This window comes from Sinanaerobacter chloroacetimidivorans, from assembly GCF_018128545.1.
Taxonomy (GTDB): Bacteria; Bacillota; Clostridia; order Peptostreptococcales; family Anaerovoracaceae; genus Sinanaerobacter; species Sinanaerobacter chloroacetimidivorans.
Window position 1 is genome coordinate 57,672 of the sequence record NZ_JAGSND010000007.1, and the last position, 167,343, is coordinate 225,014.

A 167,343-nucleotide genomic window follows, 5' to 3' on the forward strand; every position below is an offset into this window, starting at 1 on the left:
TATGAATGGAACTATGAAATGATCAAAGAAGCTGCGGAACAGATTTGGGGAATCAACGGGAATATTATCAGAGAACAGAATACGGAACAGAATCAAAACCGCAGTTCGAGCCCTTCTGCTGTTGAGCAGGATCAGGAGCAAAATCAAAATCAAAATGGTTATATCAGGCAGCCAAATGCAATAGACCAAAATAACGGTTCTGTAAATATAGAACAAGAGCCGGGAGCAAATCAAGACCAAAGCCAGAATCAGGCAACCAGTTCTTCAGGAGTCGGACAGGAGCAGACTTATAATCAAAATCAAATGACCAGCCAGCCAACTGAAGGTCAAGGGCAGTCAAATCAACAAGATGTTAATTCAGGTAGCGGACAGGAAAAGACAACAAGCTCCGGACAATCCTCCGGAGAAACTGGAGGAAATCAGGATAATAAACAAAAACCAAATTAGAATTTAGCGTACACTATAGGATTGAATCGGGAGGTAATATTATGAAAAATAGAACCAGTATATTAGTCATCGTTTTCGTTATGCTGTTAAGTATGCCTGTATGGGCAGGAGCGTCGGGTTCAGGGGATCAGAGCCAGACACAGGCTAAGTCGCAGGAACAGGACCAAATTCAGGATCAAACCATGCTGCAGGATCAGACACAGGATCAGGATCAAACTAGGCTGCAAGATCAGGCCCAGGATCAGGATCAGACTAGGCTGCAGGATCAAAAACAGACCTCGGTTGATCAGGCGGTACGGGATCAAGCAAGATTGCAACTGAGAGAAAGACTTCGAATCTCAGAAGCGGCGAAAATACAGCAACAGGAACGCCAGAGTACACAGGAACAGGCAAAAGCAGGCAGTTTTTCAGATGCGAAGCAGCATTGGGCAAGTGAGCAAATCGCTTCCGCTTATAGTTGGGGGTTTATAAACGGATACCAGGATGGGACCTTTAAACCAGACGGAGATATTTCAGGTTCGGAAGGGATCATAATGGTGAGCCGGATGATAAACTGCACGAATAATACAGAAGATACAACTGCCAACGACACGGAAATTGATTTAAATGCAGTACCTGTTTGGGCCAGAGAAATGATCCAGGAGCAGACAGCATCAAGAATTGCAGCCCAAAGTCAGCTTTACGGTGAAGAACAGTTAAATCGTCTTCAATTTGCTGTGATGCTGGCGAAAGCCTTAAAGCTTGAACCGACGCTAAATTCAGGAGAAAATGTGATTTTCCTGGATCAGGGGAATATACCGGCAGATGATTTGGGCTATATTAATTCCCTGCGGATACTTGGTATTGTCGAAGGTTCTGACGGGAACTTCAATCCTGACAAACAAGTATCGAGAGCTGAAGCGGCAAGCATGCTTATGAGGATTGTGGATTCGCTGGAATAACATGTTTACAAATTGTGGATACAAAGATACAAAACTTTCAACGACGTGGAATTGTTTTCACGTAAGAATATGGCAACTTAGTCTTCATTAGTTGATTAAATTATTTATTGCAATCTCCTATTCTAAATGTAGTGACCATCCACAATTATAAGATATTACGAATTATAATTGTATGCAATATGGATAAAATATAGTAAAAGGCATAAAGGGTGTGATACTTTGGAAGAAGAATTAAAAAAATTTGAGGCTTTAGAATGGCTCAAGAATAATAAAAACCTTTCGGCTTTAGCAAGCAATAGATTTGGTAAAACTGTTAATGCTATCAAATTTGTGGAGCGGTTATATAAACTTGGTGCTGTTAAAGTAAGTGTAATTGGCATATGGGATGAACCAGAAAGAGTAGAAGAAGAGGGAGGGCCTTATGCTTCATCACTACTTGTAGAACTTCCTCAAGATATTAAAAAGCGAGAAGAAATTTTAAAAACTTATAATAAAGAAATAAAAGAGCATGATCTTAATGAAAGTAACGGTGAAGAGCTTAAAGTGTGGGATAAAAATATATTGGATTTTTGGTGGGACTAATTCGTAGCTTTCATAAAATGCGAAGTGACTGTATCTCTTGACCAAATTTAAACTAGGAAATCAAATAAGTGGCAATACTCGGTTGAATTGTGGCCACTTATTTTTATAGGTATTGTAGGCAACATTTTCATCTAACAGTGCCTTACAAAATGATGTCATAAAATTAAAAAGTACGCCATTTAAGGTCTTGCCTAAGTGGCGTACTTTTGATTAATAATTAATCTTCGATTCACGTTTCAAAAGAAGCGGCAAAACAATGGGATCAAACTGACGTCGCCGGCTTGATTGCAGGAGTTTGAATGCTTGATATGGCGGTTTGAGAAATATGATTCGCGATCCGATAAGACAGCTCCATGATACTATCAAATAATTCGATATCCCCAATAAAGTTACCGGAAATAATCGTATAGATTTCCCTGTAAAGCATATCTACATATTCACGAAAAAGCTCACGCCAATCATCTAAATTCGTAAGGGGATTTAATTCATAGAAAAAAGTAGATATGTCATCGGTAAATTTTATCAAACACTGATAGTTTTCGTTTGCCTGCTGAACATTATTTATATGCATTGCTTCTGCTAACAGAACAAAACAATTGATCAGTCGAATTAAAAGATTTTCATATTTATTAGCATTATCCTCACCGAAGAAGGTTGACATAATTTCATGTGTATCATTAGGTTCGTTTAGAAGTCTTTGATAGATATCTCCTATATTGGGCAGATTGAATTTCAATGCAATGATAAAAGCTCTGCTCCAGACAGCTAAATCCAGGATATGTCTTTGAAATTGCTCTATAACGTACATATTGCCAGGCGCCAGGCAGCGGTTTGGAACGGCAGTGTTGCTGTTATCGATCATAAACACCTCCAAATTTTAGTATCAATTTATAATATGCCGGAATGAAAAGATTTGTGTTTTTTCATCTTTAGTTAATAGAGGTAGCTCGCAATTTCCAAGCTGTAAAAAATGCTGGTCATTTATTGCTGACCAGCATTTTTATTGAAATTATTATTAAAAAGATTGCAAAAGCCTTTTGCAGAATGTTCGGGGGTATATCCTGAGCGAATTTGCTCGCGATAGCAGAACCGATGATGAGGGAAGCGGCAATAATCAAACCGGCCTTTAGATTAACGTTCCCATGCTTATAATATTCTAGAAATGCCATGATCCCAACAGGCGGAAGCAGTACCGCAAGGGAAGTTCCTTGCGCTTTTAACTGTGTGAATCCGCAAATATATACCAGAGCGGGTATAATAATAATTCCACCGCCAATCCCAAGAAAACCGCTTAATATTCCGGCTAATAACCCTACAACGACAAATATAATAATTTCATACATGAGAGCACCTCCTATCTGCCATTAGTTTTATTCTGTGCAATTTTTGATACTATATAGATTCGATCTGAAAAAGCATGACCACCTTAGTCTTTTGACTTTATTTATGATTTTTATCCTGTTTGACGCTGCAGTCTTGCTGGCTGACGATTCTTCATAAAAAAGCCTAAAAAACCAGCAATGATTGGCAATCCGAAAAGCACTGCAACTGCAGCAGGTAAACCGAATACGTCGCCTATGCGTCCGATTATAACCACAGCTAAACTGCCTAAGCCGCCGGCAAACCCCATTGTGATGCCTGCCGCCAAAGCTTTGTTATCCGGTATTGCTTCCTGTGCAGCGACTACCGTAACGGAAAAACTTGACAGGAGCGCGGCGCCGGCCAATGCCAGAAAAACTGTGCTTAAAATGCCATTCGTCAGTAGGAAGGCAAAAAACAGAGGCGTTGAGAGTATGAGCGATCCGATAATGAGCTGCTTCCTGCCAAAGTAATCGGATATAAAGCCTCCAATAACACCTCCGATGGCACCTGCGGCAAGCATGATCGTAACAAGATGGCTTGCTTGAATATTGGATAAGCTTTTATACTTGAAGTATAGCGGCAATATCGTCAGCAGGCCGGTATAAGCCAGGGAGCGGACTGCTATAACTCCAACGATCGCTGTCAATTCTTTTGCCGACGCCCTGAGGGTTTTAAAAACAACGCCAAGTGTTGGAGGTACATTTGCCGATGTCTGATCTTGCGGTGAGAAAAGGAATAATAAAAGTGCAACGATAATGCCCGGAATAATTGTAACCACAGTCGCACTTAATCCAAAAGTCTGAAAAAGAGGAACCAATAAAAGAGGTCCAAGCGCAAAACCGAAATTGCCAAAAGCGACAAAAACAGAAAGTATCACTGCCTTCCGGTCCATGCTTAACCGGTTGACCATTGCGGAAGCCTGTGGATGAAAGACTGCAGTGCCTAGTCCTGCTAAAGCAGCGAGAACAACAAGAAGAAAATAGTTTTGGACAAGACCTGTAAGGCTCAACATGGTCGCCATCCATAACGTTCCGATATATGCCAGCCAGCGTTTCCCCTGCCGATCCATAAAATAACCGAAGAGCGGCTGAGTAAAGGAGGACGTGATGGAAAAGGCTGATACGACGATCGCGGCTCGTGTGGCAGTAAATCCCTGATAGAGTACGACCAGAAATGGAAGCATCTGAGGCAGATAGTTGCTATAGAGATCATTCAGCATATGTGCGATTGAGATGATTCCTATTTTGGAATATTGTATTTTAGCGGTGTTCATTTTAAGTCTCCGTTTCATTTCTCTGAGTTTGTTTTTTTGGAAGGGTACTTTGACAGAAAGAATTCTAAGTTCGCATGACATTTTTGAATGTCATCCGACAAAACATCCAGCATTTCCAAGCCTTTCGGAGTGATTGAATACCACTTGACCGGATTGCCGGTTTCTTTGATTTCCCAGCTTGTTTTAACCAGCCCATTGCTTTCCATATCTTTTAAGCTGCGATATATGATTGCACTATCCGAAAAGCAGAAAGGGAGTTCTTCATCCATTTTTTTAACCAACATACGGCCATAGGCTGGTCCGTCTGACAAATGAAGCAGCAAAAAAGCTGGGGTATGTCGGCTATATCGTTTCGCCATATTGCGCACCTTCTTTCACGGGGATATACTGTAAATGACATTATACTGTTTTAAACAGTATAAATTATATTCCTTATCTACCCGGTGTCAAGTGAAAATGCAAACAATATTGACATATGACCATAACAGGGATAAAATCAATATTGAAATCAACATTTATCTTGAGGAGGGAAATGTATGATCTTAGAACGCATTTATGCTTATGCTATGCCCAGACTTCTAGGCAGAACGATAAGAGATGTTAGAATCGGTTTGGAATTATTGGCTATTGAACTCGATAATGGTCAAGTAGGGGTTACTTATGTATTAAAGAATGAAATCGGGCATACCTGCCAAACTTTTTCCAACGCCGGAAGTCTGATTGGAATGAATGCAGTGGACCTTGCGAAATGGAGCGTCATCGGTGAAGACGTAATAAGCCGGTCGTTGGGCTTAGCCGTAAGCAACTCGGTTGCTGAAATCGATCAATTAAATTCATCTGAGAGTATGCTAGACTCTGACGCAACCATGGCGGTCAGTATTCAGCCAGAAGACACAATTGGGATTGTAGGATATATTGGTCCCGTTATCTCCAGGCTCCAGGGAAAAAAGAATCAATTATTGATTTTCGAACGTGATCAGGGTGAGGGCGACAATACCTACCCTGAAAAATCACAATCAGAATTTCTTCCAAAATGCCAAGTTGTATTTATTACAAGTTCGACGCTTATTAATGACACTCTGGAGAAACTGCTTTCTTATTGCAAGAATGCACGGGAAGTCGTGATGGTTGGCTCCAGTACGCCGCTATACCCGGAAGCTTTTAAGGGAACAGGGGTAACGGTGTTATCAGGGACAATATGGCCGCCTGAAAACAGTAACCGAATACTCACCGGTATCAGCCAATGCGCTGGGATGCGGCAGCTCATTAAGCACGGACAGAAGGTCTCTGTTAAAATCGTTGACTGATAATTTTTATATAACAAAAGAGCTCCATAATGAGCTCTTTTGTTGTGATAGGAGTTGTGAGTTTATGTTTAGTGAGATGTGAAACAACTAAATTTTTAAACCTTCGTTTAAAGCAGAGCAGTTAGCAGCAATCGCATTCATCGCTGCAGCATTGATTGGATATGCGATCGGCGAGGCAGTAATCAGCGGATGGGTAGCCACCTGGAAGGTATTCAATTCACCTGCTGTAGCTCCCTTTTGTATCGCCAGACTCAAAATATTGATTATTTCTCCTACTGAATCTCCACCGGATATTTGAGCGCCGAGAAGAACTCCTGAACATTTTGCAAACATCAACTTAATACTTATTTTCTGCATTCCAGGAAGGGAACCTGGATGGCGATCCATTGTCGTAAATTCGCCCTTAATAATACTGAACCCTTCCTCGTCGGCTTTTGACTCAGTTAAGCCGGCAGCGGCATAAGTTCTGCCGAATACTTTCGTTGAGAACGCGCTGATTGTCCCTTTGTTTTCGCGGACCTGCCTTAATTGAAAAGCGTTGCATCCTGCAATCTTCGCTTCCATTGCAGCGGTTGAGGCAAGCAAAACAGGAGCGTCTTTCCCGGTAAAGAAACACTTCTTTTCTGCACAATCTCCTACTGCAAATACGTCAGGATCGCTGGTTCGTGTATATTGATCAACGATAATTGCTCCTCGCTCATTTAACTTGATTCCGGCAGCTTCGGCCAATACTGCATTTGGCTTGACTCCCAGTGCAAGTATAACAAGGTCGGCTTTAATTTTATCGCCATTTTCTAATTCTACTGCCTCAACCTTTTCCGTTCCAATTATTGCTTTAACTTTTGTTTCTGTAAGAACAGAGACACCGTTTTCTTTCATGGAATTCTCAATTTCATCGGTGAAACTGCGGTCAAAAGCCTGCCATAGGCAAGCATCTGCCAATTCAACCAGCGTAACATTTTTGCCAAGCAATTTGATTTGTTCGGCGAATTCGACTCCGATAAATCCTCCGCCAATAACGACAGCATTTTCCGCAGCATTGACTTTTTCCAAAACAGTATTAAGATAGTTTTGATTCTTTAGGATAGGAATAACATTTTCCAAGTCATGACCTGGAATGAATTTCGGGATAATCGGAAGAGATCCTGTCGCAATGACCAGTTTTTTGTATTGATAAATTTCATTGCCTTCGGTTGCAACTGTTTTCGTCTCCGGATCAATTTTTGTAACCTGATCAATACTTAAATGGATATTGGCGTCCAATAAACCGGCATCAGGAATCACATTCTTATCCGTACTATGTAACGTGCCATAGATATACGGTATACCGCAAGGGACCATGACCTTTTCGGTATTCCTGATTACGGTAATATCAATATTTCCGTATGCTTTTCTTGCGGTGGTGGCACTCAGAATACCGCCGGCGCTTCCGCCTATAACCAATAAATCAGTTGATTTCATTAAATTATCCTCCTTAATTATTTACATGAGTTATTCCTGATCGGAGAAAAACTCATTGATAACTGCTTGAACTAAATTTTTCACTTTTTCGTCGCTGATAGAATAATAAATATTAGTCCCTTCACGCCTTCCTACGATTATTTTACTGGCCTTTAACTTGGAAAGATGCTGTGATACCGTTGCCTGAGCTTCATCGAGACAATGCTGCATATCACCGACGTTCACATGATCCTTTTCACATAGAGTTTTTACAATACAAAGCCTTTGCGGATGAGCCAGAGCCTTTAAAATCTCAGCGACCTCAGTAAAAGATTCCGGATCTGTACGATATACATGATTCATTTGCTATTCTCCTAGCGCATATATTCGAGATTTAATATATATGAATTATTGAATATATTATAACACTTCTCATTTTAATAGCAATAGGAAACGAAAAAATAATTGACATATGACCATAATGTAATATAATAAAAGTAGGTAAAGTAGCATATGCCCAAAACAATCGGGAGGTGATTGAAATGCCCAATAGGGATGGAACAGGTCCACTTGGAACCGGCGCAGCAGGCCCATTTTTATGCAGAGGCTTAGGTTCGGGATTAAGATGCGGGAGAGGCGGATTGTACGATCCATTTGAAGTGGATGAAAAAGAACTGCTTACTGCCCAAAAAGACATTCTTGAGAGAAGGCTAAACTCGGTCAATAAACAACTGGATAAGTTTCAAGGCGGTGAATAAGTAACAGGGTTTATCCCTGTTACTTATTTCAGTAAGCTGAAATAGTCATTGATAATTCATAAAGAAAATGGATCGATTATAAAAGGGGAGTCCCGATCATGAAACAAATAAATGTAGCCAACTCAATGCTGATAGGACAAAAGGCGCCAAACTTTATAGCGTCCGCCTATGGAAATTTGATTAGGTATCCAGAGGATTTTTCGGGGAAATGGGTTGTATTATTTAATCTCCCAAAAGATCTTACACCAAGCATAATCCAAGAATCAAATGGCTTAACTTTAATTTTAGATGAGTTTGAAAATATGAATACAGCGCTAGTTGGATTTTGCATTGACTCAATATACAAATACATTTATTGTTTTGACAGCTACAAGCAACTAGACGGAAGAATGAAACGCTATGCTGATTATTTGCCTATTGTTGAAGATGTCGATAAATCAATAGCCAGAGAGTTTTTCTTGATTTCTGAAGAGAAAGCTATTGAGTCTGTGGTGATCATTGATTCGAATGGCATCATCCGCAGCCAACTAAATTATGAAAACCCGACCTGGGGGAAATTATTTGAGATAAAGAATATCATTCAGGCACTTCAATATTCTGATCTGGAAAGCACCCGTGAAGAAGATGGAAATTGACGTATGCTCATTATTGGATTAAAATATTTATAAAAGATAACAAACTGGAGGAAGAATGAATATTGGAATAGCGGTTGACGGCAAAAGCTTAAACAGCATGGTGTCAGAGGAATTTTGCGGGTGTAATTATTTATTGGTTGTTACGGTTAATGACCACTTATTTGGGGAACCGTCTGAAATTATTAGAACAATAGTGATTGAAAATGAAAATGATAATCCTGAATTCAATCTGGCGCTGGAATTAGTGCATCATAACTGTGAAGCGGTAATTACAGGTGTTCTGCAACCATCAGAATTTGAATTGATTGCAGATTCTTGTATCACAAGATACCATGGAACAGGGCTTCAAGCATCTATTGCATTGGAAAAGATGGAGAAACGTGAATTAAATATGATCCGCAATCTGGAAGGAACGAGTAACTGCGATGATCACTATCATAAGCATTAAAAAGAAGGAGAACAACCATGAGTGAAGAAATGGCAATTGAAATGAGAAACAAAGCGGGGAATTATTTTAAGAAAGGATATAATTGTGCTGAAGCGGTATTTTTAACTTATCGCGAATTATTGGCGCCCGAGTTGGATCCTTCTTTGGTCCGTCTGATGACCGGATTCGGAGGCGGTCTGGGAGAAAGCGGCTGTATGTGCGGCGCATTGACCGGATCGATCACTGCGCTGAATCTGATCAAAGGAAGATCGACAAATCAGACATCAAGGGATGAAGCCTATCAACTGGCTAGGGAGTTTACTGATAAATTCACCGAAAAATATGGTGTAACCTGCTGCCGTGCATTAAACCCGTACCCATTTGAGACAAAAGAACACTTGACTAATTGCCTGAAAATTACCGGGAATACAAGTAAAATGCTTGCGGAATTTCTTGAGGAGAAAGGACTGGTAGAATAAGATGAAAGTTGGAGTTATCAGGTGTATGCAGACGGAAGATATGTGCCCAGGAACGACGGATTTTAAGATTATTAAAGAAAAGAAACTTGCTTTCGAGGGCGTTCAGGATGAAATTGAAATTGTAGGCTTTATTTCCTGCGGAGGATGCCCGGGAAAGAAAGCGGTAACCAGAGCCGCAGAAATGGTAAAAAGAGGAGTTGATACGATCGCATTTGCCTCGTGTATCACGAAAGGGAATCCGATCGGTTTTGCTTGCCCTCATGCTGAGAAGATGAAGGCGGCTATTATAGAAAAAGTCGGTAAGGATATCGTTATTTTAGATTACACCCATTAATAGTACATAGGGAGGTTTGTTATGCATGAAATCATAATTATTGGAACCGTTCCGCCTTGTCCAAGATGCAAACTGCTTACAGATGTCGTGACGGAAAAGGCGAAGAAGCTTGAATTGATTGTAAATATCCAACATATTTCCTATACAAGTGAAGAAGCGGCAGAACTGGCTGAGAGAGCTGGGCTGAAACCCGGAACGGCAAAGGACGTCGCAAAGATAATCGGGCAAGACATAAGCCTTGAGAAAATGCCAAAGGCTTCCGAACTGTCAGAGTTGGATTATATCAAGAATCTGGAGCCAGAGATGATGCAATTTGAGAGTCTTTTTCGAGAGGTATATATTTTAGATAACTGGTTGAGGAATTTTGAGAACCGGGCAAAAGCCGTCGGCATCCTGATGACGCCGGCGCTGGTTATCGATGGTGAGATTAAATACAACGGAAGCGTTCCGGATCTGTCACTGATCAATGAACTTCTGGGCGAACTGAAACGATAAATTGGTTGCAGGAGCAACAGTGAAATGCAAGATAAGAAATCGTTAGGCATATCCCTTTGGGTTATAGGACTTTCTGCTGGCTACTTCATATTTTCCCTGTTCAGAGCGGCATGGAACATTGATTTGTCAGCCCTTCGAGTCTTCAATACAGTATTTATCAGTATATTAATGCAGGCGCTGCCTTTTATGTTGGTCGGGGCCTTTGTTTCATCTGCCATGCATGTTTTTTTATCGGATGAATTTCTGATTAGAATTTTCCCGACGAAATACGGGATTGGTTTTTTAACCGCTATGCTGGGCGGGATCTTTTTCCCTGTATGTGAATGCGCAATTGTTCCGGTCACAACCGGACTCGTAAAAAAGGGCGTTTCCCTTCCCATCGCTCTGACATTTATGTTTTCGGCGCCGATCATCAACCCGATCGTGATCATATCCACATTATATGCTTTCCCGGGGCATCCCGAAGTGGCTCTCATAAGGGTATGCTTCGGACTGCTTATTGCTATTGTGATTGGATTGATTGTCATGGCTCTCGGTATCCGGATGCCTCTGCTTCCACATGAGAACCACCACGGATGTGATTGCGGCTGCCATGAAGAGCATATTAAAAACGATCCGGTTGTGTCAAAAATAAAGAGGTTATTTTTACATTCCGGTGAGGAATTCTTCGATGTTGGAAAATATCTTATCCTAGGTGCTTTCATAACAGCCTTGGTTCAGACTTTCGTACCAAGATCGGTATTTGAAAATTTACTGTCGAGAAACACTCTGGCCCTTCTCGTTATGATGACGGCAGCCTTTCTATTTTCTGCCTGCTCAACCTCGGATGCCTTCATTGCCAGGAGTTTTTCTGACCGGTTTACCATCGGTTCTATCATGGGTTTTCTGGTATTTGGACCGATGATGGATATCAAGAATATGCTGATGCTTTTTGGAAGTTTTAAAAAATCATTTGTCATATTCCTTTGTGTACTTGTTTTCCTTATCAACCTTATTATGCTCAGTGTTTTAAGCAGACTGCTTTTATAAAGGCTACAGCTATGAGAATGAAAAACATGAATTTTAAAATAGTATTTCAAATAGCAATTTTACTGGGCTATGCGGCTTTCTTTCTCAAATCGATATGGAACGGTACGGTCAGTATGTATGTACATCCAAGGATCATTCCATTTTTGATATTTGCTGCTGCTGCAATGCTTGTGATTGCTGTTTTGTTGCTAGGAAGCATTGTCCGGGGGAGGGGAGAGAAGGTAAGCTTGCTGCCCTTGCTTTTTTACGCAATACCGGCGATTATGGCTTTCACGATTCCGCCGCAATCTTTCGATTCAAATACAGCTACAATCGGAGAGATTCAATTAAAAAGCGGAACATACGGAAGCAGCAATCTGTTTTCTCTTCGGGAAACACGGCATAAGAATTCGCAGAATGAAATGTCCGGTTTGGCAGATGCGGATACGGGAACTAATACAACGCCTGAAGAAAATCCTGGCGGTACAAAATCCATGCTCTATATGGATACCGATAATTTCGTGGATTGCATGAACGATGTTTATGAAGACATAGACAGTTATATTGGTATGCCGATAGAAGCTGTCGGTTTTGTCTACCGTGATGAGAATCAGTTTAAAGCCGATGAATTTGTAACAGCTAGGCTGATGATGGTCTGCTGTGCTGCAGATATGCAGCCGGTAGGTTTCTTATGCAGGTATGACAAGACCGGTACGCTTAAAGCAGACACGTGGGTAAAAGTTGATGGAACAATTGACAAGACGGAATTCAGCGGGGACACAATTCCGTATATAAAAGTCGATAACGTTCAGCCGGCCGAAAAGCCGGATAATAACTACATCTATCCTTACTGAAAATGCCCCATCTTCATTTGATTGAAGATGGGGCATCGCTTAAAGATCCTGTTTTTCTTTTCCAAGCTTCTTCCTTTCATAAAGCCGCCCCATAATGAATGCGAAGATTCCAACTCCGATCCCGGTTTGGATACAGAAAATCAGGCTTTCCACTTCTCCGGGAAGTTCACCGCCGAGCATAGTTTCCAACACGGGGGTAAACCATGGGGTATATTCGCCCTGAATCTTTTCTATCATGACGCTGCCTGCGTCGTCTGATCCTCCGAATTCAGCTCCCTTCAGTGCGAACAAAGGGATAACTGCGATTGCAACAACGAGGATCAATAATATTATTACTATTTTCTTGTTTTTACTCATGGTCTTATACCTCCTTAATGAATCCAACAGCAGTCAATTCGTTCTTGGCATATGACTCCATTCCCATAACAACGATAACAGTAAGAATCCCTTCGATAATCGCAAGAGGTAGCTGCGTAGGAGCAAAGACACTTAAGAACTTTACCGCAGAAACGAAAACGCCGCCTTGAGGAGAAGGATAAGCCAAAGCGAGTTGGATGCTTGTAACGCAGTAAGTAAAAAGATCGCCTAGTGTCGCGGCCAAGAAGACGGAAATTTTTCTACTGAAGTTTAATTTCTTGCACAATTGATAAATCCCATAAGACAGTAGCGGTCCGGCGATCGCCATGGAGAAGGTATTTGCTCCAAGGGTTGTTAATCCTCCGTGAGCCAACAGGAGAGCCTGGAAGATCAGAACGATCAAACCCAGAACACTGACGGCTGCCGGCCCGAACAGAATGGCACCAAGGCCGGTGCCTGTCATATGAGAGCAGCTTCCAGTAACGGAGGGGATTTTCAGCGAAGATATGACAAAGATATATGCCCCGGACATCGCCAACAGGATTAGGGCTTTTCGATCTTTATTCATGGATTTATTAATAGAATAAAGCCCCGCTGCTAAAAATGGGATGCAAAGGGCTCCCCACAGTACACAAAAGCCAGGCGGCAGATAACCCTCCATAATGTGCATAGCGTTGGCAGTTGGGGCGATACTGAAAAATATCGCCATAACACTGATAAAAGTAATTGCTTTTCTCTCTTTTTTGTTCATCTTATAAACCTCCTTAAGAATGCAAGGTTTCCCGCCCATAGAAAAACACCTATCGTTTGATAGGTGTAAGAATAGACCTTCTGCAGAAACTACATAGGAAAAATCCTGACACCTAGTCATCGTTCGTAACTATGTGTAGTCGTTACAGCAGGCAGTTCTTCTGACTCAGGCATCATCACCACATCTTGCCTTCCCAGTTTCCCAGTGACATCTTAAGATGTGATTCCTCCATTACAGCGGCGTGACCGTCCGGGATTCTCACCCGGTTCTCTATTATACCGTTAGCGGCACCTTGCTATACTATATTGTAATATTATCTTATTACCCCAACATCGATATGTCAATATCTTCCGATATGCTTACAGCTAATTGAGTGCTTTCTTTAGGGACTCTACGTTTTTTCCCATCAAATCCAGGTATGTGGCTCCGCGATCAAAGTCTGATTTGGAAAGATTATGGCAGGAGTAAAATGTTATAACTTTCGCTCCTGCTGAATCGGCTATTGATTGCGCGACATTTCCGTTACTTAGTTCGATCTTGAATACGACTGGGATTTTTCCCGCTTTGACTTTATCCGTCAAAAACGCAACAGTAGCTGCGCTTGGCTCTGTTTCGGCAGAACAGCCTGGAAAAGCCGCCCAATAGTTTAAACCGTATGCCTCTGTGAAATACCTTAGGGGAAATCGATCTCCAAAGACAATGGTGTTTCGCTTCGCATTTTTTACTATATCCTGAAATTCCTTATCCAGTTGATATAGCCTTTCTGTATAGCTCTCTGCGTTTGACTGGTAGGTTTCGGCATTGTTACGATCAATATGGCAAAGGACATCTCTTATAAAGTTGGTGATCAGAATTGCATTCTGGGGAGAGGTCCAAACGTGTTCGTCGTATTCGACTCCATCTGTACTACTGCTGGGATTCTCTTCCTCCGACTCCATTCCTTCTTTTAACTCCTCCCTTATTGGTTTAACACAGTCAAGAAGTGCGATCGTCTGTATTTTATCTTTATTCATCGAATCCAGAATACTATTTACCCATTCATCGTTTTCTCCACCGACGTAGATGAATAGGTCACAGTTCTGAATTTTAATTATATCCTGCGGCGTCGGTTCATAGGAATGGCTCTCAGCCCCAGGCGCCAGCAGCATTGTAACATTGGCTTTATCTCCAACGATTTGACGCGTAAAATCATACGGAGGGAATATTGTGGTTACAATGTCTATCTTACTATCTGAAGCGGTTTGTTCGGAAGCCGTCTTGCTATTTGACTCACATCCGCTGCAGGCGGCAATGATTAAAATAATAATCAGAAATAAGGATAGGGTACGTCTCATTGATTTAAACCTCCATTTGAATTGATCAAAATGATACCAAGAAAACATAATAATTCCTTGGAGCATTAAAACGAAGGTTTAATCAATTATTCATTCTGATATTCCGCGCGACGGGGGTTAAGGCAATGTTTAATGGTGTATTATGGAGCAGGGATTTACTATATGCCTCAAATGCTAAGGAAATGCGAAAAAGGATGGCCAGCGTTATTCCGAGGGAACCGATGAACCTCTCAAGTATATGAATATGATTACAGACAGAGCAATTGGTGCCGGCACAGTCATGATCCGCTTCCAGGACAATATAAGTCATTGAAAGAACAAGCGTTGCTGTAAGCAGAATAAATATGAGAAGAGCTATCAATTTTTTTCTTTTTCGTTTAATCTTCATCGTTTATTAAAATCTCCGCTAATATTATAAAACCTTCCGGGCCGACAAATGCAACCAGAAGGCTTATAATACTACATCAAATTGAGTTACAGTTTTGGACTAATTGAAACTTGCGAGCCTTTCAGATTAATGGCTGCATTCATGATCATGCGCGTGGCAGCTTTCACCGGAATCCACAAGCGTTCCGTTGAGCCAAGCGGTAGCGACTTCTTTAACATCTCCTGAACAGCCTCTTAATACTTCAATGCCGGCATTGTTCAAAACATTGACTGCGCCGTCTCCCATGTTGCCTGCCAGCATCACGGTAACGCCCATATCAGCAAGGATAAAAGCAATATTTGACTTGCATCCACAGCCTTCCGGTGAGGCGATTGTTTCTTGGCTGATTATTTTTTTACTATCATCAACACTGAAGACGGTAAAGTATTCACAGTGTCCAAAGTGACTGTCGATTTGGTTTTGATGAGTTGGTAATGCTATTTTCATAATAATTCCCTCCGGTCATGTTGTTTTATTTATTATTTGATTATTTCTTTAATAATATTATAACTGGTAATTGGCATATGTCAATAATGCAAGAAGCCTTCTGATAAATAACCAAAAGACTTCCTACAGTATGAGAAGAAGGTTAGTGAAAGGAGTCGTTCTAATTACCGCATTCACCGATATGCTGATGTTCATGGCAAACGGATCCGGTGGACTTTAATTCTCCGTTCAGGTATTGCTCGGCTGCTACCTGAGCATAACCTGTTGCACCAACGATCACTTCGATATTTTTCTCGTTAAAGATTTCTATTGCGCCGCTTCCCATTCCGCCGGAAATGATTACATTGACGCCCAGATCATCGAGATAATTTGGAAGAAACCCCGGTTTATGACCTGGATTAGGGACTACTTCTGTATGAAAGATACAATTATCTTCTGCTTCAAAGACTATGAAGCTTTCGCAGTGACCAAAGTGTTCGGTCACCATATTACCTTCGCTCGCAACTGCAATTTTCATTTTTCGGCCTCCATTTTTTCAATTTCATTTACAATATCATCGAGATAGTAAGTATCGACCATTTCTACCATGCCCTTGTCGCACAATTCTGCAATCGACGGATTGAGCGGCAGCTTTGAAATGGTTTTGATTTGATGCTTTTTCACTGTCTTTTCGATATGACTTTCTCCGAAAATATTGATATGACTGTGGCAGTCCGGACATTCCAGATAAGACATATTTTCAACGATTCCTATAACAGGAATATTCATCATTTCGGCCATTTTAACCGCCTTTGATACGATCATGGAAACCAGCTCCTGAGGCGATGTGACAATAACGATGCCGTCAACAGGAAGGGACTGGAATACGGTCAGCGGGACGTCGCCAGTACCAGGCGGCATATCGATGAACATATAGTCTACATCTTCCCAGATAACATCGGTCCAGAACTGTTTTACCATTCCGGAGATAATCGGTCCGCGCCAAATGACCGGATCGGTATCGTTTTCCAGAATCAAATTCACAGACATAATGTCGATCCCGGTTTTTGTTTTGATCGGGATGATCCCAAGTTCATCCGCATAAGCTTTTTCTTTGATTCCGAATTCTTTCGGAACGGAAGGGCCGGTTACATCTGCGTCCAGAACTGCGGTCTGATATCCTTTTCTGTTCATGGACACGGCAAGCATAGAAGTTACCAATGATTTTCCGACTCCGCCTTTGCCGCTGACGACAGCGATCACTTTTTTTATATCGCTGCACTCATGTGGCTGCTCCAGAAGGCTTTTCGGCTGTGTTCGTTCGCTGCATTCCTCGCTGCAGGAGCTGCAGCTTTTGTTACAATTCTCACTCATTTCAGTTCTCCTTTGTTGATTGTTTTATATTTCTACTACAGTACCAGTAGATAAATACTGAATCTGATTATCCATGATTCCTTTAAGGATATTGTAGGAATCTATACCGGTACAATGTCCGGTGTAATACATGGAACCTGTTCCTTTTAAGAATTCCGCTATTTGAATTACTTTCGCAGGTTCTTCGCTGATGCCTGCGCTATAATTGTATAGATGAAAACCGCCTATTATACAGCTAGGTGGTTTGCACGTCAGAAAAACAGAGCTTTTCAGGATGTTGACAATCCCTCGGTGAGCACATCCTGCAATGAGAACAAAATGATCGCCGTCTTTGATTAATAAACTCTGTTCGTGCTCAAATTCATCCTGAACAATGGAATCTCCTTTTGCAGTGCATAATGAGCTGTTGCAGGAGGATAAAAACTCACTTCCTACAACTCTTGAAAACAAGAGAAGATCATGGCTGATCGGGAAGATATCACTGGTCAAGATGATTCGATCATCTTTCAATAGATTTTTATCCAATCCGATATTAACGATTCGGTCCGATTTCTTTGAATAGTGATTCTCGAAAGCCTTTTCATGAATATAAACCTTAGCTTTCGAGTTTTCTTCAAGAAATGCCTGCAAGCCGCCCCCGTGGTCGTAGTGACCGTGAGAAATGACAGCCAGGTCGATCTTATCAATATTCACACCTAACCTTTTCGCATTTTCAAGGAACAAGTTGCTTGCTCCCGTATCGAACAGGATCTTGCTATTTTTTGTTTCGATATAGAGGCTTAATCCGTGTTCACTCCGGTAAGCAGGGGTACTGGAGGTATCCTCCGCCAAAACCATTATTTTCATAATCCGCTCCTAATTGCCGTATAGCTGAGCCATTGTTTTCGCATAGACAGGTTGTAAGGCGTCTCCTGCATTACACTGGACATCCACAATCGTCAGTCCGCTGTTCATCGCTTCGACCGCTCGTTTGTCAAAGGGGATTTTGCCGACATAGGGGATATGATTCTTCTGACAATAAGCAATTATCGATTCCGCGTTTTTGATGTTGATATTGTATTTGTTGATACAAACTGCTGTTTTTACTTTAAATTTATAGGCTGTCTCAAGGATCCGTTCCATATCACTCATTCCGGAAAGCGTTGGCTCGGCTACGATAAGGACCATATCAACTCCGCTTAAGGATGCGATCACCGGGCAACCAATTCCTGGCGATCCATCGATTATTAAAAGATCAGCCTTACCGGCTGACGATATCAGCTTTTTTTTCACTTCCGTAACCAGCTTACCGGTAGTACCGCTTCCCATTTTTAGCGTTGCTGTGGAAAAGATACTGCCGTCGTTATTCTGATAAAGCAGCAGTTCGCCAGCTTTATATGGTACCAGGCTTATCGCCCGTGTAGGGCAAAGCTCGACGCATACTCCGCAGCCTTCACATAAGTTTTGGTCAATGGTATATCCGTGTGAAGAAAGGATCGAGTCAAATCGGCAATTCGATTTGCATACACCGCAGTTCCTGCACAAATCGGGATCAATGACAGCCTTTGGCATTCCGAAGTAATCTGTCTTGATAACGTCTGCTGTTTTCTTTATGATCAGATGAAGATTCGGAGCATCAACATCGCAGTCTGCGTATGCCTTAACCCTTGAAAGCTTAATGAAAGCACCGGCAATCGTAGTCTTGCCGGTTCCTCCTTTTCCGCTAAGAATGAGAAGTTGTTTCATGACGAACCTCCAATGAGATTGTTTCAAGCAAGCCGGAAAATAATTCCCGGTATGGCTTCAGTTCCTTTGCGGCTATAGAAGCATTGGAGTTGATTAAGCCAAGTTCTGAGTCAAAGGGAATCCTCGATAAAACTTTGATTCCCATTTTATTGCAGTATTCTTCAGCCGGGTTTTCACTTTCTAAGCATTTATTGAGTACAACGCCGTGTGGCTTTCCAAAGAGCGTTACAAGCTCATATACCATTGCAAGATCATGAGCTCCGAAAACGGTAGGCTCGGCCACCAGAACGCAATAATCGGCATCCTTGATGCTTTCCATCACAGCACAGGAACTACCAGGAGGACAATCGTTGATAACTAGGCTGCCATTCATTTTCGAATTGTGCAACAGTGATTTGATAACCGGAATGCCTGACGCTTCGCCGATATTTAAAATACCCGTCAGCACTGCAGTATCGCCGGATTTTCCCGACTGAATTTCACCGACCGCCTTTTGCCTTTCGGAAAGAGCTCCCTGTGGGCAGAATAAGATGCAGCCGCCACAGGAATGACAAATCTCTTCGAAAACAAATAAGGAATCCTTGATATATGCTAAAGCATTAAACTTACAAAAGTCCACACATTTCCTGCAACCGACGCACTTGTTATCTTCTGCAAAAGGGATCCAAACGGATACTTTTTCCGATTTTATATCTATGGGTTTGAAAAAGAGGTGGCCGTTTGGTTCTTCTACGTCACAATCGACATAAACAGAATCTTTAGCTACGGATGCCATATTAACGGACACAAATGTTTTACCCGTGCCGCCCTTGCCGCTTAAGACAGCTATTCTCATTTTATTTTCCCCCATGAAAACCGGGATGAATTTCATTCAAAAGCTCCAATTCACCGGCCTCAAAGGCTTGGAGATTATGCTTCAGCATAGCACCCTTTGCCTGATAGAGCTTGATATCCGCCGCATGAAAGACCTCAGCCGCATTTTCTCCGCATCGGGGCGTTATTAATGCTTCTGCTTTGCTGTCAACAATTGTCTGGGCAGCCTTAATCCCAGCGCCGCCCTGACTGGCTGCCGCACTGTTATCCAGAAATACGGCGTCTTTTGTCTCGGTGTCGTAAATTAAAAAATACGGTGTTCGGCCAAAAGAAATACAGATATTTGTATCCATCGAAACATCATCTACGGGTATAGCAATTTTCATTCGAAAGACCTCCTCAGTGAATTGTGATGCATATTTGTTGGCATATGCCCATTACAGTTATAGTATAACCAATATTGAACATATGTCAATAATAAATCTGATGAAAATTATCTTTTCATTGTTCAGAATTCGCTCCTAACAAACCAGCTAAGATATCGTAAACCTCTGGAATTTTCTTCATTGCATTGACCGGCTCAAAGGATTTATTTGTCCAAGCATGCATTGTCTCTCCGGTAGCTAAAAGTACGTTTGTATTCGCCTGAAATACTTTGTATGTAAAGATAACCCGAGCACAGGAAAGTCTTTTTAACCCTGTAAGTACCAATATTTCGTCTTCAAATCTTGCGGGTTTTTTAAACTTACAATTCATTTCATAAAGTGGTAGTAAAATGCCCTCGTTTTCAATATAGGAAACAGAGATTCCGACACTTTTTAAGAAGTCGGATCTGCCTGATTCAAACCAAATTGTGTAGTTTGAATGGTGTACGATTTTCATCTGATCAGTTTCCGAATACCTGACATTAAATTTAGTTTCAATCTGCTTCATCTTTCACCTACCTAAATTTTTTGAATGTTTGTATGCGACCGCCTTGATAATATTAAAACACGTAATTAGTAAAATTTACGTTCAGCTTACATCATATTATGAACGTATGTCAAGAATGAGAAGGAAAATAGCAGATATATTTTGCAAATCCAATTGAAGAATAGCATCGCCTCTTATTGACGTATGCTCATAATTGGATTACCATTAGAGTGGCAATTGTATTTTTATAGTATGGAGAGAGTAAATAAAATGAAGACTCAACCCAAGTCTGTTAATTAAATACTCGCATATTTTTGAATATTGAATTGAGGAGGATTTTATGTATTGCGAAACTTGTGGGAGTGGCTACACGAATGATGTAATGGATCATTTCCAGAACCCAAGAAATTCAGGGCATCTCGTTGATGCAGACGGTGAAGGAAAAACCGGCGATCCGGAGTGCGGCGATCATATCGTCATTTCAATCAAAGTCAGGAATCAGAGGATTGAGGACATACGGTTTCTCGTATATGGCTGTGCAGCAGCTATCGCAACAACAAGTATGACTACCGAGCTTGCTAAAGGTAAAACTTTAACTGAGGCGCTTAATATCACCGATGATGATGTGGCAAACGCTTTGGGGGGACTTCCCGAGAACAAATTGCACTGCTCTTTACTTGGACCGACTGCCTTGAAGAATGCGATTCAGAATTACTACGACAGAATAAGTGACTTTAAAAAATGCCTGATGTATCAAGATTAGAAAATGGAAAGGCTTCAAACATGAATAAGTATTATTGCGCTTTGTGTACCGATCATTATTGCAGATCGGGCGAAGTAGAAAAAACTACTTTAAACTGTCCTTGCAATGATGATGATATTGAAAGCATAAAAGAATTATATCAAGAAGAAGAAAACTTTAATTTGGCATATCACTCCGCATTGACAGAAGCAGAAGGTTATGGCAATAAAACGCGGCTTGAAGAAATCATGGATTTTGCAAAAAAATGTGGGTTTAGCAGGTTGGGTATAGCCTTTTGCTTGGGATTAAGCAAGGAGGCCAATACACTTTGCAAGATCTTACGGCATAACTCGTTTGAGGTAGTGTCTGTTATTTGTAAAAACGGGAGCATCCCAAAGGAATTCTTAAATATAAGCCAAGAACAAAAATTGAGACCTAATACATATGAACCTATGTGTAATCCAATTGGTCAGGCAAAGTTGTTAAATAAGGCAGAGACGGAACTAAATATAATTCTGGGGCTTTGTGTAGGACACGATTCTTTGTTCATTAAGTATTCCGAGGCGCCAGTAACTGTATTTGCAGTTAAAGATCGAGTCCTGGCTCATAATCCACTAGGAGCACTCTATTTATGTGATAGTTATTATAAAAACAGATTATTTGGCAATACGAATGGTTCAAATGGGGATAAAAAATGAAGATTAATATGGCTCACGGAAGCGGCGGAAAAGCTTCTGCAGAATTGATGAAGGACATCTTCGGCAAATATTTTAACAATGATGTACTTTCTAGAATGGAAGATGCTGCGGTCCTTCAAATCAATGGAAAAATTGCATTCAGCACAGATACTTTTGTTGTGAATCCCATATTTTTTAAAGGTGGGGACATAGGGAAACTGTCCGTTTGCGGTACGGTCAATGATTTATTGATGATGGGGGCAGAACCCAGATATCTTACAGCTGGATTTATTTTAGAAGAAGGTCTTGATACCAATGAATTGGAGACCATTGTCGCATCAATGGCCAAAACAGCATCTGAAGCAGGAGTCTACATTGTAGCTGGAGACACTAAAGTAATAGAAGGAATCGGTGGCTTATACATCAACACTTCTGGAATTGGTCTCATCCCGGATGGCCGGGATATCAGCTCTGCGAATTTAAGCGAGGGCGACGTTATTATCGTATCTGGAAATCTCGGTGAACACCATGCGTGCATTTTAAGCGCCAGAATCGGTATTGAAAATCATATTCATAGTGATTGCGGAATTCTTGAACCGATTACGCACGCATTATTTGAAAACGAAATTAAGGTTAAAGCGATGAGAGATGTAACAAGAGGTGGACTTGGAACGGTATTAAATGAATTTGCGGAAGCTTCCGGATGCAGCATAGAGATAGAAGAGGATTCTATTCCTGTCAGCCAGGAAGTGAGAGGATTCAGTGATATTTTAGGCTTGGATCCTTTATATATGGCAAATGAAGGGAAGATGATTTTCGTTGTTAGTAATGAGGATGCCGACAAGGCATTACATATTATAAAACAAACAGAAATGGGGAAAGATGCATCAATTATTGCGAAGGTTCGACAAGGAAAAGGTGTGATCATGAAAACACACCTTGGCGGAAGTCGAGCTGTGGATATGTTGTATGGTGAGGGACTGCCCAGAATATGCTAGGCAGAAGTTCAATCAAATAACAAGATTGACGAAATCCCCTTTCTTTATTTTACCTCCCCGGATGACGCGGCAGAATAAACCTTCTTTTGGGAGAAGACTTACGCCGAATGTTTGGCTTACGATGCTGGGATGATCTTCTTTTCCGATTTGAGTCACTTCAAGAATGACATTATCCGAGATGTGGATTTTACTGCCGACTTTTGCGGAGGATAAATCAAGACCGCCGATTAACAGGTTTTCAGCGAAATCACCTGGGCCGGCATTCAGATGATAGATTTCGTTTGTTTTATAGACGCTGTCCCAGCTGAGACAGGTAATCTGACGGCCCCAATCGCCTCCATGACCATCGCCTTCGATTCCAAAGCCATCAATAATATTCGCTTCAGCGATTTCCTTCTTAAGCTGGCCTCTTTCCGGACTGATAGAAATTGAGTAGATATACCCTGTATTCATATTGAATCCTTTCAAATTGTAATTTTTGCACCATATAATAAAAGCAAAGCAACATGGTATTCCTTGTCCTTTGCTTTCAAATAACTAATCGATTGAATGGTGACGCCAGCAGCAGTTTTTCCGGCAAGCTTTCCCCTTGCAGTTCTGTCCGCAGGAGACTTCGCTTGAGCCGCAGCTTGGGCACACATACTCCCCACGCTTGATTGCATCAAGGTTTTCGTAGCTTTCCATCCATTCCTTCCCGCAATGGGAGCACTTTACAGGACAAATATTCAATGTAAAGTTGCCGCCTTCGATGAGTATGGATTTTCCGTTGATCAAGCTGTCCGCGATTTTCTCTCTGGCAGAAATAAGGATACGCTGAAATGTTGGTCTGGAAACCTCCATCTTTGCAGCGCATTCCTCCTGTTCCATGCCTTCAAGGTCTTTTAGCCTGATTGCCTCAAGTTCCTCCAGCTTTAAAATATTCTTGTCCACTTCCGGGATATCCTTGTCGGATGGAATGAAGTAAGGTACGGTGGGAATGTTTTCAATTTTTCTCCATTTTGTTGGTCTTGCCATTGCTTATCAACTCCATTATTAAAAATCCACTTTACGATAACAGTTTATCGGCATAAACAAAATATGTCAATGATTCAATTTGTCAGGCTTTAATTGTATGGCGATTAAATATTTAAATTAGTAATTGACATATGCCCATAATTATTTATACTGTAATTAAAGAGAAAAGTCAATAGGGAGGTTTGAAAATGAAAATTGCATTTCCTGTTAGTGAAAAATCGATCGAATCTGATATCTATGATTCTTTTGGCAGAGCTCCGTACTTCGTAATTTACAATACCATTTCGAAGGATATAGAATATTTGGATCATAGAGCAGTGGTTGCTCAGGGAGCAGGCGGAATCAGGGCGGCGCAGGTCCTGGTTGATCAAGGGATAAAGGTGATTATCGCGCAGCAGTGTGGAGAAAACGCAGAAAAACTCCTGAGAAAAGCAGAAGTTTTGATCTACAAGGCATCAGTAGGATCTATTCGGGATAATATAGAAGCATATCTAAATGATCAGCTCAATCTACTTAACGAGTTTAAATTCAAAAAAACGGACCTGTGATAATTTCAATGAAATTTGTGACAATGTTACGGAGAAATATCGCAGAAAATACTATAATTTGTTTTAGCTTAATAAAAAAACAGGGTATAAATGGCATATAAATTTAAAAATTGCCGTATCAGTATAACTATGGAGTAAACAATGATAAGCGAAAACGAACTGCAAGACAGGATCAAAATCAGATATGAGGGAGAAAGCTCGCAGGATTGTGTTCTAAGCTGCGGAAACACATTACAGGAATTAGACATTAAATTTGGTGAAATAATTCTTGATCTGGGGTGCGGCAGAGGAGAAGACACAATTGAAGCCGCTATAATGGTCGGACCGGAAGGTATGGCTATTGGTCTAGATCTTTCAGAAGCTATGATAATTGAGGCGATTTCCCGTGCCACAAATAAAAAGGTTACAAACGCCGTTTTTACCAAGGGGAAAATTGAAAGTCTACCCTTTCCTGAGAATTCCTTTGATGCCGTAATGAGTAATTGTGTCATCAATCATGCGCAGGACAAGAGTAAAGCCTATCGTGAGATTCACCGAGTATTGATACCGAACGGCCGGTTTGTAGTAGCGGATGCAATGTCAAAATATCCGCTACCTGCAGAAGTGAAAGATGATCCTGAGGCTTGGGCTCAATGCTTCGGCGGTGCAATCACCGAAGAAGAATATCTTGACAGTATTTTAGAGGCGGGTTTTAGAAAAGTTGAAATACTGAGCAGGCGTGAATATATAAAAAACGGATATGATTTCATCAGTTTAACAATAAAAGCTGTGAAATAAATGCACTCAAGGAGGTGATGTGAATGAAGAAAGTTACGACGAAGACTGCGAAAGCTACTTGTTGTGCGAACTTTACAACAGCACAATGCTGCTCAAAAGCATCAAAGGTGGTAGCCGGCTGTCACAATTAACGACGTGAGGCAGCTTCCATGCTGCCTCAATTTCCCAAATAACTCTCGGAGGATGAAATGATCATACCTAAGAATAATATAATCGTAACATTGGATAAGCGCGAACCTGTTGAATATGCAATTCTGAACCCGATTTCCGGCAGTTTTGATATTATGAGCGAGTTGGAATACAAGCAGTATTGTGAACTGGAATCCGGAAAAGATATAACTCCTGAAATGACAGAGTATCTCATTGAAAGGGGATATTTGTTCAAAGAGCAGCGGGATTATGAGAGGTCATGGAATGAAGCTTATGACGAGTTCCATAAAGAAATAAGGGATTCCCAGATTCAATTGATGCTTATTCCGACTTATTCCTGCAATTTGGCGTGTACATACTGTTTTCAGCATGGCATTGACGGAAGACCATCGTTAATAACCAGAGAAGCCATCGATGGTTTTTTTGATTATATACAGAAAGAGTTTGCAGATGCAAAGATAAAACCGTTTATAACATTGTTTGGCGGTGAGCCCCTTATTAATTCAAAGGCACAAAGAGAGATCATTGAGTATATCGTCGAGCAATGTGTCGAACTGGATTACGAACTTTCTGCTGTAACGAATGGTTATGACTTTGCTGAATATGCAGATATGCTGAAAAGAGCTAAAATTAAAGAAATCCAGTTTACACTGGACGGAACTCAATCCGTTCATGATCAAAGGAGAATGACGGCAAATCATAAGGGTTCCTTCGATAAAGTTCTGGCGGGGATTGAGAAGGCTGTCTTATATGGTATGCCGGTGAATCTGAGAACCGTAACGGATAAGCATAATATTGATGATCTTGTGAATCTCGCGGAATTACTTGATCAAAAAGGTTGGCTCAATTTGCCCCCGGAACTGTTCAAAACACAAGTCGGGAGAAACTATGAACTCTTCGAATGCTATGAAAAGCCGGAACATCTTTTCTCCCAGGCTGAATTATGGGGGTATGTATCCCGGCTGGCGGAACAATATCCGGTTGTGAAGAAATTTCACCGTCCCGATTTCATGGGACTGCGATATTTGGTCGATACCGGAGAAATGTATCTGGCAAGCTTCGACACCTGCCCGGCAGCTAAAACAGAGTGGGTTTTTGATCTTTATGGTGACATTTACGGTTGTACGGCAAGCTGCGGCAGAGAAGATTTTAAATTGGGAACATATTGGCCTTCTGTGCAGAAAAATGAAACAGCGATACAAAACTGGAAGAAGCGGGATGTTGCTAATATTGAAAAATGCAAGAGCTGCAAATACGATGTGATCTGCGGCGGGGGGTGCGGAGTTGTTGCTGCAAACAAGAATAATGGAGAGATTCTATCGCCGGACTGCCGGCCGATCCAGGAGCTTTACGATATAGGACTTAATTTTTATCGGGATGATATCAAAATTTATGAAGATACTGAAGCAGCCGTTAAGCCAACCGCTGAAGAAAAAACAAAAGCTAAGGCCGGCTGTATTATTTGCGGGAGCTCCCTGGTTTACAGCGAGCACGCAGAGGACCATGTATGTAGTATCTGTGGAAAAACTTATTCTTCCAATATCAGATGTATCCAAGGACACTATGTATGTGACCGATGCCACAACGGCGATGTTCTGGATCATATGGTGGACTTGCTGATCAAGTCTGCTGAGAAAAATCCTGTTCGTCTTGCCGAAATGGTTTTCGATATGCCAACAATGAAGATGCATGGGCCGGAGCATCACAGCATGGTGCCGGCAGTGCTTGAGACGGCTCACCAAAATATTTTAGGAATCCGAGACACAAGTAAAATACAGGAAGCAATCAAAAGAGGAAAAGACATCAAGGGAGGAAGCTGCGGATTTCACGGGAACTGCGGAGCCTGCGTAGGAACCGGGATTGCCGAATCAATATACCTTGGCGCAACCCCAAAATCGAAAGACGAAAGAGGCAGGGCAATGCTGGCGACTAGTAAAGCATTATTGGCAGTCAGTGAATTAGCCGGACCTCTTTGCTGTAAACGGGACAGCATTACATCGATCAAAACATACATGAATATGAGCGACCGCTATAAAGGTGCGGATCATTATCAATATTCCTGCAGACACTATATATTTAACCCGGATTGTCTAGGACTTAAATGCCCATATTTTCCGATTAGTAATAAGTAATAATTAAAGGAGTGATATCATGAGTAAAAAAATCCAGTATATGAACACGGCAGAATTCGAGGAATTACTTAAAAACAGCGATAAACCTATCATTTTGGACTTTTTCTCCGATGACTGCCCGCCATGTGATGTTCTGGCACCGATCTATGAAAAAATGGCTGAAAAGTATGGCGATTATATAAGTTTTGCAAAGATCATGCGTCAGGATAATCGTGAACTTGCATTGAGATTTGGAGTTACGGGAAGCCCCACGGTTCTTTTCTTTAAAAATGGCGAAGAGATTGGGAGCAGGCTTAGCGGTTTTATGACAAAACCACAAGTCAGGAAAGCAATTGAAGAAATTTTGGGAGATGTAATACCCCCTTCACCTATACAAAGAATTGACTGTGATCTTTTAATCCTGGGCGGTGGCCCGGCTGGTTTGACCGCGGGGTTATATGCCGGGAGAGCGAAACTAAACACAGTAATTGTTGAAGAAAGCATTTGTGGCGGACAGGCGGCTTCTACAAATCATATCGCCAATTACCCTGGGACAGAAGGCGCTATTAACGGAAAAGTTTTAACTGAGAATATGAAAAACCAGGCATTATCTTTCGGTGTAAGGATCGACGATTTAAAGGAAATATTCGAAGTGAAACTGGAGGGAACGGAAAAATATATACGAACGGAAGATACCGAATATTATGCGAAAGCAATCATTTTAGCAACAGGCTCAAGACCGAGAGCTCTTGAAGCAGCCGGCGCGGAGGAACGGAAAGGCAGAGGAGTACATTACTGTGCAACCTGTGACGGAGCAATGTATGAAGGTGCCGATGTTATTGTAATAGGAGGCGGCAGCGCGGCAATCGAAGAAGCGGTATTTCTCACAAGATTTGCAGATCATGTAACGATTGTTCATCGAAGAGACGGATTCCGCGCGGCTCAGATTGAGCTGGATGAAGCCCGTGAAAATGACAAAATCACAATATTGACCAATAAAGTCGTTAAGGAAGTCGTTGGAGGAGAATTCGTTTTGAAAGAAGTTGTATTGAAGGATGTAAAAACAGGCAAAGAAGAGATCCTAAAGGCAGCAGGAGCTTTCGTCTATGTCGGGAATGATCCACAGACGCAGATGTTCAAAGACCAGGTTAATTTGGATGAAATGGGGTATATTATAGCATCGGAGGACACAAAGACAAATGTGCCGGGTGTCTTTGCGGCGGGAGATGTTAGGACTAAATCTGTGCGTCAAGTCGCAACAGCTACATCCGATGGAGCAATTGCTGCCATTATGGCAGAAAAATATCTCGTTTCATTAAAATAGTCGATTATATAAATCAAAGCCGCCATGAACGGGCGGCTTTCTGGCGGTTGGTAAATAGCATGGTTTTGCGAACATAATGGTATCAGAAGTATATAATAATCCAATAGGAGGTATGTTATATGTGTAAAGAACCTAAATTTTATAAGTGTAAGCATTGCGGTAAGGTTGTAAGCCTGTTCCGAGATACAGGTGTGCCGACAATCTGCTGCGGCGAGCAGATGGAAGAAATTAAAGCCAATACGACGGATGCTGCGCAGGAAAAGCATGTTCCGGTTGTAACTGTGGAGGGGGATAAGGTTTCTGTTAAGGTTGGGAGCACACCACATCCGATGACAGAAGAGCACAGAATTGTATGGATCTATCTTCAGACAGAAAAGGGAGAGCAGCTGAATTGCGTTGATACAAAGGATAAAGCAGAGACCTGTTTTAAAATCTGTGATGACGACAAAATCATTGCGGTGTTTGAATACTGCAATCTTCATGGTCTATGGAAAGCCGATTACAAATAAAGAGAAGGTATTATATTTGCCAACAGCCAAAAGCGGTCATCACGGCCGCTTTTATTAATATCTGGTAAGTTTGGTGATGTAGTCACTGTTAATAATGGGAAAAGGATTTATGATAAACTAAATTGCGATTTGTGCAAAGAAATAGATAACATAGGAGGAGGTTATATATGCTAAGAATGATAATCGGAGCAGCAATCGGAGGAGCCTTAGGCTTTGCGTATTATAAGTTCGTTGGGTGTTCATCGGGGACCTGTCCAATCACGTCAAAACCCTTGAACTCAATTTTATATGGAGCAGTGATGGGATTGTTGATAAGTTGACTGTATAATGAAATTTTATCTGAAATCAGGGAGTACAAAATGAAACATTCAAAGCAGTTGAGACTGGAGAATCCGATAAGAGTTATCGAACTAGATCCATACGGGACTTTAAAAAGAATCAACGTTGATTCAAATGATGTTATATGTGATGTGGGTGCAGGAAGCGGCATTTTTACAATACCAGCAGCAAAATCAACGGGAAATCGGGTATATGCCCTTGAAACGGATCACGAGATGCTGGAAATCATTAAAAAGAAGGCTAAAAGCGAGGGACTGGCGAATATCGATCTGATTCAAGTAGAAGGCGATAATATTCAAATCAGTGATAAGACGGTCGATGTTGTATTAATGGCAACCGTACTGCATGAGATAGAGAATCGATCCGTCTTTCTAAGTGAGATTAAACGAATTTTGAAAACAGACGGAAAGATCGTGCTGATTGAATTCTATAAACATGAAACTCCGTTTGGACCGCCTGTATCGCATAGGATTTCCAGAGAGGAAGTTATAAAGGCAATGGATGAAACGGGATTTTTCAACTCAATGGAATTTGCCCTGGGCGATAATTTCTACTGTATAGTTTTTGAGAATGGAGCAAATAGAAAATGAAAATATATGACTTAATCATAATCGGAGCAGGCCCTGCTGGGCTGTCAGCTGGAATTTACGCTGGAAGAGCGATGCTGGACACATTAATTATAGAGAAAGACTTAGAGGGTGGTCAGATTCTGCAGACATCTGAGATAGAAAACTATCCTGGTTCACTTGACATCGAAAGCGGCCCGACGCTCATTGACCGAATGATTGAGCAAGTTAAGAAGTTTGGTGTTGATAAAGTAAGAGATACTGTAGTTGATGTTGCTCTTGATGGAGAAATAAAAGCTGTAAAGTGTGATAAAGAAACCTATCATGCAAAGACAATCGTTATAGCCGGAGGAGCTTCCGCTGTTCCGATTGGAGTTGAAGGGGAGGAAAAGTTCAGAGGCAGGGGCCTCTCATATTGTGCGACTTGTGACGGCCCATTTTTCAGAGGTTTGAATGTTTATGTGGTCGGCGGCGGTGATTCGGCGATCCAGGAAGCATTATATCTTACCAAGTTTGCTAAAAAAGTTACAGTTATTCATAGGCGTCAAGAATTGAGAGCAGCTAAATCAATCCAAGAGAAGGCATTTAGAAATGAGAAAATCGACTTCATGCTTGATACCGTTATCAAAGAGATTCATGGCAGCGACGTAATTGAAGGCATGACGCTGGAAAATGTTAAGGATGGCAAGATTACAGAGATAAAGGCAGATCCAAACGATGGGACTTTTGGAGTCTTTGGTTTTGTTGGTTATAAGCCAAAGTCTGATCTATATTCCGGTAAACTCCATATGGAGAACGGCTATATTATAACGGATGAAAATATGCGCACGAATATTCCAGGAGTTTTTGCGGCAGGAGATATCAGGAAAAAGAGCTTAAGGCAGGTTGTAACGGCGGTTGCGGACGGAGCGATTGCAGCGGTACAGGCAGAAAAATATATCGAAGCATTGAAGAGTTAATCCCGCTTAACGTCTTATACAGTAGATGAAGAAAATAGAAAGCTTAAGCAGATCGGTATAAACGGAAGCCATTTAAGGTGAAATTCTTAACTGGCTTTTTTTATACGAAAAACCTCGTGGTCCTTAGTCAAGGGCAAGAGATTGCTCGATAATAAATATTTTTAATTCTAAGTATTGACAAACACATAGATGAGTATTAATATATACATATTCCCATATAAGCATATGAGTATGCAACGTAAATTGTTTAATCGGAAAGGAGCTCACAATGAATCAATTAATAAATGTTTTTAAAATATTATCGGATGAAACAAGGCTTAGAATCGTAGTTCTCTTAGCGCAGCAGGAACTTTGTGTTTGCCAGCTTTGCGGTATTCTTGATGTATCTCAACCCAAAGTATCAAAAAACCTATCAAAATTAAGAGATATGAACCTGGTTATTGACGAAAGAAAAGAAAAGTTTGTTTATTACAAACTCAAGACTGATAATGCAGTTTTAACAAATACTATAGATAATATTTTAAACGATTTAGAAAAATATCCTCAACTGGCATTGGATAAGAACAGGCTTATTGATAAGGAAAAATATTTAAATCAATGTTGTATTGATCAATAGAAGACGAAGTTGAAATGATTTGATCCAGGGAGACGATTTTATGATGATATTCGGATGGTTAAATGACCAATTACTTAAAATGGAGTGGCTTTCTAATCTTGTCACGCTATTAGTCGAGAAGGTTTTTGGACTAAGCGTTCAGGAAAGGTTAGGGGGCAGTATCCAGTTTTTCCTTTATGATGTTGTAAAAATATTTATATTGCTATCAGTGTTGATCTTTACAATATCTTATGTACAAAGTTTTTTCCCACCAGAGAGAACAAAACAAATACTTGGAAGGTATAACGGCATTTCGGCAAATATACTTGGAGCTTTGTTAGGGACCATAACGCCGTTTTGCTCCTGTTCTTCAATCCCCCTGTTTATTGGATTTACCAGCGCGGGACTTCCGCTAGGAGTTACTTTTTCCTTCTTGATATCCTCTCCGCTTGTCGATCTGGCGTCAGTTATTCTTCTTGCCAGCATATTTAACTGGAAAGTAGCAATTGCTTATGTATTGGTAGGACTTGTGCTTGCAGTAGTTGGAGGCACAATAATTAGCAAGGCGAAGCTGGAGAATTATGTGGAGCCTTTTGTCTACGGTAACAAGATAATAGACGTGGGGCAAGAAGAATTAACCAGAGCGGACCGGATAAATTTTGCGAAAGATCAGCTTAAGGATATTGTAAAAAAAGTCTGGATTTATATTCTGATAGGAGTTGGCATCGGAGCGGCGATTCATAATTGGATACCGGAAGATATTATCTCCGCAGTGCTGGGCCAGGACAAGTGGTTTTCTGTACTTGTCGCAACTTTCGTTGGAGTGCCGATGTATGCTGACATATTCGGAACGCTCCCGATTGCTGAGGCATTGGTTTTCAAAGGCGTTGGACTTGGGACCGTATTGTCATTCATGATGGGCGTTACGGCGTTGTCTCTTCCGTCGCTGATCATGCTGAAGCAAGTAGTTAAAACAAAGCTGCTCGCAGTATTTTTCAGTGTTGTAACGATTGGAATCATTATCATCGGATACGCTTTCAATATTTTTGGATACCTACTGATGTAACATTATAAAGATCTCTTGAACCGGCCAAAAAACACTTCACATACAATCTTTCAAAAAATATAAAGTCATCTAAGGAGTTTTATTATTATGGATAAGAAAAAAATAATACCCATTCTCGGGTTTGCAGGTTTTGTCGCAATGGCTGATAACTGGGTGGTATCACCAATTCTGCCTTCGATTGCTCAGAATTTGAACGTAGATATTGCGTCAGCTTCTATTGTCATTACAGCATATATGCTGCCATTTGGTCTGTTCCAGTTGTTGTATGGATATCTGGCAGAACGATTTGGGAAAAGGCAGGTGATTACCTTTGCCATTTCGATGTTTACAATTGCCACTGCGCTTTGCGCTTTTGCCGTTGCAATTCCTGATCTTGCAGCGTATAGAGCACTAACAGGAATGTTCGCGGCTGCAATAATGCCGGTTTCGCTTGCCTTGATTGGCGACGTATTTCCAGTAGAAGAAAGGCAAACGGCAATTGGTTCCTTTATGGGAATGTCTTTCCTTGGACAGGGATTAAGCATGGCGATTGGCGGTTCAATTGCGTATTTCCTGAATTGGAGAGGTGTTTTCGGTGTTTACGCGGGGCTAGCAGTTCTTTCTTCTATCCTGTTGTTCACCATCGGCAAAAATATACCTTCAACAAAAAATAAGGATACGAAAGCATTAATGCCTTATATCAATATATTGAAAAACCGTTCCAGCGCAATTATCTATGCATTAGTTGTCTTTGAAGGAATCTTTCTAATTGGTTCGTTTTCATTTCTTGGTGGTTTTATAAAACAGGAATTTGATATGAATAACTTTGTGATTGGAATGGTTATGACCGCTTTTGGAATAATGGCCTTGTTAGCAGGAAGAAGAGCAGGAAAGATAGCTGGCAAGATAGGTCGCAAGAAAACAGCAGTAATAGGTCTTAGCTTTGCATTTATTGCAGATATACTGTTAGTCACAATTGGAAACTTTTTACCAATTGTCATAATTGCAGTTGGCTTGATGGGATTTGGTTTTATGATGGCACATTCTACATTCCTTACGATCGCAACAGAATTTGCTGCGAAAGGAAGAAGTTTTGCTATGTCGCTTGTTGCATTCTGCTTCATGGGCGGCGGCGGTATTGGAACTGCAATTGGCGGCAGGATTGTTGCCGCATCAAGTTTTGAAAACTTATATGCGATTTATGGTGTAGGGCTTTTACTAGTGACAATTAGTGTACTAATTGTGAAGAGCAGCTTTAAAATAAGCATCCAACAAAAAATATAAAATAAAAGTTAGACTTTTAGATTGGAGATGAAGCATGTTAAAAATGATGAATGTCAATGTTACCTTAACCGGAAACAATGATAAGGCAGAAATATTAAAAGAAATAAGCTTGACATTAGAAAATAATAAAATTTATGTAATCACTGGCCCTAACGGCGGTGGAAAATCTACGATTGCAAAATCTATCATGGGGATCATTCCGATAAATGGTGGACAAATCATTCTTGATGACACTGATATTACTGACAAAAATATTACAGAGCGAGCTCAATTAGGTATTGGTTACGCCTTTCAAACACCTGCCAGATTCAAAGGTTTAAAAGTGAAAGAGATGTTGGATTTGGCAGCAGGGGAAAATAAGGTAGACAACTGTCAGATTCTATATGATGTTGGTTTGTGCGCGCAGGACTATCTTGATCGTGAAATCGATTCGACTTTTTCGGGCGGCGAATTAAAACGAATCGAAATCGCTAGCATTCTTGCCAGAAAATTAAAAGTTGCTGTATTCGATGAACCGGAGGCAGGAATCGATTTGTGGAGCTTTCACAGATTGACTGAGACGTTTGAAAAAATGCATCAAAAATACGATACAACTATAGTTATCATCTCCCATCAAGAACGTATTTTAAAGCTGGCTGATGAGGTGATTTTAATAGAGGATGGGACTGTCGGCAAAATAACAAGTCACGAAGAATTTTTAAAAGAAATAGCTCATCTTGATTCAGATTGTAATTGCAGAAATGACTGTATTAAAGGAGGTACTCAAGGTGCTGAATGCGGTAGATAAAAAACTATTGGAAGAAGTGGCCGATTTACATGATGTGCCTCAGGGGGCATATAATATTCGAAAAAATGGTGAAGGAATCAGCCGAAATACCACGGCGAATATTGATATTGTAACAAAACAGGACAAGCCGGGCATCAACATTATTATAAAGCCAAAAACAAAGGGCGAAAGTGTACATATTCCGGTTATTATTTCAAAAGAAGGGCTGAATGATACAGTCTATAATACTTTTGAAGTAGGGGAGGATTCGGATGTTCTAATCGTGGCAGGATGCGGAATTCACAATTCGGGTAGCGAAAAAGCACAGCATGATGGTATCCATGAATTTTTCGTGCGCAAGGGCGCTCATATGAAATATATAGAAAAGCATTATGGAGAAGGTGATGGCACCGGTGAGAGGGTTTTAAACCCTAAAACCATTATTGAAGTAGAAGAGGATGGCGTGGCAGAACTTGAAATGATTCAAATCAAAGGCGTGGATAAAACGATAAGAGACACCGAAGTAGTTCTTCATAAAAATGCCCGTTTAATTGTAACGGAGAGATTACTCACCTATCTGGATCAAAATGCAGAATCCAACATCACTGTGGAGCTAGTAGGGGAGGACTCAAGCGCCCAAATCATCTCGCGTTCCGTAGCACAGGATGATTCAAAACAGATTTTTCATTTAAACCTGCGCGGGCACGCAAAATGCCGTGGACATATTCAATGCGATTCAATCATAATGGACAATGCCCAGGTATCATCTATTCCCGAGATTTCAGCCTTTCATTCCGATGCTCAACTGATTCATGAGGCAGCGATCGGAAAGATCGCATCCGATCAGCTTACGAAGCTGATGACATTGGGACTGACAGAGAAAGAGGCTGAGGATACTGTTTTAAGAGGATTTTTGGGATAGATAAACTAACAATTAGTACATTGCCGTAAAAAACAACTGTAAAATAAACATTTGATAAAATAGCATAACTGAGGAGGATAAAATTATGGAAAAAGAGAAAGTTTTCGAACAAATAAAAAAAGAGATGGGGGAAGTGCCTAAACCGCTTGAAAACCTTGCTTCTCTTGATATGAACATTTTAATGGGACATCTTGAAGCAAAGAGAAATGCGTATGCGGGTGAAAGTCTTGATAAGAAGACAAAATCACTTATTGCATTGGCTGTGGGAATCGCAACGGATTCGCAGAGCTGCATCATGAACAATGTGAAGGCCGCTAAGAAAAACGGCGCTTCGACTGCGGAAATCATGGAAGCATATTCAGTAGCAAAGTTTTCAAAATCAGCTTCTTCTATTTCAGGCTTTGCTTCGGCCATGGAGTGGCTTTTAACCAATCGTGGTGAAGAGTGATGCCAGAACACAATCATGATCACAACCATGCCGAAGCAGGACATTCTCATGATATTTCAAGCTTATCGGGCAAAAAAATATTCTGGGTGACTCTGCTGAATGCAACGATAACGGTTGCTGAAATTGTTGGAGGAATATTTTCGGGGAGTTTGGCATTATTGTCCGATGCTGTCCACAACCTAAGTGATACAGCTGCGATTGCGCTATCCTACTTTGCAAATAGGATAGCACAAAAACCAAAAGATGCCAAAAGGACATACGGATATAAAAGAGCGGAGATCCTTTCGGCACTTATCAATTCTATTGTGTTATTAGCGATATCAATCGTTTTAATATTTGAAGCATTTAAAAGGTTTATGTCACCTGAAAGCATTAACGGAACTTTGATGATAGTAGTAGCATCCATCGGACTTATCTCTAATTTTGTTTCTGTATTTTTGCTGGAGAAAGACTCGCGTGAAAACCTGAATATTAAATCAAGCTATTTGCATCTGATAAGCGATACTGTTTCATCAATTGGAGTTTTAGTGGGTGGTGTGGCGATAAAATTATGGGACATTGTATGGATAGATCCATTAGTCACTGTGCTGATCTCGCTATATATTTTAAAGGAAACCTGGCAGGTTATAAGAACCACTGTTGATATATTAATGCAGTCCTCGGCAACGCTGGACTATAATGGAATAAAAAATGATATTGAAAAAATTGACAGGGTAAAAAACATCCATCACGTTCATTCGTGGATGATCAATGAAAAAACCATCTATTTTGAGGCTCATATTGATATGGAAGATATGCCGCTGTCAGAAGCGGAAAAAATTTACGATACAATTGAACATTTCCTGAAAGAGCATTATGGAATCAGCCATATAACGCTACAAGCGGAAGTTGATAAATGCAGCGATAAGAATATTTTTAAGATTTAGTTTAATTGTAGAAAGACAGAAAGTTGGTGGAAAATTTTGAATACTGCTTTATACGTTGTTACCGTAGTATTGCTAATTATTTCATACTATAAAGATAAAAAGAAGACAAAAATGTCTTTGAAAAAAGCTTGGAAGGCTTTTGAAAACATATTACCGGAATTCTTGGTTGTGATTTTACTGGTTGGCGTTCTGCTTGCTGTAGTAAATCCTGATGTTATATCAAAAATTATTGGATCTGATTCGGGGTGGGTAGGCGTAATACTGGCGGCGATTGTTGGATCTATCACCTTGATACCGGGATTTGTTGCTTTCCCGACCGCTGCAATGCTTTTGCAGGGCGGTGCGGGGTATATGCAGATTGGAGCTTTTGTTTCTACACTTATGATGGTTGGTGTCATTACAATGCCGGTTGAAATCAAATACTTTGGACAAAAAATAACCATATATAGAAACATTCTGGCATTTCTCTTCTCTTTTGTTGTTGCGTATATTATTGGTTTGGTGGTGACTGGCATATGAAAACAATTTTAAAAAGATACAGGGCTTTTATAATCGTAGCCGTTGCTATTTTGATACTCACGATTTTTAATTTTGAACTTGGGATGAAGGCGTTAAATATAACAGCCTATTCCTTTAAGGAAATGATCCTTGTAATTCCGCCTGTCTTTGTTCTCTTAGGACTTCTTGATATTTGGGTGCCCAGAGAAATAATGATAAAATATATGGGAGAGGGTTCAGGCTTGAAAGGAATACTGTTATCCATTTTTATTGGATCTGCCGCGGCCGGCCCCCTTTATGGCGCATTTCCTGTTGCAGCCGTATTTATGAAAAAGGGAGTCAAGTTCAGTAATATCTTGATTTTTATCGGTGCCTGGTCAACAACAAAGATCCCAATGCTACTCTTTGAGGTAACATCCCTTGGGATGAAATTCACCGTAACCAGATTACTGATAGATATCCCGGGAATTATAATTATAGCAGCTATTTTAGCGAAGTTGGTTTCGAAAGAGGAAGTCAAGAAAATATATCAAAATGCAGAAAAATTTGATCAGTAAAGTTTAAATGAAATAAACGAGAGGAGTGCAATAAAGATGATTATTAAAATTTTAGGAACAGGTTGTTCCAAATGCAAGAAGTTAGAAGCAAATACGAGAGAAGCCGTTAAGGAGCTAGGCATCGAAGCAAGTATTGAAAAGGTTGAAAATGTTCAGGATATTATGGCCTATGGAATTATGAGTACACCGGCACTGGTTGTCGATGAGCAGCTTAAAGTAGTTGGAAGAGTTCCATCTGTTGATGATATTAAAAAGTATTTTTAGGCTTGATTAAATGAAAAGCGTTGGACTGAAAGGCTTTGCTGATGGAAGGAATCTCCCAATCTTTACTTCACTTCTTACAGACCACAGAATTTAGAAAGCACCTCTTGACATAAGCTGTCCAGCAATAATATTTGTAAACGCGAATAAAAAGGAAATTAAAACATGATAACAGATTGACAATTATCGATATGAAGCATAGTATATAACATATCGACAGATATAGATATGAGGTGAAGCGATTGGGAAATCGATATGAGAATAATGCAAAGGTCTTTAAAGCTCTTTGCGATCCAAACCGGCTGATGATTATTGAAATGCTGCAGAATGGCGAAAAATGTGCCTGCAAAATCTTGGAAGAGCTTAATATTGGGCAGTCCACTTTGTCGCATCATATGAAGATACTATGTGAATCGGGACTTGTCAGCAGTCATCGGGATGGAAAATGGATGCATTATTCACTAGATAAACAGGGCTGTGAAACAGCAAAAAAACTATTAGTTGAAATTACAACTAGTAAATAGTAAGTTATTACAACTTTAAATGAGTTATTTGGGAGGTTAGTATGAAATCCTGTAAGAACTGTGGTTTAGGTACAAAAGAAAATAATGGGCTTATAAGTTGTTTCAAAGACAAAACGTTGAAACAACCAGAAGAGGATAAGGAAGGTTGCCTTTATTACATTGAGACAAGAAGTGAAGAAGATGAACCACTTACCCCGTTTCAACATTTGCTCTTAAAAGAAGATGAATTAAAGGAACGCAAGATGAAAGGTGTAACCCCTATCATTTTTTGAAATCGATGATTCTTGTGAGGTATTCAAAGTGGTAAAAAAAATTGATTGCTCCATAGCCGTTTTAGGAGGAGGTCCTGCGGGATATGTGGCAGCGATACGCGCTGCACAGCTGGGTGCTGAGGTAGTCCTTATTGAGGAATCGGAACTGGGTGGTGTATGTCTGAACAGCGGCTGTATCCCAACAAAGGCTTTGCTGAAAACTGCAGAAACAGCTGCGACCATTAAGGGAGCAAAGGAATTTGGTATTAATGGCAAGATGGAGAACGCTAACTGGGATCTTGCGGTTGCCCGGAAAGATCGAGTGGTAAAAAGCCTGAACACAGGTCTGGGGCAATTGCTCGATACACGGGGTGTTCGGATTATAAAGGGCAGGGGAACCGTTATAACCATTAATACGATTTTTGTCCAGACAATAGATGAAATCATTGAAGTCAACTGCAAAAAGATGATACTGACAACAGGCGCAGTTCCAATGAAACCACCGATCGACGGGATCGATTTAGATGGCGTTATCACAAGCAATGAGGCGTTGGATCTTGATTCATTACCTGAAAGCATCGTTATAATCGGCGGCGGTGTTATTGGAATCGAGTTCGCATCCTTGCTAAACTCATTAGGAGTTAAAACTACTATTATCGAACAGCAGGATACCATACTTCCGTTTGAGGATAAAGAAATCGTAACGGAATTACTTAAAATCATGAAACGTCAGGGAATTGCCTTCAAACTATCTGCATTGGTGTCAGAAATTCAAAAAACAGAGAATGGTCTTGCCGTGGTTTACTCCGTGGGCGGCAAATCATCAATTCAGGTCTGTGAAAAAGTTCTGGTTGCTGTAGGCAGAAAGTTGAATTCAGACATATTTCAGAACCTGCCTTTGCATATAAAAAAGGGTGCGATCGTTGTTGATGAAAATATGGAGACAAATATCAAAGGAGTATATGCAGCGGGTGACCTTACCGGAGGCAAGCTGCTTGCCCATCTTGCCTTTATGGAGGGAAAGACAGCAGCGGAAAATGCTTTGGGAATGAGTAGCAAAGTTAACTATAACGCCGTTCCTTCTTGCATCTACACGAATCCGGAGGTAGCATCGGTTGGCCTCACCGAAGAGGAAGCGAAGCAGGCTGGTATTTCTGTAAAAGTCGGCAGATTTAATTTCAGAAATAACGGTCGCGCTTTAACATTAGGAGAGCGCGAAGGTTTTGTTAAGGTAGTTGCAGATCAGGAGAATACAATTATCGGAGGGCAGATACTGGGTGCCGATGCTTCGGAAATGATTTCAGAGCTTACCCTTGCAATCACACTGAAAGCAAGAGCAGACACTCTGGCAGATATGATACATCCTCACCCAAGCTTAAGTGAAGCAATATGGGAAGCTTGTGCGGATGTTGCTGGCAGAGCAATTCATAAATAGGGGGATTATTATGGAAATCCTGCAAGAACAATTAAGAGCAAAAAAGGCAGGCATCTCATATGCAATGTTAACAGTGGCGGAGTCAGAGGGTACCACACCTTGCAAGCTCGGGAAGAAGATGCTCCTGCTTGAGGATGGAGCAACTTTTGGTACGATTGGAGGCGGCGAACTTGAGCGGCAAGCGCTTGAAGATTCTGCAAAAGCAATTAAAGACGGACAGAGTTTCTTTAAGCATTACGATCATAAGCCTACTTATGAAGAACCAGGTTTGGGGTGTAGCTTTAAAGTAAGCATACTTGTAGAAGTGGTTCGCCCTTTGTTGCAGCTTGTGATCTGTGGAGGTGGGCACGTAGGAAGTGCTGTGCTGCGTCTGGCTAAAAATCTGCATTTTGAAACTATATTAATTGATAACCGCGCAATAGACCAGATTCAAGATCAGATAGAACTTGCGGAGCGTTTTATCCCATGTGAGGCTTATGAGGCGGGAATTTTAAATGGAAATATCCGCGATGGGGCTTACTACATATGTTGCGCATCAACGCATACTCAGGATAAATCAGCCCTTAAGGGTATCCTGCAAAAGCGTTTTGCTTATTTAGGTATGCTTGGCAGTATGAGAAAGACCACAGAAATGTACCGTCAGCTAGAGGCAGAAGGCATTGGCCGGGAACTGATTGAGCAGATCCATTGTCCCGTTGGGCTGGATATCTGCGATATGTCTCCCGAGGAGGTTGCGTTTTCAATATTGGCCGAGATATTAATGGTTAAAAACAGTGGTACAGGGAAATCCCGCATGGATATTAGATAATAATTTATAATCAGGAGGTATACGTCATGGAAGAAAAAGATAAGTATGGATTTATTATGTGTGTTTGCACAGGGAAGTGCCCTGGATTTCAAGCAATGGACATTTGGGATTTTATCAATCAGGTAAGAGTTGAATTGCCGGTTGAATACGGATTCATTCATCCGCAGCTTTGCGAAGAGGATGGAGACCGGTTTCTTGCCGATTACTTAAAAGCGCATAGAAAGGTTATTATCGGAGCTTGTGCGCCTAATATGCAGAAAAAGATGTTTAAACAGGCGTTCAAGGATGCAGGGCTTGATGTGGAGAAGGATGCGGTCATGCTGGATATCAGAGATATGACCAACGAAAAAGCCTTTGAAATCGTGAAGAACGCGGTAAAAGAATTGGGATTTGAGGAGGTAGAGTAATGAGTGAATCAACCTTTATGGGTGTTCCAAGAGATAAAATCGACTGGAGTCCCCGCATTGACTTTAATAAATGCAATTACTGCATGGAGTGTGTTGAATTTTGCCCTCACAATGTATTCGAAGTTCATGAGAACGAAGAGCAAAAGTTTACTGTTAAAAATCCTGATAACTGTGTCGTGTTCTGCCGTGCTTGCGGGAAGACCTGCGGATTGGATGCGATCGATTTTCCAAACAAAAATGAAACCACAACTTATATAAAAAAGATCAGAAAGGAAGCGGAGGAAAATGAGTAAATCATACGCCATACTTCCCTGTAATGGGTTGGATAAATGTGCGGGATGTGTCTCGAAAGAAGTTGCCATCACGCTTTTAGAAAACACTGAAAGTGAAATCATCTGCCCTGTTTTCTACCGGGTGGCAGATGCGAAATATAACAAACTGGCGCAGGAGAAACCTTTGCTTGTTATTGATGGCTGCTCAACGCGCTGCGCAAGCAAGCTTGCCGCAGAGAAAAACTTAAAAATAGCTGAGAAAATAAATGTTACAGAGGAAGCAAAAGACAACGGTATAACTTTAAGCAATAATCTGCATATCGGTGAGAATGAATTAAAGCTTATAAAAGTGATTTCTGAAAAACTTACAACCGAACAGGACGCTATAGCCAGTTCTGAGGATTCAATTTCCTTCCCTGCAAACCTTACCTATGATTCTTATAAAAAAGACAAATTTGTTTTCCGTGTGCCGAAAGAACCTGGTTTCTTTTTTAATGAAAATGATGTGTGGGCTTATGTCGTGGGAAATAGGGCACGTATTGGCGTCACGGACTACGTGCAAAAAAGCCTGTCCGATATCATGTTTTTTACTCCGGCTTCCATCGGTAATGAAATTGAGCAGTTTGAAGAAGCCGGTTCCATTGAATCCGGCAAAGCAGTTTTTGAAATCGTGTCTCCAGTAGGAGGAAAAATTACTGCAATCAACGAAAAACTGATAGAGGCGCCGGAACTGATCAATCAAAATCCCTATGAGGAGGGATGGATCGCAGAGTTGGAACTGTCAGATTTTGAAAGCGATAAGGATTTGCTCCATGATTTCGATGGATACTATCCAGTGCTTAAACGAAAGGTAGATGAATTTCATGTCTAAAGTTAAAATAATTCCTTGCAGCGGCATTGGTAAGGTATTTGGATTAATGTCAAGGGAGGCCGTGCTGCAAGTTACTAACAATCTGTCTCCGGATACAGCTGAGACGGTATGTCTTGCGTATATTGTAACAGGTGATGACTCTGCCAGGGAAAAGGTTGAGGGATGCACGTGCGTTACAGTAGACGGATGCCCTGCTCTTTGCTCTGCTAAAAGCGTGGAGCAATCAGGAGGGATCGTAAAGGCAAAATATCGCGTAGTTGATGAAATGCGTAATCACAAGGGCGTCAATGCAGGAACAGGTACAGCATTGACTGAAGATGGCTGGAAGATTGTTGATGAGCTTGCGGAAAAAATCTCTGCAAAAGTTGCAGAACTGATAGAGGAGGAAAAGGTAAATGTCTGATATCCAAGTTGGAGTAATATCATGCAGCGGAGAGGAGTGCCTAGGTGGGACACTTTCCAGATTGGCAACAAGAAAGGTTATGGAAACGCTGCGGAAAGGAAAAGTAGTGTCACTCTGTCTGCCTCTTTACATTGCCGGCGGTGATGAGGAACGTGAATTTGCCAAAGAGTATCCTGTTATCGCTGTAGACGGTTGTGACAAGTGCTGTGCGAAAAGAGCTACATTGAAGTACAGCGGTGAGGTAAAGGATGCTCTTGTTCTTTCAGAATTACTTGGAGAAGATATTGCCCTTTCCAAAGTAGTTTCTGCCAGGGATTTAAAAGAAGAACACTACCATATGGCGAATAACATAGCAAAAGAAATATGCAAAAAGGTAGATGAAGTATTAGCTGAGTAAATTAACATAACGTCAAATAAATTATTGATGCCTTATAATAAATCCTTAAGGTAATAAGGGAGGATTCAATTAATGGATAACGATGATCGCGTTCAATGCTTTACCACCTGCCCAGGAGGATCGAATGTCTCATTGATGGCGTATAAAGCGGTAAGTGTATTAACAAAGGATGGAAATGGAAAGTTCATTCGACTAGCAGGTGAAAAGGCCCCGGAAAAAGACAAGCAGAGGCTGGCTGAGGCAAATGAATTTGCCAGTGAATGGATCTTGATCGAAGGATGTGACAAAGGTTGTGGTAAAAAGATCCTCGATGATTCGGGTATAAGTGTACAAAAGCATTTTTTAGTTACAAGCCTTGGCATCGAACGGGAAAACAGTATTAATTACAGCCCGGAGGAGTTGGAAAAAGTTATCACCGCAATCAAAGATCTTCTGGCAGATGCATAAGCAGGCTGTAACGCAGGGGGTAAGGGCTTGATTAATATCATCAATGATTCCACGGATCCGTATTTCAATCTAGCACTGGAAGAGTATTTTGTAAAATATAGGGACTTAAATGAAGACATCTTAATCCTCTGGCAAAATGAGCCGACGATCGTGGTTGGAAAGAATCAGAATACATATGAGGAAATAGATCTCGATTATGTAAAGAAGAATAATATAAATATTGTCAGACGTATGTCTGGAGGCGGTGCTGTTTACCACGATCTGGGAAACCTTAATTACACTATTATCAAGAATGATGGCCAGCACAAAAATGATTTTTCTTTTTTTGCTTTGCCGGTTATATCGTGCTTAGAGAAGTTTGGTATAGAGGCAACCTTCAATGGCAGGAATGATATTTTGATAGACGGTAAAAAGATTTCGGGGAATGCGCAGTATTTTTACAAGGAAAAGGTTCTCCATCATGGTACACTCCTGTTTTCAAGTGATTTAAACATTTTATCATTGGCACTGAACGTAAAAAAAGAAAAGATTGAATCAAAAGGAATCCAGTCTGTTAAAAGCAGAGTGACCAATATCAGTGAGTATGTTGAGGAAACAGTTTCACTGCCTGATTTTCGTGAAGCCCTAATCATCAGTATGTTTGGTGAAAACGAAAAAAACATCCAAAACTATAAACTGTCTGATGAAGATATTTCGGCAATCACACTGCTTAAAAATAAAAAGTACAGCACCTGGGAGTGGAACTTTGGACAGTCGCCGTCGATGAATTATGAAAAAGAAATCTGGTTTAATGCTGGAAATGTAACCTTGGCATTGAATATCAAGGGTGGGAAGATTGAACACTGCAAACTATATGGAGATTTTTTTGAAGTCAAGCCTATCGAAGAACTCGAACAACAATTTATAAATAAGCGATATGATAAGTCTGAATTAGAAGCTATCTTGTGTAATATTAGTATTTCTGATTATATCCTTTCACTAGATAATAATGAGTTTGTTAAGCTGCTTTTTTAGTAGTTAAATATTGAGGAGGTTAGGAAATAATGTTTAAAAAATGGTATCCTGTTATTGATTTTGTAAAATGTACGGAGTGCGGAACTTGTGTGGAGAAATGTCCTCATGGTGTTTATGCGAAAGAAAAAGCACCAACTCCAGTTGTAATTAAACCGGAAAAATGCATTTACAAATGCCATGGATGCGGCAACCGATGCCCGGTAGGTGCAATTACTTATGTTGGTGATAATACTGGTTGGACGCCGCCAAATGGAAAAAGTTCCGATAATGTGGATTGCGGCTGCGGTTCTGGTTGTGGTTGCGGAGGAAATTGCTAATGGAACAAGTGAAAAAGTCTAATTTTAAGTTTGTATTGTTACCGCTTGCTTTGGTAACCGTTGCTGTAGTAGTTTTATGTCATAAAAAATGCGGCAAAGACTGCTGCGGTTCGTGTTGTTAAACATATTAAATTTGGAGGATTACATACAATGGCAAACAATCAAAACGTAAGCACGCCGAAAAGCTTGGTAATAAAAATTGTAATCATAATCATTATAATTGCAGTCCTTGTTACGTTATGGTTCGTTAAAAACGCGGATGTTGAGAAAGGCGCTGACAATAATATAGATTCAGGCAGTATAACAGAAACCAAAGATATTAATCCTGATTTTGCACTTAATGTAACAGAGGCACTGGATCTTGAAAAACTTAAATCCTACGGAGTGCCAATCATAATCGATTTTGGTTCCGATTCGTGTATCCCTTGCAAGGAAATGGCGCCAGTTTTAGAGAAACTCAATGCTGAGCTGCAAGGTAAGGCCATTATTCGGTTTGTAGATGTATGGAAGTATCCGGACTTGGCACAAGACTATCCGCTTAGCGTAATACCAACTCAAATGCTTTTTGATAAGGACGGCAACCCATATACACCATCTGATCCCCAGGCATCTGGAATGACGTTGTATACTTCTCAGGATACCAACGAGCATATATTTACAACTCATGAAGGTGGCATGACGGAGGATATGATGCGCGGGGTTCTTGCGGAGATGGGGCTGGAGGAATGATCAATCAATTTCTTGAAATGTTGTCGGCACTCATAGCTGAGAGTTTTTGGCTGGCACCGCTATTGGCACTGCTTGCAGGAGTGCTAACTTCCGTTACTCCGTGCGCACTGTCGAGTGTCCCTCTCGTGATAGGATATGTCGGGGGTACCGGCAACAACGATCCGAAAAAAGCATTTAGATTATCAGCTACGTTTGCTCTTGGTATGGCAGCCACATTCACTGCTCTTGGTACAGCTGCTTCGTTGCTAGGCAATCTAATGGGGACTTCCAGCAGGTGGTGGTATATTGCTCTTGGTATCTTGATGCTGTTAATGGCACTGCAAACATGGGAAATATACTATTTTATCCCCCCAACATACCTTACAAGCAAAACAACAAAAAAAGGTTATATAGGGGCATTCATTGCAGGAATATTAGGCGGGATGTTCTCCTCACCTTGCGCTACCCCGGTTTTAGTTGTTTTGCTGGGTATCGTTGCCCGAAGTGGCAATATATTATGGGGCGTTGTTCTTCTCTTACTTTACTCAATTGGCCATAGCACGCTGGTATTGATTGCGGGAACATCAATTGGATTCGTAAACAAGGTAACTTCCAGCAGAAAATATGGTGCCTTCAGCAAATTGCTTAAATATGCGATGGGAACAGTAATACTATTGATTGCGTTTTATATGTTTTATATGGGATTCTAAAAAGATATGAGAGTATTATTCAGATGAGGTGGATGATGCAGGAAAAATCAGATGCGGCACAGATTGAAAAAATGTGGGAAGAGTTAAGCAAACCCCTTAAGAGGTTTATTAAATTACGTGTGAAAAGCGATCAAGATGCAGAGGATATTCTGCAGAACGTGTTTTATAAAATACAAACGAACATTGGTGGCTTAAGAGACGTTGACAAATTGAACTCCTGGATCTATACAATTGCAAAAAATTCTATCGCGGATTTCTATCGGATAAAAAAATTTGAAACGGAGGTCTTCGAAACGCCAGAGGAATTAGCTAGCGTGACTGATGATGAATCAACTGCAAACGAAGAGATTGCACAATGCTTAAAATCTATGATCATGTACCTGCCGGAAAAATACAAAGAAGCTATTCTTTTAACAGAATATCACAATCTAACCCAGAAGGAACTGGGCGAGAGGACCGGTTTATCTGCTTCCGGAGCTAAGTCAAGGGTTCAACGGGCAAGAGGAAAGCTGAAGGAAATGCTTTTGTGTTGCTGCCAGCTTGAATTTGATCGCCGTGGAAATGTTGTTGACTATAAACATAAAAGCGATGATTGTAAATTTTGTTAATAGAAAGTTTTGAAAACCTGCGTCCTTTTTCTTTTTGCCATGTCTTTATATATGTTAAGTCGAAGTGACGACCTATAGAAAGGAGATTTTTTAAATGGTTAAAAGAATGAATTCGGCAGGGTGCTGTTCTTGCGGTTCTGGCTGCTGTGAAGAACCTGCGAAAAACGAAATGGAGGAAAAGCGGATAATCATTGACTTTCTGTTCCTTGATTTGAACGTTTGCGCGCGCTGTCAGGGAACAGATACAAGCCTTGATGAGGCTCTTTTGGAAGTATCGACGGTTCTGAAGGCTACAGGTGTTGAAGTGGAGGTAAATAAAATAAATGTTGTCAGTGAAGAGCTTGCTGTGCAGCATAAGTTTATCAGCTCCCCTACGATCCGCGTGAACGGACGAGATATACAGATTGATGTCAAAGAAAGCTTATGCGAGTCCTGTGGCGATTTATGTGGGGATGAAGTAGACTGCCGGGTTTGGGTATACCAAGGAAAAGAGTATACAGTTGCTCCAAAAGCAATGATTATAGAAGCGATACTAAAAGAAGTGTATGGCGGGAGCGAAAACGGGAGGGTAGAACCGGAATATACCCTGCCGAATAACCTGAAGAAATTCTATGAAGCGATGGATAAAAAGTAAAATATATATTGCTTATAATAAAACGCAAATAGTGTTATGCAAGGCGGCTGCTGATGTTCGGTAGCCGCTTTGCGTAGAATTAAAAAACCAAAAGGTTGACATCATCAACTACTTAAATCTATAATATGGTTGACAGATTCAACTAAGTTTTTAAAAGATAGTACCTCTTGTTACACTTTAATTCCTTGTCTGGATTGATCCAATTAGTCTGTAATCTGAAGTATGTTATTGAATAAGCGGAGGGTGAGATATGAGTGAGAATTTATATAAGGATTATTCTTTGATGTTTAAAGCATTATCCGATGAAACAAGATTAAGAATTGTTGAAATGCTCTGTAGTAAAGAAATGTGTGCCTGTAAAATACTTGAATCCTTTAATATAACTCAACCTACACTTTCTTATCATATGAAAATATTAACCGAGTGTGGATTAGTTGATTCCAAACGGGAAGGGGCACTGATGAATTATAGCATTATCAAAGAGAAAATAAATATATTAATGGAATTTCTATCTGATATAAAAGGAAAATGTTTATAACTCTTTGTTGAATCATTGATTATCGATGGACAATTTATTTGGATAGTGGTAGTATATTCGTGTAAACGAATATATATATTTGTAAATATAATACTTGGTTAGGGGGTTGTTACACTGGATATTGTTAATGTCCTAAAAGCATTATCAGATGAAACACGGTTAAGAATATTGAACTTGCTTTATGAAAAAGAGTTATGTGTCTGTGATCTTGAAGAATCATTGGGTATTCTGCAAACGAAAGTATCCAGACATCTCGGCTATTTAAAAAAAGCCGGTTTGATAGAAAGTAGAAAAAAAGCGCAGTGGGTGTATTACTCTATCGCAAAAAACCCGGATACGGAATTCATAAACGATTTAATATTAAAAAACCTTAGAAACAACGAAATTTATAAAATGGATTTGAGTAACCTTGCTGTGTGGTTCAAAAAGAAATACATTGATTGTTAAGGAGGTTTGTATGAGTATTGAAAAACATGAAAGGCTATCGTTTCTTGATAGGTATCTGACATTATGGATTTTTATTGCCATGGCAATTGGAGTATTTGCAGGGTATACCGTCCCTTCGCTTGCCACTACATTAGAGGGGATGAGCACCGGAACGACTTCATGGCCAATCGCCATTGGACTTATCATAATGATGTATCCTCCCCTTGCCAAGGTAAAGTATGAAGAAATCGGTAAAGTAACTGAAAATAAAAAAGTATTCGGATTCTCGCTTCTGCAGAACTGGATCATTGGACCGATTTTAATGTTTGTCCTGGCTGCTATTTTCCTTCCGGATATGGCGGATTATGCTGTTGGATTGATTATCATCGGTTTGGCTCGTTGTATCGCTATGGTTATTGTGTGGAATACACTTGCCAAGGGCGACAACGAATATTGTGCCGCTTTGGTAGCACTGAATTCTATTTTCCAGATCTTATTATATTCCGTCTATATATACTTCTTCGTTACTTTAGTCCCAAAACTACTTGGTTTGGGCTTTGGAGGAGTTGCGGTAGATATCAGTATGGGTGATGTTGCAAAGAGCGTACTGGTTTACCTTGGAATTCCTTTTGCAGCAGGATTGATCACCAGATTCTCACTGATTTCGACTAGAGGAAAGGAATGGTATGAAAAGGTATTCATTCCTAAGATCTCGCCGGTCGCACTGATTGCATTGTTGTATACGATTGTAATCATGTTTACGCTTAAAGGTCAGTATATTGTACAGCTACCGATGGATGTTGTTAGAATCGCTATTCCGCTTCTGATCTACTTTGCAATCATGTTCTTCGTCAGCTTCTTTATGTCAATGAGGAGCGGATTTGAATATGGTCAGACTGTAACATTGGCATTTACCGCGGCAAGCAATAATTTCGAGCTTGCAATCGCAGTTGCAGTATCCATCTTCGGCATCAGCAGCGGCCAGGCTTTCGCGGCCGTAATCGGGCCACTCGTTGAAGTGCCGGTAATGATCGGACTTGTAAATGTAGCATTGCTGTTTAAAAATAAATACTATGATGAAAACGGGCTTCCGAAACATAAAAAGTAAACGATTGAATTATTAAATGATAAAATATAGTAATTGCCCTAGAACATACTGGGGCAATTACTATAGCAAAGAGGAAGAATTATGCTAATAAAATACGAGACGGAATTTAATACTGAACATGAAATCAAACCGGATCATATAAAAAAGGTATACATAGATCCTACATCTCAATATAATCTGGCAGTATTGAATTGAAATACAGTTACAAAATAACGCTCTAATCACGTGTTTCGTATGTTTCAGATTGTGTGTGAGCGCAGAGAAAGGAATAGAGCATTATGAAGATTGGAATTTTACCTTGCCCAGGTCGTTGCAATGTCAGTATGATGACCAAAACGGTAGCTGAGTTTTTCGTGGATGATGAAACAATACGTGTCCTGCCTAATTTATATTTGATTGAGAACGAAAAGGGTGTTGAAGAGAAGTATATTTCCTTAAATGGTTGCCCATCCGAATGTTCCTTAAAGGAATTTGAGATGGCCAGAATGAAACCTGATGAAGTCATCACCATTACAAAGGATTTTGATCCCAGGAATAATGAAAAATATGAAGTGCTATTAAATATTGACGAAGAGGTAAACTTAGTGCAAGAAGTAATTGACAAATTATTGAATAATAAGTAATACGTGGTTTGACGAAATTTTCGGAGATATGGATCCAGACCTGTATAGAAAAATTATAAAGGAAATTGAAGAGATTGATAGCGTAGAAACTATTTTTTTCGGGGGGATAGCGGAACCGTTTTCGAACCCCAATATCTTGACAATGCTGAAAGCCGCAGTTAATACCAATAAGAAAGTTGAAGTAATAACAAATGGGACATTCTTAGATGAGACGTTGATTAAAAAGCTTTTATCTATGAATATTGATACGCTTTGGGTTTCTTTAGACGGTGCAAGTCAAGAAAGCTATGAAGAAATTAGATCCGGATCAAATTACAATGAGGTCATAGATAGCCTGAAACTGTTTAATCAACTAAAGTACAGGTTCGGCGGGAAGACCAAACTTGGGATTGCTTTTGTTGCTATGAAAAGCAACGTCCATCAAATACCGGAGTTAATAAAATTGACGAACTCCTTACACGCCAGTGAATTAAAAATTTCCAACGTGATACCGTTCGATAAGAATATGAGGGATGAGGTTCTATATTCCAATTCTTTGGTATGCGGCAATAAGTCGGAAGATCTGTTTGATGTGAGGAGTACATTCCAGCCGATCATTAGTCTCCCTATCATGGATTTTGAGAAGCCGCAAGTGAAAGGGATTCTTGGTGAAGTATTTCAAAATGCCAGCTTGCTAAGAATCGGAGAAAATAGCATAGTCCGAAAATCCGGACATTGCAATTTTATTAATGATAACTGCCTGTTCATCCGGTGGGATGGAGAATTCAGCCCGTGCATGGCCCTTCTTCATAATAACATTACATATCTGTCAGATACCGAAAGAAGAATCGAGCACTGTTCATTTGGAAATGCCAAAGAAAGTAAGATTACTGACATATGGAATAACAAGGATTACTTTGATTTTAGGAGCAGGGTAAGAAAATTTGACTTTTCACCTTGCACGATTTGCGGTCATTGCAATTATGTAGATGATAACAGCGAAGATTGTTACGGCAATCAATTTCCGACTTGTGGCGGGTGCCTTTGGGCAGAGGGTTTCGCCAGATGTCCGTAATATCTGTAATGAATAAACTCCCAGCTTTTCATTAACTCCTCGCAAAAAATCGATGGCGATTCTTGCTGTTGATTTTTTGTTTGCAAATAAAGTAGCAAATGCATGAGGAAAGCATAGAATATTAGAATGAAAATGGTTGACAGTGGAAACCAAATGAAATATAATAGTTGACATAGGAAACCAAAATGAGGAAATAATATCTAAGGGAGGCAAACACGGATGAACAGTTTAATGGTTACAATTCAATATTTTATAACGATAATGGCGGAACTGGTAGTTTTGTTTATTGGAATCAGTACGATAATTGCATTCGTATTGATGTATATACCGCAGGACAAAATAAAAAACTGGTTATCTGGCAAGGGCATCTTCGGAAATATAATGGCGGTACTATTTGGAGCGGTAACACCATTTTGTGCGTGTTCCACGGTTCCGATGACGCTTGGACTTTTAGAAGCGGGAGTTAACTTCGGTACAGTTATGTCATTTGTTATCGCGTCGCCGCTGATGGATCCGTTGGTATTCATTTTACTTGGCACGTTTTTAGGTTGGAAAGTTGCAATCGGTTTTCTGATTTTAACTTCCGCTTTTGCTGTTATATTCGGAGTTGTCTTTGAGAAGATGGGATGGTCCAATCAAGTTAAGAACGTACGTATAAAGGGCGGATTGCATGGCCAGGGTGAGGAATTGCCTGTTGGGGTTAAAAACAGGCTGAAAGCAGCTTTTTATAGAGCCTTGAGTGATTTCAAAGGGGTATTTATATACATGATTATAGGGGTTGCGATTGGTGCGGCAATCTATGGCTATTTACCCACAGACCTTTTGGCGAAAGTAGCAGGTCGCGATAATCCGTTTTCAGTTATCGTTGTTGCTTTAATCGGAATGCCTTTGTACATTCGTGTTGAAGCAGCGATCCCGATCGGATTGGCCTTGTTACAAAAAGGCGCTAGTATGGGTGCAGTTATAGCTTTGATTATCAGTGGAGCTGGTATTGCGATTCCTGAATTAACGATGCTTGCCAGCATCTTCAAGAAGAAAATTATCATAGCGTTTATCATTATCGTCTTTATTTCAGCAGTAGTATCCGGACTGATTTTTAACTTGCTTCCTGTTAGCATATAAATGATATAAAAAAACAATGAGAGGGGATTTAATTATGAGTAATGAAAATGAGAAAAAAGGTATCTTTGGTCGACTGGGCGGAAATAAAAAGAGCAAAAGCTCGTGCTGCTGCAATGTAGAGATTGAGGAAATCCCGGAAGAAAAAGATGGTGACAAAAATGACAGCAGTATGCCAGACGAAAAAAATAGCTGTTGCTGAAGGACATTGATCCTTCGGCATAAGATTAACGCTTTTTGGTTCGGTGAAATGAAATTTATTTTTTGTTTATTTACTATTTAAAAATTGCAGAGAAATAGCAAAAGGGCAAACAATAACATTTTTTTGCAGCGAAAGTAAGGGAGCGACCTGTGATGAAGCTTTAAGAACACAGAGGTATCAACTATAAAGTAATACCCAGGTTTCGTTGCGCTTAATAAGAAAAGAGTCTTGATTGATCAAGCTCATGATGATGATGAAATGCACGTATATCACAAGATGAATGGCGGCTGAGTTTACGTGCAATAATCAAAGACGCCTATATCTCTTGGATTTTGAATGATACCAAAGGTGAGAAAGGAAAGCTATATAAGGGAGTGTGGGAATATGGTTGCAAGATCAATTGCGAATTTGGATATATTTAAGTTGATCGATGAAAATCAGGATTGCACCTATTATGGATGTAATCAAGAGTGGTATCCGGAAAAAGAACAAAGGGAAACTGGCTGCGGCCCGACAACAGCGTGCAACATACTCTTTTACCTTAAGCTGACAAGCGAGGCTTCACAGGGTAAAACAGATAAAAGTAAGCAGTTCGGGTTATCTCTTATGGAAGAAGCATGGAAGTATGTAACACCTGCCCAAAACGGAATAACCTCAACGATAAAGTTTTGCAAATATATACATACCTATTCAAAACGAAAAGGACTAAATCTTGTTTGTGAACATATGGATATTCCTAAGGATGGATATTCTCGCCCTGATTTTGGGACAATATTGGATTTCATTGAGAAAGCTTTAATTTGCAATACCCCGGTGGCATTCCTAAACTTGTGCAATGGCGAAGTGAAAAATCTCGACCGATGGCATTGGACCACCATTGTTGCCCTTGAATACAGCGAGGATTTTGGAAAGGTATATGTTGAAATTGTCGACGGAGGGCAAATTCATAATGTTGATTTCGCATTGTGGTATAAAACAACGAAGCTGGGGGGAGGACTTGTTCGCATTACTATGCCAGATATAGCCTCTACTGAAAGCAATCTGAAAATGACAGTAGGGTTGTAATAGATCCGAAGCCGATCTTCTTTTATAAACTTCGAATTAAACGTTGATGATTGATACAATATGTAATATAATTTAGTTGACATAGTAAACTAAATTTAAGGAGACTGGTATGGATAAGCAGATTTTAGGGATTTATAATTCGCTTCAAGAAATTGCATGGGACTTTGGCAGCCGCGGTATGAATGGTGAATGCTGCGAAGACCTGTCCTTTATAGAATTTATGGCTTTGAAGAAAATCAGCGAAAATGCAGAAATATCAGTACAGGAAGTGGGGAACTACTTAAACATTACAAAGAGTGGAGCCACGAAAATTATAAATCGGTTGGAGCAAAAGGGTTATGCAACTAGAAAGACCTCCCCTGCCGACGGACGAGTGTGCTGTGTCTGCATAACGGTTAAAGGGACAGAAGTGATGTCTAGAATTATAGGACAATATATTAATCATATTGAAGCTATCCTCAGGAATCTGGAACCCGGTACTATTAATGAAATTGAATCGGCGTTAAGACTATTTTCTGGAATTACCAAAAGTTAATTTATATGGCGTGACCACTATCTATTAAATCGCTTAATTATATCTGAAATGAGTGTGAGCCATAAACAGGCGCTTGAACCACACTCATTTGTTTTTGTTAAAGCTTGACAAAAATCAACATATTCAATATAATGCTTATATGCGCATTAGGGCATATAAGCATTTAAATTGGAGGTAATTATGTTAGAACAGCAGATGAAACTTGCTCTCGCGGAATTCTGGCATGTTGGATGGATCCTTGTGGTTCTTATTGCAGGTATTTCTGTACTTACTGGTTTTGTAAGAGAGTACATCCCACAGGAAAAATTTCAACAAAAATTAAAGAATCAAAATACGGTAAGCGGCGCAATCATGGGAGCAATGCTAGGAATTCTCACTCCTTTTTGCAGTGCTTCGATGGTTCCAGTGGCTATGGGTATGATTGAGATGTCGGCGCCATTTACAACGGTACTTCCATTTCTGATATCCGCGCCCCTTACTAACTTTGTAGTGGTGGGAGTTATATTTGGTACTTTTGGCTGGAAAATAGCCGTGATTTATTTCCTTTGGGTATTTGGCGGTGCAATAACAGCTGGTCTGACAATTGGTCGCAGCAGAATCAAGTATCAAGTTAAAAACCTGGCTGAAATTGCTGAAGAAAAAAGAAAGGGAAGCAAGAGCAGTTGTGGATGTGGATCGAACCAGAATACGGTATCTCCATGCTCTACTAAAGTTGAGAGAATGATTTGCAGCGAACCAATTATCATTCCGTGTGGTGTAAAAGAGGCAACGGAGGAGCCCCTGAGTTGCTCCGGGCGGGAAGTGATTACTATCGGTAGCTGCAATCAAACACAGCCAATAACTTGTAGTGAATCAGTTTCAATTGCTTGCACAGAGAATGAAGAGCCAAATGAAGTCAAGTGTTGCTCTAAACAGGTAGTCGCAGTGAGCGGTTGCTCTGCGCCTGCTGCTTCAGCGAACAGCTGCTCTGCACCGGCTGTTTCATCTGGGGATCATGGGGAAAAGGCTCGAAATGCTTTCCGATTTGCATCCGCGCTATTTAAACAAATTACACCGTATGCTATTCTGGGTGCGGCAATTAGTGGGATAACCCTTGCGTTTGTTCCAAGTACAATTGTAGAAACCTATGTAGGAAACGGATCCTGGTATGCAATCCCAATCGCAGCGGCCATAGGAGTACCGCTATACCTGCGAATTGAAATGGCGATTCCATTGCTAGGGACTTTACTTGCAAAAGGTATGAGTATGGGAGCAGCTATGGCACTGCTTATTGGTGGTACAGGAGCAAGTTTGCCAGAGCTCGCTATTTTATCTTCTATGCTAAAGCCAAAAGGGGTAATTGCATTTGCCTTAACGATTTTTACTCTTGCAACAACAGGCGGTATACTTTTTATGCTAATTATATGATTATTCAACGGCTCAGTACGATTCGGCAAGCTATTCTCCTTAGTGACTTAAACGGCCGGTATTATTGACAAGTTTTTGCTGTCATCATATACTTGACATATGCATTATAGGGCATATAGGAGCATATGGGGGGATTATCATGGAAGATTACGAAATAAATCCTTGGGAGCGTTATACAGTGGTATATAAGGCGCTTTCAGATATAACTAGACTTAAAATAATGTGGCTGCTGCTTTCTATCGATTCCAAAATAAGTGTATCTGAAATCATAGATGTTTTGGGAGAAAATCAATACAATGTATCAAAACATTTGAAAATACTTAAGAATGCTGGTTTGATCTATGAGAAAAAAGACGGCAGATGGACCTTCTATCATTATAGAAGCAGAAATGATGCATTCGATTTGGAGGTCCGCCAGACTGTATTGACAATCCCAATAGAACTAATGTCAGATGAAGTGTCCCGTTGTCAGAAGCGATTAGCCATGAGAGTTGATGGTAAGTGCGTTGTGGGAGCTGAAAGTAATGTGTGGGATGAAGTAAAGAGTGAAACAAAAGATTAGTAAGGAAAGTGAATTTGCTATTTCTCAATGCTCAAAAGGGAGGTAGAGTTTGCTATATGTATATTCATAAAATATTTAATTTTATCAGGAGCGTATTTGGCTATTGCCCCTATTGTATAGCTGGAAGGCAGGTTGTTAATAAAATTACTAAAAAACCAACGGTTAAGAAAATAGATCTTCCGAGAAATGATGAAGCTTATTATTGGGGGAAAATAAAAACTGGTCGAAATATTGCATTAATAGGTGTCTTTTGTCCTATATTCTGGACATCGTTATTTATGGGGGCAGATAGATCGACAATATTATTTAATGCTTTCCATTCCAGCATTTTTGTCTGCATTGGCGGAATATATTCGTTGGCAAATTACGTTATACTTCGCAGACTGCGGATGTATACAAGGGAATAGTGTTAGATTAGGTAAACCGATGGTGGAATATGAGATTCTTAACATTGTTTTAACAATGAATTAACAAACGCTTTATATACTAGCCCTTAAATCCTTATATAATTAGATTGAAAAATAGATTTGGATTGGGGGAAAAATGATGATTAAAGTTTTGTTTGTTTGTGTTCACAATTCGGCAAGAAGCCAAATGGCGGAAGCGTTTTTAAATAAACAGGGGCAAGGGGATTTCCTGGCTGAGAGTGCCGGGCTTGAACCGGCGCCTTTAAACGAATTAGTTGCCAAGGCTATGAGTGAAATCGGATATGATATTTCCGGAAATGAAACAAACTCTGTTTTTGACTTCTATAAAGAGGGTAGAAAATATAATATGATTGTTAAGGTATGTGATACGGAAAGTGGACAAAAATGCCCTATTTTCCCGTTGACTCTTCGGGTATTAAATTGGAATCTGCCTGATCCAAGTGAGTTTGTCGGAACGGATGAGGAAAAACTTATCCAAATCAGAGCATTAAGAGATAAGATAAAAGATCTAGTAGTTTCACTGATAAATGAATTCAAAGATTTAGATACCAGTGCCGAAACGCGCAATTAAGAGGAGGATTAATATGAGTGAGAATAAACCTAAAGTAGCCTTTATATGTGTTCATAATTCTTGTAGAAGTCAGATAGCGGAAGCCCTCGGAAAGCACTTTACTTCCGATGTGTTTGAAAGCTATTCTGCAGGGACAGAGACCAAGCCTCAGATCAATCAGGATGCAGTAAGGTTGATTAAAGATATATACGGGATCGATATGGAGAAGACACAATATTCGAAACTCATAACAGACATCCCTGAAGTTGATGTCGTAATCACTATGGGGTGTAATGTGGAGTGCCCCTGGCTGCCCAGCAGATACCGGGAGGATTGGGGACTGGATGATCCGACTGGGAAAAGTGATGAGGAATTTAGGAAGGTCATAGCAATAATTGAATTAAAAATAAAAGAATTGAGACAAAAGATAATAGAAAAACAGATTTTATAAATGGGTTTAATAGTGCGAGTGGCGTCGTGCTCCGTATATATTGTAAAATAAATATATTAATCTTCAAATTCAGAACGCAGTGCCCCCATGGCAAACACCAATACACCGATCGCCTCATAGGGCTCGGTTTCTTTTAGATCCCCTACAGGGTATTCCGTATCTTATTACCTGGCATTCCGAATTTAGCGAAATATTAACCTAATAGGATTAAAATAAAGAAAAGCATTCGAATGCTTTTCTTTCATATTATTTAATAATCATTACCGGCAGTAAGGCCGCAATTTGCTATGAACAAATTGCGGCCGTTTTATTTTTTTTCAACAAAAATCTAATTATTTTCACGCAGATATGGACGGTAAATGCTATCCGGCGATAGGTACCATTGCCAGAGATCTGAAGCTGTCCCGAAGTACTGTTAAACGCGCTCTTGCTGATCTTGAAAAAAGCGGTCGGCTGCGAAAGGAACAAAGATGGCTGGAAAACGGGGGTAAGAGAAGTAACATGTTTTATTTGACTTAGAAATGATTCCGACTGAGCCTTTGCTAAATTATCCTCCCGCCAGGAATTAGGCATGCCCTTTTCCTGAACCATGGGAGGGGCCATGAACCTTGAAGGATAAACTCTTACCTTAAGAGATTTTATCCTCAGAAAAGAACAAAAAAACGATATACAATTATGTAATTTAACCGGGTACGAGGAATATGCTCGGTTATTATTTTGTAAGTATGATTACGACTTTTGATTTTTGATTATGCAGCAAAAGGAGCGTCAGAATATAGTGAATTATTACAACAATGCCTTAATTATCAACATTGCGACACAATATGACAATAACAAGCAAATTAAAAAAATATAATGGGATAACATCAAACTTAAATATTATTTATGTCGGAATTTCGGGAGGTGGTGAGGCGCTCATTCAATAGCTTGACCGGAGAATACAAATATAAATAACGCGCGATAAAGGCAAAACTGTCAAAAGACAGCGGCGCAAAGCTATAGGATCTAAGGTATTGCTGGTTGCAGTACTATGATAGCCTGGCTGCCGAACCGGATTCAATTTTCAATATTCCTGCCTGTAAGGCAGTTTTATAGCTCAATTCATAGCTATAAAGCCGTTTATTGATCCAGATGTCTCTTGCGTTTTTGCCGGTATAAGAGAGGGCATAATGGGGTTTAGAGTAGAGGCGGCTGGAAGAGGCTTGAAATAAAGGCGTTCCACATAATCGTCATTGCATTAATCGTATAAATCAATCCATTAACGATTCGGACATTATAAAGCCCGTAATTTCCTATTGGAAAATTACGGGCTTTTTATGTCCCCAAAATAAAAATTCTGACTCAACGGGCTGCCGTGCTCCTCCGCTTGTCCTTCATTTTCAGATTTCAAAAATCACGAAATGGAGGACAAGCTTATGGCTAAGTTTTATAAAAAGACAAATTATCAGGAAGAATACCCTGGCTTAAGCAAAGAAATTGTAGATTTTTTGCTGCAGAGCGACCGGAAGATAAGATATCAGCAATATGATTTAAAGGTTGGGAAATGTCAGTTTGACTACGTCAAAGGAACCGTTACATATCTGCCCAGCAGAGAAGATTCATATGAACGGCTTATAGAGGAAAATAAGCAATTTGCCGACGAAGCCGAAAGCGTTGAGGACGTTGTCGCCAAGGCCGTAATGATTGAGAAAATGCTATATTGCATAAAACTACTTGATCTGGAAGATCAGGAGCTGATCGCCGAATTGTTTTTCAAAGGCAAGAGCGAGCGCGAGCTGTCGGCGGAAACAGGGATTCCCAATATGACTCTTCATGACAGAAAGGTCAAAATCCTTGGCAAGTTAAAAAAACTTATGGAAAAGTAGAAATTTTTCCGTGCAGCCCCCTCACTCAACGGCTAATTAAGTGAGGGGGTTTTTCATTTCCCCCTCGCGCTCCTTGATAACTTCATATCCAGCGACCTGAATACGTTAGCTGACGGACCCTAAAACGGAAAGCGACATCGGAGGATGCGCCAGGACCACCTGTAAAAGAACGGAAGAAATACGAAGCCATTGGAAATTGTTTGTTCCTTCTCTCCAATCTTTTATAAAAGACGGCCAAACAAGGTGCAAAGCGGCCCCCATCCGCCCGAAAAACATACTGTGGCCAGCCTGTCTCGCAACGACCCCGTCAGCCTATATTGATACTTCTGTCCAGTCACAGCCCCCCTCGGCAGGGGGAACACGCAATGAGGGCAGCCGCCAGAGATCCTGGCGGGGGTGAGATTCCCATGAAGCGGTTAAGCTAGCCGCTGTTCACGTCGCTGCCCTGTGAGCCCGGTAAACCTGCGGCTCTTTGTGCTTGGGGAGTAGTGTCGAATAAAGCACAGAAGAAAAAACTTAATGTCAGAAGCCACGGGGATCGTTCTGCCCAAAGGGACAAATCAAACCATAGCAGGACGGTCCCCATTTTTGTGTCATTAAGCAAACAATCAAAGGAGGTGCGAATATGTACAGAGAAACCCGATCCATCTGCCGCGGCGATGTTTATTATGCCGATTTGAATCCTGTAATTGGCTCTGAACAGGGCGGCGTCCGTCCGGTGCTCATTTTGCAAAACAACATCGGCAACCGCTACAGCCCCACCGTTATCGCCGCCGCCATTACCGGCAGGCCCAAGAAACTGCTTCCCACCCACGTGTTCATCGGTTGTGGGAGTGGCCTTTACAAGAGTTCCTATGCCCTGCTGGAGCAGATCCGCACTCTTGACCGGGAACGTCTGCTGAATTATGCCGGCAAAATCAATGAACGGAAAATGGCAGAAATAAATGAAGCGTTAGCAATCAGCGTCGGGCTTGAACCGGTGCTTTATTAACTTGAAGCGGAGGGAAAAAGATGCAGAAGACAGCAGCACAGGAAAGCCTGACTTTCAATCAGTTTTCACAGATATTAGAGATGGTGAAATTTCTGTTGGACGCCGGAAAAATCAGCAGGGAAGAGGCGGATATCAGCACACAGCGCATCGCCTCAGAATATGGGATCCAGCCAATTTATCTTTGGTAATATTGGGGATAGCTTTTGAACTCTCATTGTGGTAAGGTGTTGTGCTAAGAAAGGAGGCGGAAACTATGAACACGTTGGAAACTGTGGGCTCGAGCGCACTAGGCCACCCGCAGCGTGAAATTATCAGGATCAAGGCCACTGCTGCGATGGAACCCGCCAAACTGAACGTAGCAGGGTATGCCCGCGTAAGCAGCGACTCCGACGATCAGCTCAATTCATTTTCCGCGCAAGTACGGTATTACACCAAGCTGATCGAGAAAAACGAAAGCTGGCAGTTTATAGAGGTTTATGCCGACGAGGGTACGACTGGGGTATCCATCGAAAAACGGGAAGACTTCAACCGCATGATCCAGGACTGCCACCGGGGAAAAATTGACCGTATCATCACCAAATCAACCAGCCGGTTTGCCCGCAATACAATGGATACCATCCGCGTCATCCGGGAGCTCAAGGAAATCGGCGTGACGGTCTTTTTTGAAAAGGAGAACATCGACACCGCAAATATTACCAGCGAAAACTTACTTACCCTCTACGCCCTGTTTGCGCAGGAAGAATCGCTGAGTATCTCGAAAAACTGTAAAAAGGGCGTACGCATGCGAATGCGCAGCGGCAACTATGTATCAGCCAATCCGGCATACGGCTACCGCATGGTGGATAAGCAGCTTGAAGCATACGAGCCGGAAGCCCGAACAGTCCAGAGAATTTTCTCGGAATATATTGCCGGGCGCGGCCTCTCAGAAATTGCCAATGGGCTTACCGCAGGCGGCATTCCCCGCAAGGACGGCAAAGCAAAGTGGCGGCATCAGGCAATCTCCATCATAATTAAAAACGAGCGGTACATCGGAGACATGCTCCTGCAAAAGAAGTACAACGAAGATGCTCTTCCGTACCGCGAATGTAAAAACAACGGCGAGCTGCCGCAATACTATGTAAAGAATTGCCATGAGCCAATCGTCAGCCCCATCCAGTTTGAACTGGCAAACATACTGCTTCGGGAACGTACCGGGGAGCACAATGCCATCCGATACGGCCAATATCCACTCAGCCTGAAAATCAAGTGCGGAGAGTGCGGAGCAACCTACCGGCGCATGGTCACCAGAGGAAAAACTTATTGGTCATGCAGAGTTCATGATCAGGATAAAAACCTGTGCTCTTCAAAACAAATCAACGAGGAAGTGATATACAGCGCCTTTATAAGACTGTATAACAAGCTGAAACGAAATTACACAGACATCCTCCTGCCGATGCGCTCTCAACTCGAAAAGCTGAGGGAAATGAAAGCTAGAGGGAATCTCGAAATCAGCACCATCAACAAACAAATAGCGGAGCTCTCAGAGCAGAATCATGTGATGAACGGACTACTGTCCAAAGGCATCCTCGATTCTGCTCTTTTTATATCTCAATCCGATGAGCTAAACCGCAAGATCCGCAGCCTCAAACTCGCCAAGGCCCGTCTGCTGGAGGATGATGAAACGGGAGACTTGATCGATAAAACAGAGGAACTAATTGATATCATAGAAAGCAGCCCCGACCATATCACCGAAATGGACGCGGTCCTGCTGGGCGACATGGTGGAAAGTATCATCGTCGGTGACAGTAACAGCGATACCATTGATTTTATTTTACTGGGTGGTCTTCGGCTGACAGAAAGGTTGTGAATTTATGCCGCAAAACAGAACCTTACCCTACGGCTACAAGATAGAAGACGGCAGGGTTATGACGAATGATGCGGAGACCGAAGTGATCCGCCGCATCTACCGGAGCTACGCCGAAGGGCTGTCCTACAAGGCAATCGCCGAAAGCCTGACCGAGGAGGGCATCCGGTATATCCCAGAAAAACCCGCATGGAACAAAAACATGGTGGCGAGGATCCTGCAGAATCAGAATTATCTCGGGGTGGGGAAATATCCCCTGATCGTAGAGGAGGAACTCTGCCAGGCGGCAAAAATGGTTCAGAAGCCCTACACCCACACGGAATCAAAGGATATCAAAGCCATCAAGCCCTTGCTGGTGTGCTCAGTTTGCGGGAAACCCGTAAGACGCAGAGTCAAAAAAAACGGGGAGGAACGCTGGTACTGCGAAGAGGGTTTAAAGCACATCGGCATGACCATCACCGACGAGATCCTGATGGAGAGCATCGAAGTCCTCTGGCGCCACCTCATAGGAAATCTCCAGTTTGCGGATGTCGGTGACAATGCCGGTGAGGACAACCCAATCTCCCTCGAAACCATCCGGCTGAAAAATGAAATCGACCAAATGCTGAAAGCGGAAAAAATCAAAGAGGATGAACTCAAAGCCAAAATTCTGGAGCTTGCCTCCCTGCGGTACGCTTCCTTCGACACACCTTGGCACAATAATAGGGAACTGATGCGAAGACTCCGGCAAGCGCCCCAAGGATTCAATATCAAGCTGATTCTTGAAATAGCAGCGGAAATCAAGGTCTCATACTGCGAAGCGGAGGCTCTGATACTCAAAAACGGAAAAGTCATAGCGAAAGGAGTGAACGGCAATGAGCGTAGCGAATCGTGAAATCATTATTATACCGCCCAAAACGTCCTCGTCCATGCTTGGAAAAAGAAACAGGCAGCTTCGGGTCGCATCTTACAGCCGCGTATCCACCGACTTCGAAGAACAGCTTACAAGCTTCCGTGCACAGAAAGCTTACTATACTGACCTCATCATGCGCACACCGGAGTGGACATTAGCGGGTACATACGCCGACGAGGGGCTAAGCGGAGCGTCGGCAGAGAAACGCCCTGATTTTATGCGGATGTACCGCCACTGCAAAATGGGCAAAATCGACTTGATCATCACCAAGTCCATCAGCCGCTTTGCGAGAAATACCCTGGACAGCATCGGTTATGTGAGAAAGCTTAAGGCAATGGGTATCGGTGTCTTATTTGAGAAAGAAAATATCAACACCCTGGAGGAAAACAGCGAGGTGGTGTTGACCATCCTCGCCAGCCTCGCCCAGGAGGAGCTCAACTCCCTCTCCGGAAATGTCAAGATGGGAAAGCGTATGGCGATGCAGGAGGGGAAGGTATCTTTTCAATATAAAAGGATCTATGCTTACCGGCGGGGAGCTGACGATCAGCCTGAGGTCATCCCCGAAGAAGCGGAAATCGTCAAACGGATTTTCACGGGCTACCTTGCAGGCAAAAGCGTGCAGAAGATCGCCGAGGAGCTCAATGATGAAGGCGTCCCGACTCAGACGAAAAAAAGTGCATGGACGGATGGAACTCTTAGGGGAATTCTTCAAAATGAGCGTTACTGCGGTGATGTGATCCTGCAAAAGACCTATGTCACCGACCCCATCAGCAAAAAGGTCAAGAAAAACAACGGTGAGCTTCCCAAGGTTTACATCAAAAATAACCATACTTCTATTGTCAGCCGCGAAATCTATGAACGCGCACAACAGGAGCAGTCAAGGCGGTCCTGCAAGAAGAAAGTATCCAAAAACAGCATCACCGAGCAGGGTAAGTACAGCGGCAACGCGCTCAGCGAAATCCTGATCTGCGGAGAATGCAAAACTCCATATCGCCGTGTCGTCTGGACCAAAAGAAATGGTGAGAAACAAGCCGTATGGCGGTGCCTTAGCCGCTTAGATTACGGAACCAAATACTGCAAGGACTCGGTCACTGTGGATGAGGAAAGCCTTCGCGCCGCAATTATGAAGGCGATCACATCCACCCGCAATGACCGTCAGATGCTGATCCCCGTGCTAACCTCACACTTGGAACGTACCATGCGGGAAAAGGCAAGCGGAACTATTAATGTGGAACAGATCGAACAGCGTATTGCAGAGTTGAAAGCCGCTACGATGGAACTGATTTCGGAAAGCGTCAGCAGCAACACGGTAGGCCAAAACGAGGCACGTCTGAAGGCAATGTCGGATGAAATCAAAGATCTTCACGAAATGCTGGTGCAATACAGGCAGACCAACAGTACAGAAGACTCAATCCAACACAGGGTGGATGAAATCACAGAGCTACTCCTTCAGGAACCGGAGAAAAGCGAGTATGACGACATCCTTGTCCGCCAGCTTATCGACACCATTCAGGTCATGGATGAAAATACTCTCCTTATCACATTCAAATGGGGGCAGGAGTACAGACAAATCATTGATACAAAAGTGCGCAAGCTGAAACGGGCGGCATAGGGGGAAATAACCAGAAAAGCAATCAACCAGCTAAAAAAAGTAATCAGAAGGCAGAACCAGTACGGTTCTGTTTTTTGTTCCGTAGAGAAGAGGGAGGAATATGGAACTGCAAATATTTAAAAACCAGGAGTTCGGGAAAATCCGAACGATGATTGATCCGAATGAGAAAATCATGTTCTGCGGAAACGACGCGGCAAAGGCATTGGGATATTCCGACGCAACCAATGCGCTGAAACAGCATTGCAAAAAAGATGGGGTGGCGTTTTACCACCTCACCGACAGCTTGGGGAGAAAACAGCGGACAAAATTTATTACCGAGGGCAACCTGTACCGACTCATTTTACGGAGCAAGTTGCCGTCCGCCGAACGCTTTGAAAAGTGGGTGGTTGAAATCGTTCTGCCCGCCATACGTAAGCACGGCGCATACATTGCGCTGCAAACACTGAATGACATCCTTAGCAATCCAGATAGCGCCGCCAAGCTATTCCACCAGATCAGGCAGGTTGAGGATCGGCTCGCGGAAATGCAGCCCAAGGCGGATTATTTTAACGCCTTAGTTGATACCGCTGTCCTTACCAACATCCGGCAGACCGCCAAGGAACTGAATCTACCCGAAAAACTGTTTACTTATCTGTTGGTGGAAATGAAGTTTGCTTACCGGACGCACAAAAAGCTCTTAATTCCCTATGCATTCATGGTCAATTCGGGATACGCGGAGTTGAAGGAATATACAAACGGCAAACACGGCGGCGTTTATATGCTCTTTACACCCAAAGGTAGGCTGTACCTGATGAAACGAATTCGGCAACGGCTGGCAATCAAAAATGGGGACGAAAAACCGGAACGGAGCCGCAATGAGTAAGATCCACGGATGTATTAAAACGAATGGAGGTGCTGCTATGAAAAAAATAACGGCGGAGGAACTCCGCACAATGAAGGATATAGAAGGCTTGGTCATTCAGGGCTGCGGAGGTGATTTGAATGAGTGGGTCGACGGCATTAACGGTCTGCTTACCGAACAGGGCATCCTGCGAAATGGATCTGCCTTCCAGAATGTTTCAGTGTCCGAGCATGACGGCCGCACGAATCTGCTGTTTCATATGGATGGAGTGGACCTGGATATGGGCAAGCTGGCGATGTGGCGCCTTGCCTCTCACTGTCAATTCGGCAGCACGTGGCTCAGCGATTATCTTCCCAATCAATTGGGTGTGAATATGGATGAGAAGCTGATACAGAAGGAAAAGCCTGACTGTCCGCTGATTGGACAGGACGGCAATATTTTTAACCTGATGGGTATTGCTTCCCGAACATTGAAAGAAAACGGTCTTGCTGAGCAGGCAACGGAAATGCGGGATCGCATCACGTCATGCAGCAGCTATGGTGAGGCGCTCTGCATCATAGGTGAGTATGTCAATATCACATCTGCAAAAGATGCCCAAGAACAAAGCGGTAGCTTTGAGATGAAGCAAAGCTACTGATGGCTGATGTTTTTCATCGGCAGATCCCTGCCGGATACATATATATAAAATGAAGCAATCTGATTGAATAGGATACTTAAACATATACCGTCATTAAATTTTTTGTGTTTCCTTATGCAAGGAATATTTGCAGTAAGTACAATTGAGACCGCTTTTATAATAATTGTAAAAAAACATGCTTGACAAAATTATGCGAAAAGCCTATTATTATGTCATAAGTATTTTGGGAGGTGTAGAATGCATACAAATGACATGAATTTTCCTTTGGGTCTGATCCGTAAGATGGTTCGTTGCGTCGAAGACGCTGTTGGAGACGATATTCGTGAGGATATTCAAAGCAATGACCTCCGAACGATGAACAGTGTCCCTTCACGAATTTGGGACTTATTAAATACGAAACTCTATAAGACATTGAAGACCGAGGAATGCACAATTGCGACTGCTCATCGAGGCCCGTGGCAAATGCTGATAATATTCGAAAAAACTACCGGGTGCATTTTCACATTTATGCGTGAAAAACGCTTCTCAGAACTCCAGAGAAAGCAGCGCAGTCGGCTACATATGCACTATGTTGACATGTTGGCAACGCAGTTTAATAAAGCTCTGTTAGCGGATAAGCAGCAACTTACTTTTATTCCCCATCATTTCACTGATGAAGAAAAACTTGCGGAATTGGTACAAGACATGCTACATGATTTAGGAAGCGATGCTGCTATTGTTAGGAATCATGTTTTGGTTCTCTTTGATACCATGGGATATCAATTAACACATATCAAGGCTGTTAAAGTGACCCCAAATCTTGATATTGCTCAAGGGTGTGAACAGGACTGGTCAACGTATATTACAGTTAGTGAGAGTTCAATCGTAGAAAAGGTTGAGAACCCTGAAGATCCTGCAAACAATCCAAACAGAGGATTAAAACTGAAATCCAAAGCGACAGAGCGGAAAAAGAATAAACCTCAACGAAAAATGGACGAAAAATTAGATAAAAAAGAAATCTAATATTCAGAATGAGTAAAGGAGCAACATATATGAGTTTACTATTTAATGGAGATCGGCTTAAGAAAGCTCGTATTTATAGGGGATTAACCGTTGCTGAGTTGGCAGAAAAGGTTGATTGCCAGCGCCAAACTCTTTCAATGTATGAAATTGGTAAGAGCCAGCCAGCGGATGATGACGTCGTAAAGCGTTTAGCTCATGAATTAGCGTTCCCCGCAAAGTACTTTTATGAACATGCTACTTCCCCTATATCCGGGACAATATATTTCAGGTCTTTATTGACCACAAATAAAAAATATCGTAGTGAACAAATGGTAAAGATGGAGTTCTTATCTCAGGTGTTCGCGTTACTTCATGATTATGTTGAATTTCCTGAATATGAACCGCTAAATCTGTCAGCAACCATTTCGCCTGAAGAAACGGCTAAGGCTCTCAGAGAAGCTTGGAACATTGGCCAAGCTCCCATCGATAATCTAGTAAACGTAGTTGAGCAACACGGTATTTTAGTCACGACCTTTAGTACAAGTACAGATGATGTTGATGCTTTTAGCGAATTAGTTGAGTGTAATGAAAAAACGACATATTTAATCGCATATTCTAATAATAAAACATCGGCTGCTAGGGTTCATTTTGATATTGCTCACGAGCTTGGACATATCTGTTTGCACGAATGGAGTGAGGAGATAGAAGATATTTCAAAAGAAGATTTTAAAGAAAGAGAACGCGAAGCAAATGAATTTGCCGCCGCTTTCTTATTGCCCGCAGAGCCTTTTAAACAAGATGCACTAAGAGGCCCTCAAACAATAGCATATTACAAGCAACTCAAGAAGAAGTGGAAAGTTTCTATTGCAGCAATGATAAGACGATCTCAGAAGTTGGGGATCATTACAATGGATGAATATCAGACACTTATACGAATTATGCAGCGGAGAGGTCAACGAAAAGAGGAACCATTGGATGATGTCCTTATGACAGCAAGCCCTTCTCTCTTGAAATCATCGGTATTAATGCTACTACAAGAAGATGTATTTACTCCAAAGGATTTTATGGACGAATTGTCATCGGAGTATGAGCTTAGCATTGAACCGGAAGAGATTGAATATCTACTAAATCTTCCCAGAGGCACACTAACACCGAGTAAGATTATAGATATAAGTCCTTTAATTATAAAGAGAAATAAATAATAGATAAGAATGTTAAAAAATAAAAATGAAAGGAGGCGAGGTAATGGCGACAAATCCTCCAACCGGCGACAATGCCCGAAAAGGTGCTGTAAGGGATCGATCTCAGACCTATAACCCACGCACTGAGCAATGGGTCAAGCGAGACGCTAACACTGGAAAGTTTATGGATGTTAAACAGAGTGGGACACCTTTTAAAGGAATCAGGAAAGAAAAGTGACCCGAACAGTGGTTGATATTATGAACTTATTTGAGTGTGCAAATATCAGCCGCTGTTTTCTATATACAGCCCTTTATCAAATCAGTTGGAGAAACGCAATTTGTCACATTTGTTCATTATGATTGCAGAGAAATAGTACTGGGAAAGAATGCTCAGTCCACTTACTTACGATGAATTTAAAAGGAAATGGGTTGATGTTCCAATGATTTTTTTAATTCCCAAAGTTATTTTGTAAAAACTATATACTATTAAAAGCAGGCAGCAGTAACCGTGTTTTTGAAAATAAATTGCATCAGAACAAATGTTCCGATATAGTATATTTTTAGTTAATTCAATTTTTAATAATTAAGTGAGGTGGGAAAAGGTGATTAATTTACAGAAAGAATTTTTGGACTTTCATGACAAAATCAAGTTAGAAGATGAAAACGTTACTCTTCGTGAAAAAAGAGATATTCTTCTGAAAAAGCTGAAAGATAACATCTCTGATGATGCAGCTACGTATTCGACATTCAACCAAGGAAGTTATGCAATGGGTACAGGTATCGTTCCTGAAAATGAGGATTATGATATCGATGTTGGTCTAAAATTTAGTATTAATAAAAACGATTATACTGATCCTATTGTACCAAAAAAATGGGTACGTGATGCTCTTGACGGGCATACAAAAAGTGTAGAAATTCGCCGTTCATGCATAACTGTTGCATATCAAAATAATGGTGAGTCATTGTTCCATGTTGATTTTGCAATTTATGCTGCAAATAATGACGATGGCAAGTTATATATTGCTAAAGGGAAAGAATTTTCAAGTAGCGAAAACAAAAAATGGGAACTGTCCGATCCACAAGGGCTTATTGATATCATTAAAGGGAAATTCAGTGGGGATGATGCAGCGCAGTTCCGCCGAGTAATACGTTACATCAAAAAATGGAGAACACATCAATTTTCGTCAAATGGCAACGGAGCTCCAACAGGAATAAGCCTCACGATACTTGCATATAATCTGTTCCCTGTAAGTAAAACATATGATTGGTCAACACAAAAATATACATACGACGATTTTGACGCGTTATATAACTTTGTATCCTCAGTAAAAAATGCTTTTTCTCTAACATGGAATAGCGAAGAAAATGCATGGTATCATACTATTTCAACAAGCCTTCCAGTTGAACCTTACAATAATCTCTTTGAAAAAATGACAGAAAAACAAATGGAGAGCTTCTATCAAAAGCTTAATACTATGTTGTCTAAACTGAATGAAGTTAAAACAAAAGAAAAACGAGTAGATGCCTGCACCATATTAGTTGATGTCTTTGGTGAGGATTTCCCGGTAACGGTAGATAAAAGCATGGTCGGAACATCTGAATCCGCGATAAAATGAGCATGATAAAAGATGAAATAATATCGATTGTTCAAAATCTTAATGAAAAGCGCGGCGTTATCTTTTCAGATATTACAATCATTGAGGAAAAGTATATAGCGCTATTTACAGGTAGTATATTACTGGGGGGTACCGAAAGGATAGAAATATCAATTGGGTTCCCTCCTCACTTTCCTTTAATTTTACCGGATTTCTTTATTAAGGACAACAACCGCTATCGAGCACATGTTGGTTCTGACGGAAAAGTATGTCTCTTTGATACAAGTGCAATATTAATAAAAAAAGGAATGGCCGATCAGTTATTAATTGATTGTTTTGATCAAGCAATCAAAATATTAAACATTCGACCGGGGAGTAAAGAATATAACAGCGAAGTTTGCAGAGAATTTGACTCCTACTGGCTTTCTGTTCGTCAAAAAAAGGCATATTCATGTCTTGATACATATGGAATTAAGTACAGAGAATGCCCAATGGTTATTTCAAATGGTGTAAGCGTGATTGCGGACACGAAGTTAGAAGCTGAAAGGATAATTTCCAATATTTTTGGATTAGCAATTGATAAGGAAACATTTGAGAGAACCTGCATTATGGTACGGATAAGAAATGGTAGCAGTATGATACCTCTATCCAAACAGTTTAAGTGGAATATTATCAGAAGATATATCATTAATAACACTACTTCATCAGTCAAAAATCAGTTCCGAAAATTTCTTGAAAAAAAAGTCAAACATTCTGTGAGGTATGTCTTATTAATCTATCCGGCTACAGAAGGAGATATATTATTTGGATTTCGGGTTGAATTTAATAACTCAAAATATAATAAAATTGAAAACTCAATAGCATCTAAGGTTGAGAACGCGTATATTGAGCGAATTGATTACACATATTTAACAATGCGCAGTGGCGCGACGGCCACTTTAAGAGATAAAAAAATTCTACTGCTTGGGTGTGGCTCGGTTGGAGGCTATATTGCAAGTAATCTCTGTCAAGCCGGTATCATGAACATTGACATATTAGACAATGACATATTGAAACCTGAGAACATCCATAGGCACCTGCTTGGTTTCGATTCAATAAATCCCTCAAAATATAGATATAAAGCGGATCTAGTTAAAGCCTACCTAGAAGAGAAATATCCATATGCCGATGTCGATTCGTTAAACTATGTCGATAGGAATGCGTTAACTTTTATTTCTGATATAAGCAGGTTGAAGGATTATGATTTGATAATATCTGCACTTGGAGAACCGACTATTAATCTAGAAATTAATAGAATAATAGAAGAAAACGCGTTGGAGGTCCCCTGTATATGTTGTTTCAATGAGCCTTATGGTATAGGCGGACATGTTGTTTCGATCAATCTAGAAAGGAATTCTTGTTTACAATGTTTCTATACCGATCAAATATCAAGTGATATCGTACACTTTCGCGGAAGTTTTGTTGCTCCTGGACAAAGTTTTAAAAAAAATCTGTCTGGATGCAGTAGTGCCTTTGTTCCATATAATTGTCTTGATTCTCAACAGACAGCTCTATTGGCGGTAAGAAAGGCGATTGATATTTTGAATGGTGACCTGACAAAGAATACTTTGTCATCTTGGATTGGGTCATCGGAAAAGTTGGTATCAAATGGATTTTTATTATCTAATTGGTACATGCTGAACAAAGAAAAGGGTTTTATTAACATGGACGCAGCTACAAATCCGCATTGTAAGATTTGTAGTCAAAATGATGGGAAATAAATATATGGATTATCATTATAACGACTTGATTGTTTTCTCAATAAATTCTGATGTTTATGAGGCGCTGGCTTCATATAAAGAAAAGCATACCTTTAGAATCGAACGTGGAGGGATTATCGCTGGCATCATTGAGCCTGCCAGAACCCAAATAACGCTAACTGATTTTACTGAACCTCAAAAGAGAGATATATGTTTGCCTTGTTTTTATAAACGTGCGGCGTATGGTCATCAAGAAATAATGGATAGGCTTTGGGAAGAGTCTCAGTATACTAAAACCTATCTTGGCGAGTGGCATACGCATAACCAACGATCACCACAACCTTCTAATATTGATGCACAAAACTGGATAAGAATATCGAAAAGAAATCATAATTCGGAATGGCTATTCTTCCTTATCGTCGGTACTGAGCAATTAGGAGTATGGACAGTATTCGATGATAAAATTGTTAGAATGGCGCAAATACAACCTTAATACCACGGGGGTGAATTTATGGATAGAATACGTGAAATTATAATAAAAATACCCAAATCAATTAAGATAGCATTAGTAATGATTCTTTTACTAATTGATTTAATCGGTATGAATTTAGCTTCGCAGCTTGAGAAAATTGAAATATATGACGTGGCGGCGGCTTATAACACTTTGGTTACTTTCTTTCCCACTGTTTCAGTAGTTGCGAAGGAATACCGATATATATTTATAATTTTAACTTTGTTAGCTATTGTGTTATTATTTTACCGGCCTAAGCTTATTCTAGTCAAACACCGCTCATTTGTACCGGATATTGCTTTGGTCAACGAAGATGTTTTAAAAAAGTATTATGTTAAGAAGATGGACATCAATCTATGTGAAACAATGAAAGAACCAAATTCATATGTAAATGCTATTAATTTTCAGGATCAAATTGCTGCAGAAATCATGAAAAAAAGAAATTCATCGAAACTATGCTATTATGGAATTGCGCATACGCCTCTAATTTTCAGGTTAGGTTTCCAGATGGGTGATCAGAACAATATAATGTTACTTCATAAGATACGTTCAAATGACTCATTGTTCGATGAGTGGAACCATGACAATACATACTCAACAATTAGAGTTGTAGAAAAGAATGAATCCGTACAGTCGGCGGAATTGGTTGTAGCTATTTCGACTTCACTTGAGATTAAAGATAGTGATTTGACTTCGCTTAACCCTGGAAATAGACATGTTATTACTTTTGAAAGCAGTATTTTATCCTTTGATAGTATTACAAGTTACTTTCAAGCTGAGAACTTTAGGAATACTATCATGCTTGGAATAAGAAACTGCGTTAAAAAATACGGAATTAAGAAAATTCATATTGCTATATCATCATCTGTTGCATTTACATTCTTCTTAGGACAAGCCTTTAGTGCGCAGCATGACCCGGTATTAGTTGTTTATCATTACGAAAGGTGTGCTTATCCTTGGGGGATTTGTATTAATGAAAAGGCTGAAAATGCTTTGGTTACTAATATAAATCAACCGAATAAGGGATGAGCAAGAACTGTTAGAATCCAAGCAGAAGTAAAAGTAAGCGCGTTTTCCAACGGTGATTGTGAAGCAAAAATTGTTTGGGCGAATGGCTTAGGTAACTTCGAGAGCACCTGAATACATTGATAACCTTGGCAATGTATCTTCCATTGATAAACGCGACAAGGCTGATCTGGTAGAGCAAAAAATCGCAGATCTCCGCTTCGCCCATGATCTCAATGGGACGGTTTTCATAATGGCGGTGAAAGAGGCGAAACGCGCTGATGTACTCATGCGCAGTATATGGGGATAGAACTCGCAATGCGAACTCCTCATTAGCTCGCTTAAATAACTTCTTCATTTGTCATGGAATCATATCCTTTGAAAATGATAATTCCATTGTAGCGGAGAAAGTCAAAATCTGCCGTATTTCCAGCAGATTTAGAAAAATGTATTTACTTGTGAAAACCACTGCGCCAGCGGTTTGGTGCTATAGTAATAATGGGAAGATTTAATTAAATAAAATTAACTATTGAGGGGACAGAAATGAATGTTACCAGCAAGAAGGAAAAAAACTATTTCAAAAGTCAATTATCAAAAGTAAACTACAATCCTAGTCGCTTTCAGTTGATGATTGGTGAAGACAAATTTTTATTTGGCGTTATTTCTGCGAATGATTGTGAAGCTCCTTTCGGAAAGTTGATGCAGTATAAAACAATTTATGATACCTTGAGGGACCTAGACTGGAAAACTAAACTGTCTTTTAATAAAGCTATAAAGTACGCATATGCCGAGTCGATACAAAAAGATTTTAGCTTGATAAAAACAGAATCAGATAAGGAGATACTTGCTTTTTACTATATTGAGAATGCATTATTTAGAACTTTAAGCTTATGGGATATGTTGGCACAGTTGTATAGACTCTTTTACAACATTGACCTTCCAAAAGAAAAGGTGTATTACAAGCAGATATTTGATCCTAAATTAAAACATTGTGATAAATTTAAAACGAAAGCAACAGAAATATACGAATATTTAGGACAGGTTAATGATATCGATTGCGAGGGTGAATGGAAAGGCAATCACAATTTTTGCAATGTTCTTCGCAATCAAATGACGCATAGAAATTCTCCGAATGTTGCTGTAATGAGTGATTATGATTTGAACTTAAAACATCATCCGATTTTTCTTCTTAAGAGAATAATTGAGGACTATGTGGCTGTTTCCCAATATATCAAAGATATTTTAGATGGAATATGAACGACGGTATGTAATCTGAACATTTTTTTCGGAATGTCCAGAATCATACCGTTTTTCTTATGCTCAAATCCTTATAAACAAAGGGTTTGAGCATTTTGCATAGTTTGAACCGTCCGAGCTCATTTTGAGAAAGCAGTAAAATTTCAGAACTTAAAAACCAAAAAATACGACTTTTGAACACCTGTGTCCAATTTTATTGTTTCTCCTGCTTCTTGAAAAACAAGCGTTCATGCGCATTTGGCGTTTTATAATTCAAAGTTATATGCGGACGTTCGTTATTATAACGGTTGATAAACCGCTCAACCCGTTCTTTCAATTCGTTTAATGAATGATAGTTGGTTCTGTAAAGCTCTTCTCTCTTCATCGTTGAAAAAAATGACTCCATGACCGCATTGTGCTGCGGCCTCCCTGATGGAGAAAAGGATTGTATTACACCACAGTTTTTGAGCAAATTTTGAAATGCATGTGACGTATATTGAACACCGCGATCGCTATGAAAAATCAATCCGGCTTCAGGTCTGCGAGAAGAGTAAGCTTGCTTAAACGTAGCTGTGATGAGCTGCGAGCTGTGTTTCTGCGAAATCTTATGGGCAACGACCTTTCTTGCATATAAATCTATGATGGCACAGATGTATTGAAATCTTGATTCATGCTTATAGTAAGTAACATCGCTGACCCAAACCTGATTGGGAGCATGGACAGAAAACCGCATTTTCAGATGATCAGTCTTTTTTTTCTCTTTGAATTGTAAGTAATCCTGTTTTGCGTAATTCCGAATACTGTGCAGATTCATTTCCTGCATTAATTCGGCGACCATTTTGTCACTCACTGCTACGCCTCGTTCCGACAAAACTGCTCTAATTTTTTTTGCTCCGTAGATTTGATCATTCTCTTCATATACCTGACGAATCAATTCGCTTAACTGATTTCTGCGAAATTGGTAACTGTTATTATCTTTTTTGCTCCGAAAGATATGATTGTAAAAGGTGCCTCTGTCCACATTCAGTGCTTCACAAAGTACATGGACACGGTATTGACCATGAAGCTGAGCCAGCGCGTGCAGTTTCTCTTTCAATGGAGCGGACACAGTACAATTTACTTTTTGCAGCACCTCTATCTTTTGCTCGAGCTTTGTTATATACTGCTTCATTTTAGCAGATTCGCTTGCACTTACAGCATATTCAACGTCGGAGTTTGCTACTTTGTATGGTCTAATCCAATCATAGAATGTGCTTCTGGCAATTCCTGCTTCCATACAAATATCCGTTGCCAACCCACCGTTGAGATATCTTTGGACCAATTGATACTTTTCTTCTTTGCTAAGTTTCATGATTCAATTCCTCCTTCATTTAAAAAAATATAGATATAATTAGAATTGTATGGATAGGAAATGAAGTCATCAAGGGCGTATAATGTCATCAATTGCAGTTTCTCGAGTCGTTAAAATAGACCCCTGAAAGATATGATCGAAAATTAAAACGAAGCGGAGGTGGACGCGTGCAAGGCTATAGTATGAACCACTATATAAATATCTAGCAAATATAAAGGAAAAAATCATAACATTGTCTTTTTCTGAAATAAATCGAAGGCTGAATGCGGATCTACCTCCTTGTTTATCCGGACTTGGACATAAGAAAAAACCGTTTTGGAGCAATAATCCAAAGAACTACACGGTTATGAGTAAGATTGAAGCTGGCTATGTTCACAGAAGCCATGACAAGGAGAATGGCAATGTGACCTTTGCAAAAAGTGGTGGAAGCAAATCGGTACCTAAGCGAATAGTATGCAAATTTTCAAATGAGATATTACTTTATGGTTACTTTTTATTCTCGGATGCGTTGACCATTTTTGTTGAATGATGGAATATTATGGCTTATAATGAAAAAGGAAGGATGTGAGCTCGGTGCCACCCATAGTGACGATTAGATTAAAAAGTAATTGAGGTGGTAAATGATATGAGTGAATTCAAAAAAAGCCTTATGACATTTGAGTCCATAATCAGGAATAGAGGAGTTAAGGTAACGTCAATAATGTCGGAATGGTTAGCCGTTTGGTCTAAATACCTTAGGTTTGAGCAGAGCTTTTCACCTCAAAGATTGATTCCGTATAAGAGGGGAACAATATTACATGTGCATTTTGGGTTCAATGTTGGCAGTGAAATAGGCGGATCTCATTATTGCATTGTGATGGAAAACAATAATAATCCTGAATCTAAAACAATTGTTATTATGCCACTATCATCTTTAAGCCATGGAAAGACAAAAGAAAGTTTGCATCATTCAGAAGTTTACTTAGGTAAAATTATACCTTGGGAGCAAAAGGAATCATATGCAATGCCGCTACAAATCCGAGCAATCTCGAAATTACGAATTATTAAACCAAAAATAAAAAGTGATAGTATTGCGAAAATTAATGCGGAACAATTGACGGAATTAGATAATAAGCTAAAACAGCTATTCACATTTGCGAAATAGTGTTTGACAATAAACTGTGGATATGATACTATGATTAAGCTTACTAAAGAAAGAATATTTTTTATTTTTATGTTCAATTAATTATGTTAGTGCATAAAATGTGGTAAGCCGTCAAATAATAACTATACCCCTAGCGGGTCAAATAAAAAATGCTATACCCATTCGGGTAGGTAAAAGGTAGGTTTAAACCTACCTTTTACTATTTTGCAGGAAAAAGCAAAAATGCGCCAACAAAGATTGGATTCGCCGTTAATCCCAATAGACTGAAGGAAGCACCCACTCACATTTGAGCTTTTAAAGATTTGTTCTGACGATATCTATTGTAGCTTTGAATATTTCTCCTGATATACCATTCTTCGAAATGTGTTTTGACAGAGGCATAGTCCGTTCTCATTTGGATCCCTGTGCTGTGTCATTTCGTTTGGAAGCATAAGCATATCCTGTTCATACAATGTGCCTACCCAAGCGGAGCTCAGTCCTGAAAGTTCCTTTATCATCTCTGCAAAAAGAAGGCAACCTGTCATAACAGTTATATATGCGAGAGTGATCATTCTTTCGCTAGCACCGTTTGCTTGTTTGATTTGCATTTCACCATAGAACCTTTCGTGAATGAACGACAGAAGTGGTTTCCCTATTATTTTTTCTTTCATGCCCGGCAAGACGATATTATTTCTGAGCATAAGCTCAAAGTCATTTTCCGTCAATACCCCATTATCCTCGAGAAGTTCATAAATCCGGAAAACTTGAAGTTTGGTCATTTCCGCATATTGCGTATATTTATTCGCAGGAGGATTTGCAAGATCAAGGTACAGGCAATAAAGGCAGGCCTGTCCATCGTGAAAACCATGTCTTGAAATTGTGAATCTTACATCCCCGGTACCCGCATTAATTGTCCTTCTGGCCAGAAAATCGGTAATGTCTCTTCTTGCAGGGACACTATCGACCGTTGATATAGCAAGTTTCGTTGGATTGTAAGGTCCGAATTGATTTGTATAGTCTTTTACACTACTCAGGAATGGTTTGACCACGAGGGTCGGACAGTCTTTTGCAAGTTTTTCTTGCGCCCATGTCACCTTATCTTTTCCTTTGAACTTGGCGATATCACTGACTGTCAGATAGCCATAACGCAGCAGATTTCTTGATTCGACCTCCATATCAGTATCAACGATATGGAGAGTTCCTGTAACATCATGTAAAAAACTCATTGTATACAGCAGTGACGACCCCACCGAACCGGATCCAAATAATACTGTGCTTTCGATATTTAAGCTGTCAATAGATGGATTTAGCGGGTTCGGGGTGTTGTTTCTATAATCCAGCGTCGAGAACACCAGCGGACCGTCAAGCATTCTGACAGGCTTTGAAAGCTTTCCATCAAAAGTCAACTTGACTATTTCCGCTACTCCCAAACAAGCGGCAGCCACAGCCCCGCAGGGATTTTTATCGCCTATGTCGCCCATCTCTAGCGGCGTTGGAGAAATGCCCGCAAGCCAGCCGTTGGCAGCAATATATACCATTGCTGCCGAATAGACCGGTACATCAATGTTTCCGATAGATATGACTGCCGCGCATCCTGTCAGATCATTCGAGAGCATAATTTTATCCTCGCCGCCCTCTCTTGAATCTATAGCGATGCTCCTTATATAGGAGTCCAGTTGTACAGTTTCTCCGCTGTATTGCATGACGACGGTTTTTTCGGGGAGTGAGAGCGCGATGTTTGTATAAATCCTTGCAAGCAGGTTAGTGGCAACCACTAGCAAGATCTGCCCGTAATGGTTTTCTGCTAAGTTGTCATCCATCTGAATGCCGACTCTGACATCATCAATTATAGTTGCAATGTTGTTCCCAACATTCAATTTCTCGAAAAAATTATGCTTCTCGTCCATGAAAACTCACCCCCCGACCCGAAACAACGTTATTATTTGCTTTTTACTGAGCGAACACCATTGGCCGTTATTGAAAACATTGACACTGCATCCAGTTAGATCCGATAGAGGGTTCCGGCAAAAATTCGGAACGACGATTGAAATCGCACCTTCATGCCGGAAAAAGGGATTCGCTATATCGGTTTCTGATAAGTATGCCTCCCTTGGATGGGTATGGAGCTTGACCAATGCGAGTTCACCTTTTTTAAGGCTTTCAATAAGTTCAAGATTGCCTTCTTCTGGTATTTCCACCGACACGCCGAAGATGGTTTTTCTAGCCAGCTGCCTTGGCATGAAAACTCTTGTAATGGAAGCCGTGTTATTAAATTGTCTGGTTCCAATCCAATAGACCCTTGCTTCGAAGCCTTCTTTTCCTTTTTTTCTAGAGAACTCTTCCGTTGCGGTTGTGATTCTTCTTGGAACGCTGATTTCTCGGAAGAACAATGATCCGGCCATCATGATAAACATCCCCCTTCCGGGATCGTCCAGACATTATCGATATGTTGTTTGATGTTCTTTATCTGGCCAGCTAATATAAAGTTATTCCGGTATTTGTCAAATGGGCTATTTCGATGGCTTGGATGGGTATGATAAGAATATGTGCTGCTAATACAGATGACCGGATTAGGAAGCATATCGTGGCCGTCGGCTATTCCGCTACCAACTGGATATAACTCGGGCGGCAAATTCTTAAAATTAACTGGATCCACAAAGTAAAAGTGAAGCGGATCGAGATCGAAGTTAATATTTTCAATTTTCAGGTGGATATTCCTGCCAGTCTTGCCTACAGGGATTATAATTACGGCGAAATCTGTTTCCTGAAGGACGAGGGTAATCCCCCCGTTCTTCAGTTCATCGTCTGCCAGTAAATGTTCCATCTGATTTTTAAAATACTCGGCGCTCAGATCTTTGTGCATCTGTTTCACCCGTCAATATCCCCGGACTGGATGACACTGAGTATTAACTTCGTCTCATCGGCCAGGGAATAATGTCCAATGGTCTGCGCATTCTCCAGTAAGGCTCCGTTATAAAATAAGCCGTATTTATCTGTAGAAGTCCGGTCTATTTGAAAGTGCTGCACCGCTTTGTCAAAGACGTGTTCAATTTTCTGATGAATATTGAAGCTGTCACGGTAGTCACCTGCGACATACTTCACGATGAGGTGGATTTTACTATTGTTAGCGTTATCCTTATTGTCTTTATCGTTCTGTTCGTTTTGAATCATTTTTTCACTATTTTCCATGATTTAACCTCCAATCACATTACATATTGAGATACCCCGACGAAAGCATATTATTATTTGAGACATTCCCTCCTTTCCATTATTTGGACAATCTATTGTTAATTTATTTTTACACTGAAATTCCAAAAAGTCAATATGAATGTTAAAAATATTTATTACAATTATATTGCATATCACCATGGCATAGAGTAAAATATAATTAACAGGAGGTGTTAAATATGAATATGTCCGAGATTATTGGCCGGAATATTAATTCTCTTATGGCGGAAAATTCGGATACACTCGTTGATTTAGCCAAAATGATAGGAGTTACCAGACAAACCTTTGCCAATTATCTAAATGGCGAAAGCATAATAGACAGCGAAAAACTGTCAATACTTTCAAGATATTTTAAAAAACCCTTAGAATATTTTTTAGAGGAAGAGCATAATAAAATGTGCTTTATGTTTAGAGCATCTAACCCGAAAGAAAATGTAGATAATGCTTTTAAGACTCAGATCGAGAACGACATGAACGATTATTTTGAGCTTATTAATCTTTCGGGTGAACAGTTGGTCTATATCCCTGAACAATACAATTTAACAATTAAATATAATTCGAAAAATATTTCAGTTGATGACCCAGAATTGGATTTTAGCCTTTTTAAATATAAGCTACCAAAAGAATTAGACCAGATAATTGAAAGAATCGCGTATGAACAGCGGAAAAAGATGGGCGCTGAAGAGGAAGTTGGCGCCAATTTGGTTAAGTGCCTAGATGAAGCCGGGATACGAATCATCATGAAGGCCGTCGACAATGAAAACATATTTGGTATTTCTGCATTCCACCCTGAAAAAGGATGTTTTATTTTCATCAACAATAGTGAAAATATTACCGAAGAACGGAAATTATTTACAATTGCTCATGAATATGGACATCTGATTTTGCATCGTCAATACTATCAGGAATTAAGAGATAATGTATTTTACGGCAACAAAAAAACCATTCAGGAAGCCATGGCGGATGCCTTTGCAGGGTATTTCCTTTTGCCCAGGCATTTAATCAGAAGATATGAAAAATACTTTAATAGCACATTTTCAATAAGTGACCTTATCTATATAAAAAAGGAATTTCAGGTAAGTCTGATGTCGCTAGTCATGGCATTGAATAAATATGGATATATCAATGATGATGTAAAAAATAAAATATTCTTAATGCTTACAAGTAAAGGCTTTGTTAAAACTGAACCAGATCCATGCGAAAATCTGAAGCTGAAAATGTACGAAAAGTACCTATTTCTTATTAAATCATTATACCTGAGAGATAAAATCAGTATAAACAAGGTGGCGGAATTGTTGAATATCAGTGTCGCAGCAGCCAAGCAGGAGGCAGGATCGTGGATGAACTATGAAAATGAAATTTCGATTACGATATAGTGTCTTGTAATACGGCACCTACTCGACGGTGATCGATAAGAGTATCTTTACTGCCCGGCACCGATATCAATAGATATGGTAAGAGTTCGACTCACCTTCAAAAATAATATGATATCTATTTTCCATGTACAATACAAAAAATAAAATGTCACCTGAATAAGGTGGCATTTTTATTTTTTGTCTAAAGATCGGGAGAGTCGAACTCGAAAGAGCGTTCGACGTTAAGAAAACAGTCGTGGACTGTTTTTAGGTGAACGGTCCAAGCCTGTCGCACAGGTGCAGGACGGCAGATTTGCGAAATAGAGAGGGTATCGCAAATCTGTGTAACTCTCGCCACCTTCAGATATAAATAAGAAATTGCCTCAAATTAAACGTGGTATGAAATTTGAACTTTTTTTCGGATTTTCGGAATGTCCAGAATCATACCGTTTTTCTTATGCTCAAATGCTTATAAAAAAAGGGTTTGAGCTTTTTGTATAGTTTGAATCGTCTGAGCTCGTTTTGAGAAAACAGTAAAATTTCAGAATTTAAAAACCAAAAAATACGACTTTTGAACACCTTTGTCCAATTTTATTGTTTGTCCTGCTTCTTGAAAAACAAGCGTTCATGCGCATTTGGCGTTTTATAATTCAAAGTTATATGCGGACGTTCGTTATTATAACGGTTGATAAACCGCTCTACCCGTTCTTTCAATTCGTTTAATGAATGATAGTTGGTTCTATAAAGCTCTTCTCTCTTCATCGTTGAAAAAAATGACTCCATGACCGCATTGTGCTGTGGTCTTCCCGATGGAGAAAAGGATTGCTTTACACCACAGTTTTTGAGCAGATTCTGAAATGCATGCGACGTATATTGAGCACCGCGATCGCTATGAAAAATCAATCCGGCTTCAGGTCTGCGAGAGGAGTAAGCCTGCTTAAACGTAGCTGTGATGAGCTGAGTGCTGTGTTTTGTGAAATCTTATGGGCAACGACCTTTCTTGAATATAGATCGATGATGGCACAGATGTATTGAAATCTTGATTCATGCTTAAAGTAAGTTACATCGCTGACCCAAACCTGATTGGGAGCATGGACAGAAAATCGCATTTTCAGATGATCAGTCTTTTTTTTCTCTTTGAACTGTAAGTAATCCTGTTTTACGTAATTCCGAATACTGTGCAGATTCATTTCCTGCATTAATTTGGCGACCATTTTGTCACTCACTGCTACGCCTCTTTCTGACAAAACCGCTCTAATTTTTTTTGCTCCGTAGATTTGATCATTCTCTTCATATACCTGACGAATCAATTCGCTTAACTGATTTCTGCGAAATTGGTAACTGTTATTATCTTTTTTGCTCCGAAAGATATGATTGTAATAGGTGCCTCTATCCACATTCAGGGCTTCACAGAGCGTATGAACGCTGTATTGACCATAAAGCAGAGCCAGCTCGTGCAGCTTTTCTTTCAATGGAGTGGACGCAGTACAATTTACTTTTTGCAGCACCTCTATCTTTTGCTCGAGCTTTGTTATATACTGCTTCATTTTAGCAAATTCGCTTGCGCTTACGGCATATTCAGAATCAGCCTCATCTACTTTGTATGGTCTTATCCAATCGTAAAATGTGCTTCTGGCGATTCCCGCCTCCAAACAAATATCCGTTGCCGATTCACCGTTAAGATATCTTAGGACTAACTGATACTTTTCTTCTTTGCTTAGTTTCATGATTCAATTCCTCCTTCATTTGGGAAAAAATATAGATTTGCTTAAAATTGTATAGGTGGGGAATGAAACCATCAAGTGTGTAACGGAGAGCAGAGAAGTCTCTATATTACATTGCTAGAAATTATATTTAATTAAGGTTTCAATAATGTTTGGTACAATTAGACAACGATAGACCAAGTGCCTTTCCTTTGCTCGATTTCTGGAAATTTCTCTTGTAATGTAGCTGAGGTCATGCATCCGTAATTCAATAGTATCTCATTGGTGATACGTAGCAGAGTAACTACTTTTTCGAACATATAGAGCTCCCTGGCAGTTTTTGTTGTAATTGGAACTGGTGAAGGCGGCTTTTCCATTTGTATAAGCTGCTTCGAACCATATCGTATTTTGCACATAATTCCAGAGCGGTGGTGCCATTTCGATATAACTCAGATATATGCGCTCTTTCTTCTTCATATATAGCGTTTTACAAATATAAAACTTCCATTTTTATTTTTGAGTCGATTTATCATAGCATAACATAAAATAGTTAATATTCGAACCACCGCTTCAGGGGGTGACAGGCAGAAACGTCGATTATTAAAATAATCAATGGACGGCCTGCCTCTGGAATTAATAAATTTTACATACTTTTTCTTTGAAAATAAGGAAAAATCAGCTATAATATTTTTGAAAAGAATAAAATGGAGTTATTATCATCTTTTATACTTGAACATTAATTACGTTGAATACATTCGGAGAGTGCTTAGTGGAAAATAATAAGGAAAAACGAATAATTGCAGTCGATTTCTTTTGTGGCGCAGGGGGAGTGACTCGTGGATTACTCAACTCAGGAATTGAAGTTGTCTGTGGGATTGATTTAGATAGTACTGCAGAAATTACTTATACGACTAATAATAAAAACTCAGAGGGAAACCCTGTCAAATTTATTAATATTGATATTAATAAATTAGAATTTAAAACCATCCAAGAGATTCTAACACAATATAAATATGACGCTTTACTATTTGTTGCTTGTGCGCCGTGCCAACCCTTTACAAACCTTTCAACAATTAAAGTTAAGAGAGAGAAGGACCGGCAGTGCTTAATTCGTTTTGCAGATTTCGTTAAACATTTTAAACCAGACTATCTATTAATAGAGAATGTCCCCGGCATTGATTCTCCGAAATACGGAGGAATACTTAACCAGTTCAAAGAAAAAATATCGACATATGGATATCATTACAAGGATTCGAATATTAATGCAAAGTATTACGGAGTTCCGCAAAATCGCAATAGACGCATACTGATTGCATCCAAACATGATGGAATAGATTTCCCGAAACAAACACATGGTAAGAACTTGGAAGATATTGTTTCAGTAAAAAAATGGTTAAGTAAGTATAAACTACCTGCGATTAAAGCAGGCGAAACATGCTCTAATGACCCCCTACATAGAGCAGCTAATTTAAGTAAGAATAATTTGCTACGCATTGCAAATACAAAACATGACGGTGGGAATAGAAGTGAATGGATGAAAGTTAAACCCCTTCCGTGTTATGTTGACAATGAAAACGTATATACGGATGTCTACGGCCGAGTATATTGGGATAGGCCGGCTCCGACGATTACCACTAAGTTCTTCAGTTTATCAAATGGTCGATTTGGTCATCCGGAACAAAACCGCGCCTTATCATTGCGTGAAGGCGCGCTTTTACAAACATTTCCGATGGATTATACATTCCAAGGGTCTATGGGAATAATTGCAAAGCATATTGGGAATGCAGTCCCTGTATTATTAATAGAGACTTTAGGTAATCACATTATCAAAGAGTGTATGAAAAGGATTAGCAATAATTATTAAGGAGGGGTTAATATGAGTAACTTTACTACCAAATCCCGAACGATTGAATTACTTGGTAAAAAACAAATAAGAGACGGTGTCACAGCGTTAACAGAATTAATAAAAAATGCTTATGATGCTGATGCTAAAACCTGTCGTGTAATATTTAATGACTATAAAAATAGTAATTATATATTAATCTCAGATACTGGTTGTGGTATGACAAAGAAAGACATTCTAGAAAAATGGCTGGTAATCGGAACTGATTCAAAGTTTCAGAAAAAACGAGAAACGCCAAGCGGACGTGTAATGATGGGCGAAAAAGGAATTGGAAGACTAGCTGCTTCGACCCTTGGGAATCAATTACTAATGATTACAAAAGCTACTGATTCAAATGGATGGGAAATTATATTAATTGATTGGAATACATTCAATAATAAATTTGCATCATTAGATCAAATCAGTGTTGGGCACCTTTCAAATTGTGCAATAAAAGAGGCAAAGGATATAAGCACATATATCAATGAATTATTAATACCAGTCAAAGAGAATCTAAAAAAGAGCTTTTGGTTTGATGATGACAAAAATAATATTCAATTAAAAGGGGAGCTTGAGGAGCTATATTCTACAATAAAAAAAGAGCTAAATGACTATGAGGTCGATTATGTTAAATTATATAATCAGATGCAGTTAATTGAGAAGGCAGGTAGCGGGACACTCCTCTATATTACAAATATTAATGACGAGTGGTATAAAATACTTGGATCTGCAAAGGAATCGAGAAAAGAAATAGCTAGTAATGAGTATTCCTGGTCAAATTATAATAGGTTAAATACATTTATTTTTAATACAAATAATAGTACCAAAGATTTCGAAATAATAGTCTGGTGTAGGGATGAGATAAAGGAATTTTCATATGGATTCACAGATGAAGACTATAATAATTTCGATTTAAAAGTAAAGGGGAAGATATCTAAGGGTATTTTCACCGGAGAAATAAAAGCAATAAATGCTAATGAAGAAAAATTAAATGAGGCAAATAAAATACTCCAAAATGGATTAAATGTCTCACCTTCAGATATTGAAGAGACTACTGATTGTGGAGAATTTTTTATTGAATTTATGCAAATAGAAGGTACCGAAGCATTATCTTCGCTGAATGCGGATATTTGGCAGGCACAAGTCAGCAAATTAGCTTTATATGGCGGTATCTCCGTATACCGAGACGATGTTAGGATATTACCTTATGGAGAGCCTCGAAATGATTTCCTTGGCATTGAAGAACGTAGAACTAGGGGTGCTGGATATTATGTTTTCTCCCACAGAAGAATGTATGGGCGAATTGACATCTCTCGTGAAAACAATCCACTACTGGAGGATAAATCCAACAGAGAGGGATTAATTGAAAACAGAGCATATTTTTATTTTGTATCTACATTGCAAAAATTATTGATATTTCTTGCCACAGATATTATTAACGGGCTAGGCTTAAGAGAATCCTACACTAGATTTAATGATGAGACCAAGAAAGCTGCTGAACTTAATGACAGAATTGCAAAGGAGCAAGAGCGCCTTAATAAAGCTTATATTAAAGAAATCAAAGAAAGATTAGGATTATTAAATAAAAAAATAAAAAACGATCATTTAAAGGAAACCTTTAGAATAATTGAGGACGCACTTTCTAATCTAAATAATAATCAAGATACTAAAGTTTTATTTCAACTTGATGTAATTAATGATGCTATAATTAGAGCAAAAAATGATATAAATTGCATTACATCAGAAGTGATATCAATTGATAAAAAATTTGCACCTGTACTAGATAATGAATTAGTAATTTCAATTTATAGCGTCAACGAAAAATTAAAAGAATATTGTAGTCGTTATTCCACGATGCTGCGGCAATTTCAAAATAATTTAAATGAAATAAGGAGTGCCTTTGAAAAAACAAAATCACAATCTAATGAGTACATATCTTTAATACAAAATAAATGTAACGATTTAATAGAAATTATTCAAAAAGAAAAAAAGGATAGTATCTCCCGCAGTATTGCTAAAGAGCATATTAATAAATTATTAGGCTATTATAATAAAACTAAAATTGAGATAGAACAGGAGTTAAATGAAATTAATAACAATACCGCTAGTATATTGAATCAGAAATTATCAATACTGAATCAGACAAAATCAAATGTTAGTAACAATATTTACAATACAGAAGAATTGTTTGCTATTATTAATAACTTATCTGATTTAGAGGATATTCTAGATAATACCATTTCTTCTAAACTTAATAAATATGAAATGGTTGATAGCCAATATGAGTATTTACAAACATTAAATTCATTATTTGAGAGTGATATGCCAGCCGGCGATTATCTTGAAGGACTGATAGCTGTTAATAATTCACTCCGCCAAGAAAATACAATTCTATCAGAGTTAGCGAATGTAGGCTTAGCTGCTGAAGTTGTCGATCACGAATTTAATCAGTATTTTACTAACGTCAAATATGCGATTAATAATCTTAGTACTTCAATAAAGGACAATAATCAGAAGTATTGGTTAAATCAAATATATGTAGGATTTAACGCAATATCTAATAGACACTCGCAGCTTTCACCTACATATCGTAGTAAAAATCTTTGGAAACGCGATGTCTTAATAAGAAAGACAATTGATGATTTAACGGACTTTTTTAGAATTCGTTTGGACAGAAATAATATTTCAGTGATTAATGAAGTTGATGGAGAAATAGCAATATACACATCACCATCAAAGCTACAGCCGATTTTATCAAATTTAATTGATAACTCAATTTATTGGTTACAAAGTGCTAAAAAGAAAAAAATTATATGGTACTTTGATGTCACAAAAAACGCTTTGTATATTGAAGATACAGGACCAGGAATTCCGAATTATTTAAGAGAAAAGATTTTTGAACTGTTCTTTACAACAAAGCCAAATAATTCGGGCCGGGGTATTGGCCTTTATATATCGAAGAAATTGTTGAATATGGATGGCTTTGGAATTTCTTTAGTCAATGGTAGGATAGGAGACGGAGCTTGTTTTGAGATAACTTTTGGGGGAAGGGTTGAAAATGAGTAGTAGTAATCAGTTGCAATGCCAAAATGTTCTTAAAAATTACTTTAACAACATTATAATGCTGGATGATGATTTCAGATTTGTTTTGGGCAATTCAATCAGTCAGAATGATGGTATTGCAAAATTTGAACTATCGCATGAGGATGTTGATCCTGCAGCAATGGATGTTGTAGGTGATATTGAAAACAATTTAATTGTTGAGGAGCTAATTAAAGAAGAACCAATTAAAGACGAATCAATTTCCAATGTTTTATATTACTGTCGTGAAAGAAATATGAATCTTTTCCCGTATGAGTTTAAAGACTCAGAAAGCTTTGATGTATATAAATTTATCAACTTCGCGAAAAAGTTCACCTGGATAATTCTTGATTGGAATATACCAGATCAAACCCAAATATACAATGAAGTAATAAAAACATTTGGAAGCGACAAGAGATTAAGGTTTATTACAATCTACACTGATAGTGATGATTTAAATCCTATTAAGGAATCGATTTTTAAAATAGCGAAAGAATTCAATTTTAATTTAGATTCTATAAGTGAGGAGAATTCACTATACCAAATTGGAAGCATAATTATTTTCCTTCAGCAAAAAACCGAATGTGAATTATCAAAACTACTGGATACTTTTTCACTAACTATGTTGGACAATTTCGGAGAGCTTTTTTTAGCAATTTTACAATATTCCCAGGTCATTGAAGAGAAATCATCGGAAGTATTAATGAAAACAACAAATCCTTTTAAAATACTAGCCCTTATGCAAGTGTTAAAAAACGATACAACTCAAGAAGGATTTAATAAAGAGCTAAACAAAGTCATATCTGAAAATATTTTAGCATTTGCATCATTACCCGTCGAAACAACGGAATACATTAAAGAAAATATTATTAATCACATTAAGGAATACACAAAAAAAATGACAGTTATTAAAGACTGTTGTGAATGCTATCAAGGAAAAGAAACCAAGCCTAAATTTATAACTTCATATACTGATGATATGTTGTCAGACATTCTTAAAGACAGTGAAATCGATAAGTTGTTTGAGTATTTCAATAATATGAATTTTTCAGCTCTTGATAAACCCCCGATCCAATTTACAGCAGATTTGTTAACAAATATGAGCTTTAAGAATAGTGTGTACCCCAATTTATTGGATTGTATCATCCTGGGATCATTAAAGCCAAATGATACCATGATAGATTTGAAAAAGCATTATGGAGAGGCCCTACTCAAATTACTTGAGTTTACTAAATATGACAAATATAGTGAAGATGAGGTTTTTGAAGAACGTTTGGATAAAGGTGGTATTGAACTAGATAATTTGTTTTCAATAGGTGATGTCTTTGAATTAAAAGATAGAAAAAGAGACTATTACGAATATCTCTTATGCATTACTCCTGAATGTGATACTTTACGACTTAGCAGTAGTATCAACGAAAGAGTAACATTTATACCCGGGCATGTGATATCATGGAGAGATTATAAAAAGCATATTGAAAATAACAATAAATATAAACAATATGTAAGTCTCCTTCCTTGCTGTAATAAGAAAGGAGAGCATATAGTTCCTGTTGAGTGGGATTTTTATAGTGTACATATGTTTAATCTTAAGTCGAAAGAGGACAAAGAAAGAGTAAAGAGATATAAGAGATATTATAATATGAGGTATGAATATACCAAACAAATCCAATCTAAATTTATTAGTTATTTTTTACGTAATGGGGTGGACGAGCTTTTTATAAAGGACAAAAATGTAAGTTTCGGCGATATGCTTATCGATATGATAATGTAAGCATAAATGGTGATATTATGGACATTCATTCCAAGGAAACTAGAAGCTTTAATATGTCAAGGATAAAGAGTAAAAACACAAAACCAGAAGTTCTTGTTAGAAAATATCTCTTTTCTTTAGGGCTAAGGTTTAGGATTAATGTTACTACTTTACCGGGAAAACCGGACATTGTCCTTCCCAAATATAAAACGATTATCTTTGTTCATGGCTGCTTTTGGCATGGCCATGAGAATTGTAAGCGAGCTCAACTCCCCAAAACAAGAACAGAATGGTGGGCAAGTAAGATTTCAGCGAATAAGATAAGAGACGCATATAATATTCAGAAGTTAATTGAACTTGGATGGAGTGTAATAACGATATGGGAGTGCCAGTTAAATAAGGCCGATGATCATCTTAAAGAAATTGTTGATTCAATCAGAATAGGTTGTTAGTTTGAAATAAACCATGGGGGCAAGAATGTGATACCTATTGATCCGAAAACTTGTAAGAACTTTATTGATGAAATATCAATTTATGAAAGCGACGTTGAAAAACTTGTGACGTATTTTATTGTAAGATACCTTGATAAGGGTCTTGAGTTTCATAATATTGTATTAAGGAGTAAAATTCTTTTTGAAATTTCTTTAGATAATATAAAAGAATTATACCTAAGGCTTGAAGCCGTGCCTGAAAAAATTAGAACTACAGCACGAAATGACCTTAACTTTATACTATTTGTTCGTAATCGACAAATGATATGCGATAAACAAATTAAAGATCTGCTAATAAATCCAGAATACAAATTGTGTATTGAGGATATTTTGTTTCACTTAGAGTATACAGTCAAACTTATAGAAGGGGGTAAACCTTTCCTTGGCCAACCCAACAATAAAAAAATCTCCTCTTCACAATTAGAACATCTACAGGAAAGTTTTGATGTAGTTGTCGAATACATCATTAAAAATTCTTTGCCATTTTCGTATAAAACTCCATTGAAATCAAAATTCCAAAATATCTGTGATCAATTTTTTTTATTAACGTCATATCTAAAATCATTCCGAGATTTGTTGGAAGAGCATTCCTATCGAAGTTACATTCCGTACCTATTAGATGATTACTGGATTTTAAACAGAAACCCTGAATATTGGGCTAAGATGGAGAAATATAGGGATCTAAACGATATTTATCAAGAGGAAATAGATAAAACACTTGATGAGGAAGTAGATCTTATGCAGAACGTTGGAGCCTTAAAAATACATGGGGACAATGAAGTTGTAAGGATTGATTTTGCAAAAGCCAGTGAATTTGCGGTAGCAATGCAAATTCACCAAAATTATAAAAAATTAATAGATATTTATGGTGATCCAGATACAGAATTTACATATCGTGATAGGAATTATTCTGTTAATGATCTGCTTTGCCTAATAAAAGCAGTATACGCGTATATTACTGAACAAAATGAAGATAAGAGAAATATTAAATCAGCGTTTTTGTGTCTCATGGGTAGAAAAGCGCTACTAAGAGCAATTGGATTAGATAATGCGAAGGAAGGCAATTTATTAGACCTTTTGTCATATGATTTAAATAATGATGTAAACAAACATTATTTAGTACATGACAAAGTGTTATTAAAAAGTGATAACTTATTTTTTATTCTTCCATCAAGGATTAACGAAATTGCAATAGAGAGAATGCTTGACAAGATATTAACAAATCAAGTTGCAGTTAATTTTAAAAGAGAAAATAAGAGTGAACAAAAAGGATTTGTATTTGAAGATAACCTGGAAAATTTTTTTAAGTCTATGGGGTTAAAATTTGGAAGAGTCCCTCAGAACAAAAATAGAGGTGTTCCAGAAATCGATGGAATGTTTGTTTTTGATAATTACGTCTTCATATATGAAGCGAAAGCTTCAATCCTTCCGAATTCGGCTATTGATACTTATAATTTCCTAAAGGATACATTACTAAAGGCCAGAGAGCAGATTGATTGTCGTATGTTTCTAATATTGGAAAACCCTGATGCCAAGGCTTATATTGAACAGAAGTCAGGCATTGATATTGAAAACCTCAATTTAGCTCCGTTCATTCTTCTAAACCATCGTAAATTTTCAGGGTACAAGGAATTAAAATCTTCATTCTCGGACTTTTATTTTCCGGTGGTATGTTTTGATGATCTTAAAACTATCCTAGCCCAACGGATAGTACCCGTTTGGAATTATAATAAAGATAAGGACATGTATGCTAGAAGTGTTAATCCTTTAAATACTGGTGAAGAATTATGGAATTTTATGCTAAATCAGTTTGAGAATTTAGAAACAATGGAAGAACCAATTGTTCATTTAAATGATTTAGGGGTAGGATATCAGATTGTTAGACCAACCATTATAGATGATACTACGCCTACCAAATTTCAGCGTAAAACACCAGGAGGATGATATAAAAATGTCTATTAAAGAGGATATAGATGCATTACTAACTCCAACAAATCAAGTCGATTGGTATTACTACTCCAGACAGACAATAAAACAATTTCCTTTTACATCTCCAGAAGGTTTTATTGATGATCTATTTCGTACTGCTCAAAAGCAAATGCTAATTATTAATCAAGGTCCAGAGTATAATGGAACGCATAAATATTTTAGAGCAAGTCATTCTGTATCGGCATATTTTATAGGAATTTTACTCGCGCGAAATATACAAAGAATAGGTGATTTTGAAATTAATTATCCTCATTTAAATTTAAGCTTTTATTATCTATGGAATTTGGTTTGCCTATTTCATGACCAAGGCTATGGTATAGAAAGTAATAAGCAATTAGCCGAAGAATTATTAGCGTTAGATATGCCGGAATGGTACATGTATAAAGCAAATAAAAGCCCAGAAGAAAAGCAATCATATTACAGGATGAGGGCTATGCGGCACCTTTTGGATATTAATAGCTCAATTTGGTTTGGCCCTTATGCGGGTCATTTTGGTAGAAATGTGAACATGGGTACTGATGCTGATAATTTTCCATCTAACCAGGAATTAGCTCGTACCTTACGTAAATTCTATATCCCAAACACAATTCAAATTAAGGCTGCAAACGGACAAGAAATAAAAGTCCCTTCATTTCCAAGCAAAACAATTTCAAGATACTTTGATTTAAGATTAACACTGGATGGTAAATGCGATCATGGAATTGTAGGCGGGTTTCTTTTTTTTGATTGCATAACTAAAAACTACATAAAAGCGTTTCAGAGTGAATTCCAAGAAAATAGAAACAGCCAGTTTAGTAATTTTGTACATAACGGCCTTCTGTTTTGCGGCGAACAGATACCTATATTTGCCTATATTGCGGATTGTATTATATCGCATAACTTATGGGAGCCAGGTGAAAACCTTACGCGTGTAAACACATACAAAGAATATGGGCTGGACTTGTTAATTGGAAAGGCATATCCGAAAGTCAATCTTAATAATCCATTACTATTCGTTCTTGCGATTGCGGACACAATTGATCCTATAAAAGTATTTTGTCGAGGTTCTGTTTTTTCTAATATACAGATGATACTTGAAAGTATTAATTTGCATGTTTCAAATAATACTATTGATATTCAAATTAACAATTGCTCGCTCGACTTTAATAGATATTGCAATGAAATTAAAAACTTGCAAGATTGGGTTGAAGTTTCTGTAGATATCAAACCGCAGAGTAGAGCTATCCATATTCATTGGTAATAGTCAGATAATACTTTGCAAAGGAATCTTAATTGTCACTTACAGCTATCAACAGATATATGAGTAAGAGTTCGACTCCCCCGAGTTTTCAGACATGACATTCAAATCTCGTGCACTTGACAAGATAGGTTGACAAGTTTTCAATAAGAAAGCTTGTCAATTTTCTTTTATTCATGCGGCTTCTGAGGATTTTGGAGAGCAAAATTACCACAGGAAAAGGTGAGTCGAACTCACATCAAAACAGAATAAAAAAGTATCAGTACGATGGTGATAAAAAGCTATCGCCTTTTTTCTTATTTAAATTTAATGAAATGACAAATAAAATTACCAAGGGTTGCGCAAGTCTTTTCAAAGCACAGAATGTAAAATGGCAAATAGAGTATGCTGTGGATACAATGCCCAGGCTGATAGTGAACTTATAATCAATAGAGAAGAAGCCAGGGTGATTCGCTGGATTTTCAATCGTTACCTTGAAGGTGACAGCTTTGGCAAAATCACTTCCGGATTAGAAAAGCAGGGTATCTCCTCGCCAACAGGAAAAGCAAAATGGAATAGTGAAGCAATTTCCAAACTGCTCTCAAATGAAAAATATACCGGTTCCGTTTTACTGCAGAAAACAATGAGCTTTGGTGGTGTACAGTTTAAAAGCAACGGAGAGTTAGAACAGGCACTAATCAGAAACCACCATGAGGCGATTATTTCGATTCGGGACTTTGAAAGGGTGCAGCAGATCAAAAATGAACGTGCGAAGTCTCAAACATAGGAAGGTGGTATAAATTTGTCATTTTAGCAGGAAATATATGCAAGCAGCGGGGAAATAAGGTAGTCTTAGTTTATAAGAAGGAAAGACAAATCGCTATGGATGATAGAACCTTTACGTTTCCACATGAGCATTTAGAAGGACCATAGCCGAAGGAAAATTCAATGCGGAAAGTCCACCTTCTGCATATCTTACGAGCCTTTATGGCATCTATTAAGCTTTTTCGTTGTGCTCATGTGCAATCTGTATGTCGGTATACTTTGAATACTCCTCGTATACATGCGGATCCAGCTGCCAGTCGGTGATGATGGAATCCACAGCAGAAAGAGGCGCGACAGGATATAATGCTGAACGACCGAACTTCGCATTTTCTGCAAGACAATAAGACTTATTTGTTTGCGCTAACATAGCGATCTTGCCTTTGGCCTCCAATTCGCTGGTGGTACACAAGCCGAATTGAGCATTGATTCCATTTACACCAAAGAAAACCTTGTCAAAATGAAGACGGCTGATTTGTTCGATTGTTGTTGGCCCTTCCACTGTTTGAGCGTTGACTATATATACCCCGCCCAACACAATAATCTGATAAGAGCTGTGCTGCCTTATGATGATATTCAAAATATTAATGGAATTGGTGACCACCGTTAATGTTTCTACTGTAAGATATTCCGCCATTAATGTGGTAATGGTACTGGAATTCAATGCAATAACATCTCCGTCTTCCACTAAAGTAGCGGCATGCTTTCCGATAGCCTTTTTAAGTTCATAGTTTTTTGTTTTTTTCTGATTGAAATCGTAATCGTGCTGCAGATATTGTGTTAAAATCGCTCCGCCGTGGCTTCTTTTTATAAGTTCGGCTTTCTCCATCAATGTCAGATCCCTGCGAATCGTGGAAGGAGAAACTTTGAGATATTTGGCCAAATGTTCAATTGAGGTACTTTTACTGTCATTGAGGATGTTTAATATTTGTATTTTTCTTTCTTCTTGAAACATTATGATCATGCAGCAAAGGGGGCTGGTAGCTTCCTATGCGACTCTCCTTTTTTCGTTCTAATGGGCATATGTTAACTTCTCTATTATACTTTAAAAACGCTCAAAAATGCAATAGTGTCCTTCTATATTTATTTTAATAATGCACATTTGGAAAATTCCAATCAAAAAATCAGTCCATTTTTAGTAATTTACTCAAGACGCTAGTTTTTGTGCGTAAAATTAGTTAATCGCATTGACTATTTTGCTAATTTATGGTAAAATTTTTTTAAAAATTAGCAAAAATGAGCAAAAGGAGGAGAAGGCGATGTTGGTTAATACCATAGAGCTTTTAAGGGAGGCAAAGCGTAGCAAGTGTGCAATTCCGGCAATAAACGTATTTAACTTGGCTGGTATTAAAGGTGCTATTGCTGCAGCTGAGGCGTCGAATTGTCCTTTAATTGTCAGTCTGGCCGAAGTGCATATTGAAGCAATGGAGATCGAAGAAATCGCTTATATCTTTCGGTATTACGCCGAAAGAGTCCCACAGAAAATCGCGTTGCATTTTGACCATGGGCTTACGCCTGCATACATAAAAAGAGCAATTGATGCAGGGTTTACATCTGTAATGATTGACGGATCCAGTTTGGGCTATGAAGAAAATGTCAAGGTTTGCCGAGAAATAGTAGCATATGCTCATATGAAAAATGTTAGCGTGGAGGGGGAAATCGGCCATGTTGGGGAAGGTGAATCGTATTTGGATCCGGAGAAAGACGATTCACAGCTGACGACGGTGGAAGATGCCGTTTCTTTTGCGTTGGAAACCGGTCTTGATTCTCTTGCTGTTTCTATCGGTACAGCACATGGCGCTTATGCAGGCGTCCCTGAATTGGATTTCAATCGTTTGCATAATATTGCTGCCAATGTAAGCATTCCTTTGGTGCTGCATGGCGGCTCAGGCTCCGGCGATGAAAACCTCAACAAGTGTGTTCGCACTGGGATTGTTAAGGTCAATATCTTTACTGATACGAAGGTGGCCGCAAAGAAGAGAATTGAAAGTGTTGGCGGTGACTATTACAAAGATTATTTTTCCGCTATAGAAGGAATCAAATCATGTGTCTTACATTATTATAAGGTGTTTGAGACTGCCAAGGGGAATTTCTAAGACATTAGCGGACACATTTCTTGCTTTTAAATTGAGATGTATTTATATTGCAACCTAAATTAGAGAAAAGTTGAATACGAATAATATAGGGGTGGATGTTATGTGTGATGTTATTTGGGATTCGAATAAGATGATTTTCGGAGAGGAAAATATTGAGAGTATTAGTTTGCAGAACCATACGTTTAAATGCATTTTTGATGATGTTTCGGTATGCATTGTGATTGTAAATAAATTTGGGAATATCAGAATGGTGAATAAAGCGTATGCTGATTTTCTAGGCGTTGAACGGGAAGAAGTTATTGGAAAGGACGTAACAAAGGTTATTGATAACACCAGATTGCACATTATCCTTCAGACAGGGAAGCCGGAGATTGGACAAATACAGCGTCTAAGGGGTCATGATGCGATAACCGACAGGATTCCGATTATAGAAGATGGAAAAGTGATCGGTGCTATCGGGAAAGTAATTTTTAAGGATATGCAAGAAGTCAATACAATGTATAAAAAGCTGGAAACATTAAGAGCAGAACTCAATTATCATAAAGAGCAAGGTAAAGAAAATAGCTTTACGCTGAAGGATATAATCGGAGACAATTATAAAATGGTTGAATTAAAAGCCACAGCGTTAAGAGTTGCACAGTTTGATTCCACCGTATTGATAACAGGAGAGAGCGGTACCGGCAAAGAGGGTTTCGCCAATGCCATACATGAATTAAGTAAGCGTAAGGGTCAGAATTTCGTAAAAATAAACTGCGCCGCAATTCCTGAAAACATATTGGAAGCGGAATTATTTGGATATGAGGAGGGTGCTTTTACGGGGGCAAAGCATGGAGGCAAAATTGGAAAGTTTGAGTTGGCGCATAGAGGTACTATCTTTTTGGATGAAATTGGGGATATGAGTTTTACGACGCAATCAAAGATATTGCGTGTCTTACAAGAAAAAGAAATTGAAAGGGTTGGAGGGAATGGAAGGAAAAAGATAGATGTGAGAATCATAGCGGCGACGAATCAAAATTTGTTTGAGAAAATAATCGAGGGGAAATTTAGGGAAGACCTGTATTACCGATTGAATGTGCTAGCTTTTGAAATTCCTCCGCTGAGGGAAAGGTCTGATGATGTTCGCCAGCTATGTTATTTTTTCCTGAAAAAGTATAATGAAAAGTTCGGTACCGATATCGAAAAAATTGATGAAGAGGTCTTAGATTGCTTAGAGAAATATAAATGGCCGGGCAATGTTCGTGAGCTTGAGAATACCATTGAAAGAGCATTCGCTTATGCAAATGACAACATTATAAAAAAAGAACATCTGCCGAAGAAAATGGTCAAAGATAACCCTGATATTCCGATTGGGCATTTAGGGATCATGTTAGAAGGATATGAAAAGCAGATCATTTTCAAAGCGCTGGAGACTTATGGCTGGAATAAGAGCAAAACTTCAAAAGCCCTTGGAATTAATAGGGCAAACCTGTATAAAAAGATGAAAAAATATAATATCTACGGTGGCTAAGAACCAATGCCGTAAAGTTAAGAAATTGCAGTGAATTAGAGAACAGAGTATGTAGAAATTGTACTCTGTTCTTTTTGCGTTGCTTCTCTTGCCCAATGTCTTCACTGAATGACATTGCGGTAAAGACAGAACTGTCGCGGAAGCAATACAGCATATCAAAAAGTAACACCGTGTGGTTACCCTTGCATAATGAAGGTTTATACTTTCTTCATGTTGAAAGTGTATCTAAAAGTAACAACTTGGGTTTTCGAGGTCGTGTATTTGTAGCCTTTAAGGGTTGGTACACTTCTTGCTTTTGAAATGTTGTGAATGTAAAACATACTTATGTTTTGATCTAAATCAGAAAAAGGAGGTGTACTTTAAATCTAAAAGTTGATACTGAATCGTTATTTTTAATGTCTTTAATAAAATTCAAAAATGAGGAGGATTTTTCAATGTACGATTTTTTAATGCCATCAGTCAATTTTATGGGCGCAGGTTCAGTTAAGGTAGTGGGTGAGCGGAGCAAGATGCTAGGTGGAAAAAAGGTGCTTTTGGTTACCGATCCTGGTATGGTGCAATGTGGCATACTGGATATCGTAAAAGGATATCTGGAAGAAGCTGGATTGAAAACAGTGTTGTTTGACGGAGTCGAACCCAATCCCAAAGACAAAAATATAGCGGCTGGATTGAAGGTGTATAAAGAGGAAAAATGTGACATGATTGTAACCGTAGGAGGAGGGAGCGCCCATGACTGCGGAAAAGGAATTGGAATCATGGGATCACATCCAGGCAACATTTATGATTACGCTGGAATCGAAACGCTTACAAATGATCTTCCTCCTGTAGTCTGCGTCAATACAACGGCCGGAACGGCCAGTGAAGTAACGCGCCATTGTGTTGTGACAAATACGGACTTAAATGTGAAGTTTGTTGTTGTAAGCAGTAAAAATACGCCAAGCCTTTCCATTAACGATCCAGAGCTTATGGTGAAAAAACCGGCAGGGTTAACAGCCGCCACAGGCATGGATGCGCTGACCCACGCTGTGGAATGCTATGTTTCCCTGGGAGCAAATCCAGTAACAGATGCATGCGCTATCCAGTCAATAAAGTTAATCTCAAAATACTTAAGATTGGCGGTAGCCAATGGAGAAAATCTCGAGGCCAGGGAGAATATGGCGTACGCTTCATTGCTGGCAGGAATGGCATTTAACAATGGCGGCTTGGGATATGTGCATGCTATGGCTCACCAATTAGGTGGATTCTATGATATGGCTCACGGTGTCGCAAACGCTATTTTGCTTCCTCATGTTGAGCGGTACAATATGATATCAAACTTGGAAAAATTTGCAAATATAGCAGAGTTCATGGGTGAAAATATACAGGGTCTATCATTAAGAGACGCATCTGTAAAAGCAATCGACGCAATCGCTCAATTGTCACAGGATGTTGGAATTCCAAGCGGACTGGCTCAGTTTAAAGTGAACCCTGATAGCTTTGAAAAAATGGCTCAATATGCCTTAAAGGATGGAAATGCAGGGAGCAATCCAATAAAAGGAACGGAAAAAGATATTATAAAAATATTTGAAGCTGCGATGTAATTTAAAAAGAGTAAAAAAGATATGATCTATGGCATGTAAAAGGAGAGATGTTTTATGGCGTATGGATATTGTGGCAAATTACTGGAAATTGATCTCACTTCAAGAAGCTTTAAGGAGACTCTTCTTGAAGAAGAAGATTTAAAAAAGTATCTGGTTGGAAGCGGGCTTGGTGCGAAGCTTTTGTATAGTAACTATGATCATAATATACCGGCTCTTTCGCCCGAAAACCCATTAATGTTTTTAGTTGGCTTATTAATTGGTCTGCCGGCTCCCTCTGCTTCAAAGATGACGGTTGTCGGAAAATCTCCACTCACAGGAATTTGGGGAGAATCCATCGTCGGCGGATTTCTTGGAGCGGAGATTAAAAAGGCTGGTTATGATGGGATCATTTTTACTGGAAAGTCAGAAAAGCCTGTTTCGGTTTTTATCAATGACGGAGAGGTTCAATTTTTAGATGCTGGAAATGTGTGGGGCAAAGATGTATATGAGTCCGACAAAATACTTCAAGAGCAGGTCGGTGTGAAAGCGCAGACTGCATGTATCGGGCCTGCTGGTGAGAGACTGGTTCCCCTTTCATCGATCATGGTAGGAGGACATGAAACCAGAGCGGCCGGAAGGTGCGGATTTGGTGCTTTAATGGGCTATAAAAATTTGAAGGCGCTAGTCGTACATGGAACAAAGAAAGTACCTATTTTTGACAGGGAAAAGCTTGGCGCTAGCGTAAAAGAATTTAATAAAGTCCTCACCACGAATGCAAAAATACTTCATGATTACGGTACGTTGGGAACAATTCAAGGAGTGGAATCGGAAGGTGACCTGCCTATTAAAAATTGGCAATTAGGTTCTTGGGAAGATGGTGCTTGGAAAACGAGCGGACAGTATTTGGATGAGACTTGTGTAAAGGGTCATTATTCCTGCGCGGCTTGTCCCGTTCGATGCGGGAAAAATGCAGAAGTAAGGGTAGGCCCGCATAAAGGCACGGTGGGACACGGACCGGAATATGAAACAGCTGCTGCTTTTGGTTCTAATATACTAAATGACAATCTAGACTATATCTGTGCTGTCAATGACTTGTGCAACAGGTATGGAATAGACACGATAGAAACCGGAAACGCCGTAGCTTTAGCCATTGAGTGCTTTGAGAACGGCCTTTTGACACTTGAAGATACGGACGGAATAGAACTGAAATGGGGAATGGCGGAAGGATTACTGCCGCTTGTAAAAAAGATAGCCCTTAAAGAGAAAGGTATCGGTGAACTATTAGGGAAAGGTGTAAGAGATGCTGCTCGGGAAATAGGTGAGCCCGCCAAGGAATTTGCTGTAGAAACGAAAGGGCTTTCTTATGCGATGCACGACCCTAGAGCTTATACAACCATGGTGGCTACCTATGCAACCGGTAATAAAGGGGGATCACACCTTGAATCGTTAGGCTATTTTTCTGAGGGCGGTGCTTATCCTGCAAAGTGTGTGGGATTTACCAAGAAATTCGAACCGCTGGGTCAAGAAGGTAAAGCTGAATACGCGGCACTTCTTCAGGATTTAATGAACCTCTTCGATGCACTAGGCTTGTGTAAATTTATCATGTTAGGTCATATAACCCATGACCATATGAAGGATTGGATTAACGCTGCAACTGGTTGGGATTTAACGACAGAAGATGTGAAAAAAATTGGGGAAAGGCTTTTCAATCTAAAGAGAATGTATAATGTCAAGCTTGGAATAAGCAGAAAAGATGATACAATTCCGCCCAGACTGATGATACATGAAAAGAAGAGCGGTGCCGCTGCGGGAAGCGTTCCTAATTACCCAAGAATTATGCAAGATTATTATGAATACAGAGGCTGGAGCAATGAAGGAATCCCCACAGAAACCAAGTTAGAGCAATTGGATCTAAGCGGTGTGGTGAATCAATGACACAAATCAATGTCACCTTTATTTTAAAAGGTCATTTGATGTGGTATCCCGAGGACAGAAAAAAGATACATATATTAAGTGTTGATGAAAATGCAAAAATAGCGGATGTCCTTGACAGTTTAAATGTACCGGCAGAACAGATCAAGCTTGTGTTAAGAAACGGTCAAACGGTGGATATGAATGACAAGATGGATGAAGATGATGAAGTAGAGATTATTCCAATCATTGCCGGAGGTTAATGACAAGTATTTAAGAAGCTTTTATTGAAAAGGGCTGTTGAAATTTTTCAAATTCAGCAGCCCTTTTCAGGAAAAAAAGAAATGGAGTGGAGAGCATGAGTATCAATATTGATTTAATCTTAGCGTCCTTTGGAGGCGGGGTGTTCGCCGCGGCTCTTGGCGTAATCGGCTCATTCAGCCTATGTGGAGCGCTGATCTTAGTAGGGATTGCGGCGGCTGTTACAACAGGTGACAACAACATTCTTAATTTGATTGCTTTTGGGCCATATTTTGGACCGCATATTTCTTATGCTGGAGCAGTGGCTGCGGCAGCATATGCAGGTAGAAAACAACTGATCGACGGTGCTAACATTCTTGTTCCTTTGAACAAGCTTAAAAGATTTGATGTGCTGTTGATTGGAGGCTTATTTGGAGTTCTCGGTTATCTTTGTAATGAGCTGTTGGCTGTAAGTGGTATTCAAATTGATACTATCGCATTCACAGTTGTAATTTCTAATGTCCTTGTAAGACTGGTTTTTGGAAAATCCGGTTTTTTAGGGCGAACACCGAAAGAAATCAAGATAAACCCAGGGGTTCAAACCTTACTGTTTAGTTCACTACTTGGTTTTTCCCTAGGCTTAGTATCCTCTTTCGCAACACAGCTTACAGGATTTGTACCCATTGGATACGGGATCAGCGCATTATCCTTGCTAATGCTGTTTCATGACGAGTTTCCAGTTACACATCATGTTGCCATATGTGCGGCATACGCTGCAAAGGCTACCGGCAGTTTAATTATTGGAGGCATTTTTGGGATTTTGGCGCTCTTGCTTGGGAATTTAGTAGGCAGTTTATTTAATAAAAATTCAGATACATTTATTGATCCGCCTGCTTTAACGATAGCGGTTTTAAGTCCAATTATATTTATTTTTCTATAGCGAGGATATTCTTATATGTTACAAATTGGGCAAGCCCTTGCGTCAGCAAGCTGGACGCGAGTTCGACGGGTGTAACGCTAATTATGATGAGAAGAGTCGAACTCGAAAGAGCAGCGAAGGAAAAGAAATCGGTGAGGTTTTTCCCTGAGCTGGTCCGAGCCCTGTGCTTGGGCGAGGACGGCAGATTTGTCTAAATGGCTAAAAACAAATCTGTGTAACTCTCACCACCTTCACCACAAAGTGTCCGAAAAGGGCAGAATGAAAACGCTGAATTGTTGAAACTTCAGCGTTTTTTCGTTTTGCCAATGAGATTCAGATAAAAAAATAAGGCTTTTATGCCTTGATTCCCTCCATTATCTTAATTGACAACTTTTTTGTCTTAGAGAATTATTTGTAAAAAAAGATTTGTAAAAAAGCAAGGTGGATGGAGTTGAGCATTTTGACTGGTATTTCATTTTATGATAAAATCATTAATATAGAGTCTATTAAAATACCTAAATACTGCTAAGGATATACCCCCTTTTCTCCCCAATTTAAAGATAGTGTGATTAAAACATTGGAGGATAGAATGGCGAAAAATATTATTATTGCAGGGTACCGCAGACAGGTGATCCAGGTTTTTTCAGATCAACTTCAAAGCATATTTGGATCTGATATTGACATTAAGCTGGTTGTCACAGGTACTCCCGTTCCTGAAAAGTTTGGGAAGGACAGTATTGTGATGGTACAGTCTTATGATATTTTTAATGAGATCCGTGCCAATATCGCCAATGAGGACAACATCATTTTTATCAGGACGGCATTGCAGACGGCAGGATTGGGACCAATCGGAAAATTAGAGAGGGGCTGTCCGGTTATCGTAGCCGGAGACAGTATGGAAACCGCTCTTGAGCTGTTAAAAGCCCTTATGGAGTCAGGAGCTAATCATTTTAATATGCAGCCTGCAGACCTGTCTGATATGGAAGTTTTCCGGGATAAAACCGTAATTACTTCAGGAATTCCCAGAGAAGAAATACCTGATGCCAGGATGGTAATCAATATACGTGAACCGGTGCTTGATACTGTTACAATCCTTGATATGGGGGTCAGACTGGAAAGAGAGGACATTCTCGTCAGCAAAAATATCAGGAAAGATTTTATTGAATTTCAGTCTCCGAATAAGGGGACTGCCTGGAGCCTGGAGCACGCCAACAGCCTCAACAGTTCGGTCAAAATTTTATTAGAGGTGATCGACGGCACCGTGATCAGTGTTGACCAAACCGGCCTCGTTCGAAATTGCAATGACCGGATAGAATCCATTTTCGGCATAAAGCAAGGGGAAGCACTCGGAAAAAGCGGAGTTACGCTTTTCCCTGAAATACCGTTTCGGGAAGTAATCAACGGGAAATCCCCTGTGATCGAATCTCTAAAAAAGATTAATGGAGAAAACATGGTGGTGACGGTAAAGCCCATTTTCAATTCCGGGAAACATTATGGCGCGATTGCCGTAATCAAACGGTTCCACGACGAGGAGGTCCGGCAGCATAAGCTGAGAACGCTTCTGATGGGAAAGGGGTACCGCGCAAAGTACAGTTTTGACGATATCATAGGGGAAAGCAGAGCGATGACGCAGTGCAAAAATATCGCGCAGCGTATGGCTGCTTCCAACTCCTCGATTTTGATCACAGGAGAAACCGGCACGGGAAAAGAGATGTTTGCCCAGGCCATTCATAACGCCTCTGAACGAAAACCGTATCAGTTCGTTGCCCTTAACTGCGGGGCTATTCCTGAAAGCCTTCTTGAGAGTGAATTATTTGGATATGAAGAGGGCGCTTTTACAGGAGCACGCAAAGGAGGCAAGCTGGGATTCTTCGAATTGGCTCATAAGGGAACTTTGTTTTTGGACGAGATCTCGGAAATGTCAACCTCCCTGCAAAAACGTCTGCTTCGAGTTCTGCAGGAAAGAGAGGTAACCCGACTTGGAGGAAGCTCCGTTATTCATGTGGATGCGAGGGTTATTGCCGCAACCAATCGGGACCTGAGGGCTTTGACCAGAACCGGAGCTTTCAGAGAAGACTTATACTATCGTCTGAGCGTATTGCCTTTGAAGGTCCCTGCTTTGCGTGAGCGTACGGAGGATATTAGGATTTTGGCGGCAGCTTTTCGGAATGAGCTGGGCAAAAAGTTTGATCTTACTGAAGTAGCATGGCGAGAATTGGAACGGTACAGCTGGCCGGGTAATGTCCGGGAGCTGCGCAATTATATGGAATATTTCGCGAATCTTACTCATTCGGTTATCGGTATTAACGAGCTTTCTCAAATTGTTCCCCTGTACGCATCTTTTACAGTGGATCGACCCGAAAATATCTCCGAACAGGAACGTCCGGTTAACGCTGTGAACCCTGAACAAACGGATGATCAAAGTATTTTTGTTTTGAGGTTATTGAAAGAAGGACTGGAAAAACGGCATAGACTAGGACGAAGAAGCATCAGCCTCCTGGCAAAGGATCAGGGAGTTTTTTTGGGAGAGCAGGAAATTCGCAGAATATTAAAAACGCTCGAAAAACAAGGATTGGTGGTAATTAATCAAACAAAAGCCGGTACGGTAATCACATCAAGAGGCATGGCTTTTTTATCCAACAGGAAATCATGACTTTCTGAATAAGACAAGAGAATACGGGATTTATGGGATTTAACGGTAACTTCGTGAACGTCCCCCAAACCCCGTATTTTTTATTCTTAGAGATATAGCGAAGTAAGATCTGGCATAGCGTTTGCCGAAAAACACAGGAAGCGGCCTTCGAGACCTCTATGGAATTTATGGGGCGGTTTGGTATTTATAGAAAAACCCATAAAACCCGTAAAACCCGCATTTGTTTTGTTTCAAAAAACTGATCTATAGAAGCAGGCGGGGAAAATAAGCCGATTCTATAAATCTGTACTAAAATAACGAGGCGTTAATGTCCCACGCCTCGTTGAAACGCGCAGATGTAAGAAAATTTTCTACAGTCGAAACTTTTCTACTTATGCTTATAAACAATATCCAGATAATGACTGGCATGAGACTTGCTCTGAAATTTAATCAAATATTTTGAATTTTGAATTTATTTTGGAGGTGAATCATGAAAAACATTCTCACCGGAAATGAAGCGGTAGCACGGGGCGCGTATGAAGGCGGTCTTTGGTTTGCTTCTGCTTATCCGGGAACTCCCAGCACTGAGATCCTTGAAAACATGGTAAGGTACAAAGCCGACATTTACTGTGAGTGGGCTCCGAATGAAAAAGTGGCACTGGAAGCGGCAATCGGCGCCTCCGTGGCGGGGGCCCGCTCTCTGGCAGCCATGAAGCATGTAGGCCTCAATGTGGCGGCTGACCCCCTGTTCACTTTTGCGTATACCGGCGTTACCGGAGGCTGTGTTATTGTCTCAGCTGATGATCCGGGAATGCATAGCTCCCAGAATGAACAGGACAACCGGAATTATGCCGCAGCAGCCAGGGTCCTGATGCTAGAGCCCTCGGACAGTCAGGAAGCCAAGGATTTTACCAAATTGGGGCTTGAACTGAGCGAACGGTTTGACACTCCTGTTTTGCTGCGCATGACGACCAGAGTATGTCACAGCAAAAGTCTGGTGGAGCTTGAGGACAGAGCGGAAAAGGAAGTGATCCCGTACCATCATAACATCGCCAAGTTTGTAGCCACTCCGGCAAACGGGAAAGTGCTGAGAAGAAAGCTGGAGGAACGTCTGAAGGCTATGGAGGACTATTCCAATACGGCGGAAATAAACTGCGAGGAATACAACGGAACCGAAGTCGGCGTCATCAGTTCGGGCGTGGCGTATCAGTACGCGAAGGAAGTATTCGGAAAAGACGCTTCATATTTAAAGCTGGGGATGACTTTCCCTATGCCGATGGAGAAAATAAAAAAATTTGCGGCCAGAATAAAGAAGCTGTATGTCTTGGAGGAAATGGACCCATATATTGAGAACCACCTGAAAATGGCGGGTATTTCGTGCATCGGAAAAGAAATCATCCCGAAAATGGATGAACTGAATCCCGATATCGTCAGAAAGGCCGTCATGGGGATAGAAACGGAAGCATTAAAGGTCGATAAAAAAGCCACCGCCAGACCTCCGGCTCTCTGTGCAGGCTGTCCCCACAGAGGGATATTCTATACCTTGAGCAAAAAACAGAAGAAGCTCATCGTTACCGGAGATATCGGATGCTATACATTAGGTTCGGCGCCGCCGCTTTCCGCGATGCATACCTGTTTCTGCATGGGCGGAAGCATCAGTACAGGGCACGGCGCATCCACCGTTTTGAAAAAGGCGGGGTCTGATCTGAAGATCGTATCCGTCATCGGCGATTCGACCTTCTTCCACTCAGGGATAACAAGCCTTATGGACGTCGTTTATAACAGAGGAAACAGCGTAACGATCATTTTAGACAATCGCATCACCGCTATGACAGGCCATCAGGAAAATCCCGGAACCGGGTACACGCTTATGGGCGAGCCTGCCATTGAGGCTGATATTCCGGCAATCTGCAGAGCGATTGGTGTAAAGGAAGAGAATATTACTGTTCTGAATCCCCTCATGCTCTCGGAAGCGGAAGAAGCGCTCGATGGCGCTCTGAATAAGGATGAGCCAGCCGTTATCATCGCGAAATGGCCTTGCATCCTGAAAAAGTTTACCGATCAGGACAACAGGGAATTTGATCTTCGTCCGAAGAAATGCGTGATCGATCAGGAAAAATGCACCAAGTGCAAACTATGCGTGAAAACCGGATGCCCCGCTATCCTCTCGGATGAGACGGTGCGGATCAGCGCAGAATCCTGTACGGGATGCGGCGTCTGCAGACAGGTCTGCAGGTTTGATGCAATCGAGGAGGTAGTGAAATGAGCGGCGTAAAAAATATTCTGTTGGTCGGCGTCGGTGGGCAGGGAACCATACTTGCCAGTAAGATTTTAACCGAGGGCTTGCTGCAAGCGGGTTATGACGTGAAAATGTCGGAGATCCACGGCATGTCGCAGAGAGGAGGTAACGTAAGCACTCAGATCCGTTTTGGGGATAAGGTCCATTCCCCAATCATGGGAAAGGGTGAAGCTGATGTGATCGTGGCTTTTGAAAAAATGGAAGCGTTAAGATGGATCGAATATCTGAAACCGGGAGGTGAGTTAGTGGTCAATGATTTTGAGATGCCCACGGTACCGATTCAAATCGGAGCGGAACAATATCCGGATGACGTCATAGGAACATTACAGGCGGCAGCCGACACCGTTGTGATAAAAGCGGGAGACATTGCCCGGAATCTGGGAAATACTAAGATCATGAACGTGGTATTGCTCGGAGCGTTGGCGAAGGCGATGAACTTACATGAGATCGATTGGGAATCATTGATCAGAAAAAATGTAAAAAAGGGCTTCGAAGAAATTAACTGGAATGCGTTTAGCGCAGGATATAACGAGGCGAAGCTGTCCCCCACCTTTTAGGTGGCGGGTTCAACTTAATTTCACAGGCGGTGGGCATATTCCCCGCCTCGTTGCCCTTTTGCCCCAAGCTCGCTTGGCTGGCAAAATGGACAGCAGCGAGCAAAGCGAGTCGGAGTCCCTGGAAGGGACGTTGAAACGCACAGATGTAAGAAAAATTTCTACATTCGAAATTTTTCAACTTAAGCGTTATAAAATTTAGGAGGGATCACTATGAAAGAAAGAGAACAATTTGCTTCAAGACTGGGCTTCATCCTGGTCTCCGCCGGCTGCGCCGTCGGCCTTGGAAATGTGTGGAGATTTCCTTACGTTACAGGCCTTTACGGCGGAGCGGCATTCATTCTTATCTATTTATTATTTCTTGTAATACTGGGTCTCCCGATCATGATCATGGAATTCTCGGTAGGCCGGGGAAGCCAGAAAAGCGCGGCTTCTTCCTTTCGGGTACTGCAGCCGGAGGGAACCAAATGGCATTTATTCGGTTATATCGCAATGGCGGGCAATTATCTGCTGATGATGTTCTACACCATGGTAGGCGGCTGGATGCTTTATTACTGCTTTAAATCTGTAAGAGGCGATTTTTCGGGACTGACTCCGGATCAGGTCGCCGGCAATTTTGGCGAAATGCTCGGTTCACCGGGAACGCTTACGTTATGGGCGGTGATCGCAATTTTAATTTCTTTCGGAATCTGTTCCATGGGTTTAAGAAACGGGGTCGAAAAGATCACAAAGATTATGATGATTTGCCTGCTCGCACTGATGGCCGTGCTGGTTGTCCGTTCTATTACACTGGAAGGCGCAGGAGCAGGCCTGAGCTTTTACCTGAAGCCCGATTTTGGAAGGGCGATGGAACAGGGACTCGGTAATGTCATATTCGCGGCAATGGGCCAGGCATTTTTCACCTTGTCCCTTGGTATGGGCTCTATGGCTATATTCGGAAGCTATCTGGATAAATCCCGTTCACTTACGGGAGAGGCCGTCAGCATTACGGTGCTGGACACACTGGTTGCTCTGATGGCTGGTCTTATTATTATTCCGGCATGCTTTGCCTTCAGCGTAGAGCCCGGTGCGGGACCGGGTCTGATTTTCATCACACTGCCGAATATTTTCAATCATATGACCGGCGGAATTATCTGGGGCGCCCTCTTCTTCCTGTTCCTGTCCTTTGCGGCTTTGACGACGATTGTCGCCGTATTTGAGAATATTATTTCCTTTGCCATTGATTTATGGAACTGGGAAAGAAAAAAGGCGGTCATGGTCAATATCGTCGCAGTTATTCTTTTATCGATGCCCTGTATTTTAGGGTTCAACCTCTGGAGCGGATTCGAGCCTCTCGGTGAAGGCACAGTCGTCCTGGATCTGGAAGACTTTATTGTGTCCAACAACGTCTTGCCTTTAGGCTCGTTGGTTTACCTGATGTTCTGTACCTATCGATACGGCTGGGGCTGGCAAGGCTTTTTCAATGAGGCCAATGCAGGGGAAGGCCGAAAGTTCCCGGCTGCCGTCAGAGCCTATGTATCCTATATCCTGCCCCTGATCGTCCTGGTCATCTTCTTTAAAGGATATTGGGATAAATTCCATTCTGTGACGGCAATGATCGTCGCAGCAGCGATTGTTCTGGTATTTGCTTATATCGTTTTTTACAGAAAAAAGAGCACCGTGCCAAACTAGTGTACTGACACGCTGAGAATTAGGTTTACTGCTTGCCTTTTTGCCCCAAGCTTGCTTGGTTCGGCAAAACGGACAGCATACGAGCGGAGCGAGTCGGAGGCCGTAGGCCGTTGTCTAAAGTTCCATCTGCGTTGTTGTCGTCGGTCGCCGTAGCTGCGGCTACGCCTTCCTCCTCCGTCTAGCAGACTGAAAATTTATTCGGCGCAGTAATTCCAAATTTCAACGTGACAGTACACTAGGTGTAAGAAAAGCGGCACACTATTTGTGGAGTGAATGATGAAAAATTTTGAAGAACTGATTCAATTTGTCCAAAAAAATCCTCAAAAGAAAAAAGTGGCTGTTGCCGCAGCCCATGATGAGCATACACTGGAGGGAATTCACAGGGCTTATGAAAACGGGATTGCGGTGCCGATTTTAATCGGGGATCAAGCCAAAATAGAAAGCATTATGAAAAAAGAAGGGTTTTCCTTTCCGGAAGCAGAGGTTGTCAATATCGGCGACGATGCTGCGGCGGCCCGCAGGGCAGTTCGGATGGTGCGTGAAGGAGAAGCGGATTTTCTCATGAAAGGAAAGCTTCAGACGGCGGATCTCCTCAAAGAAGTGGTAAACAAGGAACGGGGTCTGCAGAAGGGGGGACTGATGTCCCACTTCGGTATCTTTGAAGTGCCGGGCTATCATAAGCTTCTGGTATTGACCGATGGCGGGATGCTGCCGTATCCCGATACCGGCGAAAAGGCGCAGATCCTCATGAACGCAGTAAAAGTCCTCAATGGTTTGGGCTATGAAAATCCCAAAGTAGCCGTTTTGGCGGCGGCAGAGCTGGTAAACCCGAAAATGCAGGAATCCGTCGACGGAGATCTGCTGAAAACGATGAACAGAGAAGGGAAACTTCCCGGCTGCATCGTGGAAGGCCCCATATCCTATGATCTGGCCATGAGTCCCGAGGCTGCCGAAATCAAGGGATATTCTAGTCCTGTTACGGGGGATACGGATATCCTCCTCATGCCCAACATGACCAGCGGTAATCTGCTGGCTAAAGCCTTCCAGTTCACCGCGGGCGCGAAGATGGCAGGCATGATCGCAGGCGCCGGCGCCCCGATCGTTTTGGTATCAAGAGGCGCCACGGCTGAGGAAAAATACCTTTCACTGGTATTATCCGCGGCATCGGCGAATAAGCAGAAGATTGATTAGATTTGTGGGGTATCAATGAAGAAGGGAGATATTCTGTGGGGGGCAGTATTGCTCGGTGTGATCGCTTTTCTGATCACACCTGGGACCCATACCATGTTTATAACAGCTTCAAAAACTTCCCCATATCTTATGGGATTTATAAAGTTTGCTGTTCTAGCCACCATGGGTGAGCTGCTGGCGATCCGGATCGTGACGGGAAACTGGAAGAAGCCGAACGGCATCTTATGGCGCGTGATCGTCTGGGGCATCATCGGAATCATGGTCACACTGATGTTCGTATTGTTTGACGCGGGGGTCCGAAGCTGTATGGAGAGGGGATATCTGCCTTTTATCGAAGGGGAAGGCTTCTTTCCAATTCTTGTGACAGCCTTTTTTATCAGCGCCATAACGAATCTGTTTTTTGGGCCGTCGTTTATGTTATTCCATCGCATTACCGATACATGGATCGACTTGGGCCAGGGCAAAATGTTTCAGATGAGGAAGCTAACCTTGAACGAGGTGCTGGACGCCGCCGATTTAAAAGGCTTTGTCACCTTTGTAGTCTGCAGGACGATTCCGGTCTTCTGGATCCCGGCGCATACCGTAACCTTCATGCTGCCGCCGGAATACCGCGTGCTTATGGCGGCTATGCTTTCTATTTGCCTGGGAGCTATCCTGGGGATTTCCAGAAAAAACTAAATATTGTTCAAGTGCTGTCCGCTACCTGCCAGAGCGACGGGGACCGGGGCTCTATATAATTTAAAAAATGGAGGTAGTATTATGGCACATTTTATTCCAGAACCATACCGTATTAAGATGGTGGAACCTATCAAAATGACGACTCGCGAGCAGCGGGAGCAGTACATCAGAGAGGCGGAGTACAACCTTTTTCGCCTGCGCGGCGAGGACGTGTACGTCGATACTCTGACCGATTCCGGTACCAACGCGATGAGCGACGCACAATGGGCGGCACTGATGCTTGGTGATGAGGCTTATGCAGGTGGGAAAAGCTATTTTAAATTGGTTGAAGCAGCAAAGGATGTCTTTGGGTATGGCTATATTCAGCCTGTCCATCAAGGGCGTGCTGCAGAAAAAGTCTTGTTTCCCAGTTTCCTGGAAAAAGGGAAATATGCGATCGCAAACCTATTTTTCGATACAACACGTGCACATGTTGAGTTAGCCGGTGCCCGCTGCCTTGAGTGCTGTAACCCCGAGGCTGCGGATAGTCAGCTGCGTGCTCCATTTAAGGGAAACATGGATGTGGCAAAAATGGAGGAGATGATCAAGGAAAAGGGTCCTGAAAATATCGGCATGGTCGTTATGACGATTACCAACAATTCTGCCGGCGGTCAGCCGGTTTCCTTGAAAAATATGCGCGAGGTTGCGTCGGTTTGCCAAAAATATCAGATTCATCTCAATATTGATGCGGCACGTTATGCAGAAAATGCAATGTTCGTTAAAATGCGTGAGCCGGAATGTAAGGATATGTCCATTAAAGAGATTATCCATGCCTTCTTCGATTTGGCAGATACTTTCACAATGTCCGCAAAGAAAGATACCATTGTCAATATGGGCGGTTTAATCGGCGTCAAGGATGAGAACGCACCTTACATCTTGAACATCAAAGCGAACTGTATCAGCTATGAGGGCTTTTATTCCTATGGCGGTCTTAACGGCCGTGATCTTGAGTGCCTTGCAGTTGGTCTCTATGAGGGACTTGACGAAAGCTGGCTGCGCTACCGTATTGGTACAATGGAGTATTTTGGTGAACGGTTGGATGAACTGGAAATTCCTTATCAAAGCCCGCCAGGCGGCCATGGAATTTTCCTTGATGCTGCAAAATTCTATCCCCAGCTGCCATACCATGAATTCCCCGGGCAGGTACTGGCTGTGGAATTGTACAAGGAATGCGGCTTGCGTTCCTGCGATATCGGCTCCTACATGATCGGCAATGATCCCGACACTGGAGAGCAGCTCAAGTCGATAAACGAGTTTACACGGCTTGCAATACCGCGCCGTGTCTATACCCAAAGTCATTATGATATGGTTATTGAGGCGATTCATGAGGTCTGGAAACGCCGTGAAAGCATCAATCACGGCTACAAGATTACCTGGGAGCCGCCGATTCTACGACATTTTCAGGCCAGCTTAGCTCCGATTGAGTAATTACAGGATGCAGGGATTTTCAGAAAGATCCAGGAAAAAAGGAGGAGGCTCGTTCAGAAGCCCGATTTGCTAATATTAACAGGAAGGGAGTAATGGAATGAATTATAAAGTTCTTGCGATCAATCCGGGTTCTACTTCAACAAAAGTAGCCCTGTATGAAAATGAAAACAGGATTTTTTCCGAATGCATCGAGCATACCGCCGAAGAACTCAACAGCTTAGATATCTTGGATCAGATGGGTTTCCGAACGATGGCCGTCTATTCTATTTTGTCAAAACATAAGGTAGAGCTTTCGGAATTGTCGGCGGTGGCAGGCCGGGGAGGCCTTCTGCCCAACATGCTCGGGGGCGGGTATCTTGTAACGGAAACCATGATCGATGCGATTTATAATGAGGAAGCTTCTCCGCATGCTTCCAATTTAGGTGCGCTGCTGGCTTCGGAAATCGCGATGCCTCTTGGTATAAACGCCTATATTTATGACGCGGTTACGGCGGATGAATTTCCGGAAATCGCAGCCACGACAGGGATGCCGGATGTGCGGAGGCACAGCATGTGCCATGTGCTGAATATGAAAGCTACGGCACGTAAAGCAGCGGCAAAGCATGGCAGGCAATACGAAGACCTGCGTCTGATTGTGGCTCATCTGGGGGGAGGGATATCCATCGCAATTCATGAAGACGGTAAGATCATTGATGCGATCGGGGACGATGCAGGTCCCTTCGCTCCGGAGCGTTCGGGAAGCGTACCGCTTTTCTATGTCATCGACATGTGTTATTCCGGTAAATACAACAAGAAGGAAATGGCCCGAAAGGTCCGGGGACAGGGCGGTTTAAAGGCGTATTTCGGAACCTCCGACTGCAAAGAAATCGAGAAGATGATCGTGGAAGGCAATGAACGGGCAAGGCTGGTGTATGAAGCCATGGCATATCAAATTGCCAAGGGGATCGGAGAAATGGCCCCTGTCTTAAGAGGCGAGATCGATTATATTATCCTGACGGGGGGACTGGCTTATTCCAAGATGCTGACCAATATGATCGCAGAACGGGTCAATTTCATTGCCCCTATCGAAATCTTACCGGGAGAAGACGAAATGGAAGCCCTGGCATTCGGAGCTCTCCGAATCCTGAGAGGCGAAGAGACGGCAAGGGAATACCAGCCAATCAGAAAGGAGAGGAAGAAAAGATGATATCAAAAAAAATGAAGGAATCTATAGAGAACAGTTCTATGATCCGAGCCATGTTTGAAGACGGAAAAAAGATGAAGGAATTGTACGGTGCGGAAAACGTATATGATTTCAGCCTCGGAAATCCGAATACTCCGCCGCCGCGGGAGATAAACCAGATCATCCTTGATATTTTACAGAACGAAAAGCCGACCTTTATCCACGGATATATGAACAATGCCGGATATGAGGATGTGCGCAGCGCCATTGCGGAATCTATCAACAAGAAATTTAACACCAACTTCGCAGTGCAAAATATCCTGATGACAACAGGCGCAGCAGGAGGGCTCAATGTGATTTTGAAAACATTGATGGACCCGGAGGATGAGGTCGTAGTCTTTGCGCCTTTTTTCAGTGAATATCGTGCTTACGCAGAGAATTACGGCGGAAGGCTTGTCGTTGTGCCGCCTGATACGGCGGACTTTCAGCCGAATCTGGAGAAGTTTAAAGAGAAACTCACAAACAGGACGAAAGCGGTGATCGTTAATTCTCCCAATAATCCTACCGGAGTCGTCTATTCGGAAGAAACCGTCACAAAACTGGCGGAGATATTAAGAGAAGCACAGAAAGAATTTCATACCGATATTTATCTCATTGCGGATGAGCCTTACCGGGAGCTTGTATACGACGGTGTTTTTGTACCATATATACCGCAGTATTATGAAAATACCATCGTTGCTTATTCTTACAGCAAGTCTCTGTCTCTGCCCGGGGAGCGGATCGGCTATCTTGTCATTCCCGATGAAGTTGCCGACTTTGAAGCTGTGGTCAGCGGCGCCGGTACGGCAAACCGGATTCTGGGTTTTGTAAATGCGCCTTCCCTGATGCAGCGGGTTGTTGCAAAATGTTTGGATATGGAAGCGGATACAGACGGCTATAACAAGAACAGAGAAGCGCTCTATCAGGGCTTGATTGAGGCGGGATATGAATGCGTCAAACCGCAGGGAGCGTTCTATCTCTTTGTAAAATCTCCCATAGAAAGCGACAAGGAGTTTTGCCAGATGGCAAAGCAGCATCAGCTCATCCTGGTACCGGGATCTGCTTTCGGATGCCCCGGTTATGTAAGGATCGCTTATTGCGTCTCTTACGATGCCATTATGGCAGCTTTACCCAAGTTCAAAGAGCTGCTGCTTGAGGTAAGATAAGACTCCGCTCAACAGGACTTTTACGTTCGCTGAACCCAAAGTTATGTACGGGGCATCTCTATTGTTCCTTTATACAAAAAATCAGAAAACCGTTCCAAATTTGAACGGTTTTTGATTTTTTTAGAATATAAATGGGATAGAGTTGAACTGCTTTGCTTCTATTCGATCTTTTGATATAATCTAGGTATCTTTGCAGAAGGGATAAGGCTGCGGTAAAACGGAGGCTGATAACGGCTCTTCAGGAACGATGGAGGAAGTGCCGAACTTATTCGTGTTGTATTGAAGGATGGACAAAAAATTAGGAGATCAAAAGTGAGGTGTTTCAAAATGAAAAAGCGCATTGCTGCTATGTTCATGGCAGTGCTTATAGTATTGTCCTTTCAGGCGGGAGTCTGCCTGAAAGACGGCGGGGTTTATGCAGAAGAAAAGAAGGAAATCAACATTATCATCGATGGGACAAAGCTGGCTTTCTCTCAGGATGACGGGATGGGAATCCCCTTTATCGACAGCGCGGGCAAGGCACAGGTACCGGTAAAAAAGGCTCTCGAGAAAATCGGAGCGACAGTATTATTTGAAACGGATGCGGGCTCAGGCGAAAGAAACATTATTATATCAAAAGACGGGAGCGTCATCAGGCTTACCGCCGGGGATCCGATCATGAGAGTGAATACGGACACATTCTACCTGCTTGATGCTCCTCCCCTAATCATGGGAGGCAGAACATATATGCCGATACGAGCGGTGTTTGAAGTACTGGGGTATACTGTTTCCTGGGATAGGGCGTCCAAGACTGTTAGTATCCAAAAAAATCAGGATATGCCTTTGTCGCCTGCGATTACGCCTGTAGGCCAGTTTGAGATTCCTCAGTATCAGTGCAAGGAAGAAGATGAACCTGGGGTGATCGTAAACCACGGCTATATCTATTATCTGGGAGAGAATAACGACATCATGCAGACCACCTTTTCCGATCTGACGAAATCGAAAAAGGTTTATCACTGCCCAGGGTGGGTCATCCATCTTTTTAACGATGAAAATGGGGTGCCAAGGCTTTACTATCATACGGAGGGCGCATCCCTGGGAACCCCTCATCAATTTGCTTTAAACGCAGACGGAAGCATGACTGAGCTGAACGGCCGCAGAGAATACCCGGCAGAGATTTATTCCACGGGAGGAAAGACCTTTGCATTCACAGAACTGAAATTCGGACCGGATCGTCTGGAAATGAAAAATGAAGAAGGCGCCTATGTCAAACTGGGCGGGAGCGAAAACAGGTATGAGTACAGAACCGAAATGAATGGATTCAACGGCAGACGGGGCGTATATCTCATCGGAGATGATCTTTATCTTCTGGCGGAGCCCTTTGCCGGGGATGCGGGAAAAGCCGTGTACAGGGTAAATATAAAGACGGACGAGGCTGTGCGCATAACAGGTGAGGCATATGGAGTTCAAATCGAGGGAAATTACCTGTATTACAATACGGGAAAGGAAATTCGGAAAAGAAACCTCGAAGACGGCACGGAAATTTCCATGTATAACTTTAACGGCTCGGCAACTAATTTTGCTTCTGATTTTGCGGTGCTAAACGGTAATCTGTATATCGCAGACAGAAACGGGTTTTTCATTAAGGCGGGCGGTGAAGTGAACGCATCTCCTCTTGAGGACGGAAACCATATTATCACTTGCTCTGATATGGCGCTGAGAGGTGACAAGGGGGAACAATACCTTATATGCGATATCGGAAAGAGTCCTATGAAAGATGACGGTATCGGAAGCCTATGGATGTGGGTCTATGACAAAGACGGCAAGCTGATTATGGAGAGGGAAGGCGACATCAGGCTTAATTCTGTTTCTATTGAAGGGGACAACATCTGTTATTATAATAAGACCACGAATCAAATCAATGTTGAAAAGATTAAGTGAAGAACATGAACATGGCGAAGCCCGACCTGATATTTGGGGATGACCACCAATTGATATCTATTTTACAGAGAAGGCTGAAATAAACCTAATGTAAATGGAAATATGTTATAGTGGATGTAACTTAAAAAGCTTGTAGAATATGTATCAGAACGGAATAAGACGGAGGATGTACCTTGAAGAAGATAAGCTCTAGAATCATATTCACTGTGATAGCATGCTCGCTGATTACGTCACTTCTGGTTGGCTGGGTAAGCCTGACGCTCAGTAAAAAGCTATTGGAAAGCGAGGCTACGGAACGGGTGCAGGGGTTGGCGGACAAATACGCCAATGAAACAAGCGCGATTTTTGAAAATATCCAGGGTCTTGTTACCGCTTTGAGCGTAACCATAAATAATTCCTTTGATCTAGATGAATTCAGCAAGAATCCGGAGGAATATCACGAATGGTATAAGGATTATCTGGACCCGATCATTGCCGACATGACGCAAAGAACCAAGAGAATATCCGGAGCCTATTTTACGTTCGATCCGTCGCTGACGAAAGGCGCCGATGAAATATGGTATTACTGGGATGAGGACGGAACGGTAAAATCTTTGGACGCAACCGCAGACGGACATTTTCTGGATGCATTTGAAGGCACGGTTGAAGAAAATATGCTGTATTATTTTCAGCCGATTCAGAACGGAAAACCTGGATGGACGGAACCCGTGGAAGACCCTGATTTGAATACAAATATTATATCTTACTCGGAAGCGGTATATGTAGATGGTCAATTGATCGGTGTTGCAGGCTGCGACTTGGAAACGGCAAATACGATCGATTTAATAGAAGAGATGAAGGTGTACGATACCGGATATGCTTTTCTGCTGAACGATCAGTATAAGTTTATGATCCATCAACGCTATACGAAAAATGAAAACCTTTCTGAAGTAGAAGGCGGGATATTCGAGCCGGCCGTCAAGGCCATGAAGGAGAATAAAAGCGGTGTCGTTAAGTATGAAGATAAAAACGGAGACTATCATATCGTCGGTTACAGCAGAATGACCAATGGCTGGACGATCGCCGTAATGCCTCCCACTGATGAGGTTTTTAAGCCTGCAAGAGAGTTGACTGTATTAATGGTGGTTTTGACGCTCCTGAGTGTCATGCTGACTTTTATTATTTCTTATATTTTTTCAAATAAATTCTCAAGTCCGATCAGAAAAGTGGCGGATGAATTGAAGTCGATCGGATTGGAAGACTTCACTAAGACGTTGCCCAAGGAGCTTCTGGAAAGAGAGGACGAGTTCGGTGATGTCGCGAAATACGCTGAAAATATAAAGGGCCTGATCGAAAAGAAAACTGAGGAAAACAGGGAAAAGGACGTACTGCTGGTAGAGCAGTCCCGCCTGGCAAAGATGGGCGAAATGGTGGGAAGTATCGCTCATCAATGGAAACAGCCGCTTAACAATATCAATTTGATTTTAGCGAATATCAATCAGGCATATCATTATAATGAACTGACACAGGAGTATATTGACGATTCCCTTGCAAAGGTCCGGGCATTGATTGTAAATATGTCTGCAACCATGGAGAATTTTTTGAGTTTCAGCAAGCCAAATAAAAATATTTCATGGTTTTCAGCAAAGGAATCACTGGAACTGGCTGTTGACTTATCGGAAGAGAGTATAAAGTCAAAACAAATCGATATTCATTTTAAAATGATCGATGATTTTTACATATACGGGTTCAGCAATGAATTCTCCAATGCAATCTTCAATATTCTGAATAACGCCATCGATGCAGCAGCCGAAGAAACCGAAAAAAGACTGATCGATATCGAACTATTCAAAAATGAACAACCGGGAACCGGAATAATAGAAATTACCAATTATGGAAAACGATTGGACCAGGAAACTCTGAACAACATGTTCAAACCATTCTACACCACGAAGAAAACAGGAACCGGAATCGGCCTGAGCATCGCGAAAAGTATTATCGAACAGAATCTATCAGGACAGATATCGGTCTATAATATAGAAAGCGGAGTTTGCTGTAAAATATCGCTGAATGATATCGGAGGAACGGATCGCAATGAACGAAGTGAGTAATAGTTTAAATTTCATGCAGATTTTGTATGTTGAGGACGATGCCGGAACGTTGCAGGAAATGACAAACCTTCTGAAAAGGCATGCCGGAAAATTCTTTACCGCACGCGACGGAACGGAAGGTTTGGAAAAATATTATGCCCATCATCCCGATATCATCATTGTGGATCTTCTCATGCCTAAAATGGGAGGACTTGAAATGATTAAAAAACTGCGGGAGGCAAAGGAGCAATGCCATGTTATCATTACGACTGCGCTGAGCGATGTGGATATGATTTTAAAGGCAGTCGATCTTGGAATTGATAAATATATCATCAAGCCAATTAATATTGATACACTTCTGGATGAACTGAATAAAGCGGCCTTGAAGAAAGTAAAAGAGAAAAACCTGAGTGCTGTTATTGAAGGTGACAATAAGAGAAAAATTGAAAATGAAATCAAGAAAACGATGACCAAGTTCTTGAAAGATAATACCGGAAAAGGCCCGAAGGATGTCAGCATTTTCATTACAGGGAATATCGTCGATATTACAGCGATAGATACCTTGACCCTGATGGAGAGAAAGATGATTGAGAACGGCAGGAACTATGCTATAATTGAAAACAATAGAAAATACTTCTATTTGATTAAAGACAAAGAAATATGTGAATTGCTTTATGATACCATTGGGAAACGGGCTGAAATTCAACAAATCGTGGTGAATGCAGAGCGTGGGATGGATAAAATTAAAGTAATTCTGGAATAGAATATGTAACATTGGAAGTTTAAAAAGAAAACAACCGTTCGCTTTTATTAGGACCAATGCAAAAGTATATGCTTTTGTATTGGTTTTTTTTATGTTTTATTTACTGTTCGTGCTGTTCTGATAAGCAATTATCGGATCAATAAAAAGAAAGGAAGGATTTATTATGGCTAAAAAAATTATCGCTCTATTGTTCATTTCAGTACTGGTAATTTCAAGTGCGGGGTTTGTGTTCGCCGACACGGAATATGTTGTAAAAAACGGAGATGTTCTATGGAAGATCGCCGAGAAGTACAATACGACATATCAAAATCTGGCCGAATATAACAAGATTGCAGATCCCAATTTGATTTACCCGAATCAGACCATCCGCATTCCGGACGGTAAAACGAGCCCAGATACAGGTTCTCAGACGCCCGCTGCCCCGCCTGCACCTGCTGCTTCGGAGGCAACTGCTTTTGAAAAATTTGTCGGCGATATCGACGTCAATTATGCTGCCGGCGTAGCAACGAAAATAGCTTCCTGCGGCTCCAACCCGGATCTAGGATTCAGACAGGCCGGTTCAACAGGTGAATATGCGGCTGCGGATTACCTGTACAATGAATTCAAGAGCATCGGATTGACAAATGTCAGAAAAGAAGCTGTAAAAGTAGATACCTGGGAGTATAAAAAAGGAGAGATTTATTATACCGACGGCAAAGGCACAGAACAAAAAATCCTCCTTGGAGGCTACCAGACAACCCTGGTTGCAGATAACGAAGCGGTCGACGTAATCTATGCGGGAACCGGCAGGACTGAAGATTATCAGGGATTGGACCCAAAAGGAAAGTTGGTCATCATCGAAGTGGACCAGTATAATGACTACTGGATTTCAAAACCTGCCTACGAGGCTCATCTGCGAGGTGCGAAAGCCGTACTGGCAGTACCGGTAGGAGGTTACGGACAACATTCCGATGACACGCTGTCATCACAGGATATCTGCGGCCCGGCAGACGCGCCTGTATTCGCCATTTCCGTTAAAGATGCAAATGCTTTGAAGGATTTAATCAGCAAATCTTCTGCAGGCTCCGTCAAAGTAAGACTATCTGCCGATTCACAGGTAAAAAGAGACGGGACATCCTATAATGTTGTCGGAGAGATCCCGGGAAAGAACCCGGATGAGATCATTTTCCTGATCGGACATTATGACGGATACTATCATGCATGGCATGATAACGCTTCCGGTATTGCCCTTGCTGCGAGCATTGCAAAATCAGTAATCACTACCGGTTATCAGCCGGATAAAACGATCGTGGTCATAGGCCATGGCGCGGAAGAATGGGGATTGACAGACAGCCATTATGACTGGGCAATCGGCTCATTTAAACAGATCATGGTAAATCATCCTGAATGGCAGACTAAGGGTTTTGCCGTGATCAATCTTGAAAGCGGCGTTGCAAGAAATGACGACGACGAATACCTGATCAAGTCAACCCATGAAATACAGAATGCTGTCAGAGAAAGCGCTATTGGCTATACCGGTCCTGCGCCTGCTAACGGGAAGATCGAAGTGAAATCGCCCACCTCGACATGGGCGGAGGATTTCTCTTATTCATTGACTGGTATCCCGACAATGGTCTATCAGCGGCATAACAGAAACTTTTCCGAAAAGTCATATCATACGAATTACGACGTGAAGGCCGATGCGTGGAGTCCGGAAAATTACGCTTACTCACATAAGATCTTTGGAAAAATCCTCTTCGATTTTGATCAGATGGCAGTGAAGCCTCTGGACTACACAACAAGATTCAAGGCATTGAAAGAGACAATCGATCCTGATTTTTATCCGAATGTGGAGGCTATGAACGCATTATTGGATCAGGCGATTGCCGCCGGAGGAAAGCTGAACCAGAAGATCGATTCGATCAATACCCGGTATTCGGCAGCAGTCACTGCCGGAGATGCAGCGAAAATTGAAAGTATCAGAGCTGAAGCAAAGGTCTTTAATCTGAAACTGGCGGCAATGAATAAAGAGACCTTCCTTGACTTTACAAGCCTTAACTGGGGCGATAACATCATTTTCCCGACAGAAGCTCCTATCGGAAATCTGGCAGTTTTAGCAGATGCGGTCAAAGCGCTGGAAAGCGGTGATGCCGAGACAGCCTTAGACGAATATTTATGGCAGATTGATGATAATTGGACTGCATATGGAATGAGCAAGGAGACTTATCAATATTTTATTGATCAAGTGATGAACCAGCCTACTGACAGATTGGCATGGGGTGCGAACATGATAAAGAACGGCAATTTGGACTTGTATGATGTCATTCAATCGTTAACAGCAAAGAGGGATGCAGGTACCAAGGACTTTACCGACGATATCGCAGTATTGAAAGCCGGCATGGAAGACCAGAAGGCGAAACTTGACAAGCTTGCAGGTAAGGAATACAGTGACCTGCAGCAATTTATAACGTCTGTCAATTCAATCTTATAATGAAAGGCAAAGCATAATTTCGCTAAAATAAACGAAGTTGACAAGAGTCATACTTATATGGTCTAACGAAAAAGGCGGGGGTCACCCGCCTTTTTTGTCCCTAACCCGCATCAACAGATAAAGTTTTCCTTTCGTTTTATGATATACTGATATACCTTATATCTAAGCAGATGTATAATAAATTAGAAACAAGCTATAGGAGATTAATAATTAATAGGAGAAAATGGAATGAGAGAAATGCGAAGAACTGACAGGAAAATTAATGAGGAAGAAGCATTAAAAATTTTGATGGAAGGTGAATATGGAATTCTTGCCACTGTAGATGATGATGGACAACCATACGGAGTACCATTAAGTTACGTAGTAATAGATAACAGTATCTATTATCATAGTACCAATGCAGGTGGTTATAAGCATGGCAATATCTTAAACAATAACAAAGTTAGCTTTACTGTTGTTGGGAATACCCAAGTTCTGCCGGACAAATTCGGAACGTTATTTGAAAGTGCTATTGCATTTGGAGAGGCTGATATTGTAAATGATGAAGAAGAGAGAATGTTGGCTTTCAGAGAGTTTCTCAAGAAATATTCTGAAGGGTTTCTGACCGAAGGTGAAAAGTATATACAAAGTGCCGGACCAAAAGCAATGATTGTAAAAATATCGATTGATCGTCTGACAGGCAAACGTAAAACAAACTTAAACATACATAAATAAATCACATAATTCAACAATGGAGAAGGCTTGGAACACGTAATGGAACTATCCAGTGAGGTGAATCACCATGAACGGAACAGGAAATTATAAAGAGATCATCAAACGGTCGCATGAGCGGTCAATTCAATACGGCGTCGAAAAAGACAGACCGGGTCCCAAGCGGATATTGAAAGGAAACGAACTGGCGGATGTTCTGGAAGAAAATGAAGCGTTGATTCAGATTGCCAAACCTTTTATGGAAATCCTGTATGATATGCTGAGGGGGTCCGGCTTTTCTATCTATCTTACGGATCGATTCGGAGTGGTGCTGACGATTATCGGGGATGATGACATTCTTGAGGCCCAAACGAAAGTGGGAATTGTTGTAGGTTCTGATATGAGTGAAAAGAGCTCCGGGACAAATTCCATGGGTGCCGCGCTGCATGAGGATTGCTCTATCCAAACCTCGGGAGAGGATCATTTTATCACAGCCTTTTATATCTGGACCTGTTCGGCAGCGATCATTCACAATGAAAACGGATCAATCCTCGGATGCCTGAACCTGACCGGACGGCGTCAATCTGCCCATCCCCATACTCTTGGCCTGGTCGTAGCAGCAGTAAAGTCAATCGAGCATCAACTGACAGCTGAGAAAACGGAAACAAAATTACGGGAGGCATACGAATACCTGAACACAGTGCTGGATTCCATGAACTCCGGATTTTTTGCGGCTGATACCAATGGCGTCATCAAGGCTGTAAACAATAGCCTGTGCAGTATGCTGGAAATAGAAAAAGAAGGGATTCTTCATAAGAAAGCCAACCAGATACTGGAAAACTGGGAGTCGATTCTGGAACAACTCCGGGAGAAGAATACTTTTGAAAACAGGGAAATCATCTACTTTGGAAATCAGAAGAAAAACCGGTTCGATTTAAGTGTTTTTCCAATTAAGAATGAAAATGATAAGATGACCGGGGCCGTGGCAATTTTTAAAGACATACAAAAGGTTTACAATATGGTCAACAAGTATACGGGAATGTCTGCTGCTTATACGTTTGATGATATCATCGGAGAAAGTAAGAGCGTTATGAAGCTGAAGGCACAAGCAAAGAGCATTTCCGACAGCCCTTCCACCGTTTTGATCCAAGGGGAAAGCGGCACGGGGAAAGAGCTGATTGCCCAATCTATTCATAATAACAGCAGCAGGAGAAACGGCAGTTTCGTAGCAATCAACTGCGGGGCAATCCCGAAAAGCCTGATTGAAAGTGAACTCTTCGGATACGAAGAAGGGGCATTCACTGGAGCAAAAAGAGGAGGTCATCCGGGGAAGTTTGAATTGGCCAACGGGGGAACGCTATTTTTGGATGAAATAGGCGAAATGCCGCTGGATATGCAAGTGAGCCTTTTGCGGGTATTGCAGGAAGGCTGTGTAAACAGACTGGGCGGAAATAAATGCACCATCACGGATGTGAGAATTATTGCGGCCACAAATAAGGACCTCAAAAAAGAAATCGAACGCGGCACTTTCCGTGAAGATCTCTACTATCGGTTAAGTGTGATCCCAATTTACGTACCGCCCCTTCGGGAAAGAGAAGGTGACGTGGAGCTGTTGATAAAGCACTTTTTGAAAGTCAAAGCGGTGAAGCTTGGAAAACCAATACCGAAGGTACAGCCGGACATTTACGAAAAGCTGATTCGGTATCGCTGGCCGGGGAACATTAGAGAAATGGAAAACTGCATCGAGAACATTGTGAATATGGACGGAAACACCTCCTTTGGATTTGAAGCTTGGGAAACGGAACGACCGGCGGAACCGGCAGCGGAGAGACTTTCTTATGATATGTGTTCTTTAGAGGAGTGGGAGAAAAAGGCAATCCTGGCGTGCGTTGAGAAATGTAATGGAAATATAACAAGGGCAGCACAGGTATTGGGAGTAAACAGAAGCACACTTCATGCAAAAATCAATAAATACAAGCAGGAAAAAAGCGTTTAAATAATTTTTGATGCAGATCGGCGGAAGTGTTAATATATTGCCAATGGAATGAGATCTTCGACTGAACGAAAAAACAACAGTGTTGGAAAATGCAACTGAAATTTTATAAAAAGTGTTGTTATTTACAACACTTTTTGTGTTTTTGTCTTGGATAAAAAATAAAGTTCCGAAAATCAACGTTTTTATGAGGAACGCGACTTGGCATAACAATTGCAAATCATATAATGCATATTGAATAAAATAAATTTTTAACAATGTAAAGAAAGAGGGTTTATTATGTTAAGATTTACATTACCGCGAGATATGTATTATGGAAAAGGTTCCTTGGAACAACTGAAAAATTTAAAGGGCAAAAAGGCCATCCTGGTTCTTGGCGGCGGCTCCATGAAAAAGTTCGGTTTTGTGGACCGTGCGGTTGCATACTTGAAGGAAGCCGGAATTGAAACCATATTGTTTGAAAATGTTGAGCCGGACCCATCGGTGGAAACCGTTATGAAGGGCGCTGAAATGATGAGAGAATTCGAACCGGACTGGATCATTTCCATGGGCGGAGGTTCTCCCATTGACGCAGCAAAAGCAATGTGGGTATTTTATGAGTATCCGGAAACTTCTTTTGAAGATATTATTCAGCCATTCTCCTTCCCAACATTAAGACAGAAAGCACAGTTCATTGCCATTCCGTCCACATCAGGTACGGCAACAGAAGTAACAGCATTTTCCGTTATCACAGACTATGCAAAAGGTGTCAAATATCCGCTGGCTGACTATAATATCACTCCTGACATTGCAATTGTTGACCCGGATCTTGCTGAAACAATGCCTCCTACGTTGACAGCCCATACCGGGATGGACGCACTGACTCATGCAGTGGAAGCATACGTGTCCACCTTAAATTCCCCTTTTACTGATCCGCTGGCAATCAAGGCGATTCAGATGGTATTTGATTATCTTCCGGCTTCATTCAATGGTGATATGGCTGCAAGAGAACAAATGCACTATGCACAGTGCATGGCAGGTCAGGCATTTACCAATGCTTTACTGGGTATTGTCCACTCCATGGCGCATAAGACCGGTGCAGCATTCTCGACCGGACACATTCCTCACGGATGCGCAAATGCAATCTACCTGCCATATGTCATCAAGTTCAATGCGAAAAATGCGGAAGACAGATATGCTGATATTGCAAGAAGCGTAGGAATCACAGGAACAAATGCAGAATGCGTAAAACAGCTCTGCGAAAAAATTGATGCATACAATGGTTCTCTTGGAATTCCAAAGAGTCTGAAAGAATTTGGCATTTTGGAAGATGAATTCAAAGAAAAAATCGGAAAAATTGCTGAATTGGCGGTTGCTGATGCTTGCACAGGTTCAAATCCAAGATCGATTACTCCGGCAGAAATGGAAAAACTGTTTGCATGTACATACTATGGAACAGAAGTAGATTTCTAAGAATTAATTTTTATTGTGACCAACTGACAAAAAATAAGATGCCGTTCAAACGAATGGCATTTTTATATTTTTGGTGAAACCAATTGTTTTTTGGTTTATATAAGTATAAAATAATAAACATCCCATGTTTATAAACATAGGATTAATAAATAATTAAAGGAAAATTATAATGGATAATTTCGGATTTAAAAATATTGAATATAAAAATATTGCACAACAAATTGTAGATCAAATTTGTAAAGCAATTGCAGAAGGAAAATATAAACCTGGAGACCGAATACCTACAGAACAAGACTTGGCTAAAAGCTTAAATGTCGGAAGAAATTCCGTTAGAGAAGCGATTAAAATATTAGTAGCATTTGGTATTTTAGAAATTCGGCGCGCAGAAGGAACCTTTGTATGTAAAACTATTTCACAAAATATGATTAACCCATTGATTTATGGAATTATTTTAAGCAGCGGAAATTTAAATGAGGAGATGATTGAATTTCAAATTGCTATAGATAAGGCAATGTCAAGAATGTGTATTCAGAGATATACGGAACAAGATTTAGAAAAATTAACGCAAGCATACGAGAATTTAATGGAAACATTGGATAAAAAAGATTATGATCTTGATGAAATCTATGCAAAGGATAAAAATTTTCATGAAATCATTGCGGAATCTACTCATAATGAATTTATGAAAATGATGCATAAGTCAATATGGGAATTATTAGATAAAATTATCAAGCAGGAAATTCGTACAAGCTTATATCATCATGAGGGAAGGATGAGAGAAATGCACACCCAAATATATAAAGCTATTGTAAGTAAGGATGAAGAAGCGGTGACGAATGCTATAAAGAAAAATTACGATACGCAGGAATAGGAATAGAGCCCCATAGAAGTATTCGGAAAGGAGAGCCATATTATGTTTAGCGTTGCAGTGTGTGATGATGAAGTGATTTTTGCAGAACATATAGCAGCTATATGCAATAATATTCTTAAAGAACACTTTAAAAAGGAAGAAGCATTTTCGGTTCATTTGTTTTCAAATGGTCACGATTTGATTGCGAAACATGGAAATAGTATTTGGTACGATATTATTTTTTTGGATATTTTAATGGATCAAATTGATGGAATAACTGTGGCCGCTAATATCCGTAAGAAAGATAAAAATGTTAAAATTGTTTTTCTGACATCATCTATAGAATTTGCTTTAAAAGGATATGAAGTCCAAGCCTATCAATATTTGATGAAATCCTTTAATGAATCGAACGAGCGAAAGCAGCTTGAAATCATAATGGATCAAATTATATCTGAAAAGAATAAAGGAAAATGGTTTTTCTTCAAGGATGGGACAGGATTTAGAAGGATTTCAACAGATAACATTTTGTATTTTGAAATATCAGGAAGGAAAACAGCGATACATACAACGAACGGAAAAATTATATTAAATGAAAAATTAAGTGAAATATCAAAACAATTAGATAAAGAACAATTTATACAATGTCATCAAAGTTATATTGTTAATTTTAAATATGCGGTTGAAATTCAAAGATATAAATTGTTTTTAACAAATGAAGAAATGATTCCGCTGAGCAGAAAATATTGGGAAAGTGTAAAGACTGCTTTTTTAAAAAATGTTTCTACTAGATAGGAAGCTTACTACGATGAAAAAAAGGATTATAATTTCAAATGAAATTTTTTTAATAATAATCATTATTATTATTAGTTTATGCCTCATTGCCATGCTTGTAAAAGTAGTCGGTGTTGCGAAAGAAATAAGCTCATGGGAAAAAGATTTTCAGTGGGAAGAGAGTTTAGTAAAAGAAACAGAGAATGGAGAACGAGTTACCATTTATCAAATTCACATTTCAAAAAATCCGAAGGATCAGATCTTATACTGTCAGGGCAAGTTTCAATTCGCCTCAATCTGGGTTAACGGATCCTTTGTAGGTGATTACCCGGGAGACAGAAGCACTGGAGAAAACCTCGGACTTTGGGAAGCTATGATTCCCTTGCCCGAAGGTGATGTAACGATTCGTTTTGAGGTCATGTCACCCTATGCGATATATGAGGGGATGGGTTTAAAATCCTATTTGGTTTCACAACAAGAAATTAATAATTATCTATTATTTCAAAGCTTATATCGAGTGTCTTTTACCACTGCAGGAGTTTTAATCGGAATTTTTTTTATCATTATTTCAATTTCCGCAAGGATTTCTTATAGCTCCGATTTGTCGCTCATGTTTTTTGGAATATTTACAATTACGTATTTTCTTTTTATATTAGTCCATGAAGCAAATCCGGATCATTTATTATGTGCGCTTTTTACGCCAAAGACACTGGGGAACGTCAGCTTGTTTCTTTTTTACTTTATGTTAATACCTAATATTACAATGATTACCATTAAATCAATGCATTTTACAATAATAAACAGAATTATATTAGCAGCAGTCATTATTTTTGTAATTATAACAAGCGGGGCGCAGCTGATTGGTATAAAAATGTTACCAGAATTTCTTCCTTTGAGGCAAATTCTTGTACTTAGCTATAGTACCTTTTATTGTGTAAGCACTTTAATAGAATATAAAAGAGGAAATCGTTTTGCAATTTGGTTGTTCGTTTGGATCAGCAGCACAACAATCGCATACATTTTTGATGTTTTTGGTTTATTTAAGAAAGTAGGGCTGCCGGACATTCGTATCAGCTATATCGTTATATCTATTTTGACTATACTGGTTTTTGCAAACAGTGTAGCAGGGTATATTAAAAAGATTGTTTATGAGAAAACAGAAATACACAGAATTGCACTAAGAAATCAAATGGCCCTGGAACGCTATGAAAATGCAAAAACTTATATGGAACAACTGAAGCAAGTGAAACATGAAATAAAAAACCATCTCATAATGCTTAGAATTATATTAGATCAAGGAAACATAGAGAAGGCGAAGGATTATATTCGTGAGCTTGCTCAAGAAGAAGAATGTTATAAAACGATCTTGTATTCGGAAAATTATCTGGTGGATGGAATTATAGGCAGTGCAGCTATGAGGATGGACAAAAGTAACATTCGTTTTTATTATGATATAGTTTTGCCTTCAGAGATACATTTTTCGGAGAAAAAATTAAATAGTTTTCTGATGAATCTTCTGGACAACGCGATTGAATCCTGCTGCAGAATCGTTGAAGAAGAGAAACGGTTTATTCGGTTAACTATGAAAATAGTTGAACCCTATTTATATATCCATTGTTCGAACAGTAAAGGAAATAAAGTGATAAAAGATTCGGGTCAATATATAACTTCCAAATTAGATAAGAGTAATCATGGTTATGGATTGAAAATTATGAAACAAATCGCAGAGCAAAGCGGAGGTATGTTAGAGATTAAAGAAAAAGACGAAATATTTGAGTTGAATGCGATAATAAAATTAGCAGATAAGAAAAATTAACATTGCAAGCTTGGGGCAAAAAGGGAACATGAGCGAATAGAAATCATTGATTTCATAATTCGCTCTTTTTTTATCGAATCGGAAATATCGTTTCCTATTCGATAAAAAGAGGGAGTGCAGAGGGGCCCGCCCTCTGCCGTTAAGGAGGGTGCTCAGGCCGCTTTGCGGCCGCCGAAGGGAACCATAGGGTTCCCTAGCGGAAGTGGCTCAGCCACTTTTTTTATTTTGTGGGAAATATCACTGGAAGTGATATTGACGGAATATTAAAGAAAGCACCTTAATTTCCACTTTTTTTAATTTTTTGACAATTTTGCATTAATTATTGTTAACTTTGCAAATCGCCTTTTAAAAATTTAATCATTTGATATAATGCGATTAATAAAATTATGAAACGACGTTTCACAATGCGAAATACACTAAAAATGAAGGATAAGCAAAAACAGGAAAAATAATAGGAGGAAAAAATGGAATTTAAAAGCGATATCGAGATAGCACAGGAGGCAACACCCAAACTGATACAGGAGATATCAAATAAACTTTCTATTGAGGATGAATATTTAGAATGCTATGGAAAGTACAAGGGTAAGATTGATTACAATATTTTGGATCAATATCGGGATAAAGAAAACGGAAAACTGATTTTAGTGACAGCAATCAATCCAACTCCGGCTGGCGAAGGGAAAACAACGACGACTGTAGGTCTTGGTGATGCACTTAGCAAAATAGGAAAAAAGACGGTAATTGCGTTAAGAGAACCATCCTTAGGTCCGGTTTTTGGTGTAAAAGGCGGAGCTGCTGGCGGCGGTTATGCACAGGTCATCCCTATGGAAGATATCAACCTTCATTTTACAGGGGACATTCATGCGGTTACAACTGCAAACAATCTGATTGCTGCATTGCTCGATAATCATATCCAGCAGGGAAACAGCTTAGGAATTGATGTAAGAAGGATTATATGGAAACGATGTCTGGACATGAATGATAGACAGTTAAGATTTATGGTGAATGGTCTTGGCGGCAAAGCAAACGGAACACCAAGAGAAGACGGATTTGATATTTCCGTTGCTTCTGAAATTATGGCAGTGCTTTGTCTTTCCAACGATTTGGAAGATTTAAAGGAAAAGGTCTCCAAGATTATCCTGGCATACAATTTTGAAGGAAAACCAGTCACTGTTGGTGACATAAAAGCGCAAGGCGCAGTCGCCGCATTATTGAAGGATGCGTTAAAACCGAATCTTGTTCAAACGTTGGAACATACACCTGCTTTCATCCATGGCGGGCCTTTTGCCAATATTGCTCACGGCTGTAATAGTGTCATGGCTACAAAAATTGCACTGAAGTTGGGAGAGTATGTTGTAACGGAAGCTGGCTTCGGAGCTGACCTTGGTGCGGAAAAATTCCTTGATATAAAGTGCCGTCTAAGCGGTCTGAGGCCGGATGCAGTAGTAATTGTTGCAACAGCCAGAGCCTTGAAGCTGCACGGAGGTGTTTTGAAGGCCGATCTTAACAATGAAAATGTAGCTGCTTTGGAAAAAGGTATTGAGAATTTATTAAAGCATGTTGAAAACATTACCGGAGTATTCGGATTGCCTGCTGTTGTTGCAATCAACCGTTTCCCAACCGATACGGCAGCAGAATTACAATACATCGAGGAAAGATGTAAAGCTCTCGGCGTAAATGTTATATTGTCCGAAGTCTGGGCAAAGGGCGGAGAAGGCGGAATCGCACTGGCAAAGGAAGTAGTCAGAGTAATCGACAAGCAGGAAAGCGATTTTAAATTCTCCTATGATGAAAACCTTTCAATCAAAGAAAAAATCCATGCCATCGCTACAAGAATATATGGAGCAGATGGTGTTGACTATATAGGCAACTCCTTAAAGCAGATCGAAGAAATTGAAGCGTTAGGCTACGGTAATCTACCGATCTGTATGGCAAAAACCCAATATTCTCTCTCTGACGACATGAAAAAACTGGGCAGACCGTCCGGATTCAGAATTACAGTTAGAAATATCAAGCCATCTGTGGGTGCCGGCTTTATCGTAGCAATTACCGGAGACATCATGACCATGCCTGGATTGCCCAAAGTACCATCAGCAGAAATGATTGATGTAGATAAAACAGGCAAGATTTCCGGATTGTTTTAGGAGGAAATGATGCTGAATCAAAGTTGTTTGGAATTTATTGAAATGTTGGCATCAAAGTCACCAGTGCCAGGCGGAGGGGGTGCCTCCGCACTGGTGGGTTCTATCGGAATGGCACTGGGAAGCATGGTGGGAAATCTGACTACCGGTAAGAAGAAATATGCAGATGTAGAGGAAGACATTCAGGTGCTTCTGAAAAAGTCGGAAGCATTAATTCGGAAGTTTAATCAGTTGGTACAGGAGGATGCTGCAGTCTTTGAGCCTCTTTCTAAAGCTTACGGACTTCCAAGCGATACGGAAGCTGAACGACTGGAAAAGGAGAAAGTTTTACAATTGGCACTGGTAAAAGCCACCAAGGTTCCACTAGAGATTGCGGAATGCAGCTTGGCTGCAATTCATCTTATGGAGCAATATGCGAAAAAGGGAAGCAGGCTTGTTGTCAGCGATGCAGGAGTAGGAGCCATCTTCTGCAAAGCTGCATTACAGGGAGCAAAATTGAATATACTGATCAATTTGAAACTAATGAAAGATGAAGAATTAAAGAAAAAATTCAGTGACAGAATGGCAGTGATTGAAGACGAAGGATTAAAACTGGCAGATCAGATTTATGAATATGTGGAGGAACAACTATGTTGTTAAAAGGAAAGCCGGTTGCAGATAAAATTAGAAATGAAATTTTAGAAGCTGTAAATGAATGTAAAGCATCTGGTCAAAGCCTGCCCAAAATAGCAATTCTTCGCGTGGGAACAAGACAGGATGACATTGCTTATGAATCAAGAGTGCTGAAAAATTGCGCGGAACTTGGAATTGAAGCGGAAGTGAAAGAGGTTGAAAATAACATAAGTATGGCTGACTTCATGAACGTGCTGGATCAGCTGAACGAAGAACCGAAAATCCATGGAATCCTGATTTTCAGACCCTTGCCGGACCAGCTTGACGCGGAAGTCATCAGCCGCAGCATTAAACCGGAAAAGGATATCGATTGCATGAGCCCGGTCAATACGGAAAAGGTTTTTATCGGTGACAAGAGCGGTATCGCTCCGTGTACTCCCGAGGCTGTTATTGAAATTCTAAAATATTATAAATATGAACTAAGCGGAAAAAACATTGCAATTGTAAACCGAAGTATGGTGCTCGGAAAACCACTTGCGATGCTGTTCCTGAATGAAAATTCCACGGTCACCATGTGTCATTCAAAGACTAAGAATTTGCCTGAGGTAACTTCAATAGCAGACATTGTGGTCACCGGAGTTGGAAAAGCGAAATTTTTCGGTAAGGAGTTTTTTAGCGAAAATTCTGTAATCGTAGATGTAGGAATCAACCTTGACGATGACAATAAACTTTGCGGGGATGTGGATTTTGATGAAGTTTCAGAATGCGTTTCGTCCATTTCACCGGTTCCTGGCGGTGTGGGCACAGTAACCTCAATGATTTTACTAAGTCATGTAATCAAAGCGATGAAACTACAGCAAAACAAATAACAAATAATGGAGTAAAGGATACGCAAATGGAGAAGAGACCTTTAAAACCTGCTGAAATTACAGACTATACCATTCGCATGGCAGAGGATAAAGCAGGGGGCAGCTTTCAAAAACTATTGATTTTAGGCATATTGGCAGGAGCATTTATCGCATTTGCTGCGGAAGGCTCCAATATGGCTGCCTTTAATCTCTTTGCAGAGCCGACTACCTATGGTCTGGGAAAGGCATTGGCGGGGGCGATATTCGGAACGGGATTGATGCTGGTGGTTCTTGCAGGAGGAGAGCTGTTTACCGGGAATACTATGATTCTTGCGGCAGTCTGTGATAGAAAAGTTACCATAAACAGAATGCTTAGAAATTGGGTGATTGTTTATATCGGTAATTTTATCGGTTCTGTGCTGATTGCATATATGATGGTTCATTCCGGTTTATTTGCAAGCGGAGCCGATATGCTCGGAGCAGTCACCGTAAAAATTGCAGCTTATAAAGTTAATTTGGATTTTTCAAAAGCATTCTACCTTGGCATTATGTGTAACTGGCTTGTTTGTCTGGCAGTATGGATCTCATACGGAGCGGATACAATGGCCGGAAAAATCTTATCAATCTTTTTTCCGATTTGGCTGTTCATCACATCAGGATTTGAGCATAGTGTGGCAAACATGTATTACATACCTGCGGGAATCATGGCAAAAACAAATATGTCCTTTGCAGAGCTATCCCATTTATCTCAGGAAGTATTGGATTCATTGACGTGGAGCAGCTTTCTGATACATAACCTAATTCCTGTAACGCTTGGAAATATTGTGGGCGGCGGAATTTTTGTCGGGATAGCGTACTGGTATACCTATAAAAAGATTTATTAAATATATATTTACTTCGCAGCCAACTTGCTGCGTGAAATGAAATGGAGGAAAAACAAAATGGGTGACAAGAAAAAAATGACGATTTCGGACTTTAAAAAGTTCAAGCAGGAAGGTAAAAAGTTCAGCTTTGTAACCGCCTACGATTACACAACGGCGTCAATCGTAAATGATAGTGAAGTAGAAATCATTTTGGTAGGTGATTCTTTAGGAATGATCATGCTGGGATACAAAGGGACTGAGTCCGTTACAATGGACGATATGGTTCATCATATCAGACCGGTTGTGAAAGGAGCCCCTGATACATGGATCATCGGAGATATGCCGTTTGGTTCCTATAATGTCAGCGACGAAGAAGCCGTCAGAAATGCAAACAGACTGATCAAGGAAACAAACTGTGACTGCATCAAGCTCGAAGGTGGTATTGAAATGCTTTCCAGAATCCAAGCGATCGCAAAAGCAGGCATCAATGTTATGGGTCATATTGGTCTTACCCCTCAGACAGCATCTGCTCTTGGCGGATTCAAGGTTCAGGGAGGGACACCAGAAAGTGCAAAAAAATTGATCGAAGATGCAATTGCTCTTGAAAAGGCCGGCTGCTTTGCAATCGTACTGGAATGTGTTCCATCTGTTGTTGGTAAAGCCGTTACTGAAGCGGTTAGTGTTCCTATTCTGGGAATTGGAGCTGGACTGCATGTAGATTGTCAGGTGCTGGTAACTCAGGACATGCTGGGAATGTACGGTGATTTCAAACCTAAGTTTGTAAAGCAGTATGCTCAGCTGAGAAAAGTAATGGTAGATGCACTGAACGAATTCCATCAGGAAACACTGGATGGTCAATTCCCTACACCAGAGTACTGCTTCAACAAAGAAGTTGATATCCCGAAATTATATTAAAATCTCATTGACAAGGAGTAAAAAATGAAAATTGCAATTGTCGGCGCAGGCGCAATGGGCTGCCTGTACGGAGCAAAGCTGTCTGCAGTTCCAACGAATGAAGTCTATCTGATCGACGTTTGGAAGGAACACATTGAATCCATCAATGAAAACGGCCTCGTGATGGAAGAAAATGGTGAACTAATCCCATATCGGGCAGTAAAAGGAGTTTTGGATGCAAATCAGGCCGGAATTTGTGATCTTGTTATTGTATTTGTAAAATCAACCTTGACCAGCGCTGCAGTAAAAACGAACAAAGCAGTTTTCGGGCCAGATACCATTGCATTGACCCTTCAAAACGGACTCGGAAATATTGATTTAATCCGTGCTGAGATCGGAGATAACAATGTGATCGCCGGTACTACAGCGCATGGAGCAACCATGCTGGGTCCGGGGAAAATACGCCATGCCGGAAAGGGCAAAACCATAATTGGAGAATTAAACGGAAATCAGACTGATCGTATTGAAAGAGTCGCCGAAGTCCTGAGAACAGCGGATCTGGAAACGGATATTTCCAATAATGTTCTTGGACTCGTTTGGGACAAACTGCTTATAAACGTTGGAATAAACGCTCTCACAGGGATTACAAAACTCAAAAACGGAGAACTGCTGGATCATCCGGAAATTGAGGAACTGTTGGAAGCGGCGGTTTCGGAAGCACATGCTGTTGCGAAAGTGAAAGGCATTACCCTAAGCTATGATGACCCGATCAGCCATACAAAAGCAGTATGCGCTGCTACTGCTGCTAATAAATCTTCCATGCTGCAGGATGTTCTCAATCATAAACAGACAGAAATTGAAATGATTAATGGAGCCATTGTTCAAGAAGGTGCGAAGGCAGGAATTGCCACTCCGGTTAATTTGGTACTGACAAATTTGATAAAGTATATACAAAAATAGGTGAGTTATGCCAGCTTTAAATGAAAAAAGAATCAGAGTGATTGTCGGACATTATGGGAGCGGAAAGACAGAGTTCTCTGTAAACTATGCATTGCAGCTAGCAGAGCAAGGGCAGAAGACAGCACTTGCAGATCTTGATATTGCAAACCCATATTTCAGAAGCAGAGAACGGCAGCAGCTGCTCGAGGGAAAAGGAATCAAAGTATACAGTAATACTTTTGGATACGACATCACGGCTGATCTTCCCGCTATTACAGCAAAAATTAAAGCGCCTCTTGAGGATGCCTCCTGTCAGACGGTGGTTGACGCCGGCGGGGATGATTTGGGTGCTAGAATCCTGATCCAATTTGATAAATACTTGAAAGGCACTGACTGCGATTTACTCTGTGTAGTCAACGTGAACAGGCCGGAAACCAGCACTGTAGAAGGTGCACTAGGTCATATCAAAAGGATTGAAAGCGAAACAAATCTGAAGGTCACCGGATTAATCAACAATACGCACAAGTTGATGGAAACAAGTGCTGAGGATATGGTAAAGGGCTATTACATATGCAAAGAGCTGTCCTCCATACTTCACATACCTTTAAAGTACAACTGCTGTGTGGAAGGTCTAATGGGTGATCTAAAAGCAAAGACCAGTGGAATTCAGGACTTTAAAATATTCCCGATAAAACTGTATATGCGGGATAATTGGCTGGATCGATAGCAATAAAGCATTGCAAGTACTCTGTTGCACTTAAAGTTGCATTACTCGGTGAGGAAAATTGTTGCAACAGAGTACTAGGGAGAAGAAGGGAAGAATTTATATGAAGAAAAGTCTAGTAAAATTTGACGACGAACGATGCAAGGGCTGTGAGCTGTGCATCTCCGTTTGTCCTGTAAAAATACTGAAACTTCATGAAACAAGAATCAATTTAAAAGGTTATCGTCCTGCATGCATAACAGATGAAAGTAAGTGCACCGGCTGCGCCAGCTGTGCTGTTATGTGCCCGGATGGTGCCATCAGTGTTTATAGGGAAGACTAAGGAGAGTGAAAAAAATGAGTGAAAAGGTTCTGATGAAGGGAAATGAAGCTTTTGCAGAAGCTGCCATCCGAAGCGGCTGCAGATATTATTTTGGCTATCCGATCACCCCTCAAAATGAAGTAACAGAATATATGTCAAGAGAACTGGGCAAGGCCGGTGGTTCCTTTGTTCAGGCAGAAAGTGAACTTGCAGCTGTCAGTATGGCTTATGGCGGCGCAGTAGCCGGAGGAAGAGTTTTCATTTCCTCATCATCTCCGGGAATCGCTTTAATGCAAGAGGGCTTTTCCTTTATTTGTTCAACAGAGATTCCCGTAGTAATTTTAAATGTATCTAGAGGGGGCCCGGGAGTTGGAAGTATTCAGCCAGGTCAGGCCGATTATTATCAAGCTACCCGGGGCGGCGGAAACGGAGATTATCACCTATTTGTGTTTGCTCCGTCCTCCATTCAGGAAGCGGTGGACATGATGGCTAAGGCATTTCAGATTTCAGAAGAATACAGAAATCCTGTCATGATCTTAGCGGATGGAGTACTGGGACAGATGATGGAACCTGTCGCTCTGCCGGATCCGCTTCCAGCAGCAACTACTGAGGATATTTCAAAAATAAAACCCTGGGCATTGACTGGAACAAAGGGAGAAAGACCCCACAATGTAATTAGATCCTTATATTTAAAACCGGAAGAGCTGGAAGACAGAATTATGGAAATTGACCAGAAATATCAGAAGGCGAAAAAGGAACTGGTCAGGTATGAAACAATTGGATTAGAAGATGCAGATGTGGTTTTTGTTGCATACGGCTCCACTGCAAGAATTACAGAAGAAGCCATAGATTTGCTTTCAGAAGAAGGAATCAAAGCCGGATTGATCAGGCCGATCAGTCTGTGGCCGTTCCCTTATGAAGCGTTTGACCAAATTCCGAATAATACGAAAGCCGTAATATCGGTAGAATTAAGCAGAGGACAGATGATAGATGATGTGAAAATCGGAACCAATGGAAGATTTCCGGTTTCTCTGTCCAGCAGAGTCGGGGGGATTTTGATTACCCCACCTGAAATTGCAGCGGATGCGAAGAAAGCACTGGGGGTGGCAAAATGAAAACTGTCTTTGAATTTACAAAAGGAATGCTTCCGGAAGAAACGACCTATTGCCCGGGCTGTACCCATGGAATCTCACATCGCCTTATCATGGAAGTTCTTGAAGAGAAGGGGCTGCTTGGGGAAACGATCGGGGTTGCTCCTATCGGATGCAGCATTCTGGCGCATCACTACATGAATGTAGATATGTGTGAATCCACCCATGGCAGAGCACCTGCCATCGCAACCGGGATTCGGAGAGCTCAGCCCGACAAAATCGTATTTACCTACCAGGGAGACGGAGACCTTGCTTCTATTGGGACCGGCGAAATTGTACAGGCAGCCTGCCGCGGTGAAAAATTTACCACATTTTTTATCAATAACGCAATTTACGGTATGACAGGCGGGCAAATGGCTCCAACCAGCCTGGCCGGGCAAAAAACCACCACAACGGTAGAAGGAAGGAAGACAGAAGTATCCGGGAATCCGATCCGGATGGCAGAGCTCCTTGCGACCTTGGACGGAGCAGTTTTTGTAGAAAGAGTATCTCTGGATTCTCCTGCAAACGTCAGAAAAGCAAAAAAGGCGATTCAGAAAGCCGTCGAAGTCCAGCAGAAGGGACTTGGATTCAGCTTCGTGGAGATATTATCCACTTGTCCGACCAACTGGGGTTACAATCCGGTAAAGGCATTGGAATGGCTCAGGGAAAATATGATCCCATATTATCCCCTTGGCAATTTAAAATGTCCTGAGGAGGTGAAATAAATGGCGACTCATAAATTAGTAATCGCAGGTTTTGGCGGTCAGGGTGTTATGCTGATTGGACAAATGATTGCCTATGCAGGAATGCTGGAAGGCAAGGAAGTTACATGGATGCCGGCTTACGGACCCGAAATGCGCGGAGGAACTGCCAATTGTACTGTAATTGTATCAGACAAAAAAATCAGTTCGCCGGTGGTAACGGAGGCAACCGCTGTTGTAGCGATGAATCTGCCTTCTCTTGTTAAATTTGAACCGATCGTTAAGCCGGAGGGTATGCTTTTTGTCAACACCTCCTTGATCAAAGAGCAGCCTGCAAGAAATGATGTGGAAATTTATTCTATCGATGCCAATGAAATTGCAGTCAGTCTGCATAATGATAAGGTCTCCAATATGGTTGTATTGGGTGCGATTGTAAATAAAACGGGAATCGTAAAGCTGGAAAGTATCGAAAAAGTAATGGAAAAGTTATTTACTGGTAACAAAGCAAAGCTGTTACCTTTGAATAAGCAAGCATTGACAGCATGGAAGGCATAATAACCGTTAATTCTAATTCTTTATTTTAAAGGAGGAAAAAAGTATGAGATTATCGGAAAAAGATAGGAATCATCAGATGAAAAAAGAAGCCTTGTGGTCAGTAGCTTTATACGCTTTGTTCTTTCTCTGGTGGTATTTCACCGGTTATGGTATCGGTGAAGCCACACCCCCATCGGAGTATACATTCGTATTTGGGCTTCCATTGTGGTTTTTCCTAAGCTGTGTTGTCGGATGGATCCTGACCTCAGTTGCAGTTGTGATCCTGGTTAAATTTGTCTTTAAGGACTTTGATCTGGAAAGCAATGATAACAACTCAGAAGTGAATTAGAAGGGAAGGTAAATGATAATATGGATAAGATGTTAATCGTAATTCCAATCGCGTTATACCTTGTCATTAATCTGGCAGTAGGTATTTGGGCAAGCAAAGAACAGGCAGCCGCAAACAAAAGCGGATTTATCAATCAGTATTTTATCGGAGGAAGATCCATGGGCGGATTGGTTCTTGCCATGACTCTGATTGCTACCTTTACAAGTGCCAGCAGCTTTATCGGGGGTCCGGGAGTTGCTTCCGCAAAAGGACTTTCCTGGGTATTCCTTTCCATGATTCAGGTACCAACAGCATTTCTGATTTTGGGTGTGCTGGGTAAAAAGTTTGCTGTAATATCCAGAAAAATCAATGCAGTTACCGTTACGGATTATCTTCGTGCAAGATATGAATCACCTGCAGTAGTTATCTTATCTTCCATTGCTTTGGTATTATTCTTTATTGCTATGATGATCGGTCAATTTATCGGCGGTGCAGTATTATTCCAAACCGTAACAGGGTATTCTTATATTGTCGGCCTCACTCTGTTTGCCCTGATTGTAGTAATCTATACTACCATCGGAGGATTTAAAGCGGTAGTTATTACCGATACCATTCAAGGGTTAGTTATGGTATTCGGTACCATTCTCATTTTATACTCCATCATTCATGCCGGAGGCGGTGTCGATACAATCGTTGTAAAATTAAACGAAATCAATCCGGAATGGAGTTCTCCGACAGGAAACGGCTCAGCGAAGGTTTATGTTTTGTCGTTCTGGATACTGGTTGGTCTCGGTGTGCTTGGGCTTCCGCAGACTGCGGTCAGAGGCATGGGATTCAAGAATACCAAATCATTACATAATGCAATGATCTACGGAACCATCGTAATAGGCTTTTTAATGCTTGGGATGCACATTTCCGGTGTATTCGCAAAAGTGCTTATTCCGGCTGATCTTGCTTCTACCGATTTGGTGATTCCAACTGTGGTAATGCAGGTAATGCATCCGGTTGTGGCAGGGCTGTTCCTGGCAGCACCGTTGGCTGCTGTAATGTCAACGGTATCCTCTTTGCTTATCCTGGCGTCCGCTGCAATTATCAAAGATATTTATCTGAATTATATCATTAAGAATCACACTGAGGCCGAAGATGCAAAATTCAATGCGAAGATTGGCAAGATGAGTACATGGGGTACTGCAGTTATTGGTCTGATTGTATTTGCAATGGCCGTTGTACCGCCGGATTTGATTGTCTGGATCAATCTGTTTGCTTTCGGAGGCCTGGAAGCAGCATTTCTTTGCCCGATCATCTTCGGAATGTATTGGAAAAGAGCAAATGCCACAGGCGCAATTCTATCCTTTATCTGCGGTGTCGGATTCTTCCTGTATTGCGGATACTTTAAACTAAGCTTCTTTGGTATGCATAATATTGTGCCTACGATTGCAATCGCGATCATTGCATTTATCGTTGGGAGCTTGATCGGAAAGAAGACCAGCGATGAAACGTTGGAACTGTTTTTCAGTGAAAAGAATTAGGAAAACACTGATCTATTTTGAGGTGCGCAGATGGCCGTCCAGATGCGCACCTTCCTTTAAATCAGAGTTTGCTTAGAGTAAAGATTAACGTTAGGAGCTTGTTTTATGAATTTTGATTTTTCATACGTGGATATTGCATTTAAAAATGGAAAGGTTATTACGATAAACGGGAATGACGATATAGAACAAGCGGTCGGAATCAAAGGGAATCGAATTGTCTTTGTTGGATCAAACGAAGATTTGGAAAAAATAGTTGATGATACCACCAGAATCATTGATCTTGGTGGTAGAACTCTTAGTCCCGGATTCATCGATACGCATTACCATCCCATTTTAAACGGTTTTTTTGGAAATAATGAGGATGCCGCAATTATCAACACCGGTTATGCAAATTGCAAATCTATTAAAGATATTTTAGCTTTAATAAAAAAAGCAGCTGCCAAAAGACCGGCGGGACAATGGATTTCCATGATGGGCTATGACCAGAACCGGATTGAAGAGAAAAGACATATCACCATCCAAGAACTGGATGAAGCGGCACCGGATCATCCTGTTCAATGTATGAGGACATGCGGGCATGTTTGCATTTATAATTCCAAGGCGCTGGAAGCAATTGGTGTGAAGGAAGCGGCGGATGCATTAAAGTATGCAAAAGATGAAATTGTAGTTGAGCATGGAAAACTAACCGGAATGGTAAAAGATCACACCCATTTTTATCTTTGGAGTAAGGTGGTTTATACGGAGGAGCAGCAAATCAAAGCTGCAATGAAGTCAAATCAGCTCCTTCTCGAAAATGGGATCACTTCGGTGCATGACGCAGGGGAATGCGATGCTCCGTCCTATAAAATCATGCAAAGACTCTGCCGGGAAAGAAAATTTAAGCCTAGGGAATATATGATGCTGCACAGCATTTTCGGCAAACCTGTATCCTTGACGGATAATGACCATTTTCTGGCCTTGGGACTGCAAAGCGGAATCGGAGATGCACATTTCAAAATCGGCACATGCAAGTTTATGATTGACGGCGGAACCAGCGGACCTTCCTGTGCAACAAGAGAGCCATACAGCCATGATCCGGATATGCCGGGCATCCTGGGATGGGAAAGGGAAGAGACCGCAGAATATATTAAAAAGCTGAATGATGCTGGCTGTCAGATATCAGCCCATGCCGTCGGAGACCTGGCCATTGAATTCATGGTAGAAGGTTATGAAAAAGCATTTCTGACCAATCCAAGACCGGAGGCCAGACACCGGATAGAACACTGTGCTATTGTTGATCAGGATCTGATTGACCGAATGGCAAAGCTGAATATCTGTCCGTCCTGCAATCCAGGATTTCTATCGTGGAACGGAAGAAATTATACCAAGTTTTATGGAGACAGAATGAAGTTTTTCATGGCGCTCCGGAGCATGATCGATGCCGGCATTAAAGTATCCCTTGCCAGTGACGCTCCTTCCGGTCCGATGGAATCCATGACACTGCTTGATTCCTGTGTAAACCGCTGCGACCGGGTTACCGATGAGCCGGTGGATCAAACCCAGGCAATCAGCATTCTTGAGGCAATCAGACTTTATACATACAATGGTGCTTATTCCAGCTATGAAGAAGACGTGAAAGGAAGCATAGAAACCGGTAAATATGCAGACTTGATTGTTTTATCTGAAGATATCTTGTCATGCCGGAAAGACAAAATCAGAGACGTAAAGGTTGATATGACTATGATTGACGGTGTAATCGAATATGAACGTTTCAACCCGGAAGATAAATGAATACGTAAAGGGCGATAGAAATGAAGTACTTAAATGAATACAAGCAAAAATTAGTTCGTGCTGATGAAGCTGTTAAGATCATAAAATCTGGGGACTGGGTTGATTATGGCTGGGCATCAGGCACACCGGTTGATTCAGATAAAGCCTTGGCAGCACGTTTAGAAGAACTGAATGACATTAAATTTAGAGGCGGAATTTTGTTATGGATGCCGGAAATTTTCAAAATTAAAGATGCAAAGGAGCATTTTACTTGGAATTCATGGCATATGTCCGGGATAGAAAGAAAAGCTGTTGAATCGGGAATCGCCTATTACAGTCCGATTCGATATTCGGAACTACCGAGATACTATAGAGACTCCATATGTCCAAATGACGTTGCCATATTCCAGGTTGCTCCTATGGATAAGCACGGATATTTTAATTTCGGTCCGAATGCATCCCATTTGACTGCAGTTTGTGAAACCTCGAAAAAAGTAATTGTTGAAGTAAATCATAATATGCCGAATTGTCTTGGCGGTTTTGAAAATTGCGTTCACATTTCAGATGTAGATAGGATCGTAGAAGGTTCAAATCCCGCTATTGGTGAACTGGGGGTAAGTCCGATTACCCCCGTTGATGAGGCTGTTGCCGAACTGATTTTGGAGGAAATTCCAAATGGAGCCTGCTTACAATTGGGAATCGGAGGAATGACCAATGCGGTCGGTACATTGATTGCAAAATCTGATCTGAAAAATTTGGGAGTGCATACCGAGATGTATGTCGATGCTTTTGTGGATATATCGGAGGCAGGCAAAATCAATGGGTCCCAAAAGAGTAAAGACCGATTCCGTCAGACCTACGCTTTCGCTGCCGGAACGAAAAAGCTATATGATTTCCTTGATCATAATTCCGAGTGTATGAGTGCCCCGGTTAATTATACGAATGATATCCGATCCATTTCCTCCCTAGATAACTTTATATCCATTAATAATTGTGTTGAAGTGGACTTATTTGGACAAGTTAATTCTGAATCTTCCGGTATCAGACACATTAGCGGCGCCGGGGGGCAATTAGACTTTGTATTAGGAGCCTATCTTTCTAATGGTGGCAAGAGCTTTGTCTGTTGCTCTTCAACCTATAAAACAAGAGACGGAGATATGAAATCCCGCATTTTACCAACCTTAAATCAAGGATCTATTGTAACAGATACCAGGACGAACATCCACTATTTTGTTACAGAATATGGGAAAGTCAATTTAAAAGGATTATCAACCTGGCAGAGATGCGAAGCAATCATATCTGTCGCCCATCCTGATTTTAGAGAAGAATTAATAAAAGAAGCGGAAAAAATGAAGATTTGGAAGAAAAGCAATAAATAATAAATGCAACAACAGGAAATAACAGTAATGAATTATAAAGAAGCGATTGAGTATATAAATAAGACCCAAAAGTTTGGCATCAGACCTGGATTGGAAGCTATAGAAATGCTCCTTAATTTTATGGGAAATCCGCAAAAGATGCTAAAATACGTACATGTTGCAGGAACAAATGGAAAAGGTTCAACGGTAAGCTTTATCAGCAGTGTTCTAATCGAAGCCGGATATAAAGTCGGAATATTTACCTCGCCAAGTATTCAACGCTTCAGTGAAAAGATCCGTGTAAATCATACTGAAATACCAGAATGCGATATTGCACGGATCATAAGCAGTATGAAAGAAAAAATAGAGCTGATACTACGTTCTGGGGGAAGCAGTCCCACTGAGTTTGAAATAATCACAGCGCTGGCTTTTCAATATTTCGCTGAACAAGGATGTGACCTTGTGGTGTTGGAAGCAGGACTTGGGGGACGCCTTGATTCGACAAATATTATCGGTAAGCCTGAAGTGGCAGTAATTACAACAATCAATTACGATCACATGGATGTTCTTGGAGATACATTGACTGAAATTGCAAGTGAAAAAGCGGGTATCATTAAAGAAGAATGTGATGTTGTGTTATACCCGCAGGAAGAGGATGTGCAGACCGTAGTGGATCAGGTATGTGAACGGCAGGGAGCAAAGCTTCACAAAGTGGATTTTTCGAGTCTGCAAATAAAATCTTTTAATTTTCAAAAACAGAAGTTTGACTATGAAGCGTATACTTCCCTTGAAACTTCCTTGTTGGGAGATCATCAGATCAAGAACGCCGCAATAGCGATTAAGACAATAGAAGTTCTGCAAGGAAAAGGTTATAGAGTTAATGAACAAATAATAAGGAAAGGTCTTTCAAAAGCCAAGTGGCCCGGAAGATTTGAAATGGTGAATCAATCGCCTGTCTTTCTTGTCGATGGGGCACATAATGTTCAAGGTGTATTAACACTGAATGATAATTTAAAAAAGTTATTTCCAGGTAAAAAAGTAACCTTTATGATAGGAGTGCTTTCGGATAAAGATTATAAGGCAATGATAAGAGTGATTTCTCCGATTGCTAAAAGCTTTATTACTGTAACACCGAATAACTCACGTGCCTTGAAAGCTCAAGATCTGAAATTGTTTCTCGAATCTCATTCTTTGAATGCACTGGCATGTGAAAGTACAGAAGAGGCAATTCGCATGTGCCTAAAATTTGCATTGCCCGATGAGATTATCTGTGCCTTTGGTTCCTTATATTATATAGGTGAAATAAGAAAATACTTTACTGAAAATTGATAAAAGGAGCATTTTTCATGGATAAGGAAAGAATAGAAAGGGCTGTACGGGAAATTCTTTTTGCGATAGGAGAAAACCCGGACAGGGAGGGGCTAGCTGATACCCCAAAGAGATTGGCAAAAATGTATGAGGAAATCTTCTCAGGACTCTATGAGGATCCGGAAAAGGGTCTTGAAATATATTTTCAGGATGAAAAGTACGAGGAACTGGTTCTGGTAAAGGATATTCCCTTTTATTCAATGTGCGAGCACCATCTCGTACCATTCTTTGGGAAAGCCCATGTGGCATATCTCCCCAAAAACGGGAAGCTTACAGGTTTAAGCAAACTTGCAAGGGTTGTAGAGACTGTCGCAAAGAGGCCTCAGCTTCAAGAGCGGATCACCGCCACTGTTGCAGATACCATTATGAAGAAATTAGAACCTTATGGAGTCATTGTTGTTATTGAAGCTGAGCACATGTGCATGACCATGCGGGGAGTTAAGAAACCCGGTTCCAAGACAGTAACATCCGCTGTCAGAGGATTGTTTAAAACGGATTCAAAGGCAAGAGCAGAGGTCATGTCAATGATCAGCAAATAAAAAACCAGGAGAGGCGATGGATAAAAATATTCGATTTATTTCTCAAAAAAGGAAGATGAGCTTTTTCGGTCATGAGCTTGAATTTGGAAAAAAAACTTTCATTATGGGTATTTTGAATCTCACTCCCGACTCATTTTCTGATGGCGGAGATTACGTCTCAGTGGATAAGGCTGTAGAGCATGCAAAGAAAATGCTGAGAGACGGAGCCGATATCATAGATATCGGCGGAGAGTCATCAAGACCGGGCCATGTAAGGATTACTGCCGAAGAAGAACTTAGAAGGGTGATTCCGGTTATTAAAAGGCTTAAGCGGGAAACAAGTGCAATACTGTCATTAGATACCATAAGAGCTGAAGTTGCAGAAGAAGCAGTAAGAAATGGAATCCACATGATCAACGATATTTGGGGATTTCAAGAAGACAAGGGATTGGCATCTGTTGCTGCAAAATACGGTACACCTGTGGTTCTGATGCATAATCAAAACGGCACCGAATATGAAGGAGATATGATCGAGGAAATAAAGAGGTTTCTTATGGAATCTGTAAGGATTGCGGCGGAAGCAGGTGTTAAGGATGACAAGATCATTTTAGATCCCGGATTGGGATTTGGAAAAACTCCCGAGCAAAATTTAAGGGTAATGAGCCGGTTAGGAGAGATTAAATCCCTCGGTTATCCGGTACTTCTTGGAGCATCGAGAAAATCCATGATTGGAAAAATACTGGATGTTCCTCCAAAGGATCGAGATGAGGGGACGATCGCCACCACTGTTCTAGGAATCGTTCAGGGAATGGATATTGTAAGAGTGCATAATGTTTTAGCAAACATGCGTGCTGCAAAGGTCACGGATGCGATTATCAGGAGTGAAATGAATGGATAAAATTATTATGGAGAATATGGCGTTCTATGGCTACCATGGCGTTTTGCAAGCTGAAAAAAACCTTGGACAGAAGTTTTTGGTAGATGCTTACCTTTCTTTTTCCTTGAAGAAAGCTGGGGAAACTGATGACCTGAACTTTTCTGTAAACTACGGAGAAGCATATGAGAAGATAAGGGAAATTGTCACGAATGAAAAGTTTAACCTCCTTGAGGGTTTGGCAGAAAGGATCTGCAGTGAGATATTTTCGTCTTATCCGATGGTTCAAAAGCTGCGAATAAGGGTTAAAAAGCCTGAGGCTCCGGTTCCCGGAATCTTTGACTATTTTGGGGTAGAAATAGAAAGGGAAAGGGAAGCATGAGTAAAATATATTTGAGTCTTGGGACGAACCTTGGAGATAAGAAAAGTAATCTTGAATATGCCCTTCATTTACTTTCAGAAAAAGTTATCATACTGAAAAAATCATCCTTTTATGAAACGGAACCTGTTGGATTTAAGGATCAGCCATGGTTTTTAAACATGGTTATTGAAGGGGAAACGGACTTATCCTCCGGAGATCTTCTTTACTTTGCAAAAAATATTGAAAGTAAAATGAAGAGGGTTAAGACAATTGTAAACGGCCCCAGAATTATCGACATAGACATCCTTTTATATGATGATCAGGAAATTGAAACGGAAAATCTTATCATTCCTCACCCAAGGATGCAGCAAAGAGCTTTTGTCATGGTTCCGCTTTATGAAATCGCATCGGATCTTATCGTTTCCGGTAAAAGTATAAAAGAGATCATGGAAAGTTTTAAAGGAGAGAAAATAACAAGGCAGTCATGAACCCGCCTTGTAAATCGTATAGATGCAAGAGAATTTTTCACAGCCGAAAATTTAAGCGTTAGAAACAAAAGGGATTAAAATGCAAAGAATTGATTCTATTCTTAATGACACTGAATATCTGGATTACTTAAATAAAATTCAAGAAGCAGAAGCTGACAGGATCTACTGCCGTCATGACATGACGCATTTTCTTGATGTTTCAAGAATTGCTTATATCCTATCTCTTGAGGAGAAGCTTCATATCGATAAAGAGATCCTATATGCAATGGGGCTCCTTCATGACATTGGCAGATGGATGGAATATGAAAATGGTATCGACCATGCTATCGCAAGTAGAGAGCTTGCTGCAGGAATTCTTCAAAAATGTGACTTTACAGAAATAGAGATAAAGGAAGTACTAACTGCTATTGAAGAACATAGGAAGAAGAGCGGCACCACACTTTTAGCAGATATTCTCTATAGAGCTGATAAATTATCCCGAAACTGCATTCTCTGTAAAGCAAAAAAAACATGCAGAAAGTTTTATGGGGAAGCTTTTTTACTTTATTAAACTTTTCTGTATGAAACATGGAGTCTAAAATCGGACAAAAATCCGGAAAATTTTACATTTATTTATGATATTTCATAAAATCGTAAACAATAGCGAACATAACTTCGAGATCGATTTATAATTATGCACGGAATGCTTTACAAATTCCGTGTTTTTTTACGTCCGAATTGACTTGTTTAAAAAATTTTTCCATAAGACCAATGGAAAATTATTGGAAAGGAGGGCTTAATAAGAATCGGATAAAAGTGGAACGATACTTGCAATTAAGAATTTTAGAATTAAAATTGTTTACCATTAAATATAAGTATGTTTTAAATCAGGAGGTGTTATTATTATGGCGTATTTTTTAACTGATGACAATGTAAAGCTGTTCTATGAAGTACAGGGAGAAGGGGAAAAGACAATTATTCTTATCCATGGCTGGTCGGCCCACCATTTATTTTACAAGAAACAAATACCTGAATTATCTAAAGATTACAGAGTTGTCTGCTATGACCTCAGGGGTCATGGATTATCAGAGACGCCCGACTATGGATATACGATTTCGAGGTATGCGCAGGATTTGAAAAACCTTATTGATTTTCTCGGCTTAAAGAATGTATCGTTAGTCGGCTGGTCTATGGGTACTTACGTTATGTTTGATTACGTGCAGCAGTTTGGATTTGACGGTATCGAAAAAATGATCATCATCGACATGACGTCAAAGCTGATCACCGATGATGAATATAAATTTGGACTTTACGGTAAATTCACCATGGAAGACAATCTGGCTACAATGGTAGCAATGAATGAGGACTGGAAGGGATTTGCGGATGCATTTGTTCCGGCTATATACGCTAAATCAGGCTGCAAAAATAAAGAAGACCTCCAGTGGAACTATGAGGAAGCCTACAAGAATTCCGCTACCGTAATGACCCGTATGTGGGTTTCCATGAGCTCACGGGATTACAGGGAGTTATTACCGAAGATTACGGTTCCTACAATGATTACGTTTGGTGAGGAAAGCTGCCTTTATAACAGGGAAAACAGCGAGTATCTGAATAAAATGATAAAGGGTTCCAAACTCGTCGGATTCCCAAATTGCGGACATGGCCTTCAGCTTGAAGATGCCGCCAAATTTAACAAGGAAGTAAAAGACTTTATCGGTTAATAACATACTAAAGATGAATAGTGGGGTTTTGCACCCCACTATTTAATTTTTTGCAAATTTTTTTAGCTTTGACTGCATGGCATCTGCTGATTTATATGCCTGACTCAAGCTATCGAAACAATCCTCTAAACCTCGCAGGCGTAATATTCATCTCGTGTTTGAACGCACGGATGAAATGGGAGGTAGATGAAAAACCGCATTGCTGCGCCACCTCATCTATTGACGTATTCGTTTCCGAAAGCAGTTTTTTTGCATGATTCATCCGGATATCCGACAGAAATCCATGGACAGAACGCCCTGTCTCGGCTTTAAACAGGCGAGAAAAATGATACTGGCTCAGATTAACGACAGCAGAGATATCCGCAATTGTCATTGGTTCGGCAAAATGCAGCTCCATATAATTCTTAGCCGAAAGCACAGCAGAGTGCATCAGGGGACTTGTGTTTGTTTGAGAGGCAAGGCCGCTTAAAATGGTGTGCAATTGGAGCGAAAAGTAGTGTTCATTGAAATTCTTGGCTCTAATGCTGCGCAGCAAATTGGCAAAATAAACGCCCAAGTCCGGGTGACAGGGCAAGTGCCCCTGCTGTCTGGCATACAGTAAGTCGCAATAGGCCTGTGAGGCATTGCCTGTAAAGTGGATCCAGCGGAACTGCACCTCCGATTCAGCACGATAATAATTGGGGTACTTGCAGTCCAGCAGCACAATATCGCCGCCGACGGCGGTAAACTCTTTTCCTCGGTAGCGGAAAAGAAGCTCGCCTTTAACGATATAGAATAAAATAAAGGTATCAAACACTTCCTGCTCACTGCGGTCAACGCAGTAGGGCTTGGTACATACGTATTCGGCACCCCAATGAGGATAGAACAAATGCTCCTGGGCGAAATCAGAGGGATTATAAAAATAGATGCCGTCTTTTCTTAGAATCCCAGGTTCTTTGTGGGTTATGATTCCTTTTTGGTAATTTTCCATAATGCTGCTCCTTCCTGCTTACTTCCTTTAAAACATAGCAAGAAATGTATATTTTTCCGCAAGACTCGGCAGTGACACGTGATATATAGAAGTATACAATACGAATATAACAAAAAGCAATACTGCATGAAAGCGGGGAAAATCCCACAAAATACATAAAATTTAAAAAATGGAGGCAAAAAAAATGAATAATGTACGAATCGGATTAATTGGAGCAGGGTGGATGGGAAAAGCGCACACTACCGCATTTCACAACGCAAAAATGATTTTCGGCGATGATGTCCCCATCTTTGAGGTGATTGCGGACAATAACGAGGAGCAGGCCAAAACAATGCAAGAGGTGTTAGGCTATAACCGATACACAACAGACTGGAAAGAGGTCTGCGCTGATCCGAACGTTGATTTAGTGGATGTTGCAACACCGAACTGCATGCACTATGAAATGGTAAAATACGCACTGGAAAACGGCAAGCATGTTTTCTGCGAAAAACCTCTGTCCATTTCCGCAGAGCAATCCCGTGAGCTGGCTGATCTTGCGGCGGCAAAGGGCGTCGTCAATTACTGCGGATTCTCCAACATTATGAACCCGGCGAACGCTTATGTCCGTGATTTGGTTGCAACCGGCAAGCTGGGCAGGATTATGCGGGTTCATGCTACATACGACCAGGATATGTTGTTGGATCCCAGCCTTCCTATCACCTGGCGCCACATCAATAAGCTGGCAGGTTCCGGTGCGCTGGGAGATCTGTGTTCTCACTTACTATCCGTATCCCAGATGATCTGCGGTGATATGGAGGAAGTTAACGCGGTTTCTTCTATCGTCATTCCGGAACGGCCGAAGTTTGCTGGATCTGATGAGCTTCAAAAGGTAGAAAATGACGATGTCATTACGTTCCTTGTCAAGTATAAGAACGGCGCCATCGGAGATTTCTCCTCTTCCCGTGTGTCAACCGGACGAAAGAACTACTTCTATTATGAAATTCAGGGTACGGAAGGCTCTGTTGTTTACAATTTGGAGCGCATGTGTGAGGTTCAGGTATACTTTAAAGAAGATGCAGACAAGGACAGTGGGCGTGACTGCGGCTTCCGTACCGTACTGCTCAACCCTCAGCACGAGGGTTTCAAATGGTTCCAACCGGCAGGGGGGATTGCCATTGCCTTTGACGATATGAAAACGCTGCAGGCTCATGCTTTAATGCAGGCTATGAACGGAAAAGAATACATATGTGACTTTGAAATGGGGGCGAAGGTTGATGGTATCATCGGTGCAGTGGTCAGATCGCTTCAAACCCGTCAGTGGGAAAAATGCTAGGAAAGGGAGGAATGACAAATGTTTCAGCATGTAAAACTAGGCATTGCGCCCATCGGTTGGACCAATGATGATATGCCGCAGCTTGGCGGTGATTTGACCTTTGAACAAATGATTTCGGAAGCCGCACTTGCCGGATTCCAGGGAACCGAAGTGGGAGGGAAATTCCCCACCGATCCGAAAGTACTGAAAAAAGCGCTGGATCTGCGTGGCATCGCAATCACCAGCCAATGGTTTTCCTCTTTCTTATGCTCTGACCCATATGAAGAAAATGAGAAAGCCTTTATCGCTCAGCTGGATTTTCTGGAGGCATTGGGAGCAACCCGCATCAATGTCTGCGAGCTGACCAGATGTCTGTTTGCAGAAGAGTGTTCCATGTTTGGAGATAACAAGCCTATTGCCACGGACGGGGAGTGGGAGAAGCTGTGTGACGGCCTGAACCGTCTGGGTAAAATCGCATCCGGTCGGGGCTTCAAGCTTTGCTTCCACCATCATATGGCGACGGTTGTCCAGACACTGGCCGAGACAAAGCGCCTGATGGACCATACTGATCCGCGGTATGTCTATCTTTGCTATGATACAGGACACTTTACATTCTCAAAGGAAGATGCAGTGGAAGCCGCAAATCTGTTTGCTCCGCGCATCGGTCATGTACATCTGAAGGATATTCGTCCGGAAAAGATGGAGCAGGCATACAAAGACGGCTTTAAATTTCGTAAAGCTGTTTTAGAAGGCTGCTTTACGGTTCCGGGAGACGGTTGTATCGATTTTTCCAGAGTATTCAAGGCACTCGATAGAGTGGGGTATGAAGGCTGGTTCATCGTTGAAGCAGAGCAGGATCCGAATCTGGCGAATCCCTTTGAATATGCGCTCATGTCACGCAAATATATCCGAGAAACCGCCGGTATCTGAACAGTTGTTATGAAAGGAGCTTTTGAAATGAAAAAAGTACGTTTTGGAGTTGTCGGAATTGGCAGCATGGGAACGATGCATATTACAAATTTGCAGTGCCGTGTGCCAAACGCGGAGGTAATTGCGGTGTGTGCAAGAACTCTGTCCCGAGTGAAGGAGGTTCAAGAAAAATTCGGTATTCCGCATGGATATACGGATTATGATGAAATGCTGAAAAATCCGGATATTGATGCCATCGTCATTGCAACCGGTGCAGACGCACACAAGGAGCAGTGTATCAAGGCTAGTCAGGCAAATAAGCACATTTTCTGTGAAAAACCTCTGGCAAAGTCAGTGGAAGATTGCAAAGAAATTGAGGCAGAGGTTGCTAAAAATGAAGGGAAACTGTTTACGGTGGGCTTTATGCGCCGTTTTGACCCATCCTATGCAGAAGCAATGCGTAAAATCCGTGCAGGCGAAATCGGTGCTCCGATTCTGTTTCGCGGTGTTAGCTTGGATCCTGCTTCGGTGCTGGATGCTCACCTTGAAGGCGTGAAAAAAGGCATTTATGTACCGTGGTTTATCGAAATGGGCAGCCATGATACAGACTTGGCCCGTTGGTTTCTGAGAGGTGAACCCGTAGAATGTTTTGCAACCGGCGGCGCTTATGTCTGCAAGGGACTGGCTGATTATGATGATTATGACAATGGTTTTTCACTGACTAAGTTTGACAATCAAACTACCGCATACATTCAGGTAGGCAGAACCGGTACTTGCAGCCATGTGGAATCTGAAATTGTAGGAACCTGCGGAACTTTACGAATCAACAGTGTACCTCGCAAAAACTATATTTCCCAGTTTACCGGGAAAGGCGTTTTGGAAGAGTGTCAGGAAAGCTTTCTGGAGCGTTGGGGAACAGCATTTTACAACGAAATGGAGAATTTTACAAATTGCATTCTGGAAAATCGTCAGCCGGAAATTACGGCAAAGGACGGTACGGGCAGTTTGGAATTTTGTTTAAAACTGCATGATGCATATTTAGCAGGCAAAAAATAGGAGGAATCAATTATGACTCAAGAAATGATGGATGCGGTTGTTTTTACTGAAATCGGAAAATATGAAATTACAAAGCGTCCCAAGCCTGTTGTCAATCACGATAATCAGGTTCTGGCAAAGATACTAGCCGCAAGCATCTGCGGTACAGATGTACACATCCTCGGGAATCCTCCCGGAGTGATTGCAAATCCCGGTATTATCCTTGGACATGAGTGCATTGCAGAGATCGTGGAGGTCGGAGCCCGCGTTACCGCTTTTCAGCCTGGCGACCATGTTATCCTGGATAACAATCTGCCATGCGGCATTTGCCCGGCATGTATGGAAGGAAGCAGCAACCTTTGCATACATATTTCTTCCATGGGTGTGCACATCGACGGTGTTTTCGCCCAGTATGCAGTATTTCCGGAAAGCGCGGCTGTCAAATTATCCAAGGATGTCTCTATCGATGATGCAATCTTTGCAGAACCGCTGAACTGCGTGATGGGTGCGGTAAAAAAGCTCAAGGTGATGCCCGGTGATACGGTTCTCGTTCTTGGCGGCGGTCCTATTGGATTATATTTCACCACACTGATGAAAGCTTGCGGTGCCGGAAAGGTCCTAGTGTCCGAAGTATCAGCGTTCCGTTCTGAACATGCAATGAAGAACGGTGCATACCGCGTAATCAACCCGCAGAAAGAAGACCTGACTCAGAGCGTTTTGGACGAGACAAAAGGGGAGGGAGCGGATATTGTAATCGACGCCGTAGGCGTACTTCTTCCTGAAGCGCTGAAGACCGTGAAGAACGGCGGTTCCATTCTGTTATTCGGTATGAACGCTCAGGCGGAGCAAACCATCAGTCAAAATGACATTACCGCACGGGGCATTACGATCTATGGCAACTTCATTGGCCTGAATACTCTCCGTAATGTGGCGAACCTGCTGGAGAGTCAAAAGGTTGATTTTAAGTCCATGATTACACATAAATTACCGCTGAAACGATTTGGAGAAGGCTTGGAAGCCATGCGTAAAGGCGAAGCCCTGGAAGTCGTGCTGTATCCGTTTTGACTGTAAAACAACGGATAAAAAGGAGAGACCCTGCCGTTAAAACAGGATCTCTCCTTTATTAGAATTGAAGAGGGTAATGCTTTATTTTTTTCTGGCGTTCTTGCGCATGTCGATAATTACCGCACCGACGATAATCAGACCCTTGATGACGTTAGACATATTATCGTCTACGCTTAAAAGAACGAGACCGTTATTGATTACGCCTAGAACCAGAATACCTGCAAGGACACCGCTGACACGGCATACACCGCCTGTATGAGAAGTACCGCCGATTGTAGCAGCAGCAATGGCATCCAGTTCATAGTTCAGACCGTATGTAGACGGATCTGCAGAACCGGTACGTGCTGCAAGAAGCACGCCGCCTATTGCTGCGCAGACAGCGCTCCATATATATACTTTGATCAAATTCCTTTCGACATTGATACCGGCAACACGCGCGGCATGATCATTGCCGCCGATGGCAAATATATTCTTGCCGAATCGAGTCTGTGTCAGCAAGAAGCCTGAAATTGCAAAGACAATCAGGAATATAATAACAATTGAAGGAATGACACCGAATAACTTGCCCTTTGCAAAGATTCGAAAATCATCGGATAAATTTGATACCGGCTGAGTCGAATACATTTTAGCCAGTGCACGGCAAATCAATTGAGTACCCAGGGTTGCGATAAACGGAGGTATTTTCGTATAAGCGATAATGGCACCGACAATTGCACCGATAGCTGCACCAATGGCAATGCCCACAAGAGCAGCAGCCCAGCCCGGAAGTGCCGCCAATTCCGGAAATAATTTGTTTGCCGCACCAATCGGTTGAACAAGGGATGCGGTAATAACAGAAACAAGTGCAACAATGGAGCCGGCTCCCAAATCGATACCTTTGGACAAAATGGTCCACATGATACCGAAAGCGATTATTCCTTTAATTGATTCACCTTCCAGCATCGTTCTCAAGTTGTTGGTTGACAGAAACACAGGACTGACTATCTGTAAGCCAACAACCATAATAACCAAAACGAGCCAAATAGAATTCTGTGAAATAAATTTTTTAACATCAAAATTTCTTTTGATTGCTAGTGTATTACTCATGGTAAGCTCTCCTTTACACGTTACTCACTCTGCGGCGCTGCTTCGCCGGTTGCGTATTTCATTATTATCTCTGATGTTGCGTCTTTTCGGTCAATGATACCGGTCATGGTGCCTTCATGCATCACCAGCACGCGATCCGCCATTCCCAGTACTTCCGGCAACTCGGAGGAGATCATGATAATTGCTTTTCCTTCTCCTGCAAGTTTGGTAATCAGAGAGTGTATTTCAGCCTTAGCACCGACGTCAATGCCTCGGGTAGGTTCGTCGACAATCAAAATATCCGGATCTGTCAGAAGCCAGCGTCCTACCAATGTCTTTTGCTGGTTGCCGCCGGAAAGATTTGCAATCGGCGTATCGAGATCGGGGGTTTTAACGTTCAGTTTGTTTACAAAATCATGTGCGTCAGCACGGATTTTTGAATGCTTCAGCGGAAAGCCATATTTTTTCAAATTAGCAAGTACAGTATTTTCAGCTACGCTGAGCAGGCTAACGATACCATTTCCTCGTCTGTCCTCGGTCAGCAAACCGATTTTATTGGAAATGGCGTCTTCGGGACACTTGATGTTAAGCTCTTTGCTTTCTTTGTAGATTTTACCGGCGGTACGTGTGCGCATGCCAAAAATTGTTTCGACAATTTCGGTACGTCCGGCACCAACCAGTCCTGCAAAACCAAGAATTTCTCCGCGCCTTAGCTCAAACGACACATTTTGGAACGCACGCCCCGAGCTTAACCCCTCTACCTTCAGGACGGTTTCACCGATGGGGCACTCGACTTTAGGAAACATTTTATCCATGGTACGTCCAACCATGAGCGTAATTAATTTGTCAATGTCCAAGTTTTCTGCCCGGTCACTGGCAATATATTCACCGTCACGATAAACTGTAATCTCATCACTGATTCGGAATATTTCATCCATTTTGTGAGATATATAAATAATCGCTACATTTTTGGATTTTAAATCCTCAATAATATGAAAAAGATGCTCTACCTCTGACTCTGTCAAGGCTGAAGTAGGTTCATCCATAATGACAACGGAAGAGTTAAACGATATTGCCTTTGCAATCTCGACCATTTGCATCTTAGCTACAGTTAAGTTGCCCATCTTTTCATCCGGATCCAGATCAAGATTTAATCTTTTAAAAAGCTCTAAGCAATCCTGGCGCATTTTTTTATAATCAACTATGATTCCTTTGCGTGGCTCACGTCCCATCCAGACATTTTCGCACACACTTCTTTCAAGAACCGGATTGAGTTCCTGATGGATCATGGAAATTCCCATTTTCATCGCGCTGAGAGTATTGGAAAAGGAAACCTCTTGTCCCTTATAAATTATTTTTCCTGAGGTTGGTTTATAGATACCGATTAAGCATTTCATCAATGTGGATTTTCCGGCACCGTTCTCTCCCATGAGCGCATGTACCGTACCTGGGCGTACTTTTAACTGAACGCCCTTTAATGCTTTTACACCGGGAAATTCTTTAACGATATCATGCATTTCAAGAATGTATTCTTCGCTCACTGATAATCACTCCTACTAAGGTATATGGACCGGAGGTCCACCGCAAAATATAACACTGCTTTTTAGCACACGGCGGTGCATTGCCAGCCGACAAATGCACCGCCACTTTTTTCAGTCTAATCTATTATTATTATTATTTACCTGTTTAGATAGTCTGCTACATTGTCAGCTGTTACAGGTTCAAAGGGAACCCATTCAATGTTCGGATTGGCGGTATCCAGCTGATAATCGATGCCCTCGTTAATAGGTTTACCTTCAATCAGGTTAATTGCTGCCAGTATCGCACCTGTTCCTTGTCCTTTCGGATCCTGGAATACGGACATGGCCAGTTTGCCGGATTGTATTGCAGCACATGCGTCAGCCGTTGCGTCAATACCAACAATTGGAATTGTAGAAGGATCTATGTTCTGCTGTTCCAGAGCTTCGATTGCGCCAAGTGCCATTGCATCATTGTTTGCGATAATACAGTCAAACTTGGTGCCGGTGCTGAGTAACGGCCCGATTTGGTTCATTGCTTTCGCACGGTCATAGTCGCATGCCAGCGGAGCGGAAGCTTCAACTGCAGTAATTCCATTGTCTTTCAGCGCTTGAAGTACGGACTTGGTACGGTTTGTTGTAGAAACCTGACCCAAAATACCGTTAAGCAAGATGTATTTGATTTCCGTCTTGCCTTGTGCCTTAAAGTGCTCTGCAAGCCATTCGCCCTGGAATTTTCCCGAAGTCATTTCATCAGAGCCTACATAAACTACATTTTCGTTGAGAATGCTGGTGTCTGCAGGCGGACGATTTACGAACACAACTTTCATATCACCTGCTGCCTCAACGATATCTTTAGCGGTATTGGGATCGACAAGATTTACAATAATCGCCTTTTCACCGTTGTTACGGGCTGTTTCTACGAATTGAATCTGCTTGTTTGCATCGGACTGAGAATCCAAAGAGTTTAAACTATAGCCCATTTCTGATGCAGCTGCTTTTGCTGCAGCGTCTAATGTACTCAGCCATTCGTCACGCTGTGACATGACGATTGTTAGTTTCTTTCCTTCGGAAGAACCTTTGTCAGAATTACCATTTGCACTATCACCGCCGCCGCAGCCTCCCAGCATAGTTACAGCCAGTATACCTGCGAGTGCTAAGGCCATGATTCGTTTTGATTTCATGTGTATCTCTCCTTTACTCCACTTTTTATTTGCGTGCTACGCACACTAGTAGTATTATCGTTATGCCATTGCTTTTGCGTTCTCGAGCACAAGCTTAGCATGGACATAGAATATCACGTCAATTTAACGAAATCAACATAATTTTTTTTTTATTTCTATTTTTTCATGTGTGCAATGCACAAAGCTTTAAATTGCAACATTTATTAGTATATTTCTATCTATATATCGTTAATTTTTTGGCAAAAATATGTAGATAGGGAAAAATGATGTATGATAAAATGTGTGCATTGTTGAATATTCAGTTGATTTATCAAATTTTATATGTTAATTTATTGTAAATGTACATGATATGTATTTATGTATTATTTGGAAATAGGACATATCTAATTCCATAAATTATTAGAAAAACGGAGTCAAATAATGGGTGTAACATTAAAACAAATCGCTGAAATCGCCGGTGTATCAAGAGGTACTGTTGACCGCGCCTTACATGGACGCGGCAGAGTGAATCCGGAGACTGCCAAACTAATTCTAAATATTGCCAATGAATTGGGATATCGTCCGAATCGCATGGGCCGAGCACTTGCTTTAACACGGAAATCGATACATATCGGTGTTATTGTTCAGTCATACGGAACACCTTTTATGAATCTGGTTATCGAGGGGATTCAAAAAGCTTCTGCAGAGCTTCACGACGTTGGTGCGGTAATTCTGACAGAATTCTTGGAATCGGTGAATCCGCAGAATACGATTGCGGCAATGGACCGTCTCATCGATAAGGGTGCGCAAGCTCTTGCATTGACTGCAGTTGACGATGATAACCTTCGGGAACATATCAATTTTCTATCTGAAGATAAGAACATCCCGATTATCACCTTCAATTCAGATATTTTGGGTACAAAAAGGCTGTGTTATGTTGGTCAGAATTCTTTTCAAAGCGGGCAGACTTGTGCTTATCTGATGTCTCTTGCTCTGCGCGGTACCGGCAAGGTGTTTCCGCTCACCGGACATCTAACCAATGTTTCCCATCAGCAGCGATTTCTTGGCTTCTCCAATGTATGCGAACAGAACTCAGGGATAGAGCTGCTTCCTTTACAGTGTTGCTTTGATCAAGATCATTATGCCTATGAACTGACGATGCATGCCTTACAGGAGTATCCTGATCTATCAGGCATCTTTGTTACCGCAAACGGGCAAAGCGGTGCATGTCAGGCTCTTATTGACGCTAAGAAAAAGTCACAAATTTGTCTGATTGCTTACGATCTTACACCGCAAAACTGTAAACTTCTGCAGGACGGTCATATTGACATCTTAATCGGACAAGGTGCGTTACTCCAGGGGTATCAGCCGCCGATACTGCTATATAATTATTTGATAAACGGAACAAAGCTTGAGCAGGAATTCCTGTACACTGATATTGTGATTAAAACAAAGTATAATTTGTAAGCAATTTCCTTTCTGAACAAACCCGTTAATTAGTTTTAACGGGTTTTTCATTAATAAAAATAGAATTTTAAAATTGGCAAAAAAAAATATTTGCGTTCACGAGAACACAATACTATAATGAAATCCAAAGAACGCATAAGAATGATTCTATGAAAGAAACATATCAGAGAACTAATTAGAGAACTATTTTACTAAAATTTACTTAATTAATGTGGTTTTTTTAGGGTGAATGCAATTGAAACTGCACTCACCTTTAAAAAGATCTTATGCGTTCACGAGAACTCAACTTTTTATAACACTCAACAAAATATCGTAAAAAACATGTATAGGAGGACGATCTTAATGTTAAAAGTAGGTGTAATCGGATGCGGCGCCATCGGTCGTGAGCATATCAAGAGACTTTCAGGAAAACTTCAGGGTTCTATGGTTACAGCAGTCTGCGATATGTATGAAAATAGTGCCAAAGAAGCGGCCGCTTTGGTTTCTGGCAGCGAAGTAAAAATTTATACTGACGTTCAAGCGATTGTAAACGATCCAAATGTCGATGCTTTGGTCGTTACCTCGCCGGGATTTGCACATAAAGAACCGGTTTTGGCCGCTGTCAAGGCAGGAAAGCCCGTATTCTGCGAAAAGCCGCTGTGTACCACTGCTGCAGATTGTAAGGAAATTGTAGAAGCGGAAATAGTAGGCGGCAAGCATCTGGTTCAAGTAGGCTTCATGCGCCGCTATGACAAGGGTTACAATCAAGTCAAAGATCTTCTTGATTCCGGTGAATTTGGCAAGCCTCTTGTGGTCAAGTGCACCCACCGTGCTATTGAAGTAGACAGTTCCTATTCGACCGAAATGGCGGTTACCGACACGGCGATCCACGAAATCGACTGCCTGCACTGGCTGCTTGATGATGATTGGGAATCCGTTCAGGTCATCATGGGTGCAAATACTAAGTTTGCACATCCTGCCCTGCGTGATCCTCAGGTCATGATCATGCAGAGTAAAAAAGGCGTTACAGTAGTACTGGAAGTATTTGTTAACTGCAAATTCGGCTATGACATTAATTGCGAAGTAGTTTGTGAAGATGGTGTTATTCATATGCCTGCTCCATCCTTCCCGACCGTTCGCAAGGCAGGCAAATTATCAACCGATATCGAAACCAACTGGATCAATCGTTTTATTGATTCCTATGACATCGAGCTGCAGGATTGGATCGATCATGCTGTCAAGTTTGAGGTAGCAGGGCCGAACGCTTGGGACGGCTACATTGCAGAGGTTACTGCGGATGCACTGGTAGAAGCACAGGCCTCCGGAAAAATCGAAAAGATTGAATTAGGTGAAACACCTGCTTTCTATAAATAATAAATATAATAAATACGACGAAAATCTACAACGTAAAGATTTGCCTTTTTGCCCAAGCTTGCTTGGTTAGGCAAAACGGACAGAAGCTCAAGCGAAGCTTGTGCCGGAGTTCCTGAAAGGAACGTTGTGATTTTCCAGCATAAATTCTGCCATGCGACACTAAAGCGTCGGGCAGAATGTTAAAAAGGAGTATTTTCATGAAAATTGGTTTTAACGAAGGCTGCAACCGTTTTTGCAAGGACCATTCAGTCCTAAAGGATTTAGAGCTGTGTGAAAAGTATGGCTTTGATTACATTGATATTCAGTCAGAATGCCTCAACCGAGACCTTGCCGCCGGCAAGTATACCCTTGAGGATTTGAGTGCATGGTTCAAAGATCCCAGCCATAAGCTTAAGATGTTGTCCTATAACGCACTGATCTTTTTCAACATGAAGCAGACACAGGAGGAAAAGGATGCTGTAATGGCAGAGCTTGACGAGATTATCTATCGCTGCAATATGCTCGACTGTAAAATGATTGTGGTTGTACCGTCCATGGACCTGCCCGTTCATGCAACGCTGGACGACATCAAAGAAGATGCTGTTGCAGTGCTGAAAGATATGGTTAAAAAAGTAGAACCGCACGGCATCAAACTGTCCCTCGAATTTTGCGGTGTGCCAACTATGTCAATCAACCGTTTTGAAGACGCTTATGCAATCGCACAGGCAGTTGATCATCCGCTGGTCGGCATCACGCTGGATCAGTATCATTTCCATGCGATGGCCTCTAGTTTTGAATTCCTGGAAAAAACCGACGGGAAAAAGATCTTTGTCTGGCATCTTAACGGCATGGAGAATATGCCATGCGGCGCTGCTTACAATAACGACGAGAAGCGACTGTGGCCAGAGGAGCCGGGTGACTGTCTGGATCACAAGCGTTATGCAGATATCTTGAAAAAAATCGGTTTTGAGGGTGATGTTTGCACAATCGAAGTATTCCGTCCCGCTTACTACGAACTTTCGCAGGAAGAAAACGTAAAGACGGCCGCTGAAGTTACCCGCCAGCACATAGCTAAATATTGTTAAGTTGTTTTAGGTAAAAAATATTTCTTATAAAAGACGATGAAAATCTACGAATTATAGATTCGTGATTTTCCAGCCTAAATTCTGTCAGCGGTTCTAACGACCGTAAACGGACTCCGACTCGCTTCGCTCGTGCTGTCTGTTTTGCCAGCCAAGCAAGCTTGGGGCAAAAAGGCAAGCTAGGGGCAAAAAGGCAAAGAACTGGACAGAATGTTAGAAAAGAAAGGAGCATCCTATGAAAATTGCATTTGACGTAGATGTGCTTGCAAAGCAAATGAGTATCAATGACATGGTGCATCAGGTGGCGGATTGGGGATATAAGTATATTGAGCAATCACCCCATCCTCGCATCAATCCATTTTATAAGCATCCGCTGTTCTCTAAGGAATGTGAAGCGGAATACCGGAAAGCTCTGAAGGAAACCGGCGTAGAGATATCCTCGTTCATCGTGGTTTACCGTTGGTCAGGCCCTACAGAGGAACAGCGTCAGCACGCCGTTAAAAATTGGCGTAAGATCGTGGAGATCGCGGTCAATATGGGAGTTTCGGTTATCAATACCGAGCTGTCGGGAGACCCGAACCAGCAGGAAATTTGTAACGGCATGTGGTTTAAATCTATGGAAGAGCTTCTCCCGCTTTTTGAAAAAGAGGGAATCCGTGTTGAAATTCAGTCCCATCCCTATGACTTCTGCGAGCTGAACAACGAGACCTGTGATATGGTAAAATCTTTCCGCTCGAAGAACTTAGGCTATGTGTACTCTGCCCCTCATGGTTTCTTCTATGATCAGGGCAAGGGTGACGTTCGTTCTATGCTGAAATATGCCGGTGAGGATCTGACACACGTCTTGTTTGCCGATACTTTCAATCAAACGTTAGATTGCCGCTATATTGCCAATCCGCCATGGCTCAACAGCCAAGGGAAAGCGGATATCACAATCCATCAGCATTTGGCCATGGGTGAGGGCGACGTGGACTTTCCGGGAATCTTTGAAACGCTGCGTGAAATGGACTTTGTAAACAAGCAGCTTAAGCCGGATGCATCGAAGGTAGGCGGTGATAACATCGCTTGTGTATCGATGTTCGGATTCCCTGAAAAGATGGCGGTTCAGGCCGTAGAGGCAAGGGAACGCATTGAGAAGGAACTGTTAGGAAGATAAACGATCACTAACGATCTCCTCATCATTAGTGACTATTCATTGATAGATTGATTTATTAATTAATCCGATGAGAGAAGGGCTGTGGCAGTAAGAATGTCACAGCCCGCTCTCTATTGCAAAGAACTAGAAAAAGTAAACAATTCCAGGAGGTATTAACATGGATAAATTATTAGAAATGACTCAGAAATTCCCGATGACAAGATATTGGAATGACTCTTGCTCCATTAAGGAACTAACTTATGCGCTTGAAAGAGGAGCCGTAGGTGCAACAACAAATCCTGTTATCGTTAAGGGAGTACTGGAAAAGGAACTGGATAGCTATAAAGATTACATTACTCAGCTTATAAAGGATAATCCTACCGAGTCTGAGGATGGTATTGCCTGGATGGTGATTGAAAAAATGGCGGTTGACGGAGCGAAGCTGCTGGAGCCTATATTCGATCCCACAATCGGAACTGGGAGAATTTCCATCCAGACGAATACAAAATATTTTAACAATGCTGAAAAGCTAATCGAGCAGGCAGTATATTTCAACACACTTGCTCCAAATATGCAGGTTAAGGCACCAACAACCTCTGCCGGAATCAAAGCCTTCGAAGAAATGACCTATCGCGGCGTCAGTATCAACGCAACGGTTTCCTTCTCCGCAACACAGGCAATCGCAGTCGGAGAAGCTGTTGAAAGAGGATTAAAGCGAAGAGAAGCGGAAGGACTTGACAATTCTGAAATTAACCCTGTCTGCACCATCATGGTCGGAAGACTGGATGACTGGCTGAGAGAAGCAGCTGAAAAAAAGAATATCAGCGTAGACCCTTGTGCGTTGCATTATGCGGGAATCGCCTGCGTAAAGAGAGCGTACAAGATTTACAACGAAAGAGGCTACAAGACCAAAATGCTTTCTGCAGCTTACAGAACACCGTTACAGTGGCTTGAGTTTATCGGCGGAGACATGATTATGACCATTCCTTATAAGAATCAGGTTCCTTTCAACGGATCCGATTTTGAAATCAAAGCAAGAATGGATCATGAAGTAGATCCTTACTACATCAAAGAGTTAAGAAAGCTTCCCGATTTCGTAAAAGCATATGATGAAATGAGCGTAGAAGAATTCGATACTTTCGGGCCGGTCAACAAAACTCTGGATCAGTTTGCAGGCGGATATGATGATCTGGTTAAGATTATCAGAAAGTTTATGATCAAATTCTAATCAATCAATGGAAGAGGAGATAAACTACTAAAGAGCTGGACAGAATGTTAAGGAGAGAAAACGATGGTTACAGTTTATGGCGAAATGGAAAAAGGCTATAATGAAATCTGCAATATGAAGGACAATCATCCGGACATGCTTATGGATATTGGCATCCAGGTAATGGATGCGGGTGAGCCCCTGAATATTTTAGAGGAAGAAAAAGAGACTGCGGTTTTACTTTTGGACGGTGAAGTGACTTTTCAATGGGAAGGGCAATCAGCGGATGCGGCAAGAAAATCAATTTTCGACGAAGAACCGACGGCTCTTCATGCAGCACGCGGTGTTGAAATCACAATTACAGCAAAAGGAAAGGCGGAACTGCTGATTCAAAAGACTACAAATGAAAGAAGCTTTGCTTCCAAGCTTTATTCCCAAGCTGATGTAGGTACAGAAATTTTCGGAGAAGATGTCTGGGATAATACGGCACGCAGAGCCTGCAGAACTGTTTTTGATTATAACAATGCACCTTATTCCAATATGGTTCTGGGAGAGTTAATCAATTATCCGGGAAGATGGTCAAGCTACATTCCTCACGGGCATCCACAGCCTGAGGTTTATTTCTACCGTTTTAACAGACCGGAAGGTTTTGGTGCAGCATTTTTGGGTGATGAAGCATTCAAGATTCGGAATAACAGCGCATTTTACATTCCAGGCGGCCCGACTCATCCGCAGGTTGCAGCTCCTGGATTTGCCCTGTATTATACCTGGATGATCAGACATTTAAAGAATAATCCGTGGACTTCAAGAGATAATGATCCGCGTTACACCTGGCTTTTAGAAAAAGACGCAAAAATATGGCCGGAGAAATCAAAATAAAGGCGGACAAATTTTATTAGAAAATAGAAGGAGATCAATCATATGAGTATTTATTATACTTTAAGCAATGGTCTAAAAATCCCTGCAATTGGATTTGGTACCTA

179 protein-coding genes and 2 riboswitches (1 of these 181 cut by a window edge) are annotated in these 167,343 nt (G+C 41.0%); of the genes, 147 read left to right on the top strand and 32 right to left on the bottom strand.

All coding sequences use genetic code 11. The features are described 5' to 3' along the window. From KCX82_RS11510 to KCX82_RS11520, 3 genes are all read left to right on the top strand, one after another. Positions 1-447, top strand: the 3' portion of a protein-coding gene (locus KCX82_RS11510) for an anti-sigma-I factor RsgI family protein (RefSeq protein WP_227018616.1). The gene continues 762 nt to the left of window position 1, outside the view; the window shows 447 of its 1,209 coding nt (coding positions 763-1,209); its start codon lies beyond the left edge, outside the window; it ends in the stop codon at positions 445-447. Positions 448-488: 41 nt separating this feature from the next. Next, positions 489-1,388, top strand: a complete 900-nt coding sequence (locus KCX82_RS11515; protein ID WP_227018617.1) for an S-layer homology domain-containing protein — start codon at positions 489-491, stop codon at positions 1,386-1,388. 219 nt (positions 1,389-1,607) lie between these two features. Next, positions 1,608-1,970, top strand: a complete 363-nt coding sequence (locus tag KCX82_RS11520) for a hypothetical protein (RefSeq protein WP_227018618.1) — start codon at positions 1,608-1,610, stop codon at positions 1,968-1,970. A 262-nt stretch (positions 1,971-2,232) separates the two neighbouring features. Here KCX82_RS11520 and KCX82_RS11525 read toward each other — a convergent pair whose 3' ends face one another. From KCX82_RS11525 to KCX82_RS11540, 4 genes are all read right to left on the bottom strand, one after another. Then, complete coding sequence (locus KCX82_RS11525) at positions 2,233-2,832, bottom strand: hypothetical protein (RefSeq protein WP_227018619.1); 600 nt, start codon at positions 2,830-2,832, stop codon at positions 2,233-2,235. Positions 2,833-2,947: 115 nt separating this feature from the next. Continuing rightward, entirely contained in the window at positions 2,948-3,313 is a 366-nt protein-coding gene (locus KCX82_RS11530; protein ID WP_227018620.1) for a sulfite exporter TauE/SafE family protein, read from the bottom strand. Positions 3,314-3,423: 110 nt separating this feature from the next. Continuing rightward, a complete protein-coding gene (locus tag KCX82_RS11535) occupies positions 3,424-4,605 on the bottom strand; it encodes an MFS transporter (protein WP_227018621.1) in 1,182 nt (393 codons plus the stop codon). A gap of 14 nt (positions 4,606-4,619) precedes the next feature. Beyond that, the gene (locus KCX82_RS11540) at positions 4,620-4,964 is read right to left on the bottom strand and encodes a PadR family transcriptional regulator (protein WP_227018622.1); all 345 of its coding nucleotides are present in this window, start codon (positions 4,962-4,964) and stop codon (positions 4,620-4,622) included. Between the two features lie 177 nt (positions 4,965-5,141). On the opposite strand from KCX82_RS11540, the gene KCX82_RS11545 reads away from it, so the two are divergent. Beyond that, a complete protein-coding gene (locus KCX82_RS11545) occupies positions 5,142-5,912 on the top strand; it encodes a Rossmann-like domain-containing protein (protein WP_227018623.1) in 771 nt (256 codons plus the stop codon). A gap of 87 nt (positions 5,913-5,999) precedes the next feature. On the opposite strand, the gene KCX82_RS11550 is transcribed toward KCX82_RS11545, so the two are convergent. Together KCX82_RS11550 and KCX82_RS11555 are read right to left on the bottom strand one after the other, a co-directional pair. Beyond that, on the bottom strand, positions 6,000-7,373 hold the full coding sequence (locus tag KCX82_RS11550) for an FAD-dependent oxidoreductase (RefSeq protein ID WP_227018624.1): 1,374 nt from the start codon (positions 7,371-7,373) through the stop codon (positions 6,000-6,002). A 30-nt stretch (positions 7,374-7,403) separates the two neighbouring features. Continuing rightward, positions 7,404-7,715 carry an ArsR/SmtB family transcription factor gene (locus KCX82_RS11555; protein ID WP_227018625.1) on the bottom strand — a complete coding sequence of 104 codons (312 nt, stop codon included), beginning with the start codon at positions 7,713-7,715 and terminating at the stop codon, positions 7,404-7,406. 179 nt (positions 7,716-7,894) lie between these two features. Between KCX82_RS11555 and KCX82_RS11560 the strand changes: the two genes are divergently transcribed. The 8 genes from KCX82_RS11560 to KCX82_RS11595 all read left to right on the top strand — a co-directional run bounded on the left by KCX82_RS11560 (position 7,895) and on the right by KCX82_RS11595 (position 12,342). Then, complete coding sequence (locus KCX82_RS11560) at positions 7,895-8,110, top strand: DUF5320 domain-containing protein (protein WP_227018626.1); 216 nt, start codon at positions 7,895-7,897, stop codon at positions 8,108-8,110. A 98-nt stretch (positions 8,111-8,208) separates the two neighbouring features. Next, on the top strand, positions 8,209-8,745 hold the full coding sequence (locus tag KCX82_RS11565) for a redoxin domain-containing protein (RefSeq protein WP_227018627.1): 537 nt from the start codon (positions 8,209-8,211) through the stop codon (positions 8,743-8,745). Between the two features lie 55 nt (positions 8,746-8,800). Then, positions 8,801-9,193, top strand: coding sequence for a NifB/NifX family molybdenum-iron cluster-binding protein (locus KCX82_RS11570; RefSeq protein ID WP_227018628.1), 393 nt, complete (start codon positions 8,801-8,803; stop codon positions 9,191-9,193). Between the two features lie 17 nt (positions 9,194-9,210). Beyond that, entirely contained in the window at positions 9,211-9,651 is a 441-nt protein-coding gene (locus KCX82_RS11575; protein WP_227018629.1) for a C-GCAxxG-C-C family (seleno)protein, read from the top strand. 1 nt (position 9,652) lies between these two features. Next, positions 9,653-9,985 carry a CGGC domain-containing protein gene (locus KCX82_RS11580; protein WP_227018630.1) on the top strand — a complete coding sequence of 111 codons (333 nt, stop codon included), beginning with the start codon at positions 9,653-9,655 and terminating at the stop codon, positions 9,983-9,985. Positions 9,986-10,006: 21 nt separating this feature from the next. Continuing rightward, positions 10,007-10,480 (top strand): thioredoxin family protein, encoded by a 474-nt coding sequence (locus tag KCX82_RS11585; protein WP_227018631.1) that lies wholly within the window; start codon positions 10,007-10,009, stop codon positions 10,478-10,480. Positions 10,481-10,504: 24 nt separating this feature from the next. Next, positions 10,505-11,509, top strand: a complete 1,005-nt coding sequence (locus KCX82_RS11590; protein ID WP_227018632.1) for a permease — start codon at positions 10,505-10,507, stop codon at positions 11,507-11,509. A 26-nt stretch (positions 11,510-11,535) separates the two neighbouring features. Continuing rightward, positions 11,536-12,342, top strand: a complete 807-nt coding sequence (locus KCX82_RS11595) for a TIGR03943 family putative permease subunit (protein ID WP_227018633.1) — start codon at positions 11,536-11,538, stop codon at positions 12,340-12,342. Between the two features lie 39 nt (positions 12,343-12,381). On the opposite strand, the gene KCX82_RS11600 is transcribed toward KCX82_RS11595, so the two are convergent. The 11 genes from KCX82_RS11600 to KCX82_RS11650 all read right to left on the bottom strand — a co-directional run bounded on the left by KCX82_RS11600 (position 12,382) and on the right by KCX82_RS11650 (position 20,482). After that, positions 12,382-12,699, bottom strand: a complete 318-nt coding sequence (locus KCX82_RS11600) for an energy-coupling factor ABC transporter substrate-binding protein (RefSeq protein ID WP_227018634.1) — start codon at positions 12,697-12,699, stop codon at positions 12,382-12,384. 4 nt (positions 12,700-12,703) lie between these two features. Then, the gene (locus KCX82_RS11605) at positions 12,704-13,450 is read right to left on the bottom strand and encodes an energy-coupling factor ABC transporter permease (protein ID WP_227018635.1); all 747 of its coding nucleotides are present in this window, start codon (positions 13,448-13,450) and stop codon (positions 12,704-12,706) included. 133 nt (positions 13,451-13,583) lie between these two features. Next, a riboswitch (cobalamin riboswitch) is annotated at positions 13,584-13,761 on the bottom strand. Positions 13,762-13,815: 54 nt separating this feature from the next. Continuing rightward, positions 13,816-14,784, bottom strand: coding sequence for a metal ABC transporter substrate-binding protein (locus tag KCX82_RS11610; RefSeq protein ID WP_227018636.1), 969 nt, complete (start codon positions 14,782-14,784; stop codon positions 13,816-13,818). Positions 14,785-15,298: 514 nt separating this feature from the next. Continuing rightward, positions 15,299-15,658 carry a NifB/NifX family molybdenum-iron cluster-binding protein gene (locus KCX82_RS11615; protein WP_227018637.1) on the bottom strand — a complete coding sequence of 120 codons (360 nt, stop codon included), beginning with the start codon at positions 15,656-15,658 and terminating at the stop codon, positions 15,299-15,301. 160 nt (positions 15,659-15,818) lie between these two features. After that, on the bottom strand, positions 15,819-16,175 hold the full coding sequence (locus KCX82_RS11620) for a NifB/NifX family molybdenum-iron cluster-binding protein (RefSeq protein ID WP_227018638.1): 357 nt from the start codon (positions 16,173-16,175) through the stop codon (positions 15,819-15,821). Beyond that, a complete protein-coding gene (locus tag KCX82_RS11625) occupies positions 16,172-17,011 on the bottom strand; it encodes an Mrp/NBP35 family ATP-binding protein (protein ID WP_227018639.1) in 840 nt (279 codons plus the stop codon). The genes KCX82_RS11620 and KCX82_RS11625 overlap by 4 nt, the downstream gene beginning before the upstream one ends. Positions 17,012-17,035: 24 nt before the next feature. Further along, a complete protein-coding gene (locus KCX82_RS11630; RefSeq protein ID WP_227018640.1) occupies positions 17,036-17,857 on the bottom strand; it encodes an MBL fold metallo-hydrolase in 822 nt (273 codons plus the stop codon). A 9-nt stretch (positions 17,858-17,866) separates the two neighbouring features. Then, positions 17,867-18,736: an ATP-binding protein gene (locus tag KCX82_RS11635; protein ID WP_227018641.1), complete on the bottom strand. Its 870-nt coding sequence runs from the start codon at positions 18,734-18,736 to the stop codon at positions 17,867-17,869. Further along, positions 18,714-19,571, bottom strand: a complete 858-nt coding sequence (locus KCX82_RS11640) for a nucleotide-binding protein (protein ID WP_227018642.1) — start codon at positions 19,569-19,571, stop codon at positions 18,714-18,716. Before KCX82_RS11640 ends, KCX82_RS11635 begins: the two co-directional genes overlap by 23 nt. 1 nt (position 19,572) lies before the next feature. Next, positions 19,573-19,935: a NifB/NifX family molybdenum-iron cluster-binding protein gene (locus KCX82_RS11645; RefSeq protein WP_227018643.1), complete on the bottom strand. Its 363-nt coding sequence runs from the start codon at positions 19,933-19,935 to the stop codon at positions 19,573-19,575. A gap of 115 nt (positions 19,936-20,050) precedes the next feature. Further along, positions 20,051-20,482: an acyl-CoA thioesterase gene (locus tag KCX82_RS11650; protein WP_227018644.1), complete on the bottom strand. Its 432-nt coding sequence runs from the start codon at positions 20,480-20,482 to the stop codon at positions 20,051-20,053. 319 nt (positions 20,483-20,801) lie between these two features. On the opposite strand from KCX82_RS11650, the gene KCX82_RS11655 reads away from it, so the two are divergent. The 3 genes from KCX82_RS11655 to hypE are packed head-to-tail and all read left to right on the top strand — an operon-like array spanning position 20,802 to position 22,878. After that, on the top strand, positions 20,802-21,224 hold the full coding sequence (locus tag KCX82_RS11655) for an iron-sulfur cluster assembly scaffold protein (protein WP_227018645.1): 423 nt from the start codon (positions 20,802-20,804) through the stop codon (positions 21,222-21,224). Beyond that, positions 21,203-21,901 carry a DUF1847 domain-containing protein gene (locus KCX82_RS11660; RefSeq protein WP_227018646.1) on the top strand — a complete coding sequence of 233 codons (699 nt, stop codon included), beginning with the start codon at positions 21,203-21,205 and terminating at the stop codon, positions 21,899-21,901. Before KCX82_RS11655 ends, KCX82_RS11660 begins: the two co-directional genes overlap by 22 nt. Beyond that, positions 21,898-22,878, top strand: coding sequence for a hydrogenase expression/formation protein HypE (hypE, locus tag KCX82_RS11665; protein ID WP_227018647.1), 981 nt, complete (start codon positions 21,898-21,900; stop codon positions 22,876-22,878). The genes KCX82_RS11660 and hypE overlap by 4 nt, the downstream gene beginning before the upstream one ends. Positions 22,879-22,890: 12 nt before the next feature. Here hypE and KCX82_RS11670 read toward each other — a convergent pair whose 3' ends face one another. Next, positions 22,891-23,331, bottom strand: a complete 441-nt coding sequence (locus KCX82_RS11670) for an MOSC domain-containing protein (protein ID WP_227018648.1) — start codon at positions 23,329-23,331, stop codon at positions 22,891-22,893. 84 nt (positions 23,332-23,415) lie between these two features. Continuing rightward, positions 23,416-23,892 (bottom strand): DUF134 domain-containing protein, encoded by a 477-nt coding sequence (locus KCX82_RS11675; RefSeq protein ID WP_227018649.1) that lies wholly within the window; start codon positions 23,890-23,892, stop codon positions 23,416-23,418. A gap of 188 nt (positions 23,893-24,080) precedes the next feature. Between KCX82_RS11675 and KCX82_RS11680 the strand changes: the two genes are divergently transcribed. The 65 genes from KCX82_RS11680 (at position 24,081) to KCX82_RS12000 (ending at position 75,301) form a co-directional block, all read left to right on the top strand. After that, positions 24,081-24,440 carry a NifB/NifX family molybdenum-iron cluster-binding protein gene (locus KCX82_RS11680; protein WP_227018650.1) on the top strand — a complete coding sequence of 120 codons (360 nt, stop codon included), beginning with the start codon at positions 24,081-24,083 and terminating at the stop codon, positions 24,438-24,440. A 141-nt stretch (positions 24,441-24,581) separates the two neighbouring features. Then, positions 24,582-25,217, top strand: coding sequence for a methyltransferase domain-containing protein (locus tag KCX82_RS11685; RefSeq protein WP_227018651.1), 636 nt, complete (start codon positions 24,582-24,584; stop codon positions 25,215-25,217). Positions 25,218-25,405: 188 nt separating this feature from the next. After that, positions 25,406-27,499 (top strand): DUF5714 domain-containing protein, encoded by a 2,094-nt coding sequence (locus tag KCX82_RS11690; RefSeq protein WP_227018652.1) that lies wholly within the window; start codon positions 25,406-25,408, stop codon positions 27,497-27,499. Positions 27,500-27,518: 19 nt separating this feature from the next. Further along, positions 27,519-28,802, top strand: a complete 1,284-nt coding sequence (gene trxB, locus KCX82_RS11695; RefSeq protein WP_227018653.1) for a thioredoxin-disulfide reductase — start codon at positions 27,519-27,521, stop codon at positions 28,800-28,802. A 119-nt stretch (positions 28,803-28,921) separates the two neighbouring features. Then, positions 28,922-29,311, top strand: coding sequence for a desulfoferrodoxin family protein (locus KCX82_RS11700; protein ID WP_227018654.1), 390 nt, complete (start codon positions 28,922-28,924; stop codon positions 29,309-29,311). Between the two features lie 176 nt (positions 29,312-29,487). Continuing rightward, a complete protein-coding gene (locus KCX82_RS11705; RefSeq protein ID WP_227018788.1) occupies positions 29,488-29,631 on the top strand; it encodes a DUF6132 family protein in 144 nt (47 codons plus the stop codon). Positions 29,632-29,670: 39 nt separating this feature from the next. Further along, positions 29,671-30,240 (top strand): class I SAM-dependent methyltransferase, encoded by a 570-nt coding sequence (locus KCX82_RS11710; RefSeq protein WP_227018655.1) that lies wholly within the window; start codon positions 29,671-29,673, stop codon positions 30,238-30,240. After that, positions 30,237-31,175, top strand: coding sequence for a thioredoxin-disulfide reductase (gene trxB / locus KCX82_RS11715; RefSeq protein ID WP_227018656.1), 939 nt, complete (start codon positions 30,237-30,239; stop codon positions 31,173-31,175). Before KCX82_RS11710 ends, trxB (KCX82_RS11715) begins: the two co-directional genes overlap by 4 nt. Positions 31,176-31,443: 268 nt before the next feature. After that, positions 31,444-31,791, top strand: coding sequence for an ArsR/SmtB family transcription factor (locus tag KCX82_RS11720; protein ID WP_227018657.1), 348 nt, complete (start codon positions 31,444-31,446; stop codon positions 31,789-31,791). A gap of 40 nt (positions 31,792-31,831) precedes the next feature. Then, complete coding sequence (locus tag KCX82_RS11725; protein WP_227018658.1) at positions 31,832-32,836, top strand: permease; 1,005 nt, start codon at positions 31,832-31,834, stop codon at positions 32,834-32,836. An 87-nt stretch (positions 32,837-32,923) separates the two neighbouring features. Then, on the top strand, positions 32,924-34,099 hold the full coding sequence (locus tag KCX82_RS11730) for an MFS transporter (RefSeq protein WP_227018659.1): 1,176 nt from the start codon (positions 32,924-32,926) through the stop codon (positions 34,097-34,099). 34 nt (positions 34,100-34,133) lie between these two features. Beyond that, the gene (locus KCX82_RS11735; RefSeq protein WP_227018660.1) at positions 34,134-34,886 is read left to right on the top strand and encodes an ABC transporter ATP-binding protein; all 753 of its coding nucleotides are present in this window, start codon (positions 34,134-34,136) and stop codon (positions 34,884-34,886) included. Further along, positions 34,840-35,787, top strand: a complete 948-nt coding sequence (locus KCX82_RS11740; RefSeq protein WP_264373261.1) for a SufB/SufD family protein — start codon at positions 34,840-34,842, stop codon at positions 35,785-35,787. The genes KCX82_RS11735 and KCX82_RS11740 overlap by 47 nt, the downstream gene beginning before the upstream one ends. Positions 35,788-35,872: 85 nt before the next feature. Beyond that, positions 35,873-36,235 (top strand): carboxymuconolactone decarboxylase family protein, encoded by a 363-nt coding sequence (locus KCX82_RS11745; RefSeq protein ID WP_227018661.1) that lies wholly within the window; start codon positions 35,873-35,875, stop codon positions 36,233-36,235. Beyond that, positions 36,235-37,161 (top strand): cation diffusion facilitator family transporter, encoded by a 927-nt coding sequence (locus tag KCX82_RS11750; protein ID WP_227018662.1) that lies wholly within the window; start codon positions 36,235-36,237, stop codon positions 37,159-37,161. The genes KCX82_RS11745 and KCX82_RS11750 overlap by 1 nt, the downstream gene beginning before the upstream one ends. Positions 37,162-37,197: 36 nt before the next feature. Beyond that, the gene (locus tag KCX82_RS11755; protein ID WP_264373262.1) at positions 37,198-37,680 is read left to right on the top strand and encodes a permease; all 483 of its coding nucleotides are present in this window, start codon (positions 37,198-37,200) and stop codon (positions 37,678-37,680) included. After that, complete coding sequence (locus KCX82_RS11760; RefSeq protein WP_227018663.1) at positions 37,677-38,216, top strand: permease; 540 nt, start codon at positions 37,677-37,679, stop codon at positions 38,214-38,216. The genes KCX82_RS11755 and KCX82_RS11760 overlap by 4 nt, the downstream gene beginning before the upstream one ends. Before the next feature lie 36 nt (positions 38,217-38,252). After that, positions 38,253-38,480, top strand: coding sequence for a thioredoxin family protein (locus KCX82_RS11765; RefSeq protein ID WP_227018664.1), 228 nt, complete (start codon positions 38,253-38,255; stop codon positions 38,478-38,480). 239 nt (positions 38,481-38,719) lie between these two features. Then, positions 38,720-39,001: an ArsR/SmtB family transcription factor gene (locus tag KCX82_RS11770; RefSeq protein WP_227018665.1), complete on the top strand. Its 282-nt coding sequence runs from the start codon at positions 38,720-38,722 to the stop codon at positions 38,999-39,001. A 41-nt stretch (positions 39,002-39,042) separates the two neighbouring features. Beyond that, positions 39,043-39,273, top strand: a complete 231-nt coding sequence (locus KCX82_RS11775) for a hypothetical protein (protein ID WP_227018666.1) — start codon at positions 39,043-39,045, stop codon at positions 39,271-39,273. Positions 39,274-39,301: 28 nt separating this feature from the next. Next, positions 39,302-40,687 carry a dihydrolipoyl dehydrogenase gene (gene lpdA / locus KCX82_RS11780; protein ID WP_227018667.1) on the top strand — a complete coding sequence of 462 codons (1,386 nt, stop codon included), beginning with the start codon at positions 39,302-39,304 and terminating at the stop codon, positions 40,685-40,687. Between the two features lie 10 nt (positions 40,688-40,697). Then, positions 40,698-41,495 (top strand): XdhC family protein, encoded by a 798-nt coding sequence (locus KCX82_RS11785; protein WP_227018668.1) that lies wholly within the window; start codon positions 40,698-40,700, stop codon positions 41,493-41,495. A gap of 26 nt (positions 41,496-41,521) precedes the next feature. Further along, positions 41,522-41,902: a hypothetical protein gene (locus tag KCX82_RS11790; RefSeq protein WP_227018669.1), complete on the top strand. Its 381-nt coding sequence runs from the start codon at positions 41,522-41,524 to the stop codon at positions 41,900-41,902. Next, positions 41,902-42,195: a 4Fe-4S dicluster domain-containing protein gene (locus tag KCX82_RS11795; RefSeq protein WP_227018670.1), complete on the top strand. Its 294-nt coding sequence runs from the start codon at positions 41,902-41,904 to the stop codon at positions 42,193-42,195. Before KCX82_RS11790 ends, KCX82_RS11795 begins: the two co-directional genes overlap by 1 nt. Continuing rightward, positions 42,188-43,045, top strand: a complete 858-nt coding sequence (locus tag KCX82_RS11800; protein ID WP_227018671.1) for a putative zinc-binding protein — start codon at positions 42,188-42,190, stop codon at positions 43,043-43,045. The genes KCX82_RS11795 and KCX82_RS11800 overlap by 8 nt, the downstream gene beginning before the upstream one ends. Continuing rightward, positions 43,038-43,448 (top strand): putative zinc-binding protein, encoded by a 411-nt coding sequence (locus KCX82_RS11805; RefSeq protein WP_227018672.1) that lies wholly within the window; start codon positions 43,038-43,040, stop codon positions 43,446-43,448. Before KCX82_RS11800 ends, KCX82_RS11805 begins: the two co-directional genes overlap by 8 nt. After that, positions 43,441-43,845, top strand: coding sequence for a putative zinc-binding protein (locus KCX82_RS11810; protein WP_227018673.1), 405 nt, complete (start codon positions 43,441-43,443; stop codon positions 43,843-43,845). Before KCX82_RS11805 ends, KCX82_RS11810 begins: the two co-directional genes overlap by 8 nt. A 72-nt stretch (positions 43,846-43,917) precedes the next feature. Next, positions 43,918-44,292: a putative zinc-binding protein gene (locus KCX82_RS11815; RefSeq protein WP_227018674.1), complete on the top strand. Its 375-nt coding sequence runs from the start codon at positions 43,918-43,920 to the stop codon at positions 44,290-44,292. 27 nt (positions 44,293-44,319) lie between these two features. Next, positions 44,320-45,306, top strand: a complete 987-nt coding sequence (locus KCX82_RS11820; protein ID WP_227018675.1) for a lipoate--protein ligase — start codon at positions 44,320-44,322, stop codon at positions 45,304-45,306. Positions 45,307-45,335: 29 nt separating this feature from the next. Further along, entirely contained in the window at positions 45,336-45,623 is a 288-nt protein-coding gene (locus KCX82_RS11825; RefSeq protein ID WP_227018676.1) for a 4Fe-4S dicluster domain-containing protein, read from the top strand. A gap of 150 nt (positions 45,624-45,773) precedes the next feature. Further along, a complete protein-coding gene (locus KCX82_RS11830) occupies positions 45,774-46,352 on the top strand; it encodes a thioredoxin family protein (protein ID WP_227018677.1) in 579 nt (192 codons plus the stop codon). Then, a complete protein-coding gene (locus KCX82_RS11835; RefSeq protein WP_227018678.1) occupies positions 46,349-47,041 on the top strand; it encodes a cytochrome c biogenesis CcdA family protein in 693 nt (230 codons plus the stop codon). Before KCX82_RS11830 ends, KCX82_RS11835 begins: the two co-directional genes overlap by 4 nt. A 35-nt stretch (positions 47,042-47,076) precedes the next feature. Next, positions 47,077-47,649: an RNA polymerase sigma factor SigZ gene (gene sigZ / locus KCX82_RS11840; RefSeq protein WP_227018679.1), complete on the top strand. Its 573-nt coding sequence runs from the start codon at positions 47,077-47,079 to the stop codon at positions 47,647-47,649. 94 nt (positions 47,650-47,743) lie between these two features. Continuing rightward, entirely contained in the window at positions 47,744-48,283 is a 540-nt protein-coding gene (locus KCX82_RS11845) for a DUF2703 domain-containing protein (protein ID WP_227018680.1), read from the top strand. Positions 48,284-48,533: 250 nt separating this feature from the next. Beyond that, the gene (locus KCX82_RS11850) at positions 48,534-48,821 is read left to right on the top strand and encodes an ArsR/SmtB family transcription factor (protein WP_227018681.1); all 288 of its coding nucleotides are present in this window, start codon (positions 48,534-48,536) and stop codon (positions 48,819-48,821) included. A gap of 120 nt (positions 48,822-48,941) precedes the next feature. After that, positions 48,942-49,268, top strand: coding sequence for an ArsR/SmtB family transcription factor (locus KCX82_RS11855; RefSeq protein ID WP_227018791.1), 327 nt, complete (start codon positions 48,942-48,944; stop codon positions 49,266-49,268). Between the two features lie 10 nt (positions 49,269-49,278). Continuing rightward, positions 49,279-50,355, top strand: a complete 1,077-nt coding sequence (gene arsB / locus KCX82_RS11860; RefSeq protein WP_227018682.1) for an ACR3 family arsenite efflux transporter — start codon at positions 49,279-49,281, stop codon at positions 50,353-50,355. 278 nt (positions 50,356-50,633) lie between these two features. Continuing rightward, positions 50,634-50,978 carry a putative zinc-binding protein gene (locus KCX82_RS11865; RefSeq protein WP_227018683.1) on the top strand — a complete coding sequence of 115 codons (345 nt, stop codon included), beginning with the start codon at positions 50,634-50,636 and terminating at the stop codon, positions 50,976-50,978. Between the two features lie 28 nt (positions 50,979-51,006). After that, positions 51,007-52,032 (top strand): SPASM domain-containing protein, encoded by a 1,026-nt coding sequence (locus KCX82_RS11870; protein ID WP_227018684.1) that lies wholly within the window; start codon positions 51,007-51,009, stop codon positions 52,030-52,032. A 219-nt stretch (positions 52,033-52,251) separates the two neighbouring features. Next, positions 52,252-53,154, top strand: a complete 903-nt coding sequence (locus KCX82_RS11875; protein WP_227018685.1) for a permease — start codon at positions 52,252-52,254, stop codon at positions 53,152-53,154. A gap of 34 nt (positions 53,155-53,188) precedes the next feature. Continuing rightward, entirely contained in the window at positions 53,189-53,353 is a 165-nt protein-coding gene (locus tag KCX82_RS11880; protein WP_227018686.1) for a hypothetical protein, read from the top strand. A 384-nt stretch (positions 53,354-53,737) separates the two neighbouring features. Next, on the top strand, positions 53,738-54,418 hold the full coding sequence (locus tag KCX82_RS11885) for a hypothetical protein (protein ID WP_227018687.1): 681 nt from the start codon (positions 53,738-53,740) through the stop codon (positions 54,416-54,418). Positions 54,419-54,527: 109 nt separating this feature from the next. Next, a complete protein-coding gene (locus KCX82_RS11890) occupies positions 54,528-54,953 on the top strand; it encodes a MarR family winged helix-turn-helix transcriptional regulator (protein WP_227018688.1) in 426 nt (141 codons plus the stop codon). 180 nt (positions 54,954-55,133) lie between these two features. Beyond that, positions 55,134-56,360 (top strand): permease, encoded by a 1,227-nt coding sequence (locus tag KCX82_RS11895; protein ID WP_227018689.1) that lies wholly within the window; start codon positions 55,134-55,136, stop codon positions 56,358-56,360. A gap of 139 nt (positions 56,361-56,499) precedes the next feature. Further along, a complete protein-coding gene (locus KCX82_RS11900) occupies positions 56,500-56,922 on the top strand; it encodes an ArsR/SmtB family transcription factor (RefSeq protein ID WP_227018690.1) in 423 nt (140 codons plus the stop codon). Between the two features lie 56 nt (positions 56,923-56,978). After that, the gene (locus KCX82_RS11905) at positions 56,979-57,329 is read left to right on the top strand and encodes a hypothetical protein (protein WP_227018691.1); all 351 of its coding nucleotides are present in this window, start codon (positions 56,979-56,981) and stop codon (positions 57,327-57,329) included. 139 nt (positions 57,330-57,468) lie between these two features. Next, positions 57,469-57,921, top strand: a complete 453-nt coding sequence (locus KCX82_RS11910) for an arsenate reductase ArsC (RefSeq protein ID WP_227018692.1) — start codon at positions 57,469-57,471, stop codon at positions 57,919-57,921. Positions 57,922-57,934: 13 nt separating this feature from the next. Next, positions 57,935-58,351 (top strand): arsenate reductase ArsC, encoded by a 417-nt coding sequence (locus KCX82_RS11915; RefSeq protein ID WP_227018693.1) that lies wholly within the window; start codon positions 57,935-57,937, stop codon positions 58,349-58,351. Between the two features lie 348 nt (positions 58,352-58,699). Further along, positions 58,700-58,870 carry a helix-turn-helix domain-containing protein gene (locus KCX82_RS11920; RefSeq protein WP_465250653.1) on the top strand — a complete coding sequence of 57 codons (171 nt, stop codon included), beginning with the start codon at positions 58,700-58,702 and terminating at the stop codon, positions 58,868-58,870. 436 nt (positions 58,871-59,306) lie between these two features. Further along, positions 59,307-59,401: riboswitch (cyclic di-GMP riboswitch) on the top strand. A 365-nt stretch (positions 59,402-59,766) separates the two neighbouring features. Next, entirely contained in the window at positions 59,767-60,216 is a 450-nt protein-coding gene (locus tag KCX82_RS11925; RefSeq protein ID WP_227018694.1) for a sigma-70 RNA polymerase sigma factor region 4 domain-containing protein, read from the top strand. 625 nt (positions 60,217-60,841) lie between these two features. Then, positions 60,842-61,207: a type II toxin-antitoxin system PemK/MazF family toxin gene (locus tag KCX82_RS11930; RefSeq protein WP_227018695.1), complete on the top strand. Its 366-nt coding sequence runs from the start codon at positions 60,842-60,844 to the stop codon at positions 61,205-61,207. A 20-nt stretch (positions 61,208-61,227) separates the two neighbouring features. Beyond that, on the top strand, positions 61,228-61,395 hold the full coding sequence (locus KCX82_RS11935) for a hypothetical protein (protein WP_227018696.1): 168 nt from the start codon (positions 61,228-61,230) through the stop codon (positions 61,393-61,395). A gap of 83 nt (positions 61,396-61,478) precedes the next feature. Continuing rightward, positions 61,479-63,053 (top strand): recombinase family protein, encoded by a 1,575-nt coding sequence (locus KCX82_RS11940; RefSeq protein WP_227018697.1) that lies wholly within the window; start codon positions 61,479-61,481, stop codon positions 63,051-63,053. Positions 63,054-63,135: 82 nt separating this feature from the next. Continuing rightward, entirely contained in the window at positions 63,136-63,924 is a 789-nt protein-coding gene (locus KCX82_RS11945; protein WP_319633351.1) for a recombinase family protein, read from the top strand. Next, positions 63,905-65,554: a recombinase family protein gene (locus KCX82_RS11950; protein WP_227018698.1), complete on the top strand. Its 1,650-nt coding sequence runs from the start codon at positions 63,905-63,907 to the stop codon at positions 65,552-65,554. Before KCX82_RS11945 ends, KCX82_RS11950 begins: the two co-directional genes overlap by 20 nt. A 100-nt stretch (positions 65,555-65,654) precedes the next feature. After that, on the top strand, positions 65,655-66,416 hold the full coding sequence (locus KCX82_RS11955; RefSeq protein WP_227018699.1) for a BRO family protein: 762 nt from the start codon (positions 65,655-65,657) through the stop codon (positions 66,414-66,416). 37 nt (positions 66,417-66,453) lie between these two features. Further along, positions 66,454-67,032, top strand: a complete 579-nt coding sequence (locus KCX82_RS11960; protein ID WP_227018700.1) for a hypothetical protein — start codon at positions 66,454-66,456, stop codon at positions 67,030-67,032. Between the two features lie 237 nt (positions 67,033-67,269). Beyond that, positions 67,270-68,034, top strand: coding sequence for a DUF5986 family protein (locus KCX82_RS11965; protein WP_227018701.1), 765 nt, complete (start codon positions 67,270-67,272; stop codon positions 68,032-68,034). An 8-nt stretch (positions 68,035-68,042) separates the two neighbouring features. After that, a complete protein-coding gene (locus KCX82_RS11970; RefSeq protein ID WP_227018702.1) occupies positions 68,043-69,215 on the top strand; it encodes a helix-turn-helix domain-containing protein in 1,173 nt (390 codons plus the stop codon). Positions 69,216-69,258: 43 nt separating this feature from the next. Further along, positions 69,259-69,432 (top strand): hypothetical protein, encoded by a 174-nt coding sequence (locus KCX82_RS11975; protein WP_227018703.1) that lies wholly within the window; start codon positions 69,259-69,261, stop codon positions 69,430-69,432. 364 nt (positions 69,433-69,796) lie between these two features. Continuing rightward, positions 69,797-70,810 (top strand): nucleotidyltransferase domain-containing protein, encoded by a 1,014-nt coding sequence (locus KCX82_RS11980; RefSeq protein WP_227018704.1) that lies wholly within the window; start codon positions 69,797-69,799, stop codon positions 70,808-70,810. Between the two features lie 2 nt (positions 70,811-70,812). Further along, complete coding sequence (locus tag KCX82_RS11985; RefSeq protein ID WP_227018705.1) at positions 70,813-72,549, top strand: ThiF family adenylyltransferase; 1,737 nt, start codon at positions 70,813-70,815, stop codon at positions 72,547-72,549. Further along, a complete protein-coding gene (locus KCX82_RS11990; protein WP_227018706.1) occupies positions 72,539-73,021 on the top strand; it encodes a Mov34/MPN/PAD-1 family protein in 483 nt (160 codons plus the stop codon). Before KCX82_RS11985 ends, KCX82_RS11990 begins: the two co-directional genes overlap by 11 nt. 18 nt (positions 73,022-73,039) lie before the next feature. Beyond that, on the top strand, positions 73,040-74,068 hold the full coding sequence (locus tag KCX82_RS11995) for an SAVED domain-containing protein (protein ID WP_227018707.1): 1,029 nt from the start codon (positions 73,040-73,042) through the stop codon (positions 74,066-74,068). Positions 74,069-74,587: 519 nt separating this feature from the next. Next, positions 74,588-75,301, top strand: a complete 714-nt coding sequence (locus KCX82_RS12000; protein WP_227018708.1) for a Cthe_2314 family HEPN domain-containing protein — start codon at positions 74,588-74,590, stop codon at positions 75,299-75,301. A gap of 193 nt (positions 75,302-75,494) precedes the next feature. On the opposite strand, the gene KCX82_RS12005 is transcribed toward KCX82_RS12000, so the two are convergent. Next, on the bottom strand, positions 75,495-76,631 hold the full coding sequence (locus KCX82_RS12005) for an IS3 family transposase (protein ID WP_227018709.1): 1,137 nt from the start codon (positions 76,629-76,631) through the stop codon (positions 75,495-75,497). Between the two features lie 346 nt (positions 76,632-76,977). On the opposite strand from KCX82_RS12005, the gene KCX82_RS12010 reads away from it, so the two are divergent. Continuing rightward, positions 76,978-77,160 carry a hypothetical protein gene (locus KCX82_RS12010; RefSeq protein WP_227018710.1) on the top strand — a complete coding sequence of 61 codons (183 nt, stop codon included), beginning with the start codon at positions 76,978-76,980 and terminating at the stop codon, positions 77,158-77,160. Positions 77,161-77,256: 96 nt separating this feature from the next. After that, positions 77,257-77,775 (top strand): type II toxin-antitoxin system PemK/MazF family toxin, encoded by a 519-nt coding sequence (locus KCX82_RS12015; RefSeq protein ID WP_227018711.1) that lies wholly within the window; start codon positions 77,257-77,259, stop codon positions 77,773-77,775. Between the two features lie 317 nt (positions 77,776-78,092). Here the strand turns inward: KCX82_RS12015 and KCX82_RS12020 are convergent, their stop codons facing one another. The 4 genes from KCX82_RS12020 to KCX82_RS12035 are packed head-to-tail and all read right to left on the bottom strand — an operon-like array spanning position 78,093 to position 80,943. Then, positions 78,093-79,661 (bottom strand): ubiquitin-activating E1 family protein, encoded by a 1,569-nt coding sequence (locus KCX82_RS12020; protein ID WP_227018712.1) that lies wholly within the window; start codon positions 79,659-79,661, stop codon positions 78,093-78,095. Between the two features lie 6 nt (positions 79,662-79,667). Then, entirely contained in the window at positions 79,668-80,159 is a 492-nt protein-coding gene (locus KCX82_RS12025) for a hypothetical protein (protein ID WP_227018713.1), read from the bottom strand. Continuing rightward, the gene (locus KCX82_RS12030) at positions 80,156-80,626 is read right to left on the bottom strand and encodes a hypothetical protein (RefSeq protein ID WP_227018714.1); all 471 of its coding nucleotides are present in this window, start codon (positions 80,624-80,626) and stop codon (positions 80,156-80,158) included. The genes KCX82_RS12025 and KCX82_RS12030 overlap by 4 nt, the downstream gene beginning before the upstream one ends. Then, positions 80,623-80,943 (bottom strand): hypothetical protein, encoded by a 321-nt coding sequence (locus KCX82_RS12035; RefSeq protein WP_227018715.1) that lies wholly within the window; start codon positions 80,941-80,943, stop codon positions 80,623-80,625. The genes KCX82_RS12030 and KCX82_RS12035 overlap by 4 nt, the downstream gene beginning before the upstream one ends. Before the next feature lie 218 nt (positions 80,944-81,161). On the opposite strand from KCX82_RS12035, the gene KCX82_RS12040 reads away from it, so the two are divergent. After that, a complete protein-coding gene (locus KCX82_RS12040; RefSeq protein WP_227018716.1) occupies positions 81,162-82,358 on the top strand; it encodes an XRE family transcriptional regulator in 1,197 nt (398 codons plus the stop codon). A gap of 570 nt (positions 82,359-82,928) precedes the next feature. Here the strand turns inward: KCX82_RS12040 and KCX82_RS23380 are convergent. The 3 genes from KCX82_RS23380 to KCX82_RS23255 all read right to left on the bottom strand — a co-directional run bounded on the left by KCX82_RS23380 (position 82,929) and on the right by KCX82_RS23255 (position 84,521). After that, positions 82,929-83,240 carry a transposase gene (locus tag KCX82_RS23380; protein ID WP_465250654.1) on the bottom strand — a complete coding sequence of 104 codons (312 nt, stop codon included), beginning with the start codon at positions 83,238-83,240 and terminating at the stop codon, positions 82,929-82,931. Continuing rightward, positions 83,237-84,064, bottom strand: a complete 828-nt coding sequence (locus KCX82_RS12050) for an IS3 family transposase (RefSeq protein ID WP_227018717.1) — start codon at positions 84,062-84,064, stop codon at positions 83,237-83,239. Before KCX82_RS12050 ends, KCX82_RS23380 begins: the two co-directional genes overlap by 4 nt. Before the next feature lie 280 nt (positions 84,065-84,344). Beyond that, positions 84,345-84,521 (bottom strand): helix-turn-helix domain-containing protein, encoded by a 177-nt coding sequence (locus KCX82_RS23255; RefSeq protein WP_405127695.1) that lies wholly within the window; start codon positions 84,519-84,521, stop codon positions 84,345-84,347. Between the two features lie 288 nt (positions 84,522-84,809). On the opposite strand from KCX82_RS23255, the gene KCX82_RS12055 reads away from it, so the two are divergent. The 7 genes from KCX82_RS12055 (at position 84,810) to KCX82_RS12085 (ending at position 95,239) form a co-directional block, all read left to right on the top strand. Continuing rightward, positions 84,810-85,904: a DNA cytosine methyltransferase gene (locus KCX82_RS12055; protein WP_227018718.1), complete on the top strand. Its 1,095-nt coding sequence runs from the start codon at positions 84,810-84,812 to the stop codon at positions 85,902-85,904. Positions 85,905-85,916: 12 nt separating this feature from the next. Next, positions 85,917-88,988, top strand: a complete 3,072-nt coding sequence (locus KCX82_RS12060) for a sensor histidine kinase (RefSeq protein WP_227018719.1) — start codon at positions 85,917-85,919, stop codon at positions 88,986-88,988. Beyond that, positions 88,981-90,777, top strand: coding sequence for a response regulator receiver domain (locus tag KCX82_RS12065; RefSeq protein WP_227018720.1), 1,797 nt, complete (start codon positions 88,981-88,983; stop codon positions 90,775-90,777). Before KCX82_RS12060 ends, KCX82_RS12065 begins: the two co-directional genes overlap by 8 nt. 17 nt (positions 90,778-90,794) lie before the next feature. Then, a complete protein-coding gene (locus KCX82_RS12070) occupies positions 90,795-91,208 on the top strand; it encodes a very short patch repair endonuclease (protein ID WP_227018721.1) in 414 nt (137 codons plus the stop codon). Between the two features lie 27 nt (positions 91,209-91,235). Continuing rightward, the gene (locus KCX82_RS12075; RefSeq protein ID WP_227018722.1) at positions 91,236-93,191 is read left to right on the top strand and encodes a hypothetical protein; all 1,956 of its coding nucleotides are present in this window, start codon (positions 91,236-91,238) and stop codon (positions 93,189-93,191) included. A gap of 7 nt (positions 93,192-93,198) precedes the next feature. Then, the gene (locus KCX82_RS12080) at positions 93,199-94,476 is read left to right on the top strand and encodes a hypothetical protein (RefSeq protein ID WP_227018723.1); all 1,278 of its coding nucleotides are present in this window, start codon (positions 93,199-93,201) and stop codon (positions 94,474-94,476) included. A 367-nt stretch (positions 94,477-94,843) separates the two neighbouring features. After that, the gene (locus KCX82_RS12085; RefSeq protein ID WP_227018724.1) at positions 94,844-95,239 is read left to right on the top strand and encodes a recombinase family protein; all 396 of its coding nucleotides are present in this window, start codon (positions 94,844-94,846) and stop codon (positions 95,237-95,239) included. A gap of 210 nt (positions 95,240-95,449) precedes the next feature. Here the strand turns inward: KCX82_RS12085 and KCX82_RS12090 are convergent, their stop codons facing one another. After that, positions 95,450-96,229, bottom strand: a complete 780-nt coding sequence (locus tag KCX82_RS12090) for a DeoR/GlpR family DNA-binding transcription regulator (RefSeq protein ID WP_227018725.1) — start codon at positions 96,227-96,229, stop codon at positions 95,450-95,452. 304 nt (positions 96,230-96,533) lie between these two features. Here KCX82_RS12090 and KCX82_RS12095 point away from each other — a divergent pair, with 304 nt between their 5' ends. The 47 genes from KCX82_RS12095 (at position 96,534) to KCX82_RS12325 (ending at position 151,122) form a co-directional block, all read left to right on the top strand. Further along, positions 96,534-97,370: a class II fructose-bisphosphate aldolase gene (locus tag KCX82_RS12095; RefSeq protein WP_227018726.1), complete on the top strand. Its 837-nt coding sequence runs from the start codon at positions 96,534-96,536 to the stop codon at positions 97,368-97,370. A 100-nt stretch (positions 97,371-97,470) separates the two neighbouring features. Then, complete coding sequence (locus tag KCX82_RS12100) at positions 97,471-98,877, top strand: sigma-54 interaction domain-containing protein (protein ID WP_227018727.1); 1,407 nt, start codon at positions 97,471-97,473, stop codon at positions 98,875-98,877. Positions 98,878-99,311: 434 nt separating this feature from the next. Continuing rightward, positions 99,312-100,457, top strand: coding sequence for an iron-containing alcohol dehydrogenase (locus KCX82_RS12105; RefSeq protein WP_319633352.1), 1,146 nt, complete (start codon positions 99,312-99,314; stop codon positions 100,455-100,457). A gap of 54 nt (positions 100,458-100,511) precedes the next feature. Next, positions 100,512-102,371 carry an aldehyde ferredoxin oxidoreductase family protein gene (locus tag KCX82_RS12110; protein WP_227018729.1) on the top strand — a complete coding sequence of 620 codons (1,860 nt, stop codon included), beginning with the start codon at positions 100,512-100,514 and terminating at the stop codon, positions 102,369-102,371. Beyond that, a complete protein-coding gene (locus KCX82_RS12115; protein WP_227018730.1) occupies positions 102,368-102,610 on the top strand; it encodes a MoaD/ThiS family protein in 243 nt (80 codons plus the stop codon). Before KCX82_RS12110 ends, KCX82_RS12115 begins: the two co-directional genes overlap by 4 nt. Before the next feature lie 95 nt (positions 102,611-102,705). Beyond that, positions 102,706-103,527, top strand: a complete 822-nt coding sequence (locus KCX82_RS12120; protein WP_227018731.1) for a DUF7973 family transport facilitator — start codon at positions 102,706-102,708, stop codon at positions 103,525-103,527. 568 nt (positions 103,528-104,095) lie between these two features. Beyond that, on the top strand, positions 104,096-106,159 hold the full coding sequence (locus KCX82_RS12125; protein WP_227018732.1) for a sigma 54-interacting transcriptional regulator: 2,064 nt from the start codon (positions 104,096-104,098) through the stop codon (positions 106,157-106,159). Positions 106,160-106,628: 469 nt separating this feature from the next. Continuing rightward, positions 106,629-108,404 (top strand): indolepyruvate ferredoxin oxidoreductase subunit alpha, encoded by a 1,776-nt coding sequence (iorA, locus tag KCX82_RS12130; protein ID WP_227018733.1) that lies wholly within the window; start codon positions 106,629-106,631, stop codon positions 108,402-108,404. Beyond that, positions 108,401-108,994, top strand: a complete 594-nt coding sequence (locus tag KCX82_RS12135; protein WP_227018734.1) for an indolepyruvate oxidoreductase subunit beta — start codon at positions 108,401-108,403, stop codon at positions 108,992-108,994. The genes iorA and KCX82_RS12135 overlap by 4 nt, the downstream gene beginning before the upstream one ends. A gap of 210 nt (positions 108,995-109,204) precedes the next feature. Further along, positions 109,205-110,662 carry a sodium-dependent transporter gene (locus tag KCX82_RS12140; RefSeq protein WP_227018735.1) on the top strand — a complete coding sequence of 486 codons (1,458 nt, stop codon included), beginning with the start codon at positions 109,205-109,207 and terminating at the stop codon, positions 110,660-110,662. A gap of 276 nt (positions 110,663-110,938) precedes the next feature. After that, positions 110,939-111,853 (top strand): phosphate acyltransferase, encoded by a 915-nt coding sequence (locus tag KCX82_RS12145; RefSeq protein ID WP_319633353.1) that lies wholly within the window; start codon positions 110,939-110,941, stop codon positions 111,851-111,853. 15 nt (positions 111,854-111,868) lie between these two features. Beyond that, entirely contained in the window at positions 111,869-112,531 is a 663-nt protein-coding gene (locus KCX82_RS12150) for a hypothetical protein (protein ID WP_227018737.1), read from the top strand. Positions 112,532-112,534: 3 nt separating this feature from the next. Further along, positions 112,535-113,998: a tryptophanase gene (locus KCX82_RS12155; RefSeq protein ID WP_465250655.1), complete on the top strand. Its 1,464-nt coding sequence runs from the start codon at positions 112,535-112,537 to the stop codon at positions 113,996-113,998. Between the two features lie 97 nt (positions 113,999-114,095). Further along, on the top strand, positions 114,096-115,184 hold the full coding sequence (gene buk, locus KCX82_RS12160) for a butyrate kinase (RefSeq protein ID WP_227018738.1): 1,089 nt from the start codon (positions 114,096-114,098) through the stop codon (positions 115,182-115,184). Next, on the top strand, positions 115,181-116,365 hold the full coding sequence (locus KCX82_RS12165) for a pyridoxal phosphate-dependent aminotransferase (RefSeq protein ID WP_227018739.1): 1,185 nt from the start codon (positions 115,181-115,183) through the stop codon (positions 116,363-116,365). The genes buk and KCX82_RS12165 overlap by 4 nt, the downstream gene beginning before the upstream one ends. Positions 116,366-116,692: 327 nt before the next feature. Next, the gene (locus KCX82_RS12170; RefSeq protein ID WP_227018740.1) at positions 116,693-118,285 is read left to right on the top strand and encodes a copper amine oxidase N-terminal domain-containing protein; all 1,593 of its coding nucleotides are present in this window, start codon (positions 116,693-116,695) and stop codon (positions 118,283-118,285) included. A 173-nt stretch (positions 118,286-118,458) separates the two neighbouring features. Next, entirely contained in the window at positions 118,459-120,375 is a 1,917-nt protein-coding gene (locus KCX82_RS12175) for a cache domain-containing protein (RefSeq protein WP_227018741.1), read from the top strand. After that, positions 120,359-121,117, top strand: a complete 759-nt coding sequence (locus tag KCX82_RS12180; protein WP_227018742.1) for a response regulator — start codon at positions 120,359-120,361, stop codon at positions 121,115-121,117. The genes KCX82_RS12175 and KCX82_RS12180 overlap by 17 nt, the downstream gene beginning before the upstream one ends. A gap of 163 nt (positions 121,118-121,280) precedes the next feature. Then, positions 121,281-123,587 carry a M28 family peptidase gene (locus KCX82_RS12185; RefSeq protein WP_227018743.1) on the top strand — a complete coding sequence of 769 codons (2,307 nt, stop codon included), beginning with the start codon at positions 121,281-121,283 and terminating at the stop codon, positions 123,585-123,587. A 228-nt stretch (positions 123,588-123,815) separates the two neighbouring features. Next, the gene (locus KCX82_RS12190) at positions 123,816-124,301 is read left to right on the top strand and encodes a pyridoxamine 5'-phosphate oxidase family protein (RefSeq protein WP_227018744.1); all 486 of its coding nucleotides are present in this window, start codon (positions 123,816-123,818) and stop codon (positions 124,299-124,301) included. Between the two features lie 67 nt (positions 124,302-124,368). Continuing rightward, entirely contained in the window at positions 124,369-126,273 is a 1,905-nt protein-coding gene (locus KCX82_RS12195; protein WP_227018745.1) for a sigma-54-dependent Fis family transcriptional regulator, read from the top strand. Positions 126,274-126,549: 276 nt separating this feature from the next. Further along, positions 126,550-127,722: an iron-containing alcohol dehydrogenase gene (locus KCX82_RS12200; protein ID WP_227018746.1), complete on the top strand. Its 1,173-nt coding sequence runs from the start codon at positions 126,550-126,552 to the stop codon at positions 127,720-127,722. 169 nt (positions 127,723-127,891) lie between these two features. Next, positions 127,892-128,593, top strand: a complete 702-nt coding sequence (locus tag KCX82_RS12205; RefSeq protein WP_227018747.1) for a FadR/GntR family transcriptional regulator — start codon at positions 127,892-127,894, stop codon at positions 128,591-128,593. A 42-nt stretch (positions 128,594-128,635) separates the two neighbouring features. Then, positions 128,636-129,364, top strand: a complete 729-nt coding sequence (locus tag KCX82_RS12210) for a LytR/AlgR family response regulator transcription factor (protein WP_227018748.1) — start codon at positions 128,636-128,638, stop codon at positions 129,362-129,364. A gap of 13 nt (positions 129,365-129,377) precedes the next feature. Continuing rightward, positions 129,378-131,159, top strand: coding sequence for a sensor histidine kinase (locus KCX82_RS12215; RefSeq protein WP_227018749.1), 1,782 nt, complete (start codon positions 129,378-129,380; stop codon positions 131,157-131,159). Positions 131,160-131,623: 464 nt separating this feature from the next. Beyond that, positions 131,624-133,303: a formate--tetrahydrofolate ligase gene (locus KCX82_RS12220; RefSeq protein WP_227018750.1), complete on the top strand. Its 1,680-nt coding sequence runs from the start codon at positions 131,624-131,626 to the stop codon at positions 133,301-133,303. A gap of 9 nt (positions 133,304-133,312) precedes the next feature. Beyond that, a complete protein-coding gene (locus tag KCX82_RS12225) occupies positions 133,313-133,939 on the top strand; it encodes a cyclodeaminase/cyclohydrolase family protein (protein ID WP_227018751.1) in 627 nt (208 codons plus the stop codon). Next, complete coding sequence (locus tag KCX82_RS12230) at positions 133,930-134,781, top strand: bifunctional 5,10-methylenetetrahydrofolate dehydrogenase/5,10-methenyltetrahydrofolate cyclohydrolase (RefSeq protein WP_227018752.1); 852 nt, start codon at positions 133,930-133,932, stop codon at positions 134,779-134,781. The genes KCX82_RS12225 and KCX82_RS12230 overlap by 10 nt, the downstream gene beginning before the upstream one ends. Positions 134,782-134,807: 26 nt before the next feature. Continuing rightward, positions 134,808-135,644 (top strand): formate/nitrite transporter family protein, encoded by an 837-nt coding sequence (locus KCX82_RS12235; protein ID WP_227018753.1) that lies wholly within the window; start codon positions 134,808-134,810, stop codon positions 135,642-135,644. 57 nt (positions 135,645-135,701) lie between these two features. Further along, on the top strand, positions 135,702-136,538 hold the full coding sequence (gene panB, locus KCX82_RS12240) for a 3-methyl-2-oxobutanoate hydroxymethyltransferase (RefSeq protein ID WP_227018754.1): 837 nt from the start codon (positions 135,702-135,704) through the stop codon (positions 136,536-136,538). A gap of 24 nt (positions 136,539-136,562) precedes the next feature. Next, positions 136,563-137,477: a ketopantoate reductase family protein gene (locus KCX82_RS12245; RefSeq protein ID WP_227018755.1), complete on the top strand. Its 915-nt coding sequence runs from the start codon at positions 136,563-136,565 to the stop codon at positions 137,475-137,477. Positions 137,478-137,484: 7 nt separating this feature from the next. Then, complete coding sequence (locus tag KCX82_RS12250) at positions 137,485-138,183, top strand: ATP-binding protein (RefSeq protein ID WP_227018756.1); 699 nt, start codon at positions 137,485-137,487, stop codon at positions 138,181-138,183. Between the two features lie 100 nt (positions 138,184-138,283). Further along, complete coding sequence (locus tag KCX82_RS12255) at positions 138,284-138,502, top strand: 4Fe-4S dicluster domain-containing protein (protein WP_227018757.1); 219 nt, start codon at positions 138,284-138,286, stop codon at positions 138,500-138,502. Positions 138,503-138,516: 14 nt separating this feature from the next. Further along, on the top strand, positions 138,517-139,596 hold the full coding sequence (gene vorB / locus KCX82_RS12260) for a 3-methyl-2-oxobutanoate dehydrogenase subunit VorB (RefSeq protein ID WP_227018758.1): 1,080 nt from the start codon (positions 138,517-138,519) through the stop codon (positions 139,594-139,596). Next, the gene (locus KCX82_RS12265; protein WP_227018759.1) at positions 139,593-140,339 is read left to right on the top strand and encodes a thiamine pyrophosphate-dependent enzyme; all 747 of its coding nucleotides are present in this window, start codon (positions 139,593-139,595) and stop codon (positions 140,337-140,339) included. The genes vorB and KCX82_RS12265 overlap by 4 nt, the downstream gene beginning before the upstream one ends. Continuing rightward, entirely contained in the window at positions 140,340-140,870 is a 531-nt protein-coding gene (locus KCX82_RS12270) for a 2-oxoacid:acceptor oxidoreductase family protein (RefSeq protein ID WP_227018760.1), read from the top strand. Positions 140,871-140,913: 43 nt separating this feature from the next. Continuing rightward, positions 140,914-141,198 carry a YhdT family protein gene (locus KCX82_RS12275; protein ID WP_227018761.1) on the top strand — a complete coding sequence of 95 codons (285 nt, stop codon included), beginning with the start codon at positions 140,914-140,916 and terminating at the stop codon, positions 141,196-141,198. 20 nt (positions 141,199-141,218) lie between these two features. Continuing rightward, entirely contained in the window at positions 141,219-142,706 is a 1,488-nt protein-coding gene (panF, locus tag KCX82_RS12280) for a sodium/pantothenate symporter (protein ID WP_227018762.1), read from the top strand. A gap of 105 nt (positions 142,707-142,811) precedes the next feature. After that, complete coding sequence (locus KCX82_RS12285) at positions 142,812-144,476, top strand: amidohydrolase (protein ID WP_227018763.1); 1,665 nt, start codon at positions 142,812-142,814, stop codon at positions 144,474-144,476. Between the two features lie 20 nt (positions 144,477-144,496). Continuing rightward, positions 144,497-145,834, top strand: a complete 1,338-nt coding sequence (locus KCX82_RS12290) for a butyryl-CoA:acetate CoA-transferase (RefSeq protein ID WP_227018764.1) — start codon at positions 144,497-144,499, stop codon at positions 145,832-145,834. A gap of 3 nt (positions 145,835-145,837) precedes the next feature. Then, positions 145,838-147,142 (top strand): bifunctional folylpolyglutamate synthase/dihydrofolate synthase, encoded by a 1,305-nt coding sequence (locus KCX82_RS12295; RefSeq protein ID WP_227018765.1) that lies wholly within the window; start codon positions 145,838-145,840, stop codon positions 147,140-147,142. A gap of 17 nt (positions 147,143-147,159) precedes the next feature. Next, positions 147,160-147,720: a GTP cyclohydrolase I FolE gene (gene folE, locus KCX82_RS12300; RefSeq protein ID WP_227018766.1), complete on the top strand. Its 561-nt coding sequence runs from the start codon at positions 147,160-147,162 to the stop codon at positions 147,718-147,720. Positions 147,721-147,775: 55 nt separating this feature from the next. After that, positions 147,776-148,597, top strand: coding sequence for a dihydropteroate synthase (gene folP, locus KCX82_RS12305; protein WP_227018795.1), 822 nt, complete (start codon positions 147,776-147,778; stop codon positions 148,595-148,597). Next, positions 148,590-148,955: a dihydroneopterin aldolase gene (gene folB / locus KCX82_RS12310; protein WP_227018767.1), complete on the top strand. Its 366-nt coding sequence runs from the start codon at positions 148,590-148,592 to the stop codon at positions 148,953-148,955. The genes folP and folB overlap by 8 nt, the downstream gene beginning before the upstream one ends. Beyond that, positions 148,952-149,422, top strand: a complete 471-nt coding sequence (folK, locus tag KCX82_RS12315) for a 2-amino-4-hydroxy-6-hydroxymethyldihydropteridine diphosphokinase (protein ID WP_227018768.1) — start codon at positions 148,952-148,954, stop codon at positions 149,420-149,422. Before folB ends, folK begins: the two co-directional genes overlap by 4 nt. Before the next feature lie 79 nt (positions 149,423-149,501). Then, entirely contained in the window at positions 149,502-149,972 is a 471-nt protein-coding gene (locus tag KCX82_RS12320) for an HD domain-containing protein (RefSeq protein WP_227018769.1), read from the top strand. A 334-nt stretch (positions 149,973-150,306) separates the two neighbouring features. After that, positions 150,307-151,122 carry an alpha/beta fold hydrolase gene (locus tag KCX82_RS12325; RefSeq protein WP_227018770.1) on the top strand — a complete coding sequence of 272 codons (816 nt, stop codon included), beginning with the start codon at positions 150,307-150,309 and terminating at the stop codon, positions 151,120-151,122. 109 nt (positions 151,123-151,231) lie between these two features. On the opposite strand, the gene KCX82_RS12330 is transcribed toward KCX82_RS12325, so the two are convergent. After that, positions 151,232-152,092 carry an AraC family transcriptional regulator gene (locus tag KCX82_RS12330; protein WP_227018771.1) on the bottom strand — a complete coding sequence of 287 codons (861 nt, stop codon included), beginning with the start codon at positions 152,090-152,092 and terminating at the stop codon, positions 151,232-151,234. A 184-nt stretch (positions 152,093-152,276) separates the two neighbouring features. On the opposite strand from KCX82_RS12330, the gene KCX82_RS12335 reads away from it, so the two are divergent. Genes KCX82_RS12335 through KCX82_RS12350 form a run of 4 tightly spaced genes read left to right on the top strand, consistent with a single transcriptional unit; the run spans position 152,277 to position 156,392 of the window. Further along, positions 152,277-153,404 (top strand): Gfo/Idh/MocA family protein, encoded by a 1,128-nt coding sequence (locus tag KCX82_RS12335; protein WP_227018772.1) that lies wholly within the window; start codon positions 152,277-152,279, stop codon positions 153,402-153,404. An 18-nt stretch (positions 153,405-153,422) separates the two neighbouring features. Further along, the gene (iolE, locus tag KCX82_RS12340; protein WP_227018773.1) at positions 153,423-154,313 is read left to right on the top strand and encodes a myo-inosose-2 dehydratase; all 891 of its coding nucleotides are present in this window, start codon (positions 153,423-153,425) and stop codon (positions 154,311-154,313) included. Positions 154,314-154,340: 27 nt separating this feature from the next. After that, positions 154,341-155,348 carry a Gfo/Idh/MocA family oxidoreductase gene (locus tag KCX82_RS12345; RefSeq protein WP_227018774.1) on the top strand — a complete coding sequence of 336 codons (1,008 nt, stop codon included), beginning with the start codon at positions 154,341-154,343 and terminating at the stop codon, positions 155,346-155,348. A gap of 12 nt (positions 155,349-155,360) precedes the next feature. Further along, positions 155,361-156,392 carry an alcohol dehydrogenase catalytic domain-containing protein gene (locus KCX82_RS12350; RefSeq protein WP_227018775.1) on the top strand — a complete coding sequence of 344 codons (1,032 nt, stop codon included), beginning with the start codon at positions 155,361-155,363 and terminating at the stop codon, positions 156,390-156,392. An 81-nt stretch (positions 156,393-156,473) separates the two neighbouring features. On the opposite strand, the gene KCX82_RS12355 is transcribed toward KCX82_RS12350, so the two are convergent. The 3 genes from KCX82_RS12355 to KCX82_RS12365 form a co-directional block, all read right to left on the bottom strand. Continuing rightward, positions 156,474-157,478 carry an ABC transporter permease subunit gene (locus tag KCX82_RS12355; RefSeq protein ID WP_227018776.1) on the bottom strand — a complete coding sequence of 335 codons (1,005 nt, stop codon included), beginning with the start codon at positions 157,476-157,478 and terminating at the stop codon, positions 156,474-156,476. Positions 157,479-157,498: 20 nt separating this feature from the next. Continuing rightward, on the bottom strand, positions 157,499-158,998 hold the full coding sequence (locus KCX82_RS12360) for a sugar ABC transporter ATP-binding protein (RefSeq protein ID WP_319633354.1): 1,500 nt from the start codon (positions 158,996-158,998) through the stop codon (positions 157,499-157,501). Between the two features lie 137 nt (positions 158,999-159,135). Continuing rightward, positions 159,136-160,158: a sugar ABC transporter substrate-binding protein gene (locus KCX82_RS12365; protein WP_227018777.1), complete on the bottom strand. Its 1,023-nt coding sequence runs from the start codon at positions 160,156-160,158 to the stop codon at positions 159,136-159,138. 420 nt (positions 160,159-160,578) lie between these two features. Here KCX82_RS12365 and KCX82_RS12370 point away from each other — a divergent pair, with 420 nt between their 5' ends. From KCX82_RS12370 to KCX82_RS12395, 6 genes are all read left to right on the top strand, one after another. After that, positions 160,579-161,604 carry a LacI family DNA-binding transcriptional regulator gene (locus tag KCX82_RS12370; RefSeq protein ID WP_227018778.1) on the top strand — a complete coding sequence of 342 codons (1,026 nt, stop codon included), beginning with the start codon at positions 160,579-160,581 and terminating at the stop codon, positions 161,602-161,604. A gap of 342 nt (positions 161,605-161,946) precedes the next feature. Continuing rightward, complete coding sequence (locus KCX82_RS12375; protein WP_227018779.1) at positions 161,947-162,957, top strand: Gfo/Idh/MocA family protein; 1,011 nt, start codon at positions 161,947-161,949, stop codon at positions 162,955-162,957. Between the two features lie 197 nt (positions 162,958-163,154). Then, positions 163,155-164,021: a sugar phosphate isomerase/epimerase family protein gene (locus KCX82_RS12380; protein ID WP_227018780.1), complete on the top strand. Its 867-nt coding sequence runs from the start codon at positions 163,155-163,157 to the stop codon at positions 164,019-164,021. A 232-nt stretch (positions 164,022-164,253) separates the two neighbouring features. Then, positions 164,254-165,174 carry a sugar phosphate isomerase/epimerase family protein gene (locus KCX82_RS12385; RefSeq protein WP_227018781.1) on the top strand — a complete coding sequence of 307 codons (921 nt, stop codon included), beginning with the start codon at positions 164,254-164,256 and terminating at the stop codon, positions 165,172-165,174. Between the two features lie 157 nt (positions 165,175-165,331). Further along, positions 165,332-166,381: a transaldolase family protein gene (locus KCX82_RS12390; protein ID WP_227018782.1), complete on the top strand. Its 1,050-nt coding sequence runs from the start codon at positions 165,332-165,334 to the stop codon at positions 166,379-166,381. A 63-nt stretch (positions 166,382-166,444) separates the two neighbouring features. Next, positions 166,445-167,239: a 5-deoxy-glucuronate isomerase gene (locus KCX82_RS12395; protein ID WP_227018783.1), complete on the top strand. Its 795-nt coding sequence runs from the start codon at positions 166,445-166,447 to the stop codon at positions 167,237-167,239. The last annotated feature ends 104 nt before the right edge of the window (positions 167,240-167,343 follow it).

Bases quoted from the DNA above. Each gene is read 5' to 3' on its own strand.
- KCX82_RS11970 (WP_227018702.1), top strand. From the start codon at position 68,043: ATGAGTAAAGGAGCAACATATATGAGTTTACTATTTAATGGAGATCGG.
- KCX82_RS11825 (WP_227018676.1), top strand. From the start codon at position 45,336: ATGTTTAAAAAATGGTATCCTGTTATTGATTTTGTAAAATGTACGGAG.
- KCX82_RS12125 (WP_227018732.1), top strand. From the start codon at position 104,096: ATGGCGAAAAATATTATTATTGCAGGGTACCGCAGACAGGTGATCCAG.
- trxB (WP_227018656.1), top strand. From the start codon at position 30,237: ATGAAAATATATGACTTAATCATAATCGGAGCAGGCCCTGCTGGGCTG.
- KCX82_RS11630 (WP_227018640.1), bottom strand. From the start codon at position 17,857: ATGAAAATAATGGTTTTGGCGGAGGATACCTCCAGTACCCCTGCTTAC.
- KCX82_RS11865 (WP_227018683.1), top strand. From the start codon at position 50,634: ATGAAGATTGGAATTTTACCTTGCCCAGGTCGTTGCAATGTCAGTATG.
- KCX82_RS12000 (WP_227018708.1), top strand. From the start codon at position 74,588: ATGAATGTTACCAGCAAGAAGGAAAAAAACTATTTCAAAAGTCAATTA.
- KCX82_RS11920 (WP_465250653.1), top strand. From the start codon at position 58,700: ATGGACGGTAAATGCTATCCGGCGATAGGTACCATTGCCAGAGATCTG.
- KCX82_RS12150 (WP_227018737.1), top strand. From the start codon at position 111,869: ATGAAGAAGGGAGATATTCTGTGGGGGGCAGTATTGCTCGGTGTGATC.
- KCX82_RS11600 (WP_227018634.1), bottom strand. From the start codon at position 12,699: ATGAGTAAAAACAAGAAAATAGTAATAATATTATTGATCCTCGTTGTT.
- KCX82_RS11995 (WP_227018707.1), top strand. From the start codon at position 73,040: ATGGATAGAATACGTGAAATTATAATAAAAATACCCAAATCAATTAAG.
- KCX82_RS12355 (WP_227018776.1), bottom strand. From the start codon at position 157,478: ATGAGTAATACACTAGCAATCAAAAGAAATTTTGATGTTAAAAAATTT.
- KCX82_RS11675 (WP_227018649.1), bottom strand. From the start codon at position 23,892: ATGGCAAGACCAACAAAATGGAGAAAAATTGAAAACATTCCCACCGTA.
- KCX82_RS11525 (WP_227018619.1), bottom strand. From the start codon at position 2,832: ATGATCGATAACAGCAACACTGCCGTTCCAAACCGCTGCCTGGCGCCT.
- KCX82_RS11680 (WP_227018650.1), top strand. From the start codon at position 24,081: ATGAAAATTGCATTTCCTGTTAGTGAAAAATCGATCGAATCTGATATC.
- KCX82_RS12090 (WP_227018725.1), bottom strand. From the start codon at position 96,229: ATGTTTCAAGAAGAAAGAAAAATACAAATATTAAACATCCTCAATGAC.
- panB (WP_227018754.1), top strand. From the start codon at position 135,702: ATGGGTGACAAGAAAAAAATGACGATTTCGGACTTTAAAAAGTTCAAG.
- KCX82_RS12065 (WP_227018720.1), top strand. From the start codon at position 88,981: ATGAGTAGTAGTAATCAGTTGCAATGCCAAAATGTTCTTAAAAATTAC.
- KCX82_RS12100 (WP_227018727.1), top strand. From the start codon at position 97,471: ATGTGTGATGTTATTTGGGATTCGAATAAGATGATTTTCGGAGAGGAA.
- KCX82_RS11590 (WP_227018632.1), top strand. From the start codon at position 10,505: ATGCAAGATAAGAAATCGTTAGGCATATCCCTTTGGGTTATAGGACTT.
- KCX82_RS12380 (WP_227018780.1), top strand. From the start codon at position 163,155: ATGAAAATTGGTTTTAACGAAGGCTGCAACCGTTTTTGCAAGGACCAT.
- KCX82_RS12025 (WP_227018713.1), bottom strand. From the start codon at position 80,159: ATGATGGCCGGATCATTGTTCTTCCGAGAAATCAGCGTTCCAAGAAGA.
- KCX82_RS12275 (WP_227018761.1), top strand. From the start codon at position 140,914: ATGAGATTATCGGAAAAAGATAGGAATCATCAGATGAAAAAAGAAGCC.
- KCX82_RS12270 (WP_227018760.1), top strand. From the start codon at position 140,340: ATGGCGACTCATAAATTAGTAATCGCAGGTTTTGGCGGTCAGGGTGTT.
- KCX82_RS11575 (WP_227018629.1), top strand. From the start codon at position 9,211: ATGAGTGAAGAAATGGCAATTGAAATGAGAAACAAAGCGGGGAATTAT.
- KCX82_RS11955 (WP_227018699.1), top strand. From the start codon at position 65,655: ATGGAACTGCAAATATTTAAAAACCAGGAGTTCGGGAAAATCCGAACG.
- KCX82_RS12105 (WP_319633352.1), top strand. From the start codon at position 99,312: ATGTACGATTTTTTAATGCCATCAGTCAATTTTATGGGCGCAGGTTCA.
- KCX82_RS11640 (WP_227018642.1), bottom strand. From the start codon at position 19,571: ATGAGAATAGCTGTCTTAAGCGGCAAGGGCGGCACGGGTAAAACATTT.
- KCX82_RS12040 (WP_227018716.1), top strand. From the start codon at position 81,162: ATGAATATGTCCGAGATTATTGGCCGGAATATTAATTCTCTTATGGCG.
- KCX82_RS11845 (WP_227018680.1), top strand. From the start codon at position 47,744: ATGGTTAAAAGAATGAATTCGGCAGGGTGCTGTTCTTGCGGTTCTGGC.
- KCX82_RS11800 (WP_227018671.1), top strand. From the start codon at position 42,188: ATGAGTAAATCATACGCCATACTTCCCTGTAATGGGTTGGATAAATGT.
- KCX82_RS12215 (WP_227018749.1), top strand. From the start codon at position 129,378: ATGAAAAAAAGGATTATAATTTCAAATGAAATTTTTTTAATAATAATC.
- KCX82_RS12245 (WP_227018755.1), top strand. From the start codon at position 136,563: ATGAAAATTGCAATTGTCGGCGCAGGCGCAATGGGCTGCCTGTACGGA.
- KCX82_RS11555 (WP_227018625.1), bottom strand. From the start codon at position 7,715: ATGAATCATGTATATCGTACAGATCCGGAATCTTTTACTGAGGTCGCT.
- iorA (WP_227018733.1), top strand. From the start codon at position 106,629: ATGAAAAACATTCTCACCGGAAATGAAGCGGTAGCACGGGGCGCGTAT.
- KCX82_RS12060 (WP_227018719.1), top strand. From the start codon at position 85,917: ATGAGTAACTTTACTACCAAATCCCGAACGATTGAATTACTTGGTAAA.
- vorB (WP_227018758.1), top strand. From the start codon at position 138,517: ATGAGTGAAAAGGTTCTGATGAAGGGAAATGAAGCTTTTGCAGAAGCT.
- KCX82_RS11645 (WP_227018643.1), bottom strand. From the start codon at position 19,935: ATGAAAATTGCTATACCCGTAGATGATGTTTCGATGGATACAAATATC.
- KCX82_RS12290 (WP_227018764.1), top strand. From the start codon at position 144,497: ATGAAGTACTTAAATGAATACAAGCAAAAATTAGTTCGTGCTGATGAA.
- KCX82_RS11910 (WP_227018692.1), top strand. From the start codon at position 57,469: ATGATTAAAGTTTTGTTTGTTTGTGTTCACAATTCGGCAAGAAGCCAA.
- KCX82_RS11605 (WP_227018635.1), bottom strand. From the start codon at position 13,450: ATGAACAAAAAAGAGAGAAAAGCAATTACTTTTATCAGTGTTATGGCG.
- KCX82_RS11900 (WP_227018690.1), top strand. From the start codon at position 56,500: ATGGAAGATTACGAAATAAATCCTTGGGAGCGTTATACAGTGGTATAT.
- KCX82_RS11815 (WP_227018674.1), top strand. From the start codon at position 43,918: ATGGATAACGATGATCGCGTTCAATGCTTTACCACCTGCCCAGGAGGA.
- KCX82_RS11960 (WP_227018700.1), top strand. From the start codon at position 66,454: ATGAAAAAAATAACGGCGGAGGAACTCCGCACAATGAAGGATATAGAA.
- KCX82_RS11975 (WP_227018703.1), top strand. From the start codon at position 69,259: ATGGCGACAAATCCTCCAACCGGCGACAATGCCCGAAAAGGTGCTGTA.
- sigZ (WP_227018679.1), top strand. From the start codon at position 47,077: ATGCAGGAAAAATCAGATGCGGCACAGATTGAAAAAATGTGGGAAGAG.
- buk (WP_227018738.1), top strand. From the start codon at position 114,096: ATGAATTATAAAGTTCTTGCGATCAATCCGGGTTCTACTTCAACAAAA.
- KCX82_RS12335 (WP_227018772.1), top strand. From the start codon at position 152,277: ATGAATAATGTACGAATCGGATTAATTGGAGCAGGGTGGATGGGAAAA.
- KCX82_RS11935 (WP_227018696.1), top strand. From the start codon at position 61,228: ATGCAGAAGACAGCAGCACAGGAAAGCCTGACTTTCAATCAGTTTTCA.
- KCX82_RS11835 (WP_227018678.1), top strand. From the start codon at position 46,349: ATGATCAATCAATTTCTTGAAATGTTGTCGGCACTCATAGCTGAGAGT.
- KCX82_RS11730 (WP_227018659.1), top strand. From the start codon at position 32,924: ATGGATAAGAAAAAAATAATACCCATTCTCGGGTTTGCAGGTTTTGTC.
- KCX82_RS12070 (WP_227018721.1), top strand. From the start codon at position 90,795: ATGGACATTCATTCCAAGGAAACTAGAAGCTTTAATATGTCAAGGATA.
- KCX82_RS11915 (WP_227018693.1), top strand. From the start codon at position 57,935: ATGAGTGAGAATAAACCTAAAGTAGCCTTTATATGTGTTCATAATTCT.
- KCX82_RS12285 (WP_227018763.1), top strand. From the start codon at position 142,812: ATGAATTTTGATTTTTCATACGTGGATATTGCATTTAAAAATGGAAAG.
- KCX82_RS11725 (WP_227018658.1), top strand. From the start codon at position 31,832: ATGATGATATTCGGATGGTTAAATGACCAATTACTTAAAATGGAGTGG.
- KCX82_RS11650 (WP_227018644.1), bottom strand. From the start codon at position 20,482: ATGAAGCAGATTGAAACTAAATTTAATGTCAGGTATTCGGAAACTGAT.
- KCX82_RS11735 (WP_227018660.1), top strand. From the start codon at position 34,134: ATGTTAAAAATGATGAATGTCAATGTTACCTTAACCGGAAACAATGAT.
- panF (WP_227018762.1), top strand. From the start codon at position 141,219: ATGGATAAGATGTTAATCGTAATTCCAATCGCGTTATACCTTGTCATT.
- KCX82_RS12255 (WP_227018757.1), top strand. From the start codon at position 138,284: ATGAAGAAAAGTCTAGTAAAATTTGACGACGAACGATGCAAGGGCTGT.
- KCX82_RS11830 (WP_227018677.1), top strand. From the start codon at position 45,774: ATGGCAAACAATCAAAACGTAAGCACGCCGAAAAGCTTGGTAATAAAA.
- KCX82_RS12005 (WP_227018709.1), bottom strand. From the start codon at position 76,631: ATGAAACTTAGCAAAGAAGAAAAGTATCAATTGGTCCAAAGATATCTC.
- KCX82_RS12120 (WP_227018731.1), top strand. From the start codon at position 102,706: ATGAGTATCAATATTGATTTAATCTTAGCGTCCTTTGGAGGCGGGGTG.
- trxB (WP_227018653.1), top strand. From the start codon at position 27,519: ATGAGTAAAAAAATCCAGTATATGAACACGGCAGAATTCGAGGAATTA.
- KCX82_RS12170 (WP_227018740.1), top strand. From the start codon at position 116,693: ATGAAAAAGCGCATTGCTGCTATGTTCATGGCAGTGCTTATAGTATTG.
- KCX82_RS12165 (WP_227018739.1), top strand. From the start codon at position 115,181: ATGATATCAAAAAAAATGAAGGAATCTATAGAGAACAGTTCTATGATC.
- KCX82_RS12020 (WP_227018712.1), bottom strand. From the start codon at position 79,661: ATGGACGAGAAGCATAATTTTTTCGAGAAATTGAATGTTGGGAACAAC.
- KCX82_RS11810 (WP_227018673.1), top strand. From the start codon at position 43,441: ATGTCTGATATCCAAGTTGGAGTAATATCATGCAGCGGAGAGGAGTGC.
- KCX82_RS11545 (WP_227018623.1), top strand. From the start codon at position 5,142: ATGATCTTAGAACGCATTTATGCTTATGCTATGCCCAGACTTCTAGGC.
- KCX82_RS12295 (WP_227018765.1), top strand. From the start codon at position 145,838: ATGCAACAACAGGAAATAACAGTAATGAATTATAAAGAAGCGATTGAG.
- KCX82_RS11530 (WP_227018620.1), bottom strand. From the start codon at position 3,313: ATGTATGAAATTATTATATTTGTCGTTGTAGGGTTATTAGCCGGAATA.
- KCX82_RS12140 (WP_227018735.1), top strand. From the start codon at position 109,205: ATGAAAGAAAGAGAACAATTTGCTTCAAGACTGGGCTTCATCCTGGTC.
- KCX82_RS11565 (WP_227018627.1), top strand. From the start codon at position 8,209: ATGAAACAAATAAATGTAGCCAACTCAATGCTGATAGGACAAAAGGCG.
- KCX82_RS12015 (WP_227018711.1), top strand. From the start codon at position 77,257: ATGAGTGAATTCAAAAAAAGCCTTATGACATTTGAGTCCATAATCAGG.
- KCX82_RS11515 (WP_227018617.1), top strand. From the start codon at position 489: ATGAAAAATAGAACCAGTATATTAGTCATCGTTTTCGTTATGCTGTTA.
- folK (WP_227018768.1), top strand. From the start codon at position 148,952: ATGAGTAAAATATATTTGAGTCTTGGGACGAACCTTGGAGATAAGAAA.
- KCX82_RS12145 (WP_319633353.1), top strand. From the start codon at position 110,939: ATGAAAAATTTTGAAGAACTGATTCAATTTGTCCAAAAAAATCCTCAA.
- KCX82_RS11885 (WP_227018687.1), top strand. From the start codon at position 53,738: ATGGTTGCAAGATCAATTGCGAATTTGGATATATTTAAGTTGATCGAT.
- KCX82_RS11775 (WP_227018666.1), top strand. From the start codon at position 39,043: ATGAAATCCTGTAAGAACTGTGGTTTAGGTACAAAAGAAAATAATGGG.
- KCX82_RS11785 (WP_227018668.1), top strand. From the start codon at position 40,698: ATGGAAATCCTGCAAGAACAATTAAGAGCAAAAAAGGCAGGCATCTCA.
- KCX82_RS12370 (WP_227018778.1), top strand. From the start codon at position 160,579: ATGGGTGTAACATTAAAACAAATCGCTGAAATCGCCGGTGTATCAAGA.
- KCX82_RS11950 (WP_227018698.1), top strand. From the start codon at position 63,905: ATGAGCGTAGCGAATCGTGAAATCATTATTATACCGCCCAAAACGTCC.
- KCX82_RS11925 (WP_227018694.1), top strand. From the start codon at position 59,767: ATGGCTAAGTTTTATAAAAAGACAAATTATCAGGAAGAATACCCTGGC.
- KCX82_RS12115 (WP_227018730.1), top strand. From the start codon at position 102,368: ATGACACAAATCAATGTCACCTTTATTTTAAAAGGTCATTTGATGTGG.
- KCX82_RS11615 (WP_227018637.1), bottom strand. From the start codon at position 15,658: ATGAAAATAGCATTACCAACTCATCAAAACCAAATCGACAGTCACTTT.
- KCX82_RS11710 (WP_227018655.1), top strand. From the start codon at position 29,671: ATGAAACATTCAAAGCAGTTGAGACTGGAGAATCCGATAAGAGTTATC.
- KCX82_RS12330 (WP_227018771.1), bottom strand. From the start codon at position 152,092: ATGGAAAATTACCAAAAAGGAATCATAACCCACAAAGAACCTGGGATT.
- KCX82_RS12385 (WP_227018781.1), top strand. From the start codon at position 164,254: ATGAAAATTGCATTTGACGTAGATGTGCTTGCAAAGCAAATGAGTATC.
- KCX82_RS11850 (WP_227018681.1), top strand. From the start codon at position 48,534: ATGAGTGAGAATTTATATAAGGATTATTCTTTGATGTTTAAAGCATTA.
- KCX82_RS12200 (WP_227018746.1), top strand. From the start codon at position 126,550: ATGTTAAGATTTACATTACCGCGAGATATGTATTATGGAAAAGGTTCC.
- KCX82_RS11990 (WP_227018706.1), top strand. From the start codon at position 72,539: ATGGGAAATAAATATATGGATTATCATTATAACGACTTGATTGTTTTC.
- KCX82_RS11740 (WP_264373261.1), top strand. From the start codon at position 34,840: ATGACTGTATTAAAGGAGGTACTCAAGGTGCTGAATGCGGTAGATAAA.
- KCX82_RS11875 (WP_227018685.1), top strand. From the start codon at position 52,252: ATGAACAGTTTAATGGTTACAATTCAATATTTTATAACGATAATGGCG.
- KCX82_RS11745 (WP_227018661.1), top strand. From the start codon at position 35,873: ATGGAAAAAGAGAAAGTTTTCGAACAAATAAAAAAAGAGATGGGGGAA.
- KCX82_RS12390 (WP_227018782.1), top strand. From the start codon at position 165,332: ATGGATAAATTATTAGAAATGACTCAGAAATTCCCGATGACAAGATAT.
- KCX82_RS11620 (WP_227018638.1), bottom strand. From the start codon at position 16,175: ATGAAAATTGCAGTTGCGAGCGAAGGTAATATGGTGACCGAACACTTT.
- KCX82_RS11930 (WP_227018695.1), top strand. From the start codon at position 60,842: ATGTACAGAGAAACCCGATCCATCTGCCGCGGCGATGTTTATTATGCC.
- KCX82_RS11585 (WP_227018631.1), top strand. From the start codon at position 10,007: ATGCATGAAATCATAATTATTGGAACCGTTCCGCCTTGTCCAAGATGC.
- KCX82_RS11670 (WP_227018648.1), bottom strand. From the start codon at position 23,331: ATGAATACAGGGTATATCTACTCAATTTCTATCAGTCCGGAAAGAGGC.
- KCX82_RS11550 (WP_227018624.1), bottom strand. From the start codon at position 7,373: ATGAAATCAACTGATTTATTGGTTATAGGCGGAAGCGCCGGCGGTATT.
- KCX82_RS12320 (WP_227018769.1), top strand. From the start codon at position 149,502: ATGCAAAGAATTGATTCTATTCTTAATGACACTGAATATCTGGATTAC.
- KCX82_RS11760 (WP_227018663.1), top strand. From the start codon at position 37,677: ATGAAAACAATTTTAAAAAGATACAGGGCTTTTATAATCGTAGCCGTT.
- KCX82_RS12180 (WP_227018742.1), top strand. From the start codon at position 120,359: ATGAACGAAGTGAGTAATAGTTTAAATTTCATGCAGATTTTGTATGTT.
- KCX82_RS11880 (WP_227018686.1), top strand. From the start codon at position 53,189: ATGAGTAATGAAAATGAGAAAAAAGGTATCTTTGGTCGACTGGGCGGA.
- KCX82_RS11895 (WP_227018689.1), top strand. From the start codon at position 55,134: ATGTTAGAACAGCAGATGAAACTTGCTCTCGCGGAATTCTGGCATGTT.
- arsB (WP_227018682.1), top strand. From the start codon at position 49,279: ATGAGTATTGAAAAACATGAAAGGCTATCGTTTCTTGATAGGTATCTG.
- KCX82_RS11705 (WP_227018788.1), top strand. From the start codon at position 29,488: ATGATAATCGGAGCAGCAATCGGAGGAGCCTTAGGCTTTGCGTATTAT.
- KCX82_RS12210 (WP_227018748.1), top strand. From the start codon at position 128,636: ATGTTTAGCGTTGCAGTGTGTGATGATGAAGTGATTTTTGCAGAACAT.
- KCX82_RS12325 (WP_227018770.1), top strand. From the start codon at position 150,307: ATGGCGTATTTTTTAACTGATGACAATGTAAAGCTGTTCTATGAAGTA.
- KCX82_RS11580 (WP_227018630.1), top strand. From the start codon at position 9,653: ATGAAAGTTGGAGTTATCAGGTGTATGCAGACGGAAGATATGTGCCCA.
- KCX82_RS11610 (WP_227018636.1), bottom strand. From the start codon at position 14,784: ATGAGACGTACCCTATCCTTATTTCTGATTATTATTTTAATCATTGCC.
- KCX82_RS12185 (WP_227018743.1), top strand. From the start codon at position 121,281: ATGGCTAAAAAAATTATCGCTCTATTGTTCATTTCAGTACTGGTAATT.
- KCX82_RS12050 (WP_227018717.1), bottom strand. From the start codon at position 84,064: ATGAAACTAAGCAAAGAAGAAAAGTATCAGTTAGTCCTAAGATATCTT.
- KCX82_RS11560 (WP_227018626.1), top strand. From the start codon at position 7,895: ATGCCCAATAGGGATGGAACAGGTCCACTTGGAACCGGCGCAGCAGGC.
- KCX82_RS11720 (WP_227018657.1), top strand. From the start codon at position 31,444: ATGAATCAATTAATAAATGTTTTTAAAATATTATCGGATGAAACAAGG.
- KCX82_RS12190 (WP_227018744.1), top strand. From the start codon at position 123,816: ATGAGAGAAATGCGAAGAACTGACAGGAAAATTAATGAGGAAGAAGCA.
- KCX82_RS11535 (WP_227018621.1), bottom strand. From the start codon at position 4,605: ATGAACACCGCTAAAATACAATATTCCAAAATAGGAATCATCTCAATC.
- KCX82_RS11905 (WP_227018691.1), top strand. From the start codon at position 56,979: ATGTATATTCATAAAATATTTAATTTTATCAGGAGCGTATTTGGCTAT.
- folB (WP_227018767.1), top strand. From the start codon at position 148,590: ATGGATAAAATTATTATGGAGAATATGGCGTTCTATGGCTACCATGGC.
- KCX82_RS12035 (WP_227018715.1), bottom strand. From the start codon at position 80,943: ATGGAAAATAGTGAAAAAATGATTCAAAACGAACAGAACGATAAAGAC.
- KCX82_RS11765 (WP_227018664.1), top strand. From the start codon at position 38,253: ATGATTATTAAAATTTTAGGAACAGGTTGTTCCAAATGCAAGAAGTTA.
- KCX82_RS12395 (WP_227018783.1), top strand. From the start codon at position 166,445: ATGGTTACAGTTTATGGCGAAATGGAAAAAGGCTATAATGAAATCTGC.
- KCX82_RS11690 (WP_227018652.1), top strand. From the start codon at position 25,406: ATGATCATACCTAAGAATAATATAATCGTAACATTGGATAAGCGCGAA.
- KCX82_RS12345 (WP_227018774.1), top strand. From the start codon at position 154,341: ATGAAAAAAGTACGTTTTGGAGTTGTCGGAATTGGCAGCATGGGAACG.
- KCX82_RS12080 (WP_227018723.1), top strand. From the start codon at position 93,199: ATGTCTATTAAAGAGGATATAGATGCATTACTAACTCCAACAAATCAA.
- KCX82_RS11790 (WP_227018669.1), top strand. From the start codon at position 41,522: ATGGAAGAAAAAGATAAGTATGGATTTATTATGTGTGTTTGCACAGGG.
- KCX82_RS11985 (WP_227018705.1), top strand. From the start codon at position 70,813: ATGATAAAAGATGAAATAATATCGATTGTTCAAAATCTTAATGAAAAG.
- KCX82_RS12205 (WP_227018747.1), top strand. From the start codon at position 127,892: ATGGATAATTTCGGATTTAAAAATATTGAATATAAAAATATTGCACAA.
- KCX82_RS11890 (WP_227018688.1), top strand. From the start codon at position 54,528: ATGGATAAGCAGATTTTAGGGATTTATAATTCGCTTCAAGAAATTGCA.
- KCX82_RS11685 (WP_227018651.1), top strand. From the start codon at position 24,582: ATGATAAGCGAAAACGAACTGCAAGACAGGATCAAAATCAGATATGAG.
- hypE (WP_227018647.1), top strand. From the start codon at position 21,898: ATGAAGATTAATATGGCTCACGGAAGCGGCGGAAAAGCTTCTGCAGAA.
- KCX82_RS11540 (WP_227018622.1), bottom strand. From the start codon at position 4,964: ATGGCGAAACGATATAGCCGACATACCCCAGCTTTTTTGCTGCTTCAT.
- folP (WP_227018795.1), top strand. From the start codon at position 147,776: ATGAGCTTTTTCGGTCATGAGCTTGAATTTGGAAAAAAAACTTTCATT.
- KCX82_RS11660 (WP_227018646.1), top strand. From the start codon at position 21,203: ATGCCTGATGTATCAAGATTAGAAAATGGAAAGGCTTCAAACATGAAT.
- KCX82_RS12350 (WP_227018775.1), top strand. From the start codon at position 155,361: ATGACTCAAGAAATGATGGATGCGGTTGTTTTTACTGAAATCGGAAAA.
- KCX82_RS12250 (WP_227018756.1), top strand. From the start codon at position 137,485: ATGCCAGCTTTAAATGAAAAAAGAATCAGAGTGATTGTCGGACATTAT.
- KCX82_RS11625 (WP_227018639.1), bottom strand. From the start codon at position 17,011: ATGAGTGAGAATTGTAACAAAAGCTGCAGCTCCTGCAGCGAGGAATGC.
- KCX82_RS12265 (WP_227018759.1), top strand. From the start codon at position 139,593: ATGAAAACTGTCTTTGAATTTACAAAAGGAATGCTTCCGGAAGAAACG.
- KCX82_RS12230 (WP_227018752.1), top strand. From the start codon at position 133,930: ATGTTGTTAAAAGGAAAGCCGGTTGCAGATAAAATTAGAAATGAAATT.
- KCX82_RS11750 (WP_227018662.1), top strand. From the start codon at position 36,235: ATGCCAGAACACAATCATGATCACAACCATGCCGAAGCAGGACATTCT.
- KCX82_RS11635 (WP_227018641.1), bottom strand. From the start codon at position 18,736: ATGAAACAACTTCTCATTCTTAGCGGAAAAGGAGGAACCGGCAAGACT.
- KCX82_RS11595 (WP_227018633.1), top strand. From the start codon at position 11,536: ATGAATTTTAAAATAGTATTTCAAATAGCAATTTTACTGGGCTATGCG.
- KCX82_RS12010 (WP_227018710.1), top strand. From the start codon at position 76,978: ATGAGTAAGATTGAAGCTGGCTATGTTCACAGAAGCCATGACAAGGAG.
- KCX82_RS12220 (WP_227018750.1), top strand. From the start codon at position 131,624: ATGGAATTTAAAAGCGATATCGAGATAGCACAGGAGGCAACACCCAAA.
- folE (WP_227018766.1), top strand. From the start codon at position 147,160: ATGGATAAGGAAAGAATAGAAAGGGCTGTACGGGAAATTCTTTTTGCG.
- KCX82_RS11805 (WP_227018672.1), top strand. From the start codon at position 43,038: ATGTCTAAAGTTAAAATAATTCCTTGCAGCGGCATTGGTAAGGTATTT.
- KCX82_RS12085 (WP_227018724.1), top strand. From the start codon at position 94,844: ATGGCAAATAGAGTATGCTGTGGATACAATGCCCAGGCTGATAGTGAA.
- KCX82_RS11570 (WP_227018628.1), top strand. From the start codon at position 8,801: ATGAATATTGGAATAGCGGTTGACGGCAAAAGCTTAAACAGCATGGTG.
- KCX82_RS12225 (WP_227018751.1), top strand. From the start codon at position 133,313: ATGCTGAATCAAAGTTGTTTGGAATTTATTGAAATGTTGGCATCAAAG.
- iolE (WP_227018773.1), top strand. From the start codon at position 153,423: ATGTTTCAGCATGTAAAACTAGGCATTGCGCCCATCGGTTGGACCAAT.
- KCX82_RS11870 (WP_227018684.1), top strand. From the start codon at position 51,007: ATGGATCCAGACCTGTATAGAAAAATTATAAAGGAAATTGAAGAGATT.
- KCX82_RS12095 (WP_227018726.1), top strand. From the start codon at position 96,534: ATGTTGGTTAATACCATAGAGCTTTTAAGGGAGGCAAAGCGTAGCAAG.
- KCX82_RS11795 (WP_227018670.1), top strand. From the start codon at position 41,902: ATGAGTGAATCAACCTTTATGGGTGTTCCAAGAGATAAAATCGACTGG.
- KCX82_RS12365 (WP_227018777.1), bottom strand. From the start codon at position 160,158: ATGAAATCAAAACGAATCATGGCCTTAGCACTCGCAGGTATACTGGCT.
- KCX82_RS11700 (WP_227018654.1), top strand. From the start codon at position 28,922: ATGTGTAAAGAACCTAAATTTTATAAGTGTAAGCATTGCGGTAAGGTT.
- KCX82_RS11965 (WP_227018701.1), top strand. From the start codon at position 67,270: ATGCATACAAATGACATGAATTTTCCTTTGGGTCTGATCCGTAAGATG.
- KCX82_RS12135 (WP_227018734.1), top strand. From the start codon at position 108,401: ATGAGCGGCGTAAAAAATATTCTGTTGGTCGGCGTCGGTGGGCAGGGA.
- KCX82_RS12235 (WP_227018753.1), top strand. From the start codon at position 134,808: ATGGAGAAGAGACCTTTAAAACCTGCTGAAATTACAGACTATACCATT.
- KCX82_RS11655 (WP_227018645.1), top strand. From the start codon at position 20,802: ATGTATTGCGAAACTTGTGGGAGTGGCTACACGAATGATGTAATGGAT.
- KCX82_RS12375 (WP_227018779.1), top strand. From the start codon at position 161,947: ATGTTAAAAGTAGGTGTAATCGGATGCGGCGCCATCGGTCGTGAGCAT.
- KCX82_RS12110 (WP_227018729.1), top strand. From the start codon at position 100,512: ATGGCGTATGGATATTGTGGCAAATTACTGGAAATTGATCTCACTTCA.
- KCX82_RS12195 (WP_227018745.1), top strand. From the start codon at position 124,369: ATGAACGGAACAGGAAATTATAAAGAGATCATCAAACGGTCGCATGAG.